The organism is Paraprevotella xylaniphila YIT 11841, from assembly GCF_900683745.1.
Lineage (GTDB): Bacteria > Bacteroidota > Bacteroidia > Bacteroidales > Bacteroidaceae > Paraprevotella > Paraprevotella xylaniphila.
In genome coordinates this window covers 2,030,001-2,260,686 of the sequence record NZ_LR215980.1, presented here as the reverse complement: position 1 = coordinate 2,260,686, position 230,686 = coordinate 2,030,001, and the positions used below count along the sequence as shown (strand labels likewise).

The following is a 230,686-nucleotide window of genomic DNA, read 5'->3' as shown; positions in this document are numbered from 1 at the left end:
GTATGACGGTCGATAAAGGGCGGCTTTGGGCTTTTGTGGAAAATAAGGACGGGGAAATAAAACTTATACAGACAAGGATATGAAGAATGACGGGCATACCCGTCATTCTTTTTCTTTTTTTCTTGATTTTTATCCGGAAAAGCGTTATTTTCGATGTTTGTATGAATCAACGTTGTGTGCGTCGGATATGGGAGCTTTGTCGTTACGGGATATTTCGTTGTTGCCGGTTTTTGCGGGCGTGAAGCAAGTGGGGCCTTGGTGGAATTTCAAGCATGTCATCAGCCCTTTCTATCGTTTGTATTATGTGGAGAGCGGGGCGGCTCGCGTGTGCGTGGATGATGTGTGGTATGAGTTGCGCTCCGGGCAGTTGTTCCTCATTCCGAAATATGCTTGCCATAGTTATGAATGCACGGGAGGGATGAACCATTACTATATCTGTTTCTTTGATGATTGGGTAGGGAACGGGGTGCCTCGTCCCGACAAGATGGCTTTGCAGGTACAGGCAGAGCCTTATGATTTGGCTTTGATGCGACGGTTCCTGCAGTTGAATCCGTGTATGGAACTTGTCAATGTAGACCCCAAGGTCTATAACCGGGCAGTGTACGATGGGGCAACCTGTCTCTCCCATGCCCGAAAGGAGATGGAGAGTTGTGGCATCCTGATGCAGTTGTTTTCCCGTTTTGTTACGGACGAGTGCCTGGGATATTGCTTGGGAGCGGCAGCCGGTGGCAAGTTCGACGAAATTGTGAACTATATCCACAGCCATTTGGACCGGCATATCCCTTTGGCCGAGTTGGCAGACAGGGCTTGTCTGACGGCGGGGCATTTCTCTAAAGTATTCAAACAGGTGATGGGCACGTCCCCCTGTCTTTACATGCAGAACCGGCGTATCAAACGGGCGCAAACCTTGTTGCTGACCACCAATATGACGATAACACAAGTCGCGGAAAGGGTCGGCATTTACAGTCCGGCACAGTTTACCCGTCTGTTTGCCAAGATTGCGGGTTGCAAGCCGAAGGATTACCGGAGCAAGTTGTTGGATTGTTGTTATTAAATGTCCGACATGTGGCACTTGTCGGGACGGTTTGACCTGAAAATAGGAATAATTCCGTAACTTTGTGCCATGAAAACCACGATTAAGCGAAAGCAGGGGGCAAGCTCGCTTGCTTCTGCCGAGCGTGAGTGGTTTATCTAATACCCGACAATGTAGGATATAATTGCTAAAAATATAGAAAATGGAAAAGAAATTCAAGAGAACAACCGTCACGTCGGCTTTGCCATACGCCAACGGTCCGGTGCATATCGGTCATTTGGCAGGGGTGTATGTCCCGGCGGACATTTACGTGCGTTACCTCCGTCTGAAGAAGGAGGACGTGCTTTTCATCGGCGGTTCTGACGAGCATGGCGTGCCCATCACCATCCGGGCCAAGAAGGAGGGCATCACGCCGCAGGACGTGGTAGACCGTTATCATAAAATCATCAAGGACTCCTTCGAGGAATTCGGCATTTCGTTCGATGTGTACGGGCGCACGACGTCCGAAGTGCATTGTGAGACGGCTTCGGAGTTTTTCCGTACCTTGTACGACAAGGGCGAGTTCGTGGAGAAAACTTCTATGCAGTATTACGATGAGGAGGCACATACTTTCCTGGCCGACCGTTACATCACGGGCGAATGCCCCCATTGCCATGCAGAAGGAGCATACGGCGACCAGTGCGAGAAGTGCGGCACGTCGCTGTCCCCCACCGACTTGATCAACCCCAAGAGTGCCATCAGCGGTTCGAAACCGGTGATGCGTGAGACGAAGCATTGGTATCTGCCGTTGGACAAGCACGAGGCATGGTTGCGCCAGTGGATTCTGGAAGACCACAAGGAGTGGCGTAACAACGTGTACGGGCAGTGCAAGAGTTGGCTCGACATGGGTTTGCAGCCCCGTGCCGTGAGCCGTGACTTGGACTGGGGCATCCCCGTGCCGGTGGAAGGTGCCGAGGGCAAGGTGCTTTATGTGTGGTTCGATGCGCCCATCGGCTATATCAGCAATACGAAGGAATTGCTGCCCGATTCGTGGGAGAAATGGTGGAAAGACCCTGAAACCCGTCTGGTGCACTTCATCGGGAAGGACAATATCGTGTTCCATTGTATCGTGTTCCCGGCTATGCTGAAGGCCGAGGGAAGCTATATCCTGCCGGACAACGTGCCGAGCAACGAGTTCCTTAACTTGGAGGGCGACAAGATTTCCACGTCACGGAATTGGGCGGTGTGGTTGCATGAGTACTTGCGCGATTTTCCGGGCAAGCAGGACGTATTGCGCTATGTGCTGACGGCCAATGCTCCGGAAACGAAAGACAACGATTTCACGTGGAAGGATTTTCAGGCCCGCAATAATAACGAATTGGTGGCAGTCTATGGTAATTTCGTGAACCGTGCCTTGCAGCTTACGCAGAAGTATTACGATGGTGTGGTGCCCGCCTGCGGCGAGTTGACGGAGTATGACCGCCAGACGTTGGATGAGTTCAAGGACGTGAAAGCGAAGGTGGAAGAATTGCTCGATGCGTTCAAGTTCCGCGACGCGCAGAAGGAAGCGATGAACTTGGCACGCATCGGTAACAAATATATCGCCGACAGCGAGCCTTGGAAGGTGGTGAAGACCGATCCGGAGCGGGTGAAGACCGTCATCTACATCTCTTTGCAGCTCACGGCCAATTTGGCCATTGCTTTTGAGCCGTTCCTGCCCTTTAGCAGCGAGAAGCTCCGCAAGATGTTGAACATGGAAAGCTTTGAGTGGAACCAGTTGGGGCGTACGGACCTCTTGCAGGCAGGCCACCGGTTGGCCAAGCCGGAACTGTTGTTCGAGAAAATAGAAGACGATGTAATCGAAGCACAAGTGCAGAAGCTGCTGGATACGAAAAAAGCCAATGAGGAAGCCAATTACAAGGCCAAGCCTGTCCGCGAGAATATCGCATTCGAGGATTTCCAGAAGTTGGATATCCGTGTGGGAACGGTATTGGAATGCACCAAAGTGCCCAAAGCGGACAAACTGTTGTGCTTCAAGATTGCCGACGGGTTGGAAAACCGCACAATCGTAAGCGGTATCTCCAAATTCTACAAGCCCGAGGAACTGGTGGGCAAGCAGGTTTGCTTCATTGCCAACCTTGCTCCCCGTAAACTGAAAGGCATCGAAAGCCAAGGCATGATACTTTCGGCACTGAATTATGACGAGTCGCTGAGTGTCATTACCGTAGACCGTGAGGTGAAGCCCGGTTCAGAGGTTTGTTGACAAGATGGCAGGGGCAATGGTATTTGTGTCCTGTATATGATAAAAGGAGAGGAACCGATAGGGTGTTCCTCTCCTTTTTGGGGTTTACAGTCCTCCGTCTACCATCCAGATTCCTTGCGGATTGTCGCGGCGCAAGGCTATGTGGCGGATTGCAGAACTGCCGTCGGGGTGGGTCAGCTTATAGAACACGATGACTCCGTTGTAGCCTTTCTTCTCTTTGGCTTCGCTGAAATCTGAAGCCTTGCAGCCTTTCAAGTCTTCGCTGAGTGTGGGAAGTGAGGCCGTGTAATAGTAAAGTGCTTCTCCTGCCATTTGGGGCTTTCCACAGGTGAGTGCTTTCAGGACTCTTTGTGCGGCTTCCGGGGCAGTCTCGTTCTTTAGCTTTTTCAGGCGTACCGGGGCTTGGATTTCCGGTGCGTGGGCCGGTAGCCAGGTCACTTGTGTCGTGTCGGGGCGTTGTATGAGTTGGGTCGGTGTGAGGTGAAGATTATAGTCAATGCGTTCACTTTTCAGCACAAGCGTCTTTTGTCCATTGCGTTCCCACCATATTTGTATGCTCTTCAGCATCTTGTCTTCTTTTGAGAACACGTTCTCGGTGGTACACCGGTAGCTTGTTTCTTCCCCTTCCATCAAAGTCGCTATGTCGGAACCGTATATCTGGGTATGGGTGACTATGGTGATGGTGGAGTCTGTTTCGGTCGTTTCCATCCGGGCACCTTTGTCATCCAGTAATGCCCTTTTTTGTCGCTCTAACAGAGTTTCGGGGTGGAGCAGCGTGGCGAATCCTTCGGCAAAGTTGGCATCGGGTGTGCCGTATACCCCTGAACCGTTCGTGTCCCACATGTACTGCTTCTCGCCGTCCGACATGATGGTGCGTCCGCCTTCTTTTTCAATCCTCCAGAATGTCTTGGCTTCTTGCCGCATGGATTTGATACTGATATGCGTGAATCCGGATTCCGGATTGATGTAGGCGAAGTTCTCTTTCGGAGTGGTACGGGCGTAGATAGACATGGAGAAGCTTTCCGCGTCTCGTGATTTTTGGATGGATTGCTCGAAAACCAAAGGGATGGCAGTGACGGCCTCCGCTTGTGTGGAGAACAGGTTGCTTAGCCCTGTGCCCACACCGGCTAAGAATATGGCTATGGCGGCCGCTACCTGCAGGATTCTGCGTATCAGTTTTTGTTGGGGGGCACCTTGTGGTTGTGAGGGCTGTAACGTGATAACCGGTTTTTGTTTTCCAAACTCCGGTGAATGCTTGGGCGTAAGTAAGTCTACCGTTTGCATGAAGTCTTCGTAATAAGCACGGCACGAAGCGCATTCCTTCATGTGTTGTCTACAAGCTTCTGCAATGGCCGGATCGGTTTGTTTGTCACATAAGTCGGCCATATATTTCTTAAAATCTTCGCATTTCATGATGTTTTGTTTTTTGGGTTTTTCTACTTTAGGATTTGATTCCTTTTCTGATTTTTTCTATTCCGTACTGGAATCTGGATTTGGCGGTTGTGACCGGTATGTCCAGGATGGCGGCAATGTCCGAGAAACTGTTATTGCCGTGGATACGGAGCCGGATGACTTCGGCTTGTTCCTCCGGGATTCCTGCTAGCAGGGTCGAGATAAGTTGGAACTCTTGTTCGAAGTTTTCGGCTTTTTCTTCACTGACGTGTGTGGCTTGCTCTATCGGCACGAATTGCCGTGTTTGCCGTCGGCGCAACCGGTCGGTGCAGAAATTGGAAAGGCTTCGATAGAGGTAACTGCGCAAGTTTGCCAGGGGATGACCACCTGCATCTTGTTTTTTAGTATGCAGTTGCAGGAAAATGTCTTGTACGGCATCTTCGGCATCGTCTGCGTTTCCTAACCGGTAACAGGCGTATCTCAGCAAATGAGGTCTTTCGCTCTCCATCAATGCGGCTATTTCCCGATGCGGTTTCTTTTCCGGATGGTTGTTTAGGGTTTGTTTCATATTTCATTCATGTTTTTTAGACTGCAATCTGTAATAATGACGCAATAGGGAGATAAAAGACGTAAAAACTGCCTTCTTTTTTAGATATTACCTAATAAAAAAGAAAAAGGCAGTTTTTACACGGAAAAATAGGTCTGCTGTTTAAGGCAGGTTCTTTTTGTCCTCTTCGAGGTCTTGTCGGGGAAGATTGGCTGCCAACAGCAGCCAACCCGCAACACCGGCTACGATGGATCCGCAAAGAATGCCCAGTTTCGCATCATTGAGGAGTGTACTGCCTTCCATACCTATATTATAGTAGGAAAGGTCGGCAATGAACATGGAGACGGTGAACCCGATGCCCGTCAACATGCAGACGCTGAAAAAGTTTTTCCAGTTGCAGCCCTGGGGTAATTGGACGAATCCCAACTTGACTGCCAGCCAAGAGAACGAGAATACGCCTACGAATTTCCCGATGGCCAATCCTAAAAAGACTGCCAGACCTACTCCGTTGAGCAGGCTGTCCATGCTGATGCCTTCTAAGTTCACTCCTGCATTGGCGAAGGCGAAGACCGGAATTACGAAATAATTGATGGGGTTCTGCAAAGCGTCTTCCAAATCCTGTAAAGGGCTAATCGTACGGTCCGAGGCGTGTTCTATATTTTTAAGCAATATGATTTGTTCGTTGGACAGGATAGTAGTCCCCTTATGATTGGTGGTTGCCTGGTCTATGGGGAAACGGTTGATTTTGTTTCGCAGGTGTTTGACGAAGTGAAGGGCAGAAACTCCGGGGCGTGCCGGGACGAAGAAGGCCACGATTACTCCGGCTATGGTGGCATGGATACCGGAATTCAGTAGGGAGTACCAAACGAATGTCCCGATGACGATGTAGAACATTTTGGACATGACATGACGATGGTTGCCGAAGGCCAAAATCACAAGCAGGAGAGCGGCGTAGGCCAAGTATTGGAAATGCAATTCGGTAGAATAAAAAATGGCAATGACCAAAATGCCGCCCAAGTCATCGGCTACGGCCAAGGTGGCCAGAAATATCTTCAGGCCGATGGGAACCCGTTTGCCGAACATGGAGAGTACCCCCAATGAGAACGCAATGTCAGTAGCCATAGGAATTGCGCTACCCCGTAGCATAAGCGGGTCGTCGGGGCAGGTGAGGACGAAAATCAACACGGGAATAGCCATTCCGCCGCAGGCTCCGATGATGGGGAGCAGGGCTTTCTTCATCGTGGAAAGTTCGCCTACGAGAATTTCCCGTTTGATTTCCAGTCCCACGGAAAAGAAGAACAGTGCCATTAAGAAATCGTTGATGAATTCCAACAAGGTGAGGCATTCCTTCCCGTGGCTGAACAGGTTGAAGTTTCCGATGGAGAAACTGACTGGTTTGTCCCACAAGGCACGGTAGGCATCTCCCCAACCGGAATTGGCCACGACCAGGGCCAAAATTGTAACGATAATCAGAATCAGGCTGGAGTTCACGTATTTCCTGAACATGCTAAGAAAAGTATAATTCCTCATGGCTTTTAGGGATTGGGGGTAAGTGTTGGTTTTAATTTTTGCTATTCCATACGATGGGCGTTCCCGTAGTCGTAATACCCTCGGCTTGGATGCTGAGTACCGTAGGTTTGCTGTTGTTATACAAATTGACGGTAGCCTTTCCTTCCGAGTCGAATTTCACATTGGGCATCCAGTACAAGGTACGGCGATAGTCTTTTGTGTCCGGCAAGGGCTTTTGGCTGTAATCGGGGCTATAGAAGTCTTCGCATACGGCATATCCGTCCAACACATAACGTCGGTCACGGTATGTGGGTTGGTAGCCGTCGTTGGGGAATAGGCGGTAGTCGATGATGACATCCGGTTGGTTGTCCCCTTGGTATTTCGGACTGCCTTGTTCGCGGGGGGCATAATCAGTGTAAATATAAAGCTTGTCTAAGTTCCGGAGGTGCCTGTAAGCCTCCATTTTACCTTCTCCGGCCGTGATGACAGGAGGAATCTCAATCTGCGTGCCGTTGAGCATGCGCTGTGGGGCAACGTTCTTGCGGGTATGCTTCAGGTTTATCGGTTTGCCGTCGTACCGGACTTGCAGGAAATAGTCCCTGTCCATGCCCATGTCACCGATATAGGTCAGGGCGACTTGCTGCGGGAAGGTGACCCAGTTGTGTGTGCCGGTGCTCATGCCATAGTCTGCCGTGAGGTTGAACGCGTCGTAAGCGTCTACTACCAAGGCCGGCTTGCTAAGGTCGAGCTTGCGCAACCCGCCCCGTTTGGTTCGTACCGTTATCGTGGCAAGTTGGCGGTCTGTGAAAGATGTTTGTCCACCTTGGCTTTCGAACCGTTCGTCTGCGTCATAGCGCGGTGCGTCGTGGTAATAGCTGTACGGTTTCGGGAATAAGGGATTGAATCGGTTCAACTTGACAAAATAATCCGGGTAGGCCTCCTCGTTGGTGAAGTCCTTCTTCCTTTTTTCCTTGATGTAGTCTTCTCCTTTGTCTTTGTCCGCAGCCGGGAGGAACAGGATGTATTTGTCATATAATAACGGAGTCTTCATGTAAAACATTCCATTCTCCGTTGTTTGCATCAGGTCCATGGTCTGGTTGCCTTGGATGAATGTGGGCCATACGTTGACTTCTTCTTTCAGGTTGCTCATGATGGAACCTGTGGTGAACGGGTCACGTTGGTTGTCCTGAAACATTTGGGTCATAGGATTGTGGTTCGAGGTGTTGCCGGATTCAAGTCCTTTGTTTTCTTGGTTCTGGTTGTCGGCGGCTTCCATGATGTCTTCTATTGTGCCGTCCCGTTCCACGGAGGTGTCAGGGGCGCGCATGGTTCCGGTTTCGGGCAACCAGTTTTCTTCTTTGACATACGTTCCGTAGGCCAATCGGAAATCTTCTATCCGGTTCACACAACCAGATATGGTTTGGAGCTGTTCCGGCATGTGTTGAAGGGCCATAGGTTCGATACCTGACATGGTTTTCCATGAATAACGTCGCCATCCCTGTACCATCATGAGGAGGTCGAGTGCCTGACGTCGGATACTGTCGTCCGCTTCGAAATAGTAACCCGGGTTCTCGACGAAACCTTTCAATTCGCTTCCCAACAGCATTTCCGTAAGGATGTTGCCGTTGTCGTATGTCAGTTCGTCCGTGGCGTGATCGCGTATTGCCAACGACACATTGGGCGTGCCGGTGGTAGGATTCGTCAGTTGGAGTTGCAGGGAGATGGGCTCGAAAGGTTCGTATTGTGCTTTTACTCCGTCGACGGTTAATTGCGGTGTGTCATATTCGTGGTGGTTAACGAATATCAGGCGGTCGGCGTACACACGTCCTTTCCCGTCGAACAGCGTAAACTGGTTTACTCCCGTAGGGAGTTGGTCGGACGGAATTTCGACGGTAGCTTTTCCGCTGTCGTCAAGCTTGATGTCATAATAGGCTTTCGATACACCGTTGTGCATGATTTGAAGGCCCATGGCCGGTTTCGGGTTCTGGAGGCCGGAGGATTGGATGGAGGCGCTGACGACCTCCCCCTTTTGTACGACAGCCATGGCGCAGCCCTCCTTGGCCGGTTCGGGCAATGCATACATGTAATCATATCCTTCGTATCGGAATACGGCTTTATATTTCTCTCCGGCCGGTATGTCCGGTAAAGTGAATATGCCGCGTCCCCGGTTCATGCTTTTGGCTCGGGCGATTTCCTTCCCGTTCTTATCCTGTACGGATAGCTCGATGTCGATATGTTTTCCTTCTTCCGTGTTGGCTTCGAACGCTACTCTTCCGGTAGTGCCTTCCACGATGTCTCCTCCTTCGGGATAGAAGCGGAGGTCGAGTTTCGGTTTACCTTTTTCGGATTTGAAATATCTTCGCATCGGTCTGAGCGTCATGTCCTTGGTGTAATCTCCGGGAGTTTTTGGATGGTCGAACACCGGGAATACGCGCGAATAAATCTTATCATAGTCCCGGAAAAAATCCTTGGCCATTGATTTAAAGTAGAACATCAGTTCCGTCCACTTGGAATGTGGGTGTTCATATTGCCCGAAGTTCAGCATCCAACGGGTATATGCCCTTAATTCATAATATCCGGCATATAGGGAGTCGGTGAGCGTGAAAGCCCCGTGCCCCGTTCCGTCCGGCATTTCCACCTGTTGCCGTTCTACCAAGTAACCGTCGGGAGTGAGCAGTTCTACATATAATATCTTACTGAGGTCGGTCAAAGTCTGCCGGTCTGAGCGCGTGACGTATGCTTTGTACCATATCGTGTCGCCTACGAAATAGCAGGTGTTGTCGATGTGGAGAAAGACTTTTTCTTGAGGGACGGCCGTCCCGAATTTTTCTACCTTCTGGCTTAAGACCTCCGGTGTGGCGGAGGTTCGCGGAGTATTTCCCCCTTGTCCCCATGCGAAGAGAGAAGAGCAAAATGCGATACCGAGTGCAATGTTACGTCTCATGATATTTCGTTTAGGTTTGCTAAGTACAAAGATAATAATTAAAATCTCCCATCAATAAGTTTTTACCAAGAAATTCTGAGGTGATATCCACCGTTTATTGTTTTTATATCTATCTTTGCCCCAACTAAGATTATTATGAAACTCGATTATACACATAAAGACTCTTATTATGACACTTATTAAATCTATTTCAGGCATACGCGGAACTATCGGCGGCTGCGTAGGCGACACGCTGAATCCGTTGGACATTGTGAAATATACATCTGCATACGCCGCGTTGATTCGCCGGACGGCTACAGTGAAGGGCAATACAATCGTAGTAGGACGGGATGCACGCATTTCCGGCGAGATGGTCAAGAATGTGGTGTGCGGCACACTGATGGGCATGGGGTTCGATGTGGTCAATATCGGACTGGCTTCCACGCCGACCACCGAACTGGCCGTAACGATGGAAGGGGCCTGCGGCGGCATCATCATCACGGCTTCGCATAACCCCCGGATGTGGAACGCCTTGAAACTCCTTAATGAGAAAGGCGAGTTCCTGAACAAAGAAGAGGGGAACGAAGTGTTGCGGTTGGCAGAGGAAGAAGCGTTTGAATATGCAGACGTGGATCATCTGGGGCACTATCGGGAAGACCATACGTATGACCAAAAGCACATCGATTGGGTCAAGAACCTGAGATTAGTGGACGTGGAGGCGATTCGCAAGGCACATTTTCGCGTGGCCATAGACACAGTCAATTCGGTGGGTGGCATCATCCTGCCTCGGTTGTTGGAACAATTGGGAGTGGAGCAGGTCACAGGGCTGTTTACGGAACCGACGGGAGATTTCGGCCATAACCCCGAACCTTTGGAAAAGAACTTGGGCGACATCAAGGCTTTGATGCAAAAAGGCGGTCACGATTTGGCATTCGTGGTAGACCCGGACGTAGACCGTCTGGCCATGTTCTGCGAGGACGGGACGATGTACGGCGAGGAATACACCTTGGTGACGGTGGCAGACTATATTCTGCAGCATACGCCGGGAAACACGGTGTCTAATTTGAGTTCCACCCGTGCCTTGCGCGATGTGACCCGTATGTACGGAGGGGAATACAGCGCGGCTGCGGTTGGCGAGGTGAACGTGGTGGCCAAGATGAAAGAGACCCGTGCCGTGATCGGCGGGGAAGGCAACGGCGGGGTGATTTATCCGGAGGCGCATTACGGGCGCGACGCATTGGTCGGCATCGCCCTCGTGTTGACCTATCTGGCCCGGACGGGAAAGAAAATGTCCGAACTGCGTGCCACTTATCCGTCATACTTCATGGCCAAGAACCGTATCGACCTGACGCCGGAGACGGATGTGGATGCCATTCTGGAGAAAGTAAAAGACATGTATAAGGACGAGGAGGTGAACGACATCGACGGAGTGAAGATTGATTTCCCCGACAAATGGGTGCATTTGCGTAAAAGCAACACAGAGCCGATTATCCGTGTGTATTCCGAGGCAGCCACGCAGGCTGAGGCGGAGGAAATCGGGCGGAAAGTCATGGACGTGGTGTATTCGCTGGTTTGACGGACCTGTTCATCATTAACCTGAGGATATATGAAAAAACTGTTATTGTATGTGTGGGGCTTGCTCTTCTGTCTGGGGGGGCGGGCCGGTGGAGAACGGGAAACGGTGCTGTTGCGGGACGGATGGCGGTTCATCCGTGCGGACAATGAGTCGTTCGGCGGAGTGCAGGTAGACGACGGAAAGTGGAAACGCGTGTCCGTGCCCCACGATTGGGCGATAAGCGGGCCGTTCGATGCGAATAACGACCGCCAGTTCATGGCCATCGAGCAGGACGGACAGAAAGAGGCGCAAAACCAGTCCGGACGTACGGGAGGACTGCCTTTCGTCGGCGTAGGTTGGTACAGGCTGTATTTCGATGTACCCGGTTTTGGGACAGACAAACGCGTGGTGCTGATGTTCGACGGGGCGATGAGCCACGCGCAAGTCTATGTCAACGGAAAGAAGGTGGGGAATTGGCCGTATGGCTATAATTCCTTTTATTTCGACGTGACGGATGCCGTGAATGCAAAAGACAATGTGTTGGCGGTGCGCTTGGAGAATGAACCCGAAAGCTCTCGTTGGTATCCGGGAGCCGGGTTGTACCGGAACGTGCATCTGGTCGTGTCGGGCAAAGTCGGGGTACGTACATGGGGCACGACTGTCACCACGCCGGCGGTGCGTGAGGATTTTGCGAAAGTGACGGTGCGTACGGAACTGGAATATCCCGAAGGCACGGACTGCAAGGACATCCGCCTGAAAACCGTCCTGCGTGCTCCCGGAGGACAAAAAGTGGCGGAGCGCGAAACCGCTTTGTCGAGGTATGACGAAGGGGTGCTCGAACAGGATTTTGTGGTGGACCGTCCCCTGTTATGGGATTGCGGACATCCGAACCTCTACCGGGCAGACACGGAAGTGTATTATCAGGGACGTTTGAGCGACACTCACCAAACCACGTTCGGCATCCGTACGATTGAAGTCGTCCCCGAAAAAGGCTTCCTGTTGAACGGGAAAAGGTTGGTTTTCCATGGCACGTGCAATCATCACGATTTGGGGCCGTTGGGCACGGCGGTGAATATGCAGGCCATCCGTTACCGGCTGAAGATGCTGAAGGACATGGGCAGCAATGCTTACCGCACGTCGCACAACATGCCGTCACCGGAACTGGTACAAGCCTGCAACGAGATGGGGATGCTGTTGATGGTGGAGACTTTCGATGAGTGGAAAGCCAAGAAAATGGCTAACGGTTACAACAAGTACTACGACGAGTGGGTGGAACGCGACTTGGTGAACGTGATGCGTCATTACCGCAACGACCCGTCGGTCGTGATGTGGTGCATCGGCAACGAAGTGCCCGACCAAGGTTCGGCGCAGGGAGCGAAGTTGTGCCGGATGATGCAGGACATCGTGCACCGCGAAGATCCCACGCGGCCCTGCACGCAAGGCATGGACCGTGTGGATGCCGCCATCAAGAGCCACGTGGCGGCTATCATGGACATCCCGGGCTTCAATTATCGTTCCCATCTTTACCAGAAGGCTTATAAGGCATTGCCGCAGCAAGTGGTGCTAGGGTCGGAAACGGCTTCTACGGTAAGCTCACGAGGCGTGTATAAGTTCCCTGTGGAACGCAAGGCCGGGGCGAAATACGACGACCACCAGTCTTCTTCTTACGATGTGGAACACTGCAGTTGGAGCGACCTGCCGGAGGATAATTTCATTCTGTCCGAGGATTTGCCCTACGATATGGGCGAGTTCGTGTGGACGGGCTTCGACTACTTGGGCGAACCGACACCGTATTATGACGATTGGCCCAGCCACTCTTCGCTGTTCGGCATCATCGACTTGGCTTACCTGCCCAAGGATCGTTATTACCTTTACCGCAGCGTATGGAACAAGGCGGTAGAAACCTTGCACATCCTTCCGCACTGGACTTGGCCGGGGCGTGAAGGCGAGGTGACCCCTGTATTCGTGTACACCAATTACCCCACGGTGGAGCTTTTCATCAATGGCAAGAGCCAAGGGAAACGTACGAAAGCCCCCACCGTCAGGCTCGACGAGACGGAAAACGATGAGGCGCGCCGTGCTTTGGCCCGCCAGAAACGTTACCGGCTGATGTGGATGGACACGCGTTACGAGCCGGGCGAGGTGAGGGCTGTGGCCTACGACGAAAGCGGACGGAAGCGCGCAGAGCAGGTCGTCCGTACGGCAGGTAAGCCTTACCGCATCGTATTAAAGGCCGACAAGGACACGTTGGATGCGGATTTGCGGGATGAGGACTTGGCTTTTGTAACGGTCAGCGTGGTAGACCGCGAGGGCAATCTCTGTCCCGACGCACAGCAAACGGTGAAGTTTTCTGTTCGTGGAGCGGGGTATTACAAGGCCGGAGCCAACGGCAACCCCGTGTGTCTTGAACCGTTCGGCCGGCCGCAAATGCCTGTGTTCAACGGACAGATGACCGCGATCGTGGCGGAAAAAGGACAAGCCGGAACCCTCCGCCTGAAAGCGGAAGCCAAAGGACTGAAGTCTGCCGAACTGGTCTTGCCAGTCAAGCGGACGGAATAAGCCCGGAGGGGAGGAGGGAATCCCTTTTTCCTATTCCTGCGTCTCCGGGGCATAGGTCTCGATGAAATCCTTCTCGAAAGGAAGCGTACGGAGCACGTTCAGGTGAGAACGTGCTTCTTCTTTTTTATGTAAGGCTAAGCAAATCCGGACCATCTGTTTGAGCAGGAACGGAGACGGGCCTTCGGTCTTCAAGTCCGCTTTGCCCAGTTCATAAGCGATGGGGTATTGTTCAGAAGCGATGCAGTAGTCCATCAGGAAGTAGTTCCGGGCGTTTTCGAGCTTGCCGTCACGGTTATGCAGGTAAATGGGGCGGCTTGTCGGCGGTAACATGTCTATGGGCACTTTGGGCACATCGTTTTTGTCTTCCATCCGCGAAATGGCGTAGTAAGCCGCCACCGTGCTGTAGGTAAGCCCGGAGCGGGATGCAGTGGTTTGCATGCCCTTCCAGTCCTGCCGTTCCAGTTCGCGCTGCATCCTGGCTGTAGGGCGTACGTAGGGGCGATACCATTCGTTCATACCCACGGCTCCGGCTCCCAAAATGAGGATGAATCCCATGGCTTTCCATTCGTCGAGCGGACGGTTGTAAGCCGGTGGGGTGAACAACCCCGAGAGTTTTTTCCGGCTGAACGAACGTACGAAAACGGCTTGGCAAGCCAGAATGAGGAGGATGCAGAAGGGAATGCCGAGCAGTTTACCTGTTTCCGCCTGATAGTAAATGTCGAAACCGTGGTAGACGACCACATAAATAAAAACGAATGCCGGGATGTATTTCAGGTATCCGAACCGGCCGCGCAACCTGAAGACATAGCCGAACAGCCAAGAGATGAGGGTAAGCATGCCCGACAGGAGGGCGCCGCCCCAAAAGGGCGAGTGGAAAGCTTGGAGCAAGGCGCGCCCGATGATCCACAATGAACCGTAAGGCTTCTCCCATACAGGCCGCAGAGCCTCTAAATCGGTGGTAAAGAAACTGTGCTGTTGGGCGATATAAAGCACATCGCCGTAATAAATGCCGAAAAACGCCCAAAAGGCGAAAAAGAATGCTTTCAGGGAGTCCGGCCATTCCGTCATTACACGGGAGGTGCGGTTTTCCGGTGAATTTTTTTGTTGGTTGTTCATGGGGGGATGGGGTTAAAGGGTTAATTTATGCAGCCAGTATCCGGCCTTGTTTTGGATTTCCGTTTGTTGTTTCTCCAACTCTTGGATGATACCGCATTGTTGTACGGAGCCCCGGACGGCCACCGCGTCGTCCACGGCGGTTTCCTCGTCGCTGTCGATACCGAAACCGGCAAGAGAACCCGTCGAGATGTCCTTCGTGGCATCGGCTATGATTTGCCGGTTGAGTGCCGTGGCGGCGGTTTCCCATTTCCGGATGACGGGCAGGCAGAGCGACGGGATGAAGTCCTTGCCGTAGGCATCGGGGTATATCTCGTGCAATAGGTTCCACGTCCAAGCCCAGGCGAAATCGTCATATCGGTCGTGGATAAGCCGGAACCGTTCCCCCAATTTTTCTATGCGGTCGAGTTGTCCGGTGGTGATGGTTCTTATTATGTCATTGATTTCGCTTATGGGTGCCAACATGCCGCCGATGTCTCCCCAATGGTCGCTGCATGCTGCACGGGGGCGCAGGAGTTCGCATAGCCCGTCCGAAGGCATGCCCTCATGCGTCTCTAATTGCCGGATCAGTTGTTCGCCCAAGTAACGGTCTAAGGCTAGCCTGTACCATTCTATGCCTTGCTTCACTGATTTCTCTTTGAGCCGCAAGCCGTTCCATGTGATTTCCTTTGCATCTTCCCCGAAACGTCCGTTCAGTCCTTCCAAGGTGTGTATGGCCTGCCATACCCGTTCCATCGTATAAGGGGAAAAGGCGTCGAAGGAGACCGTGTCGGTTTGGGGCACACGTGGGGAACGCCTGTCGCGTGCAGGCCATTTCCCGATGTCGCGCAGCGTGCCCACCCCGCGCAGGGTGATGCCGGGGAGTACGTAATAAGCGTTCCCTTGTTCCACGAGGTAGGAGAAGGGCCATTCGTGACTGTCCGTCCCGGGGGGGCAATGCCCCATGACCAACGAAAATGCTCCGATATGTGCAGGCCACGAGATGTGGCATCCCGAAACCGTCTTGCAGCCTCGTTCCAAAACGCCGTGGTGGCGGGGGCCAAGTTTATAGGCGTGGTTGCTTTGGTTGGTGCCTGAACCTGCATTCATGAACGAGAACATGCCGCCTATCAACAGCGTGGACTTGTGATGTGTCACCGTATAGGGGCCAGCCAGTATGGCGCATGACTCGCCGTGCTCGGCTTGGCTGTTGCAAGCGAAGTAGGAGTCTGTGGCAGAGAAGCCGTGCCCGATGGCGGAGGCTTGTCCCACGTAGCAACGGCTGAGCATCGCGCCATCAGTGACGTGGCAACCGTTTTGCAGGATGAAATCGCGGGCGATGACCAAATCGCCTACAAAGGTAGGGGTGTCCGGATGGCTGCATACCGTGCCGTTTTCCAACCGGACGGCACCTTCCAGACAGCTGCAAGGCCCGATTTTCACGTTGCGGATCAGTCCGCAGCGGAGTATCCGTGTGCTTTCGCCTATCTTGCCACGGTTGCCGGTTTGCCGTGCGGCGTAGTCCGAAACCAACCGGCGGAGGTTTTGCGTCAACAAGGCATCGTGGCGGTACATGGCCTGCATGTACGCTTCCTGTGCCGACAGGCGGTCGTGGATGAGGATGTCCCGTCCTCCGCTTTCGCTCATGACATGGAGTTCCGTACCGTTGCCGAAAGAGGACGGGCCGGTCATGGCAATGGTGTCCGTATGGAGGACGATGCACTCCGGGGCGATGTCGTAATGGGCGATATACCCGTGGACGTGGGCTATCAGGCAGTCGTCGCCCACGGTGGTACAGTGCAGCGTGGCATGGCGGATACCCGTATGGAGCGTGATTCCGCCCGGCAGCGTGACGGTCTTTTGGAAATTCCCGATACGGTTGGAGCCGGAAAAATGCACGTACGCCAGATGGTGGAGGTCGATATCCGGGTGGACTTCAATGAGTTGCCAGTCCTCGGCCGTGCAGCCTTGCTGTTCCAATTGTCGGATTTCGGCGGGAAGCAGTCGCCGGTATGCTGTGTCGGTATGCGTCTGTAGTTCCATGTCTTTTTCTATGTTGGTTTATTCGAGTTCCTGTTTGGAGGTATAAAGAAACGTTTTTTTTTTGAAAGTCAGTGAGGTTTGCCTTATTTTTTTTGCAAGTTTCTCTGGATGGGGATGGCCACGGACTTTATGCTATGGGTGGGCGTGCCAGGCTTTGGAAACAAGGCTTTGTCAAATGAAATCCGACTTCAAAGAGTGTGCGGATTTACCTTGCGGAGAATGTTTTTTCGTTCTGCGCCAAATGAAAAATCATTCTCAGGAGAATGAAAAATCGTTTGGCGCAGATTTTTTTGCCGTTCTATGTGGATTTCTATTTTGTTGTGAGTGAGGTGGTTGCGCAATATGGAGAGACGGTGGAGATACGGGGCTTCGGTGTCTTGGTTTTTCAATGCCTCACCGTAGGGCATAAAAAAAAGGGTCAGCGCTCTGACCCAACCTTTGTTAACCTTAAATCTAATACTATGAAAAACACGATGCAAAGGTAGGGAGTTTTGGCTTTCCGGCAAAATATCCGGCTTTTAATATCGAAAAAATGGCTTTTTCTTGATTTATATCAATACGGAGTGCTTTTTTGTGCTAACTTTGTCGGGCAAGAACAAATATATGGTACAAGAATGCTTTGTAGACAATGGATTTGGTTGAAAAGGTTCAGGCATCGTCGCGGATACGGGGTGCACTCTCCCTTTGCGTTCGACTTCCTGACGTATGTGGTGTATGAGCGTGGGGAATATTACGCCTATCGGGAGTTGAAGAAACGCTATCCCGTGTTTTGCCTCTTTGGGGGCTTTCACCGGTTGAAATGCCGCAAGTTCCTTTTTCGCCTGTCCAACTATGTGCATCCGTCGTTAATCCGGATATACGGGCATTTGGAAGAGGCGGAAACGGCTTACTTGGCAGAGGGATGCCGTTCGGCTGCGGTATGCCGGGATGCGTTTTGGAAAGTGAGGGTGCAGGAGAACGGAGGTTTCGTGCGGCAGAAGGAACTGATGGTCGTGGGTAGGGGGATTGCTCCCCGGCATTGGACGGCTGTGGTTTCGCGTCCGTTGACAAGGTGTTCGGTGTGCCTCCTTTTCGGCATACGGGCATCAAAAGCGGCTTTGCGGGCGTGGAACGATGTGAAACGTTTGCCGGAAATCGTAGTGACTTTCGATCTTTACGACTATGGTCTTGTGTTTTATGACCGTTCCAAGCAACGGCAAGATTATATCGTGAATTTTTAAATATACGGAAGAATGAAGAAAAGTAAAGTATATACCCGTACGGGCGACGGGGGAATGACCAGCTTGAGCGGGGGCGTGCGGGTGCCGAAGACGGATGTCCGCGTGGAAGCGTACGGGACTGTGGACGAGTTGAATGCCCACATCGGCGAGTTGATTACTTATTTGGAAGGTGAGGAAGACCGCAAGTTCCTGACAGGTATCCAATGTGACTTGTTCACGATAGGGGCCTATCTGGCTACGGAGCCCTCACGTGCGGAAAAGTTTGGCCGGGAGGTGGTAACGGGAGAAGACGTGGCGCGCCTGGAGCAAGCCATAGATGAGGCGGAAGACGGACTTCCCGGTTGGCGTGGTTTCGTGCTTCCCGGTGGATCCAGGGGGGCGGCCGTATGCCATGTTTGCCGCACCGTGTGCCGCAGGGCGGAACGGCGTATTTTGGAACTGTCCGGAAGTGCGCCGGTGATGCCGGAGGTTTGTGCGTATGTTAACCGCTTGTCCGATTATTTGTTTGTGTTGTCCCGTAAAATGCTATTTATAGAGGGGAAAGATGAAATTGTGTGGAAGAAACGTTGATGGTATCGAAAATATTATTATTTTTGCGCACAAAATAGAAAAACGAAGTTGTTATAAATATTAAGGACTATGTATTGGACACTGGAATTGGCTTCAAAGTTAGAAGATGCGCCATGGCCTGCCACCAAGGATGAACTGATTGATTATGCGATGCGTTCTGGCGCCCCGTTGGAAGTGATCGAGAACCTGCAAGAGATAGAGGATGAAGGCGAAATATATGAGACGATAGAAGATGTGTGGCCTGATTATCCTACGAAAGAGGATTTTCTTTTCAACGAGGACGAGTATTGATGTGCGTCGGTAGGGGAAAGACGGAAAGGCCTGAAGTGATTACTGGAGCGGGTGTACGTGTGCATCCGCTCCATTGTTTTACTTGAAACCGCGATTTTCGTGCGATGTCGGACAATAAAAAGAAAAAGATTCTGTTTCCTTAAAGTATAACAGTTGTAGAAACGGTGAAGACAAAGGGAAAACTGATAGGGCTTATTTTGGTATTGAGCTTGTTGCCCCAGTGGGCCACGGCTCAGTACGACCCGTCTTTTGTCAACTATTGGGCCATGGCACCTTTTTATAATCCCGCAGCGACGGGCCAGGCTCCCGTGCTGAACTTCCAAGGGGCGTACAGCATGCAGATGGCCGGCTTTGAAAACGCCCCTGCCGTAATGTATGCCTATGTGGATTTGCCGTTGTTCTTCATCAGCGCGAAGCACGGTGCCGGAGTGGGGTTCACCAACGACCAGATAGGCCTGTTCAAACACCAGAAGTTTTTTCTGCAATATGCTTACCACCAACCTTTATGGGGAGGCCGGCTGAGTGGAGGTATCCATTTGTCCATGCTCAGTGAGACGTTCGATGGGGGAGGGTTGGATTTGGGAGAGTCCGGAGACCCCGCTTTTCCTACAGCTGAGGCCAACGGGGCCGGTTTCGATATGAATTTCGGCATCCAGTATGCCCGTAAGTCATGGTACGCCGGCTTTGCCATGATGCATTGTACTTCGCCGACCATCACCTTGGGAGAGGAAAAAGTGAACGAATTTAAGGTCTCTCCTTCTTATTATTTGACGGGTGGGTACAATATACGGCTTAAAAGTCCGTTATATACCATACATACGACCGCCATGCTGCGTTCCGATGCCGTAGGTTTCCGTGCGGACATGACGGGGCGCATCGCTTATCATGGCAGCAAGCATGAGTTGTACGGCGGAGTGTCGTATAGCCCGACGAATTCGGTCAGTTTTCTCTTCGGCGGGGACTTCCACGGCATCAATCTCGGTTATGCGTACGAAATGTACACGGCTGGTATCGGGGCATTGAATGGTAGTCATGAAATCATCATCGGCTATAAGACGGAGTTGAATCTGTTTAAGAAAGGAAAGAATAAACATAAAAGCGTAAGAATATTATAATAATGAATATGAAGTGTTGTGGGTTGATATGGGGAATGATGGCAGGTCTGGCGTTCAGTTCTTGTCTGGGACCCCGTTCGGCGTCCACCGCTACGGGTGGAGAAGTGACCGGTGTCGGGGGAACGGCCTACAGTGAACCGACTCCTTACGGGATGGTTTTCGTGAAGAAAGGTTCATTGAAAATCGGTACGGAAGAAACCGATTCGTTGTGGGGGATGACCATTCCTACCCGGGAAATCTCGGTCGACGGCTTCTGGATGGATGCCAATGAAGTGTCGAATGCCAAATACCGCCAGTTCGTTTTTTGGGTGCGCGACTCTATTATCCGTGAACGTCTGGCCGACCCCGCATACGCAGGTGACGAAACTTACAAGATAGAAGAGGATAAATACGGGAATCCCGTTACGCCTTATTTAAATTGGAAGAAACCGATACCCTGGAAAAAGCCCAATGAAGATGAGTTGCGGGCTATTGAAAGCGTGTACGTGACAAATCCGGTCACGGGGGAGCGGATGTTGGATGCACGTCAGATGAATTACCGTTATGAAGTGTTCGACTATACTGCTGCTGCTTTGCGCAAGCACCGCCTGAATCCGGAGGAACGCAACCTGAATACCGATCATGCAGTGGATGCGGACGAAGTGGTCATGATATCCAAAGACACGGCTTACATCGACGACGAAGGGCGCATCGTGCGTGAAACCGTTACCCGTCCGCTTTCGGGGTTACATGATTTCCTGAATACTTATATCGTGAACATTTATCCGGATACGACGTGTTGGGTGAACGACTTTTCCAATGCGGAAAACGAACGTTACATGTTGCAGTACTTCTCCAACCCGGCTTATAATGATTATCCCGTGGTGGGAGTGACTTGGGAACAGGCCAATGCCTTCTGCGATTGGCGTACGGAGTTTCTGAAACGCGGTTTGGGGGCGGCAGCCCGTCAGATACAGCCTTACCGTTTGCCGACAGAGGTGGAATGGGAATTTGCCGCACGCGGTCCCGAAGGTGCTTTGTTCCCGTGGGAGACGAAAGGGGTGAAAAGCGAGAAAGATTGTTATTTTGCCAACTTCAAGCCCGACCGTGGGGATTATACGGATGACGGGAGCTTGATAACGTCTAAAGGTGGTTCTTATTCGGCCAATTCCAACGGTTTGTTCGATATGGCGGGAAACGTGGCGGAATGGACGAGTACGGTGTATACCGAATCGGGTGTGGACGGCATGAGCGACATGAACCCCGAGCTGAAATACAATGCCGCGAAAGAAGATCCTTATCGCCTGAAGAAGAAGTCGGTGAGGGGTGGTTCTTGGAAAGATCCGGAATCCATGATACGTTCCGTATGGCGTTCATATGAATATCAAAACCAACCTCGTTCGTACATCGGTTTCCGTTGTGTACGTTCCGTGTCGGGGACAACTAATAAACGTAAATAGAAAGATTAAAGAGGTAAAAATATGGCTAAGAATAGAAAAAACATAATAATCCGTATTCAGGATTGGATTGAGTCGGTACCTGGACAGACATTCCTGAATTATGCGTACAGTTGGGGAGCAGCCGTGGTTATTCTTGGAGCTTTGTTCAAACTGACTCATATCCCCGGGGCTAATGCGATGTTGTTCATCGGTATGGGTACGGAGGTTTTGGTGTTTTTCATCTCCGGTTTCGACCGTCCGGCAGAACTGAAGCGCGATGAAGACCGGATGAGTCTGGCTTCGGATGAAGAGGATTGGGATGAAGAGGCTGTTGGCGGAAAGGAAGCCGGGAACCTTCCTGAGGCTGCGCAAGGTGGAGTGGCCCAACCGGTTGTGTCCGGTGGAGGGGTATCCCAACCCATAGTTGTGGGAGGGCCGGTCGTAGTCGGAGGAAATGGAGGCACTCCTCTTTCCGGAGCAACGGCTGCTGTAAATCCGGAAGTTTCTGGCGCAGCAGGCGGCGGAACACAAGGCATGCAGGACAGCGAGGGGCAACAGGCATTGGATATAAAGGCTTTGGCCGATATGGTGAATGCTTCCAATGCAGAACTTTTTGCCAAAGTGCTTGAAGATGCCCGTAATGCTTCTACTCCCGAAATGAAGGAGGCGGCTGAAAACTATGTGGAAGAGCTGAAGACGTTGACCGAAACCTTGGCGCGCGTGTCCGAACAGGCTGAACACATGACGCGTGATGCCAAGGAGATGGATAATCTGAATCGTACGCTGACGGGTATCAACACGATATACGAGATGCAGTTGAAGAGTATCAGCACGCAGGTGGGCACGATAGACCAAATCAACGAACAGACCCGCAAGATGGCGCGTCAGATAGAAGAATTGAACGGTATTTACAACCGTATGATTCAGGCCTTGACGGTGAACATGAAACATACGCCGGGCGGTTCGATAACAGAATAAACGGATTAATCAGAAAGGAATACGAAATGGCATCCCAGCAAAATAGAATGTCTCCGCGCCAGAAGATGATCAACCTCATGTATGTGGTGTTGATGGCCATGTTGGCCCTGAATGTGTCTTCCGATGTGTTGAACGGTTTTTCATTGGTGGAAGACAGCCTTCTGCGGACTACGGCGAATGCTTCTGCGTCCAACGAAGCTCTTTATAGGGATTTGCAGGGACAGATGGAGGCCAATCCGGCCAAAGTGAAGGAATGGTTCGACAAGGCACAATATGTGAAGAAAATCTCAGACTCCTTATATAATTATGCGGAAGTCCTGAAAGTCAGTATCGTGAAACAGGCTGACGGGGCAGACGGTGACGTGAAAAACGTGCAGAACAAGGAGGACCTGGAGGCGGCTTCCCATGTGATGTTGGCACCGCGCAGAGGAGAAGGACAGAGGTTGTTCGCGGCCATCAACAATTTCCGTGAAAGCATCGTCGGCATGTTGACAGACGAGGCACAAAAGAAAATCATTGCGGACAACCTGAGTACGGAAGTGCCGGACAAGGCCGGTACTTTGGGGAAGAATTGGCAAGAGTATATGTTTGAGAATACGCCGGTGGCTGCGGCAGTCACTTTGCTCTCCAAATTGCAAAGTGATGTGCGGTATGCCGAAGGAGAGGTGCTTCATGCCTTGGTGGCCAATATAGACATGAAAGACTTGCGTGTGAACGAGTTGAATGCGTTTGTGATACCGGCTTCGCGTACGGTGGTACAAGGTGGAAAGTTCAGTGCCCAGATTATCATGGCTGCTGTGGATACGACCCAACGTCCGACGGTATATGTCGGCGGACGGCAAATCACTTCGCCGGGCGGACTGTATGAGACGGTTTGCAGCAGTACGGGCGATTATACGCTGAAAGGTTATATTGAGATGATGGACGGACGTGGCCAGATGGTGCGCAGGGACTTCTCTCAGCCTTACACCGTGGTGGCTCCTTCGGCTACGGTGTCGGCAGACTTGATGAATGTGTTGTATGCCGGATATGAGAACCCCATGAGCGTGTCTATTCCCGGGGTTCCGGCCAATAAGGTGGTGGCTTCCATGAGCGGAGGAGTGTTGCAGCCCACAGGGGCGGGCAAATATATGGCCCGACCGGCAGAAGTAGGCAAGGATGCCGTGATTACGGTCAATGCCAATATGGAGGGACGCATGCAGAAGATGGGACAGTTTGCCTTTCGTGTGCGTAAGTTGCCCGACCCGTCGGCTTATATAGAGTATGCGGCGGAAGGCGGAAATAACCGTTTCCGTGGCGGGCGCTTGTCCAAACAAGTGTTGATGGGGACGAAAGGCATCGGCGCAGCTATTGATGACGGGCTTTTGAATATTGAATTCCGGGTGCAAGGGTTCGAGACGGTGTTTTTCGACAATATGGGCAATGCCGTACCGGCGGTGTCGAACAGTGCGTCTTTCACCGAGCAACAACGTACGATGTTCCGTTCGTTGGGACGTGGGAAACGGTTTTATATTTCCCGTATAAGAGCCGTAGGACCCGACGGGGCTGAGCGGACGCTCGATGGCTCTATGGAAGTGATTGTCAACTAATGAATGGATGGAAATGAAGACTATGAGTAAAAATAAGATAAGGATGAAACGTCTGTTTTTTGTTTTGTTAGGAGTTGCCCTGTACATGCAGGCGGAGGCGCAGCCGGCTCGCCGCAGGGTGAAACCCAATGATGCAGACAAGGCCGAGAAGACCGTGGACCGTGCCAGTTTACAGTTCCCCGTGGCGGTGGAAGTGCCTGAGGATGTGGTGTGGCGTCGCGATGTGTATCGTCAGTTGGATCTGACGTTGGACAAGAATGCCCCTCTATATTATCCGGTGGAGCCTTCTGCAGGCCATATAAACTTGTTTACGTATCTGTTCGACTTGTTGCTGACGGGAAAGATTACGGCATACCAATATAAACTGGATGGCAACGAGTCTTTTACTTCGCGTGATAAGGTGGACGTGAAAGAATTGTTGGAACGTTATCATATATATTACGAGGAGCAGAACGGGCGGCCTCGTGTGAATGCTAGCGATATTCCCTCGGCTGAAGTTTCCCGTTATTATATAAAGGAGAGTTCTTATTTCGACCAAAGGACTTCGACATTCCGTACGAAAGTCACGGCTTTGTGCCCGGTGCTCATGCGGGGAGATGATTTTGGTGGAGAGGCTACCCCATATCCTTTGTTCTGGCTCAAATATGATGATATCAGTACGTATTTGGCCCGTCACGCGATGATGGCAAGCAATTACAACAACGTGACGAACATGACGGCGGCAGATTATTTCTCCATGAACCTGTATGACGGAAAGATTTATAAGACAAACAATATGCAAGGGAAGGTGTTGGCTAACTATTGCAAGACGGATAGTGCCATGGCTAACGAACAGAAGCGGATAGAGAAACAACTTTCCGATTTTGAAAAACATGTTTGGGGGCATGACGACTCGGTGGCTGTGGATACGACGGCGGCCAAGGAGGCTGTGGAAACGAAAAAGGGGAAAGCTTCCCGGGCTACGCGTAACTCGCGTCGTGCTTCATCGTCTTCGGATGAACCGAAAAAAGCGAAAGCCGAAAAGACTAAGGTTTCCAAGACGCGTAGGGGCAGTTCCGGTAACTCCGGTTCTTCAACTCCAAGGGTGACTGTACGCAGGCAACGCAGATAATAAAAAAGAGATATATTTCCGGAAAAAGTTGATAGTACGGCAAACAGTTGCTATCTTTGTTTTCCGATAAGAAATAAAAAGCAAACTTCTATGAAGAAATTAAGTGCAGTATTGATGTGCATGGTGGCGTTATTATGGGCGGCACCTGCCAATGCGCAGTTCAAGTGGGGACTTGAAGGCGGTGTGAACTTGAGTAAGGCAAGTATAAAGGGGGATGGCGGTTTGTTTGATGCCTCCAACCGTACGGGATGGTTTGTCGGACCGAAGGTGCAGATGACCATGCCAGTTATTGGATTGGGGATAGACGCTTCCCTTCTCTACTCCCAGAAGTACATGAAGATGGACTTCTCGGGTGAAGTAGACGGGGAGAATGTCAACGGGAGTACGCCTAACAAATCCCTGCCTTACGTGGAGATTCCCATTAATTTGAGGTATAATTTTGGTTTTAGCAGCCTGGTCGGCGTTTATTTGGCTACAGGTCCACAATACAACTGGTATCTGGGGAGTCGTAATTTAAAGTATGCTGGTGAAAGTATAGGAAGTTTGGAACGCTCTACATTCAGTTGGAATGTGGGAGCCGGTGTGACGTTGCTTAGCCATTTGCAAGTAGGTGTGACTTACAATATCGCCATGGGTGAGACCGGAAAATTAGGCGGTGTGGGCGATGTCATAGAAGAGTTTGACGTAAAGAACAACACATGGCAAGTTCGTTTGGCTTACTTGTTTTAATGTAGTCCGATAGAAAATGGAATAAACGGAAGCTGTCTGCATGGAGCGGGCGGCTTTCTTTTTGCCTGTTTACTCCTTTTGTCGTATTTTTGTAGTCCATTAAAATCCGTTCGTATGAAATTTGTAGATGTCATTCTTCCTCTTCCCTTGTCGGCTACTTATACATACGCTTTGCCCGAAGAGTGGCAAGAGGCGGTACGGCCGGGTTGCCGTGTTATCGTACCGTTTGGAGCCAAAAAGTTTTATACGGCTATTGTGGTGGAAGTTCACGGGCGGCAACCGCAAGGTTATGCCGTGAAAGCCGTATGGGAGACACTTGATCCTGCTCCCGTTTTACTTCCTGTGCAGTTGGATTTTTGGAGATGGTTGGCGGACTATTACCTTTGTGCCGTGGGGGATGTGTATAAGGCAGCCCTGCCGTCCGGTATGAAACTGGAAAGCGAGAGCAAGGTGGTGGTAAACAGTGAATATGCGGGAAATTCCGTTTTGTCGGAACGGGAACAACGGGTCGTTACTTTGGTTTCGAGACGTTTTGAATCGACCATGACGCGACTTCAAAAAGAATGTGAGGATTTTCGGGTACTACGGGTGGTAAGGTCTTTGATGGACAAGGGCGTCCTTGCCATGAAAGAGGAAGTCAAACGGAGCTATAAGCCCCGCACGGAAGTTCATGTGCGCTTGTCGGAGACCTATTTTGACGAAAAGAAACTTCATGAATTGCTTGACGGTTTAGGAAGAGCCCCCAAACAGCAGTCCCTTTTATTAAAGTATTTAGAACTGGCAGGTGCCGGAACGGCTTTCCGGTTGCGTAACCCGAAGATGTTGGCGGAGGTGGGACGGAAGGCACTGATGGAAGCAGCCGACGGCAGTCTGGCGATTTGCCGTGCCTTGGAGGAGAAAGGCGTATTGGAGGCCTACCCATACGAGATAGGTCGTTTGGCGCATACGGAGGTCGCCGACACGCTTGGTGTTTCTCCTTTGAGTGAGGCACAGGCAAAGGCGTTCAGAGAGTTGGAAGAAGCTTTTGACCGTCATCCGGTATGCTTGCTTCACGGGGTGACATCGAGCGGAAAGACCGAGGTCTACATTCATTTGATTCGTCAGATGATAGCCGAAGGGAAACAGGTGCTTTACTTGGTGCCGGAGATTGTGCTGACCACCCAGTTGACGGACAGGCTATACCGCGTGTTCGGCAACCGTATGGGCGTGTACCATTCCAAGTTTCCCGATGCCGAACGTGTCGAGATTTGGCAAAAACAGTTGTCCGGACAGCCTTACGATATAATTGTAGGCGTTCGTTCATCCGTCTTCTTGCCTTTCCGTCATTTGGGGTTGGTCATTGTGGACGAAGAGCATGAGCAATCTTATAAGCAGCAGGACCCTGCACCGCGTTACCATGCCCGGAATGCGGCGATCATGTTAGCCCGGATGTACGGTGCCCGTACATTGCTCGGTACGGCAACTCCGGCGTTGGAGACTTATTATAACGTCCGCATGGGCAAATACGGATTGGTGGAGTTGACCGAACGTTTCGGGCAGGTGCGTTTGCCGGAAGTCGAGGTGGTGGATATTAAAGAGCTGCAGCGCAAAAGGCGCATGGTCGGTCCGTTCTCACCGCGTTTGTTGGAAGAGATGCGTCGGGCGTTGGAAAACAAGGAACAGGTCATATTGTTCCAGAACCGGCGAGGTTACGCTCCGATGATAGAATGCCACACGTGCGGTTGGGTGCCCAAGTGCAAAAACTGCGATGTCAGCCTGACGTACCATAAGGGACTGAACCAAATGACTTGCCACTATTGCGGCTACACGTGTAACGTGCCGGTGCGCTGTCCGGCCTGTGAAGGTACGGAACTGGTGCAGAGAGGGCTCGGTACGGAAAAGGTGGAAGATGCCGTACGTCAAGTCTTTCCGGAGGCCGCCGTGGCCCGGATGGACTTGGATACGACCCGTACGCGTTCGTCATACGAAGGAATCTTGGAGGATTTCCAAGGCGGAAAGACCGATGTGCTTGTGGGGACACAGATGGTGACCAAAGGATTGGATTTCGAGCGGGTCAGCGTAGTCGGCATATTAAATGCCGACACCATGTTTAACATCCCGGACTTCCGGAGCTTCGAGCGCGCCTTCCAGTTGATGGCACAAGTGGCCGGGCGCGCCGGGCGCCGCAGCAGGCAGGGACGTGTCATCCTGCAGACCAAAAGTCCGGATCTGCCCCTCATCCGTCAAGTAACGGGACATGACTATTTCGGGTTGTACGTCGGGCAGATGGAAGAGCGTCAGATGTTTGTATATCCTCCTTTTTGCCGTTTGATTTATGTCTATATGAAACATAAGCGGGCAGACGTGCTCGACCATCTGGCTGCTGAAATGGGGAGCCGTCTGCGTCAGGTCTTCGGTTCCCGTATTTTAGGACCTGACGCACCGCCCGTGGCACGAATCCAATTGCTCTATATCCGTAAAATCGTAGTGAAAATAGAACCCGGAGCTTCTCTGTCCAAGGTTCGGGAACAGTTGCTTTATCTCCGCCAAAGCCTGATGGCACATCCCGATTACCGCAGTGCCCAAATCTATTATGACGTAGACCCCGTGTAAGTCCGGGCTTTTATTTCTTTTTCAGTTCCGGATAGCTGATACGCGTGTGATAAATGGTTTTCAGTTTTTCTCTGAACACATCTTTGGCCACGGTAATGTCGTGGAACGTGATGGGGCAGTCTTTGAAGAATCCTTCCTGCACTTGGCAGTCCACGATTTTATCCACCAACGCGCTGATACTCTCTTCCGTGTATTCGTTCAGGCTCCTTGATGCGGCTTCCACAGAGTCCGCCATCATCAAGATGGCCTGTTCCAACGTGAACGGGTTCGGGCCTGGGTAAGTGAAAATGGATTCGTCTACCGTTTGGTCCGGATGCTGGTTCTTGTATGAAATCAGGAAGTATTTGGTCTTGCCTTTACCGTGGTGCGTCGAGATGAAATCCTTTATGACTTGCGGCAGGTTATATTTGTCGGCCAGTTTGAGTCCGTCCTTGACATGGCTGATGACAATCGCCGCACTTTGTTCGTAACTGATGCGGTCGTGAGGATTGAAGTTATTCTGGTTTTCCGTAAAGTAGGCAGGACTGTTCATCTTTCCGATGTCGTGGTATAAGGCTCCAGTTCTGACCAACAGTGCCTTGGCTCCGATTTTATTCGCCACTTCCGTAGCCAGGTTCGCCACTTGCATGGAGTGTTGGAATGTGCCCGGAGCCACTTCCGAGAGCCGTTTCAGCAGTTCGTTGTTGGTGTTGGACAGTTCGACGAGAGTCACGTTAGAGGTGAAGCCGAAGACCTTTTCGAACAAGAACAGCAACGGGTAGGCAAATAACAAGAGGATACCGTTGATGATAATATAGATATACATGCCATATTCCAGGCGTGCGAAGTCTTTTTCATGAATGAGTTCCATGCTCATGTAAAAAGCTATGGATGCCAATGTGACATAAAATGCCGAACGGATAAGTTGTGAACGTTGTGAGAGTTCCCGAAGGCTGTAAATGGCTACCATGCCTGCTACAAGCTGCGTGGCAATGAACTCGTAGGGGTATTTCAGGGATATGGCACTGATGAGCACCGTGGCCACGTGAGTCACAAAAGCCGTCCGGGAATCCATGAACACCCGGATGAAAATAGGAGCCATGGCGAACGGGATGATGTAGACATTGAACAGGTTATGCTTGATGAGGAATGAAGTGAGCAGGGGGTAGATTACCGGCATGGAGGCTATGAACAAGATGTGGCGCGTGTTGGCCAGATAGTCGCGGCGGAACTGGTTGAAGTACAATGAGAGGCAGGCGATGATGAGTGCCACATAGAGCAGTTGGCCAAGCAGCACCGTGTGTGATTGCATCTTGGAGGTGTTTCGCCGGTTGTATTCTTTTTCCAAAGAAGTGAGGATGTCGTATGTTGCCTTGTCCACGATGTCGCCTTGTCCTATGATTTTTTGCCCGCTCATGACCATGCCGGACGAATAAGAGAGGGAGGCGAGCAAATCTTTCCGGGATTCTTCGGACTTTGTCTTGTCGTAAGTCAGGTTGGGGACGATATAGTCGCTCAGATTGCACTTCCGCAATATCCTGCGGTCATATTGCAGGCTGTCTTCTCCCAAATCGATGAGGTATTCGTATGCCGTTTTGTGTGAGAAGATTTTGGGCATCTGTTGTTCCTTGGCCACATTCTGTGCGAATATGCGGATAGAGGCCACTTCGTCCCTGTGCATCTGGTCGAAATCCTCCGTGCTCATGACTCCTTGGGCGTAAATGTATTCCAACTTGTTCACTACGTACGTCAGGTAATTGGCCGGTATGGTGGCCGGTTTCCGTCCGTTTATGGTGGCCTTGAACTTTTCTACCTGTGCTTTCCCAACGGTCTCGTCGATGGCGAAATAAGGCTCGTAATACTGCAATATGCTGTCCTGTTCCGCTTGTATGGTTTCCGCACTTTTGTATATCGGGAAGTCGTAGGTTGCGATGAGTTGGCTGTAACGCCATGGTTTGCCCACGTCGAACTTGTAGGTCGAACGTTCGTCACGCGGCATGTACAGGCACACGACAAACAAGGCCGTGACCGTGATGACGATTCTATAAATCAAAGCCTTCGGGGTAAGGCTGTTCTGTTGGTTATGTCTGTTCATCTCTTTTTCCGTATTTTATATAGGGCGAAAATACGAAAAAAATACGGGGCGTTTAAATAAAAAGTAGTATTTTTGCACAATATTCACAAATGTTGTTATGACACAGAGAAAAGTAAGGGTTCGTTTCGCTCCCAGTCCCACGGGAGCCTTGCATATAGGCGGTGTACGTACGGCTTTATACAATTATCTTTTTGCGCGCCAGCATGGCGGTGAGTTCATTTTCCGTATCGAGGATACAGACTCCAACCGGTTTGTCCCGGGAGCGGAAGAATACATTTTGGAATCTTTCCGTTGGCTCGGCATTCCTTTCGACGAAGGGGTAAGCTTCGGTGGGGAGCATGGTCCTTACCGCCAGTCGGAACGCCGGGACATTTACAAGAAATACGTGCAGGAGTTGTTGGATGCCGGTAAGGCTTATATCGCTTTCGATACGCCGGAAGAACTGGAGGCCAAGCGTCAGGAAATCCAGAATTTCCAGTATGACGCCTCTACGCGCGGCATGATGCGTAACTCATTGTCGCTGCCTGCGGATGAGGTGGAACGTCTGTTGGCCGAAGGTCGGCAGTACGTCGTCCGGTTCAAGATAGAGCCGGGCGAGGACGTACATGTGGACGACATGATTCGCGGCGATGTGGTCATCAACTCTTCCATTCTCGACGATAAGGTGCTTTACAAGAGTGCCGACGAATTGCCGACCTACCATTTGGCCAACATCGTAGACGACCATCTGATGGAGGTGACCCACGTGATTCGCGGTGAAGAATGGTTACCTTCGGCTCCGTTGCATGTCCTGCTTTACCGTGCGTTCGGATGGGTGGACACGATGCCGAAGTTCGCCCATTTGCCTTTGTTGCTCAAGCCCGACGGGAAGGGGAAATTGAGCAAACGTGACGGCGACCGTCTCGGCTTTCCGGTTTTCCCTCTCGAATGGCACGACCCCAAGACGGGCGAAGTTTCCTCCGGTTATCGTGAGAGCGGCTACTTGCCCGAAGCCGTCATCAATTTTTTGGCCTTGTTGGGTTGGAACCCGGGAACCGACCAGGAAATCATGTCGTTGGACGAGTTGGTGAAGCTTTTCGATATCACCAAATGCAGCAAGGCCGGTGCCAAGTTTGACTATGTGAAGGGCTTGTGGTTCAACCGCGAGTATATCCTGATGAAGGACAACAAGGAATTGGCTCCCGCTTTCGACAAGATACTGCGCGAGAACGGGATAGAAGCACCTATGGAACGCGTAGAAGCCGTGGTGGGCATGATGAAGATGAAGAAAATCAATTTCATCAAAGAACTGTGGCCCCTTTGCGACTTCTTCTTCATTGCCCCGGAAGCGTACGACCGCGAGGACAAGTTCGTGCGGAAGAACTGGACGGAAACGTCGGCGGCCGACATGACCGAACTGGCCGCATTGCTGGAAGGCCTGGATGATTTCTCGGTAGAGGGACAGAAAGCGGCCGTAGACCGTTGGGCGGAAGAGACTGGCAAGAAACCTTGGAACCCTTGGCGCGTGGCCTTGGTGGGCACAGGGAAGGGTCCCGACATGTATGAGCTTTCAGCTTTCCTCGGGAAAGAGGAAACATTACGTAGAATGCGCAAAGCCATAGATGTCCTGAAATGATATATTCGGTTGCGCTTTATCTGTATGCCTTGGCCATCGTGTTGGTCTCGCCTTTCCATAAGAAGGCCCGGCTGATGGTGAAGGGGCAATGGAACACATTCCGTATTTTACGGAAAAGAATCCGCAGGGAAGAAATGTATGTCTGGTTCCATGCGGCCTCGTTGGGTGAATTTGAGCAGGGACGCCCCCTGATGGAACGGTTGCGCCGTGAGCATCCGGAATATAAGATTTTGCTTACTTTCTTTTCTCCTTCGGGGTATGAGGTGCGCAAGGATTACGAAGGGGCGGACGTGGTGTGTTATCTTCCGTTCGACACGCCGGGCAATGTGCGCAGCTTTTTGCGGTTGGCCCGTCCGCGTATGGCGTTCTTCATCAAATATGAGTTTTGGAACAATTACCTGCATGCTTGCCGCCGTCGTCAGATTCCGGTGTACAGCGTGAGCAGTATTTTCCGTGAGAACCAAGTGTTTTTCCGTTGGTACGGGCGCAGTTACAGCGATGTGTTGCGTTGTGTGACCCATTTCTTCGTGCAAAACGAAGCTTCGTGCGAATTGTTAGCACGCAAGGGCATCACGAACGTCACCGTGGCCGGAGACACGCGTTTCGACCGTGTGTTGGACATTTGCCGGCAGGCCAAGGATTTGTCGTTGGTGAAAGCTTTCAAGCAAGATGCCAAGGTGTTGGTGGCCGGAAGCTCATGGGCACCGGATGAGGATTTGATTATTCCTTACTTCAACGCTCATCCGGAAATGAAACTGGTGTTGGCGCCCCATGTGGTCAGTGAAGACCATTTGAAGGAGATAGAGGGAAAGTTGCGCCGTCCGTTTGCGCGTTATTCCCGTGTCACGGAAGAAAGTGCCGCCCGTGCCGATTGCTTGATTATCGACGGTTACGGTTTGCTTTCGTCTATCTATCGTTACGGCGAGATGGCCTACGTGGGCGGCGGTTTCGGCGTGGGCATCCATAACGTGCCCGAGGCAGCGGTATATGGCGTGCCCGTGCTTATCGGCCCGAACAACCGCAAGTTCCGTGAGGCGCAGGATTTGTTGCGCGAGGGCGGTTGTTTGGAGGTGACGGATGCGGACACGTTCACGCGGACGATGGACCGTCTGCTTTCTGACGGGAAGTTCTTGGCGGAGCGGGGACGAATTGCCGGACAGTATATCGAGCGGAACGCCGGAGCGTCGGATTTGATTTTCGATAGTGTGAAATTCTGAAAGGCCAGTTATATAAGATATAAGTCGGAAAAAGCGGATGTTTGTCCGCTTTTTTTTGTGTTTTGATAGGCTGAAAACCAGTAAAACAGCTCTTATCTGTATGCTCAAATCCGGGAAAGGCGGGGGAAGATGCGGTATTTCGGGGGCATTTTAGGGGATTTTTCCCCGTTTTTCCGAGGATTTTTCCCGATTGTTTGGCGCAGAACGGAAAATCAATCTAAGCCAAACGAAAAAACGTTCTCCTGAGATTGAAAAATCAAAGTGTTCCAAACTGTGTTTTTGAGGGTTTGAAGCCGGATTTTAGCCTCCGTTTTTTGCTATTTGAATGAACTTTGCATGCAAAAACGAAAGAGCATGATGCGCTTTATTTCTTTGTTTTTTGTGTCACGGCTGAAGTGCCGTCGCCCGGTTCTGCGGAGGCTGCGGGGATGGATGTCACCGGAAGGCGGTTACAAGCTTTCCTTTTGTATTCCCGTCGGTTCGCGTGGATGGCGTATTTTCTTCCGGCATCCGGGATGGGCGCGAATATTCGATTTTGGAGCCGTTTTGAAGATTGCAATGTAAAAATATAGTAAAAGAAGAAGGCTGCCGCTACACGGGTGCGTAGGGCAGCCTTTTGGGGGGATTGTGCTTAAAGAAGCGGATTACCAGAGTTCCCAACCGTTGTTTCGGTTGGAATAAGCATCGCTGATACCGCTATCGGACGCTTTGCCTCCGAAATCGAGGTCTACACCGTCACCGGTGCCATTTATTCCGCTACAAGCCATCATACCGTTTGATTCCATTTTCACAACTTTCACGTGGGGCATTTCATATGTTTTCTTTTCCATTGTTTTGTTTGTTTATTATACGTTTTTTTATTTGATTATTTTTTCTCCGTCTATGATGTAGATACCGTGTTCCAACCCTTCGAGGGCATCGGCTCTTTTCATGTCGTTTTTTATTTTTATGCCGTTTATGGTATACACGTCTACAAGTTCTTTACTGTCTTTTGTACCGTCGGACGTTATTTCTTCTATGCTGGTCACCTTGTCGTCGATGTCGATGAGCAGGCGGTTGACGCCTGCCATGGCCGTAGTCTGGTCCGCGTTGATATATGCGCGGAAGCCTTTCAGATTCACCTTATCCGTGTCGGCCAAATAGAACTTGTCGTCGTTGATGAAGTAAGCCCCTTGTGGAATCGTGGTGGCCGCATAGTTTCCGGTCATCGAGACGCCGTCCACTGTAGAGCTGTTCGGTTGTCCGGCGTGGAGGTATACTTCGTCGGCTTTGATTTCGGTCACGTTTCCGGTGGGGCGTACGAGGTAAGGTTGGCCTGCCTCTATCGTTTCTGCCTTGTCAAACCGGAGGACGATGTTGCCGTCTTGTTGTGTGGCTTCAACCAGTCGTCTCACTTCGCCCAGTCCGTTTTCGGCGACTTGCCCGGCAGTCATGTCGAAAGGTACGCAGAACGTGTTCCATTTTCCGGAAACTAAGGAACGTTCTAACACGACGTTGGCATAAGTGTCTTTTGCTATGCCGTATTGCGTGTCGGTCTCTTTCAGGATGGCTTCATTACCTAAGTATTCCAGTCGGGTCTGGGCAATAATTGCCCAAGTGGCAGTGTTCTTCTCTCCGGCTTGGAGGCCGACGGTCAATTCTGTTCCTTCTGAGGATATTTCGATTTCCACAGTATAACGGTTGAAAGTACTTGATGTGAGTGCCGTTTTTTGGCCGTTGATGAACAAGTAAAGCTCTCCGTCGTATCCCAAATTCTGGTTTTTGTTCCCCCACACGCATCCTGCTGCGAAAGCAGAGAACCTGTATTTTCCGGGAAGGACGGCTTGTGTTTTCTGCCAAATCAGGTTCTTGCCGGTTTCCGGGGCCCCTGTCCAGTAGGAGACACCGGCTCCGTTGTATGCTGCGCTGTGGAAGGCAGGGATATTTTCGATGTATCCGGAAGCACTGCCGCTGCGTTCCCAATATCGGTTCGTACCGTCTTGGCAGGCTGCGTCTTTGAGGAAAGTAGACGTGATGTCCGATGTCCCTAAATATTCCAAATGGGTTTGGGCCAAGATAGCCCATGTCACGGTGTTGTGGTCGCCTGCCTTGAGCCCGACTGTTATATTCGTTTCATTCGATGGAATTTCTGCTTCCACGGAGTAAACTCCGAAGGTCTCCGTGGTAATTTCCACGCTTTGGTCGTTGATGAAGAGGTATAGGCCCCCGTTGTTGCCCGAATTGACGTTCCCGCCGCTCCATGTGCCTCCGGCTGCATAAGCCGTGAAACGGTATTTTCCCGGGCGGATGGGTTGCGTTTCTTGCCAGACGAGCATGCGGTTGTCCTCGGGTCCGGAGTTCCAGTATGATATACCTTTCCCGTCGTAAAGGTCATTTTTGAAGGCCGGGATGTCTTCCACGTATCCGTCAGCCTTTCCGCTCCGGTTCCAATATCGGGCTGCATCGTTTTGGCATTCGGCGTCTTTCAGTATGGCTGTCACGTCTGTTTTCACATTCCGTGGGAGCGAAGTGTGAAGGAATCCTTGTATGCTTTCTTCCATTTGCAGCTGTGCCATGCGTGCCTCGTCCGGGCTTATTGCTTGCTCAAGGTTTTCCTGGCCGGTGGACAAGGATGATTCCAAATCCGTACGGGCTTCGTCGGTAGACTTGGAAATGGACAAAAGCAGTTTGCCCTTTTCAAAGGTTTCTTTGGAATGGGCTTCTGCCAACGCGTTGTGCATGTCAATGTATTCGAGCATAGTTTGGTTGAGCGTGCTTATGGCCTTTGGGACTTCCGTTTCGTCGGAAGGGCTTGTCTCGTCCATTGTTTTTTTCACTTTGTCTTTGTAGGGTTGGCTTATTTTTCTAGCATTTTTTAAAGCTTCTTCTGCCATAGCCTGATAGAGAGCTGACAAGTCATTACCTATATATGTCAGTTTGAAATTGTCGAAACAGCACCATCGGCCCAGACCGCCTTCTTTCCCTCTTATTCCGAAATCCAACGTTCCGTCAGTCACCAATACGTTGACCGTGTTGCCATATCGGCCATTCTCGAAGTTTTGGTTGGCTTCAGCTGTGGTGAACGGATATTGCCCGTTGTCGCTTCCGGTGCTTCCTGTTTCTTCATATAGGCTTTTGACCGGAAGTGCGTAATCATTTCCATAGATTTCCCATAACAGGCTTTCGTTCCGGTCTCGGTGGCCCGTTCCGCCATCCGAATTTCTGTCTCGCCCGAAAGCATTGACTGTGATTTGATACCATCCGTTCGATAGCCCAGTCCGTGTCTGATGGAAATCGAATGCGTTCTCATAGAATTCCACAACCCCGTTGGATGTTTTACATTATCCTTCAATGTCCCATCCTTCAATGTTGCCGTTGTCGAACCTGTCTTCTGAAATTGTCCCTTCGGAAAGTTCCCCGTTTTCGTTTAGAGAGACAGGAAAGTCTACGGTGACGTTTCTCGGACTTGCTTTTTCGCAGCATGCCGCCATGAGAAGCATTGCAAAAAGTACTTGTTTTTTCATGCCTAAAAATTTTTGTTTATACATAAGGTTATGATGTGTGATTAACCGATGGCAAAATTATTCTGTTTGCCGGATATTGAATGCGCTTTTGGTTGCACGGAATGTAACAATGGTTTCATTTTCAAATGAAAACCGGGGAAAATGTGCTTTGGGAGTGCCGAAAATGCAAAAATAGGATGTAAGGAACGTAGAGCCAAGGGTAAACAAAAAAGTGGGCACCAACACGGAACTGTACCCCAAAAGTTAGACAAAAAACTTTTGGGGTACAGTTCCGTGTTGGGACATAACCTTATGTTTCAGTCTAAAGTTGGTATCCGGTTTGTTCCAACAGTTTCAACACCTCTTCATAGCGGTCGCAACTGACGACGTAACATTTGTTTGATGTTTTAATTTCAATCAGTGATTGGGTGTCTTTGACTACTACGGTGAACTGTCCTGTCTTATCTTCCCAAAACTCTCCGGAGAGTCCGAACAGCCCATAAACGCCCCAACTTTTGATGGCACGGGTGAGCGTTTTTCTGTGGCGAGCATATAGGATTTCTTTTCGGGGGATGGTTATGGCACCATATACCTTTCTGATGACAACCTTGTCTGCTGTCACTTCTACCTGTTTGATTTGGTTAAAATAGGAATATATGAATGCTACGATGACAAGACAGATACAGGCGTACAGAACTACTGTAAATCCTATGCCGGTTTGTCCTTTCATCAGCCGGCAGATGGCCGTAGTGGCGGCTGCCAGCAAGATGAAAGACATGAACCAGGTGGTGCATAACAGTCCGATAGAATAAGAGGATTGGAATTTTCTCATGATTTCACATGTTGACGTATTACCGTCGGGTAGCTTCGTCATACTCTTCCGATGTGGTGCAGTAATGCATGTGTTCGGGATGGGCATCCGAACGGCGGTACCAGTCGGAGTACATGACGTAGTGTTGGGCATAGCCCACGTTGAGCTCCTTGGCTTGTTCGGGGTCTACCTTCTTGATGAATCTGGCCGGTACGCCTCCCCACAGTTCGCCGTCGCCGATGACCGTATTCTTCAGGACCAAGGCACCGGCGGCCACGATGGCACCGTGGCCGACGACAGCGTGGTCCAGAATGGTGGCCCCCATGCCGATGAGGGCGCCGCTTTTCACTTCGCAACCGTGCAGCGTGACATTATGTCCTACGGTCACGTCGTCACCGATGACGATGGGGGCTTTGCCGTAAAGCGTATGCAGGCAAGAGCCGTCTTGGATGTTCACGCGGTTGCCGATTTTGATGAAATGTACGTCACCGCGCAGGACGGCGTTAAACCATACGGTACAGTCGTCGCCCATGGTGACGTCGCCGATGATGGCTGCCCCTTCGGAGAAGTAGCAGTGCTTGCCGAACTTGGGAGTCAAGTCGTTGAGTTTCTTAATCAATGCCATATTTTATGATTTATGAGTTGTTTTTGTGTGTTCGTATGGCCAGGTCACCTCGCGAAGCCATGTGCGGTGCTCGTGGTCGAGCAACGGAGCCAGTTGGTCGTACACCCGGCTGTGGTAACGGTTGAGCCATTCGATTTCCTCCGTGTCGAGCAAGGACCAGTCTATCGGTTCCATGTCGATGGGACAGAGGGTGAGCGGGTCGAACTGGAGGAATGTGCCGAACTCGGTTTCCCGATAGGGCAAGATGATTTGCGTGTTTTCGATGCGTATGCCATGCCGCCCTTCCTTGTAGATGCCCGGTTCGTTGGTTACGGTCATGTAGGGGAGGAGTGGGGACGGCATATAGTTCATGCGGATTTGATGAGGACCTTCGTGCACGCACAGGCAGGAACCTACGCCATGCCCCGTGCCGTGAAGATAATTAATGCCCTCCTGCCACATGGCATAGCGGGCGCAAGCGTCGAGTTGCGTGCCACTGCAACCTTGCGGGAACTTGGCACGGGCTAGCCGGATGTGTCCTTTCAAGACCAAGGTATAGTCGTGGCGTTCCTCCTCGTTCACCGGTCCGAGGGCGATGGTGCGGGTGATGTCCGTCGTGCCGTCTTCGTATTGTGCGCCCGAGTCGAGCAGCAACAGGCCTTGCGGTAGAAGTTCCAAATCGGTTTCCGGAGTAGGCTCGTAGTGCACGATGGCTCCGTGGGCGGCATATCCGGCGATGGTGTCGAAGCTGTTTCCGCAGAACAAGTCCTGTTCACTGCGCAGTTCCTCCAGTTTACGGCTGATGCCAAGTTCCGTTTGTCCTCCGGCCTGCACCGCCGGTGTGAGCCATTTGAGGAATTTCACCATGGCCACGCCGTCGCGTAGCATGGCGCGGCGGTAGCCTTCCACCTCTGCCGGATGTTTTACGGCTTTGAGCAAGCTCACGGGGGATGCTGCGTCTACTACGGAGCATGTTTCGGGCAGGCTGCGGCAGAGGGCGTAGTTTGTGGTTTGGCAGTCTGTCCATATCCGCTTGCCGTCAAAACGTGACAAATCGGGCAGGATGTCGGTATAGTTCCGTGTTTCCACACCGCATTCCTCCAGATGAGTAGAAACCTCTTCCGTGACTTTCACCTTATTTATATATAAGGTACAGAGGGAGGGGGTAATCCATGTGTAAGCTACGAATACGGGCGTACAATGCACGTCCGTGCCGCGCAGGTTCAACGTCCAGGCTATTTCGTCAAGGGCGGACAGAATCAGTCCGTCGGCTTGTCGCCCGGCCATGGCCTCGCGGATGAGTGCGAGTTTTTCGGTTATGCTACGGCCTGCGAAGGCGGGCGGTTGTATTCTGACCGGTGAATCGGGTAGAGCCGGACGGTTCTTCCACAGCGTGTCAGCCGGTTGGTCTGCTATTTCAAGGTGCAGTCCGCAATGGGTGAGCTCTTCCCTGATGGTGCGGATTTCGTCTGCGGAGTTGGTCCATGCGTCCATGCCCACGGCACTTCCCGGTGGAAGAACCTCCGCCAACCATTGCGTGACGGACGGTGTGCCCTCCAAACGTTCTTTCATCAAGCGGAACGGAGTGTCCTTCAGTTGTTCTTCCGCTGCGATAAAGTAGCGGGAGTCGGTCCACAGTGCGGCATCGTCCGATGTGACGACAGCCGTCCCGGCAGAACCGTTGAAGCCGGAAATCCATTCCCGTGTCTTCCAGTACTCGGGGGGGTATTCGCTATGGTGCGGGTCCGTGCTAGGGAAAATGTAGGCTGCCAACCCGTTTTCCTCTAAATGGAGCCTTAATTCGGCTACTCTTTTATTGATGTTTTTATTCATGATACTGTTTTGCCATTTGTGCATTACAAAAATATATTATTCTTGTTTAAGAAAAAAAATATTCCGCTTTTTAATTAGTAAGTCTGAACCTTTTTCTTTAATTTTGTGTGCGTAATAAAGAACTTCTAATTGTATCATATATAAAAAACAGAGTATGGAATTTTTGACGAATGACAAATTGGTGATTGTCGGTGCAGCCGGTATGATCGGTTCGAACATGGCACAGACTGCCCTGATGATGGGTTTGACTTCAAACTTGTGTTTGTATGACGTGTTCTCTCCCGAAGGCGTGGCAGAAGAAATGCGCCAGAGCGGTTTCGACAATGTGAACATCACGGCTACGACCAATGTGGCTGAGGCTTTCAAAGATGCCAAGTATATCATTTCTTCAGGTGGTGCTCCTCGTAAGCAGGGTATGACCCGTGAAGATTTGCTCAAGGGCAACTGCGAAATCGCAGAACAGCTCGGTAAGGATATCAAAGCCTATTGCCCCGATGTGAAGCATGTAGTCATCATCTTCAACCCGGCAGACTTGACCGGTTTGGTGACATTGCTTTATTCCGGTTTGAAGCCTTCTCAGGTGACGACTTTGGCCGGTTTGGATTCTACTCGTTTGCAGAGCGCGTTGGCCAAGAAGTTCGGCGTGTTGCAAAGCAAGGTGACAGGTTGTGCCACATACGGCGGTCACGGCGAGCAGATGGCTGTGTTCGGTTCGGCCGTGAAGGTTGACGGCAAGCCTTTGAACGACTTGATCGGAACAGATGTGTTTACGGCAGAAGAATGGGAAACCATGAAAGTGGACGTGACCAAGGGAGGCGCTAAGATAATCGAACTCCGCGGACGTTCTTCTTTCCAGAGCCCTTCTTATCTTTCAGTAGAAATGATTCGTGCGGCTATGGGTGGTGAGAAGTTCCGTTGGCCGGCCGGTACATACGTAAAGACCGACAAGTACGATCATATCATGATGGCAATGAATACGACCTTGGACGCAAACGGCTGTCATTATACAATGCCCGAAGGAACGGCCGAAGAAATTGCCAAATTGGATGCCAGCTACGCACACCTTTGCAAGATGCGCGACGAACTCGTGACATTGAATATTGTTCCTGCTATTTCAGAATGGAGCAAAATCAATCCGAATCTGTAATCGGTTGATGCCAATAAGGTTTAGAAGGTGCATATCTCGACGGGATATGCACCTTTTTTAAGGTTTGTGTCATAGAAAAAACGTGTTTTCTTTGTCGATTCAAAAAACATTGTTTAATTTTGCACCGCATTTTGCAAAAATAGTATTCATACATTATTATTAAAAACAAAAAACATGATTGTAGTACCTGTAAAAGAAGGCGAGAACATCGAGAGAGCGCTGAAGAAATTCAAAAGAAAATTTGAAAAGACTGGTGTCGTGAAGGAATTGAGACGCAGACAACAGTTTGACAAACCTTCGGTGGTCAAGAGGCTCGCTAAGGAACGTGCGATTTACGTTCAGAAAATGCAACGTGTAGAAGAATAATTTAGCTGTTTTTCTTTGAACTTTCATTTTTATTTCCTATATTCGTTGTCGTAAAAGCAACGAGGTATGTGGACAGAAGCTTTTTTGGAATATTTGACGCTTGAACGGAATTATTCGTTGAGGACAGTCGAAGAATACCGCGACGATTTGAATGCGTTTGAATCGTATTATAAAAAGGTGGACTCCACATTGTCTTGGGAAACGATGGACGGAGATGTCGTGAGAGACTGGATGGTCTCGATGATGGAGGCAGGCCGTACGGCTACTACGGTTAACCGTAGATTGAGTGCCTTGCGTACGTTTTATCGGTATTTGTTGAGGCGGGATTGGATAAAAGTAGATCCTGTGCGAAATATACAAGGTCCCAAGAAAAAGAAGCCATTGCCGGTGTTCTTGAAAGAAAGTGAGATGAACCGTCTTTTAGACGGTGATTTTTTCGGTAATGATTTCTTAGGCAAAAGAGATAAGTTGATAGTGAACACGTTTTATGTGACGGGTATTCGCCTTTCTGAGTTGACGAGCCTGAATAATCAGGACGTGGATATGTGGGGTGGCGTGATAAGAGTCACGGGAAAACGAAATAAACAGAGAATCGTTCCGTTCGGTGACGAATTGGAAGCATTACTCACGGCATATCTGGATGAGAAATCATCTTTAGGTCTGGAAGATGGGGGTGCGATGTTCGTGGACGAGAAGGGCGAGCGGCTTACAAATGTAAAGGTGCGGAATCTTGTGCGGCATTATTTAGGAATGGTGACTACACAGAAGAAAAGGAGTCCGCACGTGTTACGGCATACTTTTGCAACCTCGATGTTGAACCATCATGCAGATTTAGAATCTTTAAAAGAGTTGTTGGGGCATGAGAGTATTTCTACTACGGAGATTTACACGCACACAACTTTTGAGGAGTTAAAAGAAATGTATAACCAGGCTCATCCAAGAGCTTAAAAAGACAAGACTATGGAAGTAAAAATTCAGGCAATTCATTTTGATGCCACAGAGAAACTCCAAGAGTTTATCGAGAAGAAAGTAGCAAAGTTCGGAAAATTTAGCGAAGAAATAAGAAAGGTAGAGGTGTCATTAAAGGTCGTAAAGCCCGAGACCTCCATGAATAAAGAGGCATCCATCAAGGTTTTGGCCTCGACAGGAGAGTTTTTTGCGGAGAAAGTTTGCGACACATTTGAAGAAGCAGTAGATGTTTGTTTGGATGCGTTGGTACGCCAAATATCCAAATATAAGGAAAAACAAAGAAGTCATTAAAAAAAAAGAGATTTTTATTTGTGATTTCAAAAAATAGACTTAACTTTGCAGCCGTTTAAGGCATGTCGTTAGATGTGTAGGCTGCAAACGCCTCTTTAGCTCAGTTGGCCAGAGCACGTGATTTGTAATCTCGGGGTCGTTGGTTCGAATCCGACAAGAGGCTCAAGCAAAACTATTATAAGAAGGGCAAATACCAGAGTGGCCAAATGGGGCAGACTGTAAATCTGCTGGCTTACGCCTTCGGTGGTTCGAATCCATCTTTGCCCACACTCATTGAGGAACTTGTAAAAGGTCAAATAATGAAGTCGCGGAAATAGCTCAGTCGATAGAGCACTAGCCTTCCAAGCTGGGGGTCGCGGGTTTGAGTCCCGTTTTCCGCTCTGATTTTTTGCTGTTATAGCTCAGCGGTAGAGCACTTCCTTGGTAAGGAAGAGGTCCCGAGTTCAAGTCTCGGTAACAGCTCGGATGAGCATTAGATTATTCATTAATTAAATAAAAAGGAAAAAGCTATGGCTAAAGAGAAGTTTGAGCGTACCAAACCTCATGTAAACATTGGTACTATCGGTCACGTAGACCACGGAAAGACTACTTTGACTGCTGCTATTACTACAGTATTGGCAAAGAAGGGTTTGTCAGAAGTAAAATCGTTTGATCAGATTGATAACGCTCCCGAAGAAAAAGAGCGTGGTATTACTATCAATACATCACACGTTGAGTATGAAACTGCAAACCGTCACTATGCACACGTTGACTGCCCGGGACATGCCGACTATGTAAAGAACATGGTAACTGGTGCTGCGCAGATGGATGGTGCAATCATCGTGGTTGCTGCAACTGATGGTCCGATGCCTCAGACTCGTGAGCACATCTTGTTGGCTCGTCAGGTAAACGTTCCGCGTTTGGTCGTATTCTTGAACAAGTGCGATATGGTTGATGACGAAGAAATGTTGGAACTCGTTGAGATGGAGATGCGTGAACTGTTGGCAGCTTATGACTTCGAAGAAGATACTCCGATTATCCGTGGTTCTGCTTTGGGTGCATTGAATGGTGTACCTGAATGGGAAGATAAGGTAATGGAACTTATGGACGCTTGTGATACTTGGATCCAGGAGCCTGTTCGTGACGTTGAAAAGCCTTTCTTGATGCCGGTTGAGGACGTATTCTCTATTACTGGTCGTGGTACTGTAGCAACTGGTCGTATCGAGACTGGTGTTGTGAAAGTAGGTGATGAAGTTCAGATTCTTGGTTTGGGCGAAGACAAGAAGTCTGTGATTACCGGTGTAGAAATGTTCCGTAAGTTGTTGGACGAAGGTGAAGCTGGTGATAACGTTGGTTTGTTGCTTCGTGGTATCGATAAAACAGAAATCAAGCGTGGTATGGTAATTACTCATCCGGGGTCTATTACTCCTCACTCTGGTTTCAAGGCTTCTATCTACGTTTTGAAGAAAGAAGAAGGTGGACGCCATACTCCGTTCGGAAACAAATACCGTCCTCAATTCTATCTGCGTACTATGGACTGTACAGGTGAAATTCACTTGCCAGAAGGTACAGAAATGGTAATGCCGGGTGATAACGTGGAAATTACAGTAAACTTGATTTATCCGGTAGCCTTGAACGTAGGTTTGCGTTTCGCTATCCGTGAAGGTGGACGTACGGTAGGTTCTGGTCAGATTACTGAAGTTTTTGACTAATTTAAGGTCATCATAGGCTCTCCCCTAAGAGAGAGCCATTTACGGGAGTAGCTCAGTTGGTAGAGCACCGGTCTCCAAAACCGGGTGTCGGGAGTTCGAGCCTCTCCTCCCGTGCTAATAATAAAGAGTATGTTTAAGAAGATCTTTAAATATTGTAAGGAATCTTATGATGAGCTTGTCCATAAAACAACTTGGCCGACTCGTTCAGAACTTACTAACAGTGCAGTCGTAGTATTATCTGCTTCCCTACTCATTGCACTGGTTGTTTTTGCTATGGACTTCGTATTCCAGAGCGCAATGGAAGTTATTTATCCTAATTAAGTAGAGAGATGGCTGATACTGAAATGAAATGGTACGTTATGCGTGCCGTGAGTGGAAAGGAAAGCAAGGTGAAGGAGTACATTGATGCCGAAATTAAAAAAGGTGACTTTGGAAAATTCGTCTCTCAGGTGTTGATACCGACAGAAAAAGTAGTTCAGGTTCGTAATGGTAAACGTATCGTTAAGGAACGTAATCATTTACCGGGTTATGTGTTGGTAGAGGCGGCTTTAGTGGGTGAGATACCTGTATTGTTGCGTAATACGCCGAACGTATTGGGCTTTTTGGGTGAATCTAATAGTAACCCTACTCCGTTGCGTCAATCTGAGGTTAATCGTCTTTTAGGTGCTGTTGACGAAATGCAAGATGTACCTGAAGAAGTGTTGATACCTTATGCTGAAGGGGAAACGGTTAAGGTAACAGAAGGACCTTTTAGTGGCTTTTCTGCCGTAATCGAAGAAGTGAATAACGAAAAGAAGAAGCTGAAAGTAATGGTTAAGATTTTCGGCCGTAAGACGCCGTTGGAATTAGGTTTTATGCAAGTGGAGAAAGAATGATGCGTTTTGTTACGCGTATTGTTCTTGAATATCAAATTCAATAAATAACAAAAAAATGGCTAAAGAAGTTGCTGGATTAATCAAATTACAGATTAAAGGAGGCGCTGCAAATCCATCACCCCCAGTAGGTCCTGCTTTGGGTTCCAAGGGTATCAATATCATGGATTTCTGTAAAGCATTCAACGCCAGAACGCAGGAGAAAGCCGGTAAGGTGCTCCCGGTGGTAATCACCTATTATACTGATAAGTCATATGACTTTATCGTCAAGACTCCTCCCGTAGCAGTACAGTTGATGGAGATTGCGAAGTTAAAAGGTGGTTCTGCTGAACCGAACCGTAAAAAGATTGCTGAAATCTCTTGGGAGCAAGTGCGTACGATTGCTCAGGATAAAATGCCTGATTTGAATTGCTTTACAATAGAAGCTGCGATGAAATTGGTTGCAGGAACAGCAAGAAGTATGGGTATCACTGTAAAAGGAGACTTCCCGGGTTAATAATTAAAATCTTCAATTAAAATGAGTAAACTGACAAAAAACCAGAAGTTGGTCGCTGACAAGATTGAAGCAGGGAAAGCATACTCTTTGAAAGAAGCTTCTCAGTTGGTTAAGGATATCACGACAACCAAGTTTGATGCTTCCGTGGACATTGATGTACGTTTAGGTGTGGATCCCCGTAAAGCCAATCAGATGGTGAGAGGTGTTGTGTCTCTGCCAAATGGTACGGGTAAAGTTACGCGGGTTCTTTGCTTGTGTACTCCAGATGCTGAAGCTGCTGCTAAGGAAGCAGGCGCTGACTATGTAGGTCTTGATGAATATATCGAGAAGATAAAGGGCGGTTGGACTGACGTGGATGTCATTATCACGATGCCTTCAATAATGGGAAAAATCGGTGCCCTCGGTCGTGTACTCGGTCCTCGCGGATTGATGCCTAACCCGAAGAGTGGTACTGTAACTATGGATGTGGCCAAGGCTGTAAAAGAAGTGAAACAAGGTAAGATAGACTTTAAAGTAGATAAATCTGGTATTGTACACACTTCTATAGGTAAGGTTTCTTTTACTGCTGAGCAAATTGCACAGAATGCGAAAGAGTTTATTTCAACTATCAATAAGTTGAAACCTGCAGCCGCTAAGGGTACCTATATTAAGAGTATTTATCTTTCAAGTACGATGAGCCGCGGTATCAAGATTGACCCGAAGGCTGTTGAGGAAATTTAAAAAGTAATTGAATCATGAGAAAGGAAGATAAAGGTAATATTATAGCCCAACTTGGCGAAGTCTTGAATGAGTATGCTCATTTCTATCTGGTTGATGTGACGGGGTTAAATGCCGCAACGACCAGTGCGATGAGAAGAAAATGTTTTCAGTCTGAAATTAAAATGGTAGTTGTGAAGAATACATTACTTCACAAAGCTTTGGAAGCAGCTGAAACGGATTATACTCCTTTGTACGATTGCTTAAAGGGCACGACTGCTGTGTTGTTTGCAAATACGGCAAATGCTCCAGCAAAGTTGTTGAAAGATTTTGCTAAGGATGGAATGCCTGCATTGAAAGCGGCTTATGCTGAAGAAGGTTTCTATGTGGGTGCAGACCAACTCGAAGCTCTCACGGCTATCAAGAGTAAGGATGAAGTTATTGCCGAGATTGTGGCTTTGTTGCAATCACCGGCGAAGAATGTACTTTCTGCTCTTCAATCAGGTGGAAACACTATTCATGGAGTTCTCAAGACTCTCGGTGAAAGACCCGAATAATTTAAATTAGTATCAAACAAATAAAAAATAGAATAAAAATGGCAGATTTGAAAGCTATTGCTGAAGAATTGGTAAATTTGACAGTTAAGGAAGTTAATGAATTGGCAACTATCCTGAAGGATGAGTATGGAATTGAACCTGCTGCTGCAGCTGTTGCTGTTGCTGCTGGTCCTGCTGCTGGCGGTGCTGAAGCTGCTGCTGCAAAGGATTCTTTCGATGTTGTATTGAAGAGTGCAGGTGCAGCTAAGTTGCAGGTAGTTAAGGCTGTGAAAGAAGCTTGTGGCCTTGGCTTGAAAGAAGCAAAAGAAATGGTTGACGGTGCTCCTAGCGTGCTGAAGGAAGGAATGCCGAAAGCTGATGCTGAAGCTTTGAAGAAGACTCTCGAAGAAGCTGGTGCTGAAATCGAGTTGAAGTAATTAAAAAGCCTGTATTAGCAGGTTTGTCGGTAAAGAATCCTCTGGTAGAGGGTTCTTTACCTTTTTGTGTCTAAAACTATCAACAAGTTCAACTAATAATAATATAGATGTCTTCTAATCTTGTAAATCAGAGAGTTAACTTTGCAACAGTTAAGAGTCCGATGCCTTATCCGGATTTTCTTGATGTGCAATTGAAGTCGTTTAAGGACTTCCTGCAGTTGGATACTCCTCCTGAGAAACGTAAAAACGACGGCTTGTATAAAGTCTTCTCAGAGAATTTTCCAATTGCCGATACGCGTAATAACTTCGTTTTGGAGTTCCTTGATTATTATATTGATCCGCCGCGCTATACTATAGAAGAGTGTTTAGAGCGGGGACTCACCTATAGTGTGCCGCTCAAGGCCAAATTGAAGTTGTACTGTACCGACCCGGACCACGAAGACTTTGACACGGTTATTCAGGATGTGTTCTTAGGTCCTATTCCCTATATGACCGATAATGGAACTTTTATTATTAACGGTGCAGAACGAGTTGTAGTTTCTCAGTTACATCGTTCTCCAGGTGTTTTCTTCGGTTCAAGTATTCACGCGAATGGGACGCAACTGTATTCGGCACGAATCATTCCATTCAAAGGTTCATGGATTGAATTTGCTACAGACATCAATAATGTCATGTATGCGTATATCGACCGCAAGAAGAAATTGCCTGTTACGACTTTGTTGCGTGCCATAGGTTTCGAGGACGACAAGGATATTTTGGAGATATTCAACTTGGCAGAAGAAGTCAAAGCGACGAAAACCAATTTAAAGAAATACATAGGTAAGAAGTTAGCTGCGCGCGTACTGAAGAGTTGGATTGAAGATTTCGTGGATGAAGATACCGGTGAGGTGGTTTCAATAGAGCGTAATGAAGTCATCTTAGACCGTGAGGCTATATTGGACGAAGACAATATTTGTATCATTTTGGATAGCGGTGTCCAAAGTGTGTTGTTGCATAAGGAAGAGATAAATACGTCTGATTATTCTATCATTTTCAATACACTTCAGAAAGACCCGAGTAATTCTGAGAAGGAGGCTGTATTATACATTTACCGTCAGTTGCGTAATGCCGACCCCGCAGATGATGCCAGTGCACGTGAAGTTATCAATAACTTGTTCTTTTCAGAGAAACGTTATGATTTGGGCGAAGTGGGACGATACCGTATCAATAGAAAACTGAATCTTTCTACGGATATGGACGTCCGCGTATTGACGAAAGAAGATATTATCGAGATTATCAAGTATTTGATAGAGTTGATAAACTCGAAGGCACTTGTGGATGACATTGACCATTTGAGCAATCGTCGTGTAAGGACTGTGGGCGAACAATTAAGCAATCAGTTTGCTATTGGTTTGGCTCGCATGAGTCGTACGATTCGGGAACGTATGAATGTACGTGATAACGAAGTCTTTACTCCGACGGACCTGATTAATGCGAAGACCATTTCTTCCGTGATTAATTCTTTCTTCGGGACCAATGCCCTTTCGCAATTCATGGACCAGACCAACCCTTTGGCAGAGGTAACGCACAAACGTCGTTTGTCTGCCCTCGGTCCTGGCGGTTTGTCTCGTGAACGTGCCGGTTTTGAGGTGCGTGACGTACACTATACACACTATGGCCGCCTGTGTCCTATCGAATCTCCTGAAGGACCGAACATCGGTTTGATTTCTTCTTTGTGTGTATATGCCAAGATTAACGACCTCGGTTTCATCGAAACCCCCTACCGTAAGGTGCAAGACGGAGTGGTTGATTTATCATTGGAAACCGGTATTGAATATTTGACAGCAGAAGAGGAAGAAGGCAAGATTATCGGACAGGGTAATGCGCCGTTGAATGATGACGGTACGTTTATCCGTAAGAAAGTAAAGTGTCGTCAGGATGACGATTATCCAGTTGTTCCCCCTTCTGATGTGAATCTGATGGACGTGGCTCCGCAGCAGATTGCTTCTATTGCCGCATCTTTGATTCCGTTCTTGGAGCATGACGATGCGCACCGTGCGTTGATGGGTTCAAACATGATGCGCCAGGCGGTGCCTTTGTTGCGTAGCGAATCTCCGATTGTAGGTACCGGTATAGAAAAGCAGGTATGTGAGGATTCCCGTACGATGATTACAGCCGAGGGTGATGGTGTGATAGAGTATGTGGACGCTACGACCATTCGTATTTTGTACGACCGTACGGAAGAAGAAGAGTTCGTAAGTTTCGAGCCAGCGTTGAAAGAATACCGTATTCCGAAGTTCCGTCGTACAAACCAGAATATGACGATAGACCTGCGTCCTATCTGCGATAAAGGTCAACGCGTAAAAGCCGGAGACATCTTGACGGAAGGTTATTCTACCCAACAAGGAGAACTGGCGTTGGGTAAGAACCTTTTGGTGGCTTACATGCCATGGAAAGGCTATAACTATGAAGATGCCATTGTGCTGAACGAACGCGTGGTACGCGAAGATATTTTGACTTCTATCCATGTGGAAGAATTCTCGTTGGAAGTGCGTGAAACGAAACGTGGAGTGGAAGAGTTGACGGCCGACATTCCGAATGTAAGCGAAGAAGCTACTAAAGATTTGGATGAAAATGGTATTGTCCGCGTCGGTGCCCGCATTCAGCCAGGTGATATTATGATTGGTAAGATTACTCCGAAGGGTGAGAGCGATCCTTCGCCCGAAGAGAAGCTGCTGCGTGCCATTTTCGGTGATAAAGCCGGTGATGTGAAGGATGCTTCTTTGAAAGCTTCTCCGTCATTGAATGGTGTGGTGATAGATAAGAAGTTGTTCTCCCGTGCCATCAAGACACGTGCTGCCAAGGCTGCGGACAAGCTGATCCTTCCGAAAATAGATGAGGAATTCAACAGTAAGGTTGAAGATCTGAAGGCCATCTTGATAGACAAATTGTTGGAACTGACGAAAGACAAGGTTTCACAAGGCGTGAAAGATTATATGGGTAGCGATGTGATTGCTTCGGGACGTAAGTTTGCGGCTTCCGCTTTGGAAGGACTCGATTTTACGACGATACAGTTAAGTGGCTGGACGGACGACGAGCATCTGAACGGATTGATATCTCAACTGATTATAAACTTCCTGAAGAAATACAAGTTGCTTGATGCCGAACTGAAACGTAAGAAGTTTGCGATTACGATTGGCGATGAGTTGCCTTCAGGTATCATTCAGATGGCTAAGGTTTATATCGCCAAGAAACGTAAGATCGGTGTCGGCGACAAGATGGCCGGACGTCACGGAAACAAGGGTATCGTATCAAAAATCGTACGTCAGGAAGACATGCCGTTCTTGGCCGACGGAACGCCGGTCGATATCGTTTTGAATCCGTTGGGTGTGCCTTCTCGTATGAACATCGGTCAGATTTTCGAGACTGTTTTAGGGGCTGCCGGAAAAGAACTTGGAGTGAAGTTTGCGACTCCGATTTTCGATGGTGCTACGTTGGATGACTTGTGTGAATGGACGGATAAGGCCGGTTTGCCGCGCTATTGCTCTACGCAGTTGTATGATGGCGAGACCGGTGAGAAGTTCGACCAGTTGGCCACTGTCGGTATTGCTTATATGTTGAAGTTAGGCCACATGGTAGAAGACAAGATGCACGCCCGTTCCATCGGTCCGTATTCATTGATTACCCAACAGCCGCTCGGTGGTAAGGCACAGTTCGGTGGTCAGCGTTTCGGAGAAATGGAAGTCTGGGCCATTGAGGCGTTCGGTGCATCTCATGTGCTACAGGAAATCTTGACTATCAAGTCGGACGATGTGGTAGGCCGTTCGAAAGCATACGAAGCGATTGTCAAGGGCGAGCCGATGCCGACTCCGGGTATCCCGGAATCACTGAATGTGTTGCTCCACGAGTTGAGAGGCTTGGGGTTGAGCATTACGCTTGAATAACAGTTGAACTCTTTTATTAATAACAGAATATGGCTTTTAGAAAAGAATCTAAAATAAAGAGTAACTTTACGAAGATTACCATCGGATTGGCTTCGCCCGAAGAAATCCTGGAAAATTCGTATGGTGAGGTTTTGAAACCCGAAACCATTAACTATCGTACCTATAAACCCGAACGTGACGGTTTGTTCTGCGAGCGTATTTTCGGTCCGACGAAGGATTATGAATGCCATTGCGGAAAGTACAAACGGATTCGTTATAAAGGTATTGTTTGCGACCGTTGTGGCGTGGAAGTAACAGAAAAGAAGGTACGTCGCGAACGTTCAGGACACATTGCGTTGGTGGTACCTGTAGCTCATATATGGTATTTTCGTTCGTTACCTAACAAAATCGGTTATCTGTTGGGAATACCGACAAAGAAGTTGGATGCAGTCATTTACTACGAACGTTATATTGTCATCCAACCGGGTGTGTTGGCCGAAGAAGGAATCGCAGCAAACGATTTGCTGACCGAAGATGAATATTTGGATTATTTGGAGAAACTTCCCAAAGAGAACCAGTATTTGGATGATTCGGATCCTAATAAGTTCATAGCCAAGATGGGAGCAGAGGCCATTTATGACCTTTTAATCCGTTTGGATTTGGATAAATTGTCATACGAATTGCGTGACAGTGCCAATGCCGATACGGCCCAGCAGCGTAAGACCGAAGCTCTGAAGCGATTGCAGGTGGTTGAGTCATTCCGTGCTAGCCGGGGACGCAATAAGCCCGAATGGATGATTATGAAAATCCTTCCGGTGATTCCGCCCGAACTGCGTCCGTTGGTTCCGTTGGATGGCGGCCGTTTCGCCACTTCCGACTTGAACGACTTGTATCGCCGTGTCATTATCCGTAACAACCGTCTGAAGCGACTGATTGAAATCAAAGCTCCCGAGGTGATTTTGCGTAATGAGAAACGTATGTTGCAAGAGGCCGTGGACAGCTTGTTCGACAACTCCCGCAAATCCAGTGCGGTAAAGACGGATGCCAACCGTCCTTTGAAGTCCCTTTCCGATTCGTTGAAAGGTAAGCAAGGCCGTTTCCGTCAGAACCTGTTGGGTAAGCGTGTGGACTATTCAGCCCGTTCGGTAATCGTTGTAGGACCGGAGTTGAAGATGGGAGAATGCGGTCTGCCTAAATTGATGGCCGCAGAACTTTATAAGCCGTTCATCATCCGTAAGCTCATAGAACGCGGTATCGTGAAGACCGTGAAGTCTGCCAAGAAGATTGTAGACCGCAAGGAACCCGTGATTTGGGATATTTTGGAATACGTAATGAAAGGTCATCCAGTGTTGTTGAACCGTGCCCCGACATTGCACCGCTTGGGTATCCAGGCTTTCCAACCCAAGATGATAGAAGGTAAGGCTATCCAGTTGCACCCGTTGGCATGTACGGCGTTCAATGCCGATTTCGACGGTGACCAGATGGCCGTGCATTTGCCTTTGAGCAACGAAGCGATTCTGGAAGCGCAGATTCTGATGTTGCAGTCTCACAATATTCTGAATCCGGCAAACGGTGCGCCGATTACGGTGCCTTCTCAGGATATGGTGTTGGGCCTCTACTATATTACCAAGCTCCGTCCCGGTTCTAAGGGCGAAGGTTTGACATTCTATGGTCCCGAAGAGGCTATCATTGCTTACAATGAGAAGCGTGTGGACATTCATGCGCCTATTAAAGTTGTGGTAAAAGACCTGAATGCGAATGGCGAGTTGGAAAAGAAGATGGTGGAAACGTCTGTAGGTCGTGTGATTGTCAACGAGATTATACCGGAAGAAGTCGGTTATTTCAATGACATCATTTCCAAAAAGACCTTGCGCGGCATCATTACCGACGTGATCAAGACGGTAGGTGTGGCTCGTGCCTGCGAATTCCTGGACGGTATCAAGAATCTGGGTTATCGCATGGCATACGTGGGTGGTTTGTCTTTCAACTTGGGGGATATTATCATTCCGGAAGAAAAAGAGGAACTGGTTCGTCGCGGAAACGAAGAAGTGGAACGTATTGCCAATGATTATGGTATGGGTTTCATTACGGACAACGAACGTTATAACCAGGTCATCGATACTTGGACACACGTCAATAACGACCTTTCCAAGGTCTTGATGAAGACCATGAAAGAAGCCGATCAGGGTTTCAATGCCGTATATATGATGTTGGATTCCGGAGCCCGTGGTTCTGCCGGACAGATCAGCCAGCTTTCCGGTATGCGTGGTTTGATGGCCAAGCCCCAGAAAGCCGGAGCCGAAGGCGCCCAGATTATCGAAAACCCGATTCTTTCCAACTTCAAGGAAGGCATGAGTGTGTTGGAGTACTTCATTTCTACCCACGGTGCCCGTAAGGGTCTGGCCGATACGGCCTTGAAGACAGCCGATGCCGGTTACTTGACGCGTCGTCTTGTGGACGTATCCCACGATGTGATTATCACGGAAGAGGATTGCGGTACGTTGCGCGGTCTGGTATGTACGGCTTTGAAGAACGGCGATGAAGTCATTTCTTCACTTTACGAACGTATCCTCGGACGTGTGTCCGTGCATGATATTATCAATCCTACGACGGGTAAGTTGATTGTTTCCGCCGGGGAGGAAATCACGGAAGACAAGGCACAGGAAATCGAAGACTCTCCGATTGAGAGCGTGGAAATCCGTTCCGTATTGACTTGCGAGAGCCGTAAGGGAGTCTGCATGAAGTGCTATGGCCGCAACTTGGCTACGAGCCGGATGGTACAGAAAGGCGAGGCGGTCGGTGTGATTGCCGCCCAGTCCATCGGTGAGCCGGGTACACAGTTGACGTTGCGTACGTTCCATGCCGGTGGTGTGGCTTCGAATGCGGCAGCCAATGCGTCTATCGTCGCGAAGTACGATTCGAAGGTAGAGTTTGAAGAGTTGCGTACGGTAGACATTACCGATGAGACCGGAAATGCAGCCAAGATGGTGGTAGGACGTTTGGCCGAGGTCCGCTTCGTCGACGTGAATACCGATATTGTCCTCTTCACGCAAAATGTGCCTTACGGTTCTACTTTGTATGTGAACGAAGGAGATAAAGTAGAGAAAGGCAAGCTGATAGCCAAGTGGGATCCGTTTAACGCGGTTATCGTGACGGAAACTCCGGGTAAGATTCAGTTTGAAGACGTGATAGAAGGTGTGACTTATCGTGTGGAAGCCGACGAGACGACGGGTCTGCGCGAGATGATTATCATAGAGTCAAAAGACAGGACGAAGGTTCCCTCGGCTCATATCTTGGACGAGAACGGAGAGCTGATTCGTACGTATAACTTCCCCATCGGCGGACACTTGGCTATTGAGGACAATCAGATTGTCAAAGCCGGAGACGTATTGGTGAAGATTCCGCGTGCCGTAGGTAAAGCCGGCGACATCACGGGAGGTCTTCCGCGTGTGACGGAGTTGTTCGAAGCGCGTAATCCGTCCAATCCCGCAGTGGTTTCGGAAATCGACGGTGAAATCACGATGGGTAAACTGAAACGCGGTAACCGTGAGATTATCGTCACTTCCAAGTTGGGTGAAGTGAAGAAGTATCTCGTGCCGTTGTCCAAACAGATTCTGGTACAAGAGAACGACTATGTACGTGCTGGTACTCCGTTGTCTGACGGTGCCACTACGCCTGCCGACATTTTGGCCATTAAAGGTCCAACAGCGGTGCAGGAGTATATCGTGAACGAGATACAGGACGTGTATCGTCTGCAGGGTGTGAAGATTAACGATAAGCACTTTGAGGTGATTGTCCGCCAGATGATGCGCAAAGTGCAGATTGACGAACCGGGCGACACGCGGTTCTTGGAACAGCAGATTGTGGACAAACTCGATTTCGCAGAAGAGAACGACCGCATTTGGGGCAAGAAAGTCGTGGTGGATGCCGGTGACTCGGAAACGATGCAGAAAGGTATGATTGTGACGGCCCGTAAGTTGCGTGACGAGAATTCTACGTTGAAACGTAAGGATTTGAAGTTAGTGCAGGTACGTGACGCCATGCCGGCCACTTCAATCCAGATTCTGCAAGGTATTACCCGTGCGGCACTGCAGACTTCGAGCTTCATGTCGGCAGCTTCCTTCCAGGAAACGACGAAGGTGCTGAATGACGCGGCCATCAATGGAAAGACCGATAAACTCGAAGGTATGAAGGAGAACGTGATTTGCGGTCATCTGATACCGGCGGGTACGGGGCTTCGTGAGTTCGGTAAGATTGTCGTAGGTTGTCAGGAGGAATACGATCGCCTGATGGCCAATCGTAAGTCCATACTTGATTTTGACAAGTAGATAAATCTTGTAAAGGAGTGTTGACAAGACCGCTTCCGGATATATTCCGGGGCGGTTTTTTTGTAGTGTAACGAATCGTTTGTTTGGTGTTACATTTTATATATTCCTATTGTTTGGTCGGTTTATTTTATCCACCTTTATAGTGAAATAAATATGTATAATTCTTGTGAGGCTTTTTTATGATAGGACTTATTAGAAAATGGGATAACTTGAAATCCTTGATTACATTATCTTTCCTTTTCGGGTGGTGTTGCCAAACCTTGGCCCAAACGGTATGCGCTCCGTCTGCATTGGACAGCCTCCTGGGATGCATGACCCGTGTGGTGTCCACGACACGTCATGTGGTCCAGGAGAAGGTCTACCTCCATTTCGACAACACGGGTTACTTCATGGGCGAGAAGATGTGGTTCACGGCCTATGTGGTCCGTGCAGACGGGCACCGTCCCGGCGTCCGTAGCCGCGTGCTCTACGTGGAGCTGCTGAACCCGAGTGGCGACGTGGTGCAGCGGCGGAAGCTGAAGATAGACGGGCGTGGCCATGCGCACGGTGACTTATCGTTGGATTCCCTTTACGGCGCGGGCTTCTATGAGGTCCGTGCCTTCACCCGTTACATGTCGAACTGGGGCGGCCCGGCGTGTTTCTCCCGCGTGTTCCCGGTGTTCCGCGCCCCTTCCACCCTGGGAGCTTATGATCCGGTGATGGACGAGCGCAGTTACCGTCGCCGCCTGCCGGATTTCCGTGAGGCGGACACATTGCACCGTTCGCGTCTGAACGTGTCCTTTTATCCGGAGGGTGGCCGTCTGGTGTCGGGCTTGCGCAGCCGCGTGGCCTTTCAGGTCTCCGACGGCAGTGGGCGTCATGTGCATGCCGCAGGTGAGCTGTTGGACGGTGATGGGCGTGTGGTGTGCCGTGGTTCTTCAGACAGCATCGGTCGTGGTGTATTCACCGTCCCGTCTTCCTGCGACGGTCTTCGTTTCCGCCTGCGTGACGCCCGTGGCCATATTAAGGAATTTCCCTTGCCGGATCCCTCCTCAGAGGGTTGCGTGTTGGAGCTTCCCCCGTGTTTTGACGATTCTTTGCGTTTCAGCGTCCGTGGCACGGCGTCGTACCGTGACCGCCTGTTGGGCTACATGCTGATGAACTACGGCCGTGTATGGACTTGCGACACGTTCCGCGTGGGCTCGGGTTACCATAAGTCGTACCTTCGGGACAGCCTTCCCGAGGGCGTGAACCAGCTGACGGTGTTCGACGGCAGCGGCCGCATCCTGTGCGAACGCTTGTTTTTCCTTTTTCCGAAGCCTTCCCCTTCCGACACGATCGGCATCAAATCAGAGACGGCCCGTCTCACTCCCTGCGGCAAGGTCCGCCTCCGCCTGCGTTCCGTCCCCGGCTCTGTCTTCTCCTTTTCTGCGATGGACGGCGGCACGGTGTTCAACGGGCGCGGCCCTTCGGTGAAGTCATGGCTGCTGCTGTCTTCCGAAGTGAAGGGTTACATCGAGGACGTGGGTTATTATTTCGAGTCGGACGATTCGGTGCACCGCCGCGCGTCTGACCTGTTGATGCTGGTCCAGGGTTGGCGGCGTTACGACTGGGAGGAACTGTCCGGGTATCGTCCGCGCAGTCCGGAGGAGTGGCATCCGGTGGAAGATACGCTGTACGTCACGGGGCGTCTTCGTTCGGTAAAGAAATCGCTTCCGGTGGATGGCATTCCTCTGAAAGCCTACGTATATTCCGGAGGAAGCCATTTGGACGGTGCCACGGTGACAGACAGTTTGGGCCGTTATGCCTTTTCGCTTCCGGACGTATGGGGGGAGTGGAACCTTCAGCTCAAGGCCGGTGTGAAGAAGCTTAAGAGCCGTTACCTCTTGACGGTTGACCGTCGTTTCGGTCCTCCGGCCCGCCGCTTGTCCCCTTATGAGTGCCGTGCCCTTCCGGTCCTTCCGTCGGACTTGCCCTTACTGCCGGACACGATGGAGTTCGACACGTTGCCCCTTCTTTCCCTTTCGGAACGGCTTCACAAGCTTCCCGAGGTGGACGTGAAGGCCAAACGCCGTTTCACGGACGGTGCCCGTGCGGCCTGGGCTACGGAGAAGCGCGGGCAGTATTGGGCCGACGTGTATTATGACTGCGATGAGGAAACGGAACGGTATTTGGATGAAGGGAAAGAAATCCCGTTATTCAAAGATTGGTTTATGGGACGGGTAGAGTTTGCTGATTTGAATAATCTGCTTTTTTTTCCGGGGATAGATGTGAAGGGGGCTCTTACGCCTGTAGAGTTAGCTGTCGCGAAAGATACTTTAGTGAGAGAGGGGGGAGGACTTTCCGATGAAGAGGAAGAAACCGAAGCGATTGCCAATGGGGGAGAATGTCAAGACGAGGATTATATTGGACGTTATAAAGGGCATCCGATTGTGTGGATTTTAGATAATGTGTATGCCGGAGGAGGAGGAAAACTGGCGATGAAAGTCCCTGCAGGTGCTAAAACGAAAAAAAATGATGTTTCGTTTCCTGTTTTTTTGGACGAAGCGAAGTCTGTGTACATTACAGAAGACCCGGGTGCGTCGGCATCTTACCATTATCCTCCTTTTGCGGAGGAGGTGGTCACCGTTTTCGTTTATTCGCATGGGGCATCAACTCGTAGATCGGAAAAAGGCGTTCGCCGCACATTCTTCCAAGGTTACAATGTGCCTTCCACGTTCGAGATGCCGGATTATTCCCTGATGCCCCCGGCGGAGGACTTCCGCCGCACGCTGTATTGGAACCCGGACGTGCGGACGGACGGGAAGGGCGAGGCTATTATCGAGTTTTACAACAATTCGTCTTGCCGTGAAATTCGGATATCCGCTGAGGGTGTCACACCGGACGGGCGGAGCATTTTCAATGAATGAGAAAATGAAATAGATTTCGTTCATAGAAGAGCGTATGGCTTTATTCCCGTGTAACGTGTACTTTCTCTTATGTATCAAAAGTATTTTCAGATGTAACAGATTGCATGGTTGCTGTTGTCGCTTCCAATCTTTTTCTGCAAATTTGAGTCGATTAAAAACAATTTAGAATATGGAAAAGAAGAATTTGTTAGTGAGAGCTTTGGCTCCGGTTGTTTTGGCCGGATTGGTGTTTGTGGGATTTTCCGCGTGTTCCCAAGATGATGGTTACCCTGAGGGTTTTGTGCTGAATGATGAGACAGGCACAGCTACTTTGGCGAAGAGGAGCATGCCGCAAGGAGGGGAGTCTGTAACTCCGCCAAAGCCTCCAAAAGAAGAGGATGATGAACCAAAACGGATATTGGCAGGTTCAAGCGATTTTGATGTAGTAATATTTGCGGATATTCCGTTAATGGATAATATGGGAAATGTACATTATGAGAATAGACCTGTGGGGGTTATGGGTGAGGTGTATGTTTATTGGGTAGAACCGGGGAAGGGTTTCCCAAAGCCGCATTATGACGTTGAGGTAGTTTTTGATGATGATGAATTGTCTGTGGGTGATGTGTATCACTCGTCCGTTAACGATAGGGGGATTATGGATGTTTATTTTACGGTGTATGGTCAGCAAGTAGGTGCAAATGTGGAGATTATTCCTGAATATCAAATTAAAAGCTAAAAATGGTGCGTGTCTATGGTTTATGGGGTGTGATGGTGCTATATATCTTTTGTAGGACAGCGTGCTTTTCCCGGGTACAGGAGCGTGATGATGTCTTGCCTTTGTTGGAGAAAGCAGCGCGGGTGCAGCAGTTCAACTTATTGTATCCTCAGGAAAAAGTATACCTCCATTTCGACAATACGGGCTATTTTATCGGTGAGACAATATGGTTCAAGGCATACGTAGTGAGGGCAGATACGAAGAAACCTACGGATTTGAGCGGCGTGTTGTATGTGGAACTACTGAATGCGGCAGGTGATGTGGTAGAGCGGCGGAAGCTCAAGATGGAGGAGGGGCAGGCACGGGGAGACATCCGGTTGGACAAGCTTCTGGTCTCCGGTTTTTACGAAGTACGGGCTTATACCCGATATATGACGAATTGGGGGACAGGCGCATGTTTTTCGCGCGTGTTCCCCATTTTTGAGAAATCCGGGCGTGTCGGAGATTACTCCAAGGCTTCCATCGACCGTTCTGTTTCCCATAGCCGGATACCTAACATGCGTGGACAAGAGGAGCATGGAGGAACTTCCAAAACAGGGGAGGAACTCCCGGTTCCGGTGCGGCCTACGGGGGCATACGCTATAGAGTGTCATGGCCTTACGCTTCGCTTGTATCCGGAAGGAGGCAGTCTTGTGCAGGGGATGGAGGGGCGTGTGGCCTTTTGCTTGACGGACAAGGTGGGCATGCCTTTGTTGGGGACAGGACGGATAGAAATCGGTGAGGGTAGTTCCGGTCTCGCATTTCCTGTGGATAGTTTGGGGCGCGGCTTGTTTTCCTACACGCCTTCGGAGTCTCCGGCTACGTTTGTGTTTACGGACAGCAAGAGGCGGATGTTCCGATTCCTCTTTCCTAAGGCAGAGCATGAAGGTTGTGTTTTGCGGGTGAATGCCTTGTCGGGGGACAAGATAAATGTGGAGGTTGCTGTAACTCCGGGATTGGAAGGGCAGGTATGGGGCATGACGTTGCAAAGTGGGGGTACGGTTGTGGCTGCGCATTCATTCTTTACAGGTCGTGCGTCTCATACGTTTTTTTTCCGTCGTGCCGACATGCATCCCGGCGTAAGCCAAATCACTATATTCGACGGCAACGGGCGGATATGGGCAGAACGCCAAGTATTCATCCCTCCCGTATCATCGGGGGCAGACAGTATTCGCGTGTGTACGGAGTCCGGTTTGTTGACCTCTTGCGGGAAAGTCCGTTTGTCGGTGAAGGCATTCCCGAATGCTACGTTTTCCTTTTCTGCGCGAGACGTTGGGTTTTCTACCGGTGGTTCGGAAGGAAACGTACGGACGTGGATGCTGCTATGTTCTGAACTGCGGGGCTATGTGTCGCATCCAGAGTATTATTTTGAATCCGATGATGCGGCGCACCGCAGGGCGGCCGACATGCTGATGCTGACACAAGGTTGGAGACGTTACGATTGGCGTGTGATGTCTGGAGTGGAGCCGTTCGAAATGTCCCAACCGATAGAAGAGCGGTTGTATTTGGACGGACAGGTCTTTCCGGAACGTAGGAGGCAGAAAGTCGGGGAGCTTAAACTGAAGGCCTACCTTTACAATCAGGTCGGAGAATCATTGACGGGAGAAGCTTTGACGGATAGTGCGGGACATTACGTGTTCAGCTTGCCGGATTGTTCGGGGCGTTGGTCTTTGTTCCTGAAAGCTAAGGGAAAGAAGGATAAGGATGACTACCGGATAGGCATCCACCGCGGCTATTCTCCGGTGCCGCGTGCTTATTCGTGGGAAGAAATGTCCCCCATACCGGAAGGCCATGGCGGACGGTTGAAGTTTTCAGGCTTTGAAGATGTGGATACGTTAGCTCCTTTGCGTGAAAAAAAGAATATTCTCCTGCCGACCGTGCATGTGGATGAACGTTGGGTGTATGAGAATCCGCGTGTGGCATGGGAAAGCGAGTCGGTAGGGCGCAGGAAGGCGTTTTTGTATTACGACTGTGATGCCGCCATGGATGCCATATCAGACAAGGGAGGTGTGATGCCTGTTTTCGAGGACTGGTTGAAGGAACGTAACGGGTACTTTTCGGGGGACACTTATGTGATGCGTGACGAGACTTCGGAGGAGGATTGGGTGGAGGAATTGAAATTGGCGAACTCAGGACGGAATCCGGATTATGCCGATGAAGATAATCCCGGAAAAGACGAGGACTTTGAAGTCTTGGCTAAGTCCATGAAAATAGGGTCGGTTGTCATTGACAAAGAATATAATATTTACAAGGACGGGCTGACGTATGACCGCCGTCCTATCGTGTGGATTATAGATAACGCCTACCATTCCATTACGGGGGCGAATTATAGTTTTCCTTCCAATCCAAATTGGGATTACGAGCACAAGGAACTGTCCGCAAGGCCGATGATGGAAGTGGTGTGGTGTAACTCACATGCTCATGAGACGGTAGAGATGCCGCAGTTCTTGGATGAAGTGAAGTCGGTGTATGTGGCCGAGGACCAAACAACGTGGCGCGACTTTATCCGTTTCAGGAACGAGAATATGCAGATGCCCGTGACGGTTTTTGTCTATACCCACCATTCTTTTTTCGGGCATGTCAACGGCTTGCGCCGCACATACTTCCAGGGGTACAACGTGCCTTCCACGTTCGAGATGCCGGATTATTCCCTGATGCCCCCGGCGGAGGACTTCCGCCGCACGCTGTATTGGAACCCGGACGTGCGGACGGACGGGAATGGCGAGGCTATTATCGAGTTTTACAACAATTCGTCTTGCCGTGAAATCCGGATATCCGCTGAGGGTGTCACACCGGACGGGCGGTGCATTTTCAATGAATGAGGAGGGGGATGGATATGGGATGTATAGTAAGATGGAGCAAGGAACTCAGTGCGCATAAGGCCGCATGGTTGTTGCGTGGTTTGTATGTGGTTCTTCCATCCGTTTGTTTCCTGCCGGAAATGGAGGGATTTTCCGATAGCTTCCTTTCGCCCAAATGGTATGGCGTGGTGGCCACGATAGTTGTTCTTGCCTCGCTTGAATCGGGTTTGTATTTGTTCGTGAAGGGGCATGACGGATGCGCCGTGTCGGATTCCGGTATGGGGGTACGGCGTGGGGCGTGTTTTGCGTGGGGCGTTTCGGTGGCGGCCGCGTGTGAAAGCTTGTATGTGTTGTTCCAGTCCGGTCGGCAGCAGTGGCGCGTGGGGGCGGGACTTACGGGTACGTTTGACAATCCGGCCGGTTTAGCTTTGTGTCTCTGCTTGAGCCTTCCTTTTGTTCGTTACTTGTCGGAGAGCGTGGGTGGTTTTTCGTCTTCCCGTATTTGCGTCCGTGTGCAGGAGTGCCTGCCCGTTTTAGGCGTGTTGCTGTCCGGTTCTCGTACAGGCTTGTTGTGCCTTCTGTCTTACTCCCTTATTGTGCTTTGTATGCAGAAGAAGATTCGTGCCGGGCTGAAATATATTTGTGCGGGAGTGGCCTGTTGTGCCGTACTGTTTTTTGTTTGGTGCCACAAGCAGGATTCCACGAGTGGTCGGATTTTTATTTTGGAGCGCAGTTGGGAACTCATATCCCGGAAACCTTGGACGGGATATGGCACCGGAGGTTTTGGCCGGGAATACATGTGGGAACAGGCCCGTTATTTTGCCGGTAATCCTGAAAGCGGGTACGCATGGTTGGCCGACGAGGTACGCCATCCGCTTAATGAGTTTGTACTCCTGTGGGTGGATTATGGTGTGGCCGTTCCATGTGTGTTGTTTGGTTGTTTTGTAAGTGTTATTGTGGGACTGGCATGTAGGAAAGAACGTTTTCCGTCTGCATGCGCTTGCGCCTTGTCCTCCTTGTTCCTTTTCTCTTGTTTTTCTTATCCTTTTAAGTATCCATTGCCTGCATTGGTGTCAGTGGTTGCGTTGTGCAGCCTTCTCCGTCCGGTTTGGCGGCGTGTCTCCGTACAAAAGCCCTTGGCCATAGGTTTGTGCTTGTGTTCCATTATCTTGGGGTTGAAACTTTTAAGTGAGTTCCGTCATGAACGGGAATGGGCTCGCGTGTCGGAGTGTTCCCTTCGCGGATGGTCGGGGCTGATGATGCCGCATTACAGGCGTTTGTACCTTCATTATAAGGACAATCCCTATTTCTTATATAATTATGCAGTGGAACAGTTTTATGCCGGGCGTTATGTTGGTGCGTGGAGGACTGCGGAGGAATGCCGGAAACATTGGGCATCCTACAATTTGGAATTGTTGTCCGGTGATATATGTCGGCAGTTGGAACGTTATGGTGATGCACTTTTCCATTACCGTTGGGCTTCCCTCATGTGTCCTGTGCGTTTTGCTCCATTGGAAGGGATGTACCATGTCTACCGAGAGAGAGGTGACAACCTTCGGGCGGACTCCGTTTCCGCTGTTATCAGGGCAAAGAAGGTTAAGGTCCTTTCATCCGAAGTCATACGGATTAAGGAGGAGATAGGACGGCAAACCGTCCGTTGAGGAGCGTATGGCCTTATTCCCGTGTAACGTGACTTTCTCTTATGTATCAAAAGTATTTTCAGATGTAACAGATTGCATGGTTGCTGTTGTCGCTTCCAATCTTTTTCTGCAAATTTGAGGCGATTAAAAACAATTTAGAATATGGAAAAGAAGAATTTGTTAGTGAGAGCTTTGGTTCCGGTTGTCTTGGCCGGGTTGGTGTTTGTGGGCTTTTCCGCATGTTCCCAGGATGACGGTTACCCTGAGGGCTTTGTGCTGAATGATGAGACGGGTGCGGCTACTTTGGCGAAGAGGAGCATGCCGCAAGGAGGGGAAAGTACTAAACCTGTAGAACCTGAAAAACCTTCATATAAGTATGATGAGGCGACTGTAACTTTTAAATGTACGCATTCTTTGCCTTCGGAATATATAGATAGTTATACCGTCTTGACGATGACGGTTCATTATTCCTATAAGATGGAAAATGGTGAACCCACTTCTGTTGAGTATGTACATTCTGCGGAGGACAACCCTGATTTTTCAATTGATGATATAGATTTGGTGAAGGATTCAGATACTGGGTATTATACTTTGGTATGCAGTGGCACTTATAGTTTTACAGATTCAAATGGCTATTTATACACTTGGGGGTATTCAGGTGAATCAGAGTCGGATATTTCACTCTGGTGAGATGGTATAATGTCTTGCGTTAAATAAAGCCATGTCGAAGTCCCTGTTGTTAGTCCTTGTTTTTGTTCTTTTGCGATGTATTTCTGTCGTGGCCCAAACGGTATGCGCTCCGTCTGCATTGGACAGCCTCCTGGGATGCATGACCCGTGTGGTGTCCACGACACGTCATGTGGTCCAGGAGAAGGTCTACCTCCATTTCGACAACACGGGTTACTTCATGGGCGAGAAGATGTGGTTCACGGCCTATGTGGTCCGTGCAGACGGGCACCGTCCCGGCGTCCGTAGCCGCGTGCTCTACGTCGAGCTGCTGAACCCGGGCGGCGACGTGGTGCAGCGGCGGAAGCTGAAGATAGACGGGCGGGGCCATGCGCACGGTGACTTATCGTTGGATTCCCTTTACGGCGCGGGCTTCTATGAGGTCCGTGCCTTCACCCGTTACATGTCGAACTGGGGCGGCCCGGCGTGTTTCTCCCGCGTGTTCCCGGTGTTCCGCGCCCCTTCCACCCTGGGAGCTTATGATCCGGTGATGGACGAGCGCAGTTACCGCCGCCGCTTGCCTGATTTCCGCGAGGTGGACACGTTGCACCGTTCGCGCCTGAACGTGTCCTTTTATCCGGAGGGCGGCCGGTTGGTGTCGGGCTTGCGCAGCCGCGTGGCCTTTCAGGTCTCCGACGGCAGTGGGCGTCATGTGCAGGCCGAGGGTGAGCTGCTGGACGGCTCGGGGCGTGTGGTGTGCCGTGGCTCCTCGGACAGCACGGGTCGTGGCGTGTTCACAGTCCCGTCATCCTGCGACGGTCTTCGTTTCCGCCTGCGTGACGCCCGTGGCCATATTAAGGAATTTCCCTTGCCGGCGCCATCCTCGGAGGGTTGCGTATTGGAGCTCCCCCCTTGTTTTGACGATTCTTTGCGCTTCAGCGTCCATGGCACGGCGTCGTACCGCGACCGCCTGTTGGGCTACATGCTGATGAACTACGGCCGTGTATGGACTTGCGACACGTTCCGCGTGGGCCCGGGTTACCATAAGTCGTACCTTCGGGACAGCCTCCCCGAGGGCGTGAACCAGCTGACGGTGTTCGACGGCAGCGGCCGCATCTTGTGCGAACGCTTGTTTTTCCTTTTTCCTAAACCATCCCCTTCCGACACGATCGGCATCATGTCAGAGACGTCCCGCCTCACGCCCTGCGGCAAGGTCCGCCTCCGCCTGCGTTCCGTCCCCGGCTCTGTCTTCTCCTTTTCGGCGATGGACGGCGGCACGGTGTTCAACGGGCGCGGCCCTTCGGTGAAGTCATGGATGCTGCTGTCTTCCGAAGTGAAGGGTTACATCGAGGACGTGGGTTATTATTTCGAGTCGGACGATTCGGTGCACCGCCGCGCGTCTGACCTGTTGATGCTGGTCCAGGGTTGGCGGCGTTACGACTGGGAGGAACTGTCCGGGTATCGCCCGCGCAGTCCGGGGGAGTGGCGTCCGGTGGAAGACATGTTGTATATCACGGGACATTTGCGTTCGGTTAAGAAGTCCTTGCCGGTGGATAGCATTCCGATTAAAGTCTACGTGTATTCCGGTGGAAGTTACACGGACGGTGAGATGTTGACAGACAGTTTGGGCCGTTATGCCTTTTCGCTTCCGGACGTATGGGGGGAGTGGAACCTTCAGCTCAAGGCCGGTGTGAAGAAGCTCAAGAGCCGTTACCTCTTGACGGTTGACCGTCGTTTCGGTCCTCCGGCCCGCCGCTTGTCCCCTTACGAGTGCCGTGCCCTTCCGGTCCTTCCGTCGGACTTGCCCTTACTGCCGGACACGATGGAGTTCGACACGTTGCCCCTTCTTTCCCTTTCGGAACGGCTTCACAAGCTTCCCGAGGTGGACGTGAAGGCCAAACGCCGTTTCACGGACGGTGCCCGTGCGGCTTGGGCTACGGAGAAGCGCGGGCAGTATTGGGCCGACGTGTATTATGACTGCGATGAGGAAACGGAACGGTATTTGGATGAAGGGAAAGAAATCCCGTTGTTTTGTGATTGGTTCATGGAGCGGAGTGAGTTTGTGGATTTAAGCCATACTCCGTTTTATACAGGGGCATTCGGTGAAATGGATTCAAATCCGCTTGAAGAAGCCGCAGTGGAGGCAGGGGATGTGGAGAAAAGTCCTACCTTTGGGAAGGAACATGTGGAATGGGGACGTTACAAGGGGCGTCCAATCGTGTGGATCTTGGATAACGAATATGCAAAAGGAGGAGGGGAGATGGCTATAGAGGTTCCTATAAGCGAACGAACGAAAGAGACCATAGCTTTGTTCCCTTTTTTCTTGGATGAAGCGAAGTCCGTGTATATTACGGAGAATCCCAATGCGTCGGTAGCTTACCATTATCCCCCTTATGCAGAGGATGTGGTTACCGTATTCGTCTACACGCATTTCTCTCCTCGTCGGAGGATGGAGAAAGGCGTTCGCCGCACATACTTCCAAGGTTACAACGTGCCTTCCACGTTCGAGATGCCGGATTATTCCCTGATGCCCCCGGCGGAGGACTTCCGCCGTACGCTGTATTGGAACCCGGACGTGCGGACGGACGGGAATGGCGAGGCTATTATCGAGTTTTACAACAATTCGTCTTGCCGTGAAATCCGGATATCCGCTGAGGGTGTCACACCGGACGGGCGGTGCATTTTCAATGAATGAGGAGGCCATCAGGGGAGGGAAACGGCAGAATGTCAAAAAGTAAGTTTCTTCCCTTTGATAATCGTTCATTTGGGGACGAGTGGGGCGTGGAGGAAAATAAACGATTCTCATCGGTTTTGCGGTTTCCTGTTTGTAAGGGAATGAGGGCTTAGGCTGCCTTTTTGCCGGAAGCTCGGTCGGGTGGGGCGCATGGCGTGCCGTTCCGGTAAAGCGCGATAGCGTTTCCTGGAGCTTTTTGATAGTTGCCAAATGTATGTCGAAACGTCCGTTCTGGCTCTTTTCGGGCCATTTTCAGGGCTTCTTTTCCTGTTTTGGGGACGTTTTTGGGCTTTTTCCCACACTGCTTTTCCTCATTCTGCGCCGAACGATTTTTCGCTTTCAGCCGAATGATTTTTCGTTTGGCCGTGATTGATTTGCATATATGCACGAAATATCCATTTGTTTGGCATGTTTCTGGATATTTATTCATAAAAATCTTTTTGGATGGTTGCTGATGGACTTTTTACGTTTGTCATATAGTTTCTTTCTTACTTACTTAAGATATGATGGAATTGACTTTTTGCTTTCGTTTTGTTATAAGAGGAAATTTTAGGAGCGCTTTTGTTTTATGGGATGTGGTAAAAAGTACCTGATGTTTCATATCAAGAAATATATGTAACATACGCGAAAGTGTGATTGGAGGGATAATTGTAATTTTGGGGTATCGTATGTTGTTTGTTAAGACCCAAAGGAATATGAATAGTCTAAAGATGTGGATGGCAGTGTGGACCGGGATATGCGTGGCAGTGTTCCTAGCTTGCCATCCGGGAAAATCCCGGCTTGAAGAAGCATTGGAAGCAGCGGGCGAGAACCGTTCAGAGTTGGAACAAGTGTTGGATCACTACCGTGGTGACAGCCTGAAATCCCTTGCCGCGCAGTTCTTGATAGAGAATATGCCCTGCCATTATGCTTATGCGGGAAAGGAGTTGGAGAAATACCGCCGTTATTTTGAGCGGTTCCCGCCGTGCGCTTGGCGCGGCCCTGAGTTTGTACGTGATTCTTTGCTTGAAGTTGATGGTGCATTTTGTCCCGACTCATTATACAAGGTTTACGACATACATGTCATTAAATCCGATTACCTTATCCGTAACATCGACCAGGCTTTCGAGGTATGGCACGGACAACCATGGGGGCGGCACGTGGACTTTGCCGACTTCTTGGAATTCATCCTGCCCTACCGGATGGGGACGGAGACGCTTTCCGACTGGCGGCAGGAGGTCTATGACCGCTACAACCCGATGTTGGACAGCATCCGTGCCTCGGCAGACAGCACGGATGTGTTGGCCGTGGCGCAGGCCTTGATGGATTCCTTGTCTGTGGGGACGGTTTATTTTACGGGCTTGTTCCCCTCGGGCATCACGGTGGGGCCAGACCTCGTGGAGTGGCGTTCGGGCAACTGCCGTGAACTGACGGACTTGGTGACGTATGTATTCCGTGCCTTAGGCATCCCCGGCGGATGCGACAAGATGCTGATGCGAGGCGACAAGAATGTGGCGCATTATTGGAATTTCGTGGTGGACGGTGAAGATTCCACTTATTTTGCCTCCATCGGCCAAAGCTCGAAACAGTTTGCGAAAGCCGAGACGTATTGGGACCCGAAAGGGAAAGTTTACCGGGAGACGTTCAGCCTGAACAGGGCGATGCGCGATGCCTGCGGGCGTGACACGACGGATGTCCCGCCGGTGTTCCGCGAACCGTTGATGCAAGACGTGACGGCAGCCTATGCCGGGAAAATCAATCGCTTCCTGCGCATTCCGGCAGACAGCCTCGCCCTTGTCCCGCACGCGGGCGAGACGGTCTACCTTTGCCTTGCCACGCGTGGGACGTGGGTGCCCGTGGGGTATGGGCGTTTCGAGGGCGATACGGTGCGCATCGACAATGTGCAGGGCGATGTGGTGTTCCGCCTGGTGGTTTGCCGCAAAGGGCATTTGGTGTCGCTCGGCGTGCCGTTCCTTTTGGAGAAGTATACCGGGGCGGTGCGCTTCTTCCGTGCCGGGGAGGAACGGCAAAAAGCCGTGTTGCTGCAAAAGTTCAAGGAGGATTTCCAGGCCCACATGGTGGGCGGTGTGTTCGAGGCATCGGACCATCCGGATTTCCGCTGTCCTGATACCTTGTTTGCCATTAAGGGGCGTCCGCCTCGTTTGAGGAATGTGGTATGTTTGCCGGATAAAGGGGAGGCCCGCCGTTACGTCCGCTACTACGGGCCTCCTACGCGCCATTGTAATGTATCCGAGTTGGCCTTCTACGTTTCTGCTGCAGACACGGCGGCCTTGTGCGGGCGTATTGTCAGCCCTTCGGGCGTGGCGGAAGGCCGTATCGTGAACCAGTTCGGCAACGTGTTCGACGGTGACCCTTACACTTCGATGGATTACCGTGAACCGTCCGGCGGATGGGTGGGAATGGATTTCGGCCGCCCCATGCATATTGGCAAGTTGGTCTATATGCCGCGCAACCGTGACAACTTTATCCGCACAGGCGACCGTTATGAGCTGTTCTATGCCACGGCGGCCGGTTGGGAGTCGTTGGGCGAACAGACGGCGGAGTCTGATTCTTTGGTTTACAAAGTGCCTCGGGGCGCGTTGCTTTACCTTCGCGACCATACGCGCGGCAGCGACGACCGTATCTTTGAGATGGTGGACGGGCGGCAGAAATTGTGGTAAAGTGAGAAAGAATAGCAAAAAAATGCGTATTTTACGTGAATGTTACATTTGATGTAATATATGTAAAATAGGAGAAAGCGACTTGTCGCTTTTGTCTCTATCTTTGAGGCAAGATTTATGCGAAAACAGTACGGTGTCTATGCAAGGAGTGCAAACTACATGCGTGCTGTGGGTACAAATAAAAAAAAGTAAAATGATGAAGAAAAAAATTCTTGTTCCCATTTTAGGGGCGGTAGTGTTAGGTCTTTCGGCCTATGTCGGATATCGCACGTATGGTGCGTATTCGGAAAAAGAGCTTGAGAGTGATTTGCTATTGGCTAACGTGGAGGCGTTGGCGGTGGGAGGTGAAACTGATTTATTCAATAGGATAGATTGCTATAATAGTTTCGAAGGTGAAGGTGAACCCGATGCAACGCAAACTACTAATAGATGTTCGCCATGTGGTCAACCTGTAAAGTGCCGTAGCTATTCGGATCATCAAAAGTGTAGAAAGTAAATTTAGCTTTAATAAGGATGCCAGTTTATAAGATTGGCATCCATATTCAGTCGTATAATAAGATGAAATCATTATATTTTATTGTCGCTTTGGTCTTTTTTGCGGCATGTAATCGGATTCGGACGGAAAAATGCTTGTTGAGTGATTGTCCCATAGAGCACTGCAAAATGCGGAAACATTTGATTGACACTGTGCTTGTGTATCCTCAAGCTATAAATATATTTAAAGATAAGTTATTGGTTTTTGAACCTCGAAATGGAAATGCCGTTTTGTCGGTTTTCTCTTGTAAAGATTTTGAATATCTTTTTTCTGGTATAGGAAAAGGGCATGCAAAATCAGAAGTGGTTTATATGTATGATAATTATTATGCGTGTACCGATACTTCTTTTTTTATTTTGGATATGAATGTAGAGAAAGAATACCTTTTGAAAAATAATAAAGTTGTGTATGTGGGAAGTACGCCGTTAATAATCCCAGATGCATTGAACCAACTGATACGGGTGGATGATGTAACTTATGTTACAGCAGGATTTACTAATGGTAAGGGGGGTGAACATCTTTTATATCATGACGGGGAGTATACTGATTTTGGTGAATATCCAGATTTGTCTTTGAAAAATGAAGAGAGGGCGATTTACAATGGGAGCATTTCTGCAGGAATGGTGGGAAAGCAGAAGTTTTGGGATTTTTATACTTACAAAGATTTGATACGTTCCTATGATTTGCAGGGTAATTTGTTACTTGAAATCGTATTGGACGATGATGAAAAGAATGTAACGATGCAAAATGTTGATGACCGGAATTTTAATTATTATAAAGCAAAGTGGAATTCAAAATATATTGCCGTGTTGTATAATGCCTTTTTTAGTGCAGATGAATTTTATAAGCTTGGCAAGGACGAGCGTAAGCGAGAATTGCAATTATGGACATGGGAGGGCGAACTAAAGCGTCGTATTTATTTTGATGTCCCTTATGATATTTATGCATTATCTGAAGATAATATATTTTACGCAATGAATATGGATAAGCCTGATGTGATATATACTTATGACCTCAATGAAAAGTAGATTTTCGGCATGCCTTATGGTTGCCATAGTGGCTTTGTTTCTCTGTTCTTGTGACAGTAAGAAGGATAGGACATTACAGGAGTTGAAGGATGTAAGCCGGTGGCAGATCAAATTTCCTGATGCCCCTTTGTTTCGTAGCACAAAGTCAAAAATACTGGTATTGGTGGCAGATACGGGTGAATGTTCACCTTGCAGTATGGGGGTGAATGAATGGTATGTGTATCGTTTGGACATGGAGGAACGGCATTTGGATGCCGATATAGTATTTGTCTTGCCCGAAGGCATGCGCTTGTCTCCAACTGTGGATACCCTGTTGCTACAATATGGATTGGACAGGTATTATGGCTATGAGACCTTTATGAAATTGAATCCCGTTTTCAAGCAAATACATTATTCCACATTTTTAATATCCCCAGAACATAAAGTGGTATTGGTTGGCTCTCCTTTGGATTCGCCAAAATTGTGGAGGGTGTATAGGAGTGCATTGGGGGAGAAGGAATAGCATAAGTTTTTTAAGCAAGCATGTTGCCGTTACGGGAGAAAATGCCTATATTTGTACCTATATATAAATAGGTATATGAAATATAAATTCTAACGATTATGAGTAATGAAGAAAAACCGCAGCAGGAAGGTATGCTGCAAATAGAGATCAGTCCGGAAGTAGCTCAGGGAACATACGCAAACTTGGCCATGATTGCACACTCCACATCCGAGGTGATTATAGACTTCGTGTGCATGATGCCGGGATTGCCAAAGGCGAATGTGAAATCCCGTATCGTCATGGCTCCGGAGCATGCCAAGCGTCTGCTTTATGCCTTGCAGGACAATATTAATAAGTACGAACATAACTTCGGAGAAATAGATATGCATCAGGGCGGACCTCGTACGGTGGCTCCATTCAAAATCAATAAGGGGGAGGCTTAGTCCTCCTTCTTTTTTTGCCTTGAATCCGTAAAAAACACTTTTTCGGTGAAAAATAAGTTAAAATACTATGCCGTAGGAGGCTTTGTACGTGGGTAAACCTTTAAATTAGAGGAAAACACATTGTGTATTGGAATAAAATTCGTAACTTTGCGGCCTGAAAGCCCTTAATGTGGACTTTTACGAATTTGCATCATATAAATAACAATATATATAATTTAAAAAACAAGAACAATGCCTACTATTCAACAATTGGTAAGAAAAGGTAGAACAGTGTTGGTAGAAAAGAGCAAATCACCGGCGTTGGACAACTGTCCTCAGCGTCGTGGCGTTTGCGTCCGTGTGTACACTACCACACCGAAGAAACCTAATTCAGCGATGCGTAAGGTCGCTCGTGTGCGTTTGACTAACATGAAGGAAGTGAACTCTTACATTCCGGGTGAAGGTCATAATTTGCAGGAACACTCTATCGTATTGGTACGTGGCGGTCGTGTGAAAGACCTTCCGGGTGTTCGTTACCACATCGTACGTGGTACTTTGGATACAGCCGGTGTGGCTAACCGCACGCAGCGTCGTTCCAAGTATGGTGCAAAGCGTCCTAAAGCAGGTAAGAAGTAAATCATTTGATTGTAACGAATCTATTATTTATTAGTTTTGGTTTGTTGAGCTAAAGGTTGAGTAAATGCTCCGGAGGGAGGGTTGAAGATTATCGAAGTACAGCCAAACTGAAAAAACTTTTTGAAATGAGAAAAGCAAAACCAAAAAAACGTGTGATCCTTCCGGATCCTGTCTTTAACGATGTTAAAGTTTCTAAGTTTGTAAACCATTTGATGTATGACGGCAAGAAAAATCTTTCGTATGAGATTTTTTATGCAGCACTTGAAACAGTAAAGGCTAAAATGGCCAATGAGGAAAAAAGTGCATTGGAAATTTGGAAGGCCGCTTTGGATAAGGTGACTCCGCAAGTGGAAGTGAAGTCTCGTCGTGTGGGTGGTGCTACATTCCAAGTGCCGACGGAAGTCCGTCCTGAACGTAAGGAGTCTATCTCAATGAAGAACTTGATTCTTTTTGCCCGTAAGCGTGGTGGAAAAACCATGGCGGACAAATTGGCCGCAGAAATCATGGATGCTTACAATGAACAGGGTGGTGCTTTCAAGCGCAAGGAAGATATGCACCGTATGGCCGAGGCTAATCGTGCATTCGCACACTTTAGATTCTAATTTTTATTAAAGTAGCTAACAATGGCAAAGCAAGATTTACATTTGACCCGTAATATCGGTATCATGGCCCATATTGATGCCGGTAAGACAACGACTTCGGAGCGTATCCTTTTCTACACCGGTCTTACGCATAAGATTGGTGAGGTTCACGACGGTGCCGCTACGATGGACTGGATGGCTCAGGAGCAGGAACGTGGTATCACTATTACTTCAGCAGCTACTACAACTCGTTGGAATTGGAATGGCCAAACATATAAAATTAACTTGATTGATACTCCGGGACACGTGGATTTTACTGCAGAGGTAGAACGTTCGTTGCGTGTGTTGGATGGTGCCGTGGCTGCGTACTGTGCCGTAGGTGGTGTTGAACCGCAGTCTGAAACGGTATGGCGTCAGGCTGATAAGTATAATGTGCCGCGTATGGGGTATGTCAACAAGATGGACCGTTCTGGTGCTGACTTCTTTGAGGTTGTACGTCAGATGAAGGATGTCTTGGGTGCAAACCCTTGTCCGGTTGTAATTCCTATCGGTGCAGAGGAAAACTTCAAAGGGGTAGTCGATTTGATTAAGATGAAGGCTATCTTGTGGCATGACGAGACAATGGGAGCGGATTATTCTGTTGAGGAAATTCCTGCGGACTTGCAGGCTGAAGCAGAAGAATGGAGAGATAAGATGTTGGAGAAGGTGGCTGAGTTCGACGATGATTTGATGAGCAAATACTTCGACGATCCTTCCACTATTACTGAGGAGGAAATCCTCCGGGCTTTGCGTGCTGCAACTGTGGCAATGGAAGTGACTCCTATGCTTTGCGGTTCTTCGTTCAAGAATAAGGGCGTACAGACGTTGTTGGATTATGTTTGTGCTTTCTTGCCTTCTCCGTTGGATACACCGAACGTTGTAGGAACAAATCCGGATACTGGTGCTGAAGAGGATCGTAAGCCGTCGGAAGACGAAAAGACTTCGGCCTTGGCATTTAAGATTGCTACCGATCCGTATGTGGGTCGTTTGACATTTATCCGTGTTTATTCGGGTAAGGTTGAGGCAGGTTCGTATATTTATAACTCTCGTTCCGGTAAGAAAGAGCGTGTTTCACGTTTGTTCCAGATGCATTCAAATCATCAGAATCCAGTTGATGTGATTGGTGCCGGAGATATCGGTGCGGGTGTCGGTTTCAAGGATATCCGTACGGGTGATACTTTGTGTGATGAGGATGCTCCTATCGTATTGGAGTCTATGGATTTCCCAGATCCGGTTATCGGTATTGCGGTAGAGCCGAAAACGCAGAAAGACTTGGACAAGTTGTCTAATGGTTTGGCAAAGTTGGCCGAAGAGGATCCTACATTCACAGTGAAGACAGATGAACAGACGGGGCAGACGGTAATTTCCGGTATGGGTGAGTTGCACTTGGATATTATTATCGACCGTTTGAAACGTGAGTTTAAGGTGGAATGTAACCAAGGTAAACCTCAGGTGAATTACAAGGAAGCAATTACCAAGACAGTCAACTTGCGTGAGGTTTACAAGAAGCAGTCTGGTGGTCGCGGTAAGTTTGCAGATATTATTGTAAATGTAGGTCCGGTAGACGAAGACTTCAAAGAGGGCGGCTTGCAGTTCGAAAATAAGGTGACTGGCGGTAATATTCCCAAAGAATTCATTCCTTCTGTGCAGAAAGGTTTCGAGAGTGCAATGAAGAACGGTATTTTGGGTGGGTTCCCGATGGACAGCTTGAAGGTAGAGTTGCTTGACGGCTCGTTCCATCCGGTAGACTCAGACCAGTTGTCATTCGAAATCTGTGCATTACAGGCTTACAGGAACGCTTGTGCTCAAGCTAAGCCCGTATTGATGGAGCCTATCATGAAATTGGAAGTTGTGACTCCGGAAGAAAATATGGGTGATGTGATTGGTGACTTGAACAAGCGTCGCGGGCAGGTTGAAGGTATGGATACCAGCCGTAGCGGTGCTCGTATAGTGAAGGCAATGGTGCCATTGGCAGAAATGTTCGGTTACGTGACGGCTTTGCGTACGATCACTTCTGGTAGAGCTACGTCTTCCATGACGTATGACCATCATGCTCCTGTGTCAAGTTCTATCGCCAAGGTTGTACTTGAGGAAATCAAAGGACGTACCGATTTGGTATAAAAAACAATAAACTGGATAGAAGGTGCCGGTTAGCGAATGACTCTTAATCGGTATACCTTCTTTCCTTTTCATTAATCATTAAATTAATAAAACAATGAGTCAGAAAATCAGAATTAAACTGAAATCTTACGACCACAACTTGGTAGACAAGTCGGCTGAGAAGATTGTGAAGACAGTGAAAGTGACAGGTGCGATTGTGAGCGGTCCGATACCTCTCCCTACGCACAAGCGTATTTTTACGGTGAACCGTTCAACTTTCGTAAACAAGAAATCTCGTGAGCAGTTCGAGTTGTCTTCTTACAAGAGATTGATTGATATCTACAGTTCTACTGCTAAGACTGTGGATGCATTGATGAAGCTTGAGTTGCCAAGCGGTGTAGAAGTAGAAATTAAAGTTTAGTACTATTAAAAATTAACTGAAATGCCAGGATTATTAGGAAAGAAAATCGGAATGACATCCGTATTCAGTGCCGATGGTAAGAATGTTCCATGCACTGTTATCGAAGTTGGTCCTTGTGTAGTAACTCAGATTAAGAGTGTAGAAAAAGACGGTTATGCTGCTGTTCAACTCGGCTTCCAGGAAGCTAAGGAGAAGAATACGACGGCTTCTCTTATGGGACACTTCAAGAAAGCAGGTACTACTCCCAAGAGACACTTGGCCGAGTTCACAGGTTTCGAACAAGAGTTGAATTTAGGTGACACCGTTACGGTAGACATGTTTGAAGGGACCGTTTATGTAGATGTAATCGGAACTTCAAAAGGTAAAGGCTTCCAAGGTGTAGTTAAACGTCACGGTTTCGGTGGTGTAGGTCAGACTACTCATGGTCAGCACAACCGTGCCCGTAAGCCCGGTTCTATCGGAGCTTGTTCTTATCCCGCTAAAGTATTCAAAGGCTTGCGTATGGGCGGTCAGATGGGAAACGAGCGTGTAACTGCACAAAATTTGCAAGTGTTAAAAGTAATTCCGGAACACAATCTGCTTCTTATTAAAGGTTCAGTGCCCGGTTACAAAGGTTCAATCGTAATAATTGAAAAATAATGGAAGTTAGTGTATTAAATATCAAGGGTGAAGATACCGGAAGAAAAGTTCTTCTGAATGATTCTATCTTCAATATCGAGCCTAATGACCATGTGATTTACCTTGACGTAAAGCAATATTTGGCTAACCAACGTCAGGGTACGGCTAAGTCAAAGGAAAGAAGTGAAGTGAGCGGTTCTACCCGTAAGTTGGGTCGCCAAAAAGGTGGTGGCGGTGCCCGTCGCGGTGATATCAACTCTCCCGTATTGGTAGGTGGTGGTCGTGTATTCGGTCCTAAGCCTCGTGATTACGGTTTCAAATTGAATAAGAAGGTTAAGGTTTTGGCTCGTAAGTCGGCTCTGTCTTACAAGGCGAAAGAGAATGCAATTGTGGTGGTTGAGGACTTTACTATGGAAGTTCCGAAGACTAAGCAATTTATAGAAATTATAAATAATCTTAAAGTTGGTGGCAAGAAAGCCTTGTTCGTTTTACCGGGTGCAAATAAAAACGTATATTTGTCAGCTCGTAACATCGAACGTGTTAATGTTATGACTGCGGCTGCGCTGAATACTTATAAGGTATTGAACGCGGACGTTATGGTTGTGACTGAAAACTCGCTTAAAGTTGTCGATGAAATCTTAACCAAATAAGGAATAGAGAACCATTATGGGATATATTATTAAACCGTTGGTCACTGAGAAGATGACCGCAATTACAGAGAAGCAGAATAAATTCGGCTTCATTGTTCGTCCTGAGGCTAATAAATTGGAAATTAGGAAAGAAGTCGAAGCTTTGTACAATGTTACTGTAGTAGCGGTGAATACTTGCAGATATGCAGGTAAATCCAAGAGCCGTTACACCAAGTCTGGTCTTATTCAGGGTCGTACAAATGCTTACAAAAAGGCTATTGTGACTTTGAAGGAAGGCGAAACTATTGATTTTTACAGCAATATTTAAATAAAAGATGGCAGTACGTAAATTTAAGCCCACAACACCGGGGCAGAGACACAAGATTATTGGTACTTTTGAAGAGATTACTGCATCGGTACCAGAAAAGTCTCTTGTATATGGCAAACGTTCAACAGGTGGTCGTAACAATGTCGGTAAGATGACAATGCGCTATTTGGGCGGCGGTCACAAGAGAAAGTTCCGTTTGATTGATTTCAAGAGAGAGAAAGACGGTGTTCCAGCTGTAGTGAAGACGATTGAATACGATCCGAACCGTTCGGCTCGTATTGCTTTGTTGTTTTACGCAGATGGTGAAAAACGTTATATTATTGCTCCTAACGGCTTGCAGGTGGGCAGCACGTTGATGTCTGGAAAGGATGCAGCGCCTGAGATTGGTAATGCACTTCCTTTGGAGTACATCCCTGTCGGTACCGTAATTCACAATATTGAATTGCGTCCCGGTCAAGGTGCTTTGCTCGTTCGCTCTGCCGGTAATTTTGCACAGTTGACCTCTCGTGAGGGACGTTATTGTGTAATCAAGTTGCCTTCAGGCGAGACTCGTCAGATTCTTAGTGCTTGTAAGGCTACTGTCGGTAGCGTAGGTAACTCAGATCATGCGTTGGAAAGTTCTGGTAAAGCCGGGCGTTCTCGTTGGTTGGGTCGTCGTCCTCATAACCGTGGTGTGGTTATGAACCCGCATGACCATCCGATGGGTGGTGGTGAAGGCCGTCAGTCCGGAGGACACCCACGTTCACGCAAGGGATTGTATGCTAAGGGCTTGAAGACAAGAGCTCCGAAAAAGCAGTCCAACAAGTATATTATCGAAAGATGTAATAAGAAGTAACAAGTAAATCTGAGTAAATTATGAGTCGTTCATTAAAAAAAGGTCCATACATCGAAGTAAAGCTCGAAAAGAAAGTTCTCGCAATGAATGAGAGCGGTAAGAAGAGCGTGGTAAAGACTTGGGCCAGAGCTTCAATGATATCTCCTGATTTTGTAGGTCATACAATTGCAGTTCACAACGGAAATAAGTTTATTCCTGTTTACGTTACTGAGAATATGGTTGGACACAAGTTGGGTGAGTTTGCCCCTACGCGTAAGTTCGGTGGCCATGCTGGTAACAAGAAGAAGTAAGCAGGTTGATTATTTGAAATAATAAAGTAATTATATAAATGGGAGCAAGAAAGAAAATTGCGGCTGAAAAAAGAAAAGAAGCCCTTAAAACCCAGTATTTTGCTAAGTTGCAGAATGTGCCTTCCTCTCCGCGCAAGATGAGATATGTGGTGGATATGATTCGCGGCATGGAGGTGAACAGAGCACTTGGTACTTTGAAGTTCTCTTCAAAAGCTGCTTCTGCCGATGTAGAGAAGTTATTGCGCTCTGCTATTGCAAACTGGGAACAAAAGAACGAACGTAAGGCCGAAGACGGTGAATTGTTCGTGACAAAGATTTATGTTGACGGTGGCGCTACGTTAAAGAGAATGAGACCGGCTCCACAAGGTAGAGGTTATAGAATCCGCAAACGTTCAAATCACGTGACTTTGTTCGTAGGCACTAAAACTAATGATTAATTAAAAGTAGTATGGGACAGAAAGTAAATCCGATAAGCAACCGATTAGGTATTATTAGAGGTTGGGATTCTAACTGGTACGGTGGCAAGGACTTTGGTGATTCTTTGTTGGAGGACAGCAAGATTCGTAAGTACTTGAACGCTCGTTTGGCTCAGGCTAGCGTATCTAGAATCGTTATTGAACGTACGCTGAAACTCGTGACGATTACAGTTTGCACTGCACGTCCGGGATTGATCATTGGTAAAGGTGGACAGGAAGTTGATAAGTTGAAGGAAGAATTGAAGAAGATTACAGATAAGGATATCCAAATCAATATCTTCGAGATAAAGAAGCCGGAGCTTGACGCCGTGATTGTGGCTAATAACATCGCCCGTCAGGTAGAAGGTAAGATTGCTTATCGTCGTGCTATCAAAATGGCTATTGCCAATACGATGAGAAGTGGCGCTGAAGGTATCAAAATCTTGATATCAGGCCGTTTGAATGGTGCTGAAATGGCGCGTTCTGAGATGTATAAGGAGGGACGTACTCCGTTGCACACTTTCCGTGCGGATATAGATTATTGCCAGGCTGAAGCCTTGACGAAAGTCGGTTTGTTGGGCATTAAGGTATGGATTTGCCGCGGTGAGGTATATGGCAAACGTGATTTGGCTCCGAATTTTGCTCAGACGAAAGAGAATAGCCGTGGTGGCAACGGTGGCAAGAACTTCCGTAAGAAGAAGAACATTAATCGTTAAATTTGAATTTTAGGAATTATGTTACAACCGAAAAGAACAAAATATAGAAGACCGCAGAAGGGCCGTTGCAAAGGTAATGCTCAGCGCGGTAACCAATTGGCTTTCGGAACGTTCGGTATTAAGTCTCTCGAAACGCATTGGATTACCGGTCGTCAGATAGAGGCTGCCCGTATTGCTGTGACCCGTTACATGCAGCGTGAAGGTCAGATTTGGATTCGTATATTCCCAGATAAGCCTGTAACGAAGAAGCCGGCTGATGTACGTATGGGTAAAGGTAAGGGAGATCCTGTGGGATATGTATTCCCTATTACTCCGGGACGTATTATTTTTGAGGTGGAAGGCGTCTCTTATGAGATTGCAAAGGAGGCTTTGCGTCTTGCTGCGCAGAAACTTCCGGTTACAACTAAGTTTATTGTTAGACGTGATTACGATAAAAACGCTTGATTATGAAGATTGCAGAAATTAGAGAATTAGCGACCAATGAATTGGCCGAGCGTATTCAGACGGAAGAGGCGAATTATACTCAGATGCTGTTAAACCATTCTGTCTCTCCGTTGGAGAATCCTGCACAGATTAAGGCTGCACGTCGTAATATTGCCCGTATGAAGACCGTATTGCGTCAGAGAGAACTTAACAAATAATAATGGTCCACACATGGAAGCTAGAAATTTAAGAAAGACAAGAACAGGTGTTGTAATCAGCGACAAAATGGATAAGACCATTGTTGTGGCTGCTAAGTTTAAAGAGAAACACCCGATTTATGGTAAGTTCGTTTCCAAGACGAAAAAATACCATGCTCATGACGAGAAAAATGATTGTCACGTAGGTGATACAGTGTTGATTATGGAGACTCGTCCTTTGAGCAAGACGAAGACTTGGAGAGTTGTAGAAATCGTAGAAAGAGCTAAGTAATTATGATACAAGCAGAATCTAGATTAGTTGTTGCAGATAATAGCGGTGCTCGTGAAGCTCTTTGTATCCGCGTTTTAGGCGGAACGAGAAGACGTTATGCTTCTGTAGGTGATGTGATTGTTGTCTCTGTCAAGAGCGTCATCCCGTCAAGTGATATTAAAAAAGGTGCAGTATCAAAGGCTTTGATTGTACGTACTAAAAAGGAGATCCGTCGTGTTGACGGTTCATATATCCGTTTTGATGATAACGCTTGCGTTCTTTTGAATAACGCCGGTGAATTGAGAGGAAGTCGTATTTTCGGCCCGGTTGCCCGTGAGTTGCGTGCTGCAAACATGAAAGTCGTTTCTTTGGCACCTGAAGTACTTTAATTTTAAGAAATAAAGTAATGAGTAAGTTACATATTAAAAAAGGCGATACAGTTTACGTGAATGCCGGTGAAGACAAGGGCCGGACTGGTAAGGTGTTGAAGGTGTTTGTGGATAAACGCCGTGCCATCGTTGAAGGTCTGAATATGGTTTCTAAGAGCCAGAAGCCGAGCGCAAAGAATCCTCAGGGAGGCATCGTAAAGCAAGAGGCTCCTATTCATATTTCAAACTTGAACGTTGTGGACCCGAAGACTGGCAAACCGACACGTATTGGTAGAAAATTAAATGCTGACGGCAAGTTGGTTCGTTATGCTAAAAAATCAGGAGAGGAGATTAAGTAATGGGAAATACTGCGAGCCTTAAAAAAGAATATGCAGAGCGTATTGCTCCTGCTTTGATGAAACAGTTCAATTATACTTCTACTATGCAGATTCCGGTGCTCAAGAAGATTGTGATCAATCAGGGATTGGGTATGGCTACTGCAGATAAGAAAATCATTGATGTGGCTATTAATGAAATTTCGGCAATCACGGGCCAGAAAGCAGTGGCTACTGTTTCAAAGAAAGACGTTGCAAACTTCAAATTGCGTAAAAAGATGCCTATCGGTGTGATGGTGACATTGCGTCGTGAAAGAATGTATGAGTTCTTGGAGAAGTTGATTCGTGTGGCTTTGCCTCGTATCCGTGACTTCAAAGGTATCGAAACTAAGTTTGACGGTCGTGGAAACTATACTTTGGGTGTTCAGGAACAAATTATCTTCCCGGAAATCAATATCGATTCGATAGATAGAATTCTTGGTATGAACATTACGTTCGTAACTACTGCTAAGACTGATGAAGAAGGTTATGCCTTGCTCAAAGAGTTTGGTCTGCCTTTTAAAAATGCTAAAAACGATTAATACAATATGGCAAAAGAATCAATGAAGGCTCGTGAAGTTAAGAGAGCCAAGATGGTAGCTAAGTATGCCGAGAAGCGTGCCGCTTTGAAGAAAATCGTGAATACAGGAGACCCCGTTGAAGCTTTTGAGGCTGCTCAGAAGTTGCAGCGGATTCCGAAGAATGCAAATCCTATTCGTTTGCACAACCGTTGCAAGCTGACGGGACGTCCGAAAGGTTATATGCGTCAATTCGGAATATCACGTATCCAATTCCGTGAAATGGCTTCAAGTGGTTTGATTCCGGGTGTAAAAAAGTCAAGTTGGTAATTTATTATTTAATATTGTCGGGAGAGTCCCGATTAATTAATTCTTATATAAAATGACTGATCCAATAGCAGATTATTTGACGCGTTTGAGAAATGCCATTCAAGCTAAACACAGAGTGGTTGAGGTTCCTGCGTCGAATTTGAAAAAGGAAATCACCAAGATCCTTTTTGAGAAGGGCTATATCTTGAACTATAAGTTCGTTGAAGATGGTCCTCAAGGTACAATCAAGGTAGCACTGAAGTATGATTCAGTGAACAAGGTCAACGCGATTAAGAAGTTGATCCGTATATCCACACCGGGTATGCGTAAGTATACGGGTTATAAGGATATGCCGAGAGTAATTAACGGATTGGGTATTGCTATCATATCTACATCTAAAGGTGTAATGACTGACAAGGAAGCTTCTGACCTGAAGATAGGTGGTGAGGTGCTTTGTTATGTATATTAATTGGAGGATATAATATGTCTAGAATAGGAAAATTACCGATTAGCATTCCTGCAGGCGTTACAGTATCTGTGAATGATGATAATGTGGTTTCCGTAAAGGGACCGAAAGGAGAGATGAGTCAGGCTGTACATCCTTCAATCAAAGTTGAGATTGTTGATTCTGAGATCGTTTTTACTATTGATGAACAGAATGATTCTGTGGAAATGAAGCAGAAGCAAGCCTTCCACGGTCTATATCGTTCTTTGGTTCATAATATGGTTGTAGGTGTTTCAGAAGGTTATGTGAAGAAGTTGGAACTTGTGGGTGTGGGTTTCCGTGCTAGCAATCAGGGCAACTTGATTGAGTTTGCGTTGGGGTACACGCACAACATCTTCCTTCAGTTGCCGAAAGAAATTAAAGTAGAGACAAAATCTGAGAGAAATCAGAATCCTCTTATCATATTGGAGTCTTGCGACAAGCAATTGTTGGGACAAGTTTGTGCTAAAATTCGTTCTTTCCGTAAGCCTGAACCATATAAAGGAAAAGGTGTTTTGTTCGTTGGCGAGCAGATTCGTAGGAAATCTGGTAAGTCAGCTGGTGCTAAGTAATTTTAAAACAGTAAGATTATGATAACGAAATTAGAAAGACGAATCAAAATCAAATATAGAGTACGCAATAAGATTTCAGGTACTACTGAACGTCCGCGTATGTCAGTGTTTAGAAGTAACAAGCAAATCTATGTTCAGATCATTAACGATACGACCGGAACTACTTTAGTAGCGGCTTCTTCTTTAGGTATGGAAACGATGCCGAAGAAGGAACAAGCTGCAAAAGTAGGGGAGTTGATTGCTAAAAAAGCTTTGGAAGCAGGTATTACTACTGTTGTTTTCGATCGTAACGGTTACTTGTATCACGGTAGAGTGAAAGAAGTTGCAGACGCTGCACGTAACGGTGGACTTAAATTTTAAAGGATTATGGCAATTAATAGAGTAAAGATAAGCAGTGATATCGAATTAAAGGACAGATTGGTTGCTATCAATCGTGTTACCAAGGTAACTAAGGGTGGTAGAACGTTTACTTTCGCTGCCATTGTTGTAGTTGGTAATGGTAATGGTATCATTGGTTGGGGACTTGGTAAGGCTGGAGAAGTAACAGCGGCTATTGCCAAAGGCGTGGAAGCGGCCAAGAAGAACTTGGTGAAAGTTCCCGTTTTGAATGGTACTGTGCCTCACGAACAAGAAGCAAAGTTCGGTGGTGCTGAGGTATTCATCAAGCCAGCATCGACCGGAACGGGTGTGGTTGCAGGCGGTGCCATGCGTGCAGTGTGTGATAGCGTGGGTATAACGGACTGTCTGGCTAAGTCTAAAGGGTCGTCTAATCCTCACAATTTGGTGAAAGCTACTATTTTGGCATTGGCTGAAATGCGTGATGCCAAGATGGTTGCACAGAACCGTGGTGTGAATTTGGATAAAGTATTTAGAGGATAAGGAGGTTTTTATGGCAACTATAAAAGTGAAGCAAATCAAAAGTAGAATTGGTGCTCCGAAAGACCAGAAAAGAACACTTGATACTTTGGGATTGAGAAAAATCAATCAGGTAGTTGAAGTAGAAGATACTCCCTCAACTCGCGGTATGGTTCAGAAATTGCACCATTTGGTAATCGTCGTGGATTAATTATTTACTATTAAACTGATACGAAATGAAATTAAATACTTTAAAACCAGCTTGTGGTTCGGTTAAGACTCGAAAAAGAGTAGGACGTGGTGCCGGTTCCGGTTTAGGCGGTACTTCAACCCGCGGTCACAAGGGTGCGAAGGCTAGATCTGGTTATAAGAAGAAGATCGGTTTCGAAGGTGGTCAGATGCCTTTGCAGCGTCGCTTGCCGAAATTCGGTTTCAAGAACATCAATAGAGTGGAGTATAAGGCTGTAAACCTTGATGCTATCCAAGCTTTGGCTACTGCCAAGAATTTGGAGAGAATCACTTTGGCTGATATCGTAGCTGCCGGTTTGGCTTCTGCCAAGCAGTTGGTTAAGATTTTAGGTAATGGTCAGCTTACTTCTAAAGTTGATGTAGAAGCGAACGCATTCTCTAAGAGTGCAGAAGCAGCTATTAAGGCTGCCGGTGGTAACGCTACAAAACTTTGATTCGATGAAGAAGTTAATAGAAACCTTTAAGAACATATGGATGATTGAGGATCTTAGACAAAGGATCCTCATCACCATTCTGTTTATTGCAATCTATCGTTTGGGGTCGTTTGTGGTCCTGCCGGGAATCGACCCATCTCAACTGACGGCGTTGCGTACGCAGACGGAGGCTGGATTGATGTCTTTGCTGAATATGTTCTCTGGAGGTGCATTTTCTAACGCATCTATTTTTGCGTTGGGAATCATGCCTTATATTTCTGCGTCCATTGTGATACAGTTGTTAGGCATTGCGGTTCCTGCTTTTCAGAAGATGCAGCGTGAAGGTGAGAGCGGCCGGCGTAAGATGAACCAGTACACGCGTTATTTGACCATACTTATTCTGTTAGTGCAAGCTCCTGCATATTTGACAAACCTGAAGATGCAGTCTGCCGGAGCATTGAGTCCTGCTATCAGTTGGACTACTTTCATGATCACTTCGACTATTATTCTGGCAGCTGGTAGTATGTTTATTCTTTGGTTGGGTGAGCGTATTACAGACAAGGGAATCGGCAATGGCGTGTCATTAATCATCATGATTGGTATTATTGCTCGTCTGCCGGAGGCATTTGGTCAGGAATTTGTTGCACGTTTGAATAATTTGAGTGGTGGAGGGCTTTTGATGTTTATCGTAGAGGTTGTGATACTTCTATTTGTTGTTTGCGCTGCAATATTGTTGGTGCAAGGTACAAGAAAGATTCCAGTTCAATATGCTAAACGTGTAGTAGGTGGCCAACAATTCGGTGGTGCCCGTCAGTACATTCCTTTGAAGCTTTTTGCAGCGAATGTGATGCCTATTATCTTTGCCCAGGCTTTGATGTTCATCCCTATTACGCTGATAGGTTTCACGTCTGTCGACCAGGCTACTCCTTTTATGCAAATGATGGTAGACCATACGAGTGTATTGTATAATGTGATTTTTGCTTTGCTAATCATTGCATTTACATATTTCTATACTGCCATCACGTTGAATCCTACGCAGATGGCGGAGGATATGAAGCGTAATAATGGTTTTATTCCTGGTATTAAGCCGGGTAAGGCTACGGCCGAATACATAGACCAGATTATGTCACGTATTACTTTGCCGGGTTCGTTGGCTTTGGCAATCATAGCTTGTATGCCCGCGTTTGCCGGATTGTTGAATGTGAAGGCGGAATTTGCGCAGTTTTTCGGAGGGACCTCCCTGCTTATTTTGGTAGGTGTGGTTTTGGATACTTTGCAGCAGATAGAAAGCCATTTGTTGATGAGACACTATGATGGCTTGTTGAGTTCGGGTCGAATCCACGGTCGTTCAGGTATGTCTGCTTATTAAGTTTTATCTGATATGATATTTCTTAAGACAGAGGATGAAATAGAGTTGATGCGGGCTGCTAACCTGTTAGTGGCTGACACGTTGACCGAGATTGCCAAGAATATTTGCCCAGGGGTAACAACAAAACAGTTGGATGCCTTGGCAGAAGAGTTCATTAGGGATCATGGAGCGTTGCCTACCTTTAAGGGCTTTCCCAACCCTTATGGAGGTCCGTTTCCGGCATCAATTTGCACATCTGTCAATGATGAGGTGGTGCATGGTATCCCGAATGACAGGCCACTTGAAGAGGGAGACATTGTTTCTGTCGATTGTGGTACTTTGTTGGACGGATATAATGGTGATTCTTGCTATACCTTTTGTGTAGGGGAAGTTTCCGAAGAAGTCAAGAGACTTTTGAAAGTAACGAAAGAATCTCTTTATTTGGGAATTGAGGCAGCTTTGGCCGGAAAGAGAATCGGTGATATCGGTTATGCCGTGCAAAATCATTGTGAATCCAATGGCTACGGAGTGGTTAGAGAGTTTGTCGGGCATGGTATCGGGAAAGAGATGCATGAAGAACCGGCAGTTCCCAATTACGGCAGAAGAGGTAATGGCGCGTTAATCAAGAATGGTTTGTGCATTGCTATCGAGCCCATGATTACTTTAGGATCTCCCAAAATAGGGATGATGCCAGACCGTTGGACAATCAAAACTTGTGATGGCAGGTGTGCGGCACATTTCGAGCATACGATAGCCATTCATCATGGGAAGGCTGATATTTTATCTTCGTTTGAAGGAATAGAAAGAATAGAAGGAAAATTATATTAAGTATGGCGAAACAGTCAGCAATTGAGCAAGATGGTGTGATTATAGAAGCTCTTTCTAACGCAATGTTTAGAGTAGAGTTGGAGAATGGGCATGAGATTACGGCTCATATTTCCGGGAAAATGAGAATGCATTATATAAAAATCCTGCCCGGTGATAAGGTTCGGGTGGAGATGAGTCCTTATGATCTTTCTAAAGGTCGCATTGTATTTAGATATAAATAAAAAAGCAAAAATATGAAAACAAGAGCATCTTTAAAAAAACGTACTCCGGAGTGCAAGATTGTACGTCGTAAAGGACGTTTGTATGTTATTAACAAAAAAAACCCTAAGTTTAAAATGCGTCAGGGTTAATATTTTATAGCAAAAAGAAATAAAATAAGTATATGGCAATAAGAATTGTAGGTGTAGATTTGCCTCAGAATAAGAGAGGTGAAATTGCTTTGACTTATATTTATGGTATAGGTCGTAGTAGTTCAGCAAAAATCCTTGCAAAGGCTGGTGTCGACAAAGACATTAAGGTAAAAGACTGGACTGACGAGCAGGCTAGTAATATACGTGCCGTGATTGGTGCTGAATACAAAGTAGAAGGTGATCTTCGTGCTGAAATTCAGTTGAACATCAAGCGACTGATGGATATTGGTTGTTATCGTGGTGTTCGCCACCGTTTAGGTTTGCCGGTTCGTGGTCAGAGCACGAAGAACAATGCTCGTACGCGTAAGGGTAAGAAGAAGACAGTTGCAAACAAGAAAAAAGCTACTAAATAATAATTAGATATGGCAAAAAAAACAGTCGCAGCTAAGAAAAGAAATGTGAAGGTTGATGCTATGGGACAGTTGCACGTCCATAGCTCATTCAACAATATCATTGTGTCTTTAGCAAACAGCGAGGGTCAGGTGATTTCATGGTCCTCTGCCGGTAAGATGGGATTCCGCGGTTCGAAGAAGAACACTCCCTATGCAGCTCAGATGGCTGCCCAGGATTGTGCGAAAGTTGCATTCGATCTTGGCTTGAGAAAGGTAAAGGCTTATGTGAAGGGGCCAGGTAACGGACGTGAGTCTGCTATTCGTACCATACATGGCGCAGGCATTGAAGTGACGGAGATTATTGATGTTACTCCATTGCCACACAACGGTTGTCGTCCTCCTAAGAGAAGAAGAGTTTAATAAGAGATAACCCATAATAACAGTAGGGATTCCAATGATTTTCAAGGGCTTCATTTCCTTTCTGTAGTCGCGGCTGCAATGACTTGGGATTCCTACAAGAACCTTTAAAAATTAGAAATTAAAATGGCTAGATATACTGGACCAAAATCAAGAATTGCTCGTCGTTTCGGTGAAGCTATATTCGGACCGGACAAGGTGTTGTCAAAAAGAAACTTCCCTCCCGGTCAACATGGAAACAACAGAAGAAAGAAGACTTCTGAGTATGGTGTCATGTTAGCTGAAAAGCAGAAGGCTAAATATACTTACGGTGTTTTAGAGAAACAGTTCCGTAATATGTTTGAGAAGGCTGCCCGTACGAGCGGTATTACCGGTGAGATTCTTTTGCAGAATTTAGAGTGTCGTTTGGACAATGTCGTTTATCGTTTGGGGATAGCTCCTACCCGTGCGGCTGCCCGTCAGTTGGTGGGACATAAGCACATCATCGTCGACGGTGAAGTTGTGAATATCCCTTCATACGCTGTTAAGCCTGGTCAGATTATTGGTGTTCGCGAGAAATCTAAGTCTTTGGAAGTTATTGCCAACGCTTTGGCTGGTTTCAACCACAGCAAATATCCTTGGATAGAGTGGGATGAGAATACTAAGTCCGGCAAGTTACTCCACAAACCGGAACGTGCAGACATTCCAGAGAACATTAAGGAGCAGTTGATCGTTGAGTTGTACTCTAAATAATAATTAAGATAATGGCGATATTAGCATTTCAAAAACCTGATAAAGTATTAATGTTGGAGGCGGATGACAAATACGGCAAGTTCGAATTTCGTCCGTTGGAACCCGGTTTCGGTATTACTGTTGGTAATGCTTTGCGCCGTATTCTTCTTTCATCCCTTGAGGGATATGCTATCAATACCATGCGTATTGCGGGGGTAGAGCACGAGTTTGCTTCAGTTCCCGGAGTAAAAGAAGATGTTACCAACATTATCTTGAACCTCAAGCAAATACGGTTCAAGAAGATAGTAGAAGAATTCGAGAATGAGAAAGTGAGTATCACGGTAGAGAATACGACAGAATTCAAAGCCGGAGATATTAACAAGTATCTGACTGGATTTGAAGTGTTAAACCCTGAATTAGTTATTTGCCATTTAGATGCCAAAGCAACGATGCAGATTGAGTTGTCCATTAACAAAGGTCGGGGATACGTTCCTGCTGATGAGAACCGTATCTTCTGTACTGATGTGAATGTGATTCCAATCGATTCAATTTACACTCCGATTAGAAATGTTAAGTACGCTGTTGAAAACTATCGTGTAGAGCAGAAGACTGACTACGAGAAACTCGTTCTTGAAATTTCTACTGATGGTTCCATTCACCCGAAGGACGCCCTGAAAGAGGCTGCAAAAATCCTGATTTATCACTTCATGTTGTTCTCTGACGAGAAGATTACATTGGAGAATTCCGATGGTGAGGGCAATGAAGAGTTCGATGAAGAGGTGTTGCACATGCGTCAACTTCTGAAGACCAAGTTGGTAGACATGGATCTCTCTGTCCGTGCCTTGAACTGTCTGAAAGCCGCAGATGTGGAAACGTTGGGCGACTTGGTACAGTTTAACAAGACCGACTTGTTGAAGTTCAGAAACTTCGGTAAGAAATCGCTCACTGAGCTTGATGATTTGCTAGAGAGTCTGAATCTGTCGTTTGGAACTGATATTTCTAAGTATAAATTAGATAAAGATTAATAAACAATGAGACATAATAAAAAATTCAATCATTTGAGTCGTACTGCATCCCACAGACAAGCGATGTTAGCCAATATGGCCATCTCTCTGATCATGCACAAAAGAATCACTACGACTCTTGCAAAGGCCAAGGCTTTGAAGAAATACGTGGAGCCGTTGATTACAAAGTCTAAGGACGATACTACTAATTCTCGTCGTGTCGTTTTCAGCTATTTGCAGAACAAGTATGCCGTAACAGAGTTGTTCAAGGAAATCTCTGCGAAAGTGGCTGACCGTCCGGGTGGTTATACCCGTATCATCAAGACTGGTTTCCGTCAGGGTGACAACGCAGCGATGTGTTTCATCGAATTGGTGGACTATGATGAGAACATGGCTAAGCAAGCTACGAAGAAAACTCGTACGCGTCGTTCCAAGAAGTCTGCGGCCAAGGCTGAAGAGGCTTCTGCGGCCGAAGCATCGGCAGCAGAAACTGCTACAGAAACACCTGCAAGCGCCGAATAATTTAATTTGCTATAAGAGAAAAAGCCGTCCGGAACTTCGGGCGGCTTTTTTCATGCCTGCTCTTTTAATCTGTACGTGAGGGATATTTTGTCCTCCGGTTTTCTTGCAGATAGGAAGGGACGTAAGAGGAAATATGTTGTTGTAAAGAATTTGTATTTCTTTATATTTTTGTTTATCAGCTTCTTACGTATCTGAAATCATTTACCTGAGAACGGAAAATCATTCTCAGGCGAACGAAAAATCAATTGCCTGAGAACGATTTTTCATTTGCCTGAGAGTCGTTTAAGATATAACTTTTTCTTTTGAGATTTTGTGCTATTAGCTTAAAATATGTACCTTTACGGCACTAAACATTATACCTAATAATATGAAAAGAAACTTATTCATGTGTTTGTGTCTTGCGTCGAGTCTGCACGGTTGGGCACAAGTGGATATATCCGCTTACTTCTTGGAAAACCACGGTTTTGATACGAATTTCAATTACGATGCCCGGCAAACGGGCAATGTTTCCGGGGATGTCATAAACGAAGTTTACGGTTGGACGAACGAAACCACGGCCACTTATACCGTGGCCGGTACGTTTGCTTATAATCCGGAGGTGACGTTCAACAACAGTTTCGCGCTGCCGGCTTCAGGCTACGAAGGCTCGGAAGGCGGTGCGCTTGGATTGACGACGGGTTGGGGCATGCGGCTTGTGTATTCCCAAAGTGTGACCCTTCCTAAAGGAACTTACCGTTTGTCTTCGGCTTATTATAACGTGGGTACGTCCGGTGCTGGAAACAGCCTGTTGGCCTGGCTGCCGGATAACGGAACCGCTACGGTTTCCGACGTGAAAAATTTCCCCGTGCAGTCGTGGAAAACGGACGAGCTCATTTTTACGCTTACGGCACAAACCACCGGAAAGATACGCATCGGTTTTGCGGCCAACGAGGGGGTAGGGTCGGCCAACCATGCCAAGATTTTGGTGGATTACGTGAATTTGCTCTGCGATGAGATGGATAAGGGCGGCTTGGAAACAGCCCTTTCGGCGGCGCGGGCGGCTTACGGTGACGGCTCGGGTGTGTATGCCGAAGAATTGAAAGCTGCGATAGACGAAGCGCAGACGGTTTATGAAGACGAGCATGCCGCAGTTACGGATATCTTGGCCTCGACACAACGGTTGACGGAGGTTACGCAGACTTACCAATATAAAAACGCATCGCCAGAGCATCCGCTGACCATGACTTCGCGCATCGTGAATCCCAATTTTGAGGACGGTACGACCGGTTGGGAAAACGATGGGATGCTCACGCAGACCAACACGAGTTTTCCGGGCAAATCCGGTACTACTTATTTGGAGCGTTGGGTGAACATCGGGTCCAAAGTGCCGGATGTGGGTATCCGGCAGACGTTGGAAGGCATCCCCGATGGGAAGTACCGCCTGCGTGCTGCCGTGGGCAATATCCAACAGAACGGCACGAACAGCACGGTGAATGCCGGAGAGAAGCAGACGGGCGTTACCTTGTATGCCGGGATTTATGATATGCCGGTGGATACGATGAAGGCTCACAAAGACCTCTACTTTACGGTGGTGGACGGGCAAGTTACCATCGGGTTTAAAGCCGAAAACGCTACGGGCAACTGGATTTGTCTCGACAACGTCCGCCTGTATTATCTCGGCGGGAACACCCCGGAAGGTTATGCGGCTTATTTGTCGCGTTATGCCGATGATGTCCGTAAGGAATTGCAGGCGAAACATATCCAGTCTGCGGTCCGCCAGGCGGTGGAAGCAGCCATAGAAGCAGCCGAAAAAGCCTCGGCGACGGAGAATCCGGATGAAAAAGCCATGGCGGAAGCGAAAGTCGCCTTGGACGAAGCTGTGACGGCCATCGAGGCCTCGGCGGCCATCTATGATGTTTTGGCCGACGCGCTCCGCTATGCCGGACAAGTGAAGGACTGGTATGAAGAAGACGAGGAAAAGCGGGGAAAGATGGAGACGGCCATCCAAGCCGCACAGGAGGTTTGGGAGAATACGGAACAGACCGAGGAGCAAATCCGATCGGCCGCACAGGCTTTACAGGATGTCACGCAGACGGTAGACAAGAAAGTCTATACGGCCCAGTGGTTGATGGGAGATGTCAACGACCCGGACAATGCTTATTATATCGGGCGTACGCGTCAGTCGAAGAATTGGATTCTGTTCTGGGAAAAAGGATACGGTGAGAACCCTTCTGTGTTTACGTGCGGCAACCATACGATAGACATAGACGAGGTTCTGAAGAATGCCGAAATCGCTTTCGATTTTTATACCGATTCGCTGAAGTTCATCCGTCGTGGCAGGTCGAAGACTGACACCTATAAGATGGTGATACGTCTGCGCTATGACCCTACCGCATGGGAAGCTTCCGGTTCGGGCGTGGACGACCTGATTGGTTTGCTCACCCTTACGCCTTGGGCTGCCCCGTCGCGCAACTGGCAGACGCTTTACCACGAGATAGGCCACTGTTTCCAATACCAAGTGCATTGCGACAACGGCAACCAGAACGGTTGGATGTATGCCCCGGGCAACGGCAACGGGTGCGCTTTCTGGGAGCAGTGCGCACAATGGCAGGCCTATAAAATCATGCCGGCCGACCAGTTCAACAACGAATGGTTCGACGGTTACCTGCAAAACGTGCACAAGCATATCCTGCACGAATCGCCGCGTTACAACAATTATTTCATACAGGATTACTGGTGTTACAAGCACGGGATGGACTTCATGGGGCGGCTTTGGAACCAAAGCCGGAACCCGGAGGATGCCGTCGAGGCTTATATGCGTCTTACGGGCATCACGGACAGCGAATTCAATGACGAAATGTACGACTGTGCAGCCCGTTTCGCCACTTGGGACATTCCGGCCTTGGAAGAGTACGGGGCCGCGAAAGTGGACGGCCGTCCCTTGCCCGCCATGCTCAAGGTGGCCGACAATTATTGGCGCATCAGCCCCGCTGCGGCTCCTGAGAATACGGGGCATAACATCATCCGGCTGAATTTGCCCCGGAGGGTCGGCACGAGGGTGTCCGCTTGTTTTGAAGGCCTGAACCGCCAAGAGGGCTATCGTGTGAAGAATGCGACCTATGCGGAATGGCGTTACGGTTTTGTAGCGTTGCTTAAAGATGGCAGCCGGGTGTATAGCGACATGGGAAAGTCTGTGTACCGTAACCCGAAGGATACGATATTCTTCGATTGTCCGGTGGACTGCAAACGGCTTTACTTTGTGGTGAGCGGAGGCCCGAAGAAATATTGGCGGCAAGTGTGGGACGACAATGACGCGAACGACGAACAGTGGCCCTATCAGGTAAAGTTCGGCAATACGAACCGTTACGGGTCGGCTAACCTTCCGGACGAGACGGGGATAGGCGAAGTGGCGACGGATGCGTCCGTACCTGTCGTGTCGGTATCTGGACGCACGTTGCGCGTGGAGCCGTCGCCCGTGGCGGCAGAGGTGCGCGTCGCTGCGCTCTCCGGTGTCTGCGTGGCGGACTTCTCGTGTGGGGCGTCGGCGGTAGAGACCACCTTGTCTCCCGGTTTCTATATCGTCCAAGTGTTGTCGGCCGACGGGCGCAACTTGGTGACGAAGAAAGTCGTGGTAAGGTAAAGACGTAAAAAGAAAATACTTAAACGATGAATACCGAAATGAAAACAACACACAAGACAACGTTATGGGCATGGTTGCTTTTGGCCGTGCTGTGCTGCGCTTCCCCGAAGGCGACAGCGCGGAAAGCGCGGACGTTCTCCCGTCCGGCGTGGGTGGGCAGTACCACTTCCACTATCCGTATTACGAAGGTGGAGTTTGCCGACACTGCTACGATTATCAGTTTCCACGAGCGGTACAAGCCGGGTTGGTGGATTCAAATGTCCAAGGATTCCTGGCTTCTGGGGGATGACAATCGGAAGTATAAAGCCTTGCGGGGCGAGGGCATTGTGTTGGGGGAACATTATGTGACTCCTCCAAGCGGTGAGGGCGAATTCAAGGTGGTGTTTGAGCCTATGCCCCGGAAAACCCGTTTCTTTGATTTTATCGAGGGGAATATGCAAGGGGCGTTTAATATCTACGGCGTGCACGAAGAGGGGAAAGCTCCCAAGGTGCCCGGCAAGCGGAAGCCGTTCGTGATGACACCCGAATTGGAGCGGCAGTTTTTCACGGCGGATACGGCTTGTGTCCGTGGCCGCATCGAGGGCTATTCACGCAGTCAGGGCTATTCCACCATGCTGTATAACCGTTGTGAGCCGACCACCGGCGAGCGCGTTCCCCTTGTGGTGGATATCCGTGAGGATGGCACGTTCGAGTTTCGTTTCTGGGCTTGGCATCCCGTGGAGGGGGCACTGTTGATAGAAGGCAAGGATTTCCGCGAGTGGTTGAACTTCTATGCCGTGCCGGGACAGACCACGGAGATGGTCATGCGGTCAGATGGTTCGGTGTCCTGCGCTTCTGCGCCTTCCGGCCCGTTCGGGCGGAAGCGTTCTTTGGAGCACGGGGTTTCGGAGCTTTGCGCTTACCCGTACGACGAGTTTTCCGCTGTTTCGGATTCGCTCGGTTTTAAAGATTTCACGGAAAACGCCATGAGGCGGATGCGCGAGCGGTTACGGGCGGTGGACTACGTGGCTTGGCGTTTCGGTTATACGCCGTGGGAACGTCACTTGGCGGAGTGCCAGACGCGGTTGGCGCATGGTATGGCAGTGTTCGATTACGAGATGAACCAAAATTTTGCCATCGACTATGAAAAAATGAAGTGGGAAGAAATACGGGCGAAAATGGCACCGTACCGTGACCCAGGCAACTATCGTTTCCTGCGCGAGATGCCTTGCGATGATGTGTCCGCTTTGGTGCTTCGCGACTTGGATATATTCCTGAACCGTTATGAGTTTTCCTCAGTCATGCGCAGCCCTGCTGTATTGGTTGGTTACATGGAACCGGACAGCGTGGCCAAAGAGGATGCAGCCATGATGGCCGTGGACACTGCGATATTGGGGGCGGACGAGCCTTCGCTACTCGGACGTTTGGTGGTGCTGCGTGCCTTGTCTTCCGATTTGGGACGCAATTATAGTGAAGCACCGTCCATGTGCGACAGCATTTACCAAAACCGCTTGGCATATATGAACCGTGAGGTGTTGCGTGTCCAGGCCGGGCGGTTGCTCGAACAGGCACGTCGCCGCAACACGCTTACTTACGCCCTGCCCGATACGGAAGGCGGGAAACTGTTGCGCCGCCTCACGGAGAAGTACCGGGGCAAATATGTCCTGATAGATTTTTGGGGAATGTTTTGTGGGCCTTGCCGTTCGGGCATCGAGCGTTCCAAGCCGATGCGCGAGGCCTTGCGCAACCATCCCGATGTGGATTTCCTGTTTATCAGCACCGAAGGGGAAGGCCCGGAAGAGAACTACCGGAAGTATGTGGACGAACACCTGTCCAGGGAAGACGTGGTACAGGTGAGTCGCGACGACTTCAACCGTCTGATGGAGTTGTTCAATTTCTTGGGGATTCCGCATTACGAGACGCTCGACCGCATGGGGAATGTGGTGCGGAGCGGTTTGCGCTATGCGCCGGAAGCGCAGTTCCGTTTGCATTTAGAGGACTTGAAACGACAGTTGGAACCCTGATGTAACACCTTTTAAACCATGAAGCCTATGAAACGGTATGTAATATTTTTCATCTTGTTCAATAGCTTTGTCTTGCACGGCATGGCTCAGTGGGATACTTGCCGGACGGCTGAATTGCACAAAGCCTATAACCGGCTGAAGTCTGACACCACACAAAAGGCACAGGAGGAATTCTTTTGGGCTTTTCCAAGAAATTGGAATGAATATCTCATCATGGATTATGAAGTGGGCAACCGTAATGAAGAAAACATCTACGACTATGTAGAAGCATTTGGGGGACTTACTGCCATCGACGATACCACATATTGCGCCAAACTCATTTCTGTTGTCCGGGGAGCTTACTATGATGCCGATGGCCCCAATTACTTGCGCAGTCTATTACATGGGGTGATGGGTGATTCTTCTCATGAAAGTGGGTATTACACTCCCCATGGAAAGGAAAACATGCCTTTCATCATGCTTTGGCTATTGTCCCAAGAGTTGAAAGGGGACATCATGCGGTTCTGGCAGTTTTATTGGTCGAAGTTGTATTTTGAAGAAGACGGGGGAGCGGGTAATGACTACAGCTTTAATGACGACTTCTACCGTTTGCGGGGCATAGTGGAAAAGGAATACCCCGACATGGTGGAACCCATGACCATTGCCTACCGCTACTTCCATCATGGGGTCATATTTTTATCAAGCTATAATGATTGGTGGCTTGAACGGCATGTGCTTTATTGAATAGGGATTGCCGTTATTTCCATACGGAAACGTGGACTTGGGATAAGAAAACTTTAATAAATGAAAAACGATGAGACATTATTTGAATTATCTATTGTCGGCGATTGTCCTCTTGTGCGGCGGAGGGCTGTTGAGGGCGCAGGAAGCGCAAGTTTGCGATGTGAAGAACCCCATAGTGGGCGACCGTAACATGGAGACGGTGGAAATCAGCCGCGTGGAGTGCACACCGGAAACTACGACCTTGTATATGGAGGCTTATAACCGCAAGGGGTATTGGATTCAAGTTGGATTCCGTCCTGCATTTGCGCGGTGCTGTGACGGGGCTAGACTATCCCTTGCGGCGTTGCGAGGGGGTGGCGTTGGGGCAGCACGTGTATATGCCCGATTCCGGTAATGTGAGTTTCCGTCTGGTCTTTCCACCGTTGGATGGCCGTGATACTTCGTTCGACTTCATGGAAAGAGGAAAAGGCGGTGGATTCATCAAAGGCGTGAACTTGAAGGAGGAACGTGAAGGCAAGCTGCATTGCCGCTTGACAGGGATGGTGGAGAAGCCGACGGAGGCGAGCCGCCTCGTGTTGCACCGCTACGGGTTGGATGCTAGGGTAAAGCCTTTTATTTCTATTCCGGTGCATAACGGGAAGTTTGAATATGATTTGTACACAGACCATGCGGAGGCTTGGGAACTTTATCTGTGGCACGACTGGTTGAATGGAGGTTACTATCCTGCAAAGTTCTTGGGGGAGAATGCCACCCTGCATATTACTTTTCCAGATAAGGGAAGGCCGAAAGTGGAGACCGACGGGACGGAGAACCGGATCATGTTGTATGTGGAGCATCAGGTCGATAGCATATTCAGTCCCAAGTATGCACTGTACAATGCCCGAGTGGATACCCTTTACAGTGAGGATGATTGTTATACTCCGGCAGGCAAGGACTTGTATGAACGCCTGAGGGCAGCAGAGACGCAGGAAGAGGCAAATAAGATTTATAAGCAACTGGACAGTCTGGAAAAGTCCCGCAGGCTTTATTCGCCCCGTATGATGGCTTTGGAGGACTACCTTGCCGTCTGCCGTGCAGAAGAGAAGTCGTGGCGGCTCCGTGAGGCGGTGCGCAAGCCTTCGGTGTCCGGCCTGTCTTTCTTGCGTTTTGAGTTGGATTATCCCGATCATCCGGACAGTCTGAAACAAGCGTTATGGGCGGTTTATGATTCCGTCTATGCCGGTTATTTACCGGGACATCCCTACCATGCCGTCGTGAACGCTTTGCGCCAATGCCGGACATTGGCCGTGGGGAAGCCTTATCCCGATTATGAGATTACGGGTAGCGACGGCCGCCCCTTGCGTATGTCCGGCCTGATACGTGGCAAGATAGCCCTTGTAGACTTATGGGCTTCGTGGTGCGGGCCGTGCCGCGCGAATTCCAAATCCATGATACCCGTTTATGAGGAGTTCAAGGACAAGGGCTTCACGGTGGTGGGCATAGCTCGTGAGAAGCACCGGAGCGACATGGAACAGGCGGTGCGGAAAGACGGCTACCCATGGACCTGTTATGCCGAGGTGGAGGATGCCAATAATATATGGTCTTTACACGGTATAGGAAACTCCGGCGGAGGTACTTTCCTTGTCGATAGTGACGGAACCCTGTTGGCTGTCGGGGCTTCGGCCGACGAGGTGCGCGAAATCTTGCGGAAGAAGTTGGGTGGTAAATCAGGGCACTGAGGAACCGTGTCCTTCAAAAAACAGCCTCCCCCGGAAACGTATTGGTCTGCGTTTTCCGGGGAAGGTTGTTTTTGTAGGGATAACCTTTAAGCTTTGGCTTTCACCACAGCTAGCGTCTACCGCCACTTATTTTGATGCATCCAATGCCTGTTGGATGTCTTCGATGATGTCTTCTACATTTTCGATGCCGACCGACAGGCGGATGAGGTCGGGTGCCACTCCGGCTTCGCGCAACTGTTCGTCGGAGAGTTGGCGGTGCGTATGGCTGGCCGGATGCAGCACGCACGTGCGGGCATCGGCCACATGCGTCACGATGCAAATCATCTTCAGGCTGTCCATGAACCGTATGGCATCCTCTTTCGTGCCTTTCAGACCGAATGCGATGACACCGCATGACCCGTTCGGCAGATACTTTTGCCCTAATTCATAATATTTGTTGCTTTTCAGTCCGCAGTAGTTCACCCAAGCCACTCGTTCGTTTTTCTCGAGGTATTCGGCCACGGCCTGCGCGTTGCGGCAATGCTGCGGCATGCGCAGGTGCAGGGTTTCCAGTCCGAGGTTGAGCAAGAATGCGTTTTGGGGGCTTTGGATGGAACCTAAGTCACGCATGAGTTGCGCCGTGGCTTTGGTGATGTAAGCCATCTTGCCGAAAGCCTTGGCATAAGTCAGCCCATGGTAACTTTCGTCCGGTTGGCAAAGTCCCGGGAACTTGTCGGCATGGGCGTTCCAGTCGAAGTTCCCGCTGTCCACGATGGCACCGCCCACCGATGTGGCGTGCCCGTCCATATATTTGGTGGTGGAATGGGTCACGATGTCTGCCCCCCATTCAAACGGGCGGCAGTTGATGGGCGTGGCAAACGTGTTGTCCACAATCAAAGGCACGCCGTGCTTATGGGCCATGCGGGCAAAGCGTTCTATGTCGAACACGTGGCCGCCCGGGTTGGAGATGGTTTCGCCGAAGAAACATTTGGTGTTCGGGCGGAAGGCGGCTTCAATGCGTTCATCGTCCCATTCCGGGTCAACGAATGTGCATTCAATGCCTAATTTCTTCATCGTTACCCCGAAGAGGTTGTAGGTTCCGCCGTAGATGGTGTTGGAGGTGACGAAATGGTCGCCTGCCTGACAGATGTTGAATACGGCATAGAAGTTGGCCGCTTGTCCTGAAGATGTCAGCATGGCACCTACGCCTCCTTCCAGTTCGGCAATCTTGGCAGCCACAGCATCATTTGTGGGGTTTTGCAATCGGGTATAGAAATATCCCGTGTCTTCCAAGTCGAACAAACGAGCCATCTGTTCGCTGTTGTCATATTTAAAAGTAGTACTTTGATAAATAGGTAAAACGCGTGGTTCGCCTTTCTTTGGCGTCCATCCGGCCTGTACGCAAACAGACTCTTTTCTGAGTTTCTTTTCCATTTTGTGTCTACAAATTGAATTCTATTTCTTGTCGATTTTAAGTTTCTTGATTTTTGTCGGTTGGGGCTTTTTTTCTTCTAACATTTCCTGCTGCCATGCCGGTACAGGGTAGGTCACTATATCCTGGTATTCCAAGTGCAGTTCCGGAATTTCTTCGGCATCTTCCGGTCTGAATGGGATGCGGTTGGGGTGTATCCGCGTGATTTCCACTTGGCAAAATCCTTTCCGGATGAATCCTAACTCGCGTGCTGCCGCCTTGGACAGGTCGATGACATAACGTTTCGAGAAAGGGCCGCGGTCGGTTACTCTCACCACCACTTCTTTCCCATTTAGGGGGTTACGTACTTTCAGCAGGGTACCGAAAGGGTACTTCTTGTGTGCGCAGGTCATGCTGTCGCGGTGGTATCTTTCGCCGTTGCTCATTTTTCTTCCATGTAGCTTGTCGGAATAATAACTGGCTTTTCCGGTCAGTTGCTTTTGAGCCGGAACAGTTGTTATTCCACATACTAAGCAAAAACAGCACGCAAAGAATTTTTTTAATGCCATACGCTTCCTTGTTTTCGTGAGTCAGCCCTTTTTCCCGATAAGTTGGCTGACTGAAAATTTCTGCAAAATAAGGCTTTTTGTCCATTTCTTCAAACAAATCTTTGTTTTATTGTGTTTTATGAACGGTTTTTTGCGATTGATGGATGGCGTGGAATGTTAATGTACTAGACGATAAGGGTTAAAAGAATTAAAAACAAAGATCCCATTGTGCTTCTTGGTGGTGTATGTTCGTAAGCCGTATAAAAACAAATGAAAAAGTGATATTAACCTAAGTTTAATTCATTAAAAATGTAGAAATGAACAAAAAATTACTATTCACAGCAGCGCTGATGAGTGCGGCATCTTTGGCTTCCCAACAGGTTTACGGAGCTAAAAGGATTGTGACGGACAAGAGTGTTTATGAGTATGCGATGGGCGGGTTGCAGATTGGAGCAGAAGACGGACAAGTGGATTTGTCCGGTTGGGTGATGCGGAATGCCAAGATGTCTACACTGAGTACGGGAATGTATGATGGGCAGATGGGATGGAAGACAGGCGTAACTGGTGGAAATTTCCGGATTTATGCGATACCCAATGATCCTAACAATAAAGATGTAATCCTAGGGGAATGCCCATGTCCCAATGGCGTGGAACGTTGGAAGGATGCTAGTTATCATTATGAAGCCAATACGAAAATCATATATCAGGATGCCAAACTTCCACAGGGAAAATATACCGTGGTCATGTGGGCGGAATGCCAGAATTTGGGTGACCATACATTGAAGGATGGTATGCAAGTGTTTGCCAATGAGAATGCAGCAGATATTACAACAGGTTATACCATGACAAAGTATGAATTGAAAGAGGTAATTGTCGGAGAGGACGGTCTTCTTTCTTTAGGGATAAAAACAGGAGAGAGAGGGAGTGATAACAATCATATTGTCCTTTCGGCCGTAAGTATTTTGGCAGACCAATCCATAGTGGATGCCGTAAATGCAGGTAATCCCATGGATATGTCGGGGGCGATGTCCAATGCCTCGTGTATGGAAAGTTATGGATGGAAAAAGGATCCTTTAAATCGGTCTGCAGGTTATAATGTGAATAATTCTGCGATAAACAGTGAAGCGTATGCCGGTATGGGGATAGAATATTGGACGGATAGCAATGTGCCCACTAAGAATGCCGATTTGATATGGCAGGAAATAAAAGGACTACCTGCCGGAAGTTACAAAGTGACAGCAGTAGCCATGGGGCGTGCCCAAGGCGGTGGAGATGTTTGTGCCGAAGGTCTGTACCTGTTTGCCAATAGTGGTCAGGAAGCCGTATCCACCAATGTGTGGGGAGAAGTTTCCGTAGTCGGTACGGTGGCCGACGGTACGTTGCGAGTCGGTTTGCGTGCTAGTGAAAACAATGGTAACAACTGGTTGGCTATTTCCCGTGTCAAGGTAGAATATTTGGGAGAGGATATGGGTGCCATGGCAGATGCCTTGAAGGAGAAAGTGGAAGAGGCACATATTTTGGTAAAGAACCTTGAAGGGCAGGTGCCTACAGCTTACTTGGAGGAGTTGGGCGCAGTAAAGGAGGAATCTTGTACCACTTCAGAGGAGTTTGCTGCAGCCATAGCCGAAATAGACAACTTGATAGCTGAGGTGAATCTGGCGAAGGCAGATTTTGCATCCAATTACTTGAATACTAAAGGATATGCAGAGTCTTTGAAAAACATGATTGTGACAGAAGAAACTGCTAAAAATGAATTGCAATCGGCCATTGACGCTGCTTCCGATAAGGCTTTTGCATCAAAAGAGAAAGAAGTCTGGGCTATTGCCGGAAATGAACTGTTGGCATCCTGTAAGGCGTTTTATAAAAAAGGAAACGGCTTTACTGATGAAGTCGCCAATTTGGATGTTACTCCGTTGATGGTGGTGAATCCTGGATTTGAGGATAATACGGTGGACGGTTGGACTTGTGGGGAGGAACCTGATATGAGCCATGGCATGCCTTTCTTTGGGTTCAATGCACATTGGGCACCCACTTTGGACTTTTATCAAGAGGTTGATGTGCCCAATGGACTTTATCGTGTATCTGTGCAAGAACATGCAACGATTGGTGATAAGACAAACCTCTATATTCAAAGTTCGGAGGCAAGGGCTACGACTAAAATGAATTGGAATCATGGAGGTTCGGTAGAGCGGGCTGCGGTAGATTGGGCGGCTGATAAAGAGAGGAACCGGGTTGAGACTAGCAGTGTGCTTGTTGTGGACGGCAAGGTACGGATTGGAGTAAATGTACATAAGTCGGAGGCTCGTTTGCAGTTGTTCTTTGATAATTTCCGTTTGACTTTAGTCAACGATGGGGCTCAGGAGATACAGGGGCTATATGATGCTAAATTAGCAGAAGCTCAGGCTATAGATGTGGCTTATTTGCCGGAAAACCTTCAGGTTGTTCTGAAACAGGCTATTGAAATGCCGGTTGCTACGTTGGAGGAACGTTATGCCGCTTATAATACTTTGAAACAGGCTGTGGAAAAATGTGCGTCAATGGTTGGCGTATCAAAAGATATAGCCGGATTGTTAGCAGAATGTTTGACGTACAAGGAGAATTCTACGGCAGACCAAGAAACGGTGAATGTTTTTGAACTTGCCATAAAAACAGCAGAAGGGTATGTTCAACTTGAAACGGTTGAGGAACTTCAAGTTTGCTATAATGCTTTGGAGAATGCTCGTCGGGTTTTTGTACAATCGGCTACCCCTATGGGTGAACAACAGTTCGACATGACGTTTATGTTGAAGAATCCGGATGTTTCAGGTTTCGGAAGTTGGAGTGCAGTAGAAGGATGGAACGGTGATAATGCGAATGTTGCAGGTTGGGGAGTTCGTGCACAACATAATGCAGCTCAAACCGGTGAAACGAGTGGGGATGCTTTCTTTGAATGTTATGCTGATGGCGTATTACCGGATGGCTTATGGGCTATATATCAAACGGTAAACTTGTCTTCAGGATTTTATACCATGCGTTTGGCTACCTTTGCGGGGCCGGTGAATAACGTCCCGGGTACGGGTGAAGCCAAGGTGGCTTTATACGCCGGAGAGAAACGAGGAGATGAGGTGAAGTCTACAGCATTGGCTTATCGTGAGGTCTCTTTCTGTCAGAGTACGGAAGGGGAAATGCGTTTGGGCGTGAAGACGGAAGAGGGCAATCTGGCCAACTGGATAGGCTGTAACGACATGAAACTCTATAAAGTGGCTCCCAAGGCCGAGGCTTTGGCTTTGGATGAATCCAAGGCTTATGACGTGAAAGCTGACATGTATGCTGATGTGACCCTTCAGCGCAAGTTGGTGGCCGGAAAGTGGAACACTTTCTGTGTGCCTTTTGCCCTGACTGCCGAACAGATTGAGGCCAATAAACTGGGTGAGGTAAGGCGGTTAGGTGGAATGCAAGCGTCGGGAAAGGATATTACGTTGGATTTCGGCAAGGTGGATGCCGTGGAAGCCGGTGTGCCTTATTTGGTGAAGCCGGTAGGAACTGTGACGGAAATCAAGGCAGACGGGGTGATGGTCAGTGCAAAACAGCCGGAAGCTTTTCCGATGAATTTGGTTTCGATGACCGGAAACTACGGTGCCACCACAGTACCGCAAGGGGCATACTTTATCAATGACGATATGTTCTATTTGGCCGACCAAGCAGACAAGGTAAGCCTGAAAGGCTTCCGCGCCTATATCAATGTGGAGTCGGAATCTCCGGTTGCCGGTGTCAACCGCTTGCTCATCGAAATAGACGGATCGGTGACTCGTGTCGGTGAAGTGTTGGGTAACACGGCGGAAGATGGCGGAAAGATAGTTGATGTGTTTACTCTGAGTGGCGTGAAGGTGAAGGTCGGTGTGAAGAAGGCTGAAGCCCTCCGTGGCTTGGAACGCGGCATCTACATCGTGGACGGAAAGAAAGTAATCAAATAAAAGGTATGAACTTATAAAAACTAATAGACAATGGAAAAGAAAACGTATGTGTCTCCCCGTGTGGAGATGGTAAAGATGGAAGTCTCGGATATGATGGCTTGCAGTGTGAATGCGGGTGGTGACGTGAATATCGGTTATGGCGGTAACGCCTCTGAACATGATATCATCGAGGCGTATTCGAATAAAAACGGAGGATGGGATATTTGGTAAGTCCTTTATGAAATAGAGGGGATGCTGTATCCTTTTTTGGGAAAGGGCGGCATTCTTTTTTGCTGAAAATATATGGATAGAAAAGTTTTATTGTCATGAAACGAAGATTATTATTGTGTTTATTTAGTGTAGCTCTCGTGGCAGGCACGTTATATGCCCAAGAGGCAGCTTTCCGCCACCCTGGCCTGCTACACTCGGAGGATGACTTTGAGGCCGTGCGTGCTCGCTTGGCCTCAGGGGATGAGCATGCTTTGGAGGCATTGGAAGCCTTGCGTACGGCTCCTCCCGTAAATGGAGACCACGGACATAACTGGGGCGTGAACGAGTATATTTCACGTGGAATATCCGGTCAGGAGAATTATATGAATGCTTACCGTAATGCGGCGCGGGCTTATCAATGTGCATTGTTATGGAAGATTACGGGAGATGAGGGCTATGGCGACGTGGCCATAGACGTATTGAATGCTTACCGTATCTATAACAAAGGACTTGCCGGCAATACGAATGTTTCGTTGATTCCCGGATTTATCGGTTACCAGTTTATCAATGCTGCCGAAATCATGCGCGATTATAAGAAATGGCCGGAAGAAGATTTTGAATTGTTTAAGCAATACATGATAGATGTATGGTTTACTACGGCACAAGATTTTTTGGAACGTCGGCATGATACGGTAGAGCGCGAACAAAACTGGTATCATTACCATAGTAACTGGGGATTGGGAAATGCGCTTTTCTGTGTTTCTTTAGGGGTATTATGCGACTTACCGGACATATATAATTACGGTATGTATTGGTTGAAAGAAGGTCCGGGCAATGAGTCGCTTTGCGTGACGGCCCTTCATCCCGATGCGTTCGGACAGGGTTTGTGCGGCTATGGTTGGGGACTGATACCTTGGTTCCATAAAGATGAGCGTGCCCCCTTAGGTTATTTGAACCAAATGCAAGAGAGCGGGCGCGATCAAGGGCATGCCATGGCGGCGTTGGGCTTGTTGTCGTACGCTTTTGAGTCGGCTTACAATCAGGGAGACAATGCTTTTTGCAATTTGACGAATACGCTAATACCAGGCCAGGCCGGTGCGGCGATGGTTGCCGGTGCGGCAGAATACGTGGCAGCATACAATAGTGGCACGGACGACCTGCCTTATAAACAGAATTGGTGGATGGGGGGATTGAATGCTACCGGACGCGGGCAATGGCGCCCTATTTGGCAGTTGTTCATCAATCATTACGAGAACCGGATGGGAATCCCGATGAACTTTTGCCGGACGATGAAAGGGATTATCGGTATGGAGCGTGGCGGTGGTTCGTATGGGAACAACAGCGGTGGGTATGACCATACAGGGTTCGGCGACTTGATGTACAGTGACCGGCCGGTTACTGCGGAACAAGTGCCTACAATTCTTTTTCCTGTGATAGCCGGAAAGACAGAAACCCGAAAATATGCGGAAATCCGAGATGTGGAACCGGGGGCTGTATTGACCTTGTCGGCTACTTTACCCGAGGGGGAGAGCAATACGGGAAAATGGACATGGGATGACGGGGCGGCCGGACAGCAACGGCAAGTCACGGCTGAACATTCCGGAATATATCGTCTTACGTACACGAATACCCATGGAATAGAGAGTACACAAATGTTTTCCGTGTCCGTACGCGGTGAGGGGATTAAAGGAACGTTGTCCTCAACGGCCGTATATAACGGTCAGGTGGTGGAAGGCAGTGAAGTCTTGATGGGAAAAGGGCGTTCGCTGACCGTGAGCACTTCTTATGCGAACTGGAATTACATAGAAAGTGAAATATGGTATGATGAGAACGGCAGGCAGCTGGCCACGGGAGGTTCCTATACCTATACTTTAGAGGATGACCAGGAGCACGAGTTGATATTCCGTTTGACCAACCAGTCGGGAGTCGTGATAGAGAAATCCTTCCATATTATTCCCAATGAGAATGAGTTGACTCATTCTTTGCCGGACCCTGATTGTGAGAAACCTGAACTGTGGGCGGTGGACGTGGAAGGTTTTCAAAAGGGTGTGTCGTCAGTTTCGGGGTTAAGCCAACCTTATATCGAACGTAAACGTACGGCTTCGGAGGATGGTCGGACTTGTTGGGGACAGGAACGTTTTAACATATTCCAGACCCTTGAAGGTTTGAAGCCGGGTAAATATGAATTGGGGGCATCTGTCATTGCCACGCAACAAGGCAAGAGCGGAGAGGCTGCCCGTAATTATGTAAAAGATGTATATTTGTATGCCGACGGGGTAAATACGCCGGTGGCTTCACTGGATGGGGAGGCCGGACGTTTTACGGTAGAGTTCTATGTCGGCGAAGAGGGCAAGGTGACTTTCGGAGCCAAGAATATGACCGATCAGAATTATGCTTATTCGGCGAATGGTATGAATTGGTTTGCCATGGATAACTTTAGTTTGCTTTACCTTGGGGAGACGGATTTGTCAGTTGATTTGTCCGCTATGCGAAAAGAGGCGGATGCCATTCGGGAGGATGAGGTGACACCTGCGCTTTGGCTGCAGTTGCTCGGATTGAAAGAATCGGCTTCGGATGGGATAGAGACGGCCGTGCGTTATCAACGCGTGTTGGGAGAGATACACCTGTTGCAGGTGCATTATGAGGACTACAAGGACGCGTACGAGAGGTATAAGAAGTTTGTGGAGACGGAGGGAGTGGACGATGCCTCATTGAAAGAAGCATTGGATCTTTTTGCCGCAGCGGGTTCGGCCGATGAGGTTTTCAGGGCTTATGAGAATTTGGATAAGGCTTGGAAGGTCTATTTACCCCATGTGGGCAAAGCCGTGGATGTCAGTTCGGTTTTGCCGGACGGAGGGTGTCTGTTACCTTCGGGAAACGACGTGATGTTTGATAACCGTACGCATTGGATGACCGATGCTGAAGGTGGTAATTATCGTGTGTTTGCCATAGACGGGTCGGATGCGCAGCGTGGGGATGCTATGGGAGAGAACATGATAGAACGTTATTGTACGGGCAATTTCTTGGCCGGACAGCGTTTGATTTATGCGTCTGCATCCGGGTTGCCTGTTGGGCGCTATATCTTCAAGGCGGTTGCACAGAAAGGAGCCGACGGAGGGGTAATAGAATTGTTTGCCAATGACGGCAGGTCTCCGGTGACATCGGTTAAGGTTTTGCGTGGGACGGAAGTGGCGACGGATGTACTTGACCAAGATTTGACAGTGGGAGTGGAATCTGGTTTGAATAATGCATGTCAGTGGGTGTCGTTTGCCGACGTGGCTTTGGAGTATCAAAGTCCGTACATGTTGCTTGAAGAAGCGGTGGCGGCTTCAGATACGTTGACGTATGGTGAAGACAAGGGCGGTGCTCTGAAAAAGGCGGTCGATGAGGCGCGTGTATTATTGGTGTCCGGTGAGGCACGTGAACGTATGGCGGCTTATCATACCTTGCTGGATGCGATGGAGCAATACCGTTTGGATAATGCGTCTGTTGCACATCCGGTCGATTTGACGGCACGGATACAAAATGCTGGTTTTGACATTGGGAATACGACCGGGTGGACGCTTACGGTATCGGATGCGAACTATCCTAAGTTCAGTCAGGGGGTGATGGAGTTCTGGCATACCACTTTTGATTGTCATCAATTGTTGACAGGACTCCCGTTAGGAAATTACCGGGTGAGTATGCAGGCACGAAGCGATTTGGGCGCCTCCAATAAGCACTTCCGGTTGTATGTGAAGACTACCGGTGGTTTGCCGGTTTCGGTGTATAGTGTGGATAAGACGCGGGCCGATGGGGAGAATACGGCATTGCATCTGGGGCAGAATGCAGAGGACTTGAATGCCGATGCAACCGTTTCGCGTATTTACACAGATGTTTTTGTGGGTGATGGACAGTTGGCCGTGGGCGCAGTATGCGATAATGCCGGAATGTGGTGTGTGATGAATGATTTCGTATTGGAGTATCTGGGCGTAGGAGATGATGACTTGCGACAGACGTGGGAGGCACAGGTGGATGTGGCTCGCTCACTCGACCGCGAACTTTTGCCGCAAGCTGTAGAAACGTTGTTGGATGAGGCTGTGGCAGTAGACGTGTCTTCCATTACAGTGGATTCTCTGGGGCGGGCGTTGTCTGGCTTGATGAAGGAAATAGAGAATGCCCGCAGTGTCATGGTGGATTATGAAGTATATCGGAACCGGAAAATGGTGGCAGAGGAGATTGCCGGGAATTCTGTCCCTAAATTGAGTTCTTCGCTTACGATTTTCAAGAACAACATTGCGTCTGCCGCAACGGAGGCTGAGAAAGCCGTAGATGTGTCGGCTGTGCAGAAAGCGTGCGAGAATTTAGAGTCCGCACGCCAGAGGTACGTGATAGATGCGGAACCGCTGAACGGCATTGCTTTTGACATGACGTTCAAGGTGAATAATGCCGCTTGCGATGCGGACGGCGGCTGGTTGAACGACGGGACGGTGAACTTCCGTTCCTTGGTCAATACTGCACAGAATGGGGAATACGGAGGTGGTGTGTTCTATGAAAACTGGATTGGTCCGGGCAATGAACTGAAGGATGGGAAACGCCCCATTTACCAGACGGTGGGTTCGCTCCCGAATGGAAACTATGAATTGACGGCTGCGGCATTCCGAAAGGTGGAATTGAGCAGTGCCGATGTGGCAGGCATGAATGTGGCTCTGTATTTGAACGGGCAGCAGACTGACGTGACATCTGCGGTGCTAGATTATTTCTCAGTGGAAGGTGCGGTCTCTTCTCGTACGGCTGAAATAGGTCTGGTGGGCGGTGCCGGCAATACGGCAAATTGGGTTGGTTTGGCAGATGTGAAGCTGATGTATTATGGCAGTGACGTATCGGAGTTGAGTGAGGACGATAGTCGTTTTGACGTGCGGGACGGGACGTATGGCACGGTGACAGTACGGCAGAACTTGTTGTCGGGGCTGTGGAATATGGTTTGCTTGCCGTTTGATTTGTCTTCGGCTCAGGTTCGAAAGTATTTTGAAGAGGTGAAGGCGTTGGAAAGCGTGGAATTGGCCGGAGAGGATTGTAACTTGAATTTTGGGAATGTGCGCGACATGGTAGCGGGAGTGCCTTATCTGGTAAAGGTGGCTCAGACGCTCTCTGTGCAAACTTATGAGAAAGTGACAATAGATGCAGATGCCGTTTCGTCCGGTGCAGCAGTTGTTTCAGATGGAGCTGTTACGGCTTGTTTGCAGGGAACTTTCCAAAAGGTGGCGTCCTACGGAGATAATGTATATGCTTATGGACCGAACGTATTTTCAAAAGCCGAAACGGGAACGGAAATTAAAGCTTTCCGAGGCTATTTGGAGCTAGAGGGAGTTTTCCCGAAGCGTTTGAATCTTTATATAGATGGTGAACAGACGGGGGTACGGTTGGTGAAAGGAGCAGATGAGGATGCAAAGGTCAATGTCTACACTACAGACGGAAAACTTGTCAGGTCGGCGGTGAAGCGGAATGCTGCCTTGCAGGGGTTGCCTTCCGGAGTGTATGTCGTGGACGGGAAGAAGTGTGTGAAGTGAAAGTTTTTCGTTTTTTGGGGGACTCTTTATTGATTTGAATAAGAATCGATTATGTCCAAACTGAAATGAAAACCGGAGAAGGTTATATGTTATAACTGAATATGTAGAAGAGTCATGTCAAACTCGGTTTCGAGGGTACATGGCTCTTTATTTATGATCACATACGGGATATAAACGTACTGTTCGCGTTCCCTCCCGGGTTTATGGCTTTTCGTCCGGTAGGCGCAAGTTTCCGCTTTGGCATGTCGGTCAGGCCGTCCGTTTCCGTCCCGTCCTTTCCGCAATCCGCCCGTTCCCCTTGCTTCCAACCAACCGTCGGCATCCCGCTCTTTTCTTGTTTTGCCTGCCTCCACCTTAATATATATGAGGATGTTTCCTTTCGTGCCCCCTTGTTCGTGCCTCCTGCGCCGATAGGCCTGTCCTGTCCCTTCTTTCTCCATGCCGTCTTTGCCGCCTCTTCTTCCTTCATTTCGCTGTTTTCCGTCCCCTGTCCTCCGTTTCTTTTCTATCTACCTCCTTCCATTCTGAAAAAAAAATCCCTCAGTGTGTTCGGTGTTTCCTGCTGTAAAACACGTGTTTTACAGCGTGTTTCTTGTCCATGTGGTTGTGCTTGTGTGTCCTTGTGCCGGGGTTGGCCCGGAAAAAAGTTGGTGAAACGTTTGGCAGTTATGGTAAAAGGTTGTACTTTTGCACTCGCTTTCGGGAAGCAAGGCCTTGTGTGGCCGTTGCGGAGCGGGGGCGGTAAATGAAAGAGTTCATTGAAAGTCTTACATAAAGAGAGAAAGTAGTACAAGAGCTTGGATGTTTTTTTGGAGGTTGTTTCCTCTTTGAGAAATGTCCAAGGGTAAAAAAGAAACGAACCGTCATACCCCTCATTCGAGTTGAGGGGGAACCAGGAGCGGCACGCCGGTAGGCGTGACAAGTTCGGGGAGTCCGGAACAGACGATATGCCCCGCCGTAAGGCGGGTCAAAAAGATATTCTACAATGGAGAGTTTGATCCTGGCTCAGGATGAACGCTAGCTACAGGCTTAACACATGCAAGTCGAGGGGCAGCATGAACTTAGCTTGCTAAGTTTGATGGCGACCGGCGCACGGGTGAGTAACGCGTATCCAACCTGCCCTTTACCCGGGGATAGCCTTCTGAAAGGAAGTTTAATACCCGATGAATTCGTTTAGTCGCATGGCTTGATGAATAAAGATTAATTGGTAAAGGATGGGGATGCGTCCCATTAGCTTGTTGGCGGGGTAACGGCCCACCAAGGCGACGATGGGTAGGGGTTCTGAGAGGAAGGTCCCCCACATTGGAACTGAGACACGGTCCAAACTCCTACGGGAGGCAGCAGTGAGGAATATTGGTCAATGGGCGCGAGCCTGAACCAGCCAAGTAGCGTGGAGGACGACGGCCCTACGGGTTGTAAACTCCTTTTATAAGGGGATAAAGTTGGCCATGTATGGCCATTTGCAGGTACCTTATGAATAAGCATCGGCTAATTCCGTGCCAGCAGCCGCGGTAATACGGAAGATGCGAGCGTTATCCGGATTTATTGGGTTTAAAGGGAGCGTAGGCGGGCAGTCAAGTCAGCGGTCAAATGGCGCGGCTCAACCGCGTTCCGCCGTTGAAACTGGCAGCCTTGAGTATGCACAGGGTACATGGAATTCGTGGTGTAGCGGTGAAATGCTTAGATATCACGAGGAACTCCGATCGCGCAGGCATTGTACCGGGGCATTACTGACGCTGAGGCTCGAAGGTGCGGGTATCAAACAGGATTAGATACCCTGGTAGTCCGCACAGTAAACGATGAATGCCCGCTGTCGGCGACATAGTGTCGGCGGCCAAGCGAAAGCGTTAAGCATTCCACCTGGGGAGTACGCCGGCAACGGTGAAACTCAAAGGAATTGACGGGGGCCCGCACAAGCGGAGGAACATGTGGTTTAATTCGATGATACGCGAGGAACCTTACCCGGGCTTGAATCGCAGGTGCATGGGCCGGAGACGGCCCTTTCCTTCGGGACTCCTGCGAAGGTGCTGCATGGTTGTCGTCAGCTCGTGCCGTGAGGTGTCGGCTTAAGTGCCATAACGAGCGCAACCCCCCTCCCCAGTTGCCACCGGGTAATGCCGGGCACTTTGGGGACACTGCCACCGCAAGGTGCGAGGAAGGTGGGGATGACGTCAAATCAGCACGGCCCTTACGTCCGGGGCGACACACGTGTTACAATGGGGGGTACAGAGGGCCGCTGCCCGGTGACGGTTGGCCAATCCCTAAAACCCCTCTCAGTTCGGACTGGAGTCTGCAACCCGACTCCACGAAGCTGGATTCGCTAGTAATCGCGCATCAGCCATGGCGCGGTGAATACGTTCCCGGGCCTTGTACACACCGCCCGTCAAGCCATGAAAGCCGGGGGTGCCTGAAGTCCGTGACCGCGAGGGTCGGCCTAGGGTAAAACCGGTGATTGGGGCTAAGTCGTAACAAGGTAGCCGTACCGGAAGGTGCGGCTGGAACACCTCCTTTCTGGGGTCCTTCCCGCAAAACGGTCCATTCCGCGTCCGCTCCCGGGTAGTTTCCTCTTGTACGGCTGTCTTTCTTGTTTTGGTATGTGAGGCTTAAAAAAGGATAAGTGAGGGATGCAGGAGGCTCAGCTTCCGCCCGGTGGCGTTTCCGCCGCCCGCCCGCATCCGGGTCACAGGGTCACGCCAGTCCCATAGCTCAGTTGGTCAGAGCGCCACACTGATAATGTGGAGGTCGGCAGTTCAACTCTGCCTGGGACTACGCGGGTATTTTCGGGGGGATTAGCTCAGCTGGCTAGAGCACCTGCTTTGCAAGCAGGGGGTCAACGGTTCGAATCCGTTATTCTCCACCCGGCCCCGAGGGGGCATGCGATCATTGACATGTTGGACAGACAAAACGTAAAGAAAGCGAACGAGGTATGTTTTAACGAACATGTGCAGGCAGGCCCGCCTGCCGTATCTTCCCTGGTGGAAGGCGGCCGGCGGCCGAGGCGAAAGTATTCAAGGGCGCACGGCGGATGCCTAGGCTCTTACAGGCGATGAAGGACGTGATAAGCTGCGACAAGCCGCGGTGAGGCGCAAATGGCCATTGACCCGCGGGTATCCGAATGGGGCAACCCAACGTTTTGAAGAAACGTTATCCCGCGAGAGCGGGAGGCGAACGCGGGGAACTGAAACATCTTAGTACCCGCAGGAGAAGAAAATAAATAATGATTCCCCCAGTAGTGGCGAGCGACCGGGGAATAGCCCAAACCGGCGTTGTCCAGGCATCGCCGGGGTTGTAGGACCGCGATGTCGCAAGAGTGATGGCGAGTGGAAGGAACTGGAAAGTTCCGCCATAGAGGGTGACAGCCCCTTACACGAAGCCATGCGAAGCGTAGCGGAATCCTGAGTAGCGCGGGACACGTGTAATCCTGTGTGAATCAGCCGGGCCCATCCGGCAAGGCTAAATACTCGTAAGAGACCGATAGTGAACCAGTACCGTGAGGGAAAGGTGAAAAGCACCCCTGTTAGGGGAGTGAAAAAGATCCTGAAACCGTGCGCCTACAAGCGGTCGGAGCGCCCATTGGGCGTGACGGCGTGCCTTTTGCATAATGAACCTACGAGTTGCCGTCACCGGCAAGGCCAAGGGGCATGAGCCCCGCAGCCGCAGCGGAAGCGAGTCTTAAAAGGGCGCAGGAGTCGGTGGTGGCAGACGCGAAACCGGGTGATCTACACTTGTCCAGGATGAAGTCCCGGTAACACGGGATGGAGGTCCGCACCAATAAGCGTTGAAAAGCTTCTGGATGAGGTGAGTGTAGGAGTGAAAGGCCAATCAAACTCGGAGATAGCTCGTACTCCCCGAAAGGCATTTAGGTGCCGCCTGTGGAGTTCCCGGCGCGAGGTAGAGCGACTGATAGGATGCGAGGGCTTCACCGCCTGTCAAGTCCTGACAAACTCCGAATGCGCGCCGGCCAATCCATGGAGTAAGGGCACGGGTGCTAAGGTCCGTGCCCGAGAGGAGAAGAATCCAGACCACCGGCCAAGGTCCCGAAATGCTGGTTAAGTTAGACTAACGCAGTCCGTCCCCCCAGACAGCTAGGATGTTGGCTTGGAAGCAGCCATTCATTCAAAGAGTGCGTAACAGCTCACTAGTCGAGGGGATGGGCGTGGATAATAATCGGGTATGAAACCAGTTACCGAAGCCGTGGGATATGAGAATATCGGTAGGGGAGCATTCCATCCTGCGTCGAAGGCGCCGCGCGAGCGGCTCTGGAGCGGATGGAAAAGCAAATGTAGGTATAAGTAACGATAAGGAGGGTGCGATCCCCTCCCGCCGAAAGACCAAGGTTTCCTGAACAACGCCAATCGGTTCAGGGTGAGTCGGTCCCTAAGCATAAGCCTAAGGGCGAGGGCGATGGATCAAACGGTTAATATTCCGTTACTGTCTTGGTGTGTGACGCGGCGACGGAGAAGTGACACGGCCGCCCCCTGACGGAAAAGGGGGTTTAAGCGCAAAGGTTACGAGGGAGGCAGGCAAGCCCACCTCCCGAGCCGAAGCGCGAAAGTACGCGGCGCCCTTCTGGGCAACGCGACAGCGCCGGTAACCATGCTCCCGAGAAAACCCGCTAAACTCCAGCACCAAGTCATCCGTACCGTAAACGGACACACGTGGTCGGGTAGAACATACTAAGGCGCTTGGGAGATTCACGGTTAAGGAACTAGGCAAATTGACCCCGTACCTTCGGAACAAGGGGTCCTCGTGTAAACGAGGCGCAGAGAATAGGTCCAGGCAACTGTTTAACAAAAACACAGGGCTGTGCAAATTCGAAAGAAGCCGTATACAGCCTGACACCTGCCCGGTGCCGGAAGGTTAAGAGGAGGGCTCATACTTATGTAGAAGGCCCGAATTGAAGCCCCGGTAAACGGCGGCCGTAACTATAACGGTCCTAAGGTAGCGAAATTCCTTGTCGGGTAAGTTCCGACCTGCACGAATGGTGTAATGATCCGGACACTGTCTCAACCGTGATCCCAGTGAAATTGTAGTATCGGTGAAGATGCCGATTACCCGCGATGGGACGAAAAGACCCCGTGAACCTTTACTACAGCTTAACGTTGTACCCGGGCCGTCGATGTGTAGGATAGGCCGGAGGCGTAGAATGAGGCACGCCAGTGCCTTTGGAGCCGTCGTTGAAATACGGCCCTTTGGCCGTCTGGGTACTAACTTGTTGGATACAAGGACCGCGTTTGGCGGGTAGTTTGACTGGGGTGGTCGCCTCCAAAAGCGTAACGGAGGCTCCTCAAGGTGCCCTCAGGCCGATTGGTAACCGGCCGCAGAGTGTAATGGCAGAAGGGCGCTTGACTGGGAGGCCGACAGGCCGCACAGGCAGGAAACTGGAGCATAGTGATCCGGCGGTTCCGCATGGAAGGTCCGTCGCTCAAAGGATAAAAGGTACTCCGGGGATAACAGGCTGATCCCTCCCAAGAGCTCATATCGACGGAGTGGTTTGGCACCTCGATGTCGGCTCGTCACATCCTGGGGCTGGAGAAGGTCCCAAGGGTTGGGCTGTTCGCCCATTAAAGTGGCACGCGAGCTGGGTTCAGAACGTCGTGAGACAGTTCGGTCTCTATCTATCGTGGGCGTTGGAAATTTGCGTGGTTCGGGCACTAGTACGAGAGGACCGTGCCGGACCGACCTCCGGTTTGCCGGTTGTGCCGCCAGGCGCACCGCCGGGTATCCGCGTCGGGTATGGATAAGCGCTGAAAGCATCTAAGCGCGAAGCCTTCCACAAGATTAGATTTCCTTTTAGAGGGCCGTCAAAGACGATGACGTGGATAGGGTGCAGGTGTAAAGGCGGCGACGCCAAAGCCGAGCACTACTAATAGCCCGAAAGCTTTCGCCGTTCGTGGTATCCCTGCCCGCACATGGCATTCCTGTTCGTCATCCTTTCGTTTTGTTTGTTTGACTTGTGTCCCACACTCGGTCCGCGCCCCGGCGCGTGCCGCAGTTCGAATCCATCATGGTGGCTATAGCGGCGGTGTCCCACCTCTTCCCATCCCGAACAGAGAAGTTAAGCCCGCCCTCGCCGATGGTACTGCCCGCAAGGCGGGAGAGTAGGTAGCCGCCTTTTTCCATTCCGTTCCCCCGCGCACGGCCCATGCCGGGCGGGGGAACGGGTTTTTTTATGGCCGTTGCGAGGTTCCCCTTTCACATCCTCCGGCGCTCATATGCTGTATAGGCATAAAGGGGGGGAGCCACTGTGTAGAGAGAATGTATTTGGGGTATATTTAGCTCAACGGGTGGAGGTGACGTGGCCCGGCCCATCCGCTTTTTTGATAAAGGCGATGAACTGTGTATCCATCTCATCTGTCTTGGTGGTGATAAGCATTATACGGGCAAAGTTGTTTTATCTTCAGCGGACTTCTCAAGATTGACGGGTTATCCCGGCCTCTGAAAGCAGGTAAATGAGCAACGCACTGTAATTGTCCATGGCCTTCAGGACACAATGATGTCCTTTGGCAGAAATGGTTTGGACAAACTCGTAGACATCTTTTATGGTGTTCCTGAAAGTTCACATCCTGCTTGTCTTTGGGTAGCGAATAAGCGACGTTAGCATCGTCCAATTATGTCATTGTCTGGATGGTATATTAAGCAATATCTCTACATTGCAGGTCTGCATTATGAATGCGGGGACTAAAAATTCATTGGATTATCTGGTTTCTGGTGTAAAAGTATGGAGAAGAAACATCTTTCACAATCTTTGGCACCAATGAAACATGATTTGGGGATTTTACGGAAGGATGGAGATGATAAGTATTTGCTATCTCTGTTTAAAAGGGGTGGTTATATAATGGTTTGAATGAATACTGTATTATTTTAGTTGGGATAACTGTAGGCTTTGGTCTTTTTTAACTATAATCTGATTTCGTTTTTGAATATGTAACCTGATGTTACATTCTTTCCTTTCTTCTAAACCTACCGGTATATCCTGTTCTTGTCTTATATCCAGATATTTATTTTATAATTCAGTTCTATGTAAGTGAAGAATTTATATGCATTGTTACCTTAATGTATGGAATCGGCTTTTTGCAAGAAAAAGTGGTAGATGTTACATACGCTAAAATATTCGCAATAGTTATTTTATGAAGTTTCTGATTTTTGTTTGTTTCTTTGCAATGGATTTTTTAGGGGAAAATGGCAATATGATTGAAAACAAATAAGATTTTATGGTTATGCGGAAAAGAAGAATGTTAATGGTATTATTGGCGGTGAGTTGGCTGATAGGTTCAGCCTGGGCTATCGACAACAAGGGGATTACTTTTGGGCAGCCTGCCGCTGATTGTTTTACGTTGGTTGAGGGTGGGGAGGTTACTCCGATATTATTGGATGAAAAAGATGACGTCGGAGTTGCCATAGCTGCGAAAAACTTACAAGATGATTTCCGTAAGGTGACGGGAATGAAGGCCGAACTTCTCCACTCCGTAAAGGGGAAGCGTTTGATTGTGGTTGGTTCTTTGGAGAGCAGATTTGTCAAGGAACTCGTAAAGACGAAAAAGATAGATATAACTTCATTGGAAGGTAAACGTGAGAAGTATTTGATGAGAGCTGTTTCTCGTCCTTTTGATGGAGTAGACGAGGCATGGGTCGTTATCGGCAGTGATAAGCGGGGAACGATTTATGGCATATATGAACTTTCAGAACAGATAGGGGTGTCTCCCTGGTATGATTGGGCAGATGTGCCTGTGGTGCAGCGTAAGAACCTGTATATTCAGCGTGGTGAATATACGGCCGGCGAACCGGCTGTAAGGTATAGGGGCATATTTCTGAACGATGAAGCCCCTTGCCTTACTGGATGGGTAAAGCATACCTATGGGACCAATTATGGAGACCACCGTTTTTATGCTCGGGTATTTGAGTTGATTCTTCGTTTGCGGGGGAACTTTATGTGGCCGGCCATGTGGTCATGGAGCTTCTATGCAGATGATCCCGAAAACAGCAGGACCGCCCGTGACATGGGGATCATCATGGGAACTTCGCATCATGAACCGATGGCACGCAACCATCAGGAATGGGCGCGTAAACGTAGGCAGTACGGGGTATGGGATTATGCGACGAACCAAAAGGTGCTTGATCGTTTTTTCCGTGAAGGAATAGAGCGTGCGAAAGATACTGAAGATTTGATAACTATCGGTATGCGTGGAGATGGTGATGCCCCGATGGGAGGAAAGGAAGGGGCAGACCACGAGTATGTCAACCGTGACGAATATAATATGAACTTGCTTGAGAAGGTAATTAAAAATCAGCGTAAAATCATTAGGGATGTGACTGGCAGACCTGCTGATGAACGGCCGCAAGTGTGGGCCATATATAAAGAGGTACAGCGTTTTTATGACATGGGCCTGCGTGTACCCGATGATGTGATAATGTTGCTTTGCGATGATAACTGGGGAAATGTGCGTCGTCTGCCCAATGCGGAAGAACGCAAACGTCCCGGAGGATGGGGCATGTATTATCATGTGGATTATGTCGGTGCACCGAGAAATTCAAAATGGTTGAATGTGACTCCCATACAGAACATGTGGGAGCAGTTGCAGTTGACGTATGATTACGGTGTGGATAAATTATGGATTCTTAATGTAGGGGATTTGAAACCCATGGAGTATCCCATTACTTTGTTCTTGGATATGGCTTGGAACCCGAAACGGTATACGGCAGATAACCTGTTGGAGCATCCGCGTGGTTTTTGTGCCCGACAGTTTGGAGAAGAACAGGCAGATGAAGCTGCGCGTATTCTCAACCTTTATAGCAAATACAATGGGCGTGTGACTCCGGAAATGTTGGATTGCCATACTTATAATATAGAAACCGGCGAGTGGAAACAGGTGGCTGATGAATACCGTAAGTTGGAGGCCGATGCGCTTCGCCAATATCTGTCTTTGCCGCAGGAATATCATGATGCCTACAAGCAGTTGATCCTTTTTCCGGTGCAAGCCATGGCTAATCTTTATGAGATGTATTATGAGCAAGCTATGAACCATAAGTTATATGAGGAGAACAATCCGCAAGCTAACGTTTGGGCGGATAAGGTGGCACAGGCCTTTAAGTTCGATTCTTTGTTATGTGATGACTACAATAATGTAATGTCGGGTGGAAAATGGAAAAACATGATGGTGCAGAAACATATAGGATATACTTCGTGGAATGATAACTTTCGTGCTGATATTATGCCTAAAGTTTTCCGGATAGAGAATCCCGAACAGCAAAAAGGTGGCTATGTTTTTACGGGCAAGTACGGCGTGGTGTCTATGGAAGCCGAGCATTATTTTGAGGCAAAGCCTGCCGCAACAGCAGATTGGACGGCCATACCTTATTTGGGGCGTACTCTGAGTGGTGTAGCTTTGATGCCTTATACAGAAGGGGTGGAAGGGGCATCGCTTACTTATAAGATGGCCATTCCGGAGAACGTCTCGGAAGTCAACGTACATGTCGTTGTCAAGTCTACGCTGGCTTTTCATGATGTAAAAGGACACGAGTATGCCGTCGGTTTCGAAGGTGGTAAAGAGACGGTGGTTAATTTCAATGCCAATTTGAACGAGGAGCCGGAAAATGTGTATAATGTGTTTTACCCTACGGTGGCTCGTAGGGTTGTGGAGAAGGTTGTGAAACTTGCCGTTCCTCCATCTGCGGACGGGATGCAGTTGCTTATCTTGAAACCTTTAGATCCGGGAATTGTATTCGAGAAAATAGTAGTGGATTGCGGCGGATACCAAAAGAGCTATCTCTTTATGGATGAGTCACCGTGCAAGAGGGATTTGCGTAAGTAAAGTCATGGTGTATACGGAAGGATTACTGTTATAGAGTGTCCTTCCGTATATATTACTGTTGAACCTGTTGGGAATTTCCCTTTTTAAGGTTGGAGTTGAATGGTTTTTGATTACGGTTACCTGTAAGAATGCCGAAGGAAATTTTGTGTGTGAAAATAGTTTTTTGAGGTAAAAACGGGAACAGGTTCAACAATATAGATAGGTTAATGGTGAAGAATCTTGTTTCAGGTCTTTTTTAATGATAATATAATAGTTTAATAATGCTTTTCCTTTTAATTTATTTGTTCAGGTTGATAATTTCTTTTATCTTTGCAGTCGAATAATGAAAAAGGAAGAAGTAATGGGTACAACGATTACATTATTGGCCATGTTGGATATTCGACTGCGTTTTGCGGTGGGAAGTGTGGTCTGTGCGTAGTTGTAGTGTGTAAAAAATACAAGGCCTTTCCCACTTCCCGGTGAGAAAGGCTTATTTTTTAGTAGATTATAAAACGGAAAGATATGAGCGACAGATTATTTATTTTTGATACGACCTTACGCGACGGGGAACAAGTTCCCGGCTGCCAGTTGAACACGGTAGAGAAAATCCAGGTGGCACGCCAGTTGGAGGCACTTGGAGTGGACGTGATAGAGGCCGGTTTCCCGGTATCCAGTCCCGGCGATTTCAATTCGGTGATAGAAATTTCAAAGGCAGTGACATGGCCTACGATTTGCGCGTTGACCCGTGCGGTGCAGAAAGATATCGACGTGGCGGCCGAGGCATTGCAGGCTGCCAAGCATAAGCGTATCCATACCGGCATAGGGACTTCGGATTCCCACATTAAATATAAGTTCAATTCCAACCGTGAGGAAATCATCGAGCGTGCCGTGGCTGCCGTGAAGTATGCCAAACGTTATGTGGAGGACGTGGAGTTCTATGCCGAGGATGCGGGGCGTACGGACAATGAATATCTGGCCCGTGTGGTGGATGCCGTGGTAAAGGCCGGTGCGACGGTGGTGAACATTCCCGACACGACGGGATATTGCCTGCCTCAGGAGTTCGGGGCCAAAATCAAGTATCTGATGGAACATGTGGACGGTCTTTCGACCGGCAAGGCTATCTTGTCCACACATTGCCATAACGATTTGGGTATGGCTACGGCCAATACGATTGCGGGAATCATGAACGGTGCCCGCCAGGCGGAAGTCACCATTAACGGCATTGGTGAACGTGCGGGGAATACCTCTCTCGAAGAAGTGGCCATGATTCTTAAATGCCATAAAGGAATAGGTATTGATACCAATATCAACACCCAAAAGATATATCCTACGAGCCGTTTGGTGTCCAGCCTGATGAACATGCCGGTACAGCCCAACAAAGCCATCGTGGGACGTAATGCCTTCGCCCATTCTAGCGGAATTCATCAGGACGGTGTGCTGAAGAATGTGCAGACCTACGAGATTATGGATCCCAAGGATGTGGGTATTGATGACAATGCCATCGTTTTGACCGCACGTAGCGGACGGGCGGCTTTGAAACACCGTTTGAGCGTGTTGGGCGTAGAAATGGAGGGCGAACGTCTCGACGTGACTTACCAGGAATTCCTGAAGTTGGCCGACAAAAAGAAAGAAGTGAACGACGACGATATCCTGATGTTGGCCGGTGCCGACCGTGCAGCCGCCCACGCCGTGAAACTCGACTATTTGCAGGTCACTACGGGAATGGGCGTCAAGTCCGTGGCTTGTATAGGCTTGGACATTGCCGGTGAGAAGTTCGAAGCCTCGGCTAGCGGGAATGGCCCTGTGGATGCCGCCATATCGGCATTGAAGAACATCATCAAACGCCAGATGGTGCTGAAAGAATTCACCATACAGGCCATCAGCAAGGGGTCGGACGATGTGGGTAAGGTGCACATGCAAGTGGAATACGACGGTCATGTGTATTACGGATTCGGAGCCAACACCGACATCGTGACGGCTTCCGTGGAAGCTTACATTGATTGTATCAACAAATTTAAAAAATAAATATCCAAGACGACAATGGTAAATACTCTGTTTGACAAGATTTGGGATAAACACGTCGTACAGTACGTGGAAGACGGGCCGCAACAACTGTACATCGACAGGCTTTACTGTCATGAGGTGACCAGCCCGCAGGCTTTCGCCGGCATGCGTGCCCGAGGCTTGAAATGTTTCCGTCCCGACCATATTTATTGTATGCCGGACCATAACACTCCGACGCACGACCAGGATAAGCCGATAGAGGACCCTGTCAGTAAAACACAGGTGGACACGTTGGCCAAGAATGCGGCCGATTTCGGTCTGGCCCACTTCGGCATGATGGACCCGAAGAACGGCATCATCCATGTGGTGGGGCCGGAGCGCGGTCTTTCGTTGCCCGGCATGACGATTGTGTGCGGTGATTCCCACACGTCTACGCATGGAGCCATGGGTGCCGTGGCTTTCGGTATCGGAACGTCTGAAGTGGAGATGGTGATGGCATCCCAGTGCATCCTGCAGCAAAAGCCCAAATCCATGCGCATTAATGTGGAAGGCGAATTAGGGAAGGGAGTGACAGCCAAAGACGTGGCGCTTTATCTGATGTCGCAGTTGACGACTTCGGGGGCTACCGGTTATTTTGTGGAATATGCCGGTTCCGTAGTACGTAATTTGTCCATGGAAGGACGTTTGACGCTGTGTAACCTTTCTATTGAAATGGGTGCCCGTGGCGGCTTCATTGCTCCGGACGAGGTGACTTTCGAGTACATCAAAGGGCGCGAATATGCTCCGAAGGGCGAAGCTTGGGACAAAGCCGTGGCCTATTGGAAGACCTTGAAGAGTGGGGAAGATGCCGTGTTCGACAAAGAACTGACCTTCAATGCGGCAGAAATTGAACCCCGTATCACATACGGGACGAATCCGGGTATGGGCATCGGCATTACGGAAAGTGTACCGGCGATAGGCACGGTGCCTGAAGCCGGGCGTGTGTCATACCTGAAGTCCTTGGATTATATGGGTTTCCAACCGGGCGAGAAGCTGTTGGGCAAACCGGTGGATTATGTATTCCTCGGGGCATGTACCAACGGGCGCATCGAGGATTTCCGCGCTTTTGCTTCCATTGTGAAGGGACGTAAGAAGGCAGACCGTGTGGTGGCGTGGTTGGTGCCCGGTTCATGGATGGTGGCCGACCAGATTAAGGCCGAAGGTTTGGACAAGGTGTTTGAGGAGGCAGGCTTTGCGCTCCGTCAGCCCGGCTGTTCGGCCTGTTTGGCCATGAATGACGACAAGATTCCGGCAGGGAAATTGTCCGTGTCCACTTCCAACCGTAATTTTGAAGGACGTCAAGGTCCCGGTGCGCGTACGGTTTTGGCCAGTCCGTTGGTGGCCGCAGCCGCAGCCGTGACAGGAGTGATAACCGATCCGCGAACATTAATGTAATAGAGCTATGAAACAGAAATTCAATATCATAACAAGTACATGTGTGCCTCTTCCTTTGGAGAATGTGGATACCGACCAGATTATTCCGGCACGTTTCTTGAAAGCCACGACAAGAGAAGAGAGCTTTTTCGGTGAGAACCTGTTCCGTGACTGGCGTTACAATGCCGATGGGACGGTGAACAAGGATTTTGTATTGAATAACCCTACTTACGGGGGAGAGATTCTTGTGGCCGGGAAGAATTTCGGTAGCGGTTCCAGTCGCGAACATGCGGCTTGGGCAATAGCCGGTTACGGTTTCCGGGTCGTTATCAGCAGTTTCTTTGCCGACATCCACAAGAACAACGAATTGAACAATTTTGTGTTGCCTGTGGTGGTCAGCGAGGACTTCCTGGCCGAATTGTTTGCTTCCATCGAAGCCGACCCGAAGATGCAGGTAGAGGTGGATTTGCCGAACCAGACAGTGACCAATAAGGCCACGGGGCATAGTGAGAAGTTTGAAATCAACGGGTATAAGAAATATTGTTTGATGAATGCGCTCGACGACATCGACTTCCTGTTGGAAAACAAAGGAAAGATAGAGGATTGGGAGCGTCGTAACGCCTGATAAGGATGGAAGCGAATCCTGTGAAGATAGAAATCATGGACACGACCTTGCGCGACGGGGAACAAACCAGTGGCGTAAGTTTCGTGCCGCATGAAAAGTTGATGATAGCCCGTGCGCTGTTGCAGGACCTGAACGTGGATCGCATAGAAGTGGCTTCGGCTCGGGTATCCGAGGGAGAGGTGGATGCGGTGCGTAGCATTTGCCAGTGGGCGCGCCAGACCGGGCGGCTCCATCGGGTGGAAGTTTTGGGGTTTGTAGACGGGCACGCTTCTTTGGATTGGATTCATGCTTGCGGGTGTAAGAACATCAATTTGTTGTGTAAGGGTTCGGAGAACCATTGTACGAACCAGTTGAAGAAAACGTTGGAGCAGCACGTGGCCGACATCCGTCGTTCTTTGGATTATGCCGAAGAACTGGGCATTGCCGTAAACGTCTATCTGGAAGACTGGAGCAACGGCATGAAGCATTCGCCGGACTATGTCTTTGCATTGATGGATGCTTTGAAAGATACGAAAATTCGGCGTTTTATGTTGCCGGATACGTTGGGCATCCTGAATCCATTGGATTTGTTGAGTTACATCCGCAAGATGGTGAAACGCTATCCGGGCGTGCATTTCGACTTCCATGCCCATAACGATTACGACTTGGCCATTTCCAACGTGTTGGCTGCCGTGTTGGGCGGTTGCCGGGGCATCCATACCTCGGTCAACGGCTTGGGCGAACGGGCAGGGAATGCCCCGTTGGCCAGTGTGCAGGCGATATTGAAAGACCAGTTCAATGCACAGACAGGCATCGACGAGAGCCGGTTGAACGAAGTGAGCCGGATGGTGGAAAGCTATTCCGGCATCCCTATCCCACCCAACCGTCCGATTACGGGCGAGAGTGTGTTTACGCAGGTGGCCGGTGTGCATGCCGACGGGGACAACAAGGCCAACCTTTATTGCAACGACCTTTTGCCCGAGCGTTTCGGCCGTAAGCGGGAGTATGCCTTGGGTAAAAACAGCGGGAAGGCCAATATCCTCAAGAACTTGGAGGAATTGGGTTTGGAATTGTCGCCCGAACAGACCCGCAAAGTGACGGAACGTATCATCGAGTTGGGCGACAAGAAAGAGTTGGTGACGCAGGAGGACTTGCCTTATATTGTGTCCGACGTGCTGAAGCATGATACCGTGGAGGAGCATGTCCGGCTGTTGAGTTACATGGTCACCACGGCGTACGGCCTGAAACCGATGGCACAAGTAAAGCTGGAAATCAACGGGGAGGCTTACGAAGAGAATGCTTCCGGCGACGGCCAGTTCGATGCTTTCATGCGTGCTGCCCGTCATATCTATAAGAACCGCCTTTCGCGGAAGTTCCCGTGGCTAGCCAATTACAGTGTGAGTATTCCGCCGGGTGGGCGGACGGATGCTTTGGTACAGGCCGTCATTACGTGGAACTGGAACGGGAAGGTGTATCGTACGCGCGGTCTGGATGCCGACCAGACGGAAGCCGCCATCAAGGCCACGGTGAAGTTGCTGAACCTCATCGAGGGAGATTATAAGGACTTGGAGAGTCATGTTTGATGATTGAAATAACGAATATAAACTGAATATTATGGATTTAAAGATTGCCGTATTGCCGGGCGACGGCATAGGCCCCGAGATTTTGGAACAAGGAGTTGCAGTGATGAATGCCGTGTGCGAGAAGTTCGGCCATCACGTAAGTTACCAATATGCACTTTGCGGTGCGGAAGCCATCGACAAAGTGGGCGACCCGTTCCCCGAAGAAACGTTTAAAGTCTGCATGGATGCCGATGCCGTATTGTTTTCGGCCGTGGGAGACCCTAAGTTCGACAATGACCCCACGGCCAAGGTACGCCCCGAACAAGGACTTTTGGCCATGCGCAAGAAGTTAGGCTTGTTTGCCAATATCCGTCCGGTGGAGACTTTTGATTGCCTGATTCACAAGTCGCCGTTGAAGGACGAATTGGTGCGTGGTGCCGACTTCATTTGTATCCGCGAACTGACCGGCGGCATGTATTTCGGAGAGAAGTATCAGGATGATGAAAAGGCATACGACACGAACGCTTATACGCGTCCGGAAATCGAACGTATCCTTCGCGTGGCGTACGAATATGCGATGCGCCGCCGCAAGCACCTGACGGTGGTGGACAAGGCCAACGTGTTGGCATCGAGCCGGCTGTGGCGTCAGGTGGCCAAGGAGATGGCTCCGCAGTATCCTGAAGTGGAGACCGATTATATGTTCGTGGACAATGCCGCCATGCGCATGATTCAAGACCCGCGTTTCTTTGACGTGATGGTGACGGAGAATACTTTCGGCGACATCCTGACCGACGAAGGCTCTTGCATCACCGGTTCCATGGGCTTGTTGCCGTCGGCTTCCACGGGTGAGCATACGCCGGTGTTCGAACCTATCCATGGTTCTTGGCCGCAAGCCAAGGGGCAGAACATCGCCAATCCTTTGGCCCAGATTCTTTCCGTGGCTATGCTGTTCGAGTACTTTGATTTGAAGGAAGAAGGCGCATTGATTCGCAAGGCTGTGAATGCTTCTTTGGATGCCAACGTACGTACGCCGGAAATTCAGGTAGAAGGCGGGGAGCGTTACGGGACGACGGAAGTAGGGCAGTGGATTGTGGATTATATCAAGAATGCCTGACAGCATATGTAGAAAGGAGCAGCCAATGTGTCATTCTGTGGCACGTGGGCTGCTCCTTTCTTTATGGGATATCACAGTTTCTTAGTAGTCGATGAGTGGCAGGTTTTGCCGGGTGAGCACACAGCAGTCTTTCCTTTTTAAAACGACGTGCAGCCTGGCCGTCATATACTTTTCTACGGTATAACCTTCCTTTTCAAAATGTGGGATGATGTCTCCGTCCGTCATGTTCCTATGGGGGAGGGTGGCCATGGATTCCGTTACGTTCCAACTTAACAGGATGAAATGCGACGACAGTCGTGCGAGGTTACCTATGGCCGTGGATACCGATTCCTCCGGGATATACGGGAGCACGTCCTTGCATACCACGATGTCAAAGGGGGTAGGGATGTCCAGTTCTTCCGTGAGGTCTGCCACTTCGCAGGCAGCATCCCCTTCGGGCAGGAGCATGCCCGACAAATCCGGAGTGTGGGGATTCGCGTCATATCCGGCAAACGCAAGTCCGCAGCTTCTCCATTGCGATACGTAGTAACCGGCACCGCATCCCATGTCTATTCCCGTCCGTGCCCCTATGTCCCACCACATTTGCGTGACGAAATCGCAAAACTTCTTGTCATGCCCGTATTTCAGGAAACCGTCATACCTCCAACCTCCGGTAGGCATCAGACGAATATCCTTATCTTGTAACAGATACCGGTCTATCCTATCCAATAGCACCGTACTACATGGCAGCTCAATTTTTCGTGCGAAAAGGTATTCGTCTTCCAAAAGGTAATGGAAGTGTTCGCATCCCAAATTGGCCGGGCGGTTGCCGTTTTCATGTTTCCAACGGATAAAACGGTGGTTCCAAGGTACGATGTCCTCCTTGTTCATCAGATTGACCAGTACGGTGGCCACATAACATTCCTCCGGCACGAAAGTCATCCACATCCGGCCATAAAGCGAGGGGAAGCGGTCGGTATAGTCCAACAAGGTGGTGGCAGCCTTTCGGGTAATGGACTACCATTGCGAACTGCCGTACAGATGGTCGAACTCGTCGGGAATGGGGCGTTTGGCCCTTTTGACCTGTTGTTGCCTTACCTGTTCCCTGACCCACCCGCGTGGATTCCTTTTGCTTGCGGCATAGTCGTATGGATAATAATATTGCAGTCGGCGGAAAGTATTGTCTTCCCAGTTCGGATGCGGCAAATGCAGGTATCCGATGTATTCTTTTCCCGCATTCCGGTCAAAGAACTCTAGGAAATAATCTAACGGACGGGTTGGGTAGTCTTGTCCGCTGATAAGATGGAAGTAATCGGCATCGCTGCGTTGTACAACCATACGCAACAGGTGCATTTCGCTTTCCAATACGCTTGTGCCGCCCCAGTTCACGTCATATTCGCGCGAAACAGCTTTCACTTGTTTGTAACTACGCAACTTTTCTTCCTCTTCGCGTGTGACGGATTGTTTTTTGTCTATATGGATGAATACGTCGCAATCCTTTTCGAAATATCCGGCTAACCTGCATAATTGCCCGATGTTTTTGTGGGCTAAGATTAAAATGGCATGTCTCATGGCTTTAATGTCGTTGTGTGATTGAATCGGGAAGGGTTATTAGCATCTCAGGCTTGAACAAATCCTCCTTTTTATAGATGAGTTTCCTCCAAATCTCTTCAATGACAAGTGAATCATGAGGATTTTTTGATGTACGTAGGATTTCGTCCAGATTTTTGTCGTATGCCTCTTTTCCGTACAGGATTTGAATGATTATGGCACGGTTTATCTGGTCTCCGAAATCCTTTTTTACCGCTATCAACGAATCGTAGATGGCCACAGCCTTCGTGAAACAAGAGCGTGCCTTGATGCTGTCATTTTTCATCTGGTATATCCATCCTTCACCGAAATAGAATTGAGGGTCGCGGGGATATCGGGTGTGCAGTGTGTCAATAAACAAGAGCGCGCTTTCCAAATCCCTCCTGCATAATAATGTATCTAAACGCATTCCGGCCTGAAAACGCTCTCGTTTTGCCTTCTTGTCTGACGGGAGAGTTTCATCGGAATGTTTGCACCCATGGATTACAGTTACAAAAAGTGCAAGGCACACTGTAATTGCTATCCAAGTAGGGCTTTTTACGTCGAAGAGGTATGTCTTTCTTTTATTCATTTATAGTTTGTTTGGCATTTCTTGGTTGTTTGAGTTCAGGTTGATAACTTTTTCGAGTCTTTCAGGTGTATTTGTTACGATGCTTTTGATGAAGTAGGCTTTGGGCGTGCCTTGGCGGACTTGGCATACAAGTTGTCCATTCTCAAATCGGATGATGATGCGATGCAGTGCCCCAATATGTTTGGGCGTGGCGATAAACAAGGTACCTCCATGTAAGATGCGACTGCTATGAGCGGGATTTTCTAGATGATGCCTTCCTTTTTGCAAAAACGCTCCCAAATCCTTGGTGTTGTCATAGAAGTCTCCGTCAATGGTGTCTTTACCGGTACATTCTTGTAGGGTCAATGCTTCTACCTTATTTCCTTTTATTTGTAGAGGAATGAGTACGTTTCCTGAAGCCTGTGGAGTGGCCATGAATGTAATATTCGTCAGGCTGTCTGTGCATCCCTCTAAATAAGGTTCAATTCCTCCAACGAAGAGTCCATGTTTATAACCGGTCGGGACAGTCTCGAATGACAACTTATATAAGTTGATGCCATGAGCGAACGAATCGCACAAGGCGATTCGTTCAGCTTGTATTTGACTTATATGGTATTTGTATGCCTTTTTTGTGGTGAAATGCTGTATGGTTAAACCTATTGCCACGATCAGGATGAGCAAAAGCACTATTGCCGCAAAAATACGGACGACAATCTTTATTAGTTTTATTATCAGCTTCATTCGTTATTTATTTGGGTGTGACATAGATGAAGTAAGCATCACAATTTTTAGAATCATCGTCATAATTGAATGTCCATTTCCCGGGTAGGTCTCAGGCTGTCGTTCTCCATACGGATGGTTTGATAGTCCTTTTCAGGTACATTGTCTCCTATTCCTGCTTGCAAACAGGAATTAGGAGGATAATGGAATTTTGCCTTTCAGCAAGACGAAGACCCTACCGTTCTTATCGTTGTAAGGACAGGTCAGATTCTTGACTGTTATAGAATCTTTCATCGGAGACATGCCATACCGTACAACGTCATTTTCCAACCACTGGGCAAAGGAGATACTCATTTGTATCTCATCCTCCATCCGGTCGGTAAAGGGTTCCCACGTCTGATAGCGGGACATGGCTTCTTGCCAGGAACGGATATGGCGGTCGATGGGGGCTTTGACGAAAGTGTTGACTTTTTCACCGCTTGAGGTTGTGACAATGTCCAGACGGAATGAAATGGAGTCTTTGTCTTGTTTTATATCTGTCATGGGCATGACGAAATAGCCGCACTCGTAGCCTTCACGAGCTTGTTCAAACTCGTCACTCGTTCCCCAAAAGTACCCTTTCTTCAATATGCCGTTTTCCAAATACAATTCCATATAACAGTCTTCGGGAAGCAAGTCCGGATAATGGTCTTGCTCTGGATTATGGTAACGATACCATAGGGTGTCAATGTCCACACGTTCTTGTGCGGAAAGAGGTATGGTACTAACTGAAATCAATGTGATTGATAAGATTATTGTAATGAATACAAACTTATGGTTGGGGAATTTCAAGGTGAATGCATCCATTGCTTTTTTCATTAAAATACTTGATATTTTCATCTTTTGATTTTATTTCTGATATAAATTGGTCGGGATTTTATGTGCACCCTTGTAGTGACCGAAGACATGGCAGTTACGGTTGATGGCCAACACTTGGCATGTGCCGGGTTCCACATCCGCTATTCGTCCGAACCGCCTGCGGTAATGGCAGAATCCCACTCTCCGGCTTTGGATTCCGTTTTTCCATACATAATATAAAGTGACTATTTCGGAATAGAACGGATTCAGGTGGTTGATGTTCTCTCCCTCGATTCCGGTATCATTACCCTTGAAGAGGCGCATTACGTCATCTTCCAGTAATCCGAATTGTTGGATTTGTTCGTCTTTATGGTATGTGCACCAAATGGTAAGGTCTTTCATTTGCTTTTCATTATGTAGGTTGTTCCAAATGTATGGAGAATGTTCGGGACGGCCAAATGTTTTCGTTACTTTTTATGTATAAAATAAGTCAAACCCGCAGATTGTCCTTTGTGGGCTAAGATTAAAATGGCATGTCTCATGGCCTTCTGTAATTTTCTTCAATGAGAGCTGAATCAAGGGAACTTTTTAGCCGTAAAGTTAATGCTGATGGTAAATCCTCGATATACGAGTCGTCTGTTACGTGGAAGATATTCGAGGCTTCCTTAAATATACCGTCTTTACTGAACTCCAGTACCATGTAATCCGCATATGGAGACGGGGCGCGATGAGGAGTCATGCAACCTTTGGTGACGAAAAAGAAATAGCGTTTCTTGCTTTCGATGTATCGGCCGGGTGTCCATTGGAGGTCGCGTGGCCAACACCCGCAATCGAGTGTGTCCGGAATGAGAGAGAAGCATTCTGGAAAAGGTAAGTCGGTATGTGGGGTGGAAGGTATGAATAAGGAATCGTTGACATAAGGTTTTTCCCATTTCTTAAAATTGGACATAAATTCTTCAAACCGGATAGGGGCGCGGTCGTTCTCCGGATTTTTAATGGTTTCTTTTTGGGCTGTTCCGGTTGTTCTCTCTTTGATTTTCCCGTCCGGGCTTACGTTGTATTCGTACGTTCTTACCGTGTAGGTCAAGTCTTGGTATCGGAGGATTGAAGTACAATTATCCAAAGAGCCTTGCTCCACAAGGAAGTTTGGTGCCTGTCCTTTTGGGGTTATACGTGTGAAGTATGCCCTCCCGTCATGTCCGACTGTTTTAAAATCCAAAATTTCACCGTCGCGTGAATATGTGACGAGCATATAATCGGTGACATCATTTTCTATGAAATATTGGCTGTTCCCGTCCTTGTAGTCTTGGCAGTGCCTTTTCAGCATGATGGTGATAAAACCTCCACACTCCATGTAACTTCCTTTTTGCCAAAAGACATTATACTGTTCGCAAAGGCAGTCGTCTTGTATGGGAGGAAGAAAACGGGCATACATGTCGCCGTTTATCAAAGCTGAATCGGATATGATTTTCTCTCCAAATGACGAAAGGTTGATTTGGGAGCATTTCTTAAACCCAGACAAGAAAGTTTGGAATGCTGACGGTTGGGCGGTTGCATGTGCAAGATGTAATATGGGGCTTAAATCATATTCCACGATGGTATAAGTCATTTTTATATTGTCGTACCCTATTGCGTACAGATGCTTGTTGACAATAACTGTTGTATTGTCAGAACATAGTGCGCCACCCGGAAACCAACCGGTTGTCGCGTCCAATCGTGGCAAGCCGGAAATGGGATGTTTTGTTATGGTGCGGCGTATCGTGTCTATTATTGCAATCGAACCGATGTCATAGTCTATGGAACCATATATCAGAAAGGTGCCTGTTTTCCCATAGAAGCCCATATAAGGGGGATTGTTTTCCAAATCAATAAATACCGGTATGCCGTCAAGGCGCAACTTGGCGATGCCGTTTCCTCCGCTGACCTTATTTTGCAATTTATTAGGGTATGTGAAGAGATAGCCCATGTCGTGGCTTCTGTCATCGAGCGAAACGCTGTCGGGTACATTATCGGGTCTTGCCACTACATAAAAACCGTTGTCTCGCAATTTCCCCTCAAGGTATTCCCCATCTATGTGTAGGGGGAAACGTTCTAACTTTCCTTTGCCGCTTTTGTGGATACGAAATATGGAATTGGCTTCGTCCTGGTAAGAAATGAATTTGGCTTCATCTTTGAAATAAGTAGAGTTTTCCTTATCATAAGAATAAATGTATTTGACTTCATTTATGAAATAAATGGAATCGTTTACTATCTTGAATAAAGCATTTTGGCAGTGTCTCATGGACAAGCCGAGGTCTCGGCTCCATTCCATGTTCTCTCCTATGAAACAAGCCAATCGGACGGGTTCTCCACCTAAAATGTAAAAACGCCCCTTACCGTCCGTATCAAAACCTTTAATCGTACCATCATACGCTCCATGGTCGCATGGGAAATTCTCGTCGTCATACCTGAATGTCCATTTCCGGGTAGGTCTCAGGCTGTCGTTTTCCATAAGGATGGTTTGATATTCCTTTTCAGGTGCATTGTCTCCTATTCCTGCTTGCAAGCAAGAATAGGAAGATAATGGAATAAGTGCTAACAGATATCCGATAAACGTTTTCTTCATGACTATTTCCTATAAATATAAGATTAAAATGGCAGTCTCATGGTTGCAATGCGTTTCTTTACAGTCCCGTCCTGTCTTTGAGCAAGACGAAAGCCTTGCCCTCCCTGTCAATGTAAGGGCAAGTCAGGTTCTTGACCCTTACGGTGTCTTTTCTCGCAGACATGTTGTAGCGCACGGTGTAGTTTTCCAAGTATGATTCCATGGCGTATTTTCTTTTTGATGGTGTTGTTAAGGGATAAGTTCCACATCGGCTATTTTATATTTGCCGTCTTGGCATTGGAGGGTGACTTGAAGTTTTGTGTAACTATAGCTTACTGTGAAGCATCCTTTGTTTTCGGTGGGATGAATCTGCAAGGAGCTGTACCAAAAGGCATCGAAGTCGTCATTTCCTATGACGGGGTCGAACATAGGGGCTTCCAGTTCCACTTCTTTTTTCGACCGGACGTATTTTTCCTGCATGGCGGGGGTACAGTAGGTCTCTCGCAAGTGTTTCAAGCCTTGTTCCAAATCCGGTTCCATTTTTATGTAAGTATGGGCGTACGACTTGTAAAAGGTTTCCACAAATGTCTTCCCGTCTTGGTGGTCTATGACCTTTTCCTCAGGAATATCAAACCAATAATCCCCGTAATTACGGTTGCCCCAATCAGGTGTTACGTACGAAATACGTGTCTTTCCCAAGGAATCTGTCGTGATGCGTAACGGGATATAGGTCGTTGAATCTTGGGGGTACGGGCGGTATGACACTTCGTACCAACAGCCGGACAGATGCCTGCACCGTACGGACTGGATGGAATATTCCGTAACGTCTTGCGCCCGAATCATGGGGTCGCTATCCGTGGCGCACGCCAATCGTGCCCGTTTTTTCCTCATTTCCGGGGTGAGCAGGTTTTGAAGAAACTTTTCCTCTGTTTTTCTGTCATCGGTGTTGATGGCCTCCATGTATTCCTGATATGATTTTTGGAGGTACTTTTCTATTTGCCTCCCGTCCGAAGGGACAGACAGAGACTGTGCCTTTACGGCTCTTGTCGTAAGGAGGGACAGTAAGAGGACGAGGATTCTGAAAACCTGCATTTTGCCGGATGCAGGATGGGGTAATGTTTTGTCCTGTCCGTTTTTGGGGCTGGTGCACCAAATGGTAAGGTCTTTCATTTGCTTTTCATTATGTAGGTTGCTCCAAATGTATGGAGAATGTTCGGTACGGCCAAAGGTTTTTATCATTTTTAATGGATAAATATTGAATCCTTGTTGGCCTTTGTGGGCAAGATTCAAAAAATGGGAGTCTGATGATGGCAGTACCTCCCCGATGCGGCCTCGTCATGGACTTGACAAAATGCCACCATTGACAAATTGCCATTTTTACCCTTTCAAAACTTCTTTATTTCGGCTCAACTATCAGGGCACTCGGAAATAAACGATTTACGCGGGGGCTGGCAGAATCGCTGTGTCAGCCTTCAGGCGGTTTGAACAGACATCGTGTCAGCCGGAAAACCGTCTTTTGCGCTTACCGTTCGTGGACGGGTGAGCCGCAAATCCCATTCTCCGTACAATCCGTCATGCGGAACTTGACATAAGAAATCATTTAAATAGAAGAATATACCCTCTCAAACCCACTTGGTTTTCCACTTTCAGGACAGAAAAACGCTGTTTTTCACCGAACGGAAAATCACTTTCAGCCGAATGATTTCTCATTTGGCTGAAAGTGATTTTCCGTTTGGCTTTAAATGATTCTTAAAAGTGGTAAATATTCATTTGAATTTAGCCCTGAATTGTAAAATTTTGTATCTGATTTACTCTGGATTTGCTGTCGGTTGGAGGATTTATGGAAGGAAAGAGAGGCGGAAAACAACTGTTTTTGTGTCTTTTTAGCGCAATAATGTGTGTTTTGCTGTTATTTTGCAAGGACAGGTCTTGGGATGCTGAAACGCCCGTAGTCCTGAATTTAGGGGCGGAAAGTCGAGGCCGTGTCTGTCAAAATGCTTATATTTGCGAATAGAATCCTTCTCGCGAGGTTTCAGGTATCAATCAAAAAAGGAGGGAGTATGGGAAAGTGGAAATTGACTTTGGGGTTGTGTTTGGCGGCAACCGTCTGTCAGGCTCAGGTGTCGGACTATAGGACGTACGTGCGGCGGGCGTTGGAGTCCATGTCGGCGGACAGTACGGAGAAGGCCGAGCGTCTGTTCCGTGAGGCCATGCGCATTGAACCGGCGCAGCGTTCCAATGCCATGATATACTACCAGATTGGACGGATGCAGGAGCACCGGGGCAAGCCGGAGAAAGCCTTGGAGAGCTACACGATGGGGCTGAACGTGGCTCCCCACGTCTTGCCGCTCCGCATGGCACGGGCCAAGCTCTACATGCAGTTGGGCAACAAGGAGAAGGCTTTGGTGGACTATAGCGACGTGTTGGACTGGAAGGCCGACGAGCAGGAAGCGCTTTTCATGCGTGCGTATATCTATACCGGGCAACGGCTTTACAGGAGGGCGCGTGCGGATTACGAGGCTTTGCTCAAGCTGAACCCTGCACACGAAGAGGCGCGTATCGGCTTGGTGCTGTTGAATGAGAAAGACAACCGTCCGCGGGAGGCCATGGAGCAGATCAATGCCATGGTGGCTGCCGCGCCGGACCATGCCATCCTCTATGCCGTACGTGCCGGTTTGGAACAGACGCGCAAGCAATACGAGGCGGCTGAGGCGGATTTCACGAAAGCGATTTCTTTGGAACCGAAGAACATTGATTATTTGCTCAACCGTGCCGCGCTCTACATCGAGACGAAGCGGAAGAAAGAAGCCCGTGCCGATTTGGACAAGGCCATGGAACTGGGAGCCAATCCCGAGGACGTGGCTTCCATGCGGCACGAACTGCGATGAGGAACATACGGAAAGCCCTATGTCGTGACGGGATATAAAGAGAGCCGGATTGCAGTGGGCAGTCCGGCTCTCTTTGTAGGTGGGGGGGGTAAGGTTTCATTTTGTAGAAGAGGAGGACGGTGTCGCCGTTGCCCAATGCCTCTTCCGTGGCCTTGTCAGCCGGAGGGAAACCGCATTCCACCAATGCCGCATAAGTGTCGTAATCGGAAATGTAGCTGACGAACATGTCACGGCAGGTGGCGACGGGCAACAGGAACGCGCCGCTGCAATCCTCCTCGTTGTTGGTGCAGAACACACTGTCCCGTTTGTCATACAGGTAGGTGGTGGAATATTCCGGTCCCGTGATGAGCATGCCGATGTAATGGGAGGTGAAAAACGGGGTCGCGCCCAGATAGTTGGCCGCGCTGCGGTCGAGCGGGCTTTTGCCCGTACGTTCCTCTTCCGTCAGCCGGTTCTCGAAATCTATGGCGATGTGTTCGTAGTTTTCGGGGTTATGGATGTCGAAAGCGGTCATGCCGTCAAACCAATAGGAGGAGAAGTAGATGTGCTCCTCGTCGTGGGTAAAGTAGGTCTGCAGCCCCAGGGCATCCCGATAGTTTTCATCATATTCGAAAAGCCCTTTCCGTATCTGGAAATCCGCGTCTGTGATGAAGACGCGGCAGAGCGGTTGGGCGATAGCCGGCAGTCCTCCTATGTTCGGGACAAAGGTCAGGAGGAACTCTCCGTTGGTTGCAGCCTCGATGTCCCACGACATGACGGGCAGCGGTTTTTGTTCCTCATAGGCTCCTGTGCGGCAGTCGTAAAGGAGAACGGCGCGGCGCGTGTTGTCTGCCACGTAGATGTGTTCTCCATCCACCGTGAAGCTCTTGAAGTCCTGGTATTCCCCTTCGCCGTGCCCAAAGCGGTTGATAACGAATGCCACCGTCCCGTCGTTGTGGAAGGCTACGACCTTGCGGCTGCTGATGTCGCCAACGTAAATCAGGCCGTTCCGGAAATACATCTTGTCGATGTTCCGCAGGGCAGACTGCTCCGTGGATTGCAGGGGCAGGTAGATGACCGAGTCCACCCTTTCGTTGACCGATTGGCAGGCTTCTTCGGCAAAATGCAAGGTTTGTGCAAATTCCAAAGTGCTTTTCTCCGACTTTTCCATGCAGGAGGTTAGAAAGGCCATGAACAGGAAGAGGAGGGGATTTTTGACTTGTCTCATAAAGTATGAACGGATAAAGATTAAAATTTTCAGAACAAATTTATACTATTTTGGCGGGTCGGCAAGGTTAACTGGATATGTTTTACAGCATAGTGGGTAAGAGGCGAGGGGGGAATAAGAAGCCCCGTCCTATAGGCGGGAAAGGCCGGAAGGACGGGGCTGTGCCCGAGCCTTAAGGGGGCTGGCTCAGGCATTTGCTTATGAAACAGATTTTATTTTTTACGTACGATGGTCTGTGCGCGGTCGGGACCTACGGACAGGATCGTAATCGGAGTCTCCAATTCCGTTTCGAGGAAACGGATGTAGTCCTTGAAAGCTTGCGGGAACTGGCTCTCGTCCGTCATGTGCGACAAGTCTTCCTTCCAACCCGGAAGTTCCTTGTAGACGGCTTCGCAGCCTTCCGTCTCGAAAGGCATGTCTTCCATCACCACGCCGTCTTTCTTGTAGGCCACGCACGCCTTGATGGTGTCGAACCCGTCGAGCACGTCGCTTTTCATCATGATGAGCTGCGTCACGCCGTTGATCATGATGGCATACTTCAATGCCACCAAATCCACCCAACCGCAACGGCGGTTGCGTCCCGTCACGGCACCGTATTCGTGTCCTACTTCGCGGAGCGTGTCGCCTGTCTCGTCGAACAACTCTACGGGGAACGGACCCGAGCCTACGCGTGTGCTGTATGCCTTGAAGATACCGAACACTTCACGGATGTCCGTCGGGCCTACGCCCAGTCCCGTGCATACGCCTCCGCTAGTGGTATTGGAAGAGCTGACGAAAGGATAGGTTCCGTGGTCGATGTCGAGCATGGTGCCTTGAGCGCCTTCGGCCAACACGTTCTTGCCTTCCTTCAGGTAACGGTTGATTTCGATTTCCGTGTCTGTCAGGTGGAAACCGCGCAAGTATTCCACGCCCTCCAACCAGAGCTTTTCTTCGTCCGTGATGTCGTAGTCCGTATAGTGTAAGTCTTTCAGTATCTGTTTGTGGCGTGCTTTCAGAGCTGCATATTTTTCTTCAAAGCGGTCGAGGATGTCACCCACGCGCAAGCCGATACGTGCGGCTTTGTCGCTGTATGTGGGGCCGATGCCCTTGCCGGTGGTGCCCACTTTGGCCTTACCTTTGGCGGCTTCGTAGGCACGGTCCAGGACACGGTGGGTAGGCAGGATCAGGTGGGCGCGCTTGCTGATGTGCAGACGTCCTTTCAGGTCGTATCCTGCGGCCTCCAGTTCCTTGGCTTCGGCCATGAACAAGTCCGGAGCGATGACGCAACCGTTGCCGATGATGTTCACTTTGTCTTTTGCGAAGATGCCCGAAGGGATGGAGCGGAGCACGAACTTCTTGCCTTCGAAAATGATGGTGTGTCCGGCATTCGGGCCGCCTGCGAAACGGGCCACCACGTCATATTCCGGGGTAAACACGTCTACCACTTTTCCTTTGCCTTCGTCTCCGAAAACGATGCCTAACAGGGCATCTACTTTTCCTTTTTTCATATTCTTATAAAAGCTTTTGTTTTACCAAACCGCACAAAGTTAATCTTTTTTTCTTTAAAATCAGAATGATGTGCGTCCTATTTTTGTGGGAAGTTCAGAATCCGGCTTCCCGGAGAATCTTTTCCCCTGCCTCGTGTGCCGCGTCGTCCAATGCCTGGTATTTCTGTAAGGCCGAGACGGCGGCGCGGCGTACGGGGAGGGGCGCGTGCAGGGCCGTGCGGGCTTGGTCGAGAAACTCGTTGGCCGAGCGTTCGTTGGGGCGGAGGCCCTGCATGAACAGGCGTGCCAGGATCAGGTAGCCGCATTGCTGGAACATGTCGTCTTCTGAGGCAATCCATTCGTACGCTTTCTGCGAGGCGTAGGGCAGGCGGCAGAACAAGTTCTGCACGGTATGTTGTGCGATTTCCGTATTGGGCATCGCTTCCACCCAAATGTCGGCGATTTCGGGATAGAACGTATCGGTGGGTTGGAGCATGGCTGCCAACAGCTTGCATTCCCGGATGTCTTCTTTCCACAAGGCTTGGGCCAGGTCGTGGTCTGCGGGAAACCCGGCGGCGATGTCACGGAGCCGAGGAAGTTCCACCCCGAAGTTCAGTTTATAGTTCATGCCGTTTTCACGCATGTAGGCAGAAGCCACGCCGTTCATGGCGAGGCGCAACTCCGTTTTTATCTTTCGGATGGTTTCTGGTATGTCCATTATTCGTTGCAGTAAGGCAGGGTGGCATAGTCCCGGCTGTAGCGCAGCATTTGTGCGTCGTAGGCTTCGCCGTATTCCACCTTGATGTCGGTGATTTCTTTTTGTTCATTGTAGACCGGCGTGTAGACCGGATTGATAAAGCCTTTGTAGGGCGAGAGGTGCAGTGCCCGGTAACGTTGCAGGATTTCGGTGTGCAGGTCCGGGTCGATTTTCACGCCGTAGCGTTCCACCAAGTCGCGTGCAGCCTCGTAGTCTCCTTCGCTTTTGATGCGTTGTATCTCGCGGAGCAGGAGGCCGAACAACTCGCGAAGCTTCTCATAGTCGCGGATGCGGACGTAGGTTTTCCCGTCACGTTTTACAAGTTCGGCCACCCCTTCTTCCCGGCCGTGCTCGTAGGTCCACCGGGCGATGAGGGCACGGTTGCGCATGTGGGCTTCTTCGATGTCACGGCCCGGTTCGATGCGTACCGTTTGGGTCAACAGCCCGTTCATCATGTAGCCGTAATATTGTGCCTTGTAGGCTTCGGCATCGGGTGTCAGCCCTAATTCCACCAACTTGGTATCGGCCAGGTAATACAGTCCGAACAAGTCGGCCCGTGCTTCTTCGATGGCCGCCCCGTAGGCTTTCAGGGCATCCGGGTCCACGCCCGGCAGGAGTTTGCCGCTTCCATGCCCGAGGCATTCGTGCAGGTCGGTATGCAGGTCGTCGCAGGTATCCTGGTAACGGTCGAGCAGCCGGAGCGTTTCGTCGTCGATGACGAACTCCTGCAAGAAACCGTTACCGTGCGCCGCCTTGTTGTAAGCGTCTGTCAGGTTGCCGATGGTCACGCTTTTGCTGCCGTATTCCGCCCGCACCCAGTTGGAATTGGGCAGGTTGATGCCGATGGCCGAGGCCGGATAGAGGTCGCCTCCGAGGATGGCCGCCTTGATGACCTTGGCCGACACCCCCCGGCATTCCGCTTTCTTGAAACGGTCGTCCACGGGAGAGTGGTCTTCAAACCATTGGGCGTTGGCGCTCAGTTTTTCCGTACGCGCCGTGGCTTCCAAGTCCTTAAAGTTGGCGTATCCTTCCCAACTGGCTTTCAGTCCCAACGGGTCGCCGTAGGTTTCCGTGAAACCGTTGGTGAAGTCCACCATCGCTTCGGTCTCCTGTACCCACAGGATGGTGTATTCGTCGAATGTCTTCAGGTCGCCGGTGCGGTAAAATTCGATGAGTTTGCGGAGCACCTCGGCCTGTTTCCCGTTTTCTGCCACGTCGGCGGCTTTTTCCAACCAAAAGATGATGCGGTCGATGGCTGCGCTGTACAAGCCTCCCGATTTCCATACTTTTTCTTTTAGTTTCCCGTCGGCTTTCACCAACCGGCTGTTCATGCCGTACATGACGGGGCGTGGGTCGTCCTCCTGCTTCATCGTGTTGTAGAAGGTTTCCGCTTCCGTCTGGGTCACCCCGTCACCGTAGTAGTTGCAGGCCGAGGTCTTTACCAAGTCGTCCCCGTCTGTCTGGTTGACACGCTTGGGCATGACTTCCGGGTCGAAGATGACAGGCGCGAGCAGGTCGCAAAGCGCCTCGGCCGTCTGTCCTTCTTCGAGCGGAAGCTTGTCCGCAGGGACGTTCCGGACGGCTTCCCGGAAGAAAGTTTCGCTGAATCCCGGTTTGAACTTTTCGCAACCGTAATGGTGGTGTATGCCGTTGGAGAACCATACGCGTTTCAGGTAGACGGTGAATGCCTGGAAGTCCGCAGTGTTCCGGTCGCCGGAATAGTCGGTGTAGAGGGTCTCCAGCGTTTTCCGTATCCGCAGGTTGTATTTCCCGTTCTGGTCCCAAAGTATGTCACGGCCGGTCAGTGCCGCTTCGGACAAATAATATATCAGTTTTTTCCGGGCGATGGAAAGCCGGTCGAACCCGTCCACCCGGTAACGGAGCATCTGCAAATCTGCAAATTGCTCGTCATTATAGGAAAAAGTTTCTGTTTGCATGTCGGTATATGAATGAAAAAAAGGGATATATCGCACGGATGTATCCCTTTATATTTGGTTCATGTCTGGTCAAGCCTTGGCTGCTTCCTTCTCTTTGGCGAGATGTTCCATGCGGTAACCGCGCGGAGTGACACCTAAGATTTTATAGAATGCTGCGTAAAAAGACTGGCGGTTGGCAAATCCTACCATAGCCGAAATTTCCTCCATCGTCTTGTCCATGTATCTTTTGTCCGTCAGGAGATACTGGGCGTCTTTGATGCGGTACTCATTGACCAGACTGGAGTAGTTCTGATGGAAGCGGATATTGACCACGGCACTGATATAACGCGTGTTGGTATTCAGTTCTTCAGCCAGTTTCTTGGCAGAATAACTTGGGTCGCGGTACTTCTTGTCCACCACGAACACTTTCAGGATTTTTTCATACAACTCGTCTACCAGTTCAGCTCTTACCAGAGAACGGTAGGCAGCATTCTTCTCTTTCTTTTCTGTTAAATTATACTTTCCCATACTTCGGATTGTTTTATTAAAAAATAATCAGCCCTTCTTTTGCCCCTTCGTCGGATATGATTATTCTTTTTGTTTGTTCATTTGTATGCAAAAATCGCCTTTTTTTATTTCTTGTACAAGCCTATTCAATTAAAAGATGCAAAAAAGGCGTATCTTTGTGGTGTTTTTCACAAAATAGGTAGTGAATAATTATGCAGAATATATTAAAACGGTATTTTGGCTTTGACTCTTTCCGTCCTTTGCAGGAAGACATCATCGGAAAAGTTTTGGCCGGACATGATGTCGTGGTGCTCATGCCTACCGGTGGCGGGAAGAGCTTGTGTTATCAGGTTCCTGCGTTGATGAAGGAAGGGACGACTGTCGTGATATCTCCTTTGATATCCTTGATGAAAGACCAAGTGGAGGGATTGCGGGCCAACGGTGTGCCGGCGGCCGCACTGAACAGCGCGAACGACGAGGCCGAGAGTGCCAGGGTGCGTGCCGCCTGCCTGAGAGGGGAGTTGAAGCTGTTGTATATTTCGCCCGAACGTCTGATGTTGGAACTCCCTTATCTGATAAGGGACATGAAAGTGTCCTTGTTTGCAGTGGACGAAGCGCACTGTATCTCGCAATGGGGGCATGATTTCCGGCCGGAGTATGCCCAATTGGGATTGTTGAGGCAGACGTTTCCCGATGTGCCGATTGTGGCATTGACCGCTACGGCCGACCGTTTGACAAGAGAGGATATACAGAAGCAGTTGGCTTTGTCCGACCCGGTCGTGTTCATTTCTTCTTTCGATCGTCCGAACCTCAGTCTTGACGTGAAACGCGGGTATCAAAAGAAAGACAAGGACCGTGCCATATTGGAACTTATCGCCCGGCATCCCGACGATTGCGGAATCATATATTGCCTGAGCAAGAAGACCACCGAAAGCGTGGCAGAGATGCTTCGTGGGCATGATATAGCAGCCGTGGCCTACCATGCCGGGCTCCCTACTGAGGAGCGCGAGAGGGCACAGGATGATTTTATCCACGACCGTGTGCAGGTGGTGTGTGCCACGGTGGCGTTCGGTATGGGCATAGACAAATCCAATGTTCGTTTTGTGATTCATTATAATTTGCCGAAGAGTATAGAAGGATTTTACCAGGAAATCGGGCGTGCCGGGCGCGACGGTCTTCCGGCAGAAACGGTATTGTTTTATTCATTGGGCGATTTGGTGCAGTTGTCCAAGTTTGCCCAAGAGAGCGGACAGCGGGAAATCAACACGGAGAAGCTGCGCCGGATGCAGGAATATGCGGAATCCGACGTGTGCCGTCGTCGCATTTTGCTGAATTATTTCGGAGAACATACCGACGGGGATTGCGGAAATTGCGATGTGTGCAAGAACCCTCCGCGACGGTTCGACGGTACGATATTGGCCCAGAAAGCCTTGAGTGCCATCGTGCGGGCGGATGAGCAGGTCAGTGCCCGAACGCTTACGGACATCCTGCGCGGCAATTTCAGTCCGGAGGTGACGAAGGGGCATTTTGAAACACTGAAGACTTTCGGGGTGGGGCGCGACGTGCCGCCGCACGATTGGCAGGACTACCTGATGCAGATGTTGCAGAACGGTCTGTTCGAGATAGCTTACGAAGAAGGCAACCACCTGAAGTTGACCGAAAGCGGCAGGCAGGTCTTATATAAAGGTAGGAAAGTGGAACTGGCCGTTATCCGCAGGGAGGAGAAGCCGCAGAAGCGCGGACGAAAATCCCTTCGTCCCGTTGCGGCTTCCGTTTTGTTTACGGGTGGTCGTCCGGCAGCGGCTCCGTTGGCGGCAGGCAGTCAGGAACTGTTCGAGGCTTTGCGGGCTTTACGCAAACGTCTGGCCGATGCACAGGGTTTTCCGCCTTATATCGTTATGTCCGACAAGGTGTTGCAGAATCTTTGTGAGGCTCGTCCGCAAACGGTGGAAGCATTCGGTATGGTCAGCGGCATCGGTGAATTCAAAAAAGAAAAGTACGGGAAAGACTTTGTGGAAGTGATTCGCCGTTTCAAGTGATTCCCGTACAGGAGGTTCTAATTTTAAAAGTAGAATGGTATGAAGTATATCCATTATTATATATTATTTCTGTTCTTTTTTATTGCGTGCAAGGAGAGTAAAACAGATATTAACCCTTGTGTTCCACAGACGAAACTTGATGTGCCTTTGGAAGAAGTGTCAGGAATAAGTTCTTCGTTTGTTGATACTGTTCTGTTTGTAAAACTACGAGAGCCGCAAAATACGTTTAGAAATCTTGATAAGCTCAAAATATATAATGATACTATATACATACTTGATGAGAGCTTATCTAAACTGATGTCGTTCGACAAGGAGGGGAATTTTATCACGCAGTATGGTGAGCGTGGGCGGTCGGGTTCGGAATATGTGAGGGTAAATTCTTTTGATGTGGACAAGCATTATGTTTATCTATATGATGATGCCAGTGAGAAGATGATTTCATTTACCCATGGTGGCGAATTCGTCCAAAAGGTGGAAACTTCTTTTTGGGGAGAGGACTTTAAAGTTTTAGAAGATGGTTCATTCTTGTTTTCGTTAAAGCCCGGAAAGACGAATGTGAAACTTTGCATGACAGATTCACTTTTTAACATCAAAAAGGTGTTTTCTTACTTTGATGAGAAAGACCAAGACAATTATTCCGGCTATTCCCTTTTTCAAAAAGTGGGTGACAGCATTTATTATACGGATGACATGTCAGATACGACCCATGTGTTTACGCCAAAAGGTGAGTTGGTACATTCTTATCTCTTCAACTTCGGCAAATATGCGCCTCCTTTGGAGGCTCGTCATGATGCCGAACAACTAATTAAAGACAAGCATGTCTTTATGTACACTTGCCCGTTAATATATGAATCCAAATTGGTTATGTTTTTGAGAAACCGGAATCTTAGGACTGTTCTATATTATGACATGAGAGAGCGTATTGGTGGAAACAAGGATATAGACAAAGGATTGTCTCCTACGGATATTATCATTCCATTGTGTATGGCCGATGGGTGTGTAGTAGGGTATTTGGAAGATTACTGTCTGGATAGGTTTGAGGACAAGGCAACATTGCCTACAGATGTTGTACAACATTTGGAAAATGGTTACCGTGTCGTGGCATTTTATAGATTGAACTAACAAATTTTTGTAATAGTGACAAGGACATTGATGACGATGCCATGCAGATGAAATGGAAGTTTATTACTTTATTGTGTGATTCCATGCGTCTTATTTCTTATAAGAATATGGGGTAAAGAACCCACCATTGATGTCCTGTGTCATCAATGGTGGGTAGATCGTGATGTCTTGGCTTGTATTGAACTTACGGCGTTAGAGTTTTCAGGCCATAGAGTTTTCTTTCTTGTATTTTTTGCAGAACATGGCGGTGGAAATCACGCCGATAACCACAAAACCGGCACCGACCAGAGCTGGATAGTTGTAAGGCAGGCCGTATGTGACGGGAAGTCCGCCACAGTACGCTCCCACGGCGTTACCTAAATTGAAGGCAACCTGTACCAAAGCCGCCCCCATCATTTCCCCGCCTTTGGAAAAACGCAACAGCAGCAGTTGCTGCGGTGCGGACACTCCGAAGAGGCAAGCCGTGCAAATGCACAGCATCAGTACGGCAATGCCTGGATAGGACGCGAGGAAAAAAGTGGTGAGCAGTCCTAAAATCATGATCGCCTGTACGCCCAATATGGTTTTGCCCGGCGTATAGCGGTCGGCCAACTTGCCACCCAACAGGTTTCCCACGCACATGCTGCCTCCGGCCAATACCATAAGCATGGTGATCTCGGAAGGGGCGAATCCCGCAATCCGATTCATGAGTGGGCTGATATAACTGTACCAGCAGAAGATACCTCCGTTTCCGAAAGTGGTCGTGGCCATGATGAGCCAAGGTGCCGCACTTTTCAGGAAACGGAACTGCCCTTTCAGTCCTGTGTTCGGAAGAGGTTCCATTCGCGGAACCAGACGGTAGAGCAGGATGAAGGTGAGGATGCCCCATGCACCGTTGAACAGGAAAATCACACGCCAGGAGATCATGTCGCTCAACCACGTTCCTGCCGGGATGCCGATGAGGTTGGCCACGGTCATGCCCGAGCACATGATGGCGATGGCTGAAGTGCTCTTGCCGCGAGGAGCCAACCGGTCGGCTACGATGGAGCCTACACCGAAATACGCCCCATGCGGCAAACCGGAAATGAACCGGAAGAGCACACCGAGATGGAGGTCTGAGCAAGAAGCCATCAGAAGGTTGCCCGTCAGATAAATCACGATGAGGCCTAACAGGATTTGATGGAGCGGGCGTTTACGGGCTACTAATACCACAGAAGGGGCACCCACGCAAACGCCGATGGCGTAGGCCGAGATGAGATGTCCGGCTTCGGGGATGCTGCATTGCATGGACTGGGCCACGTAGGGCAGAATGCTCATCATGACGAATTCTGCCATGCCCAAGGCGAACGTACCGAACGCCAGGGCGATTAAACTTTTCTTCATCTTAATAGAATCTTTTTACCTTATTATATAATGTATAGCTTGTAGCCGGAAGGTTATGGAACGCTTCGCCGGTAACGGATGAAGGCGTTGCTGATGCTGCGTGCCAGACGTTTCTGGCCTTTACGGGAGTTCATGAACCGTTCTTCGCTGCGGTTGGATATGAATCCTATTTCTGTCAATACGGCCGGCATGCGCGTATTGCGCAATACGGCGAAGTTGGCCGTTTTCACGCCTCGGCTTTCCCGTCCTGTTTTCACATATTCCTGTTCGATGAGTCGGGCCATTCGTTCACTGCGTCCTCCGCGAGCCGAAGGGTGAATGAACGTTTCTGTACCTTCTGCCCATCCCCGGGCCGAATTGGAATGGATGGAGATGAACAAATCCGCCCGGTAGAAGTTGGCCATGCCTGCCCGGTCGTTGAGGCTGACGAACTCGTCGTCGGGACGGGTTTGTATGATTTCCACGTCGCGACATTGTTTGCGAATCAGTTTGCAGACGCGTCGGGCCACTTCGAGGTTGACTTCTTTTTCGAGCGATCGTCGCCCGGCGGCCCCTTGGTCGTTTCCGCCATGTCCGGCATCGACGACCAAAACGAAGCGTTCCCCACGTAGCGAACGTGAAGAGCGGCATCCTGTCACGACGAGCAGGACGATGAACAGGAGCGGCCATAATTTAAGAAAAGACAAGTGTGACATGCGCTTTATGATGTGATAGAAGAATCCTGTCCGGCGGCTAACTTCCGCAATGCGGTTTCGTGGGCTTCCAGTTTGGCTTGGCATCCGGCTATTTGTACAAGGATATTTTCCTGTTCGCTTTCCAACCGTGCTATCTCAGTGTTCAGCGCTGCTGTGCGGTCTTCCTTGTCCTGCCCTTGTGAAAGGGCGTTTACTTGATGGGCGGCCAGGGCCAGGCGGGCTTCGTCAGCCCGTGCTTCGGCCATCATGTTGTGGAGCGTGAGGGTTCTGATTTCCTGCCTCAGGGCATTCCAGTCGGTCGTGCTGTTGAATGTCTGTTCCAGTTCGGAGAACTGTACGGGAGAGTGCAGGGCATTGTATTTCCTTATCCAAATATCCAGTTCCGAACGCTCTTGGGCGATTTGCGTTTCGAGTTCCTGGGCCGTGTCGGTCATACGTTGGTTGTAACCTTGGTGTCGGGCAGCCTGGGCATGCGTCTCGTCTGCTTTGCTCCTGGCCTGTTCCTTTTGTTCTTCCAAAGAATATAAGGTACTGAATACTGTTTTGTTGTAGTCTTCCACATCGCCGTCCGGGAACATCTTGTATAATTGTTCGTGTATTTGGTTCCGGAATTCCGACATCCGCTCTATTTTTCCGTTGATGAAGTCCCGTTGTTTGCCCAATGCCTGTATGTGCCGGTCCGTTGTTTCCTGTAAGGTTTGTAGGCGGATGGTTTCGTTTTTGGTTTCGGCCATGTCTTTTTTCAGATTGAACCAACGTTCCATCTGTTGTTGGATATAGATTCTTAGGTTCTCGGGGTTTTCCGTCCATACTTTATACCAGTTGGAGATGGCCATCATCTTGTCGATTTCCTCGAACAGCTCGCTGTATTGTCCGTTGGTGCGCGACAGGGATTGTTGCAGTTGTTCCACCCGGTAGGCCACGACCTGGCAACCCGTATTCACTTCATTCAGCCGTACGGCAATGTCATTCTTTTCCTGTTCTTTCAGGGCGATTTTTTCGTTGAGGGCGTTGATGTTGGACTGGTGGTAATTGAACGTGTCCAGTTCTTTTTGGGCATCCTCGGCATCCACTCCCGTCTTTTCCATGAGCTGTTGCAACATGATGCGCCGCCCCTCGAAGTTCGTACTGGCGGAACAGTCTTTAAAGGAACGGTCCAGGGCAACGAAGTCTTCCCAGTGTGCCACGTGGTCCTGCAATATTTGTTTGTAGGTCTCCAAAGCCTGATGGCACATTTCGATGCGCCCTTCCTCTACGGCCTGTTCCTTTCTCAGCTCGTCCAAGAGGGTTTGTTTGTGTTTCAGTTCCGTGGCGGCCTGTTCGAAATCGATTTTGATTTCCCCGATGAGTTTGCTTTGTTCCAAAAGCGTGTCGGAATGGTAGGGATGGTGTGTTGCGCCGCATACACTGCAACTGACCCCCTCCTGCAAATCCTTTCGCAGCTGCATGACATCTTGGCTTTTGCTGAGGGTATAGGCGTATTTCAGTTCCTCGCATTGCCTTTGAAGTCCGGCCGTTTCCGGTTCCAGTTTGGCTATTTGCGTTTTCAGGGCATCATTATGATGGCGCATGCGCATGATTTCCTGGCTTTTTTCGTCTACGCGGTTGTATCCTTCCGCAATTTGTTTCCACAGCCGTGTGGCGTTCGTCAGCATTTCCTTTTTGCTTTTCAGGTCCATGGCCCGTTGCTGCAGGTTGTAGCTGTTCATGCCCACGATGCTTTTCTGGTGTACTTGCAGCTCGCTTTGCAACGTGTTGATTTGTGCGTCGATGCCTTGTGAGGATAGAAACAGCTTGTTTAGTTTCTCGTCTTGTTCGTGCTGTTTTCTGAGTGTCCTTTCGAGCACGGTTTGCAACTGTTCTTTGCGTTTTTTACGGGATTGCAGGAAGTTCAGGCGCGTCTGTATGGCCTCCCCCTTTTCCAACATGCTTTGTAACGATTCCAAGTTCTGCAACTGCTGTTGTTGCTGTGCCGCTTGTTCCTTGTTCTTTTTTAGTTCTTCCGCTGTTTCTTTACCTTGTTTTTGTACTGTGGAGAGTGCTTGCTCGATTCGTTCTTTGTAGTCGGATAGTTCTTTCAGGTCAGCGTCGTGGAACCGCAAGGCGGCTTGCAGGCGGTAACCTTCGGCCAGCGTTTTCTGTATCTGTTGCAAGTTGTGCCATGCTTCCTGGTATTTCTTGTTTTCGGTTTCCGCCTTTTTTTGGTTTGCCTTGTCTGCCGATAAGGCTTCCGTCAGTTTTTCTGCATGCAAAGCACTGCCTTTGCGTATGAAGTGGAGGACGTTTTCTTTCGCCTTGATGCGTTGGTAGTTGCCTAGCACCGCTTCAAAAGTCTCAAAGCGTTCCAGTTCCCTGATTTCTTTCAGGTGGGCGTTGTAGTTCTTGTTGCTTTCGAAAAAGGCTTGCCTGTACTTTTCCAACGTGGCGTTCAGTTCCTTGAACTTGTGCAGCCATTCTTTCTGTGCTTGTAGCCCGCCCAGGGTTTGCGCAATGTTGGTCAGCTTGGTCTTGTAGAGCCTCATGCTGTCTTGTATGCGTTTCAGTTCGATGGGAGCGAGCGCCTGTTCTCCGTCCTTTTGCCGTTTGGCTTCAGCCTGTGCGATTTGGCGGAACATCCGCGTCACCTCTTCAGGCATGTCTGTACCGAACTTTTCGGCAAACCACTGTCGGGCGGTTTCTTCAGGGGTAAGGTTCGGGGTTGTAGTGGACGTGATGTCCGTGGAGACAGTCGGTATGGGCGAGTCAGGTTGCTCCATTTTTTCCGGTGCGGATTTTCGAAAAAACTTCATACGCTTGAATGCTTTTAATCTCGTGCAAAGTTAGAAATAAAAACGGATGCAAACTATATTACGGCGTATTATCTCCGGGCCGTATGGCAAGTTGTATGAAAAAAAAGTGTAATTTTGCGCAGGAATCATAAAAAGGAGACAGAATATGGCTACGAAACCCGGAATACCTAAAGGTACACGTGATTTTTCGCCTGTGGAGATGGCGAAACGCAATTATATATTCGACACCATCCGAGGCGTTTACGCTTTGTATGGTTTCCAGCAAATCGAGACGCCTGCCATGGAGAACCTCTCCACGCTGATGGGCAAATACGGCGAGGAGGGAGACAAGCTGCTTTTCAAAATACTGAACTCCGGCAATTTCCTTTCCGGAGTGGCGACGGAGGAATTGGGTGAGGCAAACACGAACAGATTGGCGGCCCGCCTGTGTGAGAAAGGGCTGCGTTATGACCTGACCGTGCCTTTTGCCCGTTATGTGGTACAGCACCGTGACGAACTGACCATGCCTTTCAAGCGTTACCAGATACAGCCTGTGTGGCGTGCCGACCGGCCGCAAAAGGGGCGTTACCGGGAATTTTACCAATGTGATGCCGACGTGGTGGGCAGCGATTCTTTGCTGAACGAAGTGGAACTGATGCAGATTGTGGATACGGTATTCACCCAATTCGGCATACGGGTATGCATCAAATTGAATAACCGCAAGATCCTGACGGGTATTGCCGAGATGATCGGGGCGGCGGACAAGATTGTGGATATCACCGTGGCCATCGACAAACTGGACAAGATAGGGCTTGACAATGTGAATGCCGAACTGAAGGCCGGTGGTCTCAGTGACGAGGCCGTGACCCGTTTGCAGCCCATCATCAGCCTGAGCGGAACGAACAAGGAGAAGTTGGCCGTGATGAAGGACGTCCTGGCCGGGAGCGAGACCGGTTTGAAGGGCATTGCGGAATGTGAGTTCGTGCTCGACACATTATCGGCTTTAGGACTGCGGAACACGATGGAGCTGGATTTGACTTTGGCCCGGGGGCTGAACTATTACACCGGTTGCATTTTCGAGGTGAAAGCTTTGGATGTGGAAATCGGCAGTATCACCGGAGGAGGCCGTTACGATAACTTGACAGGCATTTTCGGCATGCCGGGAGTGAGCGGCGTGGGCATCTCGTTCGGGGCAGACCGCATCTTCGACGTGCTGAACCAACTCGACCTTTATCCGAAAGAGACCGTCACGGGCACGGAGTTGCTTTTTGTGAATTTCGGCGCGGCCGAGGCGGCTTATTGCCTGCCCGTCATGGCACAGGCGCGCCGAGCCGGAGTGCGTTGTGAGATTTATCCCGACAGTGCCAAGATGAAAAAACAGATGAGCTATGCCAATGCCAAGGCGGTGCCTTTCGTGGCGATAGTCGGCGAGAATGAAATGAATGAGGGGAAAGTCACACTGAAAAACATGGAGACGGGAGAACAGTCGCTCCTGACACCGGACGAGATGATAAATATCATTAAAAAATAGTCCTTTGCGATACAACTTAACGGCCTTTGTTGTTACTTTATAGTCAAACAGCAAAGGCCGTTTTTTTATAACCTTTAAAGGAAAGGAGATGCCTATGAAAACAAAGTTTGCTTTCTTGTGTGGTCTGGCCATGGTTTGGTGTGCTTCGCTGACGGCGCAGACAGAGTTTTCCAAGACGGGGACACGTTGGTATAAGCCATACGAACATGATAATATATTCGCCCATAAAGGGTATCATACGAGAATGGATCTCTATCGTTTGGGGGAGGACACTTTGTTGGCGGGCGAAAGTTGGAAGAAGTTGTATTATAATGAGAAACTTCTGGGGGCTTTCCGAGAAGTAGGGAAAGAAGTCTGGTATATGCCGTTGTCTGATGGTACGGGGAGAGGCGTGCCTCGTGTGCTTTATGACTTCTCTATGCAGGTAGGTGACAATTTCTATTGTGCAGAATATGAAGTCCCTGGCATCTTCCGTAATGAAGAGGAGGCAAAGGCGTTGGGGTTGGATTCGTATGACTTGCTGGAGATGACGGTGACGCGGGCAGATACGGTGGAAGGGCGTCGGGTGCTTTATGTGGCGCAGACCAATAGTTTGGCAAGTGAAGAACGATGGATTGAGGGAATCGGGAGCGAACGAGGCTTTTTCGAAAGATGGCGTTTGTACGCAACGGACGGTTCTATCATTAACACCCGATTGCTGTCTGTGGTTGCCGATGGAAAAACGTTGTATTTCAATGGTGAGCTTGTGAAGAATGAGTTGCCGCTGATGCTTTCAGAAGGGATGTCATGGCATCAGGAGGATTATGAGGGGAAAGAGCATGTACAATACACATTGGCAGCTCAGGCTTCTTCCGGACGTTTCTCGCTGTACAGGAATGGTGAGTTTGTAGGTTTCCTTCAAGAGGCGAACCGGAAAATTTATTGGATGGAAACGTTGGGTGAGGAAGCCTGGGGGGAGAGCGCTTATCCGCGTGTCTTGGCTTGTTGTTATGACTTTTCGTTGGAAAAAGGGGACGTAGTGGCGCGTGTGAGTACGGTGGATGACCGGGTGACGAATTATGAACCTAAAAAAATAGAATATGATACGACTTATGTAACAGGTGTGGACACGGCTGACTATAATGGCATAGCTCGTAGACGTTTGTATTTGGGAAAGGATTCAAATGAGGTCTGGGTGGAAGGAATTGGCTCCCTTCGGGGATTCATGGCGTGTGAGTCGCCGATTTATAGTTCCAGAAGTTGGACTTTAGATGCCCGTCATAGGCTTATTTGTTGTTATGAGGACGGGGACGGCCTATATCTCCATCCCGATTATCTGGATTGTACCACTCTGAAGGGAGAAAGTGTGCCTTCTGCCAAGGGAACCCGTACTCTGTTGGATGTCCGTGTGGCGGATGGTATGGCTGCCTTCTATTGGACAGGCAGCAGCCGGACAGACAGGCTTTACGTGTATGCGGCCGACGGCGGTAAAGTGGCAGACATCCGCATGGACGGGGAGACGGTTGAAGTACGTGGACTGCAATCCGGAATATATTATTACCGTTTGGAATTGAAAGATACGGAAGAGGCTGTAGTCGGCAAATTGTTAGTCAGGTAGATGTATAACTTAAAGACAGGATAAAATGATGGGTAAACGATTTATATTGTCAACGGTTTATTTATGGGGAAGCCTGATGTCGGTTTTTTCACAAGAAGCCAAACCTTTCGATGCCGACAGTTTCAATGTGGACGTGACGTATATGATGCCGGTGTCTTATCCGGCACGTACGCTTTCGTATGGCTACGGGGTGGCATTGCGTAATGATTCCGCTTTTGTGTATTTGCCTTATATGGGAAGGGTCTACCAACCGGCACTGAACGACGACGGCCTGCGTTTCGCCCTTCCGGCAAAGGATGTCAAGACCCGTGACGTGGGCGATAAGGGGAAGCGTGTGGAGTTCAGCGTGCGCAAGGTGCCGGTCGTGTATAAGTTTACCGTGACGGGATACGAGGGCGGCAGGGCGGATATTATCTTGATTCCGAGCAATGCGCAGAGTATTTCGTACAGTGGCTATTGGAACGAAGAAAACCAACCTTGAAAATGAGAGGGTTAAGAAATCCGTTTCAATCTGCGCCAAATGATTTTTCAATCTCAGCCGAATGATTTTTCATTTGGCGCAGATTGATTTTCGGTTCTCAGCCGAAACGTTTGCATACAACTTTTGGCTGTGTTCGGGATGAGGCCAAATGGCGTGGGGCAGGCAGGCTGCAAATGGAAGACGGCCTGTCTGCTGTTTTAGGTCCTGCTTGAAAGTTATTGTATTATTTTCTATTGTCTCAACCGGATTCTTCTTAACTTTGCGTTTGAAGAACAAGATAAGAAGATGAAATATGAAGACGGAAATGGAGAAGATGCGTAGCAAAGAACTTTATTGTTTCTCTGATGCGGAGATGCAGGAAAGTCTTCGGCGTGCCAAAAAACTATGTACGTGTTTGCAAACCATGGATATTTACGACGAACGCTACCGTGGTACGATTGAGGAACTGATTCCCGGAATCCCTCAGGATTCTACGGTATGCCCCCCGTTCCACTGCGACCATGGTACGGGCATCGTGTTAGGTGAAAACGTGTTCGTGAATTATAATTGCGTGATGCTCGATGCCGGTTACATCCGCATCGGGAAGAACACGAAGGTGGGGCCTTGCTGCCAGTTTTACACGCCCCAGCATCCGATGGATTACGTGGAGCGTCGCGAACCGAAAGAGACGGCCTATCCCATCACCGTGGGTGAGGACTGTTGGTTGGGAGGCGGCGTGGTGGTCTGTCCGGGAGTGACCATCGGGAACCGTTGTATTATCGCTGCCGGGAGCGTGGTGGTGAAAGACATTCCCGATGATTCCCTTGCTGCCGGTTGCCCGGCCGTGGTGAAGAAAAAATTGAATGGGATAGCAGATTCCAAGGACGAATAAAAAAGGTTGCGTCTATGGTTTGTCAAGAAATCAAGGACTTTTTGGCGGTGCATTCCGATGCCCGGTATGCTGCTTTTGTGACTTCGTTGATGCCTGGCACCCGCCCGGTGGTCGGTGTGCGTCTGCCCGTATTGCGGGCGTTGGCCAAGGAGATTGCCAAGGGGGATTGGCGTACTTATTTGGAGGAGGCAGTGGACGACACGTTCGAAGAAGTCATGTTGCAGGGTTACGTGACGGGCGTGGCGCGGATGCCGTTTGAGGAGCAGATGGAACGCATGGCTACCTATGTGCGTAAAATCAACGATTGGGCTTTGTGTGATTCCCCTTGTTCGGGATTCAAGTTCGTGCGAAAACACCGTGAGGAGGTATGGGCGTTCCTGCAACCTTATTTATATAGCGGGGACGTATTCTCCCAACGTTTTGCCGTGGTGATGCTTTTGGCACATTTCGTCACGGACGATTTTATAGACCGCGTGTTGGAGGCCTGCGCGTCAGTGTGCCCAAATGGGTATTATGCGTCCATGGCAGTAGCATGGGCGGTGTCAGTCTGCTTTGCCAAATACCCGGATAAGACGCGTCCGTTGTTGGCCGGAGGGCGGTTGGACGACGAGACGCAAAACAAGGCCATACAGAAAATCGTGGATTCCTTCCGCGTGGCGGAATGGGATAAGTCTTGGGTGCGTACGCTCCGTCGTCCCAAGGTACGGAAATCTTAAACCGGAAATAAACAAATTGAAATCGGAAAAATGAAACTGAAAATGATAATCGGCGGCTTGGCGGCTGCCGTAGTGGTATTGACGGGTGGTTACGACCGCTTGCGTGGTTACGTGGGACAGTGGACGGGATGCAGGTTCTTACCGGAGGCAACGGACGGACAGGTTTTCGGTAGCAGTCCTTCGTCCGGCACGGAGGATATGGAACCGGGATTGCCGGAATTGGTCCGGGAACGAAACAGCCAGGTGATTCGCCATACGGGGTATACGGTATCTTATAATGCGGAGACCAAGATACCGAACTGGGTAGCCTGGACATTGACACCCGAACGTTTCGAGGAGGCGGTGAGCCGTTACGACAAGTTCCTGCCCGACCCCGAAGTGGCAAATCCCGTGACGACGGAAGACTACAGGCGGTCGGGCTATGACCGTGGGCACCTTTGTCCGGCGGCAGACAACAAATGGGACGAACAAGCCATGCGGGAAAGCTTTTACATGACGAACGTTTGCCCGCAAGACCATAACCTGAACCGGGGCGACTGGAAAGAGTTGGAAGAAGCTTGCCGCGACTGGACGATGGAAAACGGGCTGCTGTATGTGGTGGCCGGGCCTGTCCTCTATCGTGGACAGCACAGGCATATCGGCCAAAGCCGGGTTACGGTGCCAGAGGCTTTCTATAAGGTTGTGTTTTGTCCGGAGCCGCTGAAGGCCATCGGCTTTATCTATAAGAATAAGTCGGGGAACCGTCCGCTTGATGCGTATGTCAATTCGGTGGACGAAGTGGAACGCATCACGGGGATAGATTTTTTCCCGTCTTTGCCGGACAGTGTGGAAGAGGCCGTGGAAGCTGTTTACGAGCTCGAAGAGTGGCAGATGCCGGAACGTTGACCGCTCAGGTTCGTGATTTGAGTTTCTTGCGGCGGTGTTCGCGAAACAGGACTAAAAGCTGTTGGAACAGGAACAACGCCCAGAACATGCAAAAGAAACATACGCCGGAGATGGCACTGTCTATTCCCAACGGAGCAAAAGGAATAGCGCAGAAAGAATACAACAGGCAATAAGTCAGAAGCTTGTGCTCGCGGGAGATGCGCCATAGCCGTTTCCGTTTTTTCCGTGAAGACAAGAAATAAATGGTGAGCAGGGTGGCGAACATGAACACTTTGGTCTCCCACAGTTGGGTGAAACCGTCTGCCGTTTGGGAAGACAAGGCGGTCAGGTCGTTCCACGATGACTGTTTCCAAAAGGTGGACTGCAAAAGGCAAAGTGTGGTGCCGATGGCAAAACCTATGACCATGGGCCAACAGGCCAGACGGAACAGCCGGTCGCGCTGCAAATAGGACAGTGTGAGGAAACTGGCACAAAGCGGAATCGTGATGTTGTCGTGCGTATAGCTGCAAAAGATACCCATCAACAACATCAGGAAGTAGCCGTATTTGAAATTTTTACTGGAAATACGGGTATATTGAGAAATGAAGAACGGGACGATGCAAGTGGACGAGAGGGTCATGACGGCTGTCTCGTCACGGTTGAAGAACTCGTGCGAGTCCGGACAGAAGAGCAGGACAAACATGGCCGTGCAAAGGATTCCGGCGGAACTTTGGGCAGAGTGGGCGATGTGGCCGGTCAGATAGACCAATAGCGTAAACAGCAAAGCAGACAACGGGTTGATGATTTCCGGTTGCCAGATATAGCCTCCCGTTTTGGGAAGGAATGTCAGTGCGGAAAGTATTATGAGGAATACGGCAAGATAGGTCAGTCGTAGTTTCATCGTTTGTTGCTTTCTGCAAAAGTACGGAATAAATTTCATATAAAGGGCTTTTCTACTGATTTGGACACAAAAAACTGCGGAGGCAAGGTTGGCAGAAAGTCTGCCGTATTTCGGGGCTGTACATGGTAAAAGTGTGCCAAAGTGTCAGTCGTGGTGTTTTGGCATGTTTTTCGTATGGATTGGAGTAGAATTTTTAAAATGTACAATTATAAAATTTATCCATTATGAGCATTAAACCATTAGCAGACCGTGTGCTGATTGAACCGGCTCCGGCAGAGACGAAGACAGTAGGTGGTATTATCATTCCCGACACCGCCAAGGAAAAACCGTTGCAAGGTACTATCGTTGCAGTGGGTAAAGGTACGAAAGACGAAGAGATGGTCTTGAAGGAAGGCGATACCGTGCTGTACGGTAAGTATGCCGGTACGGAACTGGAATTCGAAGGCAAGAAATATTTGATTATGCGACAGAGCGACGTGGTGGCCGTATTGGCATAATTTTTCGTTTTATACATTAATATATAATAGACAAAAGAAAGGACTAAAATCATGGCAAAAGATATTAAATTCAACATAGAAGCCCGTGAACTGATGAAGAACGGAGTGGACCAGTTGGCCAATGCGGTAAAGGTAACTCTCGGCCCGAAAGGACGTAACGTCATTATCGAAAAGAAATTCGGTGCGCCGCATATTACGAAAGACGGCGTGACCGTAGCCAAGGAAATTGAGTTGGCCGATGCGTTTGAAAACGCAGGTGCGCAGTTGGTCAAGAGCGTGGCTAGCAAAACAGGCGACGATGCCGGTGACGGAACGACCACGGCTACCGTATTGGCACAAAGCATCGTGAGCGTGGGCTTGAAGAACGTGGCTGCCGGTGCGAACCCGATGGACTTGAAGCGCGGTATCGACAAGGCCGTGGCCAAAGTCGTAGAGCATATCAAAGGTCAGGCTGAACAAGTGGGCGACGATTACAACAAGATAGAACAAGTGGCTACCGTCAGTGCCAACAATGACCCGGAAATCGGGAAACTTTTGGCCGAAGCCATGAAGAAAGTCAGCAAGGACGGTGTGATTACTATCGAAGAGGCTAAGGGACGCGACACTACTATCGGTGTGGTGGAAGGCATGCAGTTCGACCGCGGCTACTTGTCGGCTTATTTCGTGACCGATACGGAGAAGATGGAGTGCGTGATGGAGAATCCTTACATCTTGATTTACGACAAGAAGATTTCCAACTTGAAGGATTTCCTGCCTATCCTCGAACCGGCAGTACAAAGCGGTCGCCCGTTGTTGGTGATTGCGGAAGACGTAGACAGCGAGGCGTTGACTACTTTGGTGGTGAACCGTCTGCGTAGCCAGTTGAAGATTTGTGCCGTGAAAGCTCCGGGCTTCGGCGACCGCCGCAAGGCCATGTTGGAAGATATTGCCGTGTTGACGGGCGGTGTGGTCATCAGCGAAGAGAAGGGCTTGAAGTTGGAGCAGGCTACCATCGAAATGTTGGGTACTTGCGACAAGGTGACTATCTCTAAGGATAACACGACCATCGTTAACGGTCACGGACAGAGCGAACTCATCAAGGATCGTGTCAATCAGATTAAGAATGAGATTGCCAACTCTACCAGCGACTACGACAAAGAGAAGTTGCAGGAGCGTCTGGCTAAGTTGAGCGGTGGTGTGGCTGTGCTCTATGTCGGTGCACCGAGTGAGGTGGAAATGAAAGAAAAGAAAGACCGTGTGGACGATGCCTTGTGCGCAACGCGTGCAGCTATCGAGGAAGGTATCATCCCGGGTGGCGGTGTGGCATATATCCGCGCCGTCAAGGCTTTGGAAGGCTTGGAGGGTGCCAATGCAGACGAAACCACAGGTATCAATATCGTAAAACGCGCCATCGAAGAACCTCTCCGCCAGATTGTGGAGAACGCAGGTCTGGAAGGTTCGGTGGTTGTAGAAAAAGTACGCCAGGCTGAAGGCGACTTCGGTTACAATGCCCGTGAGGACAAATACGAGAACATGAAAGCCAGCGGTATCATCGACCCGGCCAAGGTGACTCGTGTGGCTTTGGAGAATGCCGCTTCTATTGCCGGCATGTTCTTGACTACCGAATGTGTCATCTGCGACAAGGAGGAAGAAAAAGCCGATATGCCGATGGGTGCTCCCGGAATGGGTGGCATGGGCGGCATGATGTAAGCCGGACGGTTTACGGAAACCTATTATAATGTGAAAGGGAGAATGTTCGTGGGTGGGCGTTCTCCCTTTCTCCTTTTTTGCTTGTTGCTGTCCGAGGACAGTGTGCCGCAGTCGGTGTGGAAAGAAAAAGGGGACGTTTTTCCTGTCTTCTGCGAAAAACTTCATATCTTTGTCCGTACGAAGGTCGGGGACAGGTTGGCATGGCCAAATCGTAAAACGGTGTTTTCATGCGTTTTTGTGCCCGTCTTCCATGGTTAGGGATTTCCGAATAAAAAATGAATAGAATATGGGAGTGGGAAAATGGATAGGCAGTGCGATGGGGTTCATGACGATGGGGCCGTTGGGTGCACTGGCCGGTTATTTTATCGGTTCGTGGTTTGACAAGCAGGCTGTAGGCATGCAAGAGGATTTGCAAGCGGATGAGGTGGGGCGAGGCCGATACGAACAGGGGCGGCGGAACAGCTTTTTGTTTTCGATGTTGGTGATGGCCTCTTACGTGATGCGGGCAGACCGGAAAATCATGCACAGCGAAATGGAATTCGTCCGTCGCTTCCTTCGTGCGAATTTCGGGGAAGCCGCAGTAGAGGAGGGGGAACAAATCTTGCTGAAGCTCTTCGATGAGGCCAAACGGTTGGACGGAGTGTCCCCTGTGGCATTTCGGGATATGATTTTCGATTGTGGCAGACAGATTGCCGCGCATCTGAACTATGGTGAACGATTGCAGCTGCTGAATTTCTTGGTAAGGATTGCACAAAGCGACGGAAACGTATGTGCGGAAGAGATAACGGCGTTGCGGGAAGTGGCTTTGGCCATGGAGTTGTCTGCCGGAGAGGTGGATTCTATGCTCAACTTGAAAGGCGAATCTTTGGCAGATGCCTATAAAGTACTGGAAATAGAGCCGTCCGCCACGGACGAAGAGGTGCGCAAGGCTTTCCGCAAATTGGCCCTGAAACATCATCCCGACCGCGTGGCGACGTTAGGAGAAGATGTGCGGCGGGCTGCGGAAGAGAAATTCCAACAAATCAACAATGCGAAGGAGCGTATTTACAAGGCTCGTGGTATGAAATAGAACCCTGATGGAAATGAGGTAAAAACCTAATGACAATAAGAAAAATGAAATTGAAGCGAATTTTGGGCTTGGCTTTCTTCCTGTGCGCCATGGTGGCGGCGGTGGAAGCTCAGGCTTTGGATGAAATCCGTCCAGGTCAGGAATGGCCGGACCGGAAAGGAGAGCACATCAATGCCCACGGGGGCGGCCTGTTGTTCCATGAAGGCAAGTATTATTGGTATGGCGAGAACCGGCCTGCACGCGGGTTTACCACCGAAGTAGGCGTAGAGGTCTATTCTTCTTCCGACCTGATGAATTGGGAAGACGAAGGAGTGGCTTTGGCTGTTTCCGAGGAGGCCGGGCACGACATAGAACGGGGGTGCATCATGGAGCGTCCCAAGGTGGTGCGCAACCCCAAGACGGGGAAATTCGTCATGCTGTTCCATTTGGAGTTGAAAGGGCAAGGCTATGCAGCTGCCCGTGTGGGCTTTGCCGAGAGCGATTCTCCGGTTGGCCCTTTCCGGTTTATCCGTTCTTTGCGCCCGAATGCGGGCAAATGGCCGGTGGACTTTTCACGCCGCGACATCCGCAAGGCTAAGAAGCTGAAGGAAGCGGACTATAAGGAATGGTGGACTCCGGAGTGGCGTGAGGCGATTCGTGAGGGGCTGCTTTTGGCACGCGACGTACCGGGCGGACAGATGAGCCGGGACATGACCGTGTACGTGGACGATGACGGTAAGGCATATCATATTTATTCGGCAGAAGAGAACCTGACGTTGAACATTGCGGAGTTGGCAGATGATTATTTGGACTATACCGGACGGTATGTGCGTGTCGCGCCGGGCGGGCAGAACGAGGCTCCGGCCATTTTCAAGCGTGACGGTGTGTATTGGATGGTTACGAGCGGTTGCACGGGTTGGGCACCGAATGAAGCCCGCATGTTCAAGGCCACTTCGTTGTGGGGGCCGTGGGAACAGTTGCCTTCCCCTTTTGTCGGGAAAGATGCCAAGAAGTCTTTCCATACGCAAGGCACGTATATTTTTAAGGTGGAAGGCACAGAGGATGGTTTCGTGTTCATGGCCGACCGTTGGAATCCCCGGAGCCTGAAAAATTCCCGTCATATATGGTTGCCGATAGATTTTGAAGCCGATGGTACTCCGGTCATCCGTTGGGTGGACGGTTGGTCGCCGGACGATTTGCAGGCAGATTTTTAAGGAATGGCCGCAGGATACTTTCATGAGTGACAATTTATGGAGGGAATAAAAGATTCATTGTCTTTGTTTGGGGACATTGAATCTTTTGTTTTTTTATGTTTTATGATTTTTGCGAAAAAAAGTTTGTAATTGTTTGGTTTTTCTTTTAAATTCATTATATTTGCGATGTATTACTAAGAAAAATAAAGCTATGAGAACGAGTTTTTTTTATTGTAGGATGTGCCTTTGCGATTATCTCTTTCGCAGTGGGGTGTCAATCAGAAGAACAAATTTCTGTAAATGGCACGGAAGACATGGTAAGGGAGAATGGTTTTGACGAATTGGCTTTTATGGAAAAGGTGAAATTTAAGTCTTTGGTAGACGAACTTCCGGACAAAAAAGCACCGAGTGCGACGGTAAATCCAAAAGACTTAAAATTCCTGAATCTTGTGAGTGTGAAATTGGCTCGTAAGAAGCTTGACTGCAATCGTGGATTCGGGTTATGTGATTTTAAATTCTTACCGAAAAACATCAGTGTGTCTGTTGCAAAACAGGCTGTATTTGACGGGGAGTATTTGGTAGAGTTGAAAACGGATACTTTGAACTCTCGTTATTATATAGAATTGTTATTGGATGAAGAGTTTCCTGAGGGGTTTGACAAGAATGATGCTTGTTTGATGATTGATGACGACCTGTATTGGATAAATGATTCTGTTACAATAGAAGATATGAATGATTGGTTGAACTCTGATGAAATGTATGCAGAGATGGAAAGGAGAATTGACTATTTATTTGAAACGGGACAAATAGCTCGTGGCGTAGTACCTTTTGTAGACTCTTTGGGGCAACATGGGGGATATATTATCGATGTAGTAGGTGTACCGGCAGATATTCCGGGAGGAAAAATTCCCTTGAATTGAAGTTGCGATGAAAAAGTTAAGTTTGATTTTGTTGTTGGGTTTGTTCGTATTCCCGCTTTACGGGCAAGTTGTGGATTTGGGCGATGGAGCATTGGCCGCAAAAATCAAGGCATCAGAGAAGCCCTATAAGGTTGTCTACATCCTTTGCGACTATTGCGAACCGTCGTTGGTGCTTTATCCCCAAATCCATAAGCTGCTTGCCGGGCAGAAGAATGTGGATTTCTATCCTGTTTGTGCGCAAAGCCGTGCGGAAGTGGAAGCTTACATGGAAAACTATAAAGTAGGAGGCCCCATTTATGTGGTCAATCAAAACCGGAAGAGGAAATGGTATGCCATTATTGATTTCTACAATCCGATAAGTGCGACAGGAGATTATCTGAACCGATATTTGGGGATAGATGCCGATAAGATGGGTGCTTCCAGTTTTGTGGTGTTGGACGGGAAAAACAAGGTGATAGCCCAAACGACGTATGAAACGGAAGATGACGCTTGTTTGGGTATCCTGAAAAATGCGATAGGATTGTAAGCTGTCGCGTTCATGTGGTAAGCGAGTATGCCAATGGCTGCACGTACATCTGGTCCGTGCAGCCATTTTTGCGTATGGTTTCTTCTGTTTGCTTATTTGAACTTTTCCAGTTTCTTTGTCATGGCCACCATGGTTTCGGGGTCGGATACGGTGTCGAGCACTTTTTGGGCTTCGGCCAACAAGGCCGGGCGGCGTTCAAGTTGTTTCAGCGTCAGCGTGGGGACGGGGCGCGTACGGAGGTCGTTTACCGCAGTGCTCAGCTCGGACCAGGCTTCCAACCGTTCCCGTTCGGCCTGCGTGATGTGCATGACAGAGCCATGTCGCGGGGTGAAGTCACCGTGGGTCTTCGTGTTTTGCACGAATGTGAAATCTTTCAGGTTCGTGCTCTTGCAGAATTGGTAGAACCCCTGTGCGTAGCAATCGTACATCAGGACGTACTCGTCCGAACCGATGAGGGGGAACACACTGGAACCTTCCACCGGATATTGCCCCTCTTTTTGCAGGTGCCGCCATTCGATGGTGTAGGGGCCGGTGGGTCGGGGTGCAGTGGCACGCATCACGCCCTGCCGCGTGCGGAATCCTTTGTTCATGACCGAGCGTCCCTCGTCTTTGAAGAACAGCACGTATTCTTTCGTTTTCGGGTTATACACGATGTCCCCGTCTATGGCGGCCGTACCGAAGTCGAACAGCAGTTTCGGCTCCGTGATGTCCGTGAAGTCTTCGTTCACGTAAGAGTAGAACAGCTTGAAGTAAGGCTGTTTGAAGTTCGGGTCTTCCGTGGGATACTCCCAGTCGTGCCGCCCGATGGAGTAATAAATCATATATTTCCCGGCCTCGTCGTCCCAGATGATTTGAGGCGCCCAAACGGCATGTAGGTTTTCGCGGTCGAATCCCGTCAGGTTGGGGAAACGTGCGGGGAAGTCAATGGCCGTGTGTTGCCAATGGATGAGGTCGGTGCTCTTCATCAGGATGAGTCCGTCGTTGCTTTGCCAACCCTCGTCCGAGCGCATGTCCGTCATGACCATATAAAATGTTTTCCCGTCCCGGCCTCTTGTGATGTACGGGTCCCGTATGCTTTTCTTCAGGGCGATGGTGTCCGAGGCCACGACCGGACGCCCTTGGTTGAGGGACGTGTAGTCATATCCGTCATCGCTCAGTGCATAGCGCACCTGTTCGCCGTAAGGGGAATTGTTGGAGAAGAAGGCGAAGAGGTAACTGCTGTAAGGAGAAGGCTCGGCCGTTTGTGCCTGCGCCGGTACCATGGCCCCGAGGGTGGCGGCCAACATGCCAGTCATCATTCGTTTTTTGAGTTTCATGATTAGGTAATGTTTAAGTTTTGTTGTATATGTGTGGGCAAAGATAGGCAGAATCGGCCGATAAAGGAAGTCTTTGCGGTGGCTTTTCGCACGGTGTGGCGAGAATGTGGTATTTTTTGCGTTATGCTTGGTTGCCCGTCCCGTCTTTTTTTTGTCACTTTGTGACCGATACAATGAAAACTAATCAATGTGATGAAAAGAAATTTTTTTTGTGGGATGTTGGCGGTTCTGGCGGCGGGCAATGTGAATGCCGATGTGGTTCCGGAACAGGTCAGTTGTGTAGTGAAACCTTTGTATGGGTATAGACAAGACCGTTCGCCGGGACGTATCGTTGCCGTGCGGTTGAAGGGGGCTGAATTGAAAGGCGAGGTCTGTGTGGATGTGGCGTATAGGAAACTGAAGGAGACATCCGCTTTCCGCATTGATGCGGAGGATTCGGCAGAAGTGGAGGTCATGTTGCCTTCCGCCTTGCCCGTGGACAAGACCGTGGATGTTTCGCTGACGGTGCGCGGAACCGAAAAGAAAGTGAAGACGAAAGTCACCGTGGAGCCGATGCGGCATTGGACGGTGTACCTTTACAACCATTCGCACGTGGACATCGGTTACACGAACACGCACAAAAACGTGGAGATGTTGCACAAGACGAACGTGTGGGAAGGCATGAAACTGGCTCGGGAAACAGCCGGACATGTGGACGGTGCACGCTTCGTGTGGAATCCCGAGGTGACTTGGCCGATTGAACGCCTGTGGATTTCAGAACCGGAGAAACGGGATGAGGTCATTGCAGCTATCAGGCGAGGCGACCTTTGTGTGGACGCCAGTTATGTGAACCTGAATACGAGCATTTGTTCGGATGAGGAGTTGTTTCATGTATTCAAGTTCTCGCGCGAGTTGCAACGGCTGTCCGGCGTGCCTGCCGATGTGTTCCAACAGTTCGACATCCCCGGCATTTCCTGGGGACTGGTTCCGGTCATGGCACAGGAGGGCATCAAGTACGTCATCTCGTGGCCGAACACCGACCGGGGCGGCAACGCACACTCCCGGAATATAGACGGCATGCCTTTCTGGTGGGTAGGACCCGACGGCCATTCCAAGGTGTTGTTCCTGCAACCGGGCAAGTATTCCAACAGCGGCAGCATGGACAAGGGGAACACGACCGGGCGGCCTTGGTTCGGCCAACGTGACCCGCGTAAGGTTCCGGCGCGCATCCGGATGGGGAGTGCCAATGTAGACTTTACGGGCAAGCTCGTGGAGTTGGAACGTGACCATTACCCCCTCGATTTCATCGTACTCTCTTGGACATTGTGGGACAACAGTCCGGTGGATGCCGATGTCCCCTACGCCGTGAACGAATGGAACAAGAAATATGCTTATCCGAAGATTGTCATCAGCGGCGGGCATGAAATCATGGCGCGGTTGGAAAAAGATTATGGCGACCGCCTGCCGACTGTAACGGGAGACTATACGGAATACTGGACCGACGGGTTGGGTACGGCTGCCAGGTTGACGGCCATTAACCGCCGTAACAAGGAGAGAATCACGCAGGCGGAGACCGTGTGGTCGATGCTGGCAGGAGGAGCTTGTGCTCCGCGTGCCGATTTCGATGAAGGTTGGCGTTATATCATGATGGGTTCGGAACATACTTGGGATTTTGAGAATCCGTGGGAACCTTATTTCCATGAAGCCATCGGAAAGGTGAAACAATCTTATTTCCAGGAAGCGGAAGCCCGTTCGACGGCCTTGTTGGACGAGGCATTGGGATTGGCCACGGACAAGTCCAATGGAGCGTTGGGGCCGCGCGAAGGGCCGTCGAACGGCGGTATCGCTGTGCTCAACACGCAGTCGTGGGCGCACGGCGGGTTGGTGACGCTGACGGCCTCCGAGAGCCAGAAAGGCAACAAGGTGGTGGATGATGAGGGGAACGCCGTGCCTTCGCAACGTTTGTCTACCGGCGAACTGGTGTTCTGGGCTTCGGACGTGCCCGCCCTGGGTTCGCGCCACTACCGTGTGGTGGAAGGTGATGCCGTGCCAGGCGATGCCTGTAAGTTAGATGGTTATACGTTAGACAATGGTTGTGTGCGTGTCACGATAGACGGCAAGACAGGAAACATCGTGTCCTTGACCCGTGCCGGAGAGGATTACAATTATATCGACGCGTCGGTGGACGGAGGGGCCAATTCGTGCAGTTGGCTGCCGGCCAATGAAAACAAGCCCGAAGCCGACAAGGTGCAGGCCATCACGGTGACCGAACAAGGCGGATTGGTGGTGGAATTGAAAGTGCAGTCCATGATGAAAGGTTGCCGTTCGGTGACACGTACCGTCCGTCTGGTGGCCGGGCAACCGTGGGTGGAGACCACCAATGTGGTAGACAAGTTGCCGCTGTTGGACAAGGACGGCATACATTTCGGTTTCGGTTTCAACGTGCCGCAGGGTGTGACGAAAGTGGATATCCCTTGGGGGATAATGGAAGTGGAGAAAGACCAGTGGCCGCAAGCCAACCGCAATTGGATGGCCCTGCAACGTTGGTTGGACGTTTCGAACGACACTCATGGCGTGACATGGTGTGCTTTGGATGCCCCCTTGTTTGAGTATGGCGACCGCACGGCCAACATTTCGTTGGGATGGGGCGGACAAGGGCCTTGGCTGACCAAGCTGGAACCGTCTTCCACGGTGTATTCCTGGGCGATGAACAACCATTGGCACACGAACTTCCCCTTGACGCAGGACGGGCCGGTGGCTTTCCGCTACCGCATTCATCCGCATGGCGGATATGATGCTGTAGACGCCAACTGTTTTGGCTTGGAGCAGGCGCAACCGTTGGTACATGTCACGGCGGACAAGAATCCGGACGTGAAGTCCGTCATTTCGGTAGACAACCGTGCCGTGTATGTCACCGTGCTGAAATCCACGGGGAAAGACCACGAGATGATTGTCCGCCTGCGTTCCGTGTCGGACAAGGAAGAGACGGTGGCTTTGGACTTCCCGGCCCGTCGTCCGTCGTCCGTGTCGCTTTGCACGCTTGAAGAGCAGCCCGGGCAAATAGTGGACGGGACGCTGACGATGAAGCCCTACGGCATGGTCACGTTGAAGCTCACCTTCTGACAACGGAAGCATGGGAGGCTTACGGACTCTTCCGGTAGCGTATGGTATAGGCATCCGTCCGGGAATGGATGCTTGTAAAGAAAATGTAGGCCTGTCATGACGTTGTTTTTCAATCGCTTAAGCCTTTGAAAAAAATCTGCGGCAAACGGAAAATCGTTTGCCGCAGATTGAAAAATCATTTGGCGCAGAACGATTTTCCGTTCTGCGCCAAATGATTTTTGTATATAAGTTTCTATTTATTCTCCTCTCCGCTTGGCCGGTTTGATGTCCAAGTTGTAGGTGAGGCGCAGCATGGCATAACTGGGAATGACGTTGCGCCACGTCTCGTAGCGTCCTTGCCCGTTCAGCGTCTGGGTGACGTTGGAAAGCTGTCCGAGGATATCGAATCCATCAAGGGAGAGCGTCACACGTTTTTTGAGAAGTTTCTTCGATAGGGTGGCGTTCCATACGATGTCGTCCGTGTTCATGCCGCTTTCACCGTAGCCCCGTCGGCTGTACAAGGTCAGGTCGGTATTGAATTGCAGGTCCCATGGCAGTTTGGCCTGTGCTATCAGGCCGTAATTATAGTCGTAGGTGTTGAGGGTCGTGAAGTTCTCCCGGCCACTGCTCAGGTGGTTCCACGTGCAGCGGGCTTTCACGCCCACTCTCACGTCCTTGGGGAAGGCATATTCCATGTTGAGGCTTCCGCCCGAGTTGTAGGTCTGTACGGTACTGCGGGCCGGAGCCATGCCGTCCGTCACGCTGATGAGGTCCACCGAATTGTAGAGCCGCGACCACAGTCCGCTGTTCAGCGTGAGGCGGCGGGCTTTGTCGAGCGGCATGGAATAGTTCACGTTACCACCGATGTTGTAATTCCCGTTTACGTTTTCCGGACGGTAGGTGCGCACGCCCGTCGTCTTGTCGTACACGTATCCCTGTGCCACGGCATCTTGTGTGATGGAGTAACTCCAGTAGGTGCTGAAGTAGCGTTGTTTGCGGTTGCTGTTCAGGTAGTAGTACACGGAGACGTTGTGTTGGTGAGAGTTCTTTAGTCCCGTGTTGCTCAGGCGGATGTTCAACGGGTCGTCCGTGGAACGGATGTCGATGAACGAGGTCATGGACGGGAAAGAGACGCTTTTGTTGTAGCGGATGTCGATGCCCCGTTGGTAGTTGTGCCATCGGCCGTAGACCCTGAAACTTGGCTCGAACATGACATGTCGGCGGCTGACGGTGGTGTCCAACCGTTCGCGTTGGTAGTCTAGCGTCTGCCATACGTACATGAGTGGCAGGCGGGTTTCCACGTACCACCAGGTTCCTTCGCCCGATGTCCGGGGTCTGCCTTCCCATTTGGCATAGAGGCTTCCCCGGTGGGAGTAATCGGTCAGGTAAGACCAATAGCTGTTGGGGGCATCTAGCGTCTGTTGCAGGAGTTCCGCTTCGGAGGGCAGCATGCCTAAGGGATGGTCGCCGTCCTCTTCCCAACCGGCCAGTTCGTCGAGCCGGTAGAGTTCGTAACGTTTGGTGTGGTCATGCCAATGGTAGTTGTATCCCGGCACTATGGCCAGGTTGCAAGGAAACCAAAGCCAATACTCCCCTCCGGTGTTGAGGTTCAGGTTGCGGATAGGGCCGTCGTCGTTGGTATATTTGTTGCGGTAGTCCGTCTGTCCGCCGCCTGCCGGATAGTCCAACCGGTAGTGTTCGTACCAACGTTGTTCGTAATCGCTGTACCGCACATTGGCGTAAAGGTTCAGGTTGTCGTTGGCGATGCCGGTCTTGATGGCCGAGTAGGCGTTGAAGGCAGCGTCCGTCTTGTTACCTTTGTTGTTTTGGGCGGTCTTGGAGCGGTTGATGGCGATGCGGCGCATGAGGTCGCCGGCTTCGGGCGAGGCCAGGCTGTCCAACAGGTTGCCGGAGGCGTACGGTTCGGGGTCGGTGTTGAACGTGCCGGAAAGGTAAGTGTTGCGGTCGTCCCATTTGCCCCAGTTAAACGATGGTTGCAAGTTCAGGAACACCTTGTCCCAAGTGAACTGGAACGTGTGCGAAGTGTTGAACCACGTTTGGCAGTAGAACTGTTCGTGTGCTTCCTTGGAGTAAGTGTCGCCGTCGGGCAGGAAGTTCACGCCGGTGGTTTGCGAGCGCACGTCCGTGTCGTAGTGCAGGTAAGATGCGCTGCCGCTCAGTTTGTACTTCCCGTCCTTCTCGTTCACCATGTAGTTCACTCCGAAGTTCTTGTTCGAGCGCAGTCCGCCAGTCAGTTGTGCGGGCGACCATTCGCCGTTGTAACCCGGTTGGCGGTTCTCGTTCATGTTGTTGAAATTGGCAAAAGCGGAAAAACGCGTGTGGGGCGTGAACCGCAGGCCGAAAAGGCGGGCGCGGTAGCGTTCCTCCGTGCCGTATGCCCCTTCGGCATTGGCCAACCATCCCACGGAGTATTCCCGTTTCAGGCGTACGTCCATGACCAATTCTTCATCACCGGTCTTCTTTCCGAGAAATTCGCTGAGTTCCCCGTCTTTGTCGTACACTTTCACGTCCTTGACCGCGTAGGCAGGCAGGTTTTCGAGCATGACGGAAGGTTCGCCTTTGAAAAAATCCTCTCCGTTGAGCAGCAGGTTTTCCACGTAACGCCCGTTGACGAGGATGCGCCCGTCGTCTTTCAGTTCCACGCCCGGAAGTTGGCGGATGAGCGCATCGAGCATGGAGCCTTCGGCCAGTTGGAACGCGTCGGCGTTGTAGGCCACCGTGTCGCCGCGCGTATATATCTTTATCTTCGTGGCCTTTACGGTCACTTCCTCTAATGTCTTATGCTTGATGGCTTTCTCCATGTAAACATCCGCGATGAAGCGTGCCGTTTCCCGGCGGCGGAAGGTAAAAGAGTCCACGGGCACGTCCTGTGTTTCATATCCCTCGGCCTTGAAGCGCAGGATGTAGGGTTGGGCTAGGCGGTTTTCCATATCGAAGAACCATGCCGACGGCCGGTCGGCTATCCGGTTGTTTTTGGGGTTGCGCATGGAATCGAGGGTGACGTAATGCTTGTCCATAAGTTCCACTTTCACGTTACTGATACGTTGGCGCGTGACTGAATTGAATATGCCGCCGTAGATGACTTGTCCCATGGTTTCGGGGCAGGCGAGGGCCAGGAGGATGGCCGCAAGGATCGGAAGGGTATTGAAGAAGGTCTTTCTCATGGCTTTTCCACTTTTATGTTCTGTTAATGTATATTTTAATTACATCCTTTTGTTAATAATACGCAGGAAGTGTTGTTTTGTGACAGTCCGGAGCCGTTTTTTTGAAAGTATCGTGCGAATTTTGTAGTTAACACTCTTTATGTGAGCTTTGGAGGACGGGCAATGGAAAAACATTATATTTGCAAAAATATATTGCAATAAAGTCTACGCTTATGGCAAACTATATCCGTTTTGATTGGGCGATGAAGCGCCTGTTGCGCAACAAGGCCAATTTCGGTGTGTTGGAAGGATTGTTGACCACGCTTCTGGATGAGAAAATCACCATCAGCCAGTTGTTGGAGAGCGAAAGCAATCAGGAATACGAGTTCGACAAGTATAACCGTGTGGATTTGTTGGCCTTGGATTCCAAAGGGGAACTGATACTCATCGAGGTGCAGAACAACAATGAGTATGCCTATTTCCAACGTATGTTGTTCGGCGTGTCGAAGTTGGTGACGGAATACATCAACCGTGGAGAGGGGTATGAGAACGTGCGTAAGGTGTACAGCGTGAACATTGTTTATTTTTCCTTGGGGCATGGCAAGGATATCGTGTACCATGGCAAGACGGAATTTCGAGGCATCCATGAGAACGACATACTGGAACTGACGCCTTTCCAACGGCAGACCTTCAAGGTGGATGCCGTGAGCCAGCTTTATCCGGAGTATTATATCCTGAAGGTGAACGACTTCAACAAAGTGGCCAAGACCCCGTTGGAGGAATGGATCTACTATTTGAATACGGGTGAGATTTCCGAGTCGGCCCACGCTCCCGGATTGGCGGAGGTACGCGAACGCCTGAAGGTGGACGGGATGACAAAAGGCGAGCGAGAGGCTTATTACCGTCATCTGGATAACATCGTCATTTTGCGCAGCAATATTTATACGGAACGTGCCGAGGGGCGTGCAGAAGGGCGTGCGGAGGGCCGCATGGAAGGGCGTGCCGAAGGAGAGCATGCCAAGGCTTTGGAGATAGCCCACAGGTTAAAGGCCATGGGATTGTCCGTGGAGGCCATTACCGGTGCTACGGGCTTGTCGGTGGAAGAAATAGAGAAGGCTTGATAATCTCTTGTTTCCTACAAAATAAAAGGTCCCGGACACTTTTCACAAGGTGACCGGGACGGATTAACTTATTTCTGTCTTGCTTGCCTGTTTTTTTGCAATTTTTTTGTGACGTATGAACTATCCCATATCGGATTGTCTTCTGCCCAAGCCCGGGGAAAGACTCCGTTTCCGTTGTGCGATCCTTCCAAACGGATAAGGTATAACCTATCGTTTTTCCATGCGGCTCCCATATATAATGGGCGGCCGTCGGCTTGGCGGACTCTTATTCCGGTTTCTTCGTATTCCCAGTACACGTCGTTGCTTGCCACGTAGATGACATCTTTTTTGAGGTATTTGTGGAAGAGGTCATAAAACAGCCGGTAGTCTGCCCAGGTACATTTAGGGATGATGTACCGGTAACCCTCCGAAAAAGCCGTCGGGTCGTTGTTATATCCTTTGTTGTGTACTACACGTCCGTATGCTCCGTGGAAACGCACTTCTTGTTTGACTGTTTTTCTGCGTGATACATATTGGTTGAACAGTTTTTCGAGTTCTGCGATGATGGCTTGGTCGGGTATGGCATCATTTTCGGCTTGGGCGAAACGGTTTGTGGTTTGGTAATAGAAAAATATGCCGGTTGGGCTGACTTCGAGTTTGAGGAAGTCTTGTTGCCCCCGGATGTCGGAACGTAGTGATATGGCGTAGGTTTTCCGTATGATGTCGCCACTGTCTGTTTCTTCCGTGTGCTTGTGCAGAAATGGGATGTCATTCAATTGGTCGAAGATTTCTGCTATTGAGGGTTGGTGCTCTTCGTAATCTTCTTGGTCTTCGAACCAGTACTGTACCCAATATTGGGCACCGGTCATCCATCTTTGTTCCAAGTAACGTTTGGGAAACATTCGGTCAAGCTTGTGAAATATGTGCATGGCTGTTTCATTTTCCCGATAGAACTCTTGGGCATGTACATGGTTTGTGCATGCTATGACCGTTATCACGGCCATGAGCCAGTATTTAATATAAGTTTTCATAATAAGGGTCGATATGTTCATATTGTTTGGAGAATTCGTCCATTCTTCTTTTCTGCTTTTGGAATTCGGCCTGAATGTCGGCCAAGTGTGGCATGGCCTGTTGTTGGGTTGCCGTGTCTGCGTCTTGTCGGGCGGTGCCGGGTTGGGGTATTGAGCCCGTTCTGGTGGTGGATGTGTCCTCCCCCGTAGGGAGGGCTGTCCACATTTGTCCTTTTGGGTGGCTTGCAGGAAGGATAATTGTGTCCCGAATTGTGATTATTTTGGCGGTCAACGTAGTGGGCACTGGCTTTTCGATGAATACCGTATCGGTTTTCCACTTTACTTCCGTGAGGACGGTAGGGGGCATGGAGATGGAATTTGTAGGCTGTGTAGCTTCCTTTCGCGAGACGGTGGTTCCTAAGAAAAAACATGCGGCTGCGATGGAGGCGACCGCTATCCACCGTATGAAGGTTTGTCTTGTACAATGTATGTGCTTCGGATGTGCCGGAAGAATGGCTTGGAGGTCAGAAGAGTCGGGTGCTGCTTCCGGTGGGCATGACTGCATCCACCTCTCCTGTTCTTCTTCCGTGAAAGAAGGTTCGCCTTCGTCGAATTGGTTGAACATGGTTTTGAAGTCGGCAAAATCCTTGTCGGCATCCGGCGAACGGAAATATTCCATCAGTAGGGCTTCTTCTTCCAACGAGGTCTTTCCCTCCATGTAGAGGTCAAGCAATCGTCTGATGTCTTCTTTGTTTGTCGTCATGTTCAATCTCTCCTTACCTTTAGTTGTTCCATCATTTGTTTCCTTGCCCGTGACAATACGGTGCGGACTACGCCTTCCGTTGCTCCGATGATACGGGCTATCTCGCTCATTTCCATGTGTTCCACCTGACGCATGCGAAGCACGGCCCGGTATTTGTCCGGCAGGTTCCGGACGACACCACGCATCCATTCCGCATTTTCGTGGTCTTCCATCATAGCCTGTGCACTTCGCTGTCCGTCGGGCGCGTCATGCCCCGTCAGGCTTTCGTGCGGATGGGTTTTGAGTCGCCTCAGGCGGTCGATGCAAAGGTTGCGGGTGACGGTCATACCCATGGGAGAAATGTTCTTTTCCCGGTCGAGCCGGTCTCGGATAAGCCAAAGTTTGAGCATGGCTTCTTGTACGATGTCTTCCGCCTCGTCCTCATCAGACAAATAGAAACGCGCGATGTCTACGAGTTTGCCTCGTAGCATGGATACCGCTATTTCGAATTCTGTCTTTTCCATGAGGTTAATGTTGCAAGGGGCGGAACTGTTTCCGGTGGTCAGGACATGGCCGTTCTTTCCCTTTTTATAAAGAATACGCAGAAGCTGATCTTTTGTTTCACCGGATGATGTTAAAGAATGTAATGGATTATAGATTCCATTCACAAAAGCGTGTCTGGTTCGTTCCCGAAAAGTCTCTTGTATTCGCTTTCAAAATTGGGCGTGAAGATACCTTTTCCCATCGCTTCATGGATTTCTGTCGTGCTCCAGAAACGTCCGCCATCTGTTTCCGCACTGGGACGTATGTTTCCGTCGTAAGTACAACGGTGTGGGAAGACCAATTCACGTTCGCGGTCGGATTCAAACACATAGCGGGGGAGGCGTTCGGGAGTGAAGCCGGTGAGGCCGAGTTCTTCTTCCGCTTCGCGGTGCAAGGCCATCTCCACGCTTTCGCCCAAGTCCACGTGGCCTCCTACGGCCGTGTCCCATCTTCCCGGTTGGATGTCTTTCCAATGCGGACGTTTTTGCAGGTAAAGTTCGCCCCGGCTGTTGAACACATGCAAGTGTACCACGGGGTGAAGGCATTTGCTGCCATTGTGGCATTCGCCGCGCGTGGCGGCTCCGATGATGTTCCCCTCTTCATCCACGAGGGGAAACATCTCTTCCCGGTTGTCTTCTTGTGTAGCTATCATGAGGTTTCGCGGGGGTTAAGGGATGAGTAATGAGCTGTCACCGTAGCTGAGGAAACGGAAATCGTGGGCGAGGGCATAGTCGTAAATCGTGCGCCAGTCGCCGTGCACGAAAGCCGAGACGAGCAGCAACAGCGTGCTTTGCGGTTGGTGGAAGTTGGTGACCATCATCCGCACGATGTGGTATTCGTATCCGGGAGCTATGATGATTTGCGTACTGGTGTGCAGGGCTGTCAGTCCGTGACGGTCCAGATAATCCAATACGTTCTGTAGGGCTTGCAGTGTAGTGAGTGCTTCCGGATGTCCGTTGTCGGGGCTTCCTACAGGGCGCGTCCGTGCAGCATACTCGTAAGGCATCCACTGCGGTACGTGCAGCTCCTCCTCCGATGCGTCGGGATTTCCGTTCAATGCCACACCTATATAATATAAGCTCTCAAGGGTGCGCACCGAAGTCGTACCCACGGCAATGCATGCGCCGCCGTGGGCCAACAGTTTCTCTATCGTGCTGCGATGTACGCAGATGTATTCCGTGTGCATCTCGTGCCCGGCTATTTCTTCGCTTTTCACCGGTTTGAACGTGCCCGCCCCGACGTGGAGCGTCACTTCCTCGCGGTCGATGCCGTGGGCATCCAAATCGGCCAACACGCGTTCTGTGAAATGGAGTCCGGCCGTGGGGGCAGCCACGCTGCCTTTGATTTTAGAGTACACCGTCTGGTAGGTCGTCTTGTCGCTTTCCTGTGTCTCGCGGTTCAGATAGGGCGGGATGGGCAGTTCGCCCACGGCTTCCAAAATTTCAGCCCAAGTCGTTTGTTCGTCGTCCCATTCAAAATCAATCCAGTGGCTGGTGCCGCGATTCTCGCCCCGGGTAGCCTTCAAGGTGATGCTGCGTCCGCCGATTTCCACGGGGCAGGATAAGCTGCCGCTTTTCCATTTTTTCAGATTGCCCACAAGGCAAAGCCAACTGCAACGACCGGTTTGTTGGAACATCAGCGCGTAGTCGTGCGGACGGACCGGTTCCAGGCAGAACACCTCGATGAGCGCGCCGGTATCTTTGTGGAAATGCAACCGCGCCTGTATGACTTTCGTGTTGTTGAATACCATCAGGGCGCCTTGGGGCAAATAGTCCGGCAACGAAGTGAACGTGTTCTCGCCCACCGTTCCGTGACGGTACACCAACAGTTTGGATTGATCCCGTTCGGTTAGGGGGAATTTTGCGATACGTTCCTCGGGCAGATTGTAGTTGAAGTCTTTAATCTGGATGTGTCTGGTTTCTTCCATTAGAGTTGATTGTTTTAAAGAGGCAAAGTTAGGCATATTTGCCGAAGCAGGGCGGGGATTTGGGATAAAAAAGCATAAAGGCGGCGGTCGGATTTTGTACTCTTTGCGCTTTGCCGTATATTTGTTTCACGAATAAAACATGGAAGATATGAAAATAGGAGATAAAGTAAGGTTCTTGAGCGAAGTGGGGGGCGGCATAGTGAGCGGCTTCCAAGACAAAGATACGGTGCTGGTGCGGGATGAAGACGGTTTCGACATCCCGATGTCCGTGCGTGAGTGTGTCGTGGTAGAGACTGACGATTATAACATTGCCAAGGTGAACACCGGTACGCACGACAAGAAGAAACTCGTAGGGGAGCGGGCAGCCAGGCCGTTTCGTGATGAAGATGAGGAAGATGACCGTCCTGTGACATTCGTACCGAAACCACAGGAACGCCGGAACGGTGACAAGCTGAACGTTTTTCTGGCTTACGTGCCGATGAATCCCAAAGAAATGACCACAACGTCTTTCGAGGCTTATTTGGTGAACGACAGTAACTATTACGTCACTTTCCTTTACATGAGTGTGGAGGGTGAGGGATGGCGCGTACGTTTCCAAGGGACGGTGGAACCGAACACGAAACTCTTCATGGAGGAATTCGACCGTTCGGTGTTGAACGACATGGAGCGCGTCTGTGTGCAATGCCTGGCCTACAAACAGGAGAAGACTTTTCTGCTCAAACCGGCCGTACAGGTGGAACTGCGGATAGACACCGTGAAGTTCTATAAGTTGCACACGTTCCAACCCTCTGATTTCTTTGAAGAAAATGCCTTGGTGTATGACGTGGTGAAGGATGACGTGCCAGCCCGTACGGTTTTTGTCAATGCTGAACAATTAAAGGATGCCTTGCTGAAAAAGGCTTCCGACGAGCGTCCGGTGCGTCAGCCGGCCCGCAAGGCGGAGCAACCGAAGAACGGCATCATAGAAATAGACTTGCATATCAATGAATTGTTGGACAATACCGCCGGGCTTTCCAACAAGGAGATGTTGGACTGCCAGATAAAAGAGTTCCGCCGTGTGATGGACGAGAATCTGAAAAACAAAGGACAGAAAATAGTGTTCATCCATGGTAAGGGGGAAGGCGTGTTGCGCAGCGAACTCTTGAAAGAATTGAAACGTGCTTACAAAGGTTGTACCTATCAGGATGCTTCGTTCCGCGAGTATGGGTTCGGGGCTACCATGGTTACGGTTCACTGATGTCCATAGCCTTAAAGGCTCTTAAAAGATGTGTAATTTATTGGGGTTCTGCATGGAAAGGTGTATTTTTGGCATCGAATTTCATGTTGAACCCTTAAAATTAACATTAAAATAATGATGCGGTTTCTTTGGTCTCTGCTTGTCTTGTGTGCTTTGTTTGGTGTGTCCCCTGTTTCTGCCCAGACGTTATTATCGGAAGAAATAAGGGAGGATTCAGTCACCGGCCAAGATGTCGTAGAGAAAGCCAAAGAGTTTATCGGAGTGCCTTACCGTTACGGGCAAATGAATCCTAAGCGCGGATTTGATTGTTCCGGTTTCACTACTTATGTCTTTAAGTCTTTGAATATCTGTTTGACGCGTTCTTCGCGTTCCCAGTTTAGAGAAGGAGTCAAGATAGACGACCGCCGCGACTTGCAGCAAGGGGATTTGGTGTTTTTCACCGGTACGCGTTCCAAGAAGACCATCGGGCACGTGGGTATCGTGACGGATGTGGATGAAGAAACCGGTGAGTTTGAATTCATCCATGCAGGGCGCAAAGGTATTTGTATCAATTCTTCTTCCGATGGCTATTATGACCGGCGGTATGTAGGGGCACGCAGGGTATTGGGGTAATACCTGCCAGATACGAAGAGAGCCGTTTCCGGAGTGTGCAAAGGCATACGGGAACGGCTCTTTTTCGATATAAAGTGGCTGACGGGTCAGAACAAGTCTACCTCCACCGGGCAATGGTCGGAACCGAAAATCTCGGTGTGTATGGTTGCGCTTTTGAGTTGCGCTTCCAGTCGTTTGGACACTAAGAAATAGTCGATACGCCACCCTGCATTCTTTTCCCGGGCCTTGAAACGGTAAGACCACCACGAGTAGATGCCTTCGCGGTCGGGATAGAAGAAACGGAACGTGTCTGTAAAACCGCTGTCCAACAAGATGCCGAATTTTTCCCGTTCTTCGTCTGTAAAGCCAGCGTTCTTACGGTTCGATTTTGGATTTTTCAGGTCGATTTCGCGGTGCGCCACGTTCAAGTCGCCGCAGACGATGACTGGTTTCCGGGTATCCAGTTGCAAGAGATAGGCGCGGAATGCTTCTTCCCATTGCATACGGTAATCCAGACGTTTCAGCCCGTCCTGCGAGTTGGGCGTGTAGACCGTGACTAAGAAAAAGTCAGGCATTTCAAGCGTGATGACGCGTCCTTCCCTGTCGTGTTCCTCCAAGCCGAGGCCGTATGTGACATTGAGTGGGGCATGGCGGCTGAAGATAGCCGTGCCTGAATATCCTTTTTTTTCCGCATAGTTCCAGTAGGAGCGGTAGCCTTCAAACTCCAAGTCGAGCTGCCCTTCCTGCATCTTTGTTTCTTGCAGGCAAAAGAAGTCCGCATCCAAGGCGGCGAAAGACTCTTTAAATCCTTTTTCGCAACAGGCTCTCAGGCCGTTGACGTTCCATGAGATAAATTTCATAGGCTGTAAGTTTGCTGTAATTTTGCTTTTTATTTTCAAAGGTAAGCCTTTTCTTCCGGATGTGCAAACCCGGTCAGAACCGGGCGATGGCCTCTCCTTCCTCTTGAATGTAGAGGAAACTGGTTTGCATTTGTTCCGCCTCCGGACCGAATGCCATGGCCGTTTCGTGGGCCGGAGGGAAATGCATCGGTGCAAAATAACGGGTGGGGATGTGTTGCAGCCATTGACGTGCGCCACGTGCAAAGTCGCTGCCCAAACGCGGGTCTACGGGAAACATTACCAAGTCGAAAGCCGTACATTCCTTTCGGATGTCGTTCAGGATAGCCAGAAAGTCACCTTCCCGTTTTTTGATTTCCTGTGGCGTGGATTCGTCTGCCCAATGCCAGTTGTTCAGGTCGCCTGCATGGAATATGTCTTTGTCTTCCATATGAACAGACCAAGATACGCCGGAATCGGTGGAACCGAAAGCATGTACCGTGATGAGGTCGTCGCGGTAGCTTTCTCTCCGTCTCAGGTATGCCGTTACGCCTTCCGTTCCGGCACGCCGCCGACGGTAGATGTCGCGGGAGAGGATGACTTTCTTTTCCCCGTGGGGTACGGGCAGGTTCAGGATTTCCGGATTGAAATGGTCCTGATGGAAATGGCTGGCCAGAAAGTAGACGCGTTTATGCGTTGTGGACAGTGTCCGTTCCACGATACCGTTGTCTGCATCCCGCCAGAAATCAAAAATCAGGATGGCCGATAGGCCTTCAAGCATGAAGCCGCTGTGGTAGATGTAAGTTAGAGTCATGATTTCCTTATTTTTCATATCTACAAAAATAAGGAAATCATTTGATAAAGGCCAAGTTTTGTGGGGATTAGTTGCGTCTTTCAGTATAAAGTATTGCCATCCCAACGAAAAATGGCATAAGGATAAAGTTTCTCTTTTCCGTTCCGTACATCTTCTTCCGTTTGTTTTTCCCAATGGGGCGGGGAAAAGACATTGCCGATTTCAAACGGTCCTGCGGATAATGTACATGGCTGGCCGTTTTCTTTCCAGATGCGCACTGTGGCCAACCGGTTATTGTCTGCACATTCTTCTTGCCGGGCATCATAATAATAGGTGAGTTCATAACAGTATGCTCTTTTCTCATTGCCCTAGCTTTGGGGTGCCATTCTTTCCTTAATGACCGGGTAAGCATAGCTCCGGTAGTAGTCGGGAGCCAGAATCAGGATGACTTTCACGGCCTTGTGGTGCAGGTAATCCATGCGGTCTGCCCTGTCCCATGTGGAAAGGTCGGAATTGCCATATTTGTCCAAGTATCGTTGGCATCTCTTTTCCGCTTTTCTCTGTAATCTTTCGCGTTTCTGGCGAGAGAGTGCAAACGGGTTTCGGGTTTTTATTATTCCATATAAGGTATCCGGGACGGTTTGTGCAACACCCGGTTGCGGCATGCAGTGAAATGCGAGGCAAAAGGCTATGGCTTTGAGGGTTGTTTTCATGTCGTGATGTTTTTTGTTAGTTTCGTTACAGAAGGAAAAGGATTGTCCGTGCATGGTTGCTTTTTCGGCTGAAACGGTATTCCCAAAGAACGGACTATCCTTTGAAACGTAAGGTCAAAGCCATAGCTCTTCCGGCTCTATTCCCTCTTGGTCGGAATATTGGAAACTCCTGTACACTTTCCCGTTTTTGAAGTAACAGATCTTGCAATAATGGAACGGTCCGGATGTGATGACGAAGAACGAACCGTCATCGGAATGCTGCCGGGCGTATTCAATAAGCTTGTACATGAAGCTGCCTTTAGGATAATAAGTGATTTGCCAACGGAAAGGTCCTGTCCGGTTTTGCTTTCTTTCGTTCATTGAGTCAACGACGGCTTGTCCCAGTCTTTCTACATCATATTTGTAGGCTTGTCCGTTTTTGTCGGGTTCCCATTTGCTCCAGTCTGTATACTCTGCCTCGAAATAGATATTTTCCCCCTCAATGGTTTTTCCGTACATCCATGCCATTTCATAGTTGGTGGATAAGAACGGTGTCTTTTTACGTTCTGCAGAGGTGGACGGTGCTGTAATGACAGGTACAAACTTCACAGAGGTGTAGTTGGTCTGTGGAGTGCCTTTCTGCATGAGAATCCCTAAGTCTGTCATGATATCTTTGGTAGGATGATAATCCAAATCCATCCTTTTGAGGATGGTTTGTTGTGCTGCTTTTTCCACCGTAGTGAGCAATTTGCTTTGTGGAGTGATGAGTTCGGAGGCCTTGGTCTTGTGGTTTTGCACGAAATCATCTGTTAATGTCTTACTGGATTGAACCGCAGGAACTTCCGAGCTGCAAGCGATGCATCCTCCGATTATGGTGAATAGCATTATAAGATAAGTTGTTCTTTTCATATGTTTGTTCTTTTTTAAAGTTAGACTTAATATATGGGTGTTGGACTATAGAACTCTTGGTATGTGTCAGCAAATTCTTTAAAAGTCAATTCCTTTGTACTATTTATTGCAGGATCCATGATGGTCACGGTAGATTTCTCATTGTTGACACTGTCATATACCTTAGATGAGTAAATAGCTACGCAATGTGCGTGTTCCCCTTCTATTGAGACGGCTAATAAAGATGGGCCGTGATTGTTGACTTGAAATAGGTTGCAAAGGTCGGTATAATTGATTTTGAAGCCAATAAAAGCTTCCAAATCGCTGACTTTTGCTCCAAATTCCGCGAATTCTCTTCCATTACAAGGGGTGACTTGGCATGAGTCGAATAGATACATGGCTGCTCTGAAATCTTCATTGCTCATGAACGATTCTGGATAAGGGTTATTTCCATTCCTATAGTCATTCAGTAGAAAATCTTGGATGTATTTTTCACATTCAGAGCATTGAGATGAGGATTTGATGGACTGTAAACATGCGTATACACACCAACAATCGGTTTCTTGCTTTACAATACCCGCATGATATGTGTTTTCAATGATTTCCTCCTCTTTGTCTTCATCACTTTGCCCATAGGTTTCCATAGCAAAGAGAAAAAGTAACGCAGTCATCAAGAATTGATAGGTTCTTGCTTTCATAGGCTTTTAATTTAGAAAAGTGAGTATTACGTTGACAAAATAATGCATATTCATGAGTATGTCCAAAGAAAGAGGGAAGAAAAACGTGGCAAAAAACGAATAAATGAATCCAAATTCATTTTTTGCCCCGAAAATGAACTTGGATTCATTCTTGTCTCTATTGACCGGTTTTCGGAAGACAAAGTGAAGTTTGAACGAATTTCGTCCTGGATTGGTCGATTATTGGCCTACAAATGGATGGAATAACCTTATCTTTGCATTACTTAATCTTTTAACGGATGGAAGGATTTGCGGAAGTCACAGAAGAACTTATCAATGAATATTTGTCCTTTTTCGGGAAGAACCATGTCTTTTCGGATGCGGAACGTACGTTGTTGAACCGTAATTGGACGAGACTGATGGTGAGAAAGAATGAACAGGTTGTGGCAGGGGGAGCGAAAGCACTCTTCTGGGTGGAAAAAGGCATGCTTCGTATCGGGATGAAAGACAGTAGTCATGAAGGTCCGGAACGTGTTTTCGGCTTTGCCGTTCCGCATGATTTAGTCTGCATGGATTGGTTCTTACAGGCACAGGGTATGGTGTGGAATGTATATGCGGAACAGGATGCGGTGCTTTGGAGGTTAAGTGGGGAAGTTGTGCCGGTGCTGTCTGATAAGGTCGTTTTATGGGATAAAATAATGGCCTGTTGGTATGCCCGTTACGTCAGGAGGCTTTGGATGAGGAACTGTTATTTGTGCGACGGCAATGTGGTGAAACGTTATAGGAGGATGATGGAGTGGGAAGGGAAAAGGCTACAGGCCGTATCCTTGAAGCATTTGGCTTCTTATTTGAACATGGCGCCGCAGACTTTGAGCCGGATAAGGAAAGGAGAGGACGGGGGTAAGCCATGAGAGTGTACATCGTATAGCGGAACGGGGGATGTGCCGTAAGGTATGTTTAGAAATATATGTCGGCAGTTTGTTCCCAAACACGGACAAACCGCCGACAGAGGTATTGTGACTGGGGTTATTCAGTGGCCGGAATAACTTTCCACTCTAGCACGCCGCCCGATTCCCCCTTTTGGAGTTGCGCGGCGATTTTCAGTCCGGTGGTCTTTACCGGTTTGAAGTCGAGACGGTTGTAGGTGTCTTTGGCTGTGGTGTACGGCGTAATGGCTTCCACTTCTTTCCAACTGTCGCCGTCTTTGTAATAGAGTTTCCACGAGGCCGGCACACGGAAGTTTCCGTCGTAGTGGTCGAAGTCCAACCAATATACCTCTACGCCCGATACAGTGTAAGCTTGGTCGAAGTCGTAGGCCAACGTTTCTTCCGTGCCGCGTTTGAGCCACCAGTAATGGTAAGGTTTGGACGTGTCCGACGAACGTTTCGGTTCCCATTGGTCGTTTACGCCCCAAGCCCAACTCTCCGTGGCTGCGGATTCCGGAGCATCTTTCTGGATAGGTGCTTGAATCGTCAGCGTGCGTGCCCGGCTGGCGATGGTCGGCAAAGGTTCGGGACGGGCATATTCCGGCGATGTGGGAATCCATACGGCCATTTGTGCCGCGCCACGGTTGTTCCATACGGAATAAGGAATGGCTTTGAACGGCACGTCAGTCGTCTTTCCGTCACGTCCGACGGCTTGGGCCGTGCCTTCCAACGTGACGATGCCGTTAAGCATGTCCGGGGCGTAAGTGGCGGAGATTGCCGTCCCGGTAGGAATGAATTTGTTGAAAATCAAACTGTCCGGTTGGTCTTTGTCTTCTATGCAGTAGACGATGGGGCCCCGTTCGATGGCGGCTTTTCCCCGGTCGTCTTCCACTTCGACACGGGCTTCCACCCGGCGTACGTCCATCGGGAAATCCAGTTGCACCGTGTCGCCTTTCTTCCATTTCCGCAAGATGACGGCATAACCGTTTTCCACATGGAAATCCACGTCCTTTCCGTTGACTTGTATGGTGTAGCCCTTCCCTTTTCCGGTGTAGTGGTACAGGTCGATCGGTACCGGACGGTCTTGTGCCCATCCCGGTATGCGGCACCGCAGGGCAAAGGTCTGCTTCTTCTCTGGATGTATGGCCATGCAGATTTTCCCGTCCCATGGATAATCCGTCGTCTGGCGGATTTCTATTTTATTTTGGGACGTAGAGAGATTGGCCGTACTTTGTATATATAGGTTGACAAAGACATTCTTGCCTTGTGTGGCATACATGTAATTAGGAACGGAAGCCATGAAACGGGTGATATTGCCCGGACAGCAGGCGCAACCGAACCAAGCTTGCCGTCCATGCTGCCCCATGCTTTCCAACGGATTATCGTAGAAGAAGCGGTCGCCGCTGAGCGACACGCCCGAAATTACCCCATTGTAGAGAGCACGTTCCAGTACATCCTCGTACCGGGAGTCACCCGTAGCAAGGAACATGCGGTGGTTCCAGTACACGTTGGCGATGGAGGCGCAAGTCTCGCAATAGGCCGTATGGTTGTTCAGTTCATAATCCGGGCCGAAGCCTTCGCCTTGGGCACGGGAGCCGATGCCGCCCGTGATATAGAGCTTGCGCCCGGCCATGTTTTCCCAAATGCGCGTAAGGGCATGGAAATAAGCCGTGTCTCCGGTCTGTGCGGCCACGTCGGCTACACCGGAATACAGGTAACCGGCCCGTACGGCATGGCCTACGATTTCATCCTGTTCGAGGATGGGCTTGTGGTCCTGGCTGTATGCGTTGGGAGCGTGCCCGTCGGTGCACCGTCCCGTTTCTTCCACGAAATACCGGGCTGTACGGAGATATTCTTCTTTTCCGGTGACTTTGTAGAGTTTGGCCAGTGCCATTTCCACGATAGGATGTCCCGAAGGCACATGTTTCTGTCCTTCATCAGGGCCGAATACACGGCATACCAAATCTGCGTTTTTGATAGCCACGTCCAATAGGGAACGTTTGCCCGTGGCGCGATAGTGTGCCACGGCAGCTTCGTAAAGATGTCCTGAATTGTAAAGTTCGTGGCTGTTGATTTTCTCCCAACGGTGTGTTCCCCACCAACCCGAAAGACGGGTACAACGGTTGGTCACGCAAGTGGTCAGGTAACCGTCGGATTCCTGCGCGGCGGCAATCAGTCCGATGACGCTGTCCAGATAGGCATCCAAACGTGCATCGTACTTCACGGCCAACGAATAAGAAGCCCCTTCGATGATTTTATACGGGTCGGTGTCGTCGAACGAAAAGTCGCCCCGGTGCTCGCCCTCTTTCAGTCCGCCTGCGATGGCGAAGTTGTCGAAACGTCCGTTCTTCTCGCATTCCCGGAAAGCCGAGGGAATGGACACCGTGCGGTTCGTCTCGATGCGCGGAGACCAGAACGCGTCCTGGATTTGTACTTGGGTAAACGGCACTTCCGTGATTTGTGCCGTGTTTTGCCCGTGGATGGCAATGGAAAAAGCAACGGTGCAGAAAGTCCATGCGGTTCGTTTCAAAAAGAAGATTTTGTTTCTCATGGGTTAATAATTTTATGGTTTCATGCTGCAAAGATAATTAGTTTTGCTAACTTTGCCCACGAAACCAATAAAATTATCTTAACTCACCATGAAGAAAAGATTGCTGACTGCCGTTTGTGTGTTCTCCGTGGCATGGAACATGCAGGCGCAAGACGTGCGCCACGGTTATCCTTATTCTCCCGTACCTTTCACGTCCGTCAAGGTGACGGATTCCTTTTGGGGACAACGCTTGAAGGCGAGTCGTGAGGTTACGATTCCTTTGGCCTTCAGTAAATGCGAAGAGTCCGGCCGGTATGAAAACTTTGTCAAAGCGGCTCATCCAAGCGAAAATTACAAGGTGGAAGGTCTTCCGTTCGACGATACGGACGTGTACAAGACGATAGAAGGCGCAAGCTATTTGTTGCAGACCTATCCGGACAAGAAGCTGAAGTCGTATATCGACAGCGTGCTGGCCATTGTGGCGGCAGCGCAGGAGCCGGACGGCTATCTGTACACGAGCCGCACGATGAACCCCAAACATCCGCACGCCTGGTCGGGAAGCCGGCGTTGGGAAAAAGTGGAGGATTTGAGCCACGAGTTTTATAACCTCGGTCACATGGTGGAGGGTGCCATCGCGCATTACCAGGCCACGGGAAAACGGAACTTTCTGGATATTGCCATCCGTTATGCCGACTGCGTGTGCCGTGAAATCGGTCCGGAGGAGGGGCAACTGGTACGTGTGCCCGGCCATCAGATAGCCGAAATGGCCTTGGCCAAACTCTATATCGTGACGGGCGACCGCAAGTACCTGGACGAGGCGAAGTTCTTCCTCGACCAACGCGGCCATACTTCTCGGCGCGACGCTTACAGCCAGGCGCACAAGCCCGTGGTGGAGCAGGACGAAGCCGTGGGGCATGCCGTGCGGGCCACTTACATGTATGCCGGGATGGCCGATGTGGCAGCCCTCACGGGCGATACGGCTTACATCCATGCCATCGACCGGATTTGGGACAATATCGTGGGCAAGAAGTATTACATCACCGGCGGTATCGGGGCTACGGCCAACGGCGAGGCTTTCGGTGCGAATTACGAACTGCCCAACATGTCGGCTTATTGCGAGACGTGCGCGGCCATCGGCAACGTCTATGTCAATTACCGTTTGTTCCTCCTGCACGGGGAATCCAAATATTATGATGTATTGGAACGTACCTTATATAATGGGCTGATTTCGGGCGTTTCGCTGGACGGCGGCGGTTTCTTCTATCCCAATCCGTTGGAGAGCCGGGGGCAGCATCAGCGCCAGCCTTGGTTCGGTTGCGCCTGTTGTCCGTCCAACATTTGCCGTTTCATCCCTTCCTTGCCCGGTTATGTATATGCCGTGAAGGACAAGGATGTATATGTCAACCTGTTCATGTCCAACGAAGCCAACCTTGAGGTGGACAAGAAGAGTGTTGTTCTGGAGCAGCAGACCCGTTATCCTTGGGATGGCGACGTGGCCGTGAGTGTGAAGAAGAACAAGGCCGGTGTGTTTGCCCTGAAAATCCGTATCCCCGGTTGGGTGCGCGGACAAGTCGTACCGAGCGATTTGTACCGTTACAGCGACGGCAAGCGTTTGGGATACAGTGTGAAAGTGAACGGCCAACCGGTGGAAAGCGGATTGCAGGACGGTTATTTCACGATAGAACGCCGATGGAAGAAGGGCGACAAGGTGGAAGTGCATTTCGACATGGAACCTCGCGTGGTGAAAGCACACGCCAAAGTGGAGGCCGACCGCGGGCGTGTGGCTGTGGAGCGCGGCCCGTTGGTGTACTGTGCCGAGTGGCCCGACAATGATTTCGACATCATGAGTGTGTTGGTGAACCGCCGCCCGCAGTTCGAGACGGTAGAGAAACCGGATATGCTTTGCGGCCTGACGGAAATCAAGACGGGTGCGCAGGTGTTGGGCTATGATGCCGAAGGCCGTCTGACGGCTTCGGATGTCGAACTGACGCTTATTCCTTATTATGCCTGGGCGCACAGGGGAACCGGTAACATGATGGTATGGCTGCCGCAGGAGGTGAGCGCGACAAGCCCGTCCATGCCGGCAACCTTGGCCTCGGAGAGCCGTGTGGACGCTTCGCACAAGACTACGGCCTTGTCTGCCATTAACGACCGTTTGGTGCCAGTGGATGAAAACGACCGTTCCATGGCCTACTATCATTGGTGGCCGAAAAAGAACTCGACGGAGTGGATTACTTACGAGTTCCCGAAACCGACCAAAGTGTCTTCCTCCACCGTATATTGGTTCGATGACGAGCCGTGGGGTGGTTGCCGAGTGCCTCAAAGTTGGAAACTGTATTACAAGGACGGACAGGGCGGTTGGACACCGGTGTCGGCAACCGTCACGTACGGGACGAAAAAAGGCGTGCCCAACACGGTGGAATTCACGCCGGTGCAGACTACGGCCATGAAGTTGGAAGTCGTGTTGCCGGAGGACAATTCGGCCGGTGTTTTCGAGTGGGAAGTCGAGTGAGATATGGGATTGTGAAAGAGAGTGTGCCGCAAGGGATGTGTTTCTTGCGGCACACTCTTCTTTTTGTCCCGTCATCTTATATCTGTTTCGTGAATCTCTCGGGGAGCAGGGGCATGGCTCCTTTTTGCGTACATACGTAAGCTGAAACATCCACTGCGAGGCGGTGTGCTTCACGGATGTTTTTTCCGGAAAGGATGGCGGCCGTGAAGGCGGCTGTGAAGGAGTCGCCTGCACCTACGGTGTCGGCCACTTCCACTTTCGGGGTGTCTCGATAGGATGTTTCTTCCGGGGTGAATACGAAACTGCCTCGTGCGCCGCAGGTGAGAATCAAAGCCTTCAGCGCGTATCGCTTCAGCAGCGTCCTGCATCTTCCTTCCTGATTCGTGCCGGGCAAGTCGAACGGACGTGTCACGATGTCGAGTTCTTCGTCGTTGATTTTAAGGATGTTGCACTTTTGCAGACTGGTGGAGATGATTTCCTGTGTGTAGAAACCTTGCCGGAGGTTGATGTCGAATATCTTGTATTGCCCGTCCCCGTCCGGCATGGTGTCAAGGAACCGGTGGATGGTGGAGCGTGAGGCGGGATGCCGTTGGGCCAACGAACCGAAACATACGGCTTGCGTCTGGCGGGCCAGTTCTGCCGTTTGCGGCGTGAAGGGGATATGGTCCCATGCCACGTCTTCCCGGATGTTGTAGCAGGGGATGCCCTTTTCGTCCACTTCCACCTCTACGCTTCCTGTGGGGAAGTCCGTTTTCTCAATAAGTCCTTTCAGCGATTTGTCCCGTAAGTTCTCCAATAGCTCGCTCCCCGCCGTGTCCCTTCCCACGGCACTCACTACCCGGCTGTCTATTCCGAATTGCGAGATGTGGTAGGCGAAATTGGCCGGTGCGCCTCCTATTTTCTTGCCTTCGGGCAACATGTCCCACAAGGCTTCTCCCATGCCTGTTACGATGGATTGTTTCATGATGATGCGGTTTGACGGTTTGTTTCTTGTGTATGCCGATGGCGACCCCTGTACAGTCCGGTGGCATGACGGTACAAATATACCACTTTTTATGCAGTGGCACGGCATGGGCAAAGTGTCAAAATGTTAAATCCGGTTGTCCGAGAATCCGTTATTTCGGTCCGGAAGAGGGGAGGGATGGAAATAACGGATTCTCGTGCGGCGGTTTTTTATCGTTTTGTAACGAAAGAAGGTCTTGTCCCGTTCTTTTGTCGGCCGTGCCGGAGGTTTGTGCGTACGGTTTTACGGTCGGGAAAGCGGTGAGCCTGTTTCGTTGTCATTCTGTTTTCTGTTTTTGGAGGTGTTTCCGTTTCAATTAGAGGTGGAAAGACGGTTTACGGCTTGTTTTTATTCCCGTTTCCAACGACTTGTGGCATGGTTGGCGTAGGACTTGCTTTCATTGTGCGCCGAACGGAAAATCGCTTTCAGCCGAATGAATTTCCGTTCGGCTGAGATTGATTTGCATATATGCAGGATTTATGCAGAGAAAAGAGGAATTTCTTGCATGTTTATGCGAAATTTTACTCTAAATTACGGGCTTTGAATCCCAATGAATGGCTGAAATCCGTATGGTTTGCTTCCTTTTTGAAGGTTAACCGGAAGGGTGCGCTTTCAAAGTGTCGTTTGTATAAGTTTTACGGCCACCGTTTTGCATACGCAAAGGGTGGCCGCATGGGGATGAGAGGGACGGGAAACGTCAGTCCACGATCCGTTTTTGTGTCGTCCCGTCGGAATAGCGGATGATGTGAATGCCTTTTCCGGGGGCATCCAGTTTCCGTCCATTGAGGTCGTAATAACCGGTAATGTCCGGATTGTGTCCGTTTGTTTCCATCTTTTGGATGCTTGTTTCAGATGACGTGGAAAACAATCCTATATAATGGGATAGTACTTCTCCGTTTTTCGAGTAAGTTTTGAGACTGTAGTAATAATCATGTTGTTCTGTCAAATTTTTAAATACGGTAGAGATTGAATCGGAGGTACTTCGTGATAAGATATTTCCATTGGCGTCAAAACTTTGGCTTCCGACTACGATTGTCATTGCTGCGTCCTCGTATACGGTAAGTTTATACGACGCTGCGTCCGCTTCTTTTTCCCACGTAAAGCTGACTTTTGTGTTTTCCGGGGAAGCTTGTATCAGGTTGGAGTCGAGAGTAGGGACAAATACGGCTATCAGCTTTCGGTTGCTTTCTGCAACAAATGAACATAGCCTGTCGGTAGTCAGTATGTTTCCGTTTTCAGTCCAGGCGGAAAACGTATATCCACTATGGGCTATGGCTTCAAGTTCTACATTGTCGCCATATTGGTATTCCGTGAGCCCGAGTATTTCTCCAGCGTTCATTATGTTTTTCGTCACGTCTATCTTTATTGGCGCCTCTTCTTCTATGAAGTAAAAGTCTTTCCATCCAGTGGCTTTCTCGTAGTATTGTTTGCTTCCGTATGGTACATGTAAGGTGCAGGCGAACAAATTTACCCCCTCGAATGTCCCGGAGTAGGCAACGGGAGGCAGGGCGCGTTTTACGTATATGTCCGTCAGCCCTTCGCAGCCGTAGAATGCTTTTTCTTTAATGCCGTTCAGGGTGCTTGGCAATGTAGCTTTTCTAAGCATGGAGCAATTATAGAATGCTCCGTATGCCAATGTCTCGCTTCCGTCTGCAATCACGATTTCTTCCAATGCCTTAGGGATATAGTAGGTGTGGCTCTTTCCGTTTTCGGAGTATTGGGTGATGGGGAGGTATTCGCCTTTTGTGTTGTCGCATGAACTGCCAAAGAACATGCCCAGGTTGTTTTGGGTAAATGGTATTTCCAAGTATTTGAGGGCAGGCAGGTTTGAGAATAGGCCGTTAGGTATTGTTTTTGCACTTCTGATATTGATACTGTCTAAACTTGTACATCCTGCAAGTCCGAAGTCGGCATTTCCCACGTTGGGTATCCACAGTTTGGTTAGTGAAGAGCAATTATTCAGTGCCCCCGGACCTATACTGTCCATTCCGACAGGGATTTCCGTATTCAACCGTTTGCAACCCGAAAAAGCAGAAGGAGCAAGCGTCTTTAAGCAGGGCGGCAGATTGATGGTAATCAACTGTTCGCAGTTATAAAAAGTACCTTCTTCTATCGAAAAAACAGAGTCCGGCAATACGACGGTACATAACTTCTTGCAGCCGCTGAAAGCGTAGGAACCTATACTCTTGACGGCTTGTGGAATTTCAATGTCCGAGATGCCTGTGTTCGCAAAAGCGGTGCGTCCTATCGTTTGGAGGGAATCTGGCAGGGTGATGGAAGATAGTCTCTCAAAAGAGTAGAACAGTTGGGACGGGATTGTCGTGACATCCTTTCCTATGGTGACGTCGTATAGTGTGTTTTTGTTGTCTTTGGGGACATCATTGTAAAACGGAGGGTAGTATTGTGTTGAAGGCCATTCTTCGCTTTCGTTGTACTGCAAGTCTCTGCCAAGGTATAATTTATTTATTCTGCAATCGGCAAACACCCCCTCTCTGTAATATTTAAATCCGGTGGTTTTGGCATCCAGGAATAATGGTTGTTTACCGTCTTCGATGGTCAGTTCGGATAGTGAACTGCAACCGGCGAATGCTTCGCCATGGATATAAGTGACGGTGCTCGGGATTGTGATGGATGTCAATTTGGTACAGTTGATGAACGCATTTTCTGCAATCGTGTTAACGGTGTAGGTCGTTCCGTCGTATGTTATGTGGCTTGGGATTTTGACTTCTCGGAAATAGTAACCGTGGTTGTACTCCATACTAAAATAAGTTACGGAGGCTGTATTGTAATTTAGGTTATAGGCAATTCCGCCAACGGCACAGTCATAAGCAAAGGTCTTCTGTCCTATACAGAAGGTGGTTAATAATACAAGTAATATATTTTTCATATTGATGTTTGGGTTATGAAAAAGGCGTGCAACCATTCTTTAGATTGCCTTTTGTTGGGTTACCGCCAAGTGACCTTCTGCATACAAGCAACAAAATAGCTCACGCCTTATTGGCGTGAACTCCCAGTCTGCTTGTTCTTATGCAGTGAATGTTTGGCGGTATTCGACAAAAGAAGAACAAGAGCTAAAAGCTCAATATTTTATATGTTCATTTCAAGTTATGGAATGGAACGCTTTCTCGGTTTGTTAATATGCCGCGTATTCCAACGCGGTAGATTCTTACTCGGATTAATGAAATGCAGCCTTGTCGAGCATGCTGTCCTTTTTTTGCGTCTCATTCATTTTACTGTCTGTTTCTTCACCTCCTTTTTTGAACATTGTATTCCTATAGTATGCAAAGTTAATTTTTTGCAAGAGAATAAAGTAGTAAAATCCCTAAATTTTCATTGTATCATTATTTTATTCTTGTTTTTTAAGAATGTCCGGTAGATAAAATCAATGACGTCCTGAAGAAATTTTCTTCTGGACGTCATTTTTTTGAATGTGAATTCTTCTGTCTGTCTCCATCGTTTCCGTTTATTTCTGCGTCTGGTAAAATTGATTGATAGCAGATAGCATGGCAGACGCAAGGGCGAATCGCTTCGGCCTTTGGAGGGGGTTAAATAAACGTTATCGTGTGACAGGCATCTTCCAAGCGTCATGTTCTGAAAGGTGCCACATTCGTCCGTTATGTTGCGGACGAAATAAGCCGATCCTTGTGATAGAAAAGACGGTTCTTAGAATCTGAGTGGAATCATCGCCTAACCCTCGAAGCGAGATGCCGCAGTTTGAACAGGCAGGTTTTCTGACTTATTCCCGTATCAAAAACCTTCCCGACCCCGTGATGGATTTGAGGCAGTGGTATGAGTCTTCCTTTTGATACGCTTTCTGGAATTTACAGCAGCGGGACTGTCCGGGATTTCCACCCGATTCCCTTTTCATCCGGAATGCCGATCGGCAGACAGGACACCTGTTTCGGGGCAAAGATAGTGTTTTTGCGTGGGTTGGCCAAAGTTTTTCCTTTTTATTTGCAGAGTTTCAATACGCGTGTTTCTGATGTAATGATGTTCATCCGGTGAGTGACAAAAATCAAGGTCTTATCGCCATAATGGCTACAGATATTTTGCCATAGCCGTTTCTCGGTTGCGGTGTCGAGTGAGGAAGTGGCTTCGTCGAATAGTAATATACCGCCCGGACGCAGTAAAGCGCGGGCGATGGCAACACGTTGCGACTGTCCTTCGCTTAATCCCGTGCCTTGTTCGCCGCAACGGCTGTCCAGGCCTTCGGGTAGTTGGAATACGAAATCGGCGCAGGCGTGGGCAAGTGCGGCTTGCATCTCTTCATCTGTGGCGTGCGGGTTGCCGAGCAACAGGTTTTCCCGTATGGTACCGCTAAAGAGGGTGTTTCCCTGTGGGACGTATGTGAAGCAGGAGCGGGTACCTGCGTTGCATTCGGATTGCCTGCCATGGTTGTCGTATAATATGATTTTTCCCGCAGTGGGGTGGATTAAGGAAAGCATCAGGCGTATTAAAGTCGTTTTCCCTGCACCGGTTTCCCCTATCACGGCCGTATGGCTGCCTGGCGGGAAATCGTAGGTGAAATCTTGCAGCACGTGGCGGCCTCCCTTATCGTATGCGTATGAGACCTGATGGAAGCGTATGCCGGAGGGCGAACCCATCCGGGTTCCTTCGGGATACTTTTCCAAGGGGATTTCTTCCAATTGCATGAGGCGTTCGCCGGCTGTAAAAGCATTGACGAAAATAGGAATGAAACGGCTCATGTCCCGGAACGGTCCTTGTATTTGTCCTACAAGTTGGATAAAGGCTATCATCATGCCGTAGGTGATCGTCCCTTCGTGCAGCCGGGCGGCTCCCCAAAGAAAGGCCACGAGGTAGCACCCCATGAATCCGGCACTGAGGAAAGACGAGGAGATGGACGAAAAGCGGGTGCGCGTCTTGATTTGGTCACGTAAGTCCTGTTGTATGTTATCCAACCGTTGTACCATAACGGACTGTTGTTCCAATGTCTGTACAATCATCTGGTGCTGTATCGTTTCTTGCAGTATGCTTTGGATACGGCTGTCCGTATTCCTGATTTCGCGGGTCAGTTTGCGCATACGTTTCATATATACTTTGCTCAATACCATGAAGAGCGGAATGATGGCCACAGTGAGACAAGCCAATGAAGCATCCATGGAATACAGGAATAAGAACGCGCCTGCCAACCGTATGCACACGGCGATAATGGAAGGAGCCGTTTCGGTGACGGCATTCACCACGTCGGTGACATCTCGCTCTAGCCTGTTCAGGAGGTCACCGCTGTGGCGTCGGTTCCGGTCTTTCCACTCGCTGTGGAGCAAACGGTCGAAATAGAATCGTTGCATGTGGTTTTGTGCCTTGACTCCCAAAATGGCCTTGACCCAACGTGAAGCGAAATGGATGCAGAGCTGTGACAACAGGATACCGATGAGTAGTGCGGCGGCTATGGATAAACTTCCGGGGGCTTTATAGGTCGCGATGTCGATGGTCCATTTGGTGGCAGCGATGAACATGAAATCCAACAATACGGTGGAACAGCCGAGCAGGGTGTTCAGTCCCGTTTGCAGTCGGTGGTGTCGCAGGATATTCCACAGCCATTGGAGCAAACGTAGGGTGGAATAGGTTGACGTAGAGGAGCGAAAGGCGTTCAACATGATTCTTCCCTTGGGTCGGCACCCCACATGAGTTTCTCACGTAAGGTGGAGTAAAACGAATGGTTCTTGCGTTGCAATACCTTTATATTATAAGGAGCTCGACGAAGGATGAGGCGTGTGGCTTCGGTGCAGGCTTCGCTGCGTCCGTCTATAGCCACGAGGAAATTATGGTTGCGGGATTCTACCGACAGGGTAAGTTCCACTTGGTCGCGGAGCGTGATGGGGCGTGCGTTCAGGCTGTGGGAGGCTACGGGTGTAATGCAGAATGTACCGGATTGGGGCACGATGATGGGGCCTCCTACGCTCAAGGCATAACCGGTGGAACCGGTGGGCGTGTTGATGATGAGGCCGTCAGCCTGATAAGTGGCCAGAAATTCGCCATTCACTTCCACCCGGATGGAAATCATGGAGGAATTGTCCCGTTTCAGGACGGCCACTTCGTTCAGGGCGTATGGGTATCCGGAGAGTTCCGGACCTTCGTATTTTACTTCGATGACGCTACGCTCGTCAATTTTGTATGTGTGGTTGTAGATGTCGTCGATGCATTCATTGATTTCTTCCGGAGACACGTCGGCTAAGAAGCCGAGCCGCCCCATGTTGATTCCTAATATAGGTATGTCTTTATTTCCCACCCGGCTGGCTGCGGCCAGAAAAGTACCGTCACCTCCCATGCTGACTGCGATGTCAGCCTGAAAGTCGCTGTCTGATATTAGTCCGGTAGGGATGACATCGAAATGAAGTTCCTGTTTAAGGTAAGTGTAGAAAGCCGTGTCAATATAGAGTTCGGCTCCACGGGCGGTCAACAAGGAAATGAGTTGTTTGACCGAAGCCGACTTTTTAGCTTGATAGATGTTGCCGAACAGGGCGAATTTGAGTCTTTCTGCCATTCTCCTAATATTAATTAAGACTTTTACTGCGGTTATAGAGCCGCAAATATAGTATTTTTTTCTAACTTTGCCCTATTGGTGACAAATTATAATTGAAAGAGAAATGACGAAATTAAGTGTGAACATTAATAAGGTGGCTACTCTGCGTAATGCGCGGGGAGGCAATAATCCGGACGTCGTGCAGGTGGCATTGGATTGTGAAAAGTTCGGGGCACAGGGCATCACGGTGCATCCCCGTCCCGATGAGCGCCACATCCGTTACCAGGACGTGTATGACCTAAAAGCTGTTTTGCGTACGGAGTTCAACATCGAAGGCAATCCGGTGGACAAGTTCAATGATTTGGTGTTGAAAGTACGACCCACACAGGTAACATTGGTGCCCGATGCCCCCGACCAGATTACGTCGAATACGGGTTGGGACACGAAAAAGAATCTTTCGTTTCTGACGGAGATCATAGGGGAATTTAAGGAAAAAGGGATTCGTACTTCCGTTTTTGTCAATGCCGAAGCGGAGATGGTGGAATATGCGGCAAAAGCGGGGGCGGACCGGGTGGAACTTTATACGGAGCCGTACGCTTCGGCTTATGCAGGAAGTCCGGAGGATGCTGTCCGTCCTTTCGTGGAGGCAGCACGGACGGCTCGCGGTTTGGGGTTAGGGCTGAATGCCGGTCATGACTTGAGCTTGGAGAACTTGAAATACATGCATGAACAGATAGGGTGGATTGATGAAGTAAGCATCGGTCACGCACTGATTTGTGACGCTTTGTATCTCGGGTTGGAAGAGACCGTCAAGCGCTATCTGGAGTGTTTGAAATAGAAAATCCGGACGTGTCGGAATGATGGAAATGGACTTGCAAGGATGGTTGACAAGCGTGTTGGCTTCGTGGGGATTGGTTTCGGTAGCTAGTGTCTTGACGCACGGAGTCATGTTGGTCTTGTTGGTAGGTGTAGCTTTTCTGGCTGATGCGGTTTGCCGTTGTTTCTTGCTGAAGGCTGTGGCTCGTTTGGTGAAGCATACCAAGGCTACGTGGGACGATGTGGTATTCGACCATAAGGTGATGGTACGGTTGAGCCGTATGGTGGTGCCGGTGGTGATATATTGCTTTGTACCCGTAGTTTTTGCCGATACGAATGGAAGTACGGTTGATTTTGTCCGACGAATCAGTTTTGTATTTATTGTTCTTTCTTTTTTGGGTTTTATTCATGCTTTTTTAAGGGCTGTTTATAGTGTCTATAGCGATAAGGAAGCCTTTCGGAACCGTCCTTTGAAGAGTTTGTTGCAGACACTTCAGGTGGTGGCATGGTTCGTGGGCGGTATAATCATGCTCAGCGAGCTGATAGATAAGGATCCCGTTTCGCTGTTGGCTGGATTAGGTGCTTCGGCTGCTGTTTTGATGTTGGTTTTTAAAGATACCATTATGGGGTTCGTCAGTGGGGTACAGTTGTCGGCCAATGATATGCTGAAAGTGGGAGATTGGATAAAAGTGCCCAAATATGATGCCGACGGGGTCGTGACGGAAGTGACGCTGAACACCGTGAAAGTCCGTAATTGGGACAATACCGTGACCACGGTACCGCCATACGTCTTAGTCAGTGACTCGTTTCAGAATTGGAATGCGATGCGCGAAAGCGGCGGACGTCGTATCAAACGGTCTGTCAATATAGATATGAGCAGTGTGAAGTTTTGTACGCCGGAGATGTTGGAGCGTTTTCGCAAGATAAGTTTGCTGAAAGACTATATAGAAAGGAAAGAACAGGATTTGCAGGATTATAATGCGGCTCATTCCATCGATGATACCGTAAAGGTCAATGGCCGCCGCCAGACCAATTTAGGGGTGTTCCGGGCTTATTTGACGGCATACTTGCGGAGCTTGCCTTATACCAATCAGGAACTGCATTGCATGGTCCGCCATTTGCAGCCGACGGACAGGGGAATTCCTGTGGAACTGTATTTCTTTTCGACGGTGAAAGACTGGATTCCTTATGAAGAAATCCAGGCCGATGTCTTCGACCATGTCCTGGCAGTGATTCCGGAGTTCGACTTGCGGGTTTTCCAATCACCTTCGGGAGCGGATGTGCAACGCATGGCGTGGCAAGAGAAGAATTGATTTAACTTATAAATATTCATTATTAAATACAGAAGGATGGAAACAGTATATTTGTTTTTTGCCGAAGGCTCGGAAGAAGTGGAAGCTTTGGCTGTGGTAGATATTTTGCGCCGTGCAGGAGTGGAAACCCGTATCGTTTCGGTGACGGGCGACAAGATGGTGACCGGGTCGCATGGCATCCGTGTTGAGGCCGATATGTTGATAGAAGAAGTTGATTTTTCCAAGGCTGCCATGTTGGTATTGCCTGGCGGGTTACCCGGTTCATACAATCTGGCCGGACACGAAGGTCTGGCCGAAGGTATCATGCAGCAGTATAAGGCAGGTAAACCGTTGGCGGCTATTTGTGCGGCTCCTTTGGTCTACGGTCGTATGGGATTGCTGAAAGGACTGAAGGCGACTTGCTATCCCGGATTTGAAGAGAACTTGGAAGGGGCTTCTTATACAGGTAATCTTGTGGAGGAGGACGGCTTGTTCATTACCGGAAAAGGGCCGGCTGCCGTATTTGAATTCGGTTATGCCATCGTGGCCAAGCTGGCCGGTCAAGACAAGGCGGAAGCCGTGAGAAACGGAATGTTGTACAACGAAGTGGCTCGATGAAGAAATATGCGATCGTGGTGGCCGGAGGGAAAGGACTGCGTATGGGGGGCGAAATTCCCAAGCAGTTCATTCCGGTCCAAGGTCGACCGGTGTTGATGCGGACGTTGGATGTATTTCATGCCTATGACGAAAGTGTGGAACTGATTGTGGTATTGCCGGTTGCACAGCAGGGCTATTGGAATGAATTGTGTCGTGAATATGACTTCCGCATTCCTTATCATTTGGCCGACGGAGGAGAGACACGCTTTCATTCTGTGGCCAACGGTTTGGCAGAGGTGCCGGATGGGGAAACGGATGCTTTGGTGGCCGTGCACGATGGCGTACGTCCTTTTGTGTCTCGTGAAGTCATTGCGGCATGTTATGAATCTGCTTTCCGGGAACGTACTGCCATACCTGTTGTCGAAGTCGTGGAGACACTGCGTTGTCTGGAATCCAACGGGGCGGAGGGAGACAGTATAACCGTAGACCGTGCACAATATCGTTTGGTGCAGACCCCGCAGGCTTTTCGGGCCGATGTGCTGAAAACCGCTTACCGGCAAGAATACCGTCCGTTTTTCACCGACGATGCTTCTGTGGTGGAAGCTATGGGGGTACAGGTGAAGTTGGTGCCGGGCAACCGTGAGAATATAAAGATAACCACACCTTTCGATTTAAAGGTAGCCGAAGCTCTTTTATCTGATTGACCGATGATAGACCTTGATCGCCAAGACATCAAGTTCCTGCCGGGAGTGGGGCCGCAGCGTGCCAAACTGCTCGGAGATGAGTTGCAAATCCGTACTTTGCATGATTTGTTGTACACCTTTCCTTATAAGCATATAGACCGTACGCGGCTTTATTATATCCATGAGTTGACGGCCGATATGCCTTACGTGCAGATTCGCGGTCAGATATTGAGCTTTGATACGGAGGGAGAGGGGCGGAAACGGCGTTTGGTGGCTCATTTTACCGATGGGCAGGGAGTTGTGGACTTGATTTGGTTCAATGGCATAAAATATATTTTGTCAGCCTATAAGACGCGGACGGATTATATCGTGTTCGGGCGGCCGAGTGTTTTCAACGGGCGAATCAACATCGCTCATCCTGATGTGGACAAGGCCGATGAATTGCGTTTGAACACAATGGGGCTTCAGCCTTATTACACGACTACGGACAAAATGAAACGGGCCGGACTGAATTCCCGTTCTATAGAACATTTCACGGCGACTTTGTTTGAACGTTTGGATGCCGAAATCCCGGAAACCTTGCCGCCTTATTTAGTAAGCGCGTTGAATCTGGTGTCTTTGGATGAAGCACTTCGCCATGTGCATTATCCGACTTCTGCGGAAGATTTGCGGAAGGCACAATTCCGTTTGAAGTTCGAAGAACTTTTCTATATTCAATTGAATATAATAAAGTATGCGCGTGAGCGTCGGCAGAAATATCGTGGTTATGTGTTTGCCCGTGTAGGCGAGTTGTTTCATACGTTTTATGAAAAGAATCTGCCGTTTGAGCTGACCGGGGCGCAAAAAAGAGTCATTCGTGAGATTCGTCAGGACATGGGGAGCGGCCGGCAAATGAACCGTTTGTTGCAAGGCGACGTAGGCAGCGGGAAGACACTGGTGGCCTTGATGAGTATCTTGATTGCTTTGGACAATGGTTTTCAGGCTTGTATCATGGCACCTACCGAGATTCTGGCGGAGCAGCATTATGTGACTTTCCAGAACTTGTTGTCCGGGATGCCCGTTAGGGTGGAACTGCTGACAGGGACGGTGAAAGGAAAGCGGCGACAGGCTGTTTTGGACGGATTGAAAGACGGTGAGGTACGGATTCTGGTCGGGACGCATGCCGTGTTGGAAGACACGGTGCTTTTTAAGTCTTTGGGCATGGTCGTGATAGACGAGCAGCATCGTTTCGGTGTGGCTCAGCGCGCCCGTTTGTGGGCTAAAAACAGCAATCCTCCTCATGTACTGGTGATGACGGCCACGCCAATACCCCGTACCTTGGCCATGACCTTGTATGGCGACCTCGACGTGTCGGTTATCGACGAGCTGCCTCCCGGGCGCAAGCCGATTCAGACGGTTCATCAGTTTGACAATCGGCGGGAGAGCCTGTACAGGGGGCTGCGTTCGCAGTTGAACGAAGGCCGGCAGGCATACGTGGTATACCCGTTGATTAAGGAAAGCGAGAAGATGGACATCAAGAACCTTGAAGAGGGGTATGAGCAGTTGTGCCGCGATTTGCCGGAATATAAGATAAGCCGGGTGCATGGTAAAATGAAAGCTGCAGAGAAGGAGGCCGAGATGCAAGATTTCATTTCAGGGAAGACCCAGATACTGGTGGCGACTACTGTGATTGAGGTCGGAGTGAACGTACCGAACGCTTCGGTCATGGTGATAGAGAATGCCGAACGTTTCGGACTGGCGCAGTTGCATCAGTTGCGTGGACGGGTGGGACGTGGAGCCGACCAGTCCTATTGCATTTTGGTCACCAAATATCAGCTTTCGGCGGATACACGCAAACGTATTCAAATCATGACGGAGACGAACGACGGGTTTGAAATAGCCGAGGCGGATTTGAAGTTGCGCGGTCCGGGCGATTTGGAAGGCACGCAGCAAAGCGGGGTTTCGTTTACGTTGAGGTTGGCCAATTTGGCACGTGACGGACAGGTGCTGCAGTTGGCGCGGGAGACGGCCGAAAAAGTGTTGGACGATGATCCGCATTGCGCAGCTTCAAAGAATGATATTCTATGGAGACAGTTAAATAAATTAAGGAATAAGACTGTGAATTGGGGGGTGATTTCTTGAAAAAATGATCTTTGGAGGAAAAATACTGTTAATTTTCTTGGGCTTTTGTTATGGAAAGATTATCTTTGTCGCCGTTAGTGTTTAGAATACGCTAATTAAATATGTTTAATTCAAAAAGTCTATATTCATGGAGAAAACCTTGGTCTTGTTAAAACCTTGTACATTACAGAGGGGGCTTGTAGGAGAAGTTATCAACCGTTTCGAGAAGAGAGGATTGAGGTTGGCCGGAATGAAAATGATGCAATTGACAGATGCGATATTGAACGAACATTATGCTCATTTGCGCGAGAAGTCATTCTTTCAGATTTTAAAGGATTCCATGATGTCGACTCCCGTGATTGCATGCTGCTTCGAAGGTATTGAGGCCGTAAACGTAGTACGGGCGATGGCAGGGGCTACAAATGGCAGGAATGCCCTTCCGGGCACTATTCGTGGTGACTATTGTATGAGTAACCAACAAAATATCGTCCACACGTCCGATTCATTGGAGAATGCGAAAATAGAATTGGCGCGTTTCTTCAAGCCGGAGGAGATTTTTGAGTACGAATCTTCCAATTTGGGTTATTTGTATGCCTTAGATGAATTATAATAAGAGAAGATAAGCGAACTTTATAATATTAATAATTAAATGTTTTTCAATTTCAAAAGACTTAAGACAGGAGCTGTAGTGGTTTTGGCCGTGCTTAGTTTGCCGGTATCAGGGCAAGATTTGTTGGCTCGCCAGGCACCTATAGACAAAAAGATGAGAGCCATAGATTCTGTCGCTTTACAGCGTTTGGTAGGTGACGAACAGCTTGAAAATCCCGCGTTTGGTCTTTATCCCGATTGGAACAACCAATATGCCCATCGTTATGATGTAGAATTGCCGGAAGAATACAAGATAGACTTGCGGCATTTCTGCATGCCGACGCCGAGCACGAGAATTACTTCTAATTACGGTTATCGTGCAAGTTTCCGTCGTCAGCATAAAGGGTTGGACATCAAGGTGTACATCGGGGATACCATACGTTCGGCGTTTAGCGGAAAAGTGCGTATCGTGGATTACGAAAGAAGAGGATACGGGAATTATATTGTTATCCGCCACCCTAATGGTTTGGAAACGATATACGGCCATTTGTCCAAACACCTTGTGAAGGAAAACCAAATTGTGAAAGCAGGAGAACCTATTGGCTTGGGAGGAAATACGGGACGTTCTACCGGTTCTCATTTGCATTTTGAAACACGTTTCTTGGGGCAAGCCATCAACCCGGCTGAAATGTTTGATTTCGTGGCTCAGGACGTGACGGGGGATTATTACATCTTCCGTTCCAATAAAGGAAAGTCTGAATTGGCAAAGAACGAGACAAATGTCCGGCCCAAACCTACTGCGAGGCCTCGTTCTAAAGTGCACCGTGTGAAATCGGGTGAGAACCTTTCGGTTATTGCTTCAAAATGTGGGACGACGGTTGCTAAGTTATGTAAGTTGAACGGAATAACCCGGACTACGGTACTCCGTCCGGGACAAATACTTAAGTATTCATAAGCATTAGATTTAATAAGCAAGGAAGAGGTGCTCCGTAAGGTCGGGACATCTCTCTTTTGCTGTTTATTTGGGGGTGAGGACGGTTGAAGTAAACGGGTTTTAATCTCCTGAGAACGATTTTTTTGTTCTGCTGAGAATGATTTCATCCTGCGCCAAATGATTTTTTCGTCATGAGCTGCGTGAGGTGTCGAGGACTGTAGGGCGTTCGTTGTTTTCACTCTGCTTACAATATGAAAAATACAGGGATAGGTTCGCATCCTTCAGACTTCTTCTGTTTCAGTTATTTATGGTGAACTTTCTTATCCGGTAACTTTCACCTTGTTTTCACCGTTAGCATTCTTGCTTTTTAGGAAATACTTGATGTACACTGTGTTATGGTGAAAGAACATGAAAAGGCCGTTCGCGTTTGCGTATTCTACGGTCTCTTTTTGTTTTATTCGATGATTTGTACTACCTTTGCACATTGCATGTTGTGGTATGCCTAAACGGTAAAATATGGATACACAAGGACAATTTGAGCAAATAATGAAGGAGTGTCGGGAGCTGTTCGCCAAAAAGTTGCATGATTACGGTGCGGCGTGGCGTATCATGCGTCCTGCTTCGGTGACGGATCAGATATTTATCAAGGCCAATCGTATCCGTAGTTTGGAAGTGAAAGGGGTCTCGTTGGTCGGTGAGGGCATCCGTCCGGAGTTCATGGCTATCGTGAATTACAGTATTGTCGGCCTGATACAGTTGGAGTTGGGCTATGCCGATGCGGAAGATATGGCAGCTGAATGTGCTTTGGAATATTATGACAAATATGCGGGGCTTTCACTCGCTTTGATGTTGAAGAAAAACCACGATTACGATGAGGCCTGGCGCGGCATGCGCATCAGTTCTTATACAGACCTTATCCTGATGAAGCTTTACCGGACCAAGCAGATTGAGGCTTTGGCGGGGCAGACTTTGGTGTCGGAGGGAGTGGATGCCAACTACATGGACATGATGAATTATGCCGTATTCGGGCTGATAAAATTGACGTTCGGTGAATAGGTTGGGATATAAATTACGTTGGGTTGCCGTGAATGTCAGCCGTTTGTTGTTGGCTGTGACTTTCGTCTTCTCTGGATTGGTGAAAGTGGTTGACCCGCGTGGTACCCAATATAAATTCGACGACTATTTTCAGGCATTCGGTTGGTCGGAATGGATTCCCGGTTTTTTGCCGCTCTGGTTGGCGGTCCTTTTGGCTGTATTTGAATTTTGTATAGGGATATATCTATTCTTTGGCATACGTCGACGTACGACTTCCTGGCTTTTTTTGTTGTTCATGAGTGTGATGACTCCTCTGACGCTTTATCTGGCTTTGGCCAATCCCGTGTCAGACTGCGGATGTTTCGGAGATGCCGTGTCGTTGACGAACTGGGAGACGTTCGGCAAGAATGTCGTGCTGTTGGGCTTATCCGTGCTTGTTTTTCGTTACCGTCGGTTGATGGTGCGCTTTGTTTCCGAACGCAACCAGTGGATGATTTCCCTCTATTCTATCTTTTTTGCCTTTGTTCTGGCGGGTTTCTGTATCTATTATCTTCCGGTTTTCGATTTCCGTCCTTATCATATCGGAGTAAACCTGCCCCAAGCGATGGTGGTTCCGGAAGGAGAGGAGGAGCCGGAGTATCTTACGACATTCGTACTTGAAAAGGATGGAGTAAAGAAAGAATTCACTACGGAAGATTATCCCGAGGATACGGCCTGGCATTTTGTGGATAGCCGGACGGTGTTGGTGAAAGAAGGATATGTGCCCCCCGTACATGATTTTTCGATTATGACGTGGCCTGATGGTGAGGATATCACGGAGCAGGTTTTGTCGGACAAAGGATATACTTTCTTATTAATCTCTCCTTATCTGGAGTTTGCGGACGACAGCAATATAGACCGTATCAATGAACTCTATGATTATTGCGGCGAACATGGTTATGCCTTTTATTGTCTGACGGCATCCGGTGATGGCATGATTGGGCGATGGCAGGATTTGACGGGGGCGGATTATCCTTTTGGCATGACGGATGAAATCACTTTGAAAACCATCGTGCGCTCCAATCCCGGGTTGGTGTTGTTGAAAGAGGGTACGGTGTATAACAAATGGAGTTGTAACAACCTTCCGAAAGAAGAGGACCTGAATATGCCGTTGGAAGATAGTGAATTGGGGCGTTTGCAGTCGGCATCGCGGATGATGACGACGCTGCGTGTCGTCCTATGGTTCCTTGTCCCTCTGTTTGTGTTGGTGTTTGCCGACCGGATATGGATAGGAAGCAAGATGTATAGGCGAATGAAACATAAAAATAGAATTATCAACCTTTTAAAAAGAAAAGAAATGAGAAAGAAAATTGTAGCAGGTAACTGGAAGATGAACCTGAATTTGCAGGAAGGTGTAGCTTTGGCTACTGAGTTGAATGTGGCTTTGGCTGCCGACAAACCAAATTGTGACGTGGTCATCTGTACACCGTTTATTCACTTAGCTTCCGTAGCCGCAGTATTGGATGCCCAGACTATCGGCTTGGGTGCAGAGAATTGTGCAGACAAGGAAAAAGGTGCATACACTGGCGAAGTGTCTGCCGAGATGGTAAAATCTACCGGTGCGCAGTATGTCATCTTAGGCCATTCGGAGCGTCGTGCTTACTATGGCGAGACAGCTGAAATCCTGAAAGAGAAAGTAAACTTGGCTTTGGCCAATGGTTTGAAAGTCATTTTCTGTATCGGCGAGGTACTGGAAGAGCGCGAGGCAGACAAGCAGAACGAAGTGGTGAAGGCTCAGTTGGCCGGTTCTTTGTTCGATTTGACGGCAGAACAGTTCTCCAACATCATTTTGGCCTACGAACCGGTATGGGCTATCGGCACGGGAAAGACGGCTACGGCTGAACAGGCGGAAGAGATGCATGCTTTCATTCGTACGACTATTGCCGAGAAGTTCGGCGTTGAGGCTGCCGAGAATGTTTCTATCCTTTATGGTGGAAGCTGCAAGCCTTCGAACGCAAAAGAGATTTTTGCAAAGCCCGACGTGGACGGTGGTTTGATTGGTGGTGCTGCTTTGAAGTGTGCAGACTTCAAGGGTATCATTGATGCTTGGAAAGCTTAATCAGAGTAGAAAAACGGAGTCATTCCGAGGTCGCCTTTGTGTCTCGGAATGGCTCTCTTTTATGGTTTTATATTCAAAAGGCTATATGATGAAAAGATTCTTCCTATCGTTGTTTTGGTGTGCCGTAAGTTGGCTTCAGGTTTCAGCGCAACAGAAGTTTGTGGACAAGTTGGTGAAGCCTGTGGACGGGCAGGGGACGGTACGTGTGATTCAGGATGCCGAGATTACCCGGATGGTAAATGGCACAGGGGCGGGGAATGAAAATTCCACTTCACTTGCGGCTTCCGGACGTATATCCCAGTCGATAACGGAGAATGGTAATTCATCTGTAGGCCATAAGCCCGTACGGAAAATGAAAGCCAACGGCTACCGGATTCAGGTTTATGCGGGGGGGAACTCCAGGACAGCCCGCCAGGAGGCGCAACGGATGGCCGGAAAAGTGAAGAGTTACTTCAGCGACATGGCTACTTATACCCATTTCCAGAGTCCGCGTTGGATTTGCAGGGTGGGTGATTTCAGAACGTACGAGGAGGCCAATCAGGCTTTGCACGAATTGCGTGCAACCAAGCAATTCGATGAGGCATTGATTGTAAAATCTGTAATTCAAATACCTTATTGAACAGATGGAATGTCAGGTTTATAACGAAACGGTACAACGGGAATTAGAAACCCACTATAAGGCTGTTCTGGCTTTGTTGGGTGAAGATACCGAACGTGAAGGATTGCAAAAGACGCCTTATAGGGTGGCCAAGGCGATGCAGACGTTGACGCGGGGATATGCCGAAGATCCGAAAGAGATTCTGAATTCGGCCAAGTTCAAGGAAGACTACCGTCACATGGTGATAGTGAAAGACATAGATTTCTTCTCTTTGTGCGAACATCACATGCTGCCTTTTTACGGGAAAGCGCATGTGGCTTATATACCCAATGGATACATTACGGGGTTGAGCAAGATTGCCCGTGTGGTGGACAGCTTTTCCCATCGTCTTCAGGTACAGGAAAGGATGACGCTCCAGATTCGGGATTGCATACAAGAAGCGTTGAACCCGTTGGGCGTGATGGTCGTAGTGGAAGCTCGGCACATGTGTATGCAGATGCGTGGAGTGGAAAAGCAAAATTCGGTGACTACGACCAGTGATTTTACAGGAGCGTTTAATCAGGCTAAAACCCGGGAGGAGTTTCTCAACCTTATTCATCGTGATTCTCTATAACAATCCGTAAAATTAAGAATAAATAGCTGACATGATGATGAAATCGGGTGTTCTGGCACTGTAGTTGTAGTTTACTATAATAAAGTGAAGTTGTTTAATTTTTAATATATACGAATATGATTTCAGACAAATTGCAGAAAGCTATTAACGAACAAATCGTGGCCGAGATGTGGTCGGCTAACTTGTATTTATCCATGTCCTTCTATTTGCAGAGGGAAGGTTACGACGGTTGTGCCGCATGGATGAAGAAACAGTCTCAGGAAGAATTGGAGCATGCTTACGACATGGCGAATTACGTCATCAAACGTGGTGGAGTGGCCAAGGTAGATAAGATTGATGTGGTTCCACAGGAATGGGACGGTGTATTAGGCGTTTTTGAAAATGTGTACGAGCATGAATGTCAGGTATCCAAGTTAATTGAAAACGTGGTGAAAGTGGCTTCCGAAGAAAAGGATATGGCTTCTCAGGATTTCTTGTGGGGATACGTGCGTGAGCAAGTGGAAGAGGAATCTACGGCGCAAGGTATTTTGGAAAAGATCCGTAAAGCCGACAAGGCCGCTTTGCTGTTCATTGACGATAAGTTAGGACAGCGGTTATGATTCGTGGGTAGTATTTATATGCCACATATAAGGAAATCGTTTCTCGATTGTGTCGGGGAACGATTTTTGTTTTCTTTTTGTTATAAAATGATAGCGGAGTGTTACGTTATTTCCCTTTTTTGCGTATCTTTGTCCGAGTAAAGACAAAGGGGTGCCCGGACAGGGGCTGAGATTATACCCTCGAACCTGATGCAGTTCGTACTGCCGTAGGGATTGGATTTCCATTATCTTTCCATATTGCCGTTTGTGGTGCTTCTTTGTACTTGCTTTTTCAGAAATCATTAAAAGTAGATGAAATGAAAATTTTGGTGAATAACAAAGAAGTGGAAACGGCTGCCGTTTCGATTTCTGCATTGATGGAAGAACTATCGCTTCCGTTTCAGGGGGTGGCTGTGGCCGTGGAGAACCGTTTGGTGCCCCGTACCCAGTGGGCCGATTATGTGTTGACCGAGGGGGTGAGCATTGTCGTTATCAAAGCGGCATGCGGAGGGTAGCGTCCGGTTGGTATTTGTAGGACACTGGTGTTCAAGAATTTTAATTTAATATCATAGCATAGGACAATGGAAAAATTAGTCATAGCAGGACGGGAGTTTGCTTCCCGTTTGTTTTTAGGTACAGGTAAGTTTGATTCCAACGACCTGATGGCCCGTTCCATCATGGCTTCCGGAACGGAAATGGTGACGGTAGCCATGAAGCGTATCGAACTGGAAGACAAGGAGGATGACATGCTGAAGCATATCGTGCGTCCCGAGATACAATTATTGCCGAACACGTCGGGTGTCCGGAATGCCGAAGAAGCCGTGTTCGCAGCCCAGATGGCACGCGAGGCATTCGGTACGAACTGGTTGAAGTTGGAAATTCATCCCGACCCACGTTACCTGTTGCCCGATTCCACGGAGACCCTGAAGGCCACGGAGCAGTTGGTGAAGTTGGGCTTTGTCGTATTGCCTTATTGTCAGGCCGATCCTACGCTTTGCAAACATCTGGAAGAAGCCGGAGCGGCCACAGTCATGCCTTTGGGAGCACCCATCGGGACAAACAAGGGATTGCAGACCCGTGATTTCCTGCGTATCATCATAGAGCAGGCCAATGTGCCGGTTGTCGTGGATGCCGGTATCGGGGCACCCAGTCATGCCGCCGAGGCCATGGAGATGGGAGCTTCTGCCTGTTTGGTGAATACGGCCATAGCCGTGGCCGGCGACCCGGTGGCGATGGCCATGGCTTTCAAGCAGGCTGTGGAATCCGGACGTATGGCATACGAAGCCGGATTGGGATTGCAGGCAGACAGTTTCGTGGCAGAGGCGAGTTCGCCCCTGACGGCATTTTTGAACGACTAAACGGGAAGAAGATATGTTTTCGGACGAATTGGAAAAGATTTCATGGGAGGAAACCACGGCGCGGATCAATGCCAAGACGGAAGCCGACGTGCGCCGTGCCCTCTCGAAAGCACATTGTGACGTGGACGATTTCATGGCTTTGGTGTCTCCGGCAGCCGCTCCCTATTTGGAGACAATGGCGCGGTTGAGCCGTAAATATACCGAAGAGCGTTTCGGCAAGACCATGTCCATGTTCATACCTTTGTATATCACCAACTCCTGCACCAACTCCTGCGTGTATTGCGGTTTCCATATCAGCAACCCGATGCGCCGCACCATTCTGACGGAGGAGGAGATAGAGAACGAATACAAAGCCATCAAGAAGTTGGCACCTTTCGAGAACCTCTTGATCGTGACGGGAGAGAATCCGGCCAAGGCGGGCGTGCCTTATCTGGCGCGTGCCTTGGATTTGGCCAAACCCTACTTCAGTAACCTGAAGATAGAAGTGATGCCGCTCAAGGCCGAAGAGTATGAAGAACTGAAGGCACACGGGATGAACGGAGTCATTTGCTTCCAGGAAACGTATCACAAGGCAAACTATAACATCTACCATCCCCGGGGCATGAAGTCGAAATTCGAGTGGCGTGTCAACGGTTTCGACCGCATGGGGCAAGCCGGTGTGCATTCCATCGGGATGGGGGTACTCATCGGACTGGAGAAAGAATGGCGCACGGACATTACGATGATGGCTTACCATTTACGTTATTTGCAGAAGCATTATTGGCGGACGAAATACAGTGTGAACTTCCCCCGTATGCGGCCCTCCGAGAACGGGGGCTTCCAACCGAATGTCGTCATGAGCGACCGTGAACTGGCCCAAGTCACTTTTGCCATGCGTATTTTCGACCACGATGTGGACATTTCCTATTCCACACGCGAACCGGCGGCCATCCGTGACCACATGGCCACGTTGGGCGTGACCACGATGAGTGCGGAAAGCAAGACGGAACCGGGAGGATATTATACCTATCCGCAGGCGTTGGAGCAGTTCCATGTGAGCGACGAACGCACAGCCGTGGAGGTGGAGAAGGCATTGAGAAAGGCCGGTCGTGAACCGGTATGGAAGGATTGGGATGCCAGTTTCGATTTGCAATCTTATGTAAAATGCTGACCATGTCTGGGATGGAGGATAAAAAGTTAGGGCGCTACGAACGCCAGATCATGTTGCCGGAAATCCGTACCGGAGGGCAGGAACGCTTGCGGGCGGCGCGGGTGTTGGTTGTCGGGACGGGCGGGTTAGGCTCTCCCGTCTCGCTCTATCTGGCCGGTGCCGGAATAGGGCACATCGGGTTGGTGGATGATGACGAGGTGAGTACTACCAATTTGCACCGCCAAGTTCTTTATGCGGAGGCGGAAGTGGGGCTGCCCAAGGTGGTGTTGGCTGCCCGTCGGTTGCGTGCATTGAACAGCGATGTGGACGTGAAGCCGTACGCTTGTCGTCTGACACCGGATAATGCCGCCGGTATGATTCAAGGCTATGACATTGTGGTGGATGCTTGTGACAATTATCCGACCCGTTATCTTTTGAATGATGTTTGCAGGGCACAAGGTAAGCCATACGTTTACGGTGCCATCGAAGGGTTCTGTGGCCAGGTGTCCGTCTTCTGTCGTACTGCGGAAGCGAAGAGCTATCGGGATTTGTATCCGGACGAAGAGGCGGCGTATCGGTTGCCTCCGGCTTTTAAAGGCGTTGTGGGCATGACCCCGGCGATAGTAGGCAGTGTGCAGGCTCACGAAGTGATGAAGTTGGTTTGCGGTTACGGCGACGTGCTAGACGGCCGCTTGTGGACGATAGATTTGCGTACGATGCAGTCATACGTCATCGAACTTTAACCCCATAAATAGGTACGAAATGAAAAAGAGAGTGTTTTGCTGTTTGGCAAGTTTGCTTTGCTGGTCGGCGGTGGCTGTCCGTGCTGCGAAAGTGGATACGGTGGAGGTGCACAGCCGGAAGATGGGACGTGCGGTGCGTACCATAGTGATTTCTCCCGAAAAGACAGAAGGCAGGGGAGCGGCTGTGGTTTATCTGTTGCATGGTTATGGCGGAAACGAAACTACATGGCCCGGCTTGAAACCGGAACTCAAAGACTATGCCGACCGTGAGAATCTGATTTTCGTGTGTCCGGATGGAGAAAACAGTTGGTATTGGGATAGTCCGCTCAATGAAGATTCCCAGTTTGAGACGTTCGTCAGCCGGGAGTTGGTGTCTTACGTGGACGGGCATTACCGTACGCTGCCTTCTCGCGAGAAGCGGGCCATTACCGGATTGAGCATGGGAGGCCATGGTGCCCTATGGTTGGCCATACGCCATCAGGACGTTTTCGGGGCGGCGGGCAGTACGAGCGGCGGGTTGGACATCCGGCCTTTTCCGGACAACTGGGACATGAAGGCACAAATCGGGGCAAAAGATGCCGGGGTGTGCGATTGGGACGATTATACCGTCATCAACCAAACAGGCATACTCAAGGATGGTGCCCTACGGATTATTTTTGATTGCGGCTATGATGATTTCTTCTTTGAAGTCAACCAAGCCTTCCATCAAAAGTTGTTGGAACGAGGTGTCATGCACGACTTTATTGTGCGCCCCGGAGCGCATACGGGTGAATATTGGAACAATTCCATCGATTATCAAATCTTGTTTTTCTTGAAATTCTTCAGGGAAAGTCATTGACCGTTACGGGCCGTAGGGTGGTCATTTGGAGTTTTGCCGTGGGAGGGTGGATATCTTTTTCGCAGCTTGCCGGAGGTCCTCTAAGATATGGCTACGGATGAAACCTTGCGACGACAAGGCATAGTGTGTACACAAGAGGGCAAGGAACGAGCTGAAGATGAACAGTGTGCCGGTAGAAAAGAGGATGTTCCCCAATCCTACCAAGGGAGACATGATGCCGCCTACGGCAAAACCGGCAGTGCCGAGAAGCGCCGAAGCCACGCCTGCATTTTCTCTTTCGCATTCCATGGCCAACGTGTTGGAAGCGGTAAAGGTGATGCCTGCCATGGAGAGGAGGGCGAATACCAATGTCTCGTATATCCAAAAGCTGCATCCTTGCGACAAGGCTGCCAACCATGCGAAAGACAGCCACAACATGCCATTGCTGCCGATGTGCAATGCGTCTTTCATCGTGGGCAATTTGACCGCAACGGCCGATGCAACGGCCATGGCTATGGCATTTGCCCCGAAGCACAGGCTGAATTGCATGGCGGAAAGGCCGTAATGCTCCTGCATGATGAAAGGAGCCGATGCGATATTCACGAAGAGTATTCCCATCGTAAATCCGTATTGTAAAGTGTAGGCCAAATATTGCCGGTTGCGTAATACGAGGCCGAAGTTGCGGAGGATGTCGTTCCACCGGACGGAGGCGCGCTGTCCGGCCGGATGCGATTCCTCCATGCGGAAGCTGCCGGCCAGTAGAATCGTTCCCAATAAAAAGAGACTCCAGAAGATGCCTTGCCATCCGCTTGCATCGGCCAAGAAGCCTCCGGCTATGGGGGCTGCTACAGTGGCTACCCCGTTTATGCCTCCTATGACGGCCAATACACCGGCCAGTTCGCGGGCAGAATATTTGTCGGCTGCGATGGAACGGGAGAGGACGACACCGCCCGCCCCGGATACGCCTTGCAAGAAGCGTAAGGCGATGAATTGCAGGATGTTTTCGGAAAAAATGCAACCGGCTGTGGATAGCAGGAAAAGCATGAGTGCGACTAACAATACGGGACGTCGGCCGTATTTGTCACTCAACGGGCCGAAAAACAGTTGGCCTGCGGCAAGTCCGGCCATGCTGGTGGTCAGTCCAAGTTGCACCATGGAAGATGTGGTGCGGAAGTAGCCTGACATGGCAGGTAAGGTGGGCAGATACATGTCCATCACGAACGGTCCGAAGGCACTCAAGAGGCCCAAGAATAACAGGATGAATGTTTTTGAGTTCCGTTTGCTTCCCATTGTTTCCAAATGCTTTGTTTTTTCCGGTGCAAAAGTACTTCAATCGGAACTGTTTTCGTTTGTCGTAACGTGTACAAAACATTTCATTATCGGAATAATATACGGAAGAGGAAATGATTTTTCGTATATTTGCGGTCTAAAAAGGAATAAAACCATGGCCGTATTCTTACCTTCCGACACTTCATCCATCCACTATGAGGAAACCGATTTGGCTTCGCTGCGTTCAAGGCCAAGCCATTTCGTGTGTGGGGTTTATTTGATTTGCGTCCGTGGCACGGCTGTCGTGTCCACCGGCGTGCAGCAATATGCCTTGGGGGAGCAGACCGAGCTTATTTTTCTTGCAGGAAGCCTGATACAAGTGCTTTGTGCGTCGGATGATTTTACGGTACGTTTGCTGATGTTTCCCAAAGAAGTTTTTCTGAAAGCCGTCCTGCCCATAGATACCCCTTACCTGAACTACACGCACGAACATCCTTGTTACCGTCATACGGAGGATGAGCGGAGCCAGGCCACATGGGTGCAGATCAATTTGTGGATGGATATGGCTCGGATGCTTTTTTGCGGAAATGTGTCCCCGTTCAGGCAGCAGCAAGAGTATAATTTCCTGCAGGGGTTGCTGATGTGGCTGTTCAACACCATACAGGAAAAGCTGTCGGTCGCGAAGCAGTACAGCCGTAAGCAGGCGATTTGCCACAGGTTCATGCAGTTGGTGCGCGACCATGGCGCACAGGAGCACCAAGTGGCTTTTTATTCAGAAAAGCTTTGCATCACTCCACGTTATTTGCATCAGATTACCGTCCGTTATATGGGTGGACGTTCGCCCAAGCAGTTGATAGACGAGCAGTTGGTGGCAGAGATTAAGGTATTGCTTAGCGAGCCGGACTTGTCCGTTACGGAAATCGCGGAGCGGCTTCATTTTACGGACCAGTCGTGCCTCACACGTTTTTTTAAAAAGAACACGGGAATGTCGCCCCGGGATTTCCGATTGAAAAATTTTGCGGGCGGGGAGCGTGAAATTTTTGTGCGCCAAACGGAAAATCGTTTGGCTTAGATTGAAAAATCAATTGCCGCAGAATGATTTGTGAATCTGCGGCAATTGATTTTTGGAATGGCTCTGCTTATTTACATCGTTAATTATGAGTGATTTATGAAAACGCCTGTTCCATAAGGCGATGTAAGCAGAAAAGCATACATTTTAGGTTGAGGCCCTTTACAACGGGAAGTCTTCGAAGGCATACAGTACGGTAGACAGGTAGCGTTCGCCCGTGTCGGGAAGCAGCACGACAATCGTTTTGCCCTCATTCTCCGGGCGGCGTGCGATTTGCAGGGCGGCGTGCAGGGCAGCGCCGGATGAGATGCCCGCGAGCACCCCCTCGTGGCTGGCCAGCATGCGGGAGGCACGGACGGCATCTTCGTCTGTGACCCGGATGATTTCGTCCACCTGTTGGCGGTCGAAATTCACCGGAGCGAAGCCGGCGCCTATACCTTGTATTTTATGAGGCCCGGGGCTACCGCCGGAGAGAACGGGCGAGGCGTCCGGTTCTACGGCTATGGCTTGCACGGACGGATTGTGCTTTTTCAATCCTTTAGCTGTTCCGCTGATGGTGCCTCCCGTGCCTACGCCGGCTACGAAGAAGTCCACTTTACCGTCTGTGTCGTTCCATATTTCCTCTGCTGTGGTTTGTACGTGTGCTTCCGGATTGGCCGGGTTGTCGAATTGTCCCGGAATGAAAGCACCGGGATTTGCAGCTTTCAGTTCTTCGGCCTTGCGGATGGCTCCCTTCATGCCCTCGCTGCCCGGAGTGAGTACCAGTGTGGCACCTAATGCTTTCAGAAGATTGCGGCGTTCGAGGCTCATAGTTTCAGGCATGGTGAGCGTGAGCCGGTAACCTTTGACTGAGGCAATCCAAGCCAGTCCGATGCCCGTGTTTCCGCTAGTAGGCTCTATGATGAGGCTACCGGGACGCAGCAGGCCTTCTTTTTCTGCCGCCTCTATCATATAGAAGGCTGCGCGGTCTTTCACGCTTCCTCCGGGATTGAAACTTTCCAGTTTGGCCAGAACTCTGGCTTTCAGTTGTTCTTTCTTTTCTATGTGGCTGATTTCCAATAAAGGTGTACGCCCGATAAGTTCGGTCAGCGAATGATAAATCTTTTCCATAATCTTTTCTTTTTTGCGTTTGTCGAATGTATATGTATTACGTGGTTCTTAGGTATTCAGACTTGGGCGAAGGCCTGCGTCAGGTCAGAGAGCAAGTCGTCGATATGTTCCGTGCCGATGGAGAGACGTATCGTGGCTTGCGTGATGCCTTGCTCGGCCAGTTCCGTTTCATTGAGTTGGGAGTGGGTGGTACTGGCCGGGTGGATGACCAGCGATTTGACATCGGCCACGTTGGCCAAAAGAGAGAATATCTCCAGGCTGTCGATGAAGCGGAACGCTTCTTCACGTCCTCCCTTGATTTCGAAGGTGAAGATGGAACCGGCTCCTTTCGGGAAGTACGTTTCATATAGTTTATGGTCGGGGTGTCCGGGCAATGCCGGATGGTTGACTTTCTTTACCTTAGGGTGTGTGGAGAGGAAATCCAGGATTTTCAGGGTGTTCTCCACGTGGCGTTCCACCCGTAAGGACAAGGTTTCCAACCCCTGAAGAAGGATGAAGGCATTGAACGGGCTGATGGTAGCTCCCGTGTCGCGCAACAGTGTGGCGCGGATACGGGTGATGTAGGCTGCCGCTCCTGCCGCGTCGGTGAAACAAATGCCGTGGTAGCTGGCATCCGGTTGGGTGAGTTGCGGGAATTTCCCGGAAGCTTTCCAGTCGAATTTTCCGGAGTCCACGATGACACCTCCTAATGAAGTGCCGTGGCCGCCGATGAACTTCGTGGCCGAATGTACGACGATGTCTGCCCCATGCTCTATCGGACGGATAAGGTAAGGCGTGCCGAACGTATTGTCTATGATGAGCGGAATCCGGTGGCGGTGTGCGATGTCGGCCACGGCATCAATGTCTATGATGTTGCAATTGGGGTTTCCCAATGTCTCGATGAATACGGCTTTGGTGTTTTCCTGTATGGCTTGTTCGAAATTGCCGGGGTTTTCAGGATCGACGAATGTAGTGGTGACGCCGTATGCCGACAGGGTGTGGGCCAGAAGGTTGTAGCTGCCGCCGTAAATGGTTTTGGCGGCTACGATGTGGTCGCCTGCACGTGTGATGTTCTGGAAAGCGTAAGTGATGGCGGCCGCTCCCGAAGCTACGGCCAGTCCGGCTATTCCGCCTTCCAAGGCGGCCATGCGTTCCTCGAACACTCCTTGCGTGCTGTTGGTCAGCCGTCCGTAGATGTTGCCGGGGGCTTGCAGGCCGAAGCGTGCGGCTGCATCGTCCGCATTGTGGAACACGTATGAGGCGGTTTGGTAAATCGGTACGGCACGGGCATCCGTGGCCGGGTCCGCCTGCTCTTGTCCTACATGGAGTTGCAGGGTCTCGAAGTGTAGTTTTGTTCTGTCCATGATGTTTCTGTTATTAAGTTCTTGACTGTTTCTTGTTTCGATGATGGCAAAGTTATGGTTTTTGGAATAATCAAACAAGAAGTGAAAGAAATACGGAAAAAATATCTATTTTTGTATTCAAAAACAGAATATACAGCCTTGTTTAAGGGGGCTACAGCTCTGTTTATAGACGTTTTTTCTATGGAAAGTTTAGATCATATCGACTTGCAAATCCTGCGTACTTTGCAAGATAATGCCCGTTTGACGACAAAAGAACTGGCCGCACGCGTGCATCTTTCTACGACCCCTGTTTTTGAACGCTTGAAGAGACTGGAGGCGCAAGGATACATTAAGAAGTATATCGCAGTGTTGGATGCCGAAAAGCTCAATCGTGGTTTTTTAGTATTTTGCCGGGTGAAGCTGCGCCGGTTGAACAAAGAAATCGCAGAAGAGTTCACGGGCATTATCCGGGAAATACCGGAAGTGACGGAGTGCTATAACATCTCCGGTAGTTACGATTACCTGCTCAAGATTCATGCACCCGATATGAAGTATTATCAGGAGTTTCTTCTCAATGTGTTGGGGACAATCGAGAGTCTCGGTTCCATGGAGTCCACCTTCGTGATGGATGAGGTCAAGCAGGTGTATGGCATCCAGGTCTGACCTGGGCAGATAAAAATACAGATAAAACGGTTGTAAGGTCGTTATTAAATGTAAAAAGGGTCAGGAAGACGAATCTTATTCGTATATTTGGCTTCAGATAAGGTTTTTTTGTATCTACAGCAGCTTTATCTTGTATTTTTTACTATTAAATAATGATGAATATGAAATATAATACTTTATTGTTTCCGCGTAAAGCGAACCAAACGAACTTTTCCCTTTTCCTGTTGTCCATGCGTCTGCTGTTCGGCTCGTTACTGATGACTCACGGCTATGCCAAACTGATGGGTTTTGCCGCCATGTCTGCTTCTTTCCCTGACCCATTCGGAATCGGGAGCCGTTACTCTCTGATGTTGGTCATTTTCGGTGAACTGTTTTGTTCAGTAGCCTTTGTGTTCGGTTTCTTGTATCGTTTGAGCATGATTCCGATGATAGTAACGATGGCTGTGGCTTTTTTCTTTGCCCATGGTGGAAGTATAACGGGAGGTGAATTGGCTTTTGTCTATCTGGTTGTGTTCATTCTGATGTATATGGTCGGACCGGGTAAATATTCGGTAGACCATTGGATGACGAACAGCGGAAAAAGGAGGCGATAACTTAACTTTCAAAATAGTATATATATGTTGATGACGACTACGGCCCTTGTGGAGGGCAGACATATTACGAAGTATCATGGTGTGGTGACGGGCGAGGCAATCATTGGTGCGAACGCGGTGCGCGATCTTTTTGCCGGATTGCGGGATTTCTTCGGCGGCCGTTCTGGTTCGTATGAAGAGGTCTTGCGCAAGGCCAAAGACACGGCTTTGCGGGAGATGGGGGAGGAAGCGGCCCGGTTGGGTGCCAACGCGGTCATTGGAATCGATTTGGATTATGAAACGGTGGGGGCAAGCGGCAGCATGCTGATGGTGACATGCAGCGGTACGGCGGTGAGCATGGAATGAGATTCTTTGTTTTGGATTTTATTATAGAAGACCTCTCCCGTTCTTGCAGATGGGAGAGGTCTTCTGTATGTATAAGGTCATGACGGTTTGATAGTGCTTACAGCTTTCTTATTTTTATTCCGGCCAGATGGCATTTGCCTTTCAGGGTTTCGAAAAGCACATCGATTTTGTTTTCCTTGTTCTGAATGATATAACGTCGGCGGGAAGCTTGGCGGTAATGTCCGCCGTCGGCTGGTGAAAAGTCGGTTTCTACCCGACGACCGCAGATGGTGATGTTGAACCGGCTGTCGGCTATGGCCTGTCCGTCGTGTCCCCGTCCTAACAAGTTGGCCAATTGCGGCCGTGAACGGCTCACGTCTGCCATGAGCAGTTCCACCTCGTATGTGCCGGACGGTGCGTCGATTTGATAGGCACGTAGGTTTTCGCGCCATGTTTGGTACAAAGGTCCGTCTGTGGTATTCTCTATTTCGGAAGTCGTACTGCGTGCCTTTCCTTCTATGTATCCCCAACTGCCTTTGGAGTATGGTTGGTCTGGCAGCCATGTAAGTCCGCTGACATCCGAAGTAAAGGCACAGTCGCTTCCTACATTGATGCCTAGTTCATCTCCCTTTGCCAAGTCGGGCATCGCATCCAGGCGCAGGACCATGACGTCCTCCACCATCTGTCCGTTTTTGTCTCCCTGTGCTTTGAGGGTAGATGTCCCGTATGGCAATGTCACGTTGAAGACCGTATGGCAGTTGGCGGGACGCTGCTTTCCGATGGATTTTCCGTTAATGATGAGTTCCACTTCGTCCAGGTTCGTATAGATTTTGACGGGATGCTTTTCGTTTTTGTCTCCTGTCCGTACGGGCCAGTCCCGGCTGGCAATGTGCAATACGGGCGTATCCTTACGCCACATGGCTTTAAAATAGTAAGACACGTCTTTGGGTGTACGGTCGTTGTAGAACAGTCCCTTGTTGTTTACCCTCGGCATGGATTCTTGTCGGGCTGCCACATTGAAGTCTATGAAATTCCAATAAGTGCATCCGCTGATATATTCTGTACCTTCGATGAAAGGCAAGTAGTGTTCTACGTATGTTTGTTGGTATTCTATGCTGAAGTCGAAGGCTTTCGGGTGCCTGGAATGAAGGCGGCGGTCGGAACCTGCTCCCCATTCGCTAATGATGGTGGGGCGTTTCGGGTAACGCACGTGTTGGTCTTCCATCCATAGGTCGAATTCATCCAGTTTTCCTACATACCAACCGTGGTAAAGGTTCCATCCGGAAACGTCCACCAAGTCCAATCCTATTTCATTGTAAAGGTTCGTCATGTTGTAGGCCATGACACTGGCGCGGTATGGGTCTTCTTCTTTCAGCTTTTTTTCGAGTCGTTGGGCCAAAGCCACAGTGCGTTCGCGGTAAGCAGACCATTCCGGGCGGTCTGGCCCTGGGGTGACGAGCAGGATTTCGTTCATGTAGCCCCATGCGATGATGCTCGGATGGTTGTAATGCTGTCGGATCATTTCGGTCAGATTGGTTTCGCAATGGTCACCGTAGCCCGGGGTGTCGGGTACAATGTTGACGATGGGTATCTCTTCCCATGCCAATAAGCCCATTTCATCGCAAGCCTCCACTAATGCATCGTCTTGAGGATAATGTGAGATGCGGATGAAGTTGCATCCCATTTCTTTGATGAGGCGTATGTCCCTGCGGTGGGTCTCGTCGTCCAAGGCTACGCCGACGGGTGCCTGGTCTTGATGCCGGTTTACCCCACGTAACTTATAAGGTTTTCCGTTCAGGAAGAACCCTTTTTCGCCATCGAATTTGAACCAACGGAATCCGGTTTTGTGCATGCTCCGATCCAATTCCGTGCCCGTTTTGGGATTACGGAGCGTGGTGACCACTTCGTAAAGCAGCGGGCTTTCCGGGCTCCATAATTGGGGTTGCTCGATGGCGGAGGTTTTACGTACCGTTTGGGTTTCACCGGCTTTGACGGAAAGTAGTTGTTTCAGGGTTTGCTGCAATTTGCCCTGCGGGTCATAGATTTGATGGATTACTTCGAGGGTAGCCTTTTCTGTGGCATCGTTCGTGATTTCACTACGTATTTCTATCGTAGCTTCCTTCTCGTCTACATGCGGGGTACTGATGAAGATACCATCGGAACCATGATTCAAAAGATTGAAATGTTGTTCGGAGGTAGTGATAAGCCATACATCACGGTATATGCCACCCCAGAATGTGAAGTCGGCCGATATGGGAGTAATATCTTTCCGGCTGTTGTCTACCGTGATTTCTATCGTGTTGTTCTTCTGGATATAGGGGGTGATATCGAATGTAAAAGCACTGTACCCGCCTGCATGGCTGCCTATCTTTTGTCCGTTCAGCGTAAGGTCTGCCGCTTTGCTGGCTGCATCTATTTTTAGAAAACAGCGTTTGCCTTGCGGAACTTCCGGTAAGACGAACGATTTCTGGTAAAATGCTTTCCCCATATAATAGTTCCTTTGCGAATAGGCATCCAGGTTATACGTATGGGGAACATTTACGGGTTGCCAGTTTTCTGTGGAAGCTTTTCTGAAAAACCAACCGTCGTTGATGGTTTTCATGTCGCGTTGTGCTTGGGCGCAAAGAAGCCCGATGAAGGGAAGAAAGGCGGATAACTTGGTCTTAAGTCGTGTCATGATTTTCATTGGTTTGAATTGATGTAGGTAATTTAAGTACAAAGGTAAAAGAAAAAAGGATATATTCGCGTTAATTTTGTTATTTTTTGCCTCAATTCTATACCGATGTTGGGAATGAAACAGGCTAACTTTGCCATAAACTAATTTAATGTGGAAAGAACCATGAGAAAGCTTTTGATGAGCCTGAGTGTTTTTTGTTGTTTTGTTATGACGGGGATGGCTGCTCCCGTGGTATTGGATGTACCTGTGCCGGAGGGGGATGCGACACCGGTGTTGCGAAGAACCATAGAACAAGCTTCTTCTTATAAAGGACGGGCAGTATTGATTCGATTGCAACAAGGAGATTACCATATTTATCGTACCTCTTCTTCTCCTTGCCTGTATTATATATCCAATACGGCTTCGGCGGAAGAGAATCCTGACCCGACGAAACATATAGGGATATGGCTCAAGGACATGAAGAATATTACAGTGGATGGAGGAGGTGCCCGTTTCGTAACCCACGGCGAAATGACGCCTTTCGTGATTGACGGATGCGAGAATGTCACTTTGAAAAATTTCTCATTGGTGGCTGCCGATCCGTCAGTACCTGAAATGACCGTGGTTTCAACCGATGTAAATTCCATCACTGCCAGGGTTACTGCCGGTTCGAGTTACGAGATAGAGGATGGGAAGTTTTATTGGAAAGGTGAGGGATGGCGTTTTGGCGGAGGCATTGCCCAGGTGTTCTATCCGCAAACCAACGTGACCAATCGGTGCGAGTCCCCATTGGCCGGTGTGACGAAAGCCATCGAACTGGACGAGGGGTTGGTGCGTTTTAATTACGACCGTGCTCCCGGATTCAAAACGGGAGAGGTTTACCAGATGCGTCATTCCTTTCGGACTGAAGCATGCGGTTTTATACATCAGAGCAAAGACGTGAAGCTCGAAAATATCAAATTCCATTTCTTGGGTAATTTCGGGATTGTAGGGCAGTATTCCGAGAACCTGACTTATGAGAAGTTATATTGTGCGCCGGAATGGGGCTCGGGACGTACTTGTGCCGGGTTTGCGGACTTTGTCCAGATGTCTGGGTGCAAAGGGAAAATACGCATTCTTGATTCTTATTTTGAAGGGGCGCACGACGACCCGATCAATATACACGGCACGCATCTGAAAGTCATGGAATATGTTTCGGACAGGCAGGTGAAGGTGCGTTTCATGCACGGACAGTCATACGGTTTTGAGGCTTTTTATAAAGGGGATGAGGTGGAGTTCGTGGATGCCCATTCCCTGCGTTGCTTGCAACCGGCATGCGTGAAGGCTGTAGAACGGATAGACGATTATGAAATCCTGCTGACGTTGGACCGGGCTGTGAACGACAATGTGAAGACGGCGGAGAATGTGTCGGTGGAGAATGTGACATGGACGCCCGAAGTGGAAATACGAAATAATTATTTCTCCCGTATTCCTACCCGGGGGATTCTGGTGACGACACGCCGGAAGGTCGTGATAGAAGATAACGTATTCTATCGTATCCCGATGAGCGGGGTACTGGTTTCCGACGATGCGCGTGGGTGGTATGAATCCGGTCCTGTACGCGATGTCACGATACGCCGCAACTTGTTTATGGAATGCGGTTCGCCCGTCATTGCCGTGATGCCGGAAAATGACCGTTACGAAGGTGCCGTCCATCGCAATGTCCGTATAGAGGCTAATCGTTTTGTGATTCGCCAAGGGAGCGAGGCGGTATCTGCCCGGGCTACGGATGGCCTGATCATCCGGGATAATTATATCTCAGTGGCGGGAGACGGTCCTGTATCTCCGGATGCGTTCTTCCGTACGGAGGATTGCAAGGACGTGACGATAAGCGGAAACCGTTGCGGACGTTCGCTGCTGCGTTAATTGAAGATATAAATGTAGGCGTTCAGGTAAGTTGCCCATAACAGCCACAGGATATAGGGGATGAAACAGGCGGCCGCAAGCTTGTCCTTTTTGAATGTGATAAGGATATAGTCCAGTACCACCACATCGAGTATCAGAATGATGCCCATGCCCCATAAGGGTTCCCGCAAAAAGAAGAAGGCGATACTCCAACAGAAGTTCAGGGCCAACTGTATCCACCATTCACGTTGGGATACTTTCAGGCCTTTGCCCCAGATTCGTCCCAAGGAGGTTCCTATCAGGATGTAAAGGATGCCCCATACGATAGGGAACGCTCCATTGGGAGGGGTGAGTACGGGTTTATTCAGGAAAGGATACCATTCCGCGATGGCTTCCCGCTGAAATAGCGAGGCGGAAAAACCTACTGACATGCAGAGGGCAATGGGCCATAAATATCGGGTCAAATGTTTCATAAGAATGAATTTGAATGTGAATCTTTTGAAGAGTTTTATATAGAAGGCAGTTCTGTACCGGGAGTCAGGTTTTCTATGAAGTGGACGGGATATTTATCCCAGTATTTTCTATACACCCTGTCTTTTTCTTTGTCGAAGTTGAGTTGGTACATCCGAAAGGTTACCAAGAAGTTTTTGGGTTGCCACAATTCTTCGTATGAGTATTGGTATTTCATGCCGAGGGCCTGCATGACTTTGCCGCTTCGAGGATTGTTTACGTCATGGGTGGCCGTAATATAAGGAATTCCGGTTTGTTTCAGTTGCTCGATGACGGCTTGGCATGCCTCAGTACAGAACCCTTTGTGCCAGAATTCTTTCTTCAGCCCGTATCCTAAGTCATGGCTGTCATTTCCGCTTACGTGCACATAACCTATCGGAGCAGGAGCTTCTTTCCGGCAGATGGCGTAGTATAACAGGGTTTCTCCTGCATGTACTGCCGCATGCTTGTCCTTGATGTATGCTTTTGCTTCTTCCAGGTTCTTAAGCGGAAACATCGGCAGGAATGTGTTTACGTCTCTGTCGCTAAGTATGGCAAACAGAGCTTCCGCGTCTTGTTCCGTGAAAGGACGTAATATCAGTCGTGCTGTTTCTAAATGATTCATCGGGCGTGTCAATTGGATGTTTTTACAAAAATAGTGATTTATTGGATAAAGAGGGACAAAACCGGTTGGTCTTTTTCGAGAACCTCTTGATTATTTTCCCGAGAATAGGCCAAAGGTAATGGCCCAATTCTGAGTCTTCTTTTGGAGACAGGGAGGTGCTACCGCTTCTGATAAGTCCCATTTTTAATAAGTCAATGGATAAATAAGGATATTTGTACTTTTCCAAAAGTCTTTAGGCCAGGAGAGTTTTGTCACAGTGGGTTGCGTCTGTAATCAAGATGACCATAAGCTGTCTGTATTAAGTGATGACCCGGTCGCCCCGTTCCCGGGCCAGGGTTCGTTCTATGTCCTTCATCTCTTTGTAATGCTTCATGATTTCCATATATTCTTCCTTGCGTGAAAGAATATCGGGTTGGCGCAATTTCAAGAGGATTTGTTTCAGTTCTTCGTCTACAATGGCCAATTTGAAGTCGGAAATCAGGTGGGGAACCAATTCGGTCAACCTCTCTTCATCGTTGGCGATTTTCTGATGTTTGGAATGATATTTGCTCAGTTGATATTTGTCACCACTCAACTCAAAAGCCAGCATACTGATATGGTTGTCCGGATGGTTCAGGAAATAGCGTTCTGACGAGAAGCCGTCCTCGTGTATATGGTCGATGGCTTCTTGCAGGATATGCTTATGAAGGGCGTTGTGGAACAGCAAACCGTCTTCTTGCAACGCATAGTTGATGAACTCGGCCACACTGACCGGGACTTCTTCTCCTTGTTCGTTTTCGGCGTAACATATAATTTTCTCTCCATAACGAATGAGGACTTGTATCAACAACAGTTCTTTCCTGTAGAATAACATGGCCTCGGCTCCCTTACCGGGAATGTAGGAGAGGGTGGATGCATTCTCTGTTATAGCCGGATTATTGCTAGGCGGAGTATTGGGAACAGGGGGGGCTGCCGGCGTTCCGTCATCCGGAATAGGGGGAATGCCCTCTTCAGAGGGTGGGAATGGGGATGGGGGAGGAAGACTGTCTTGGTCTAAGGAAGAGAGTGTTTGTCCGGAGGATGGCAACTGTGTGTGTTTACGATTTCGTTCATTTTCACGCTGTTTTTGCTTTTCCTCTTTGGCTTTGGCCATCTCTTTTGAAATGGCTGCTACTAACATTCGTTCTTCCATGTTCAGCATGGTTGCTGTTTCCCGGGTGTATACGGAACGCGTGATTTCATCCGGAATGACGGAAATGGTATGTACGATACTGCTGATGAGACGGGAAAGTTTGATAGGATCCCCTTGTGCCTCATGCAGTAATAAATCGGTTTTGTATTTAATGAAATCTACCTGATGTTCGTTCAGATAAGCTTGATATTCGGTGGCGTTGTGCTTACGGGCAAAACTGTCCGGGTCGTCTCCGTCCGGAAGAAGTAGTAATTTGACGTTCATTCCCTCGGCCAATAGCATGTCGATGCCTCGTTCGGAAGCTTTGATACCGGCGGCATCTCCGTCGTAAAGTACGGTGATGTTTTCCGTAAAACGATGAATCATACGGATTTGTTCGGTGGTGAGTGCCGTTCCAGAAGAAGAAACTACATTTTCCACTCCCATCTGATGCATGGAAATGACATCGGTGTAGCCTTCCACTAAAAAGCAAAGGTCTTGTTTGACGATAGATTGTTTGGCCAAAAACAATCCATACAACTCTTTTTTCTTGGAATAAATGGCAGATTCCGGAGAGTTTTGGTATTTGACATTGACTCCTTTGGTGGCTGCGTCTAATACACGTCCTCCGAAAGCTACTACTTTTCCGCTTAACGTATGTACTGGAAAAATGACGCGCCCGAAAAAGCGGTCTTGTAATTGTCCGTTGTCACGTTTGTAACATAAACCAGTAGAAAGCAGGAACTCTTCTTTGTAACCTTTGGCCTTGGCTTCACGGGCACAGGCGTCTCTTTGCGAAGGACTGTATCCTAACTGAAACTTTTTTATGATATCGTCCCGAAAACCTCGTGAACGGAAATAGGCCATTCCAATGGCTCGTCCGTCTACTGTATTGTAGAGTTGGTCTTGAAAAAACTGGCATGCCCATTCGTTGACGACGAACATGCTTTCTCGCTCATCTTGAGCCTGCTTTTCCTCTTCTGTCAGTTCCCGTTCTTTGATTTCTATATTATATTTACGGGCCAAATAACGTAGGGCATCGGGATAGGACAGTTGTTCGTGCTCCATGATGAAGTGCACGGCATTGCCGCCTTTTCCACATGCGAAACATTTGCAGAGACCTTTGGATGGGGATACCACGAACGAAGGGGTACGGTCGTCGTGGAAAGGACATAAGCCTTTGTAGTTGACCCCCGCTTTCCGTAAAGTCACAAAATCCGATACGACATCCACAATCTGGGCCGCATCCATAATCCGGTCTACCGTAGCTCTGTCTATCATCCGTTTATTCTCCTATGATGGTGGCTGTGAGTTTGCGCCTTCCACCGTAGTCGCGGAACTCACAAAGGTAGATTCCTTGCCATGTACCCAAATTTAATTTACCTTTGGATATGGGTATATTGAGGCTGACACCTGTCAGACTACATTTGGCATGGGCCGGCATGTCGTCCGCACCTTCGAGGACATGGTCGTAATAAGGCTCGTTTTCTTTGATGAGACGGTCGTATATTTTAGTCATGTCAGTACGCACGTCAGGGTCGGCGTTCTCGTTGATGGAGAGCGCACAACTCGTGTGTTTGATAAATAGGTTCAATAAACCGGTTTGAGGCAAGGACGGAAGCTGTTCCGAAATCTCCCGTGTGACGAGGTGAAAACCTCGCGGTCGTTCACGTAATATGATTTCTACTTGTTGAATCATTCCTGTTCTTATGTATTAAGCCTGATGGATAGTCATTTGCGGGAATGGGAAATCAATACCCTGTTTGTTGAATTCGTCGTAAATGTTTTTGTTCATTTCGAAATATACATTCCAATAGTCACCGTTTGCTACCCATACTCTTATCGTTACATTAACACTACTGGAGTCGAGTGCGTGTAAGGCAATGACGGGGGCTGGTTCTTTTAAGATACGGTTATCTTTTTGAATGAGTTCGTTTACTACACTTTTCACCTTGTCGATGTCTTCTCCGTAATCAACTCCCACAATCCATTCGACGCGTCTTGTGTCCAAACGGCTATAATTTGTAATAACGCCGCTACTCATGGCTCCATTAGGAATGTAGACAACTTTGTTATCGGCCGTAGTGACCAAAGTATGCATGATTTGTATGGCTGTAACACTTCCCGAAACGCTTTGTGCTTCAATCCAGTCTCCTACTTTATAAGGTTTGAAGAAAAGAATGATAAGACCTCCGGCAAAATTTTGCAAATTGCCAGAGAGTGCCATGCCGATAGCTACGCCGGCAGATGCCAACAATGCGGCGAATGAGGTCGTATTGATTCCTAATGCTCCTACAACAGAAACAATCAATAAGACATTGAGTAATATACTAACTAAACTTTTGAGGAATGTTTGGATACTGATTTCCACTTTCCGGCGTGATAGCATATTGCTCATCACGCGTTGGATAAGTGAGATAAGAAAACGTCCTACGATGTAGACGATAATGGCAATCAAAATGTTTTTTCCGGCGGAAATACACATATCTATCAATTTCTCGATAATGAGTTCTGTATGCCCGGATGCAATAGCTGAAACGACTTCTTTGGTTACATTGGTGGTATCTTTTGTTGCTTGTAAGATTTGTATCATAGTTTGTGGATTTATTGTATAATAACATATTGATTGTCGACTGCAAAGGTACTATATTCGATAGGAAATAAAAAAATTATGAGAATGTTTTTTGTTCTTATTATATTAAATAAGGTGTAAAATTCGTCAGTGGATATTTTTTCGGTTTTTATTGGCAAACGTTTGGCAGTTATGGTAAAAGGTTGTACCTTTGCACTCGCTTTCGGGAAGCAAGGCCTTGTGTGGCCGTTGCGGAGCGGGGGCGGTAAATGAAAGAGTTCATTGAAAGTCTTACATAAAGAGAGAAAGTAGTACAAGAGCTTGGATGTTTTTTTGGAGGTTGTTTCCTCTTTGAGAAATGTCCAAGGGTAAAAAAGAAACGAACCGTCATACCCCTCATTCGAGTTGAGGGGGAACCAGGAGCGGCACGCCGGTAGGCGTGACAAGTTCGGGGAGTCCGGAACAGACGATATGCCCCGCCGTAAGGCGGGTCAAAAAGATATTCTACAATGGAGAGTTTGATCCTGGCTCAGGATGAACGCTAGCTACAGGCTTAACACATGCAAGTCGAGGGGCAGCATGAACTTAGCTTGCTAAGTTTGATGGCGACCGGCGCACGGGTGAGTAACGCGTATCCAACCTGCCCTTTACCCGGGGATAGCCTTCTGAAAGGAAGTTTAATACCCGATGAATTCGTTTAGTCGCATGGCTTGATGAATAAAGATTAATTGGTAAAGGATGGGGATGCGTCCCATTAGCTTGTTGGCGGGGTAACGGCCCACCAAGGCGACGATGGGTAGGGGTTCTGAGAGGAAGGTCCCCCACATTGGAACTGAGACACGGTCCAAACTCCTACGGGAGGCAGCAGTGAGGAATATTGGTCAATGGGCGCGAGCCTGAACCAGCCAAGTAGCGTGGAGGACGACGGCCCTACGGGTTGTAAACTCCTTTTATAAGGGGATAAAGTTGGCCATGTATGGCCATTTGCAGGTACCTTATGAATAAGCATCGGCTAATTCCGTGCCAGCAGCCGCGGTAATACGGAAGATGCGAGCGTTATCCGGATTTATTGGGTTTAAAGGGAGCGTAGGCGGGCAGTCAAGTCAGCGGTCAAATGGCGCGGCTCAACCGCGTTCCGCCGTTGAAACTGGCAGCCTTGAGTATGCACAGGGTACATGGAATTCGTGGTGTAGCGGTGAAATGCTTAGATATCACGAGGAACTCCGATCGCGCAGGCATTGTACCGGGGCATTACTGACGCTGAGGCTCGAAGGTGCGGGTATCAAACAGGATTAGATACCCTGGTAGTCCGCACAGTAAACGATGAATGCCCGCTGTCGGCGACATAGTGTCGGCGGCCAAGCGAAAGCGTTAAGCATTCCACCTGGGGAGTACGCCGGCAACGGTGAAACTCAAAGGAATTGACGGGGGCCCGCACAAGCGGAGGAACATGTGGTTTAATTCGATGATACGCGAGGAACCTTACCCGGGCTTGAATCGCAGGTGCATGGGCCGGAGACGGCCCTTTCCTTCGGGACTCCTGCGAAGGTGCTGCATGGTTGTCGTCAGCTCGTGCCGTGAGGTGTCGGCTTAAGTGCCATAACGAGCGCAACCCCCCTCCCCAGTTGCCACCGGGTAATGCCGGGCACTTTGGGGACACTGCCACCGCAAGGTGCGAGGAAGGTGGGGATGACGTCAAATCAGCACGGCCCTTACGTCCGGGGCGACACACGTGTTACAATGGGGGGTACAGAGGGCCGCTGCCCGGTGACGGTTGGCCAATCCCTAAAACCCCTCTCAGTTCGGACTGGAGTCTGCAACCCGACTCCACGAAGCTGGATTCGCTAGTAATCGCGCATCAGCCATGGCGCGGTGAATACGTTCCCGGGCCTTGTACACACCGCCCGTCAAGCCATGAAAGCCGGGGGTGCCTGAAGTCCGTGACCGCGAGGGTCGGCCTAGGGTAAAACCGGTGATTGGGGCTAAGTCGTAACAAGGTAGCCGTACCGGAAGGTGCGGCTGGAACACCTCCTTTCTGGGGTCCTTCCCGCAAAACGGTCCATTCCGCGTCCGCTCCCGGGTAGTTTCCTCTTGTACGGCTGTCTTTCTTGTTTTGGTATGTGAGGCTTAAAAAAGGATAAGTGAGGGATGCAGGAGGCTCAGCTTCCGCCCGGTGGCGTTTCCGCCGCCCGCCCGCATCCGGGTCACAGGGTCACGCCAGTCCCATAGCTCAGTTGGTCAGAGCGCCACACTGATAATGTGGAGGTCGGCAGTTCAACTCTGCCTGGGACTACGCGGGTATTTTCGGGGGGATTAGCTCAGCTGGCTAGAGCACCTGCTTTGCAAGCAGGGGGTCAACGGTTCGAATCCGTTATTCTCCACCCGGCCCCGAGGGGGCATGCGATCATTGACATGTTGGACAGACAAAACGTAAAGAAAGCGAACGAGGTATGTTTTAACGAACATGTGCAGGCAGGCCCGCCTGCCGTATCTTCCCTGGTGGAAGGCGGCCGGCGGCCGAGGCGAAAGTATTCAAGGGCGCACGGCGGATGCCTAGGCTCTTACAGGCGATGAAGGACGTGATAAGCTGCGACAAGCCGCGGTGAGGCGCAAATGGCCATTGACCCGCGGGTATCCGAATGGGGCAACCCAACGTTTTGAAGAAACGTTATCCCGCGAGAGCGGGAGGCGAACGCGGGGAACTGAAACATCTTAGTACCCGCAGGAGAAGAAAATAAATAATGATTCCCCCAGTAGTGGCGAGCGACCGGGGAATAGCCCAAACCGGCGTTGTCCAGGCATCGCCGGGGTTGTAGGACCGCGATGTCGCAAGAGTGATGGCGAGTGGAAGGAACTGGAAAGTTCCGCCATAGAGGGTGACAGCCCCTTACACGAAGCCATGCGAAGCGTAGCGGAATCCTGAGTAGCGCGGGACACGTGTAATCCTGTGTGAATCAGCCGGGCCCATCCGGCAAGGCTAAATACTCGTAAGAGACCGATAGTGAACCAGTACCGTGAGGGAAAGGTGAAAAGCACCCCTGTTAGGGGAGTGAAAAAGATCCTGAAACCGTGCGCCTACAAGCGGTCGGAGCGCCCATTGGGCGTGACGGCGTGCCTTTTGCATAATGAACCTACGAGTTGCCGTCACCGGCAAGGCCAAGGGGCATGAGCCCCGCAGCCGCAGCGGAAGCGAGTCTTAAAAGGGCGCAGGAGTCGGTGGTGGCAGACGCGAAACCGGGTGATCTACACTTGTCCAGGATGAAGTCCCGGTAACACGGGATGGAGGTCCGCACCAATAAGCGTTGAAAAGCTTCTGGATGAGGTGAGTGTAGGAGTGAAAGGCCAATCAAACTCGGAGATAGCTCGTACTCCCCGAAAGGCATTTAGGTGCCGCCTGTGGAGTTCCCGGCGCGAGGTAGAGCGACTGATAGGATGCGAGGGCTTCACCGCCTGTCAAGTCCTGACAAACTCCGAATGCGCGCCGGCCAATCCATGGAGTAAGGGCACGGGTGCTAAGGTCCGTGCCCGAGAGGAGAAGAATCCAGACCACCGGCCAAGGTCCCGAAATGCTGGTTAAGTTAGACTAACGCAGTCCGTCCCCCCAGACAGCTAGGATGTTGGCTTGGAAGCAGCCATTCATTCAAAGAGTGCGTAACAGCTCACTAGTCGAGGGGATGGGCGTGGATAATAATCGGGTATGAAACCAGTTACCGAAGCCGTGGGATATGAGAATATCGGTAGGGGAGCATTCCATCCTGCGTCGAAGGCGCCGCGCGAGCGGCTCTGGAGCGGATGGAAAAGCAAATGTAGGTATAAGTAACGATAAGGAGGGTGCGATCCCCTCCCGCCGAAAGACCAAGGTTTCCTGAACAACGCCAATCGGTTCAGGGTGAGTCGGTCCCTAAGCATAAGCCTAAGGGCGAGGGCGATGGATCAAACGGTTAATATTCCGTTACTGTCTTGGTGTGTGACGCGGCGACGGAGAAGTGACACGGCCGCCCCCTGACGGAAAAGGGGGTTTAAGCGCAAAGGTTACGAGGGAGGCAGGCAAGCCCACCTCCCGAGCCGAAGCGCGAAAGTACGCGGCGCCCTTCTGGGCAACGCGACAGCGCCGGTAACCATGCTCCCGAGAAAACCCGCTAAACTCCAGCACCAAGTCATCCGTACCGTAAACGGACACACGTGGTCGGGTAGAACATACTAAGGCGCTTG

General features: G+C 49.4%; 192 protein-coding genes, 9 tRNA genes, 5 rRNA genes, 3 pseudogenes and 2 riboswitches (2 of these 211 only partly in view). Of the genes and pseudogenes, 145 read left to right on the top strand and 64 right to left on the bottom strand.

The annotated features are described in order from the left end of the window. The 3 genes from E0E47_RS09745 to metG form a co-directional block, all read left to right on the top strand. Positions 1-83: the final stretch of a BF3164 family lipoprotein gene (locus tag E0E47_RS09745; protein WP_232038396.1), read on the top strand. It extends 979 nt beyond the left edge of the window; 83 of the gene's 1,062 nt are visible here — the last part of the coding sequence; the start codon falls outside the window, past its left edge; the stop codon is at positions 81-83. Continuing rightward, positions 80-1,054, top strand: coding sequence for an AraC family transcriptional regulator (locus E0E47_RS09740; protein ID WP_232038395.1), 975 nt, complete (start codon positions 80-82; stop codon positions 1,052-1,054). Before E0E47_RS09745 ends, E0E47_RS09740 begins: the two co-directional genes overlap by 4 nt. 181 nt (positions 1,055-1,235) lie before the next feature. Next, complete coding sequence (gene metG, locus E0E47_RS09735) at positions 1,236-3,275, top strand: methionine--tRNA ligase (RefSeq protein ID WP_008628271.1); 2,040 nt, start codon at positions 1,236-1,238, stop codon at positions 3,273-3,275. Positions 3,276-3,359: 84 nt separating this feature from the next. On the opposite strand, the gene E0E47_RS09730 is transcribed toward metG, so the two are convergent. The 4 genes from E0E47_RS09730 to E0E47_RS09715 all read right to left on the bottom strand — a co-directional run bounded on the left by E0E47_RS09730 (position 3,360) and on the right by E0E47_RS09715 (position 9,667). Continuing rightward, positions 3,360-4,688, bottom strand: coding sequence for an anti-sigma factor family protein (locus E0E47_RS09730; RefSeq protein ID WP_130893569.1), 1,329 nt, complete (start codon positions 4,686-4,688; stop codon positions 3,360-3,362). Between the two features lie 28 nt (positions 4,689-4,716). Beyond that, complete coding sequence (locus tag E0E47_RS09725) at positions 4,717-5,235, bottom strand: RNA polymerase sigma factor (RefSeq protein ID WP_008628267.1); 519 nt, start codon at positions 5,233-5,235, stop codon at positions 4,717-4,719. A 141-nt stretch (positions 5,236-5,376) separates the two neighbouring features. Continuing rightward, positions 5,377-6,744 (bottom strand): Na+/H+ antiporter NhaA, encoded by a 1,368-nt coding sequence (gene nhaA, locus E0E47_RS09720; RefSeq protein WP_130893568.1) that lies wholly within the window; start codon positions 6,742-6,744, stop codon positions 5,377-5,379. A gap of 31 nt (positions 6,745-6,775) precedes the next feature. Continuing rightward, entirely contained in the window at positions 6,776-9,667 is a 2,892-nt protein-coding gene (locus tag E0E47_RS09715; protein WP_130893567.1) for a hypothetical protein, read from the bottom strand. A gap of 169 nt (positions 9,668-9,836) precedes the next feature. Between E0E47_RS09715 and glmM the strand changes: the two genes are divergently transcribed. Beyond that, the gene (glmM, locus tag E0E47_RS09710) at positions 9,837-11,222 is read left to right on the top strand and encodes a phosphoglucosamine mutase (RefSeq protein WP_130893566.1); all 1,386 of its coding nucleotides are present in this window, start codon (positions 9,837-9,839) and stop codon (positions 11,220-11,222) included. 30 nt (positions 11,223-11,252) lie between these two features. After that, a complete protein-coding gene (locus E0E47_RS09705; protein ID WP_130893565.1) occupies positions 11,253-13,760 on the top strand; it encodes a glycoside hydrolase family 2 TIM barrel-domain containing protein in 2,508 nt (835 codons plus the stop codon). A 30-nt stretch (positions 13,761-13,790) separates the two neighbouring features. On the opposite strand, the gene E0E47_RS09700 is transcribed toward E0E47_RS09705, so the two are convergent. From E0E47_RS09700 to E0E47_RS09690, 3 genes are all read right to left on the bottom strand, one after another. After that, on the bottom strand, positions 13,791-14,876 hold the full coding sequence (locus E0E47_RS09700) for a DUF6057 family protein (RefSeq protein WP_232038394.1): 1,086 nt from the start codon (positions 14,874-14,876) through the stop codon (positions 13,791-13,793). Positions 14,877-14,888: 12 nt separating this feature from the next. Beyond that, on the bottom strand, positions 14,889-16,895 hold the full coding sequence (locus E0E47_RS09695; protein WP_130893564.1) for a DUF4954 family protein: 2,007 nt from the start codon (positions 16,893-16,895) through the stop codon (positions 14,889-14,891). Positions 16,896-17,083: 188 nt separating this feature from the next. After that, positions 17,084-17,401: a hypothetical protein gene (locus tag E0E47_RS09690; RefSeq protein WP_130893563.1), complete on the bottom strand. Its 318-nt coding sequence runs from the start codon at positions 17,399-17,401 to the stop codon at positions 17,084-17,086. Between the two features lie 108 nt (positions 17,402-17,509). Here E0E47_RS09690 and E0E47_RS17605 point away from each other — a divergent pair, with 108 nt between their 5' ends. From E0E47_RS17605 to priA, 10 genes are all read left to right on the top strand, one after another. Next, entirely contained in the window at positions 17,510-18,115 is a 606-nt protein-coding gene (locus E0E47_RS17605; RefSeq protein ID WP_232038393.1) for a hypothetical protein, read from the top strand. Positions 18,116-18,127: 12 nt separating this feature from the next. Continuing rightward, on the top strand, positions 18,128-18,685 hold the full coding sequence (locus E0E47_RS09675; RefSeq protein ID WP_008628239.1) for a cob(I)yrinic acid a,c-diamide adenosyltransferase: 558 nt from the start codon (positions 18,128-18,130) through the stop codon (positions 18,683-18,685). 69 nt (positions 18,686-18,754) lie between these two features. Continuing rightward, positions 18,755-18,976: a DUF2795 domain-containing protein gene (locus E0E47_RS09670; RefSeq protein ID WP_008623219.1), complete on the top strand. Its 222-nt coding sequence runs from the start codon at positions 18,755-18,757 to the stop codon at positions 18,974-18,976. A 164-nt stretch (positions 18,977-19,140) separates the two neighbouring features. Next, complete coding sequence (locus tag E0E47_RS09665; RefSeq protein WP_008628237.1) at positions 19,141-20,091, top strand: PorP/SprF family type IX secretion system membrane protein; 951 nt, start codon at positions 19,141-19,143, stop codon at positions 20,089-20,091. A gap of 2 nt (positions 20,092-20,093) precedes the next feature. Further along, a complete protein-coding gene (gene porK, locus E0E47_RS09660; RefSeq protein WP_130893562.1) occupies positions 20,094-21,530 on the top strand; it encodes a T9SS ring complex lipoprotein PorK/GldK in 1,437 nt (478 codons plus the stop codon). A gap of 21 nt (positions 21,531-21,551) precedes the next feature. Continuing rightward, positions 21,552-22,487 carry a type IX secretion system motor protein PorL/GldL gene (porL, locus tag E0E47_RS09655; protein WP_130893561.1) on the top strand — a complete coding sequence of 312 codons (936 nt, stop codon included), beginning with the start codon at positions 21,552-21,554 and terminating at the stop codon, positions 22,485-22,487. A 26-nt stretch (positions 22,488-22,513) separates the two neighbouring features. Further along, entirely contained in the window at positions 22,514-24,076 is a 1,563-nt protein-coding gene (porM, locus tag E0E47_RS09650) for a type IX secretion system motor protein PorM/GldM (RefSeq protein WP_008628232.1), read from the top strand. 43 nt (positions 24,077-24,119) lie between these two features. Beyond that, a complete protein-coding gene (gene porN, locus E0E47_RS09645) occupies positions 24,120-25,187 on the top strand; it encodes a type IX secretion system ring subunit PorN/GldN (protein ID WP_443688312.1) in 1,068 nt (355 codons plus the stop codon). Positions 25,188-25,277: 90 nt separating this feature from the next. Continuing rightward, positions 25,278-25,916 (top strand): porin family protein, encoded by a 639-nt coding sequence (locus E0E47_RS09640; RefSeq protein WP_130893560.1) that lies wholly within the window; start codon positions 25,278-25,280, stop codon positions 25,914-25,916. Positions 25,917-26,030: 114 nt separating this feature from the next. Next, positions 26,031-28,508 carry a replication restart helicase PriA gene (gene priA / locus E0E47_RS09635; protein WP_130893559.1) on the top strand — a complete coding sequence of 826 codons (2,478 nt, stop codon included), beginning with the start codon at positions 26,031-26,033 and terminating at the stop codon, positions 28,506-28,508. 10 nt (positions 28,509-28,518) lie between these two features. On the opposite strand, the gene E0E47_RS09630 is transcribed toward priA, so the two are convergent. Then, positions 28,519-30,582, bottom strand: a complete 2,064-nt coding sequence (locus E0E47_RS09630; protein WP_008628224.1) for an HD family phosphohydrolase — start codon at positions 30,580-30,582, stop codon at positions 28,519-28,521. Positions 30,583-30,679: 97 nt separating this feature from the next. Between E0E47_RS09630 and gltX the strand changes: the two genes are divergently transcribed. Then, positions 30,680-32,197 carry a glutamate--tRNA ligase gene (gene gltX / locus E0E47_RS09625; protein WP_130893558.1) on the top strand — a complete coding sequence of 506 codons (1,518 nt, stop codon included), beginning with the start codon at positions 30,680-30,682 and terminating at the stop codon, positions 32,195-32,197. Next, positions 32,194-33,414 carry a 3-deoxy-D-manno-octulosonic acid transferase gene (locus E0E47_RS09620; protein WP_130893557.1) on the top strand — a complete coding sequence of 407 codons (1,221 nt, stop codon included), beginning with the start codon at positions 32,194-32,196 and terminating at the stop codon, positions 33,412-33,414. Before gltX ends, E0E47_RS09620 begins: the two co-directional genes overlap by 4 nt. Positions 33,415-34,058: 644 nt before the next feature. Here the strand turns inward: E0E47_RS09620 and E0E47_RS09610 are convergent. The 6 genes from E0E47_RS09610 to E0E47_RS09590 all read right to left on the bottom strand — a co-directional run bounded on the left by E0E47_RS09610 (position 34,059) and on the right by E0E47_RS09590 (position 40,168). Then, positions 34,059-34,244 (bottom strand): hypothetical protein, encoded by a 186-nt coding sequence (locus tag E0E47_RS09610; protein WP_130893556.1) that lies wholly within the window; start codon positions 34,242-34,244, stop codon positions 34,059-34,061. A 27-nt stretch (positions 34,245-34,271) separates the two neighbouring features. Next, complete coding sequence (locus E0E47_RS09605; protein WP_232038392.1) at positions 34,272-36,713, bottom strand: hypothetical protein; 2,442 nt, start codon at positions 36,711-36,713, stop codon at positions 34,272-34,274. A 21-nt stretch (positions 36,714-36,734) separates the two neighbouring features. After that, positions 36,735-36,917: a hypothetical protein gene (locus tag E0E47_RS17600; protein ID WP_232038391.1), complete on the bottom strand. Its 183-nt coding sequence runs from the start codon at positions 36,915-36,917 to the stop codon at positions 36,735-36,737. A 301-nt stretch (positions 36,918-37,218) separates the two neighbouring features. Next, complete coding sequence (locus E0E47_RS09600; RefSeq protein WP_130893555.1) at positions 37,219-37,728, bottom strand: PH domain-containing protein; 510 nt, start codon at positions 37,726-37,728, stop codon at positions 37,219-37,221. Positions 37,729-37,747: 19 nt separating this feature from the next. Beyond that, positions 37,748-38,332 carry a gamma carbonic anhydrase family protein gene (locus E0E47_RS09595; RefSeq protein WP_130893554.1) on the bottom strand — a complete coding sequence of 195 codons (585 nt, stop codon included), beginning with the start codon at positions 38,330-38,332 and terminating at the stop codon, positions 37,748-37,750. 3 nt (positions 38,333-38,335) lie between these two features. After that, on the bottom strand, positions 38,336-40,168 hold the full coding sequence (locus E0E47_RS09590; protein WP_130893553.1) for an aminopeptidase P family protein: 1,833 nt from the start codon (positions 40,166-40,168) through the stop codon (positions 38,336-38,338). A gap of 130 nt (positions 40,169-40,298) precedes the next feature. Between E0E47_RS09590 and E0E47_RS09585 the strand changes: the two genes are divergently transcribed. The 67 genes from E0E47_RS09585 to E0E47_RS09250 all read left to right on the top strand — a co-directional run bounded on the left by E0E47_RS09585 (position 40,299) and on the right by E0E47_RS09250 (position 98,779). Further along, a complete protein-coding gene (locus tag E0E47_RS09585; RefSeq protein ID WP_130893552.1) occupies positions 40,299-41,291 on the top strand; it encodes a malate dehydrogenase in 993 nt (330 codons plus the stop codon). Between the two features lie 174 nt (positions 41,292-41,465). Further along, a complete protein-coding gene (gene rpsU / locus E0E47_RS09575; protein WP_008628208.1) occupies positions 41,466-41,657 on the top strand; it encodes a 30S ribosomal protein S21 in 192 nt (63 codons plus the stop codon). Between the two features lie 66 nt (positions 41,658-41,723). Then, positions 41,724-42,605, top strand: coding sequence for a tyrosine recombinase XerC (locus E0E47_RS09570; RefSeq protein WP_008628207.1), 882 nt, complete (start codon positions 41,724-41,726; stop codon positions 42,603-42,605). Positions 42,606-42,617: 12 nt separating this feature from the next. Then, on the top strand, positions 42,618-42,917 hold the full coding sequence (hpf, locus tag E0E47_RS09565; RefSeq protein ID WP_008628206.1) for a ribosome hibernation-promoting factor, HPF/YfiA family: 300 nt from the start codon (positions 42,618-42,620) through the stop codon (positions 42,915-42,917). 89 nt (positions 42,918-43,006) lie between these two features. Then, positions 43,007-43,080: transfer RNA gene (locus E0E47_RS09560), tRNA-Thr, on the top strand. A 21-nt stretch (positions 43,081-43,101) separates the two neighbouring features. Beyond that, positions 43,102-43,184 (top strand) — tRNA-Tyr (locus E0E47_RS09555). A gap of 40 nt (positions 43,185-43,224) precedes the next feature. Beyond that, positions 43,225-43,297 (top strand) — tRNA-Gly (locus E0E47_RS09550). A gap of 10 nt (positions 43,298-43,307) precedes the next feature. Beyond that, positions 43,308-43,379: transfer RNA gene (locus E0E47_RS09545), tRNA-Thr, on the top strand. Positions 43,380-43,426: 47 nt separating this feature from the next. Next, a complete protein-coding gene (gene tuf / locus E0E47_RS09540) occupies positions 43,427-44,608 on the top strand; it encodes an elongation factor Tu (protein ID WP_008628203.1) in 1,182 nt (393 codons plus the stop codon). 41 nt (positions 44,609-44,649) lie between these two features. Further along, a tRNA-Trp gene (locus E0E47_RS09535) sits at positions 44,650-44,722 on the top strand. Positions 44,723-44,737: 15 nt separating this feature from the next. Further along, positions 44,738-44,929 (top strand): preprotein translocase subunit SecE, encoded by a 192-nt coding sequence (gene secE / locus E0E47_RS09530; protein ID WP_008623176.1) that lies wholly within the window; start codon positions 44,738-44,740, stop codon positions 44,927-44,929. A gap of 8 nt (positions 44,930-44,937) precedes the next feature. Next, positions 44,938-45,483 (top strand): transcription termination/antitermination protein NusG, encoded by a 546-nt coding sequence (gene nusG, locus E0E47_RS09525; protein WP_008628201.1) that lies wholly within the window; start codon positions 44,938-44,940, stop codon positions 45,481-45,483. Positions 45,484-45,538: 55 nt separating this feature from the next. After that, positions 45,539-45,976 carry a 50S ribosomal protein L11 gene (gene rplK / locus E0E47_RS09520; RefSeq protein ID WP_008628200.1) on the top strand — a complete coding sequence of 146 codons (438 nt, stop codon included), beginning with the start codon at positions 45,539-45,541 and terminating at the stop codon, positions 45,974-45,976. A 21-nt stretch (positions 45,977-45,997) separates the two neighbouring features. Beyond that, on the top strand, positions 45,998-46,696 hold the full coding sequence (rplA, locus tag E0E47_RS09515) for a 50S ribosomal protein L1 (RefSeq protein WP_008628199.1): 699 nt from the start codon (positions 45,998-46,000) through the stop codon (positions 46,694-46,696). Positions 46,697-46,710: 14 nt separating this feature from the next. Next, entirely contained in the window at positions 46,711-47,229 is a 519-nt protein-coding gene (gene rplJ, locus E0E47_RS09510; protein WP_021980206.1) for a 50S ribosomal protein L10, read from the top strand. Positions 47,230-47,267: 38 nt separating this feature from the next. Continuing rightward, positions 47,268-47,645, top strand: coding sequence for a 50S ribosomal protein L7/L12 (rplL, locus tag E0E47_RS09505; RefSeq protein WP_008623169.1), 378 nt, complete (start codon positions 47,268-47,270; stop codon positions 47,643-47,645). 107 nt (positions 47,646-47,752) lie between these two features. Then, a complete protein-coding gene (rpoB, locus tag E0E47_RS09500) occupies positions 47,753-51,568 on the top strand; it encodes a DNA-directed RNA polymerase subunit beta (RefSeq protein WP_008623168.1) in 3,816 nt (1,271 codons plus the stop codon). A gap of 29 nt (positions 51,569-51,597) precedes the next feature. Continuing rightward, positions 51,598-55,875, top strand: coding sequence for a DNA-directed RNA polymerase subunit beta' (gene rpoC / locus E0E47_RS09495; protein ID WP_130893551.1), 4,278 nt, complete (start codon positions 51,598-51,600; stop codon positions 55,873-55,875). Positions 55,876-56,054: 179 nt separating this feature from the next. Next, positions 56,055-58,763, top strand: a complete 2,709-nt coding sequence (locus E0E47_RS09490) for a hypothetical protein (protein WP_130893550.1) — start codon at positions 56,055-56,057, stop codon at positions 58,761-58,763. A gap of 169 nt (positions 58,764-58,932) precedes the next feature. After that, positions 58,933-59,478, top strand: coding sequence for a hypothetical protein (locus E0E47_RS09485; protein ID WP_130893549.1), 546 nt, complete (start codon positions 58,933-58,935; stop codon positions 59,476-59,478). Positions 59,479-59,480: 2 nt separating this feature from the next. Next, positions 59,481-62,318: a hypothetical protein gene (locus E0E47_RS09480; protein WP_130893548.1), complete on the top strand. Its 2,838-nt coding sequence runs from the start codon at positions 59,481-59,483 to the stop codon at positions 62,316-62,318. A gap of 14 nt (positions 62,319-62,332) precedes the next feature. Further along, entirely contained in the window at positions 62,333-63,958 is a 1,626-nt protein-coding gene (locus E0E47_RS09475) for an O-antigen ligase family protein (protein WP_172604687.1), read from the top strand. A 141-nt stretch (positions 63,959-64,099) separates the two neighbouring features. Then, entirely contained in the window at positions 64,100-64,627 is a 528-nt protein-coding gene (locus E0E47_RS09470; protein WP_130893546.1) for a hypothetical protein, read from the top strand. 31 nt (positions 64,628-64,658) lie between these two features. Further along, positions 64,659-67,298, top strand: a complete 2,640-nt coding sequence (locus E0E47_RS09465; RefSeq protein WP_130893545.1) for a hypothetical protein — start codon at positions 64,659-64,661, stop codon at positions 67,296-67,298. A gap of 734 nt (positions 67,299-68,032) precedes the next feature. Continuing rightward, a complete protein-coding gene (locus E0E47_RS09460; protein WP_130893544.1) occupies positions 68,033-69,997 on the top strand; it encodes a hypothetical protein in 1,965 nt (654 codons plus the stop codon). A gap of 193 nt (positions 69,998-70,190) precedes the next feature. Then, positions 70,191-70,493 carry a hypothetical protein gene (locus tag E0E47_RS09455; RefSeq protein WP_197730273.1) on the top strand — a complete coding sequence of 101 codons (303 nt, stop codon included), beginning with the start codon at positions 70,191-70,193 and terminating at the stop codon, positions 70,491-70,493. Between the two features lie 62 nt (positions 70,494-70,555). After that, positions 70,556-71,560, top strand: coding sequence for a hypothetical protein (locus tag E0E47_RS09450; RefSeq protein ID WP_130893543.1), 1,005 nt, complete (start codon positions 70,556-70,558; stop codon positions 71,558-71,560). Next, positions 71,550-72,062 carry a hypothetical protein gene (locus E0E47_RS09445; RefSeq protein WP_130893542.1) on the top strand — a complete coding sequence of 171 codons (513 nt, stop codon included), beginning with the start codon at positions 71,550-71,552 and terminating at the stop codon, positions 72,060-72,062. The genes E0E47_RS09450 and E0E47_RS09445 overlap by 11 nt, the downstream gene beginning before the upstream one ends. Positions 72,063-72,160: 98 nt before the next feature. Then, entirely contained in the window at positions 72,161-72,484 is a 324-nt protein-coding gene (locus E0E47_RS09440; protein WP_008623152.1) for a DUF3467 domain-containing protein, read from the top strand. Positions 72,485-72,715: 231 nt separating this feature from the next. Beyond that, positions 72,716-73,099 carry a 30S ribosomal protein S12 gene (gene rpsL / locus E0E47_RS09435; RefSeq protein ID WP_008628177.1) on the top strand — a complete coding sequence of 128 codons (384 nt, stop codon included), beginning with the start codon at positions 72,716-72,718 and terminating at the stop codon, positions 73,097-73,099. Between the two features lie 125 nt (positions 73,100-73,224). After that, positions 73,225-73,701, top strand: a complete 477-nt coding sequence (gene rpsG / locus E0E47_RS09430) for a 30S ribosomal protein S7 (protein WP_008628176.1) — start codon at positions 73,225-73,227, stop codon at positions 73,699-73,701. Positions 73,702-73,722: 21 nt separating this feature from the next. Further along, positions 73,723-75,840 carry an elongation factor G gene (gene fusA / locus E0E47_RS09425; RefSeq protein ID WP_130893541.1) on the top strand — a complete coding sequence of 706 codons (2,118 nt, stop codon included), beginning with the start codon at positions 73,723-73,725 and terminating at the stop codon, positions 75,838-75,840. A gap of 94 nt (positions 75,841-75,934) precedes the next feature. After that, positions 75,935-76,240: a 30S ribosomal protein S10 gene (gene rpsJ, locus E0E47_RS09420; RefSeq protein WP_008623145.1), complete on the top strand. Its 306-nt coding sequence runs from the start codon at positions 75,935-75,937 to the stop codon at positions 76,238-76,240. A gap of 21 nt (positions 76,241-76,261) precedes the next feature. Next, positions 76,262-76,879 carry a 50S ribosomal protein L3 gene (gene rplC / locus E0E47_RS09415; protein ID WP_130893540.1) on the top strand — a complete coding sequence of 206 codons (618 nt, stop codon included), beginning with the start codon at positions 76,262-76,264 and terminating at the stop codon, positions 76,877-76,879. After that, positions 76,879-77,508 (top strand): 50S ribosomal protein L4, encoded by a 630-nt coding sequence (gene rplD / locus E0E47_RS09410; RefSeq protein ID WP_008628171.1) that lies wholly within the window; start codon positions 76,879-76,881, stop codon positions 77,506-77,508. Before rplC ends, rplD begins: the two co-directional genes overlap by 1 nt. Positions 77,509-77,524: 16 nt before the next feature. Beyond that, positions 77,525-77,815 (top strand): 50S ribosomal protein L23, encoded by a 291-nt coding sequence (rplW, locus tag E0E47_RS09405; protein WP_008623135.1) that lies wholly within the window; start codon positions 77,525-77,527, stop codon positions 77,813-77,815. Between the two features lie 7 nt (positions 77,816-77,822). Continuing rightward, positions 77,823-78,650 carry a 50S ribosomal protein L2 gene (gene rplB, locus E0E47_RS09400; protein WP_008628169.1) on the top strand — a complete coding sequence of 276 codons (828 nt, stop codon included), beginning with the start codon at positions 77,823-77,825 and terminating at the stop codon, positions 78,648-78,650. Positions 78,651-78,670: 20 nt separating this feature from the next. Beyond that, positions 78,671-78,940 (top strand): 30S ribosomal protein S19, encoded by a 270-nt coding sequence (gene rpsS, locus E0E47_RS09395; RefSeq protein ID WP_008623131.1) that lies wholly within the window; start codon positions 78,671-78,673, stop codon positions 78,938-78,940. A 38-nt stretch (positions 78,941-78,978) separates the two neighbouring features. Then, complete coding sequence (rplV, locus tag E0E47_RS09390; protein WP_008623129.1) at positions 78,979-79,377, top strand: 50S ribosomal protein L22; 399 nt, start codon at positions 78,979-78,981, stop codon at positions 79,375-79,377. Between the two features lie 11 nt (positions 79,378-79,388). Continuing rightward, positions 79,389-80,111, top strand: a complete 723-nt coding sequence (rpsC, locus tag E0E47_RS09385; RefSeq protein WP_008623126.1) for a 30S ribosomal protein S3 — start codon at positions 79,389-79,391, stop codon at positions 80,109-80,111. Positions 80,112-80,129: 18 nt separating this feature from the next. Next, entirely contained in the window at positions 80,130-80,555 is a 426-nt protein-coding gene (gene rplP / locus E0E47_RS09380; RefSeq protein ID WP_008623125.1) for a 50S ribosomal protein L16, read from the top strand. A 2-nt stretch (positions 80,556-80,557) separates the two neighbouring features. After that, positions 80,558-80,752 (top strand): 50S ribosomal protein L29, encoded by a 195-nt coding sequence (rpmC, locus tag E0E47_RS09375; protein WP_008623124.1) that lies wholly within the window; start codon positions 80,558-80,560, stop codon positions 80,750-80,752. A gap of 13 nt (positions 80,753-80,765) precedes the next feature. After that, positions 80,766-81,023 carry a 30S ribosomal protein S17 gene (gene rpsQ / locus E0E47_RS09370; protein ID WP_008628166.1) on the top strand — a complete coding sequence of 86 codons (258 nt, stop codon included), beginning with the start codon at positions 80,766-80,768 and terminating at the stop codon, positions 81,021-81,023. A gap of 2 nt (positions 81,024-81,025) precedes the next feature. Then, positions 81,026-81,391 (top strand): 50S ribosomal protein L14, encoded by a 366-nt coding sequence (gene rplN, locus E0E47_RS09365; RefSeq protein WP_008628164.1) that lies wholly within the window; start codon positions 81,026-81,028, stop codon positions 81,389-81,391. A gap of 17 nt (positions 81,392-81,408) precedes the next feature. After that, the gene (rplX, locus tag E0E47_RS09360) at positions 81,409-81,729 is read left to right on the top strand and encodes a 50S ribosomal protein L24 (protein WP_008623121.1); all 321 of its coding nucleotides are present in this window, start codon (positions 81,409-81,411) and stop codon (positions 81,727-81,729) included. Further along, the gene (rplE, locus tag E0E47_RS09355) at positions 81,729-82,286 is read left to right on the top strand and encodes a 50S ribosomal protein L5 (protein ID WP_008628156.1); all 558 of its coding nucleotides are present in this window, start codon (positions 81,729-81,731) and stop codon (positions 82,284-82,286) included. The genes rplX and rplE overlap by 1 nt, the downstream gene beginning before the upstream one ends. A 6-nt stretch (positions 82,287-82,292) precedes the next feature. Then, complete coding sequence (rpsN, locus tag E0E47_RS09350) at positions 82,293-82,592, top strand: 30S ribosomal protein S14 (RefSeq protein WP_008623118.1); 300 nt, start codon at positions 82,293-82,295, stop codon at positions 82,590-82,592. A gap of 52 nt (positions 82,593-82,644) precedes the next feature. Continuing rightward, positions 82,645-83,040 (top strand): 30S ribosomal protein S8, encoded by a 396-nt coding sequence (gene rpsH, locus E0E47_RS09345; RefSeq protein ID WP_008628155.1) that lies wholly within the window; start codon positions 82,645-82,647, stop codon positions 83,038-83,040. A gap of 14 nt (positions 83,041-83,054) precedes the next feature. Next, positions 83,055-83,627 (top strand): 50S ribosomal protein L6, encoded by a 573-nt coding sequence (gene rplF, locus E0E47_RS09340; RefSeq protein WP_008628153.1) that lies wholly within the window; start codon positions 83,055-83,057, stop codon positions 83,625-83,627. 18 nt (positions 83,628-83,645) lie between these two features. Further along, positions 83,646-83,987, top strand: coding sequence for a 50S ribosomal protein L18 (gene rplR / locus E0E47_RS09335; protein ID WP_008623112.1), 342 nt, complete (start codon positions 83,646-83,648; stop codon positions 83,985-83,987). A gap of 6 nt (positions 83,988-83,993) precedes the next feature. Beyond that, entirely contained in the window at positions 83,994-84,506 is a 513-nt protein-coding gene (rpsE, locus tag E0E47_RS09330; protein ID WP_008628151.1) for a 30S ribosomal protein S5, read from the top strand. A 10-nt stretch (positions 84,507-84,516) separates the two neighbouring features. Next, positions 84,517-84,693 carry a 50S ribosomal protein L30 gene (gene rpmD, locus E0E47_RS09325; RefSeq protein ID WP_008623109.1) on the top strand — a complete coding sequence of 59 codons (177 nt, stop codon included), beginning with the start codon at positions 84,517-84,519 and terminating at the stop codon, positions 84,691-84,693. Positions 84,694-84,718: 25 nt separating this feature from the next. Next, positions 84,719-85,165, top strand: coding sequence for a 50S ribosomal protein L15 (rplO, locus tag E0E47_RS09320; protein WP_008628149.1), 447 nt, complete (start codon positions 84,719-84,721; stop codon positions 85,163-85,165). 4 nt (positions 85,166-85,169) lie between these two features. Continuing rightward, positions 85,170-86,513: a preprotein translocase subunit SecY gene (gene secY, locus E0E47_RS09315; RefSeq protein WP_008623106.1), complete on the top strand. Its 1,344-nt coding sequence runs from the start codon at positions 85,170-85,172 to the stop codon at positions 86,511-86,513. 12 nt (positions 86,514-86,525) lie between these two features. Then, positions 86,526-87,320 (top strand): type I methionyl aminopeptidase, encoded by a 795-nt coding sequence (gene map / locus E0E47_RS09310; RefSeq protein ID WP_008628147.1) that lies wholly within the window; start codon positions 86,526-86,528, stop codon positions 87,318-87,320. Positions 87,321-87,322: 2 nt separating this feature from the next. Then, a complete protein-coding gene (infA, locus tag E0E47_RS09305; RefSeq protein WP_008623102.1) occupies positions 87,323-87,541 on the top strand; it encodes a translation initiation factor IF-1 in 219 nt (72 codons plus the stop codon). Positions 87,542-87,553: 12 nt separating this feature from the next. Continuing rightward, entirely contained in the window at positions 87,554-87,670 is a 117-nt protein-coding gene (gene ykgO / locus E0E47_RS09300) for a type B 50S ribosomal protein L36 (RefSeq protein ID WP_008623101.1), read from the top strand. 32 nt (positions 87,671-87,702) lie between these two features. Continuing rightward, positions 87,703-88,083, top strand: coding sequence for a 30S ribosomal protein S13 (gene rpsM, locus E0E47_RS09295; protein WP_008628145.1), 381 nt, complete (start codon positions 87,703-87,705; stop codon positions 88,081-88,083). A 9-nt stretch (positions 88,084-88,092) separates the two neighbouring features. Continuing rightward, the gene (rpsK, locus tag E0E47_RS09290) at positions 88,093-88,482 is read left to right on the top strand and encodes a 30S ribosomal protein S11 (protein WP_008623097.1); all 390 of its coding nucleotides are present in this window, start codon (positions 88,093-88,095) and stop codon (positions 88,480-88,482) included. Positions 88,483-88,605: 123 nt separating this feature from the next. Then, positions 88,606-89,211, top strand: a complete 606-nt coding sequence (rpsD, locus tag E0E47_RS09285) for a 30S ribosomal protein S4 (protein ID WP_008623094.1) — start codon at positions 88,606-88,608, stop codon at positions 89,209-89,211. An 11-nt stretch (positions 89,212-89,222) separates the two neighbouring features. After that, the gene (locus E0E47_RS09280) at positions 89,223-90,215 is read left to right on the top strand and encodes a DNA-directed RNA polymerase subunit alpha (protein WP_008628144.1); all 993 of its coding nucleotides are present in this window, start codon (positions 89,223-89,225) and stop codon (positions 90,213-90,215) included. 6 nt (positions 90,216-90,221) lie between these two features. Then, positions 90,222-90,716 (top strand): 50S ribosomal protein L17, encoded by a 495-nt coding sequence (gene rplQ / locus E0E47_RS09275; protein ID WP_130893539.1) that lies wholly within the window; start codon positions 90,222-90,224, stop codon positions 90,714-90,716. Positions 90,717-91,083: 367 nt separating this feature from the next. After that, on the top strand, positions 91,084-94,335 hold the full coding sequence (locus E0E47_RS09270; RefSeq protein ID WP_130893538.1) for a DUF6055 domain-containing protein: 3,252 nt from the start codon (positions 91,084-91,086) through the stop codon (positions 94,333-94,335). Positions 94,336-94,373: 38 nt separating this feature from the next. After that, the gene (locus E0E47_RS09265; protein WP_232038390.1) at positions 94,374-96,338 is read left to right on the top strand and encodes a TlpA family protein disulfide reductase; all 1,965 of its coding nucleotides are present in this window, start codon (positions 94,374-94,376) and stop codon (positions 96,336-96,338) included. 27 nt (positions 96,339-96,365) lie between these two features. Next, positions 96,366-97,061 carry a hypothetical protein gene (locus E0E47_RS09260; protein ID WP_130893536.1) on the top strand — a complete coding sequence of 232 codons (696 nt, stop codon included), beginning with the start codon at positions 96,366-96,368 and terminating at the stop codon, positions 97,059-97,061. Between the two features lie 70 nt (positions 97,062-97,131). Next, positions 97,132-97,455, top strand: coding sequence for a hypothetical protein (locus tag E0E47_RS17595; protein ID WP_232038389.1), 324 nt, complete (start codon positions 97,132-97,134; stop codon positions 97,453-97,455). Then, positions 97,376-98,779 (top strand): TlpA family protein disulfide reductase, encoded by a 1,404-nt coding sequence (locus tag E0E47_RS09250; protein ID WP_232038388.1) that lies wholly within the window; start codon positions 97,376-97,378, stop codon positions 98,777-98,779. Before E0E47_RS17595 ends, E0E47_RS09250 begins: the two co-directional genes overlap by 80 nt. A 126-nt stretch (positions 98,780-98,905) precedes the next feature. On the opposite strand, the gene E0E47_RS09245 is transcribed toward E0E47_RS09250, so the two are convergent. Both E0E47_RS09245 and E0E47_RS09240 read right to left on the bottom strand, forming a co-directional pair. Further along, positions 98,906-100,192 carry an O-acetylhomoserine aminocarboxypropyltransferase/cysteine synthase family protein gene (locus E0E47_RS09245; RefSeq protein WP_008628137.1) on the bottom strand — a complete coding sequence of 429 codons (1,287 nt, stop codon included), beginning with the start codon at positions 100,190-100,192 and terminating at the stop codon, positions 98,906-98,908. Positions 100,193-100,213: 21 nt separating this feature from the next. Further along, entirely contained in the window at positions 100,214-100,738 is a 525-nt protein-coding gene (locus E0E47_RS09240; protein WP_130893535.1) for a septal ring lytic transglycosylase RlpA family protein, read from the bottom strand. Positions 100,739-101,034: 296 nt separating this feature from the next. Here E0E47_RS09240 and E0E47_RS17590 point away from each other — a divergent pair, with 296 nt between their 5' ends. From E0E47_RS17590 to E0E47_RS09225, 3 genes are all read left to right on the top strand, one after another. Beyond that, entirely contained in the window at positions 101,035-104,670 is a 3,636-nt protein-coding gene (locus E0E47_RS17590) for a hypothetical protein (protein WP_232038387.1), read from the top strand. 30 nt (positions 104,671-104,700) lie between these two features. Continuing rightward, positions 104,701-104,880, top strand: a complete 180-nt coding sequence (locus E0E47_RS09230; protein ID WP_008628132.1) for a hypothetical protein — start codon at positions 104,701-104,703, stop codon at positions 104,878-104,880. Between the two features lie 95 nt (positions 104,881-104,975). After that, positions 104,976-110,408 (top strand): alginate lyase family protein, encoded by a 5,433-nt coding sequence (locus E0E47_RS09225; protein ID WP_130893534.1) that lies wholly within the window; start codon positions 104,976-104,978, stop codon positions 110,406-110,408. Between the two features lie 157 nt (positions 110,409-110,565). On the opposite strand, the gene E0E47_RS09220 is transcribed toward E0E47_RS09225, so the two are convergent. Continuing rightward, positions 110,566-110,877: a hypothetical protein gene (locus E0E47_RS09220; RefSeq protein ID WP_130893533.1), complete on the bottom strand. Its 312-nt coding sequence runs from the start codon at positions 110,875-110,877 to the stop codon at positions 110,566-110,568. A 513-nt stretch (positions 110,878-111,390) separates the two neighbouring features. Between E0E47_RS09220 and E0E47_RS09215 the strand changes: the two genes are divergently transcribed. The 5 genes from E0E47_RS09215 to rrf all read left to right on the top strand — a co-directional run bounded on the left by E0E47_RS09215 (position 111,391) and on the right by rrf (position 116,526). Continuing rightward, positions 111,391-112,919, top strand: a 16S ribosomal RNA gene (locus E0E47_RS09215). Between the two features lie 184 nt (positions 112,920-113,103). Continuing rightward, a tRNA-Ile gene (locus tag E0E47_RS09210) sits at positions 113,104-113,177 on the top strand. Positions 113,178-113,191: 14 nt separating this feature from the next. Continuing rightward, a tRNA-Ala gene (locus E0E47_RS09205) sits at positions 113,192-113,265 on the top strand. A gap of 140 nt (positions 113,266-113,405) precedes the next feature. Beyond that, a 23S ribosomal RNA gene (locus E0E47_RS09200) occupies positions 113,406-116,299 on the top strand. A gap of 115 nt (positions 116,300-116,414) precedes the next feature. Then, positions 116,415-116,526: ribosomal RNA gene (gene rrf / locus E0E47_RS09195) — 5S ribosomal RNA — on the top strand. The 16S, 23S and 5S rRNA genes sit together here with 2 tRNA genes alongside, the layout of an rRNA operon. A gap of 210 nt (positions 116,527-116,736) precedes the next feature. Here the strand turns inward: rrf and E0E47_RS17880 are convergent. Beyond that, a pseudogene (locus tag E0E47_RS17880) lies at positions 116,737-117,012 on the bottom strand (IS110 family transposase); the annotation flags it as partial. A gap of 631 nt (positions 117,013-117,643) precedes the next feature. On the opposite strand from E0E47_RS17880, the gene E0E47_RS09185 reads away from it, so the two are divergent. The 6 genes from E0E47_RS09185 to leuB all read left to right on the top strand — a co-directional run bounded on the left by E0E47_RS09185 (position 117,644) and on the right by leuB (position 126,896). Then, positions 117,644-120,220, top strand: a complete 2,577-nt coding sequence (locus E0E47_RS09185; protein ID WP_420873303.1) for a glycosyl hydrolase 115 family protein — start codon at positions 117,644-117,646, stop codon at positions 120,218-120,220. A 501-nt stretch (positions 120,221-120,721) separates the two neighbouring features. After that, a complete protein-coding gene (locus E0E47_RS09180; RefSeq protein WP_130893531.1) occupies positions 120,722-122,224 on the top strand; it encodes a 2-isopropylmalate synthase in 1,503 nt (500 codons plus the stop codon). Positions 122,225-122,239: 15 nt separating this feature from the next. Further along, positions 122,240-123,637 (top strand): 3-isopropylmalate dehydratase large subunit, encoded by a 1,398-nt coding sequence (gene leuC / locus E0E47_RS09175; RefSeq protein WP_130893530.1) that lies wholly within the window; start codon positions 122,240-122,242, stop codon positions 123,635-123,637. 7 nt (positions 123,638-123,644) lie between these two features. Next, positions 123,645-124,241, top strand: coding sequence for a 3-isopropylmalate dehydratase small subunit (gene leuD / locus E0E47_RS09170; protein WP_008626932.1), 597 nt, complete (start codon positions 123,645-123,647; stop codon positions 124,239-124,241). A gap of 5 nt (positions 124,242-124,246) precedes the next feature. Further along, entirely contained in the window at positions 124,247-125,803 is a 1,557-nt protein-coding gene (locus tag E0E47_RS09165) for an alpha-isopropylmalate synthase regulatory domain-containing protein (RefSeq protein ID WP_130893529.1), read from the top strand. Positions 125,804-125,834: 31 nt separating this feature from the next. After that, positions 125,835-126,896 carry a 3-isopropylmalate dehydrogenase gene (gene leuB, locus E0E47_RS09160; protein WP_130893528.1) on the top strand — a complete coding sequence of 354 codons (1,062 nt, stop codon included), beginning with the start codon at positions 125,835-125,837 and terminating at the stop codon, positions 126,894-126,896. Between the two features lie 81 nt (positions 126,897-126,977). Here leuB and E0E47_RS17585 read toward each other — a convergent pair whose 3' ends face one another. From E0E47_RS17585 to E0E47_RS09115, 9 genes are all read right to left on the bottom strand, one after another. Next, positions 126,978-127,865, bottom strand: a complete 888-nt coding sequence (locus E0E47_RS17585; RefSeq protein ID WP_232038386.1) for a methyltransferase domain-containing protein — start codon at positions 127,863-127,865, stop codon at positions 126,978-126,980. A 27-nt stretch (positions 127,866-127,892) separates the two neighbouring features. Beyond that, positions 127,893-128,447, bottom strand: coding sequence for a beta-1,6-N-acetylglucosaminyltransferase (locus E0E47_RS17580; protein WP_232038385.1), 555 nt, complete (start codon positions 128,445-128,447; stop codon positions 127,893-127,895). 4 nt (positions 128,448-128,451) lie between these two features. Next, complete coding sequence (locus E0E47_RS09145; RefSeq protein ID WP_130893527.1) at positions 128,452-129,036, bottom strand: hypothetical protein; 585 nt, start codon at positions 129,034-129,036, stop codon at positions 128,452-128,454. Next, entirely contained in the window at positions 129,037-129,756 is a 720-nt protein-coding gene (locus E0E47_RS09140) for a hypothetical protein (protein WP_130893526.1), read from the bottom strand. It abuts the gene before it with no gap. Between the two features lie 171 nt (positions 129,757-129,927). After that, positions 129,928-130,581 (bottom strand): hypothetical protein, encoded by a 654-nt coding sequence (locus tag E0E47_RS09135; protein ID WP_232038384.1) that lies wholly within the window; start codon positions 130,579-130,581, stop codon positions 129,928-129,930. A 42-nt stretch (positions 130,582-130,623) separates the two neighbouring features. After that, the gene (locus tag E0E47_RS09130) at positions 130,624-130,974 is read right to left on the bottom strand and encodes a DUF4422 domain-containing protein (protein ID WP_130893524.1); all 351 of its coding nucleotides are present in this window, start codon (positions 130,972-130,974) and stop codon (positions 130,624-130,626) included. A gap of 136 nt (positions 130,975-131,110) precedes the next feature. Further along, positions 131,111-133,177: a hypothetical protein gene (locus tag E0E47_RS17575; RefSeq protein WP_232038383.1), complete on the bottom strand. Its 2,067-nt coding sequence runs from the start codon at positions 133,175-133,177 to the stop codon at positions 131,111-131,113. Positions 133,178-133,235: 58 nt separating this feature from the next. After that, positions 133,236-133,379: a hypothetical protein gene (locus E0E47_RS17320; protein WP_008626919.1), complete on the bottom strand. Its 144-nt coding sequence runs from the start codon at positions 133,377-133,379 to the stop codon at positions 133,236-133,238. Between the two features lie 26 nt (positions 133,380-133,405). Further along, positions 133,406-134,326, bottom strand: a complete 921-nt coding sequence (locus tag E0E47_RS09115; protein ID WP_172604685.1) for a DUF3828 domain-containing protein — start codon at positions 134,324-134,326, stop codon at positions 133,406-133,408. An 890-nt stretch (positions 134,327-135,216) separates the two neighbouring features. On the opposite strand from E0E47_RS09115, the gene E0E47_RS09110 reads away from it, so the two are divergent. Then, positions 135,217-136,044 (top strand): tetratricopeptide repeat protein, encoded by an 828-nt coding sequence (locus E0E47_RS09110; protein ID WP_040602776.1) that lies wholly within the window; start codon positions 135,217-135,219, stop codon positions 136,042-136,044. Positions 136,045-136,495: 451 nt separating this feature from the next. On the opposite strand, the pseudogene E0E47_RS17570 reads toward E0E47_RS09110, so the two are convergent. The 5 genes and pseudogenes from E0E47_RS17570 to E0E47_RS09085 form a co-directional block, all read right to left on the bottom strand. Then, a pseudogene (locus E0E47_RS17570) lies at positions 136,496-137,194 on the bottom strand (6-bladed beta-propeller); the annotation flags it as partial. Between the two features lie 269 nt (positions 137,195-137,463). Continuing rightward, positions 137,464-138,738, bottom strand: a complete 1,275-nt coding sequence (locus E0E47_RS09100) for an adenylosuccinate synthase (RefSeq protein ID WP_008626909.1) — start codon at positions 138,736-138,738, stop codon at positions 137,464-137,466. Positions 138,739-138,832: 94 nt separating this feature from the next. Beyond that, positions 138,833-139,435 (bottom strand): DNA alkylation repair protein, encoded by a 603-nt coding sequence (locus tag E0E47_RS09095; RefSeq protein ID WP_008626907.1) that lies wholly within the window; start codon positions 139,433-139,435, stop codon positions 138,833-138,835. Continuing rightward, a complete protein-coding gene (locus tag E0E47_RS09090) occupies positions 139,435-141,411 on the bottom strand; it encodes a dipeptidyl-peptidase 3 family protein (protein WP_130893522.1) in 1,977 nt (658 codons plus the stop codon). The genes E0E47_RS09095 and E0E47_RS09090 overlap by 1 nt, the downstream gene beginning before the upstream one ends. 69 nt (positions 141,412-141,480) lie before the next feature. Further along, positions 141,481-141,918 (bottom strand): helix-turn-helix domain-containing protein, encoded by a 438-nt coding sequence (locus tag E0E47_RS09085; RefSeq protein ID WP_008626905.1) that lies wholly within the window; start codon positions 141,916-141,918, stop codon positions 141,481-141,483. Between the two features lie 191 nt (positions 141,919-142,109). On the opposite strand from E0E47_RS09085, the gene recQ reads away from it, so the two are divergent. Together recQ and E0E47_RS09075 are read left to right on the top strand one after the other, a co-directional pair. Further along, positions 142,110-143,936 (top strand): DNA helicase RecQ, encoded by a 1,827-nt coding sequence (gene recQ / locus E0E47_RS09080; protein ID WP_130893521.1) that lies wholly within the window; start codon positions 142,110-142,112, stop codon positions 143,934-143,936. A gap of 39 nt (positions 143,937-143,975) precedes the next feature. Next, positions 143,976-145,058 carry a 6-bladed beta-propeller gene (locus E0E47_RS09075; protein WP_130893520.1) on the top strand — a complete coding sequence of 361 codons (1,083 nt, stop codon included), beginning with the start codon at positions 143,976-143,978 and terminating at the stop codon, positions 145,056-145,058. Between the two features lie 201 nt (positions 145,059-145,259). On the opposite strand, the gene araJ is transcribed toward E0E47_RS09075, so the two are convergent. From araJ to E0E47_RS09060, 3 genes are read right to left on the bottom strand one after another with little or no spacing between them, the layout of a single operon-like run. Beyond that, positions 145,260-146,420, bottom strand: coding sequence for an MFS transporter AraJ (gene araJ, locus E0E47_RS09070; protein ID WP_130893519.1), 1,161 nt, complete (start codon positions 146,418-146,420; stop codon positions 145,260-145,262). 53 nt (positions 146,421-146,473) lie between these two features. Beyond that, positions 146,474-147,115, bottom strand: a complete 642-nt coding sequence (locus E0E47_RS09065; RefSeq protein ID WP_040602772.1) for an N-acetylmuramoyl-L-alanine amidase family protein — start codon at positions 147,113-147,115, stop codon at positions 146,474-146,476. Positions 147,116-147,120: 5 nt separating this feature from the next. Then, positions 147,121-149,904: a coiled-coil domain-containing protein gene (locus tag E0E47_RS09060; RefSeq protein ID WP_130893518.1), complete on the bottom strand. Its 2,784-nt coding sequence runs from the start codon at positions 149,902-149,904 to the stop codon at positions 147,121-147,123. Between the two features lie 145 nt (positions 149,905-150,049). On the opposite strand from E0E47_RS09060, the gene hisS reads away from it, so the two are divergent. The 6 genes from hisS to E0E47_RS09030 all read left to right on the top strand — a co-directional run bounded on the left by hisS (position 150,050) and on the right by E0E47_RS09030 (position 155,964). Beyond that, the gene (hisS, locus tag E0E47_RS09055; RefSeq protein WP_130893517.1) at positions 150,050-151,414 is read left to right on the top strand and encodes a histidine--tRNA ligase; all 1,365 of its coding nucleotides are present in this window, start codon (positions 150,050-150,052) and stop codon (positions 151,412-151,414) included. A 94-nt stretch (positions 151,415-151,508) separates the two neighbouring features. Then, positions 151,509-153,011, top strand: coding sequence for a hypothetical protein (locus E0E47_RS09050; RefSeq protein WP_232038382.1), 1,503 nt, complete (start codon positions 151,509-151,511; stop codon positions 153,009-153,011). A gap of 25 nt (positions 153,012-153,036) precedes the next feature. Next, the gene (locus tag E0E47_RS09045) at positions 153,037-153,492 is read left to right on the top strand and encodes a DUF4251 domain-containing protein (protein WP_130893515.1); all 456 of its coding nucleotides are present in this window, start codon (positions 153,037-153,039) and stop codon (positions 153,490-153,492) included. Positions 153,493-153,784: 292 nt separating this feature from the next. Beyond that, positions 153,785-154,363 (top strand): sugar O-acetyltransferase, encoded by a 579-nt coding sequence (locus tag E0E47_RS09040; RefSeq protein ID WP_130893514.1) that lies wholly within the window; start codon positions 153,785-153,787, stop codon positions 154,361-154,363. A gap of 14 nt (positions 154,364-154,377) precedes the next feature. Continuing rightward, positions 154,378-155,079 carry a DNA alkylation repair protein gene (locus tag E0E47_RS09035; protein ID WP_130893513.1) on the top strand — a complete coding sequence of 234 codons (702 nt, stop codon included), beginning with the start codon at positions 154,378-154,380 and terminating at the stop codon, positions 155,077-155,079. A gap of 30 nt (positions 155,080-155,109) precedes the next feature. Continuing rightward, positions 155,110-155,964 carry a DNA/RNA non-specific endonuclease gene (locus tag E0E47_RS09030; protein WP_130893512.1) on the top strand — a complete coding sequence of 285 codons (855 nt, stop codon included), beginning with the start codon at positions 155,110-155,112 and terminating at the stop codon, positions 155,962-155,964. 4 nt (positions 155,965-155,968) lie between these two features. On the opposite strand, the gene E0E47_RS09025 is transcribed toward E0E47_RS09030, so the two are convergent. Continuing rightward, positions 155,969-156,844, bottom strand: coding sequence for a hypothetical protein (locus E0E47_RS09025; RefSeq protein WP_232038381.1), 876 nt, complete (start codon positions 156,842-156,844; stop codon positions 155,969-155,971). Between the two features lie 224 nt (positions 156,845-157,068). On the opposite strand from E0E47_RS09025, the gene E0E47_RS09020 reads away from it, so the two are divergent. The 6 genes from E0E47_RS09020 to E0E47_RS08995 all read left to right on the top strand — a co-directional run bounded on the left by E0E47_RS09020 (position 157,069) and on the right by E0E47_RS08995 (position 162,717). Further along, on the top strand, positions 157,069-157,341 hold the full coding sequence (locus tag E0E47_RS09020; RefSeq protein WP_008623034.1) for a co-chaperone GroES: 273 nt from the start codon (positions 157,069-157,071) through the stop codon (positions 157,339-157,341). A 51-nt stretch (positions 157,342-157,392) separates the two neighbouring features. Further along, complete coding sequence (gene groL / locus E0E47_RS09015) at positions 157,393-159,030, top strand: chaperonin GroEL (protein WP_130893510.1); 1,638 nt, start codon at positions 157,393-157,395, stop codon at positions 159,028-159,030. Positions 159,031-159,316: 286 nt separating this feature from the next. Continuing rightward, a complete protein-coding gene (locus tag E0E47_RS09010; RefSeq protein WP_008626887.1) occupies positions 159,317-160,099 on the top strand; it encodes a DnaJ domain-containing protein in 783 nt (260 codons plus the stop codon). A gap of 44 nt (positions 160,100-160,143) precedes the next feature. Continuing rightward, positions 160,144-161,292 (top strand): glycoside hydrolase family 43 protein, encoded by a 1,149-nt coding sequence (locus E0E47_RS09005; RefSeq protein WP_040602771.1) that lies wholly within the window; start codon positions 160,144-160,146, stop codon positions 161,290-161,292. Positions 161,293-161,585: 293 nt separating this feature from the next. Further along, a complete protein-coding gene (locus tag E0E47_RS09000; RefSeq protein ID WP_008626870.1) occupies positions 161,586-162,191 on the top strand; it encodes a hypothetical protein in 606 nt (201 codons plus the stop codon). A gap of 7 nt (positions 162,192-162,198) precedes the next feature. After that, on the top strand, positions 162,199-162,717 hold the full coding sequence (locus tag E0E47_RS08995) for a hypothetical protein (protein WP_008626869.1): 519 nt from the start codon (positions 162,199-162,201) through the stop codon (positions 162,715-162,717). A 92-nt stretch (positions 162,718-162,809) separates the two neighbouring features. On the opposite strand, the gene E0E47_RS08990 is transcribed toward E0E47_RS08995, so the two are convergent. Further along, positions 162,810-164,033 (bottom strand): glycoside hydrolase family 43 protein, encoded by a 1,224-nt coding sequence (locus E0E47_RS08990; protein WP_130893509.1) that lies wholly within the window; start codon positions 164,031-164,033, stop codon positions 162,810-162,812. A gap of 192 nt (positions 164,034-164,225) precedes the next feature. Between E0E47_RS08990 and E0E47_RS08985 the strand changes: the two genes are divergently transcribed. Beyond that, entirely contained in the window at positions 164,226-167,135 is a 2,910-nt protein-coding gene (locus E0E47_RS08985; protein ID WP_130893508.1) for a glycoside hydrolase family 38 N-terminal domain-containing protein, read from the top strand. A gap of 236 nt (positions 167,136-167,371) precedes the next feature. Here E0E47_RS08985 and E0E47_RS08980 read toward each other — a convergent pair whose 3' ends face one another. Continuing rightward, positions 167,372-170,299, bottom strand: a complete 2,928-nt coding sequence (locus E0E47_RS08980) for an outer membrane beta-barrel protein (RefSeq protein ID WP_130893507.1) — start codon at positions 170,297-170,299, stop codon at positions 167,372-167,374. Positions 170,300-170,511: 212 nt separating this feature from the next. Here E0E47_RS08980 and E0E47_RS08975 point away from each other — a divergent pair, with 212 nt between their 5' ends. Further along, positions 170,512-171,399: an Rpn family recombination-promoting nuclease/putative transposase gene (locus tag E0E47_RS08975; RefSeq protein WP_008626862.1), complete on the top strand. Its 888-nt coding sequence runs from the start codon at positions 170,512-170,514 to the stop codon at positions 171,397-171,399. A gap of 68 nt (positions 171,400-171,467) precedes the next feature. Here the strand turns inward: E0E47_RS08975 and E0E47_RS08970 are convergent, their stop codons facing one another. From E0E47_RS08970 to E0E47_RS08950, 5 genes are all read right to left on the bottom strand, one after another. After that, positions 171,468-172,409, bottom strand: coding sequence for a hypothetical protein (locus E0E47_RS08970; RefSeq protein WP_008626860.1), 942 nt, complete (start codon positions 172,407-172,409; stop codon positions 171,468-171,470). Beyond that, on the bottom strand, positions 172,393-173,151 hold the full coding sequence (locus E0E47_RS08965; protein ID WP_130893506.1) for a hypothetical protein: 759 nt from the start codon (positions 173,149-173,151) through the stop codon (positions 172,393-172,395). Before E0E47_RS08965 ends, E0E47_RS08970 begins: the two co-directional genes overlap by 17 nt. Positions 173,152-173,153: 2 nt before the next feature. Next, complete coding sequence (locus tag E0E47_RS08960; protein WP_040602789.1) at positions 173,154-173,654, bottom strand: RNA polymerase sigma factor; 501 nt, start codon at positions 173,652-173,654, stop codon at positions 173,154-173,156. Between the two features lie 140 nt (positions 173,655-173,794). Next, complete coding sequence (locus tag E0E47_RS08955; protein ID WP_008626857.1) at positions 173,795-174,325, bottom strand: NUDIX hydrolase; 531 nt, start codon at positions 174,323-174,325, stop codon at positions 173,795-173,797. Between the two features lie 15 nt (positions 174,326-174,340). Beyond that, the gene (locus E0E47_RS08950) at positions 174,341-175,600 is read right to left on the bottom strand and encodes an S-adenosylmethionine:tRNA ribosyltransferase-isomerase (RefSeq protein ID WP_130893505.1); all 1,260 of its coding nucleotides are present in this window, start codon (positions 175,598-175,600) and stop codon (positions 174,341-174,343) included. A 148-nt stretch (positions 175,601-175,748) separates the two neighbouring features. Here E0E47_RS08950 and E0E47_RS08945 point away from each other — a divergent pair, with 148 nt between their 5' ends. Further along, a complete protein-coding gene (locus E0E47_RS08945; RefSeq protein WP_172604684.1) occupies positions 175,749-176,837 on the top strand; it encodes a DUF2027 domain-containing protein in 1,089 nt (362 codons plus the stop codon). A gap of 114 nt (positions 176,838-176,951) precedes the next feature. After that, a complete protein-coding gene (locus E0E47_RS08940) occupies positions 176,952-177,449 on the top strand; it encodes a C40 family peptidase (RefSeq protein ID WP_008626854.1) in 498 nt (165 codons plus the stop codon). A gap of 86 nt (positions 177,450-177,535) precedes the next feature. On the opposite strand, the gene E0E47_RS08935 is transcribed toward E0E47_RS08940, so the two are convergent. The 6 genes from E0E47_RS08935 to E0E47_RS08910 form a co-directional block, all read right to left on the bottom strand. After that, on the bottom strand, positions 177,536-178,288 hold the full coding sequence (locus E0E47_RS08935) for an exodeoxyribonuclease III (protein ID WP_008626853.1): 753 nt from the start codon (positions 178,286-178,288) through the stop codon (positions 177,536-177,538). Between the two features lie 73 nt (positions 178,289-178,361). Beyond that, positions 178,362-179,078: an MBL fold metallo-hydrolase gene (locus E0E47_RS08930; RefSeq protein ID WP_130893503.1), complete on the bottom strand. Its 717-nt coding sequence runs from the start codon at positions 179,076-179,078 to the stop codon at positions 178,362-178,364. Positions 179,079-179,145: 67 nt separating this feature from the next. After that, positions 179,146-179,421 carry a hypothetical protein gene (locus E0E47_RS08925; protein WP_130893502.1) on the bottom strand — a complete coding sequence of 92 codons (276 nt, stop codon included), beginning with the start codon at positions 179,419-179,421 and terminating at the stop codon, positions 179,146-179,148. 4 nt (positions 179,422-179,425) lie between these two features. Next, entirely contained in the window at positions 179,426-179,770 is a 345-nt protein-coding gene (locus tag E0E47_RS08920; RefSeq protein ID WP_130893501.1) for a hypothetical protein, read from the bottom strand. Positions 179,771-179,884: 114 nt separating this feature from the next. After that, positions 179,885-180,658, bottom strand: a complete 774-nt coding sequence (locus E0E47_RS08915; protein ID WP_130893500.1) for a hypothetical protein — start codon at positions 180,656-180,658, stop codon at positions 179,885-179,887. A 26-nt stretch (positions 180,659-180,684) separates the two neighbouring features. Continuing rightward, complete coding sequence (locus E0E47_RS08910; RefSeq protein ID WP_130893499.1) at positions 180,685-181,335, bottom strand: hypothetical protein; 651 nt, start codon at positions 181,333-181,335, stop codon at positions 180,685-180,687. Between the two features lie 278 nt (positions 181,336-181,613). On the opposite strand from E0E47_RS08910, the gene E0E47_RS08905 reads away from it, so the two are divergent. Beyond that, on the top strand, positions 181,614-182,225 hold the full coding sequence (locus E0E47_RS08905; RefSeq protein ID WP_130893498.1) for a Crp/Fnr family transcriptional regulator: 612 nt from the start codon (positions 181,614-181,616) through the stop codon (positions 182,223-182,225). 115 nt (positions 182,226-182,340) lie between these two features. Here E0E47_RS08905 and E0E47_RS08900 read toward each other — a convergent pair whose 3' ends face one another. Next, positions 182,341-184,791 (bottom strand): glycoside hydrolase family 127 protein, encoded by a 2,451-nt coding sequence (locus E0E47_RS08900; RefSeq protein ID WP_130893497.1) that lies wholly within the window; start codon positions 184,789-184,791, stop codon positions 182,341-182,343. Positions 184,792-184,879: 88 nt separating this feature from the next. Between E0E47_RS08900 and E0E47_RS08895 the strand changes: the two genes are divergently transcribed. Beyond that, a complete protein-coding gene (locus E0E47_RS08895) occupies positions 184,880-187,282 on the top strand; it encodes a glycoside hydrolase family 127 protein (protein ID WP_130893496.1) in 2,403 nt (800 codons plus the stop codon). A gap of 76 nt (positions 187,283-187,358) precedes the next feature. Here the strand turns inward: E0E47_RS08895 and E0E47_RS08890 are convergent, their stop codons facing one another. From E0E47_RS08890 to E0E47_RS08865, 4 genes are all read right to left on the bottom strand, one after another. Then, positions 187,359-188,246, bottom strand: coding sequence for a carbohydrate kinase family protein (locus E0E47_RS08890; RefSeq protein ID WP_130893495.1), 888 nt, complete (start codon positions 188,244-188,246; stop codon positions 187,359-187,361). A 736-nt stretch (positions 188,247-188,982) separates the two neighbouring features. Then, the gene (locus tag E0E47_RS08880; protein WP_172604683.1) at positions 188,983-191,172 is read right to left on the bottom strand and encodes a leucine-rich repeat domain-containing protein; all 2,190 of its coding nucleotides are present in this window, start codon (positions 191,170-191,172) and stop codon (positions 188,983-188,985) included. An 817-nt stretch (positions 191,173-191,989) separates the two neighbouring features. Further along, positions 191,990-192,200, bottom strand: a riboswitch (cobalamin riboswitch). A gap of 35 nt (positions 192,201-192,235) precedes the next feature. Then, on the bottom strand, positions 192,236-193,903 hold the full coding sequence (locus E0E47_RS08870) for an ABC transporter ATP-binding protein (protein WP_367400915.1): 1,668 nt from the start codon (positions 193,901-193,903) through the stop codon (positions 192,236-192,238). Further along, positions 193,897-194,790 carry an NAD kinase gene (locus E0E47_RS08865; protein ID WP_008626838.1) on the bottom strand — a complete coding sequence of 298 codons (894 nt, stop codon included), beginning with the start codon at positions 194,788-194,790 and terminating at the stop codon, positions 193,897-193,899. The genes E0E47_RS08870 and E0E47_RS08865 overlap by 7 nt, the downstream gene beginning before the upstream one ends. Positions 194,791-194,893: 103 nt before the next feature. Here E0E47_RS08865 and E0E47_RS08860 point away from each other — a divergent pair, with 103 nt between their 5' ends. The 17 genes from E0E47_RS08860 to E0E47_RS08780 all read left to right on the top strand — a co-directional run bounded on the left by E0E47_RS08860 (position 194,894) and on the right by E0E47_RS08780 (position 210,769). Further along, entirely contained in the window at positions 194,894-195,607 is a 714-nt protein-coding gene (locus E0E47_RS08860) for a pyridoxine 5'-phosphate synthase (RefSeq protein WP_008626836.1), read from the top strand. 19 nt (positions 195,608-195,626) lie between these two features. Beyond that, positions 195,627-196,898 carry a mechanosensitive ion channel family protein gene (locus tag E0E47_RS08855; RefSeq protein WP_130893492.1) on the top strand — a complete coding sequence of 424 codons (1,272 nt, stop codon included), beginning with the start codon at positions 195,627-195,629 and terminating at the stop codon, positions 196,896-196,898. Between the two features lie 36 nt (positions 196,899-196,934). Next, positions 196,935-197,495: a DJ-1 family glyoxalase III gene (locus E0E47_RS08850; RefSeq protein ID WP_130893491.1), complete on the top strand. Its 561-nt coding sequence runs from the start codon at positions 196,935-196,937 to the stop codon at positions 197,493-197,495. Next, positions 197,492-198,178, top strand: a complete 687-nt coding sequence (locus E0E47_RS08845; protein WP_130893490.1) for a 2-C-methyl-D-erythritol 4-phosphate cytidylyltransferase — start codon at positions 197,492-197,494, stop codon at positions 198,176-198,178. The genes E0E47_RS08850 and E0E47_RS08845 overlap by 4 nt, the downstream gene beginning before the upstream one ends. 3 nt (positions 198,179-198,181) lie before the next feature. Further along, positions 198,182-200,278 (top strand): ATP-dependent DNA helicase RecG, encoded by a 2,097-nt coding sequence (gene recG / locus E0E47_RS08840; protein ID WP_008626829.1) that lies wholly within the window; start codon positions 198,182-198,184, stop codon positions 200,276-200,278. Between the two features lie 127 nt (positions 200,279-200,405). Next, positions 200,406-200,867 carry a nucleoside-diphosphate kinase gene (gene ndk, locus E0E47_RS08835; RefSeq protein ID WP_008626828.1) on the top strand — a complete coding sequence of 154 codons (462 nt, stop codon included), beginning with the start codon at positions 200,406-200,408 and terminating at the stop codon, positions 200,865-200,867. A gap of 39 nt (positions 200,868-200,906) precedes the next feature. Next, positions 200,907-201,800, top strand: coding sequence for a peptidoglycan DD-metalloendopeptidase family protein (locus tag E0E47_RS08830; protein WP_130893489.1), 894 nt, complete (start codon positions 200,907-200,909; stop codon positions 201,798-201,800). Between the two features lie 495 nt (positions 201,801-202,295). Next, positions 202,296-202,835, top strand: a complete 540-nt coding sequence (locus E0E47_RS08825) for a DUF1599 domain-containing protein (RefSeq protein WP_008626819.1) — start codon at positions 202,296-202,298, stop codon at positions 202,833-202,835. Next, on the top strand, positions 202,828-204,912 hold the full coding sequence (locus tag E0E47_RS08820) for a BT_3928 family protein (RefSeq protein ID WP_130893488.1): 2,085 nt from the start codon (positions 202,828-202,830) through the stop codon (positions 204,910-204,912). The genes E0E47_RS08825 and E0E47_RS08820 overlap by 8 nt, the downstream gene beginning before the upstream one ends. An 85-nt stretch (positions 204,913-204,997) precedes the next feature. Further along, positions 204,998-205,531, top strand: coding sequence for an SPOR domain-containing protein (locus E0E47_RS08815; protein WP_232038380.1), 534 nt, complete (start codon positions 204,998-205,000; stop codon positions 205,529-205,531). A gap of 4 nt (positions 205,532-205,535) precedes the next feature. Then, positions 205,536-206,123, top strand: a complete 588-nt coding sequence (gene folE, locus E0E47_RS08810) for a GTP cyclohydrolase I FolE (RefSeq protein ID WP_008626816.1) — start codon at positions 205,536-205,538, stop codon at positions 206,121-206,123. Between the two features lie 116 nt (positions 206,124-206,239). Beyond that, positions 206,240-206,722 carry a ferritin gene (locus tag E0E47_RS08805; RefSeq protein WP_130893487.1) on the top strand — a complete coding sequence of 161 codons (483 nt, stop codon included), beginning with the start codon at positions 206,240-206,242 and terminating at the stop codon, positions 206,720-206,722. Positions 206,723-206,859: 137 nt separating this feature from the next. Next, positions 206,860-206,952, top strand: a riboswitch (TPP riboswitch). 66 nt (positions 206,953-207,018) lie between these two features. Further along, a complete protein-coding gene (thiS, locus tag E0E47_RS08800; RefSeq protein WP_130893486.1) occupies positions 207,019-207,216 on the top strand; it encodes a sulfur carrier protein ThiS in 198 nt (65 codons plus the stop codon). 66 nt (positions 207,217-207,282) lie between these two features. Beyond that, positions 207,283-208,059, top strand: coding sequence for a thiazole synthase (locus E0E47_RS08795; RefSeq protein ID WP_008626803.1), 777 nt, complete (start codon positions 207,283-207,285; stop codon positions 208,057-208,059). Between the two features lie 13 nt (positions 208,060-208,072). After that, positions 208,073-209,209 carry a 2-iminoacetate synthase ThiH gene (gene thiH / locus E0E47_RS08790; RefSeq protein WP_008626802.1) on the top strand — a complete coding sequence of 379 codons (1,137 nt, stop codon included), beginning with the start codon at positions 208,073-208,075 and terminating at the stop codon, positions 209,207-209,209. Continuing rightward, the gene (locus E0E47_RS08785) at positions 209,203-209,931 is read left to right on the top strand and encodes a HesA/MoeB/ThiF family protein (RefSeq protein WP_130893485.1); all 729 of its coding nucleotides are present in this window, start codon (positions 209,203-209,205) and stop codon (positions 209,929-209,931) included. The genes thiH and E0E47_RS08785 overlap by 7 nt, the downstream gene beginning before the upstream one ends. Before the next feature lie 19 nt (positions 209,932-209,950). Next, positions 209,951-210,769: an alpha/beta hydrolase gene (locus tag E0E47_RS08780; protein ID WP_130893484.1), complete on the top strand. Its 819-nt coding sequence runs from the start codon at positions 209,951-209,953 to the stop codon at positions 210,767-210,769. Between the two features lie 21 nt (positions 210,770-210,790). Here the strand turns inward: E0E47_RS08780 and E0E47_RS08775 are convergent, their stop codons facing one another. Further along, a complete protein-coding gene (locus E0E47_RS08775) occupies positions 210,791-212,038 on the bottom strand; it encodes a multidrug effflux MFS transporter (protein WP_130893483.1) in 1,248 nt (415 codons plus the stop codon). 154 nt (positions 212,039-212,192) lie between these two features. Here E0E47_RS08775 and E0E47_RS08770 point away from each other — a divergent pair, with 154 nt between their 5' ends. Continuing rightward, on the top strand, positions 212,193-213,089 hold the full coding sequence (locus E0E47_RS08770) for a helix-turn-helix domain-containing protein (protein WP_130893482.1): 897 nt from the start codon (positions 212,193-212,195) through the stop codon (positions 213,087-213,089). Between the two features lie 159 nt (positions 213,090-213,248). Here the strand turns inward: E0E47_RS08770 and cysK are convergent, their stop codons facing one another. Both cysK and E0E47_RS08760 read right to left on the bottom strand, forming a co-directional pair. Further along, positions 213,249-214,196: a cysteine synthase A gene (cysK, locus tag E0E47_RS08765; RefSeq protein WP_130893481.1), complete on the bottom strand. Its 948-nt coding sequence runs from the start codon at positions 214,194-214,196 to the stop codon at positions 213,249-213,251. Positions 214,197-214,252: 56 nt separating this feature from the next. Further along, on the bottom strand, positions 214,253-215,539 hold the full coding sequence (locus E0E47_RS08760) for an O-acetylhomoserine aminocarboxypropyltransferase/cysteine synthase family protein (RefSeq protein ID WP_130893480.1): 1,287 nt from the start codon (positions 215,537-215,539) through the stop codon (positions 214,253-214,255). A gap of 180 nt (positions 215,540-215,719) precedes the next feature. Here E0E47_RS08760 and E0E47_RS08755 point away from each other — a divergent pair, with 180 nt between their 5' ends. From E0E47_RS08755 to E0E47_RS08745, 3 genes are all read left to right on the top strand, one after another. Then, positions 215,720-216,181, top strand: coding sequence for an Lrp/AsnC family transcriptional regulator (locus E0E47_RS08755; RefSeq protein ID WP_040602783.1), 462 nt, complete (start codon positions 215,720-215,722; stop codon positions 216,179-216,181). 152 nt (positions 216,182-216,333) lie between these two features. Beyond that, on the top strand, positions 216,334-216,774 hold the full coding sequence (locus E0E47_RS08750; protein WP_130893479.1) for a DoxX family protein: 441 nt from the start codon (positions 216,334-216,336) through the stop codon (positions 216,772-216,774). A gap of 24 nt (positions 216,775-216,798) precedes the next feature. Next, positions 216,799-217,119 (top strand): heavy metal-binding domain-containing protein, encoded by a 321-nt coding sequence (locus tag E0E47_RS08745; protein WP_130893478.1) that lies wholly within the window; start codon positions 216,799-216,801, stop codon positions 217,117-217,119. A 97-nt stretch (positions 217,120-217,216) separates the two neighbouring features. Here E0E47_RS08745 and E0E47_RS08740 read toward each other — a convergent pair whose 3' ends face one another. Beyond that, positions 217,217-219,784, bottom strand: coding sequence for a glycoside hydrolase family 2 TIM barrel-domain containing protein (locus tag E0E47_RS08740; RefSeq protein WP_130893477.1), 2,568 nt, complete (start codon positions 219,782-219,784; stop codon positions 217,217-217,219). A 153-nt stretch (positions 219,785-219,937) separates the two neighbouring features. Here E0E47_RS08740 and E0E47_RS08735 point away from each other — a divergent pair, with 153 nt between their 5' ends. Further along, positions 219,938-221,659, top strand: a complete 1,722-nt coding sequence (locus E0E47_RS08735; protein WP_232038378.1) for a right-handed parallel beta-helix repeat-containing protein — start codon at positions 219,938-219,940, stop codon at positions 221,657-221,659. Here E0E47_RS08735 and E0E47_RS08730 read toward each other — a convergent pair. From E0E47_RS08730 to E0E47_RS08705, 6 genes and pseudogenes are all read right to left on the bottom strand, one after another. Next, entirely contained in the window at positions 221,656-222,111 is a 456-nt protein-coding gene (locus E0E47_RS08730; RefSeq protein ID WP_232038377.1) for a TspO/MBR family protein, read from the bottom strand. The two genes, E0E47_RS08735 and E0E47_RS08730, sit on opposite strands and share 4 nt — an antisense overlap. A gap of 35 nt (positions 222,112-222,146) precedes the next feature. Beyond that, positions 222,147-222,752, bottom strand: a complete 606-nt coding sequence (locus tag E0E47_RS08725; protein WP_008626787.1) for a GNAT family N-acetyltransferase — start codon at positions 222,750-222,752, stop codon at positions 222,147-222,149. Between the two features lie 85 nt (positions 222,753-222,837). Continuing rightward, positions 222,838-222,978, bottom strand: a pseudogene (locus E0E47_RS17565) (adenylate kinase); the annotation flags it as partial. 72 nt (positions 222,979-223,050) lie between these two features. After that, positions 223,051-225,183, bottom strand: coding sequence for a DNA primase (gene dnaG / locus E0E47_RS08715; RefSeq protein ID WP_008626786.1), 2,133 nt, complete (start codon positions 225,181-225,183; stop codon positions 223,051-223,053). Between the two features lie 4 nt (positions 225,184-225,187). After that, positions 225,188-225,601 carry a secondary thiamine-phosphate synthase enzyme YjbQ gene (locus E0E47_RS08710; protein ID WP_008617736.1) on the bottom strand — a complete coding sequence of 138 codons (414 nt, stop codon included), beginning with the start codon at positions 225,599-225,601 and terminating at the stop codon, positions 225,188-225,190. Positions 225,602-225,616: 15 nt separating this feature from the next. Continuing rightward, positions 225,617-226,495: a mechanosensitive ion channel family protein gene (locus E0E47_RS08705; RefSeq protein WP_008626782.1), complete on the bottom strand. Its 879-nt coding sequence runs from the start codon at positions 226,493-226,495 to the stop codon at positions 225,617-225,619. 485 nt (positions 226,496-226,980) lie between these two features. On the opposite strand from E0E47_RS08705, the gene E0E47_RS08700 reads away from it, so the two are divergent. The 4 genes from E0E47_RS08700 to E0E47_RS08685 form a co-directional block, all read left to right on the top strand. Then, positions 226,981-228,509: ribosomal RNA gene (locus tag E0E47_RS08700) — 16S ribosomal RNA — on the top strand. A gap of 184 nt (positions 228,510-228,693) precedes the next feature. Continuing rightward, positions 228,694-228,767: transfer RNA gene (locus E0E47_RS08695), tRNA-Ile, on the top strand. A gap of 14 nt (positions 228,768-228,781) precedes the next feature. Then, positions 228,782-228,855: transfer RNA gene (locus tag E0E47_RS08690), tRNA-Ala, on the top strand. 140 nt (positions 228,856-228,995) lie between these two features. Beyond that, positions 228,996-230,686 (top strand): 23S ribosomal RNA (locus E0E47_RS08685) (it continues 1,203 nt past the right edge of the window).

Coding starts and splice junctions, on each gene's coding strand:
- nhaA (WP_130893568.1), bottom strand. CDS start 6,744: ATGAGGAATTATACTTTTCTTAGCATGTTCAGGAAATACGTGAACTCC.
- E0E47_RS09100 (WP_008626909.1), bottom strand. CDS start 138,738: ATGAAAAAAGGAAAAGTAGATGCCCTGTTAGGCATCGTTTTCGGAGAC.
- E0E47_RS09490 (WP_130893550.1), top strand. CDS start 56,055: ATGATAGGACTTATTAGAAAATGGGATAACTTGAAATCCTTGATTACA.
- E0E47_RS08770 (WP_130893482.1), top strand. CDS start 212,193: ATGGCCGTATTCTTACCTTCCGACACTTCATCCATCCACTATGAGGAA.
- rpsG (WP_008628176.1), top strand. CDS start 73,225: ATGAGAAAAGCAAAACCAAAAAAACGTGTGATCCTTCCGGATCCTGTC.
- E0E47_RS09065 (WP_040602772.1), bottom strand. CDS start 147,115: ATGTCACACTTGTCTTTTCTTAAATTATGGCCGCTCCTGTTCATCGTC.
- E0E47_RS08940 (WP_008626854.1), top strand. CDS start 176,952: ATGATGCGGTTTCTTTGGTCTCTGCTTGTCTTGTGTGCTTTGTTTGGT.
- E0E47_RS08710 (WP_008617736.1), bottom strand. CDS start 225,601: ATGATTCAACAAGTAGAAATCATATTACGTGAACGACCGCGAGGTTTT.
- E0E47_RS08970 (WP_008626860.1), bottom strand. CDS start 172,409: ATGAAAACTTATATTAAATACTGGCTCATGGCCGTGATAACGGTCATA.
- rplW (WP_008623135.1), top strand. CDS start 77,525: ATGGGATATATTATTAAACCGTTGGTCACTGAGAAGATGACCGCAATT.
- E0E47_RS08880 (WP_172604683.1), bottom strand. CDS start 191,172: ATGAAAAATATATTACTTGTATTATTAACCACCTTCTGTATAGGACAG.
- leuD (WP_008626932.1), top strand. CDS start 123,645: ATGAAACAGAAATTCAATATCATAACAAGTACATGTGTGCCTCTTCCT.
- rplJ (WP_021980206.1), top strand. CDS start 46,711: ATGAGAAAGGAAGATAAAGGTAATATTATAGCCCAACTTGGCGAAGTC.
- E0E47_RS09225 (WP_130893534.1), top strand. CDS start 104,976: ATGAAACGAAGATTATTATTGTGTTTATTTAGTGTAGCTCTCGTGGCA.
- E0E47_RS09480 (WP_130893548.1), top strand. CDS start 59,481: ATGGTGCGTGTCTATGGTTTATGGGGTGTGATGGTGCTATATATCTTT.
- E0E47_RS08705 (WP_008626782.1), bottom strand. CDS start 226,495: ATGATACAAATCTTACAAGCAACAAAAGATACCACCAATGTAACCAAA.
- E0E47_RS08900 (WP_130893497.1), bottom strand. CDS start 184,791: ATGAGAAACAAAATCTTCTTTTTGAAACGAACCGCATGGACTTTCTGC.
- rplN (WP_008628164.1), top strand. CDS start 81,026: ATGATACAAGCAGAATCTAGATTAGTTGTTGCAGATAATAGCGGTGCT.
- E0E47_RS09095 (WP_008626907.1), bottom strand. CDS start 139,435: ATGGACATACCAGAAACCATCCGAAAGATAAAAACGGAGTTGCGCCTC.
- E0E47_RS09185 (WP_420873303.1), top strand. CDS start 117,644: ATGTTAATGGTATTATTGGCGGTGAGTTGGCTGATAGGTTCAGCCTGG.
- E0E47_RS09180 (WP_130893531.1), top strand. CDS start 120,722: ATGAGCGACAGATTATTTATTTTTGATACGACCTTACGCGACGGGGAA.
- E0E47_RS08730 (WP_232038377.1), bottom strand. CDS start 222,111: ATGAAACATTTGACCCGATATTTATGGCCCATTGCCCTCTGCATGTCA.
- rplA (WP_008628199.1), top strand. CDS start 45,998: ATGAGTAAACTGACAAAAAACCAGAAGTTGGTCGCTGACAAGATTGAA.
- E0E47_RS09040 (WP_130893514.1), top strand. CDS start 153,785: ATGAAGACGGAAATGGAGAAGATGCGTAGCAAAGAACTTTATTGTTTC.
- rpsM (WP_008628145.1), top strand. CDS start 87,703: ATGGCAATAAGAATTGTAGGTGTAGATTTGCCTCAGAATAAGAGAGGT.
- E0E47_RS09165 (WP_130893529.1), top strand. CDS start 124,247: ATGGAAGCGAATCCTGTGAAGATAGAAATCATGGACACGACCTTGCGC.
- metG (WP_008628271.1), top strand. CDS start 1,236: ATGGAAAAGAAATTCAAGAGAACAACCGTCACGTCGGCTTTGCCATAC.
- E0E47_RS09220 (WP_130893533.1), bottom strand. CDS start 110,877: ATGAAGGAAGAAGAGGCGGCAAAGACGGCATGGAGAAAGAAGGGACAG.
- folE (WP_008626816.1), top strand. CDS start 205,536: ATGGAATGTCAGGTTTATAACGAAACGGTACAACGGGAATTAGAAACC.
- E0E47_RS08890 (WP_130893495.1), bottom strand. CDS start 188,246: ATGAAACAATCCATCGTAACAGGCATGGGAGAAGCCTTGTGGGACATG.
- dnaG (WP_008626786.1), bottom strand. CDS start 225,183: ATGATAGACAGAGCTACGGTAGACCGGATTATGGATGCGGCCCAGATT.
- E0E47_RS09260 (WP_130893536.1), top strand. CDS start 96,366: ATGAAACGGTATGTAATATTTTTCATCTTGTTCAATAGCTTTGTCTTG.
- E0E47_RS08910 (WP_130893499.1), bottom strand. CDS start 181,335: ATGAAAGCAAGAACCTATCAATTCTTGATGACTGCGTTACTTTTTCTC.
- E0E47_RS08945 (WP_172604684.1), top strand. CDS start 175,749: ATGAAAATAGGAGATAAAGTAAGGTTCTTGAGCGAAGTGGGGGGCGGC.
- E0E47_RS09115 (WP_172604685.1), bottom strand. CDS start 134,326: ATGAAAGACCTTACCATTTGGTGCACCAGCCCCAAAAACGGACAGGAC.
- E0E47_RS09240 (WP_130893535.1), bottom strand. CDS start 100,738: ATGGCATTAAAAAAATTCTTTGCGTGCTGTTTTTGCTTAGTATGTGGA.
- hisS (WP_130893517.1), top strand. CDS start 150,050: ATGGCTACGAAACCCGGAATACCTAAAGGTACACGTGATTTTTCGCCT.
- E0E47_RS08750 (WP_130893479.1), top strand. CDS start 216,334: ATGATGAATATGAAATATAATACTTTATTGTTTCCGCGTAAAGCGAAC.
- E0E47_RS09620 (WP_130893557.1), top strand. CDS start 32,194: ATGATATATTCGGTTGCGCTTTATCTGTATGCCTTGGCCATCGTGTTG.
- E0E47_RS08815 (WP_232038380.1), top strand. CDS start 204,998: ATGATGAAAAGATTCTTCCTATCGTTGTTTTGGTGTGCCGTAAGTTGG.
- E0E47_RS08845 (WP_130893490.1), top strand. CDS start 197,492: ATGAAGAAATATGCGATCGTGGTGGCCGGAGGGAAAGGACTGCGTATG.
- E0E47_RS08855 (WP_130893492.1), top strand. CDS start 195,627: ATGATGGAAATGGACTTGCAAGGATGGTTGACAAGCGTGTTGGCTTCG.
- rpsJ (WP_008623145.1), top strand. CDS start 75,935: ATGAGTCAGAAAATCAGAATTAAACTGAAATCTTACGACCACAACTTG.
- E0E47_RS09455 (WP_197730273.1), top strand. CDS start 70,191: ATGATGAAGAAAAAAATTCTTGTTCCCATTTTAGGGGCGGTAGTGTTA.
- rplQ (WP_130893539.1), top strand. CDS start 90,222: ATGAGACATAATAAAAAATTCAATCATTTGAGTCGTACTGCATCCCAC.
- E0E47_RS09475 (WP_172604687.1), top strand. CDS start 62,333: ATGGGATGTATAGTAAGATGGAGCAAGGAACTCAGTGCGCATAAGGCC.
- rplX (WP_008623121.1), top strand. CDS start 81,409: ATGAGTAAGTTACATATTAAAAAAGGCGATACAGTTTACGTGAATGCC.
- E0E47_RS09465 (WP_130893545.1), top strand. CDS start 64,659: ATGTCGAAGTCCCTGTTGTTAGTCCTTGTTTTTGTTCTTTTGCGATGT.
- E0E47_RS08980 (WP_130893507.1), bottom strand. CDS start 170,299: ATGAGAAAGACCTTCTTCAATACCCTTCCGATCCTTGCGGCCATCCTC.
- secE (WP_008623176.1), top strand. CDS start 44,738: ATGTTTAAGAAGATCTTTAAATATTGTAAGGAATCTTATGATGAGCTT.
- E0E47_RS09470 (WP_130893546.1), top strand. CDS start 64,100: ATGGAAAAGAAGAATTTGTTAGTGAGAGCTTTGGTTCCGGTTGTCTTG.
- leuB (WP_130893528.1), top strand. CDS start 125,835: ATGGATTTAAAGATTGCCGTATTGCCGGGCGACGGCATAGGCCCCGAG.
- E0E47_RS09715 (WP_130893567.1), bottom strand. CDS start 9,667: ATGAGACGTAACATTGCACTCGGTATCGCATTTTGCTCTTCTCTCTTC.
- E0E47_RS09730 (WP_130893569.1), bottom strand. CDS start 4,688: ATGAAATGCGAAGATTTTAAGAAATATATGGCCGACTTATGTGACAAA.
- E0E47_RS09030 (WP_130893512.1), top strand. CDS start 155,110: ATGAAACTGAAAATGATAATCGGCGGCTTGGCGGCTGCCGTAGTGGTA.
- E0E47_RS08960 (WP_040602789.1), bottom strand. CDS start 173,654: ATGGAAAAGACAGAATTCGAAATAGCGGTATCCATGCTACGAGGCAAA.
- E0E47_RS09585 (WP_130893552.1), top strand. CDS start 40,299: ATGGAATTTTTGACGAATGACAAATTGGTGATTGTCGGTGCAGCCGGT.
- E0E47_RS09640 (WP_130893560.1), top strand. CDS start 25,278: ATGAAGAAATTAAGTGCAGTATTGATGTGCATGGTGGCGTTATTATGG.
- E0E47_RS09265 (WP_232038390.1), top strand. CDS start 94,374: ATGAAAACAACACACAAGACAACGTTATGGGCATGGTTGCTTTTGGCC.
- porN (WP_443688312.1), top strand. CDS start 24,120: ATGAAACGTCTGTTTTTTGTTTTGTTAGGAGTTGCCCTGTACATGCAG.
- E0E47_RS08755 (WP_040602783.1), top strand. CDS start 215,720: ATGGAAAGTTTAGATCATATCGACTTGCAAATCCTGCGTACTTTGCAA.
- E0E47_RS08795 (WP_008626803.1), top strand. CDS start 207,283: ATGGAAAAATTAGTCATAGCAGGACGGGAGTTTGCTTCCCGTTTGTTT.
- E0E47_RS08935 (WP_008626853.1), bottom strand. CDS start 178,288: ATGAAATTTATCTCATGGAACGTCAACGGCCTGAGAGCCTGTTGCGAA.
- E0E47_RS09445 (WP_130893542.1), top strand. CDS start 71,550: ATGAAAAGTAGATTTTCGGCATGCCTTATGGTTGCCATAGTGGCTTTG.
- rplL (WP_008623169.1), top strand. CDS start 47,268: ATGGCAGATTTGAAAGCTATTGCTGAAGAATTGGTAAATTTGACAGTT.
- E0E47_RS09135 (WP_232038384.1), bottom strand. CDS start 130,581: ATGGATGCATTCACCTTGAAATTCCCCAACCATAAGTTTGTATTCATT.
- rpsE (WP_008628151.1), top strand. CDS start 83,994: ATGGCAATTAATAGAGTAAAGATAAGCAGTGATATCGAATTAAAGGAC.
- rpsD (WP_008623094.1), top strand. CDS start 88,606: ATGGCTAGATATACTGGACCAAAATCAAGAATTGCTCGTCGTTTCGGT.
- fusA (WP_130893541.1), top strand. CDS start 73,723: ATGGCAAAGCAAGATTTACATTTGACCCGTAATATCGGTATCATGGCC.
- rplB (WP_008628169.1), top strand. CDS start 77,823: ATGGCAGTACGTAAATTTAAGCCCACAACACCGGGGCAGAGACACAAG.
- E0E47_RS09060 (WP_130893518.1), bottom strand. CDS start 149,904: ATGAAGTTTTTTCGAAAATCCGCACCGGAAAAAATGGAGCAACCTGAC.
- E0E47_RS08805 (WP_130893487.1), top strand. CDS start 206,240: ATGATTTCAGACAAATTGCAGAAAGCTATTAACGAACAAATCGTGGCC.
- E0E47_RS09610 (WP_130893556.1), bottom strand. CDS start 34,244: ATGGAAAAGAAAACATATGAAATGCCCCACGTGAAAGTTGTGAAAATG.
- E0E47_RS09020 (WP_008623034.1), top strand. CDS start 157,069: ATGAGCATTAAACCATTAGCAGACCGTGTGCTGATTGAACCGGCTCCG.
- rplV (WP_008623129.1), top strand. CDS start 78,979: ATGGGAGCAAGAAAGAAAATTGCGGCTGAAAAAAGAAAAGAAGCCCTT.
- gltX (WP_130893558.1), top strand. CDS start 30,680: ATGACACAGAGAAAAGTAAGGGTTCGTTTCGCTCCCAGTCCCACGGGA.
- E0E47_RS08785 (WP_130893485.1), top strand. CDS start 209,203: ATGCTGACCATGTCTGGGATGGAGGATAAAAAGTTAGGGCGCTACGAA.
- E0E47_RS09570 (WP_008628207.1), top strand. CDS start 41,724: ATGTGGACAGAAGCTTTTTTGGAATATTTGACGCTTGAACGGAATTAT.
- E0E47_RS08760 (WP_130893480.1), bottom strand. CDS start 215,539: ATGGACAGAACAAAACTACACTTCGAGACCCTGCAACTCCATGTAGGA.
- E0E47_RS08905 (WP_130893498.1), top strand. CDS start 181,614: ATGGAAGGATTTGCGGAAGTCACAGAAGAACTTATCAATGAATATTTG.
- E0E47_RS09230 (WP_008628132.1), top strand. CDS start 104,701: ATGGAAAAGAAAACGTATGTGTCTCCCCGTGTGGAGATGGTAAAGATG.
- E0E47_RS09270 (WP_130893538.1), top strand. CDS start 91,084: ATGAAAAGAAACTTATTCATGTGTTTGTGTCTTGCGTCGAGTCTGCAC.
- E0E47_RS09130 (WP_130893524.1), bottom strand. CDS start 130,974: ATGAAAGACCTTACCATTTGGTGCACATACCATAAAGACGAACAAATC.
- E0E47_RS08975 (WP_008626862.1), top strand. CDS start 170,512: ATGGCAAACTATATCCGTTTTGATTGGGCGATGAAGCGCCTGTTGCGC.
- E0E47_RS17580 (WP_232038385.1), bottom strand. CDS start 128,447: ATGAGACATGCCATTTTAATCTTAGCCCACAAAAACATCGGGCAATTA.
- rplK (WP_008628200.1), top strand. CDS start 45,539: ATGGCTAAAGAAGTTGCTGGATTAATCAAATTACAGATTAAAGGAGGC.
- porL (WP_130893561.1), top strand. CDS start 21,552: ATGGCTAAGAATAGAAAAAACATAATAATCCGTATTCAGGATTGGATT.
- map (WP_008628147.1), top strand. CDS start 86,526: ATGATATTTCTTAAGACAGAGGATGAAATAGAGTTGATGCGGGCTGCT.
- priA (WP_130893559.1), top strand. CDS start 26,031: ATGAAATTTGTAGATGTCATTCTTCCTCTTCCCTTGTCGGCTACTTAT.
- rpsH (WP_008628155.1), top strand. CDS start 82,645: ATGACTGATCCAATAGCAGATTATTTGACGCGTTTGAGAAATGCCATT.
- E0E47_RS17595 (WP_232038389.1), top strand. CDS start 97,132: ATGAGACATTATTTGAATTATCTATTGTCGGCGATTGTCCTCTTGTGC.
- E0E47_RS09025 (WP_232038381.1), bottom strand. CDS start 156,844: ATGAAACTACGACTGACCTATCTTGCCGTATTCCTCATAATACTTTCC.
- rpsN (WP_008623118.1), top strand. CDS start 82,293: ATGGCAAAAGAATCAATGAAGGCTCGTGAAGTTAAGAGAGCCAAGATG.
- rpsS (WP_008623131.1), top strand. CDS start 78,671: ATGAGTCGTTCATTAAAAAAAGGTCCATACATCGAAGTAAAGCTCGAA.
- E0E47_RS08925 (WP_130893502.1), bottom strand. CDS start 179,421: ATGAGAAAAGAGCATACTGTTATGAACTCACCTATTATTATGATGCCC.
- hpf (WP_008628206.1), top strand. CDS start 42,618: ATGGAAGTAAAAATTCAGGCAATTCATTTTGATGCCACAGAGAAACTC.
- E0E47_RS09050 (WP_232038382.1), top strand. CDS start 151,509: ATGAAAACAAAGTTTGCTTTCTTGTGTGGTCTGGCCATGGTTTGGTGT.
- rplP (WP_008623125.1), top strand. CDS start 80,130: ATGTTACAACCGAAAAGAACAAAATATAGAAGACCGCAGAAGGGCCGT.
- E0E47_RS09075 (WP_130893520.1), top strand. CDS start 143,976: ATGAAGTATATCCATTATTATATATTATTTCTGTTCTTTTTTATTGCG.
- ndk (WP_008626828.1), top strand. CDS start 200,406: ATGGAGAAAACCTTGGTCTTGTTAAAACCTTGTACATTACAGAGGGGG.
- E0E47_RS08850 (WP_130893491.1), top strand. CDS start 196,935: ATGGAAACAGTATATTTGTTTTTTGCCGAAGGCTCGGAAGAAGTGGAA.
- E0E47_RS09035 (WP_130893513.1), top strand. CDS start 154,378: ATGGTTTGTCAAGAAATCAAGGACTTTTTGGCGGTGCATTCCGATGCC.
- rpoC (WP_130893551.1), top strand. CDS start 51,598: ATGGCTTTTAGAAAAGAATCTAAAATAAAGAGTAACTTTACGAAGATT.
- ykgO (WP_008623101.1), top strand. CDS start 87,554: ATGAAAACAAGAGCATCTTTAAAAAAACGTACTCCGGAGTGCAAGATT.
- infA (WP_008623102.1), top strand. CDS start 87,323: ATGGCGAAACAGTCAGCAATTGAGCAAGATGGTGTGATTATAGAAGCT.
- E0E47_RS09675 (WP_008628239.1), top strand. CDS start 18,128: ATGAAGAAAAGTAAAGTATATACCCGTACGGGCGACGGGGGAATGACC.
- E0E47_RS08735 (WP_232038378.1), top strand. CDS start 219,938: ATGAGAAAGCTTTTGATGAGCCTGAGTGTTTTTTGTTGTTTTGTTATG.
- glmM (WP_130893566.1), top strand. CDS start 9,837: ATGACACTTATTAAATCTATTTCAGGCATACGCGGAACTATCGGCGGC.
- E0E47_RS09460 (WP_130893544.1), top strand. CDS start 68,033: ATGAATAGTCTAAAGATGTGGATGGCAGTGTGGACCGGGATATGCGTG.
- E0E47_RS09600 (WP_130893555.1), bottom strand. CDS start 37,728: ATGAGAAAATTCCAATCCTCTTATTCTATCGGACTGTTATGCACCACC.
- E0E47_RS08825 (WP_008626819.1), top strand. CDS start 202,296: ATGGATACACAAGGACAATTTGAGCAAATAATGAAGGAGTGTCGGGAG.
- E0E47_RS09440 (WP_008623152.1), top strand. CDS start 72,161: ATGAGTAATGAAGAAAAACCGCAGCAGGAAGGTATGCTGCAAATAGAG.
- E0E47_RS09590 (WP_130893553.1), bottom strand. CDS start 40,168: ATGCACAAATGGCAAAACAGTATCATGAATAAAAACATCAATAAAAGA.
- rpmC (WP_008623124.1), top strand. CDS start 80,558: ATGAAGATTGCAGAAATTAGAGAATTAGCGACCAATGAATTGGCCGAG.
- E0E47_RS08780 (WP_130893484.1), top strand. CDS start 209,951: ATGAAAAAGAGAGTGTTTTGCTGTTTGGCAAGTTTGCTTTGCTGGTCG.
- E0E47_RS08950 (WP_130893505.1), bottom strand. CDS start 175,600: ATGGAAGAAACCAGACACATCCAGATTAAAGACTTCAACTACAATCTG.
- E0E47_RS09740 (WP_232038395.1), top strand. CDS start 80: ATGAAGAATGACGGGCATACCCGTCATTCTTTTTCTTTTTTTCTTGAT.
- E0E47_RS08830 (WP_130893489.1), top strand. CDS start 200,907: ATGTTTTTCAATTTCAAAAGACTTAAGACAGGAGCTGTAGTGGTTTTG.
- E0E47_RS09245 (WP_008628137.1), bottom strand. CDS start 100,192: ATGGAAAAGAAACTCAGAAAAGAGTCTGTTTGCGTACAGGCCGGATGG.
- thiH (WP_008626802.1), top strand. CDS start 208,073: ATGTTTTCGGACGAATTGGAAAAGATTTCATGGGAGGAAACCACGGCG.
- porK (WP_130893562.1), top strand. CDS start 20,094: ATGAATATGAAGTGTTGTGGGTTGATATGGGGAATGATGGCAGGTCTG.
- E0E47_RS09280 (WP_008628144.1), top strand. CDS start 89,223: ATGGCGATATTAGCATTTCAAAAACCTGATAAAGTATTAATGTTGGAG.
- secY (WP_008623106.1), top strand. CDS start 85,170: ATGAAGAAGTTAATAGAAACCTTTAAGAACATATGGATGATTGAGGAT.
- rpmD (WP_008623109.1), top strand. CDS start 84,517: ATGGCAACTATAAAAGTGAAGCAAATCAAAAGTAGAATTGGTGCTCCG.
- E0E47_RS09010 (WP_008626887.1), top strand. CDS start 159,317: ATGGGAGTGGGAAAATGGATAGGCAGTGCGATGGGGTTCATGACGATG.
- rplO (WP_008628149.1), top strand. CDS start 84,719: ATGAAATTAAATACTTTAAAACCAGCTTGTGGTTCGGTTAAGACTCGA.
- thiS (WP_130893486.1), top strand. CDS start 207,019: ATGAAAATTTTGGTGAATAACAAAGAAGTGGAAACGGCTGCCGTTTCG.
- rplF (WP_008628153.1), top strand. CDS start 83,055: ATGTCTAGAATAGGAAAATTACCGATTAGCATTCCTGCAGGCGTTACA.
- E0E47_RS08990 (WP_130893509.1), bottom strand. CDS start 164,033: ATGAAACTCAAAAAACGAATGATGACTGGCATGTTGGCCGCCACCCTC.
- cysK (WP_130893481.1), bottom strand. CDS start 214,196: ATGGAAAAGATTTATCATTCGCTGACCGAACTTATCGGGCGTACACCT.
- E0E47_RS09695 (WP_130893564.1), bottom strand. CDS start 16,895: ATGGAACTACAGACGCATACCGACACAGCATACCGGCGACTGCTTCCC.
- E0E47_RS09110 (WP_040602776.1), top strand. CDS start 135,217: ATGGGAAAGTGGAAATTGACTTTGGGGTTGTGTTTGGCGGCAACCGTC.
- rpsK (WP_008623097.1), top strand. CDS start 88,093: ATGGCAAAAAAAACAGTCGCAGCTAAGAAAAGAAATGTGAAGGTTGAT.
- rplR (WP_008623112.1), top strand. CDS start 83,646: ATGATAACGAAATTAGAAAGACGAATCAAAATCAAATATAGAGTACGC.
- E0E47_RS09705 (WP_130893565.1), top strand. CDS start 11,253: ATGAAAAAACTGTTATTGTATGTGTGGGGCTTGCTCTTCTGTCTGGGG.
- E0E47_RS08995 (WP_008626869.1), top strand. CDS start 162,199: ATGAAAAAGTTAAGTTTGATTTTGTTGTTGGGTTTGTTCGTATTCCCG.
- araJ (WP_130893519.1), bottom strand. CDS start 146,420: ATGAAGAAAAGTTTAATCGCCCTGGCGTTCGGTACGTTCGCCTTGGGC.
- E0E47_RS08955 (WP_008626857.1), bottom strand. CDS start 174,325: ATGATAGCTACACAAGAAGACAACCGGGAAGAGATGTTTCCCCTCGTG.
- E0E47_RS08860 (WP_008626836.1), top strand. CDS start 194,894: ATGACGAAATTAAGTGTGAACATTAATAAGGTGGCTACTCTGCGTAAT.
- E0E47_RS08725 (WP_008626787.1), bottom strand. CDS start 222,752: ATGAATCATTTAGAAACAGCACGACTGATATTACGTCCTTTCACGGAA.
- E0E47_RS09085 (WP_008626905.1), bottom strand. CDS start 141,918: ATGGGAAAGTATAATTTAACAGAAAAGAAAGAGAAGAATGCTGCCTAC.
- E0E47_RS09630 (WP_008628224.1), bottom strand. CDS start 30,582: ATGAACAGACATAACCAACAGAACAGCCTTACCCCGAAGGCTTTGATT.
- E0E47_RS08745 (WP_130893478.1), top strand. CDS start 216,799: ATGTTGATGACGACTACGGCCCTTGTGGAGGGCAGACATATTACGAAG.
- E0E47_RS09145 (WP_130893527.1), bottom strand. CDS start 129,036: ATGAATAAAAGAAAGACATACCTCTTCGACGTAAAAAGCCCTACTTGG.
- E0E47_RS09725 (WP_008628267.1), bottom strand. CDS start 5,235: ATGAAACAAACCCTAAACAACCATCCGGAAAAGAAACCGCATCGGGAA.
- E0E47_RS09000 (WP_008626870.1), top strand. CDS start 161,586: ATGGTAAGGGAGAATGGTTTTGACGAATTGGCTTTTATGGAAAAGGTG.
- rpsQ (WP_008628166.1), top strand. CDS start 80,766: ATGGAAGCTAGAAATTTAAGAAAGACAAGAACAGGTGTTGTAATCAGC.
- E0E47_RS08965 (WP_130893506.1), bottom strand. CDS start 173,151: ATGACGACAAACAAAGAAGACATCAGACGATTGCTTGACCTCTACATG.
- E0E47_RS17590 (WP_232038387.1), top strand. CDS start 101,035: ATGAACAAAAAATTACTATTCACAGCAGCGCTGATGAGTGCGGCATCT.
- E0E47_RS09450 (WP_130893543.1), top strand. CDS start 70,556: ATGAAATCATTATATTTTATTGTCGCTTTGGTCTTTTTTGCGGCATGT.
- rpsU (WP_008628208.1), top strand. CDS start 41,466: ATGATTGTAGTACCTGTAAAAGAAGGCGAGAACATCGAGAGAGCGCTG.
- tuf (WP_008628203.1), top strand. CDS start 43,427: ATGGCTAAAGAGAAGTTTGAGCGTACCAAACCTCATGTAAACATTGGT.
- E0E47_RS09595 (WP_130893554.1), bottom strand. CDS start 38,332: ATGGCATTGATTAAGAAACTCAACGACTTGACTCCCAAGTTCGGCAAG.
- E0E47_RS08870 (WP_367400915.1), bottom strand. CDS start 193,903: ATGTTGAACGCCTTTCGCTCCTCTACGTCAACCTATTCCACCCTACGT.
- rpsL (WP_008628177.1), top strand. CDS start 72,716: ATGCCTACTATTCAACAATTGGTAAGAAAAGGTAGAACAGTGTTGGTA.
- E0E47_RS08775 (WP_130893483.1), bottom strand. CDS start 212,038: ATGGGAAGCAAACGGAACTCAAAAACATTCATCCTGTTATTCTTGGGC.
- porM (WP_008628232.1), top strand. CDS start 22,514: ATGGCATCCCAGCAAAATAGAATGTCTCCGCGCCAGAAGATGATCAAC.
- rplE (WP_008628156.1), top strand. CDS start 81,729: ATGGGAAATACTGCGAGCCTTAAAAAAGAATATGCAGAGCGTATTGCT.
- E0E47_RS17320 (WP_008626919.1), bottom strand. CDS start 133,379: ATGGAATCATACTTGGAAAACTACACCGTGCGCTACAACATGTCTGCG.
- E0E47_RS09670 (WP_008623219.1), top strand. CDS start 18,755: ATGTATTGGACACTGGAATTGGCTTCAAAGTTAGAAGATGCGCCATGG.
- E0E47_RS08895 (WP_130893496.1), top strand. CDS start 184,880: ATGAAGAAAAGATTGCTGACTGCCGTTTGTGTGTTCTCCGTGGCATGG.
- E0E47_RS08865 (WP_008626838.1), bottom strand. CDS start 194,790: ATGGCAGAAAGACTCAAATTCGCCCTGTTCGGCAACATCTATCAAGCT.
- E0E47_RS17605 (WP_232038393.1), top strand. CDS start 17,510: ATGCTTTGTAGACAATGGATTTGGTTGAAAAGGTTCAGGCATCGTCGC.
- E0E47_RS08740 (WP_130893477.1), bottom strand. CDS start 219,784: ATGAAAATCATGACACGACTTAAGACCAAGTTATCCGCCTTTCTTCCC.
- leuC (WP_130893530.1), top strand. CDS start 122,240: ATGGTAAATACTCTGTTTGACAAGATTTGGGATAAACACGTCGTACAG.
- rpsC (WP_008623126.1), top strand. CDS start 79,389: ATGGGACAGAAAGTAAATCCGATAAGCAACCGATTAGGTATTATTAGA.
- E0E47_RS09005 (WP_040602771.1), top strand. CDS start 160,144: ATGAAATTGAAGCGAATTTTGGGCTTGGCTTTCTTCCTGTGCGCCATG.
- E0E47_RS08915 (WP_130893500.1), bottom strand. CDS start 180,658: ATGAAAAGAACAACTTATCTTATAATGCTATTCACCATAATCGGAGGA.
- E0E47_RS09700 (WP_232038394.1), bottom strand. CDS start 14,876: ATGAACAACCAACAAAAAAATTCACCGGAAAACCGCACCTCCCGTGTA.
- rplC (WP_130893540.1), top strand. CDS start 76,262: ATGCCAGGATTATTAGGAAAGAAAATCGGAATGACATCCGTATTCAGT.
- E0E47_RS09045 (WP_130893515.1), top strand. CDS start 153,037: ATGATGGGTAAACGATTTATATTGTCAACGGTTTATTTATGGGGAAGC.
- E0E47_RS17600 (WP_232038391.1), bottom strand. CDS start 36,917: ATGAAAAAACAAGTACTTTTTGCAATGCTTCTCATGGCGGCATGCTGC.
- recG (WP_008626829.1), top strand. CDS start 198,182: ATGATAGACCTTGATCGCCAAGACATCAAGTTCCTGCCGGGAGTGGGG.
- groL (WP_130893510.1), top strand. CDS start 157,393: ATGGCAAAAGATATTAAATTCAACATAGAAGCCCGTGAACTGATGAAG.
- E0E47_RS09140 (WP_130893526.1), bottom strand. CDS start 129,756: ATGAAGCTGATAATAAAACTAATAAAGATTGTCGTCCGTATTTTTGCG.
- E0E47_RS08930 (WP_130893503.1), bottom strand. CDS start 179,078: ATGACTCTAACTTACATCTACCACAGCGGCTTCATGCTTGAAGGCCTA.
- rplD (WP_008628171.1), top strand. CDS start 76,879: ATGGAAGTTAGTGTATTAAATATCAAGGGTGAAGATACCGGAAGAAAA.
- E0E47_RS08920 (WP_130893501.1), bottom strand. CDS start 179,770: ATGAAAACAACCCTCAAAGCCATAGCCTTTTGCCTCGCATTTCACTGC.
- recQ (WP_130893521.1), top strand. CDS start 142,110: ATGCAGAATATATTAAAACGGTATTTTGGCTTTGACTCTTTCCGTCCT.
- E0E47_RS17575 (WP_232038383.1), bottom strand. CDS start 133,177: ATGAAGAAAACGTTTATCGGATATCTGTTAGCACTTATTCCATTATCT.
- E0E47_RS08985 (WP_130893508.1), top strand. CDS start 164,226: ATGAAAAGAAATTTTTTTTGTGGGATGTTGGCGGTTCTGGCGGCGGGC.
- rpoB (WP_008623168.1), top strand. CDS start 47,753: ATGTCTTCTAATCTTGTAAATCAGAGAGTTAACTTTGCAACAGTTAAG.
- E0E47_RS09090 (WP_130893522.1), bottom strand. CDS start 141,411: ATGCAAACAGAAACTTTTTCCTATAATGACGAGCAATTTGCAGATTTG.
- E0E47_RS09485 (WP_130893549.1), top strand. CDS start 58,933: ATGGAAAAGAAGAATTTGTTAGTGAGAGCTTTGGCTCCGGTTGTTTTG.
- nusG (WP_008628201.1), top strand. CDS start 44,938: ATGGCTGATACTGAAATGAAATGGTACGTTATGCGTGCCGTGAGTGGA.